Genomic DNA, 226,820 nt, shown 5'->3' on the forward strand with positions numbered 1-226,820 from the left:
ACGCACAGCGCGCACCAGCTCACGGAAGCCGATGTCGCGCTGGCGAACCGGATCACGGGCATCGCCGCCGACCTCGGCCTCGAGCCGGTGTCCGCGCCCGTCACCCAGTTCAACCTCGCCATCGACGCCCTCGACATCCCGGCCATCAGGCCCTTCTGGAAAGCCGTCCTGGGCTACGGCGACGCGGCCGATCGCGAACCTGTCGACCTCGTCGATCCGGCTGGGCGCCTACCCAGCGTTTGGTTCCAGCAGATGGACGAACCTCGTCCCCAGCGGAGCAGGATGCACGTCGACCTGTGGATCCCGACCGACGAACTACACGAGCGGCTGCAGTCGGCCATCACCGCCGGCGGCCAACTCCTCACCGACGAGTACGCCCCGGCCTTCTGGGTCCTCGCCGACGCCGAGGGCAACGAGGTGTGCCTGTGCACCTGGCAGGACCAGAACTACTGATCAATCGGGGTGGTGAGTGACGCCGCCGAACTGCTGAAAACCACCCTCCACAGGCGGACCGACGACAAATTGCCGTCGGCGCCCTCCTGGAGGGTGGTTTTCAGTCGAGATCGAAGCCCTACGGCTAGGAGCAATGCCCCTCGGCGCGGGCGACGTCGGCGACGGCGGCCGCGACCGCCGGGGCGACCCGGTCGTCGAGCGGGCTGGGCACGATGCGGTCGGCGCGCAGGTCGTCGGCGACGACCGAGAAGATGGCTTCGGCCGCAGCGATTTTCATGCCCTCGCTGATGCGTCGTGCACCGGCGTCGAGCGCACCCTTGAAGACGCCGGGGAAGGCGAGCACGTTGTTGATCTGGTTCGGGAAGTCGCTGCGCCCGGTCGCGACGATCGCCGCGTACTTGGCGGCGGCCTCCGGATGGATCTCCGGGTCGGGGTTCGACAGGGCGAAGACGATCGAATCGTCGTTCATCGACGCGATGAGCTCTTCGGGGATCAGACCTGCCGACACACCGATGAAGACGTCGGCGCCGGCGAGCGCCTCGACCGCGCCACCGGTCAGCCCGCGCGGGTTGGTGCGTGACGCCAGTTCGCTCTTCGACTCGTTCAGGCCGTCACGTCCCGCGGACACGATGCCCTTGGAATCCAACACGACGACATCGGAGATGCCCACTGCCAGAAGGATGTTCGCGCACGCGACACCCGCGGCACCGGCGCCGGAGATCACGACCTTCAGGCCGGCGAGATCGCGGCCGAGGTGGGTCGTCGCGCCCTTGAGGGCGGCGAGGACGACGATCGCGGTGCCGTGCTGGTCGTCGTGCATGACCGGGCAGTCGAGCGCCTCGATGACGCGGCGCTCGATCTCGAAGCAGCGCGGCGCGGAGATGTCCTCGAGGTTCACGGCGCCGAAGCTCGGGCGGAGTCGGATCAGGGTCTCGACGATCTCGTCGGGATCCTGGGTGTCGAGAACGATGGGGATCGAGTTGAGTCCGGCGAAGCTGCGGAACAGTGCGGACTTGCCCTCCATGACCGGCAGCGAGGCGCGGGGACCGATGTCGCCGAGTCCGAGGACCGCAGAGCCGTCGCTCACCACGGCGACCAGGCGATCGGTCCAGGTGTACTTGTTCACCAGGGTGGCATCGGTGTCGATCGCACGCGACACCTGGGCCACACCCGGGGTGTAGGCGATCGACAGGTCGCGCTGGGTGTCGATGGGTGCGCGCAGCTCCACCGAGAGCTTGCCGCCGACGTGGGCCAAGAAGATCTCTTCGTCGGTGATGGGGTGGTCGGCGATCGTGGGTTCGGTGTAGGGGGTCTCACCCATACGTGTGTCCTCCGTGCTCGTCACGGGTCCTCCTGAAAAGCCGCGAAATGCGGGTTGCATCGTCTCGCCGGCCACGCTGCCCGCGAGCTAGAAGTGATCCGCATCGACGCGAGCAGGTGGGCTCAGCGGACGCGGGCCGGGCTCGTGCGAGCGGGGTGACGCTCGTTACGGCCGGATTAAGTGTCTCACCGTCTGGGATCGTTCCGGAAGGTGGGTCGGCCCAGGTGAAGTGTCCAATGATCATTGATAAGGTACAACTTGTGTCTATGTTGCATGCGACCTCCGAATCCGCTGCTGAGCGGGTATATGTCGAGGTCAAAGAGCAAATTCTCACAAACGCGATCGCCGGCGGTGAGCTGATCAGCGAGGGTGAGATCGCCGCGAAGTGCTCGGTGAGCCGTACGCCGGTGCGCGAGGCGTTCCTGCGGTTGGAGACGGAAGGCTGGATGCGTCTCTACCCGAAACGGGGAGCCCTCGTGGTCCCCATCGGTGAGCGCGAGATCCGCGACGTCGTGGACGCGCGCCTGCTCCTCGAACGGCACGCGGTGCGTGCGGTCGTGGGCCGGCCGGGCGCGGTGGCCGGACTCGTGCGGAGTCTGCGCGCCAACCTCGACGCCCATCGACGGTCCGACGCCTCGGACATCCGGGAGTTCTCCCGCATCGACGCCGAGTTCCATCAGCTCATCGCCGCCGCCGGCGACAACGCATTGCTGTCCGGCTTCTACACCACGCTCGGGGAGCGGCATCGACGGATGACGACGGCGTCGGTGCACCGGGACGCGAGTGTCGCGGCCCGAATCCTCGACGACCACCGCGCGCTCCTCGACGCGATCGAGTCCGCCGACGCCGAACGTTTCGACACCCTGCTCGCCGGCCACCTCGTCGCGGTTCACGATCTACCCGGGCACGACCTCCCCGGGGCACCGGCATGAGCGCCGACCGCGCGCGCTTCGGATGGCCCGCCGTCGCGCTCGCCGTGTTCGCCACCGCGTGGGGCGGCAACGAATTCACGCCGCTGCTGGTCATGTACCGGCAGATCACCGACATGTCGCCGGTCGTCGTCGACGCGTTGCTCTTCGCCTACGTCCTGGGCATCGTGCCCGCCCTGCTGATCGGCGGCCCGTTGTCGGATCGGCTGGGCCGACGGCCACTCATGCTGCCCGCCCCGCTGTTCGCGGCGGTCGGCTCGGGACTGCTGGCCGCGGGCTCGGAGTCGGTGGCACTGCTGACCGCCGGGCGGGTGTGCAGCGGCATCGCGCTGGGTCTCTCGATGGCCGTGGGGGGGAGTTGGATCAAGGAACTCTCCGACCGCGACGGTGCGCAGACGGGTGCCGGCGCCGGTCGCGCGGCCATGAGTCTCACGGCCGGCTTCGGCGTCGGCGCCGGTGTGGCCGGGGTGCTCGCGCAGTGGGGGCCGTGGCCGCATGTGCTGCCGTACCTGATCAACATCGCCGTCGCGGTCGTCGCGGCGAACCTGATCGTGCTGGTGCCGGAGACGCGTCCCAGACAAGACTCGCCGGGGCGTCTGCGTGACGACCTGCGCATCCCGTCCGCGGGCCATTGTCGTTTCCTGTTCGTCGTGCTGCCACTGGCGCCCTGGGTTTTCGGTGCCGCCGCATCGGGTTACGCGATCGTCCCCGCCCTCATGTCCGCCCGCACCGCGGGAGCGCCGATCGCGTTCGCCGGCCTGTGCTGCGTCCTCGGCCTGTCCGCCGGTTTCGGCATCCAGTCGTTGGGTCGGCGGATCAACCGGCCGGGGAGTCTCCGCGGTGTCGTCGTCGCCTTCGTGGTGCTCGTGGCCGGAATGGTCCTCGCGGCCGTGGCGGCACACGTGCTGACCGTATGGGTCGCGCTCCTGGCGTCGACGCTGCTCGGCTGCGGATACGGCATGGCGATGATCGTCGGCCTGCTGGAGGTGCAGCGCATCGCCGGACCCGACGACCTCGCCGGGCTCACGGCCGTGTTCTACGGCGTGACCTACCTCGGCTTCGGGGTTCCGGCGGTTCTGGCCTGGATCTCGGAGAGCTGGCCGGCGATCACCTACCCGGTCATGTTCGGCTTCGGCGCCGTCGCCGCGATGATGAGCCTGATCGTCGCTCTGCTCGGACATCGTCGCCACGGTGCGCCCGTCGACGAACCCGGTACCGCCGCAATGGCAGGCTCGGCCGCCGGGGCCGCCCGCACACGGTGACGCGTCGTCGATCGACCACCCGGTAACCTGCTGAGAGTTTGATCAGGCACCGCGCAGTGACACCGCGGTGCGACGGGGAGTGCAGCGGGCGAGTGTGGAAAGGCGCAGACGATGATGCTGGGAGCATGGGTCGTCGTCGTGACCGCGCTCGTGCTCATCCTGCCCGGCGCGTTCGTCGGCCGACGGATGAACCTCCCGTGGCCGGTCGCGCTGGCCGCCGGTCCGCCCATCACGTTCGCCCTGGTCTCGATCCTGACGGTGCTGTACTCCGTCGTCGGCTTCGAGTGGAATGCCGTCTCGGCCCTGGTGGGTCTGGTCTTCGCGGTCGGCGGTGCCTGGGTCTACTCGGCACTGCTGCTCACCCGCTGGGGTCAGCGGCTGGCGCCGGTACCCGACGCCGACGGCGAATCCCGCGTGGGACGGACCGCGGTGGTGAGGGTCGCCGCCGGGCTCGGACTCGGTGGACTCGTCATCGCCGTCACCTGTATCCGGCCGATCGCGACGACCGCATTCGCCGGTCTCGGCAACATCTCGCAGGTGTGGGATTCGTTGTGGCACGCCAGTTCGCTGCGCTGGATCCACGAGACGGGCGTCGGCTCGGCCATGCGGATGGGCGAGCTGATGAACTACGACACCCAGGGGTTCAACTACTACCCGAACACCTGGCATGCGCTGGGTGCGTTGCTGTTCCCGCTGACCGGTACCGACCCGGTCGAGCTCTACAACACGTATTCGCCCGCCGTGCTGGCGATCACCGTTCCGCTCGGTGTCGCGTCGCTGGCCTACTGGTTCGCGCGGCACCGCTACGACGTCGACTCGTCGGCTCTCATCGCCGGTACCGCGGGTGCGCTGAGCGCGCTGTTCCCGTCCCTGCCCTACGTCGAGGTCCAGCTGACCTCGGTGCCGAACGCGGTCGGCGTGAGCCTGGCGCCGGTCGCCGCCGTCCTCGTGATGAGCGTGGTGTCGGACAGATCGCGTGTGCTGCCGGCCGCGCTGGCCGTGGCCGGTGTGACCGCCACCCACCCCTCCGGCCTGATCGTCGTCGGCGTGATCGTCGGCCTCTGGTGGCTGTGCGAGGGTCTGTGGCGTCCGGTCGCCGGTCGCCTGCGCGATCTCGCGACGCTGGCCGTCACGGCGGTGGTGACGCTGGTCCTCATCGCACCCGTCATCCTGGGCACCATCCGGGTCGCCGACACCAACGAACTCCCGTTCTTCGACTTCCGTGAGGAGACGATCGGCGTCCTCGACGGGCTCGTCAAGGGCGCGTTCAACGGGACGATCCCGCTTGAGCTCGACCACTTCCCGGTGTGGCCGCTGATCGTCGTCACCCTGCTCGGGCTGATCGCGCTCGTACGGCTGCGATGCTGGGCCGGACTGGTCGCATGGTTCGTGTTCGCCCTGGTGACCGCCAACGCGATGGTGTCCCTAGGGCCGCTGTCGTACCCGCTCGGGGCGATCGGCGGCTACTTCTACAACTCACCCCACCGGCTCACGTTCGTGGTCGCGATCCTCTCGGCCGCGGCGGCCGGCGTCGCGATCGGGGTTCTCGCGCTCGGCGTCGCGGGTCTGGTCCGACGCCGCGTGGCATCGGAACCGGCCGACGGTCAGAAACCGGCCGAGGCGACTTCGGGGAAGGCGCGCTGGGTGGTGGCCGCGACATACGTGGTGTTGCTGGGTCTGATCGCCGGAGCCGCCGTCGTGCGTTATCCGCCGAACGCGCAGATCGCGTCGAAGGAGCGGGGCGGCAAGTATGTCGGGCCCGACGATCTCGCCGCCTACGAGTGGCTCGCCGCGCAGCCCGACGCCCAGGACGTCCTGGTCCTCAACAACCTCGACCAGGGCACCGGCTGGCTGTACCCGGTCACCGGGGTCACCCCGATGTTCCCCTTCTACCGGGCCAACGAGTTCTCCGAGCGGCAGCGCGACCTGTTCTGGGGTGTGTCGGAGATCGGCGCCGACCCGGACATCGACCAGATCGTGCGAGACATGAACGTGCACTACGTGATCGACTCGCCGCCGAGTTACTGGGAGTTCCAGCGCGGCATGCCCGACCCCGCCCGTGGTCACCAGGGCGACCCCTTCCTGGCGTTGCGTCAGAACGGCGCTCCCGGATTGACCGAGGTGTTCCGCCGCGGCGACGCGGTGGTCTACCGCGTCAACGACCTCGTCTACCCGCCGCCGCCCGCGCCCTGAGTGTCTCCGCTCCTTAGTAACTGCGGCCCGGCGGTCGTGGGCCACGAAAGACCAATCCTGGGCGACTGAACTCATGCTCCCTGAGGTGCGAGCGAAGCGAGCCACGAAGGGCTCCGCAACGTGTCTCACCAGGCCCTTCGTGGCTCGTCGCTATCGCTCCTCACACCTCAGGGAGCAATGGGGTCGCTTCTTTCGGATTAGAGGGAGCAGGGGGGCCGCGTCTCGCTCCTCGGAGGAGCAGTGGGGCCGCGTCTCGCTCCTCACGGAGCGGGGGGCGGCCATTCACCCCGTTCGACGCACGAGCACGGGCTAGCGTCGGGACATGCGGCCCTGGATGTGTGTGTTCTGCGCCAACGAGTTCCCGCCGGGCGAGACGCCGCCCGCGATGTGTCCGATCTGCGACGACGACCGGCAGTGGCTTCCGGTCAGCGGGCCCAGCTGGACCCGCCTCGACGAGACCGCTGACAACGCGCTGACCGCCCACGAACTGGAGCCCGGTCTGACCGCGCTGACGGTGCAACCCTCCGTGGGGATCGGGCAGCGTGCCCTGCTCGTCGCGACTCCCGACGGGAACATCCTCTGGGAACCGCCGGGTTTCCTCGGGCCGTCCCTCGTCGACTGGCTAAAGCAGCACGGCGGGGTCGCCGCCATCGCCGCGAGCCATCCGCATCTGGTGGGCGCGAGCGTCTCGCTCAGTCACCGATTCGGTCGAGTTCCGGTGTATTACAACGACTCCGACCGGCGATGGGTCACCCGCCCCGACCCCGTCGTGACCTTCTGGTCGGACACCACCGAGGTCCTCGGCGGGGTGCGACTCGTCCAGTGCGGCGGTCATTTCCCCGGCAGCGCGGTACTACACCTTCCCGACGCCGCCGACGGCCGGGGTGCGGTGCTGACCGGCGACACCATCAAGGGCGTGATGCAGCCCGGCATGGTGACCTTCATGCGCAGCTACCCGAACATGATCCCGCTGTCACCGCGGCTCGTCCGCCACATCGTCGACCGGGTGAACGAACTTCGGTTCGACCGGCTCTACGACGCGTTCGGTGTCGTCGTGGCCGAGAACGCCTGGGACGTGGTGGACAGTTCGGCGCGGCGCTACATCGGCTGGGTCACCGACTCGATCGTCGATCCCGACGATCCGCACGCGCCGGCCCGAGGACCTGCCGGTTCGAGTCAGGCGTCCGGGTAGCCCTTCGGGTTGCCCGACTGCCAGCGCCAGGTGTCGGCGCACATGTCGTCGATTGTCTTGGCGGCGTGCCAGTTCAAGTCGTCGTTCGCCCGGGTCGGATCGGCGTAGGACGCGGCGATGTCGCCGGCCCGCCGCGGGGCGACCTCGTAGGGGATGGGGCGCCCACTGGCCTTCTCGAACGCGTGCACGACCTCCAAGACCGAAACCCCTTGCCCCGTACCGAGATTCCAGGTCGACATGCCGGTCTCGCCGGTGCTGATGCGGTCGAGGGCCGCGACGTGGCCGGCGGCCAGGTCGTCGACGTGGATGTAGTCGCGCACGCCGGTGCCGTCGGGGGTGTCGTAGTCGTCGCCGAAGACCGCCAGCTTCTCGCGCCGGCCGACCGCGACCTGCGCGACGAACGGCATCAGGTTGTTCGGAATGCCCGACGGGTCCTCGCCGATCTGCCCGCTCGGATGCGCGCCGACCGGATTGAAGTACCGCAGTGCCGCGATGCGCCACACGTCCGAACTGGCGGCGACATCGCGTAGGATCTGCTCGATCATCACCTTGGTCCAGCCGTACGGGTTGGTCGCCGACGTCGGCAGATCCTCGGTCATCGGCAACTGTGGCTCGGCGCCGTAGACCGTTGCCGACGACGAGAACACCAGCGTGTGCACGTCGTGGCGCTCCATCGCGCGGAGCAGTGCGAACGTGGTGCCGAGGTTGTTCTGGTAGTAGTCGAGCGGCTTGGCCACCGACTCGCCGACCGCCTTGAACCCCGCGAAGTGGATGACGGCGTCGATGTCCTCGTGGGCGAAGAAGTGTTCGGTCTTGTCGACGTCGGCGAGGTCGAAGGCGTGGACGGGGATGGAACGGTCGGTCAGTGCCTCGAGCCGGCCGACGACGGCCGGCTTGGCGTTGCTGAAGTCGTCGACGATGACGACGTCGTGTCCGGCCGAGACCAATTGGATGACGGTGTGCGAGCCGATGTAGCCCGCTCCTCCGCTCACGAGTACGCGCATGAGGACCACCGTAAGTGGCGACCCTGGGAATGGGCCAAGTGGACCGCATGGAGGTCACCAGGTGGCTTCGACTCGGCGCCTCGCTTCGCTCGGGGCCGGCTCAACCAGCGGAGGGGCCGGCTCAACAAGCGGAGGGGCCGGCCCAACCAGGGGAGTGGCGGGTCGACCAGCGGAGGGGCCGGCTCAATTAGGGGAGTGGCGGGTCGACCAGCGGAGTGGCCGGCTCAATTAGGGGAGTGGCGGGTCGACCAGCGGAGTGGCGGGTCAACCAGCGGAGGTGTCGGCTCAACCGGTGGAGTGGCGGCTCAACGAGCGGAGGGGCCGGCTCGATCAGCGGAGGTGCCGGTCAGCCGGTGACGCGTTCGGTGGTGGCGTACTTCTGTTCGACAGCTTCTTTGGCGGGTTGCCACCAGCCGGGGTGGTCGCGGTACCAGTCGATGGTGGCGGCGAGGCCGGCGCGGAAGTCGAGGTAGGAGGGGGTCCAGCCGAGTTCGGTGCGCAGGCGGGTGGAGTCGATGGCGTAGCGGCGGTCGTGGCCGGGGCGGTCGGTGACGAAGTCGAAGGCGTCGGCGGGCTGGTCGAGGAGTTCGAGGATGGTTTCCACGACGGTGCGGTTGTCGACCTCGCCGTCGGCGCCGATGAGGTAGGTTTCGCCGATCTGGCCGCGGTCGATGATGGTCCACACGGCGTCGTTGTGGTCGTCGACGTGGATCCAGTCCCGGACGTTGCGGCCGTCGCCGTAGAGCTTGGGTCGCACCCCGGAGAGCACGTTGGTGATCTGGCGGGGGATGAACTTCTCGATGTGCTGGTACGGGCCGTAGTTGTTGGAGCAGTTGGAGATGGTGGCGGCCACGCCGAAGGAGCGGACCCAGGCGCGCACGAGCAGGTCGCTGCCGGCTTTGGTCGAGGAGTAGGGGCTCGACGGGTTGTAGGCGGTCTGTTCGGTGAAGCGGGCCGGGTCGTCTAGATCGAGGTCGCCGTAGACCTCGTCGGTGCTGATGTGGTGGTAGCGCACCTGGTGGGCGCGGACGGCTTCGAGCAGGGTGTAGGTGCCCACGAGGTTGGTGGAGACGAACGCCGACGGGTCGGCCAGGGAGTTGTCGTTGTGGGATTCGGCGGCGAAGTGCACGACGAGGTCTGCTTCGGCGACGAGTCGGCCGACCAGGGCGGCGTCGGTGATGTCGCCCTCGATGAGTTCGACGCGGTCGGCGACCGGGGCGAGGGTGTCGGGGTTGGCGGCGTAGGTGAGTTTGTCCAGGACCCGGATCGAGACGTCGGGGCGGGTCGTCAGGGTGCGCAGCACGAAGTTGGCGCCGATGAACCCGGCACCCCCGGTCACGAGAACACGCACGCGCGGCGCCTTTCGTCGAGGTCGATGGTCGCAGTCACTCTACCGAGCAGCTGACCTGCTCGCCTCGGGTGAGCGCAGCGGTGCGACTCGCGTGCCGTCGCGAAAGGCCGCGGGCATTACCCTGATCGCCATGAAAGGGATCATCCTGGCCGGCGGTACGGGCACGCGGCTGCACCCCATCACGCAGGGGGTGAGCAAGCAACTCGTCCCGGTCTACGACAAGCCGATGATCTATTACCCACTGTCGACGCTCATGCTGGCCGGGATCCGCGACATCCTGATCATCACCACCCCGCACGACGCCCCGGCCTTCGAGAACCTGCTCGGCAACGGCGACCAGTTCGGCATCGACCTGACCTACAAGACCCAGCCCTCCCCGGACGGACTCGCACAGGCCTTCGTCCTCGGCGCCGACCACATCGGTACCGACTCGGTTGCTCTCGTCCTCGGCGACAACATCTTCTACGGCCCCGGACTCGGCAGCCGGTTGCAGGGTTTCGAGAACGTCGACGGCGGTGCGGTGTTCGCCTACTGGGTGGCCAACCCGGAGGCCTACGGCGTGGTCGACTTCGACGCCGACGGCACCGCCATCTCACTGGAAGAGAAACCGGCACAACCGAAGTCGAACTTCGCGGTGCCCGGCCTGTACTTCTACGACAACGACGTCGTCGACATCGCCCGCACCCTGCGCCCCAGCTCCCGCGGCGAGTACGAGATCACCGACGTCAACGCCCACTACCTCGACCGCGGCAAACTGTCGGTCACCGTCCTGCCGCGCGGCACGGCGTGGCTCGACACCGGCACCTTCGACAGCCTCCTGGACGCCGGCAACTTCGTCCGCACCGTCGAACAACGCCAGGGACTCAAAATCGCTGTCCCAGAAGAGATCGCGTGGCGGCAAGGCTATCTCTCCGACGAGGAGTTGCGGGCTCGTGCCGACAAACTCCGCAAGTCGGGTTACGGTGACTACCTGCTCGAACTGTTGCAGCGGGGCAAGGGTTTCTGAGCGCCGCCCCCGAGGCGCATGTCCGACGACCGACTCTGGGAAAGGTGTCCGCATGAAGGTCCGCCCGCTCGCCATCGACGGAGCGTGGGAGTTCACCCCGGTCCAACACGGCGATGCCCGTGGGTTGTTCGCCGAGGCGTTCAAGGCCGACGTGATCGGCGAGACCATCGGCCACCGCTTCGACCTCGCGCAGGTGAATCTCTCGGTGTCCGCGGCCGGCGTGCTGCGCGGCGTGCACTTCGCCGACGTCCCGCCCGGACAGGCGAAATACGTCACCTGCCCCACCGGCGCGATTCTCGACGTCATCGTCGACATCCGCGTCGGCTCACCCACTTTCGGTACCTACGACACCGTCCTGCTCGACGACGTGGATCGTCGTGCGGTCTACCTGTCCGAGGGTCTCGGCCACGCATTCTGCGCGCTCGCCGACAACTCGACCGTGACCTACCTCTGCTCCACCGGATACAACCCGACGGGTGAACACGGCATCAACCCGCTCGATCCGGAACTGGGTATCGAATGGCCGACGCACGCCCGGGACGGTTCACCGCTGGAGTTCGAACTCTCGCCGAAGGACACCGCGGCACCGGGGCTCACCGAGGCGCGTGAGTCGGGTCTGCTGCCGAACCACGACGAGGTGGCCGACTTCCTGGGTTCGCTGCGGGATTGAGGCGCGAACGCCGAAACGTGCACGGCGCGAGCCGTACACGTCGCGGGGCGGGAAGCGTCAGCCGGTAGTGGATCGCCGAAACGCGGTGACCGCCCAGAAGTAGCCGACCACCAGGAACACCACGCACCATCCCAGCGCCCACGGCCAGCGATCACTGATGTCGAGACCCATGAGGAGTCCGCGCAGCGTGTCGGCGATGGGACTGAACGGCTGGTACTCGGCGAACTGGCGGACACCGTTGGGCATGCTGTCGGTCGGGACCAGCCCACTGCCCAGATAGGGCAGGAACAGCAGCGGCAGCGGCATGTTGCTCGCACTCTCCGGATTCGGCGCGACGACGCCCATGGCAACCGCGATCCACACGAGGCCGGCCGTCAGTAGCAGGAGCAATCCGCCGGCCGCGAACCAGTCGAGAAGGCTTGCGTCGGCACGGAAGCCCATCGCGAACGCGACCGCGAGCAGAAAGCAGACCGCGACCCCACCTTGGATGAGGGCGCCGACGAAGTGTCCGGCCAGGATCGCTGTCGGCGGAGTGGCCAGTGATCGCAACCGATTGATGATGCCCTCGGTGACGTCCTGATTGACCGAGACCGCAACCGCCACCGTCAGGAACGACGGCACGAAGAGCAGTAGGCCGGGGAGAAGATAGTTGATGTACTTGCCTTCTAGCGGTCCGTCCGCGGCGAGTGCGCTCTCGATGGCACCGCCGAAGAAGTAGGTCATCATCAGCAGGATCACGACCGGCATCGCAATCGTGGAGAACATCATGGTGGGGTATCGCCGTAGCCGGATCAGGTTGCGGCGCACCATCACCGCGGAGTCGGACAGGGTGTGGTCGAGCGTGGTGGTCATGACTTCTCCTAGTTGGCGGTGGTAGCGGCGGTGCGGCCGGTGATGGTGAGGAAGACGTCGTCGAGATCCGGTGTGTGGACCGAGATCCCGGCAGCGTCGATCCGGGCGTCGTCGAGGGTGGCGAGCACGCCGCGGACAGCGCCGATCCCGGCGCCACCGGGGACGGCGAGGGTGTTCTCGCCCGGGGTGTCGACCGCCGAGGGGAACTGCGACCGCGCCCGTTCGAGGTCGTCGGCGTTCGTGAAGTCGATCCGGATGTATCCGCCCGGCACGAGACGCTTCAGTTCGGCCGCCGTCCCCTCGGCCACGATGCGGCCGCGGTCGAGCACAGCGATCCGGTCCGCGAGGTGATCCGCTTCCTCGAGGTACTGCGTGGTGAGGAAGATGGTGGTGCCGCCGGCGACGAGACCGCGGACGGTGTCCCAGACCGCGCGGCGGGACCGTGGATCGAGTCCGGTCGTCGGCTCGTCGAGAAAGATGATCGACGGTTCGCCCACCAAAGTCATGGCCAGGTCGAGGCGCCTGGTCATACCGCCGGAGTATTCGGCGACCCGACGGTCCGCGGCGTCGGTGAGGTCGAAGTCGCGCAGCAACCGGTCGACCCGTTCGCGGGTCGCCGCTTTCGAGAGATGTCGCAGGCGGGCGACCATGGTGAGGTTCTCCCGCCCGGTCAGCAACGTGTCGACGGCGGCGAACTGCCCGGTCAGGCCGATCTGCGCGCAGATCTCGGCGCGGTCGGTCCGCGGATCGAGTCCGGCGACCTCCACCTCACCAGCGTCCTGTTGCGACAACGTGGACAGAATCTTCACGGTGGTCGTCTTCCCGGAGCCGTTGGGTCCGAGCAGGGCGACCACCGTGCCCGCCGGTACGTCGAGATCGATACCGTCGAGGACGGTGTGGTCGCCGAAGGACTTCGTGAGTCCGGAGGCGCGGATGGCGGTTGTTGTCATGATCGTGCTCCCAGTGGTTGATGGATCAATAAATAAACTCATGCGCATATATGCATGTGTGGGTAGACGACCGTCCCTGATGGACGTCGCCGGGAAGTACTCGGTGGTTCTAGCGGTGCGGTCGGGTGGGGTTCACACGTCCAGGTCTTCGACCTCGGGTCGGAGGGCGGCGGCGGTACGTGCGTAGAAGCGTTCGGGGACAAGCGGTTTGAGCTGGTCGGGAGAGTCGACGATGTCGACGCGGTAGTCACCCCAGTCGGGTAGATCGGCGGTGAACAGGCTGCGGACACTGGGAAGGCCGGTCAGGTCTTTCAGCCAGTTACCGGTCTTCTGGCGATGTGTCACCCCGTAGTTCGCCCAGTCGACGTGGTGGACCGCGAGGACGATCTTGCCGGTCCGCCCTTCGTATGCGGTCAATTTGGTTGCATTGCCGGTGGTTTCGTCGTACTCGGTCTCCTCGGCGAGGAGTCTGCCGAAGAACCGTTTACGACGCACTCCGTCGGGACCGTCGCGCAGGACGACCTCGTCGTAGCCGGCGTCGCGGTAGTCGGCCGCCCGCACGTACGCGCGAAGTGCCTCCACGACTGCGCCGGAGAGATTGCCTCCCGACACCTGTTGAGCGCGTTCGAGGACTTTGAGGTCCTCGTCAGAGACGTAGATGGTCTTGTTGGGCATGCGGTAATTATATGTAGATGTATACTTAGACACAAGGGATTGGTGAAACTGCATCCGAGAGGGCAGTCCGGAAGGGTGACGGCTCCGAATCGTTCAGTAAGCTGAGCGATGGGAGGTGGCGAGCAGATGCTCACTGGAGTGATCGGAAATTCGGCGATCATGGCCGCGATAGGGCTGGGGATGATCGCGTTGACCGCGTGTGTGTTCCGCCTGAGGCGGTCGGGTGGGGCCGTCACCTGGTTGGTGGTCCTGCTCGGCGTGGCACTGACATTCGACAACGTGGCGGTTGCCGTAGGCCGGATGGTCGGCTTCGGTGACCTCCTGTACGCGATCAACCTGCCGCGCTTCTGGATTCACGGGCTGTTGACTCCGCTGATCGTGGTCGCCGCGGTCGTGCTCGCCTGGCGTCTGGGGGTGCGGTGGAGTCGCCCGGTGGTCGTGGTCGGGGCCGTTCTCGTCGCCGCATTGGTGGTCGTCGGGATCGTCGAGTGCTTCGTGGCGCTGGAGCTGACGCCGGCGACCGACGGTGATGCGCTGCGGTACGCCAACGCCGCCGCGGCCGGCCCGCCGGTCCCCGCACTGGGCACCGTGCTGATCCTCATCGCGATCGGGATGACCGCGTGGCGTCAGGTGCGGTCGTTCTGGCTGTTGCTCGGCTCGGTGACGATGCTGGTCACCGCGGCCGCAGGCACGTCGGTTCTCTGGCTCGGCAACTTCGGTGAGCTGGTGTTGTACGCCTCCATCGTCGCCACCATGTTCCAGGTGGCCGCGGCCGAAAGCCGTTCCGCCGCCGAAGGTGCGAACGATCGGCTGGAGTCGGGGAGGGCCGCGGCGCAGTCGATGACGGTCCGGAGCTAGTCGCCCGTTCCGGAATGGTTCTCGCGCTCCGCGTCCTGCAGCGCGATCGCGCGGGCCAGCCGCGCGTACTTGACCTCCAGGTCGCGGAACCGCAGATACGTCGACACCGTCGTGAAGGCGAATGCGATGACCAGCAGGAACAGGACCAGGTCGAGGCCGCGTTGGATGCCGATCTTGTTGGCCACCCATGTGACGTCGTCCTGCCGCAGCATCGCGTAGAGGCCGAAGCCGATGAACGCGACGAACAGCAGCTTCACGCCTGCCGACGCGCGGGCCGTGCCCCGGTTCACCACGAAGAACCCGACGAGCGCGACCAGACCGAGGATCGCGAGGATCTGGAACCAGATCATCGTGGCATCACTTCCTCATCCGGGTGTGGAACAGGCCGTCGGCGACGATGTTGACCCCGTTGATCAGCGACTGTCCCTTCGCCCGCGAGTAGTCGGTGTAGAGGATCGTCACCGGTTGTTCGGCCACCCGCCACCGGTGGTGATCGATGAGCGCGATGAACTCCGACGCGTGGCTCATCCCGCTCATGAGCAGGTCGAGCTGATCGGCCACGGTCTTGTTGAACGCCCGAAGTCCGTTGTGCGCGTCTGACAATCCGAGGCGACGAGTGCGCGGGCTCAGGAACACGATGGTGCGCAACGCCATCCGGCGCAGGATCGGAACCGATTCGCTGCGACCGTCGGCGAAGCGGGTCCCGACGATGATGTCGACCGGCTCGCGTCGTAAGCGCTCGATCATGGCCGACACGTCGTCGACCCGGTGCTGTCCGTCGGCGTCGAAGGTCACGAAGAACCGTGCCCCCGGCCGGCGACGCGCGTACTCGACGCCGGTCTGGATCGCGGCGCCCTGACCGAGGTTCACCGGGTGCCGAACCAGATGCACCCCGGCGGCCCGGATCTCCTCGGCCGAGTTGTCCGAGCTGCCGTCGTCGACGCAGACGATGTTGGGAAACGTCTCGCGGGCCTTGGCCGCCACCTCGCGGATCACCTGGCCCTCGTTGAAAACGGGTACCACCAGCCACACGTCGGCGTTGGTACTGGGGTCGGCCATGGTCAACAACCCTAACCCGCTTCCGCGCGGGGTCTGCCGCCCGGCACGCCTCGGGGGCCTCGTGGTGATCGGACCTGGTTAGTCTTGTGCGGTGACGATCGACGTGATGATGCCGTTCTACGGCGACGTCGCCCAGTTCCGGCAAGCCGTCACCAGTGTGCTCGACCAAGACGACCCGGACCTTCGGCTCGTCGTCGTCGACGACTGCTACCCGGATCCGACGCCGCGGCAATGGCTGGAGTCGCTCGGCGACGCCCGGGTCCAGTACCTCCGCAACGAGACCAACCTCGGTGTGAACGGGAACTTCCGGCGCTGCGTCGAGCTGGTCACCGCCGACTGGTTCGTGGTCATGGGGTGCGACGACGTGATGCACCGCGCCTACCTCGCCACCGTCCGTACGATGACCCGCCACCATCCCGACGCCGCGGTCATCGCGCCCGGCGTCGACGTCATCGACGAGAACGGGCAACCGGTCACGCCGCTCGGCGACCGGATCAAGTCGGTTCTCGCGCCGCCGCGGGCGACCGTGCTGTCCGGGGAACGGTTGGCCACCTCGCTGTACCACGGAAACTGGACCTATTTCCCGTCCCTGTTGTGGCGGACCGCCGCCGTCCGTGAGGTCGGGTTCCGGCCCGGACTCGAGATCGTCCTCGATCTCGCACTCCTCGTCGACCTCGCGAGTGCCGGCGGATCGCTGGTCTACGACCCCGAGGTGGTCTTCTCCTACCGCAGGCACCGCGCCTCGGTGAGTTCCGTGCAGGCCGTCGACGGTCGGCGGTTCGCCGAGGAAAACCGATTCTTCGCCGACGAAGCGCAGCGTTGCGAGGCGCACGGCTGGCCGAAGGCGGCACGCGCCGCCAGGTGGCACGCGACGTCGAGGCTGAACCACCTCTCGGCTCGCGTCGGGGCGGGGGTCGGCCGGTTGCGGGGTTCGGCCGGGAGCTAGGAGCGCCCCCGCTCCTCGAGGTGCGTGTGAAGCGAGCCCAACCCCTGCTCCCTGAGGTGCGGGCGAAGCGAGCTTAACCCCTGCTCCCTGAGGTGCGAGCGAAGCGAGCTTAACCCCTGCTCCCTGAGGTGCGAGCGAAGCGAGCCTCGAAGGGCTCGTAGCGCGCCTCACCAGCCCTTCGAGGCTCGTCGCTTGCGCTCCTCGCACCTCAGGGAGCAGGGGTTATGCGGTTCTTTCGGTCAACGACGGCCGCGAGGCCGCAGGTACTGAGGAGCGAGCTTGCGAGCCGACCCCATGCTCCCTGAGGAGCGAGCTTGCGAGCGTCACGAAGGGTCAGGCCCGCAGCACCCCGACGAGATGAACGCCGAGGCCGACCAGGGGTCCGACGACGAGGGCGACGCAGGTCCGGGTCGCGACGTCGAGCGGCAGCAACAACATCGCGATCGCGACCAGGGTCGACACCCACCATCCGGCCGCGTGCCAGCGGTGGGCGCCCGCGGCGATCGCGGCGGCGCCGGTCACCGTCAGCAGTGCCAGGCACGTCGCGCCGAGCGTCAGCAGCGCCACAACCACACCGTCGAGATCGAAGTCGGCGCCGAACACCGATCGCAACAGCCACGGGCCCACCAGCCACGCGGCCAGTACCCCCACGCCACCGACCGCGGCGACGATCCCGAGGGGAGCACCCAGCGCGCCGAGGCGACGGTCCCGGCGGTCGACGAACCTCGAGATCAGCACACCCTGAAAGCTGTTGAGCGGCACCAGTAGCGGCGCGCGGGTCAGGGTGACGGCGAGGATCAGCGCGCCGATTGTCCGGACTTCGTCGGCGTCGGGGCCGCCACGCAGGTCGGTGGTCAGGTTGATGAGAACGGGAAAACCCATGACGAGGACGGCGCTCGCGGCGGCGGCGGCCATCGCGGTCAGGGTGTTGCCCGTCAGACGTCGGGGCGCGACGTCGCCGGCGACGCCGATGGCACGGCGGGCCGAGGCCGACACCACGAGCAGCAGGCACCACGACACCGACCCGACGACGGTGACGACCAGGAACGCGGTGACGCCCCAGCCGGCCGCGACCGCGACACCGGCACCAGCGAGCCGGATCAGCGCGTCGACCGACAGCAGCACCGCGAACGACGACCAGTCCAGCCGCCCCGACAACGCTCCGCACAGGTGCGCGTACACCGCGAAGCTCGCCACGCCGACGGCGAGCAGCAGCACCGACAGGCCGCGATCCGCGGTGAACACCCGTGAGCTCCACAACGGTGACGTCGCGACGACCAGAACGGCCAGGCCGAGCCCGATGCCCGCATTGACCAGCAACGGGCGCGACCGTGCGAGCCCCTCCGATGCGGCGGTCCGGACCGCCCGCGTCGTCTCCTGCAGTTGCCCGTTCTGCGCCCCGGTCACCAGGCCGTAGGCGGCCCAGAACACGGCGAACACGCCGTAACCGACGGCCCCGAGATGCCTGGCCGCCAAGAGCAGGACGACATACCCCGACGCGGCCGCGACGATCGTCGCCATCGTGACCCGGCCCAGTGACCGTGCGTCGGTGTCGCCTGGCGGACTGGCCGAACCGGCGTCCGGACCCGGCGTCGTCGGATCGGTCGTCATCGAACGGTTCAGGAAGGACCCGGGAACGGCGGCAACTCGGGCGTGAACAGCCAGTCGTCCCAGAGATCCTTGAGCGGCTTCGACGAGTGGGTGGCGGCGAGCGCCATGAAGTCCTCGGTGGTCACCGAGCCGTACCGATACTTGTCGGTCCACCGCTGCAGCAGCGCGAAGAAGTCGCCGTCACCGATGGTCAGCCGCAGTGCGTGCAGGGTGAGTGCGCCGCGTTTGTAGATCCAGTCGTCGAACATCTTGCGCGGACCGGGATCGGTGAGTGGCACACGCACCGGCGACGATTCGAGTTTCGCGTAGTAGTGACGCGCCCATTCGTCGGCGCTGCGGCCGCCCGAGTGCTGACTCCACAGCCACTCGGCGTAACAGGCGAAACCCTCGTGGAGCCAGATGTCGCGCCAGCGGGCCGCGGTCACCGAGTTGCCGAACCACTGATGCGCGAGCTCGTGGGCGATCAACCGCTCCGCGTGCCGGCTGCCGTCGCAGTGATTGGCCCCGAAGGTGGAGAAACTCTGTGCCTCGATGGGGATCTCGAGTTCGTCGTCGGTGACCACGACGGTGTACTGGGGGAACGGATACGGCCCGAACATCTCGACGAACGCGGACATCATCTCGGTCTGCTGACCGAAATCGACCCCGAAGTTCTCCTCGAGTCGCGAGGGGACGAGGCCCGAGACCGGAATCGGTTTGGACGCCAACGAGATCTGCTTGTACTGACCGATCTGGATCGACGCCAGGTAGGTGGGCATCGGTTCCACCTGCTCGTAGACCCAGGTGGTCTGCGCGGCGCGGACCCGCTTGGACTCCAGGACGCCGTTGGCGAGCGCGTGATACGGGCTGTCGGTGGTGATCGAGATCCGGTACGGCGCCTTGGCGCTCGGGTGGTCGTCGCAGGGGAACCACGACGCCGCCCCGTTGGGCTGGTTCGCACAGAGCGAGCCGTCGGTCAGTTCCTCCCAACCGACCTCACCCCACGGGCCGCGGATCGGATGCGGACTGCCGTGGTATCGGACGGTGACGGTCATCGCCCCGCCCGGGGGGAGTGGAGTGTCGGGGGTGATGGTCAGCTTGTGCCGACGATGCGAATAGCGGGCGCGCTTGTCGTTGACCGACACCCGTTGCACCGACAGCGAGCTCGCCAGGTCGAGGGTGAAACGCTTGAGCTCGGCATACGACGTCGCGGTCAGGATCGCGGTGCCCTCGAGTCGATTGCTCGACACCTTGTACTCGAGTTCCAGATCGTATCGAGAGATGCGATAGCCCAGATTGCCGTTGTCGGGCAGATATGTATCGAGGACGTCGGCGGGTGCCCCCAGCACGGGTTGCCCGGAGTTGCCACGTGAACCCAGCCCAGACTTTCCCGGCACTCTCGACTCCTACTCCGTTCTGCCCCGGCGGGCTGACGTGCGGCGGCGCGCCTCGACGAGTCGCGTCGGCGACGCGCTGCGACCGGTCACGAAGCGGTTGCGGTTCGGTGGTGACGTCTCGATTCGGCTGTTCACCCGCGACGGGGCGATGCTGTCCCGGACACTGAGAGAGTACCTGGCGGCGGCACAGCCGGCCCGCCCGATCGATTCGAGGAGTGCGGAATGAGCGGATTCGGTAGTGTGGCGCAGTTTCTCGCGCGCCTGATACTCGGCATCATCTTCATCGCCCACGGGTGGCAGAAGCTGGTCACCCAGGGTATGGACGCCACCAAGGCGGCATTCGGCCCGGCCGGCATGGACATCCCCTACCCAGAGCTCGCCGCGTACTACGCGACATGGGTCGAGCTGATCGGCGGCATCCTGCTGATCCTCGGACTGCTGCTGCCCATCGTCGCGACCCTGCTGATCGCCGATATGATCGGCGCGATCGTGTTCGTGCACTGGGACGCCGGGTTCTGGAACATGGACGGCGGTTACGAGTGGCCGCTCGCGCTGATCGCGGGCCTGCTGGCCGTCGGCTACACCTCGGCCGGCCGGATGGGCGCCGACAGCTACATCATGCGACGCCGACGCCGAGACGTCGTCTGACGGCTCACACCAGAGCCAGACCGTCGATGGTGGTCGCGCTCGCCGGGGCGCCGCCACCATCGGCCAACCTATCGACCAGGCGCGTGAGCAGTTCTCGCTCCTCGTCGGCGTGACGGAGTCCGACTCCGTCGATGAGTCCCGGCGAGATCAGCGCGAGGGGATCGGTGTCGTGCCGGTGGACCACCGCCGCGCCGAGCAGACGTTGCGCCTGGGCGGGATCGGACTCCCAGAGCGCGTCGGCGGTCAGCAGGTACAACCGGACGGCCGGCGAATAGTCGTGCAGGTGCACGAGCGCCCAAGCCCAGTGCTTCGCGACGTCGACCGTGTCGGCTTCGGCGCGCCCGTGCGTGCGCACGTACTTGCCGTGCAGTTCACGACACAGGTGGCTGGCGTCGGACCACAGCATGAGATGGGACATGCAGCGGACGCAGTCGTGCAGATTGGACAGATACATCACCGAATACGGTCCCTCGCGGCGCGATCTGATCTCGCGGAGCACGGAGAACTCGGCCAGCGCGTGGTCGTATTCACCGGCCGAGAGCAGCGCCCGGGCCTCGGCCTGCATTTCCTCGATCACCCTCGACATTGTCGCCGATCCGGCACGCCGGCATCGGCGATTCGGCCGAACCGGGTGAGCGCGACCGACAGCGGTCGGCCACGTCGCGCCATCGGGTCGTCCTGGCAGGACTCCCGGCGGGCTGGCATCGTGGCAAGGATGAAGGACGACATCGGTAGCACCCCGGAGGGTTCGGACGGCGAGTACAGCCTGGACGAGGACGACCAACTGCAGCCGGAGGACACTCTGGACGACCGCGGCGTCGACGACGTCCTCGACGAGGGGTACTCACCGCCCGACTATGCGCCCAAGGGCGCCGTCCACGGGCTGACCTCTCGCGAGCAGGCCGAGGGCGAGACGCTCGACGAGCGGCTGGCCGAAGAGGAACCCGACGTCGGAGCGGTCGATCCGCTCGACGAGATCACCGCCGAGGAACGTGCGCGGACCGACTGGCGCGCACACGATTCCGATCGTGACGACGAGTTCGAGGAAGACGACGAGGTCGGGGACCGCCGCGCCGGACGTCTCATCGCCCCGGACGCCGGATCGGGTATCGACACCGAGTCGGACGCCGTCGCCGAGGACGCCGGGATCGACGGCGCCGGAGCCTCCGCGGAAGAGGCTGCGGTGCACTACATCTCCGATTCGGACTAGTCGGTCTGACCCGGCCCGCTCCCTTCGCTCCCGGCGCCGGCTTGATTCGGCCCGCTCGCTTCGCTCCCGGGGCCGGCTTGATTCGGCCCGCTCGCTTCGCTCCCGGCGCCGGGCTGCTCCAATACCTGCGCCAGCATCGCGACGATGGTCGAGCGGACGGCATCGGCCGTGAGACCCAGCCCGCTCATCGCCTCGGCGAGCGTTGCATCGACGAAGAAGCCGAGCAGGAGATGCTCCGTGCCGATGTAGTTGTGCCCGAGATCGAGGGCGGCAGCGACGGTCGACTCCAGGACCGACTTCGACGCGTCGTCGTAGGGCACCACGCTCGTTGCTTCGTCGTCGGCGATGTCCCGCGGTGCCGGGAGCAGTGGCGCGATGGCTGCACGCCAGGCGTCGGCGTCGATACCGGAGTCCCGCAGCACATGGAACACGAGGGACTTCGGTTCGACCGTGAGGGCCTGCGCGATGTGGGCCGGGGTCACGTGCTCGGCACGGCCCGCGGCCGCTGCCGCGTTCGCGGCCATCAGTACGTTCGCGGCCCGGGGCGTGAAACGCGAGAACGGGTTGTCCGCGCCGGGTGCATTGTTCTCGCCTGCGGACGACACGCGGTCGACGAACCGCTTCTGAGCGGCCTGTTTGCTCACGCCCATGCTGGTGCCGATCGCGGTCCACGATGCTCCCGAGCGGCGGGCCTGGTCGACGAAGTGACCGATCAGGCTGTCGGCGATGTCGCCCAGGTGCTGCGCGGCGACCACCGCGTCGGAGAGTTGGTCCAGCGGGTCGTCGTGGACCTTGCGGATGGCATGGATCAGGTCGTCGAGGCGGATGGAGACTGAATTCTGGGGCATGCGTCAACCGTAGGTTGACGAGTCGATCGCGTCAACCCCGAGTTGACGACGACACGTCGAGGCCGATAAGAGCCTGTGCGTTGACAGGAACGGCAAGCGTCATGACGATGGATGCGGAGATCGGCGAAGTCGTCGCCGGCCGCTCCAGGCTTTGCCACGGGAGGTTATCCAGTGAGCATCACCGAACCGTCGGTTCGTCCCCAGTCCACAGACACCCGGTCCGCCGAGAGCCCGCCGGCGAACGGTGTCGTCACCGATGTCGCGCGTCGCTACCTCGACGTCCGCGCCCTGACCGACACGCTGTCCGAACGGCTTTCGCCCGAGGACCAGACACCGCAGTCGATGACCGAGGCGAGCCCGGCGAAATGGCACCGGGCGCACGTCACCTGGTTCTTCGAGGAGTTCATCCTGCGGCGTGACCCCGCGTACAAGGTCTACGACGACACGTTCCGGTACCTGTTCAACAGCTACTACGAGGCTGTGGGAGAACGGCATCCACGACCTGATCGCGGTCTCGTCACGCGGCCGGGTGTCCGCGATGTGACCCGCTACCGCGAGCATGTCGACGCCGCGATGGTGGATCTCCTCGAGCGCGGCGACCTCGACGAGGCCGCACTCGAACTCGTCGAACTCGGCTTCAATCACGAACAGCAGCACCAAGAGCTGCTGCTCATGGACATCAAGCATCTCTTCTCCACCAATACGTTCGGGCCGGTGTACATCGATCGCGAACCCGACGAACCGGGCATCGCGAAAGCGTTGGGCTGGCGGCAGTTCGAGGGCGGCGTCAACGAGATCGGCGCGTTGGGCAGCGGATTCTCCTACGACAACGAGGGCCCCCGGCACCGGGTGTATCTCGAGGACTTCGAGATAGCCGACCGCGCGGTCACCAACGCCGACTGGCTGGAGTTCATGGCCGACGACGGTTACCGGCGCGCCGAATTCTGGTTGTCCGACGGGTGGGCGACCATCCGCCAGACCGGATGGGACGCACCGGGATACTGGCGCGACGAGACCGGTGCGCGCTCCACCGACCCGTCGGACTGGACGACGTACACCCTGTCCGGCCGGCGGCAGATCGTGCCCGACGAGCCCGTCCTGCACGTCTCGTTCTACGAGGCCGACGCCTACGCCCGCTGGGCGGGGGCCCGGTTGCCCACCGAATTCGAGTGGGAGATCGCTGCCGGCTCACTGGGTACCGAGCGCGGGACACTCCTCGATCCGGACCGATGTCATCCCGGCCGCGTCGGTGCGGCGATGATCGGGGATGTGTGGGAGTGGACGGCCAGTGCGTACCTGCCCTATCCCGGCTTCGTGCCCGCCAACGGCGCGGTGGGTGAATACAACGGCAAGTTCATGTCCGACCAGCATGTGCTGCGTGGGGCGAGCGCGGTGACGCCTGTGGGTCACGAACGACTGACGTACCGGAACTTCTTCCCGGCGCCGTCGCGCTGGGTCTTCTCAGGACTCCGGCTGGCCCGATGAGCCTCGACAGCGACGCACCGGTGGCGGCGACCACCGGGGACACGGCCATCGGGGGCCTTGCCGCAGACGCACTCTCGGGATTGTGGCAGCAACCACCGGTCCTCCCGACGAAGTGGTTGTACGACGAGCGCGGCAGCAAGCTCTTCGACGAGATCACCCGTCTGCCCGAGTACTACCCCACCCGCCGCGAGACCGCGATCCTGCGCGCGCGGTCGGCCGAGATCGCCTCGACGACCCGTGCCGACGTCATCGTCGAACTGGGCTCGGGCACATCGACCAAGACGCGTCTGCTGCTCGACGCCTTCGTGGACGCGGCCGCCGACGGTGAGCGGCCGACCTACGTCCCCGTCGACATCAGCACCGAGATGCTCACGACGACAGCCGAAGTGCTCGCCGTCGACTATCCCGGGATCGACGTCGTCCCCGTGGTCGCCGACTTCACCGAGCCCGACCTGGATCTCCCGCCCGCCGACGGCCCGCGCCTCGCGGTGTTCCTCGGTGGCACGATCGGCAACTTCGATCCTGCTGCGCGCGCGGAGTTCTATCGTTCGATGGTCGGCTCGTTGTCCCCGGGTGACTACTTCCTCCTCGGTACCGACCTCGTCAAGGACACCGGACGGCTCGTCGCCGCCTACGACGACAGTGCCGGTGTGACCGCCGATTTCAACCGGAACATGATCGAGGTGCTCCGTGCCGGCCTCGACGCTCGCGGGCTCTACGCCGACGACTTCGAACACATCGCCCGCTGGAATCCGGGCGAGCACCGCGTCGAGATGTGGCTTCGCGCCCGGCGGGACGTCGACGCGTACTTCGGTGTGCTGGGCCGATCGTGGCGGGTGCCCGCGGGAACCGAGATCCACACCGAGATCAGCACCAAGTTCCAGCCCGGGGCGCTCGCGGAAGAACTCGAGTCGGCCGGACTGTCCGTCGTGTCGGCGTGGACGGATCCCGCAGGCGACTTCCAGCTCACCCTGACCCGACGCTGAGCAGTTCGCGCACCCGCGGGATGACCTGCGTTCCATAGAGTTCGACACTGCGCATGAGCTCGGGGTGGCCGAGTGTCCCGTGCGAATACTTCAGGTCGAATCGGCTCAGTCCCAGCGCTTGGACGGTCGACGCGATCTTGCGGGCAACGGTGTCGGGCGACCCGACGTAGAGCGAGCCGCCGGGTCCCGTCGACCGTTCGAACTCGATGCGGGTCGGCGGCGGCCAACCGCGTTCGCGACCGATGCGCCCGACGTACTCGCGGTAGTGCGGCCATAGGGCGTCGCGTGCCTGCGCGTCGGTGTCGGCGACATGTCCCGGTGAGTGCACGCCGACGGGCAATAGCGGCTTGTTCATCTCGCGCAGGGCGCGGTGATAGAGATCGACGTACGGCTTGAAGCGCAGCGGGTCGCCGCCGATGATGGCGAGCATGAGTGGCAGGCCGTACGACGCGGCACGTACCACCGACTCCGGGCTGCCGCCGACCGCGATCCACGTCGGCAGGGGAGGGTTCTCGAGTTCGGGGTAGACCGTCTGGGACTGCAGCGGACTGCGCGTGGAACCCGACCAGGAGACCGGTCGGCCGGTGCGCAGTTCGGCGAACAGGGCCAGCTTGTCGCTGAACAGTTCCTCGTAATCGGAGAGGTCGAAACCGAACAGCGGAAACGACTCGGTGAACGACCCGCGCCCGAGGATCACCTCGGCGCGACCCGACGACAACGCATCGACTGTCGAGAACCGCTGGAACACGCGGATCGGATCATCGGAACTCAGGACGGTGACGGCCGAACCGAGACGCATCCGGGTGGTGCGCGCCGCGATGGCGCCGAGTACGACCTCGGGTGCCGACACCGCGTAGTCGTCCCGGTGATGCTCACCGACACCGAGGAAGTCGACGCCGACCGTGTCGGCGAGGATGGCCTGCTCGAGCAGATCGCGCAGGGTCTGCGACCCCGAGCGCAATGTGCCGTCGGGTTCGGCGGTGATGTCCCCGAACGTGTCGAGACCGAGCTCGACCTTCTCGATACCTACCGGGTGAGATTCCATGTCGCCCTTCGCGAAGTTGTGATCGTGAGGGGCGAAATCGGAGGAATTGCGCCCGCAATGGTCTTTTCACACGATTTCACGAACATCTTTCCAGTTCGTCACGGTGTCGAGGTCGGTGCTGTGTAATGCTTCATAACGGTTCATGTGCTCGGCTCTGAACTCGCCGATTTCTTCTAGACAAGGGAGACACTCCGATGTGGGATTCATTCTGGGACTTCATCTGGTACACGATCGTCATCTTCGCGTTCGTGGCCTACCTGATCGTCCTGTGGCACATCATCAGCGACCTGTTCCGGGACAAGGCCGCGTCGGGCTGGCAGAAGGCGGCCTGGATTGTCTTCTTGATCTTCCTCCCGTACCTCACCGCCATCGTGTACCTGCTCGCCAAGGGCAAGGGGATGGCCGAGCGTCAGCGTGAGGCCTACAGCGAGGCCAAGCAGGCGTCCGACGAGTACATCCGGTCCGTCGCAGGCACCTCGCCGACCCAGCAGATCGCCGACGCGAAGAACCTGCTCGACTCGGGCGCGATCACACCCCAGGAGTTCGAGCACTTGAAGAGCAAGGCCCTCAGCGGAACCGCCTGACGGTCCCTCGACACAGACAACGCTCCCCGATGGCGCCGGTCGCCGTCGGGGAGCGTTGTCTATTCTCCGGTTCGGGACCGGCGTCGCGTCAGTCCGCCGACCCGGCGCCCACACGCCACAGCGGATTGACCGGACCGTGGCCGGCGCCCAGTGGATACGCAGCGGCCAGGCAGCGGGTCACCCAGTCCTTGCCGAAGCCGACCGCCGCGGGAACGTCGTGCCCGTGGGCCAGCGCGCATGCGATCGCGGCGGCGAGGGTGTCGCCGGCGCCGTGGTCATGCGGGGTGTCGATGCGTTCGTGGCTGAGCTCGATGAACTGGTCGCCGTCGTAGAGCAGATCGGGGGAGTGGTCCGAGCTTCGCAGGTGCCCGCCTTTCACCAGCGCCCAGCGCGGCCCGAGATCGAGCAGCGCCCTGGCCGCGTCGCGTTGCGACGCGGTATCGGTGACCTCGATCCCGGTGATCAGGCGAACCTCGTCCAGGTTCGGGGTCACCACCGTCGCGAGGGGAAACAGGCTGTGCCGCAGGGTGTCGAGTGCCGAGTCGGCGAGCAGCTGGTTGCCGTGCATCGACGCGCACACCGGATCGACCACCAGCGGAACGGATGTGTCCCGGCCGATACCGCTCGTGCGGCACTGCTCGACGATGGCCTCGATGATGGGCGCCGACGCGAGCATCCCGGTCTTCGCCGCGGCCACACCGATGTCACCGGACACGGAGTCGATCTGCGCCGCCACGGTCTGCGGTGAGATCTCCTCGAACCCGCTCACGCCCACCGAGTTCTGGACCGTCACCGCGGTCACCGCGACACACCCGTGCACCCCGAGCAGGGCGAAGGTGCGCATGTCTGCCTGTATTCCCGCGCCCCCGCCGGAGTCCGAACCAGCGATGGTCAGGACCCGTACCGGGGCCGTTCCGGGCGGTGACAGCGGGAGTCCCGTGTAGGCCTGTTCGTCGACCGTGCGCTGATTCGCGTCGACTGTGCGTCGTCGCGCGTCGTCTGTGCGCATCAGGCGCCGCCGGTCGTCTGGAGCGGGAGGTACACGCGGTTACCGGCCTCGGCGAACTCGGCCGACTTCGCGGCCATGCCCTCGGCGATAGTCCGGTCGATGTCGTCCGCGGTGACGAGACCGTGCTCCTCGGCGTAGGCGCGGACGTCCGCCGAGATCCGCATCGAGCAGAACTTGGGTCCGCACATCGAGCAGAAGTGGGCGGTCTTCGCGGGCTCGGCGGGTAGCGTCTCGTCGTGGTATGCGCGCGCGGTGTCGGGGTCGAGGGCGAGATTGAACTGGTCGGTCCAGCGGAACTCGAAGCGCGCCTTGCTCAGTGCGTCGTCGCGTTCCTGTGCCCGCGGGTGGCCTTTGGCCAGGTCGGCCGAGTGCGCCGCGATCTTGTACGTGATCACGCCGACCTTGACGTCGTCGCGGTCCGGAAGTCCTAGATGCTCTTTCGGAGTCACGTAGCACAGCATCGCGGTGCCGGCCTGAGCGATCATCGCCGCGCCGATGGCCGAGGTGATGTGGTCGTAGGCCGGCGCGATGTCGGTGGCGAGCGGACCCAGGGTGTAGAAGGGGGCCTCCTCGCACAGCTCCTCCTCCAGGCGCACGTTCTCGGCGATCTTGTGCATCGGGACGTGCCCGGGGCCTTCGATCATGACCTGCACACCATGCGATTTGGCGATCGCGGTCAGCTCGCCGAGAGTGCGGAGTTCGGCGAACTGGGCCTCGTCGTTCGCGTCGGCGATCGATCCGGGGCGCAAGCCGTCGCCGAGGGAGAACGTGATGTCGTAGCGGCGGAAGATCTCGCACAACTCGTCGAAGTGCGTGTACAGGAACGACTCCCGGTGGTGCGCGAGACACCAGGCCGCCATGATCGAACCGCCGCGCGAGACGATGCCCGTCACCCGCTTCGCGGTCAGCGGAACGTAGCGCAGCAGGACACCGGCATGGACGGTCATATAATCGACGCCCTGCTCCGCCTGCTCGATGACTGTGTCGCGATACAGTTCCCAGGTCAGCGAGGCGGGATCGCCGTTGACCTTCTCCAGCGCCTGGTAGATCGGAACCGTCCCCACGGGGACCGGCGAGTTACGCATGATCCACTCGCGGGTGGTGTGGATGTCGGCGCCGGTCGAGAGATCCATGATCGTGTCGGCGCCCCAGCGGGTGGCCCACACCATCTTCTCGACCTCGTCGGAGATCGAGCTGCGCACCGCCGAATTACCGATGTTCGCATTGACTTTCACCGCGAAGTTCTTGCCTATGATCATCGGTTCGGACTCGGGGTGGCGGTGGTTGGCCGGGATGACCGCGCGGCCGATGGCGACCTCCGACCGGACCCGTTCGGCGTCGACGCCCTCCCGGGCGGCGATGAACCGCATCTCGTCGGTGATGATGCCGGCACGCGCCCAGGCCAGCTGGGTGCTCGCGCCGTCGATCGGGTCGGGCCGATGCCAGCTGTCGCGGGTGGGGGTGAGGCCCTTCTCGACGTCGATGTGCGCCGCCGTATCGGTGTAGGGGCCGGAGGTGTCGTAGACGTCGAGGTGTTCGCCGTTGGTGAGCTGGATTCGACGCTGCGGCACACGCAGGTCGTCGACGGCGAGGTAGTGCTTGGCGCTGCCCTCGATCGGGCCGAGGGTCAGGAACCCGGAATCGGCGGGTGCGCTGCTGTTGCGGGTGGTGGATACACGTGTGCCCATGGCTGGTCTCCCTACGCCGGCATTACCCGGACAGGTTCGAGCGGTCGGCGACCGCCCGTCGCCATCTCAGCCCTCGGTCATCGTGAGAGCCCCCGCGGTGTGTAGTTGTCGTGCGTCCGCCACCCTACATCGCATCGTCCGGTCGGGTCGTGCGGGTGGGGAAGACCGTATCGATTTGCGACGATCACACGATCGGGGTCGGCAGTTACGGTTCCGTAAGGTACCGTGTGACCCGGATCACAGGGGTGGCGCTGTCGCGTGTGGCAGGTACGCGCCGGTGATCCGATGTCCGCGATCACGAGGTGAGGAGGGTCGGGTGCTACGCAAGCATCGTCAGCGACCACCACAGTCGGCAAAGTCCATCCTGCAACAGATCTCGCAGGTGGTACACAATCCCGACCGCGACCGATTCGAACTCTGGGTCGCCGGCGACCTGGTCGGCGTGCTCGGTTATTCGACCGAGTCGGCGGACGGTCAGACCACCATCACCGTGCTGCACACCGTGCTCTACGACGAATACAGCGGACACGGACTCGCCACGCGACTCACCCGTAGCGCCGTGCAATACACCCGCGAACAGGGTGCCCGCCTCCGGCCGGTGTGCACGTTCACCAAGCGCTACCTCGACAGCCATCCCGGGATCGTGCCGCTCGCGCCGGTGTGATCCGAAGGTAAGCCTCGGCGGCTCCAGAACATTCCTCGCCGGACCCTTCGAGGCTCGTCGCTATCGCTCCTCGCACCTCAGGGAGCAGGGGTTATGCGCTTCTTTCGGATTAGAGGGAGCGGTGGTCGCGCTCGCGCCGGTGTGAGGAACGGGCTCCGACTCGGCTCAGCCCGCCGACGGCTCCGACAGCAATGTCTCGCGGAGCACCTTTTTGTCGATCTTGCCTACTGCGGTGACCGGCAGTGTCTGCACGACGCGGACCACGTCGGGCAGTTTGAAGGACGCGAGACCGCGTTCGGCGAGGAACGTACGGATCGTCGCCAGCTCGAGCGGTCGGGCCGGGGGGTGTTCGTGCGAGAGCACGACTGCCGCACAGATCTTCTCACCGAGCGCATCGTCGGGCAGCCCGACCACCGCGACCTGCCGGACCGAATCGTGGGCGAGGAGGTTCTCCTCGACGTCGTCGGCGGCGACGTTCTCCCCGGCGCGCACGATGGTGTCCTTGATGCGGCCGGTCACGGCCAGGTGCCCCGACGGCAGCCGGGTGACCTTGTCCCCGGACCGGTAAAACCCGTCCGGTGTGAAGGACTTCTCGTTGTGGGCAGCGGCGCGGTAGTAACCGCGGATCGTGTACGGGCCGCGTACCAGCAATTCACCTTCTGTGCCGTCGGGGACGTCGGCGCCGTCCTCGTCGACCACCCGCACCTCGTCGAGCTCCGACATCGGCGCCCCCTGCACCTGCTGGACCAGGTCGCGTGGGTCGTCGGTCCGGGTGTAGCAGATCAGCCCCTCGGCCATGCCGAAGACCTGCTGGACGACGGGGCCGAGGGCCGCGTCGAGGGCGACGGCGTCGGACTGGGCCAGTTTGGCGCCGCCCACCTGCAGCAGGCGCAGGGAGCTGATGTCCGCCGGCTCCCACTCGGTCGCCGCGCACCAGAGTTGCGCGAGCGCGGGGACGAGCGCGGTCACCGTGACGCGGTGCCGCTCGATGAGGTCGAAAGTGTTGTCCGGGCTGGGGTTGTCGGCGAAGACGACGTGGCCGCCCGCACCGAAGACGCCCAGTATTCCCGGGCAGCACAGCGGAAAGTTGTGCGCGGCCGGCAGGGCGACGAGGTAGGTGTCGTCGGCGGTGAGGCCGGCGACGTCCGCGGACAGCCGGGCGTTGAGGTCGTAGTCGTCGTGCGTGCGCGCGATGAGTTTCGGCAGTCCGGTGGTGCCCCCCGACACGAGGAACAGGGCGGGTAGCCCGGCGTCGGGGGCAGCCGGGAGCTCGACCGAGGCGGGATCGGCGTCGGGGAGCGGTGTGAATCGACCCGGTTCGCCGGAGATGAAGACCTGCGCGACGTCGGGCACCCGTGACTGCAGCTCGGTCGCGAGCTCGCGGTAGTCGAACCCCCGGCGGCCGTCCTCACCGATGTAGGCGACCGCGCCGGCACCGGCTGCGAGATGGGCGATCTCGGTGATCCGGTGCGCGGGCAGCGTCATCACCGGAACGACACCCGCGCGTAGGAGGCCGTACAGGGTGACCGCGAAGTCGAGGGAGTTGTTCAGCTGCAACACGACCCGTTGCGTCGGCCGCAGTCCGGCCGCGACGAAACCGGCGGCACGACGGAGGGTGGCGTCGCGGAACTCGGTATAGGTGAGCGTGCGCGGCCCGTCGGTGGAGGCGTCGGTCAGCGCAGGGGAGTCGGGAGTTCGCTCGGCGGCCAGATCGAGGCCGGCGAACAACGGGCGGTCGAGGAAGACGCCGGCGTCGCGGTACTTCTGTGCCTGTGCGTCGGTGTGGGGAGCGAAACCGTCGAGCAGATCGGTCGCGGCGTCGAGATGCGTCGGCATGAGTTCATTGAAACACAGGCAGGATAGGGTAACCTTACCGGTCGATGCAGGGCGGGAGGCCGGTTGTCGACCCGCGGGGGATTGTTTGATTAGGCTGCCCTAAGATTCCCTATGATCATCGGTGCTCGAGTGCATCACGACCGGAGGAACGAAGGACATGTCGCTGACAACCGAATCGCACGCCGCGCAGTTCGTCGACCTGCTCGCGCCGGCCTCGCCGCTGAGCGAGTTCGATGCCGCGCGGATCACGGCGGCCTGGGCCCGCTCCGGCGAATTCGGCGACCATGTCGTCTACGAGCGTGACCGGCGCTGGACCTTCGCAGCCGGTGTCCGCGCCCGCGTGGTGATCACACGCAGCGAGGTCATCGTCGACGATCAGGGCGACCGCACGACGACGCCCTGGCACGGCGACCCCGCCGACGCGCTCGCCGCCGCGACCGCGTCGCTGTCGATTCCCGACTGGCGCGTCTACGGCTGGGTCGGTTTCGACTTCTGCGCGCCCTATCACGGCATCCTCGAGCGCGTTCCCGAGGACACGGTGCTGGCGCACCTCATCGTTCCCGAGTTCGAGGCGACCGTCGATGCTGACGGGGTCGACACCGCGTCGCTCGACCCCGAGCGTGCCGGTCGTCTCCTCGAGATCGCTTCGCGAGCAACCGTTTCCGTCGAGTCGCGGCCGGTGGATGTGCAGTCCGACCCGGACGACTACCGCGGCCGTGTGGCCACGGCTGTCGCCGAGATCGAAGCCGGCCGGTACCAGAAGGTGATCCTCTCGCGTGCCGTCGACATCCCGTTCGAGGTCGACATCCCCGCCACCTACGCCCGCGGCCGCGCCGACAACAACCCCGCCCGGAGCTACCTGCTCTCGCTCGGTGACCTGCAGGCGGCCGGGTTCAGTCCCGAACTCGTGGTCGCGGTGCACGACGACCGGACCGTGGTCACCGAACCACTGGCCGGCACAAGGGCTTTCGGAATCTCGGAAGAGCAGGACGCGGCGGCCCGCGCCGACCTGCTCTCGGATGCCAAGGAGATCGCCGAGCACGCCATGTCGGTACGTGCGTGCTTCGACGAGATCTCCTCGATCGCCACTGCGGACACCACGGCCGTGAGCGAGTTCATGGAGGTTCGTGAGCGCGGGAGCGTCCAGCATCTGGCCTCGACCGTGCGCGGGACCCTCGCCGATCACGAAACGCCGTGGCGTGCACTCGAGGTGGTGTTCCCGTCGATCACCGCGTCGGGCATCCCCAAGACCCCGGCCGTGGAGGCGATCGACCGTCTCGAGCCCCGACGCCGCGGCCTGTACTCCGGCGCGATCCTCACCGCCTCGTCGACGGGCGAGCTCGAGGCGACCCTTGCCCTGCGCACCATCTTCTCGTCCGGGCAAGGCGCATGGCTGCGTGCCGGTGCCGGGATCGTCGCCCAGTCCACGCCGGAGCGCGAATTCACCGAGACCTGCGAGAAGCTGGCCAGCGTCGCCCCGTACGTGGTCCCGCGCTGACCGACCGATACTTTCGACCAAACATCACCACCCCAGGAGCCACCACATGTCCGACCACATCACCGAAGCCCTGCGCGGCATCCTCGAAGAGGACCTCGACCTCGCGCTCGGCGACATCAGCCGCGACTCGAAGCTGATCGACGACCTCGGGCTGGACTCGGTGGCGTTCGCCATCGGCGTGGTGGCGATCGAAGAGCGTCTCGGCGTGAAGCTGTCGGAACGGGAGCTCTTCGAGTCCAAGACCGTCGGCGACCTCGAGGACCTCATCCGGTCGAAGGCCGGCACCCCGGCCTGAGAGGACCCGGACCCGACATGACTGTGGAGACCCCAGTGCAGACGTACGCCGAACTGCTCGACGCCGCGTTCGACGAGCAGGTGACGGCCTGGACGGCGCAGGCCGAGCGGGATCACCGATTCCCGCGGCCCCTGCTCGAACACCTCGGTGCCGAGGGCGTCTTCGTCCGCAAGTGGGAGGACCGCAAGGTCACCGACCTCCACGACCATTTCGCCCTCGGCGCACATCTCGGCGCGCTGGGTTCCGCGGCCATCGGAGTGGGTGTGAGCCTGCACGATTCGGCCATCGCCATCCTCCGCCGCTTCGGCCGCAACGACTACCTCAGAGACCTGGCCCGGCGGGCCCTGACCGCCGAGACGGTGCTGTGTATCGGGGCCTCCGAGGAGCAGGGCGGGTCGGATCTGCAGAACTCCGAGACCCGGATCCTGCCGGAGAACGGCGGGTTCCGCGTCGTCGGGCACAAGAAGTTCGTGTCTCTCTCGCCGATCGCGGACCACGTGTTCGTGGTCTGCCGGGGCGTCGACGACGGTCCTGACGTGGGCGGCAACGTGGGGTTGGCCGCCGTCCCGATCGAGTCGGTGACGGTGGGGAAGCCGTATGCGAAACTCGGCGCCGGGCCCCTCGACACCGCGCCGGTGACCATCGACGCCTGGATTCCCGACGAGGCGCTGATCGCCCGGCCGGGGACGGGCCTGGCGATCATCAGCTGGGGACTGGCGCACGAGCGGTACTCGGTGGCCGCCCAGATCGCCGCCGCGTGCGACGTGATGATCGGCGTGACACTCGCCCGGATGGTGGAGCGCACCCAATTCGGCAAGAAGCTCTACGACCATCAGGCGCTCCGGCTGCGCGTCGCCGATCTGCAGGCCAGGGTCGACGTCCTGCGCTACTTGCTGGCCGGAGTCGCCGCGGAGGGCAAGATCAACCTGCGCACCGCCGCGGCACTGAAGGCCACCGCCGCCAACCTCGGGGAAGAGGTCGCGTCGGAGTGCCTGCACATCTTCGGCGGGATCGGTTACCTCGAGGCCGGATTCCCGATCGGTCGCTGGTGGCGGGACATGAAACTGGCCCGCGTCGGCGGCGGCACCGACGAGGTGCTGTGGGAACTGGTCGCGGCGGCGATGAAACCCGACACCGAGCGGTACCAGGCCATGTTCGTCGACTCCGAACTCCACGGCACCGGTTCACCGGTGTCCTGAAGCGCTCGAGCCATCGTCCCTCTCACCCAGGCGGTCATCCCATGAACAGCCCAGCCAGCCAGGCGCCGGCCGACGCGCGTGTCACCGAACTCGCGCCGCCCGACCACACCTACCTGCACATGGACAAAAACAGTGCGCCCATGCACTGGTCGATGATCCTGCAGCTCGAGAGCGACGGGGCGTTGCTCGGCCTCGACGAGGTGCGGACGCGTGTCCGGGAGCGGGCCGGGCTGTTCGAGATCTTCCGGCTGGGCATCCGCAACGGCCGCTGGCGCAAGCCCGAGGTGGTGCTCGCCGACGACAGCTGGGATGCCGGCGAACACGTGACCGAGTTCGGGTTCACCGACCGCGCCCATCTTCAGCGCCGGGTGACGAAACTGCTCGAGTCGCCGCTGCCGCGTCCGCGCCCGTTCTGGGACATCACCCTGTTCACGCCGTCGGCGGGTGCCGAAGGCGTCGGACAGTGGGTCCTGCTCCGGGTGCACCACAGCATCTCCGACGGCATCGCGGGGGCGGCCTTCGCCGCTCTCCTCGCCGACGGGGAGCCCGACGATCTCGCGGAGTTCGAGCGATTCGCCACCAGTCCCCGCTTCCGGATCAGCGGCATCGATCCCGAGGAACTCAAAGAGGCGAAGGCCGCCTATGGCGACCAGCACGCGGCGGGCGGTGGCAAGAAACGAGCCTGGCCCGCGCTGACGAAGTCGGGCGAGCGCGAGTACGCCCTGTTCTCCGCGTCGACCCGGACGCTGCGCAAGGCGGCCAAGGGCAATGGCGCGACCGTTCACGAGTTCCTCCTCGCGGCCATCGGCCGGGCGATCAGCCTCAACCCGCCCGCGTCCCCACAGGCCGACGTCGTCCGCGTGACACTGCCGGTGACCCTCGACGACGAGTTCCGGCACACCGGCAACGCGGTGTCCGTGGCGCTCCTCAACCTGCTCGGCAACGAGCCCGATCTGTCACGTCAGATCGGCCGTGCGCAAAGCGAACTCGAGACGATCGCAACGCGCAAGCCGGAGCTGTACCTGGCCGCCGCCGACGATCTGCCGCGCGCCCCGCTGTGGGGTCTGCAGCGCGCGATCGTGAACGCGTCGATGTCCCACATGCACCCCGACATCCACATCGGCATCAACCCCGGCTTCTCGCGGGTCCGGTCGGTGCTGGGGCGTTCGATCGTCACCCTGACACCCTTGTCGCCGCTCGCGGGCTACTCGCTGTCGGTGACGACCCTGATCCTCGGACACACCACCACGTTCGGCGTCGTCACCGACGCGCAGGCGCTACCCGGATACGCCGAACGATTTGTGTCCGCGCTCGACGAAGTACTTCAGGAGGCCCTCCCGTCGACCTGACGGGGGTGCGAGCTTAGGCTTGCCTTGTAATCCGGGGTCCGAGGGCTGCAATATACAGGTGGCCGTCGGATCGGCGGGGGCGAAGACATACACGGAGAAAGAACAACATGAGCAACGACGTCAACTACCAGGACCCGGCCGGGGCCGATTACTACTCGGGGGTCGATCACCGCGAGTCGGACACCGGTTCGTCTCGCCGATCGGGCGGGGTCAGCGTCCCGACCGTCCTGGCGTCGGCAGGCATCGCTGCCATCATCTCCGCGATCGTCGTGACGATCGGCGTGGTGGGCATCGTGGTGAGCGAGCGCAACGACTCCGCCACCGCCGCACAGCCGACCGTCGTCAACCTCGGTGCCGCGCAGACCGCGCTGCCCCAGCAGGGCATTGCCGGCCAGCAGCCCGTCCCGGGTCAGCCCGCATCCGCCGGCGCACCGGCCGGAGCGCCGGCAGCGGCCCCGACGGAAAACGTGCCCGAAGGCGGCGGAGCGATCGGTGGACCGGTCGGTCCTCCCGGTGAAGGAGCCGCGCCGGCTCCGGGTGCGGCCCCCGCACCTGCTCCAGCGCCGGGCACCACGGCCGCCCCGCAGCAGAGCGTTGCCGCCGGCCCGACCGCGCTGACGCCCGGACAGCTCAACACCAAGGTCCGCATCGTCATGAACTCCGATGGCAGCCGCGCCGCACGCGCCGCCGAACTCGAGGGCGGTGAGCGCGCGCTCCGTCAGATCGACCTCGTCGCCCGCGCGATCACGACCTACGGCAACGTCGGGCTCAGCTACCAGATGGTCGGGCCCGTCCAGGTCAGCGGCAACACGCTGACCGCTCCGCTGCAGATCAGCGTGGTCGGCCGCGGTAGCCAGAATCGCTCGATGACGTTCGTGTGGAGCGGCAACAAGTGGAAGCTCTCCAACCGAAGCGTCTGCACCATCGCGGGATTCGTCCTGCTGCCCTGCTCGCTCTGACCGCGCGGGGTGACACGGTCCGGTCCGCCGGACGACACCGACAACCCATTGGGGGATCTTCACGTGATTTCACGACCACGCCTGGGTGCACTCGCCGCGAGTGCACTCCTGTTCGCGGGCCTGCTGGCCGGTTGCTCGAGCTCGGATGACGAATCCGCCGGTGGCACCGTCCAACTCAACCTTCCGGACGGCCGGTCGGTGACGATCCCCGACACCCCGGAGCGGATCGTGACCCTGGGAGACCAATGGACCGACGTCGTTCTGTCCTTCGGTGAGACGCCGGTCGGGTACTACGACTACTCGAAGTCGGCGACCGGCGAGATGCAGCCGTGGTACGGCGAGAAGCTGGCCGACGCGACGTTCGTCGATCCCACCAAGGGCGACGACGCGACGACCATCGCCAAGCTGAACCCGGACCTGATCTTCGCACCCGGCTTCGCCTCGGACAGTCCGGAGTTCCAGCAGATCTCGAAGCTGGCCCCGACGGTCAACGCCATCAGCGACCAGGAGATCGATCCCTGGCAGGACATGGTCACGGTGATGGGCACCGTGCTGCACGACCCGGAGAAGGCGAAGTCGATCATCGACGACACCAACGCGAAGATCGCGGCGGTGGCGCAGGAGTACCCGGATCTGAAGGGTAAGACCTACGCCTTCGCGTTCATGTACGGCAACGACCAGCTGTCGGTGCTCGGTGACGAGAACGACGGCGCCGGAGAGCTGTTCACCTCGCTCGGGATGAAGATGGCTCCCAAGCTGGTCGCCGAGTACCAGCGGACCGGCCAGCCGCGCTTCGGGCTGAGCACCGAGAACATCCCGATGCTCGACGCCGACGTGCTCGTCGTGGCCACGGCCACCCCCGAGCAGGCGGAGACCCTGAAGTCGCTGCCCGGGTACAAGAACCTGAAGGCGGTCAAGGACAACGCCGTCACGTTCATGACCCAGTCGCAGATCACGGGTCTCAACGCGCCGACGCCGAACTCGATCCCGTACGTCCTCGACCTGCTGAAGCCGTCGTTCGCCGCGGCATCCAACTGAGCTCGGTCTGGAACGAACTCGCCCTCCGCGGAATGCGGAGGGCGAGTTGGTTTTCGGGGGCACCGGACCCTAATCCTGGATATTTCACTGATGTTGCTGGTGTTCGGCGTGTGATACGCGAAAGTGCCTGTCTGCCTTGTGATTATTGATTCACCACAAACAAATAGTCACAAGAAGAAAGGCACCTCGCAGGTGAAGAATAACGTGTATCCCGAGTTGATGGTGGACCCTACGCGCACTGAGTCGGTGCTGACGACCTCGGGCGGGGTGTTGCTGACGAAAACCGTGCAGGTCTCGGGCCTGGGAGCCGAGCTGACCGCGGCGATGGCGCCGTGGCGGACCGCGGCGACGGTCCATGATCCGGCCAAGATCGTGCTGGATCTGGCGCTCACCTTGGCGACCGGTGGTGACTGTGTGGCCGATGTGGCCACAGTCCGGGCTCAGCCACAGTTGTACGGGCAGGTGGCCTCTGATCCGACGATTTCGCGGGTGATCAGCAGGCTGGCTACCGATGTCGAGGCGGTCAGTACCGCGATCAGCGCGGCTCGCGCCGCGGCGCGGGAGCGGGTGTGGGGCATTGCCCGCCCGTTGGAGGGCACTGCGGGCAGCATCGATGGCGGGCTGGTGATCGTTGATCTCGATGCCACGACCGTGACCGCCGGCTCGGCCAAAGAACAGGCCCAGAAAACGTATAAGCGGGTGTTCGGGCATTCCCCGATGTGTTCGTTCGTCGACCACGGCGCCTTCGGCACCGGGGAAACACTGAACCTGGACCTGCGGCGTGGAGGTGCCTCACCCAAAGGTGCGGACATGCACATCGCGGCCCTCGAGGCGGCGTTGGCCCAGCTGCCCGCCGCTGAACGCGCCCAGGTGCTCATACGTACCGATTCGGCCGGGTGTGCCAAAAAGTTCCTGGCCCACCTGGCCGAGCAACGCCTGCAGTACTCGGTCGGGTTCACCATCTCCGAACTGGTCAAAGACGCATTGGACGTGCTGCCTGAGGCCGCCTGGGTGACCGCGATCAACACCGACGACGCCGATCCACGAGCTGATGCCCAGGTCGCCGAGATCACCGACCACATGCCGCGCTCGGTCCGTGACACCGAAACCGCCTACGAGCCCTGGCCACCCGGGATGCGGCTGATCGCGCGCCGCGAATATCCCCACAACGGAGCCCAACACCTCATCACCGACATCGAGGGCCGCCGCTACACCGTGTTCGCCACCAACACCCGCGGCCGCGGCTGGACACTGCCGATCCTGGAACTGCGTCACCGTCAACGTGCCCGCGCCGAAGACCGTATCCGCTGCCTCAAAGACACCGGCATGGCCAACCTACCGTTCGACTCATTCGCCAAAAACCAACTGTGGCTCGATATCGTCGCCCTGGCCTCCGACCTCATTGCCTGGACTCAAACCCTCGGCTACCACCGCCACGACCCCATCCGCCGCTGGGAACCCAAACGCTTGCGCCACCGCCTGTTCACCGTCGGCGGCAAGATCATCACCCACGCCCGCACCACCACCCTGCGACTACCCACCGACTGGCCCTACAACCACCACATACGCCACGGCTGGCAACGCCTCACCGCCTAACCAGCCCCTCGGTCACCGCGCCCCGTCACCGCCGCCCACCCCACCTCAGAACCCGAACAACCAGCGAACCCAACGCTGGCGATCCACCCTGCCCACACACCAGCACCAACCATCAAAAGGCGACACCGACAACCGATCGGCGAAACCCTACCCACCCGTGAAAGATTCAGGCTAATGGGGGTGGATCGGCGTCCTGCAGGGGATGCTGGTTTGTGTGAGCCTTCCCGGCCGGTGACCACTCCGAGACCCTGAAACGGTGTCGGATTTCTACACGAAGACCGTGGCCCGGCCGGGTAAGGATCACCCGCTAGAACGCTTCTGGGATGTCGTGCCCCCTGAACCATGTGGGGTGAGCACTGATCCATTAGGCCGCGTCAAGGGTGATCACCCCAAGGTTCACACCGACGATCGATCGAGACGACCGAAGACGAGGTGAACGACCGACATGATCTGTGTGGGCAACGACTGGGCGTCGGATCATCACGACGTGTGCGTGATGGATGAACACGGCACCACCCTGGCCACCCGCCGACTACCCGAGAACGCGGCCGGCGTGACGGCGATGCATGACCTGCTCGCCCGGTTCGCCCACGACCCCTCTGAGGTGGTGGTGGGGATCGAAACCGATCACGGCATGTGGGTCGCCGCCCTGGTCGCCGCGGGCTATCAGGTGTATGCGATCAACCCGTTGTCGGTGTCGCGGTACCGCGACCGCCACCATGTCGGGGGCACCAAATCCGATAAGGCTGACGCGAAAACGCTGGCTGATCTGGTGCGGACCGACCGGCACAATCATCGATTGGTCGCCGCCGACACCGTCGAGGTCAAGGCGATCACGGTGATGGCCCGTACGCATCAGAATCTGGTGTGGGCGCGCTCAGCACAACAGAACGTGTTGCGCGCTCAACTGGGCGCCTACTATCCGGCCGCGGTCGATGCCTTCGGCGGCGACCTCGCCCACAAAGACTGCCTGGCGGTGTTGCGTCGCGCTCCCACCCCACGACAGGGAGCGGCACTGACGGTCGCGGCGATCCGATCAGCTCTGAAAAAGGGTGGCCGCCAACGCAATACCGATACCCGTGCCCGCGAGATCCAGCAGGCCCTGCGTGGGGGCGGTCATCTGAGCGCACCGGAGGCACTTACCGCAGCGTATGCGGCGACCGTGACCGTGACGGTGAACATGCTGACGACGCTCAACACCCAAATTGATCAACTGGAAACCAGTATGGCCCAGTCTTTTAGAGCGCATCCGGACGCCGAGATCTACCTGTCCATGCCCGGAGTCGGTGACATCACCGGCGCCCGGATGCTTGGCGAGTTCGGGGACGACCCCGAACGCTATGCCACCGCCAAGTCTCGCAGAAACTATGCCGGCACCTCACCACGGACCATCGCCTCAGGCAAAGGGCACGTCGTGCTGGCCCGCCATATCCGCAACACCCGCCTCAACGCCGCCGCCATGGCGATGGCGCAAAGCGCGCTGACCGGCAGTCCCGGCGCCCGCGTCTACTACGACAGCCTGCGAGATCAGAAGAAGTCCCACCCCCAAGCCTTGCGTGCGCTCGCCAACCGGCTCATCGGCATCCTCCACGGCTGCCTCAAACACCGCACCCTCTACAACGAACACACCGCCTGGAACCACCGCGCCAACCTCGCCGCTTGACACCTTGCACCCCTGGGATGTCTTCGTGGCTCGTCGCTATCGCTCCTCGCACCTCAGTATCTGCGGCCTCGCGGCCGTCGTGGACTACGAAAGAACACTCTCAGCATCCACATCTCTGCTCCCTGAGGTGCGAGCGAAGCGAGCCACGAAGGGCTTCGCAACGTGTCTCACCAGGCCCTTCGTGGCTCGTCGCTTGCGCTCCTCGCACCTCAGGGAGCAGGGGGTGCCCGTCGCCGTGGGCTCCTCAGGGAGCGGGGGCCCACCGCTGGTTGAGCAGGCGACGAGCGCAGCGAGGAGCCGTGTCGAAGCCACTTGGCAACAACGACAACGGCCCGAGCCGCACGTGGCGAATCGGGCCGTGAGCCGGCTAGCGGGTTACGGCGCGACGATGTCGTCGTCGTCCGACGCGCCGAAGCTGGTGAACGCGGTGTGCTTGGGCAGGCGGTAGGCCTCGCGGCCCAGCACGGTGTTCAGGATGCGTGCGTTGCGGACCGCGCCGATGTCGAGGTTCGGGGCCGAGACGCCGTGCGCGTGCTCCTCGGCATTGGCGACGAAGATCCGGTTGGTCAGGGCGTCGTCGGTCTCGATCTCGTGGTTGGCGCCGATGACCAGGCGCCCGCGCGAATCCCGGTGCAGCGCAGACTCGATCGGGGCCAGGAAGTCCGCCCTGCGGGCCTGGTAGCCGGTACTGGCGATGACCATGTCGGTGGTGTGGGCCAGCTCGGAGCCGGTGTCGAGGTGACGGCCGCGGACCCGGAGCTTGCCGTCGGCGAGGGTGTCGATGCCCTCGACCTCGACCGAGATCCGCAGCTGCACCGGGTTGAGCTTGTCCTGCAACTGGCGCCGGTACAGCAGGTCGTGCAGGCGCTCCAGGGTGTCGGTGGAAATGCCCTTGTGGAACTGCCAGTGCTGCGGGCGAACCCGATCCCGCGCGGCCTCGGGAAGGCTGTGGAAGTAGTCCATGTAGGCCGGCGTGGTCATCTCCAGCGAGAGCTTCGTGAAGTCCAGGGGCGCGAACCACGGTGTGCGCGTCCACCATCGGACCGCGGGGCCGCCGCGTAGGTTCGCCTCCAGCAGATCGATGACGATCTCGGCACCCGACTGGCCGGAGCCGATGACGGTGACGGTTTCGGCGGCGAGCGCCTTCTCCTGTTTGAACAGGTAGTCGGAGCTGTGGACCACCGCGGGCGAATCCGACGAGAGTGCCTGCGGGACGAGCGGTTCGGTGCCGATGCCGACCACCACGTGTCGTGCGATCACCGTCGAGGAGCTCGCGCCGGTGTGCATGGTCACCCGGAACGCGTCGGCCTCGGCGTCCCAGGCCACCTCGTCGACGGTGGTGCCCCACCGGAGCGAGTCGAGCCGGGACACGCACCAAAGCAGGTAGGCCTCGTACTCGATGCGGGTCGGGAAGAAGTCCTCGCGCACCAGGAACCGGTACATGCGATCGATGTCGGCCATGTAGTTCAGGAACGACAGCGGATGGGTCGGGTCGACGAGCGTCACCAGGTCCGACAGGAAGCTCACCTGGAGGGTGGCGTCGTCGAACATCAGGCCCGGATGCCACCGGAACTCGTCTCGCGAGTCGACGACCAGGAGGTTCACGTCGTCGAGCGTCGAGGCGAGCGCGGCGAGGCCCAGATTGAATGGGCCGCAACCGATCGCGAGTACGTCTACGTTCTCGACAGTGGTCTTCTCTTCTGGGGTCATTCGGACACTCTCACCATTTCTTCACTGTGGACTTCCGCGCCGGGTGCGGCGGTGCCTTCCGACTCCACCTCGAGCGCGACGCGCAACAGTTCGTCGAACAGCTCGTCGATGTCGCTCTCCGAGGTCTCCGGGTTGAGGAGGGTCAGCTTCAGGCAGGTCTGGGGCTCTTCCTCACCGGGCACCCGGACCTGGGTGCGGCCGATGAGTGCCTTGCCGTCGGCGATCAACCGACGCCGCAGTTCGCCGTTGACCGCGTCGAGATCGGTGCACCGATACCGGAACACGACGGTGGTCAGCGTGACCGGTGCGATGAGCTCGAGCTGCAGTTCGGTGGCGATTCGCTGTTCGGCGTACACCGCGAGGTCGTTGCACTTGTCGAGCATGTCACCCAGAGTGCGGCGTCCGTAGGCGAGCAGGGTCGCCGCGACCTTGAGGACGTCGGGTCGTCGCGTCGTCTGCAGCGTCTGACCCAGGAGGCCGCTGTACCCGGCCTCCACGTCGTCGTCGGGGTTGAGGTAGGCCACCGAACGGTTCAGGGACACGAAGCGATCGGCGTCGGACAGCAGCATGAGGCTCGCGGCCGCCGGCTGCCAACCGACCTTGTGCAGGTCGAGGGTGACCGAGTCGGCGCGTTCGACGCCGGTGAGCAGACCGGCGAGGCGGTCGGAGAACAGCGAGCCGAATCCGTAGGCGGCGTCGACGTGCATCCAGATCTCGTGCCGCTCGGCGATGTCGGCGATCTCCCCGAGCGGGTCGACGGTACCGAAGTCGGTGGTGCCCGCGGTGGCGACGATCGCCAGCGGGGTCGCCGCGCCGGCCTCGCGGATGGCCGTCTCCAGCGCCTCCGGGATCATCCGGTGATGCGAGTCGACCTCGACCGGGATGACCGCGGTCTCGCCCAGCCCCAGTGCCGCACAGGCGCGGTGAACCGAGAAGTGCGCCACGCGCGAGCAGAAGACGACCGGGCGGTGCAACGCGCCGACGCCGTCGTGCCGCACGTCGATGCCCCGCCGGGCAGCGGTGTGGTCGCGAGCGATCATGAGCGCCAGCAGATTCGAGATCGATCCACCGGGACTGAAGACACCGCCGGCATGTTCGCCGAACCCGGCCATACGAGCCAGCGACTGTACGGTCCAGGTCTCGAGCGCCAGTGTGGCCGGGCCGGAATCGTAGGTGTCGAGTGAGGCATTGGTGGCCGAGGCCAGGGCGTCGGCGGCGACCGCGACCGACAGCGGAGCGGGTTGCAGATGCGCCGCGGCCATCGGATGGGTGAGGTCCAGTCCGAACTCGGCCACCAGGCGGGCGAGTCGGGTCAGCGCCTCGGACTCGCCGATCCCGTTCTCCGGAACTCCGTGCGGGCCGAGTAGTGCCGTCACCCCGCCGAGCACCGCGACGGGGTCACCGCTCGGCAGCGGGGCGCCGTGATGGTCGTCGCCGACCGCGGCCGCGACCTCGGCCAAGCCGCGCCCGACGTCGGCCCAGCCATCGCCGGGACGGGCGAATCGCGAGGCACCCCATACGGACTGGCGGTCTTCGGACACTGAGTTCCCCCCTGTTGACTCTGGTGCGCGGTGGCGCGGTGGCAGGCCGGTCATCCGGCGCTGCCCTTCTGTGGTGCGCTCTCGGCGAGGGTTTCGACGAGTGCGGAGACGTTCTGGTGCAACGACGTCGGAATCAGATCGACGAGTGCGGTGAGTACTGCGGTGGCGCGGTCGGCCACCGTGTCGGGGACGATCCCCGGTTGGTGGTCGACCTCGACGTGGGTGCTCTCGTCGTCGGCCTCGAAGGCGATCGAGAGCGGGTAGTTGGCGATCCCGTTGAACACCGACCGGCAGGTGACCGGGGCGTCGGCGGGTTGCGGGATCCCGCGCAGCGGTGCGGGCCGGACCGACGCCATGATCTCGATGACGGGAAAACGGCCGCCTTGCTGTCGCAACGCGGTGAGGATCGGCCCGAAGTCGGTGCCGGAGTGTTCCATCGATCGGTAGATGACTGCGCCCGCGTCCCGGAGAGCCTGCTCGACGGTGGCGTCGGGGTCGATGCGGAACCGCATCGGGATGATGTTGCCGCAGTATCCGACGTTCTGGGGTGACTGCGTCCGACGACGGTTGTCGGCCGGCACCACCAGGACGTGATCGGCGGCGCCGGTCAGGGCATACGCGGCCAGCGAACACACGCCGATCAGCAACGCGTTCGGGGTGGCCCCGACGGTCTGGGCGACCCGGCCGAAAGCGGCCAGCGAGTCGGCCGCAACCGGGGCGGCGACCTTGATGCCGTCGCGGTCGTCCATCGGCGAGAGCCAACTGTCGGCGGCACTCTCGGTGGGCAACTCGCCGCTGAGCGGATAGCGGACGTCCTCGGCGGCCCAGGTCGTGAGGGCGTGGCGCACCGCGTCGTCGGCGGCCGCCGCGACGGCCGCGGAATCGGGTGTGACCGGGCGGGAGTCGGCGGTGACGTCCCCGGGCCACGAACCCGAGACCAGGGTGCCCAGCAGCAGCGGCCATGAGGTGTCGTCGACGGCGAGATGGTGGACGACGAGGATCATCGTGACGTCGCCGTCCGAACCCGAGACCCGAAGCCGGAGCGGCACATCCGACGTCAGATCGAATGGCGTGCGGGTCAGCGAGGTCGCGATCGCGTCGGCATCGTCGACGGGTCCGGTTGCCTCCGCGTCCGGCAGGCCCCAGGTCCACACCGTGCCCGATGCGTCCCACGATCCCGCGTGCGACACGACGCGGCGACGCGGCGTGCCCGCGTTGTCGACCTCGACCACCGATCTCAGGACCCCGAAGCGCTCGACGAGTAGTTCGGCGGAGTCGACGACCGATCGGAGCGTTCGCGTCCCGCCGAACTGCAGGACGAGTCCGATGTTGTGCGACACCGATTCCGGATCCAGGTCGTAGATCCGCCACATCCGCCGTTCGGCGGTGCCGAACTCGCCGAACGGCACGGAGGTCCTTGGTTCGTCAGCTGCGGCCGTGCGGGCGGGTTCGCCGGTCTGCGCGATTCGACGACGCAAGAGCGTCAGTCGCGCTTCGGTCAACGCGGGCATGGCTCCCTCTCGGTCGATGTGGCGGTGGACGGCGTCGACGCTGCTGCGGTCGTGCCACGCAACACATCCCAATCGCGGACGACCTCGATCAGCTCGCCCGCCGCCCACCGCGGCGCCTGGTCCTGGAAGTGATCGGAACGGGGATCACCGCTCACGCCCAGCGGGACGATCCAGCGGCTCGCCCCGCGGTCGGCGAGGTCCCACACGTAGCGTGCGGCGGCACCCGTGATGCACAGGTGGGTGCCGACCGCCGCGGCGTTGGCGAAGACGCACTCGGCGTCCCCCGCCAGGGGCAGGGGAGTCGGACGAAGGTTGGCGAACAGATCCGGGTGCTGCGGCGACGCGCCGACCAGGTCGAATCCGTGGATCGGTGCCAGGCGATGGACGCTGCCCCACGTGGGCGTCGAACCGAAGGTCCCGATCCGGGCCACCACGGCATCGAGGGCGGCGACCGCCACGGCCTCGATGTCGATGCCGATCCCCGCCGTGTTGGCGGCGACGGAGGTCAGCGCGGTCGCGAGACGGGGCTCGGGCACGAACCACGGCTGGAACACCGCCGGGAACCCGTGCGGCCCGCGCAGCGGCGCGAGCACGTCGGTACTCGCGACCCCGAGGACCAATTGGGTACGGAACTCGGCATAGAGGTAAGCGTCGGTGCTGTCGGCGGTCATCGACCGGTCCCACGCCACCAGGCGCTCCCGGATGCCTTCGGCCTGGGCGTCGGCGCCGCGTACACGTGACAGCAACTCCTGGACGACGGTCGCCTGCTCGAGCCGGACATCGGTGTGGATGTCGGCGCAATCCGCCGGAGTCACCGAACCGAGACCGTCGAGTCGCGCGGTGATCCGGTCGGCGCGGAACGGTTCGACGCACTCACTCGTGAGCGGTTGCAACGCAGGCACATCGGACATCCGCTGGTTGGCGGTGACGGTGATGTTGCTGCGGAGGGTCGCGTCGAAGCCGGGGTCACCGAGCGAACCCGCCTCGTATCCGCGCCACTGGTAGCGCTCGTCCCAGCCCGGGACCGGCAACCAGTAGTTCTCGGGCGCGCGGACCGGCACCCGGCCGGCCACGTGGGTGGCGACGGTGCCGTCGGCGTGGGCGATGACCGCGCGGTTGACCGGCTCGACCCACTTCGTCAGGGCTGCTTCGACATCGGCGACGGTGCGCACGAAGAGCAGGTCGATCGGCGCGTCGAAGGTGACCTCTTCGGTGAGCAGCGGGGACCGGATGCTCATCGCGAACGACTCGTCGGGGCCGCCGAAGACGACGGCACCGTTCGGGGTGGTGACGAGCTGCACGGCAACGGGTTCGGCATCCCGGACGAGGATCGTCTCGGTGCTCACCCCGGCCGGCACCCGCCCGCCGCCCGGTACCTCGACCAGGAGCGTGCCGGCCTCGTCGCGCGTCAATCGCTCGAGGTACAGATCCTGATAGTCACCCATGGCATTCGTGATGCCCCAGGCGATGTCGTCGCCCTGACAGAAGTGCGGGACTCCCGGGACGCCGGCAAAGGCGAACCCGGCCATGTCGAATGCTTCGTGCGGACCTGTCGAGGCGAGGTGGAACTGCTGATAGATGCCCGGCAGTTCGAGGAATCGATGCGGGTCGCCGGCGACGATGGGCGCACCGGTCGAACTCCGCTCGGCGGACACACCCCAGGCGTTGCTGCCCGACATCGGATCGCCGAGGTCCACCGCCGGGGCGGGTTGCTCGGGCGACGCCGGGCGGGTGATTGCGAGGATCTCCCCCAGGAACGCCTCATCGGGCATCGCAGGCACCGTGGGGTCGGTCTCCCGCGTCTCGAAGTCCCAGAACCGCAGCGCATCCTGACCGAGCGTGCGGCAGGCATGCAGGCGGAAGAGTTTCGTGGTGAACCGCCCGAAGAGCACGTGATGCATGATGAACACCGAGATCGGCGTCCACGGCCGCCACGGCAGCGGACGATGCGCCAACGCCTCGAGTTCCGGTGCGGCAGCCGGCGTCTCGAGGTCGCCGAGGGTGCTGTTCACGCCGTCGGCGTAGGCGGTGACCAGTTCCCGGGTGCGGGTGGACGATGCGTCGAAGATGCGTTTTGCCGCCACGTCGAGCTGGGCGCGGCGGGCGAAGGTGTCCCATTCGACGCAGCCGGCCCCGAAGACCTCGGCGGTACGTCCCTCGGCGCGCAGCCGCATGAACTCGATCTGCCAGCGCCGGTCCTCGCCGCATGCCCGGCCCTGTCCGTACAGAGCGCCGCGCGGCGTCGAGGCGAGGACGTGCGGGATGCCGTGGTCATCACGCAGGATCTCCACGTCGTCGGGTGCGTGGGTGCGGGTGGTGGTCATCTCCGTCACCGGTCCCTCGGCGGCGCAATCGGATTGACGAGCCGGTGACCCGCGTCGATCAGCGATGCGTAGGAGTCCTCGATGTCGACCATGCGCTTGTTGTTGCGCAGTTGCAGCCCGTTCATGTGCACCGCCCCGAACTCCGGTGCGAACAGATCCCAGCGAGCGAACCTGTCTTCCAGATCGGGGTGGGCGGCGACGAACTCACGCAGGCTCTCGGCCACCAGTGACCAGAACTCGTCGTCGCCGATGATGCCGTGCGTGTGCAGGATCTCGGCGAGTGGACGTAGGAAGTCGTCGAAGACGTCCGACAGCACACCCAGGTTGCGGATCTCGTCCGGTTCGGTGGTCCGGACGCGGGCGCAACTCTCCGGGAGTCCGTCCGCCTCGCCGAACACCGATACCTCCTCGCCGATGTCCTTGAGGATCGCTCGCACCGGGATGCCCTCGGCGAGAACGAGGATGAGGTTCTCCCCGTGCGGTGAGAACTTCAGCTCGTATCGGTAGAGCAGGTAGGCGATGGGGTGCAGATAGGTGCGCAGGTAGCGACGGATCCACTCGGTCGCGGGAACACCCGAACGGTCGATGAACGCGCCGACCAGTGGCTCCCCCAGGTGGTCGACGTGAAGCAGCGCGGCCATGGTCGACAGTTGCTCGTCGGCGGCTGCCAGCGGCACCGGGCTCTGTCGCCACAGCGCGGACAGGATCTTGCGGTACTCCGACCCCGGCTGCGTGATCGGCGTGAACGTCGGACTGCGGTAACCGATCGCCGCGACCTCGAAGATCATCTCGAAGCCGATCGCGGCGAGGTACTGGTCGTCGGCGACGAGTCCACGGACCCAGTTGTTGATCAGCGGCGTCGTCCGCATGTAGTCGGCCGACATCCCGCGTGTGAAACCCATGTTCACGATCGACAGTGCGACCTTGACGTAGTTGCGGGTCGGGGTGGTCGCGTTGAACACCGTGCGGATCGACTGCTGTGCCTGATAGAGGTCGGGGCTCGTGCCGACCTCGACGATGCGCTGGTCGGCGATGTCGGCGGAGTAGAGCTTGCGTACTTTCTCGACCCACTGCCAGGGATGCACCGGGAGGTACCGGTAATCGGCCGGGTCACAACCGACTTCGCGCAGGGCGTCCCCGAAGTCGGACAGCGTCTCGGGTCCGAGCTCGTCGAGGAGCAGCGCGTCGTAGTCGACGTCGCTGACGGTGGCGACGTCACAGTCCTCGCGACGGACGGCGAGCCAGACGAGTCGGAAGTGGTTGCCCACCTCGGGGGCGTAGCGCTCGATGTCGTCCGCGCTGAAACCAAGACGGCCGGCGTTGGCGACGATGCACGGGTGCCCCTCCGTCATCGTCGCCTCGATGGTCTGGAAGTCGGCGTGAGCGAGATCCGTTGCCGGGATGCGTCGTTCGTCCGGACGGTCGGCGCTGATCGCCAGGGTGTTGATGAACTCCTCGAGGTACTCCGGCAGCGCCTGGGGACCGATCCCCAGGAACGGGGCGAGGTCGACGATCATCGCCACCGCGTCGACGGGGAGTTCGGCGCCGTCGCGCACACGACGCAGCGTCGACTCGTCGATCGCCCAGCTGTCCAGGGCGAGTCGGTCGGCGCGGAAGTGGTAGTCGGTGCGGCCGTCGGCGGAGGAGACGACGTACCCGTCGCCACTCGCCACCGGGGCGAGTGCCCGCTCGTGGGAGAACTCGGCGAGGATCTTCTTCGCGATCCTGGTGTGGTACGTCTGGCGATGGCTTCGCGCACCCGACCCCCCGGCCGTGCGCGTCGCGAATCCCGGAATGGTTCCGATGTCCTGGAGAGTCAACGATCTACGCCCCCAGGTCCGTGACCTCGACGGGTCCGACGGACTTGCCGTTGTCGGTCACCTCGAGAAAGTCGGCTCGGGTGCAGTAGCTCAGGTGCGCGGTCTTGTTCCCGACGGGGTAGTCGCCGTCGACGCGGAAGCCGACACTCGCGTTGAGGCGGTGCACGGCCTTGTTGCGGACGTCGGGCTCGACGACGACGCGCGCGGCGCCGACCTCCAGGATCGCGGTCCGCATGATGTGCAGCATCACCGCGCCGGTGAAGCCCGGCAGGGACTGTTCGGCGTGGGCGACCAGCAGGTGCATGCCGATGTCACCGTCGGCGGGTACGTAACCGCTGGAGGGGGCGGCGAGTTCGCTGGTGGCCGGGTCGTAGAGCTCGAACAGGAACTGCGGGCGCCCGTCGTGGTAACCCAGGCGCATTCCGTGGGGCGTGCCGGCGGTGGCCTCGGCCGACTCGCGAATCATCTTCTCCACGTCGGCAACCGAGCTGTCGAGCATGTCCCAGTACTTGGCCTTGGGATGGGTGAGCCATCCGTGGACCGTCGCGGCGTGCGATACGTCGTCGAGGTCGACCGAGGTCAGGTCGTAGGTCGGGGCGGAGGAAATGGTCATGATGCCTTTGCTCTGGGTGGTGGTCTGTTGGGGTGCCGGAGAAGGCGCCGGATGCTCTCAGCCGCGCGCGATCTCGGCCTCCACCTGTTCGTCGGTGAGTTGCAGGACGTCGAGGAAGGTCTGTGCCACGAACTCGGCGCGTTCCCCGCCGAGTTCGGTGAGTCGTCCGGCGAGCCCCGCGATCGTCCGCCGGGAGAAGATGTCGGCGACCGAGAGGCCGGGTGCGTCGAGCCACTGGCGCGTCAGTGCGACCACCCGGGTGGCCTGGACGGAATCGCCGCCGAGGGAGATGAAGTCCTCGGTGACGTTCACGGGCGGGGTCGGCAGGACCTCGCCGAAGATCAGGGTGAGGGCCTCTTCGACCGGGCCGCGCGGCGCGACCGCCTCGACGGCGTCGTCGTCGGACCGGACGCCGGCGGCGATGGCCTTGCGGTCATGCTTGCCGTTCGGAGTCAGCGGGAACCGGTCCAGGACCGTGATGGACCGCGGGACCATGTGCGGTGGAAGGGCTTCCGACAACCGGGCGCGCAGGTCGGCGTCGTCCTCGGTCGATCCGTCGGTGAGTACCACCGCGGCACGCAGGTCGCGACCGTCGGACCAGGCGACGGCCGAGCCCACCCCGGTCAGACCCAGCAACCCGGCCTCGACCTCACCGAGTTCGACGCGGTACCCGCGGATCTTCACCATGTGGTCTGCGCGGCCCAGGAAGTCGAGGAAGCCACCCGGAAGGTAGCGCGCGAGATCGCCGGTGCGGTACCAACGCTGTCCCTCGTGCTCGACGAAACGATCAGCGGTGCGCTCCGGGTCGCCGCGGTAACCGTCGGCGACGCCGGCTCCGCCGATCCACAGTTCACCCGGCACGAGGTCGGGACGGTCGCGGCCGGCGTCGTCGACGACCCGGCAGCGGACGCCGCGGAGCGGAATCCCGTACGGCACGAACGCCATTCCGGCCGGCACGGCATCCGCTTCGCAGATGGTGGAATGGATTGCCGTCTCGGTGGTCCCGCCGAGGCCGGCCACGCGACAATCGGGCAGCTGTGCGCCGACGCGCTCGAGCAGCGACACGTCGACCTTGTCGCCGCCCATGATGATCATCCGTAGCGACGCGGGCAGGGGGTTGAGATCGAGGAGCATGCCGAGGATCGACGGCACGCAGTTGAGCACGCTCACCGAGTGCTGGGTGAGCAGCCGCGCCCAGTCGTCGACCTTGGTCTGCTCGTCGTCGCCGGGCACGACGACGGCGCCGCCGACGGCGAGGAGGCCGAAGATGTCGAAGACCGAGAGGTCGAACTCCAGCGAGGACACCTGCAGGCTGCGATCGTCGGCTCCGATCGCATACCGGTCGACGAGGTCGGTGATCGTGGCGACCGCGGCCCGGTGCGGAACCTGGACGCCCTTGGGCAATCCGGTGGAGCCCGAGGTGAACAGGACGTAGGCGAGGGCGTCGCCGCTGACGGCGACCGGGTCGACCGGATCGGTGCGTCGGGCGTCGTTCACCTCGAGCACGGTGGCTTCGGCTGAGGTCCAGGCGGCGGGTTCGGAGGTGAGAATCGCGGCCGGGGTGGCGACGTCGACGATGCGCTCGCGGCGCGCCCGGGGCTGGGTGGGGGCGATCGGGACGTAGGCCGCGCCGGCGGCGAGCACTCCGAGCGCGGCGACGACCTGGTCGCCGCCCTTGGGCAGGTGGACGACGACCGTGTCACCCGGTGTGACCCCGGCTGCGACCAGGGCTCCGGCGACTCGGCGGGCCTCGTCGGCCAATTCGGCGTGGGTCCAGATGCGTGCGTCGGACACGACTGCCGGTGTCCCCGCACGCTCGGCGGCGCGGGCGAAGAAGTTTCCGTGCAGGGTGCCGTCGAAGGTGTCGGTGGCCGGTAGTGGACTCTCCGCCGAAAGGCGCTGTGCTCGAACCTCGGCCGTGATCGGGTCCGGCGCGGGCGCATCCCACTCACCGTCGACGAGGAGCCCGAGCAGACGGACATAGTGGTCGAACATCGAACGTGCGGTGGTGAGTTCGAGGTCGGAGGCACGGACGTCCCAGTTGAGGAGCAGTCCGCCGGCAACCTCGGTCACCTGTGCGTCGAGCAGCACCTGCGGGCCCTGCGAGACGATCCACGACGGATCACCCAGCACGTCGGTTGCCTGTTGCGAGAAGAGGTCTCCCAGTCCCAGCGCGCTGGTGAACACGATCGGCGAGACCACCGGTTCGCCGCGGTGGCGACTCAGTTCGCGAAGCACGTCCAGTCCGTTCATCGAACCGTGCGCGGCGGCCTCGTGCATCGATGCCCGCATCGATCGCGCACGTTCGGCGAGCGTCGCCGGCTCGCTCAGGTCGACGCCCACGAGGATCGACGACGTGAAGTCGCCCACCACCCGCTCGACGTCAGGATGGACCTGTGGACGATCGAACAACGGCACGGTGAGCAGGAATCGCGATGTGGCCGAATGTGTTCCGACGGCTTCGGCGAACACTGCGGCCACCGCGGCCGCGGGGGTGACGCCGCGCCGGTGCGCGTGCTCCTCGAGTCGCTTCCAGTCCGACGCGGACACCGAATGGTGGAGGCGGACACTGTGCGGTTCGGCATCGCCGCGCATCGCCCGCTCGTCGAGCGGGAGTTCCGGCGGGCCGGGGAGCGTGGGAATGCGTTCGCGCCACCAGGTCACGTCGTCGTCGCGGATCTCCCGCGACGTGCGATCCGCGGTGATCGTCGCGAAGGTGACGCCGAGTTCCGGCAGGGACTCGCCGCGGTACAGGCGAGCGAAGTCGTCGACGAGGACGCGGTAGCTCATCGCGTCGGCGGCGATCATGTCGACGTCGAGATGGACACGGGTCGAGTTCCCCGGCAGCAGACTCAGTTCGGCGCGGATCACCGCTCCCTCGTCGACCGGCAGTGCGCGGTGGGTGCCGTCCGCGCGACGGGCCGCGAGGACCTGCTCGACCGTCTCCGATGTATGTTCCCGAAGGTCGTGCACCGCAATGGCTTCGGGGTGTGCCGGGCCGATCTCCTGGGTACCGTCGGGAAGCACTCGGACGCGCAGCATCGGGTGGCGTTCCAGCAGCGCGGCCATCGCCGAGGTGAAGCGGTCGGGATCGACGTCGGAACCGTCGAACTCGATGTAGAGGTGAGCGGCGACATTGCCGAACGCGTGGCTGTCCGACCTACCGATCCAGTAGGCGTGCTGCATCGGAGCGAGGGGGAACGGTCCTTCGGTCGGCTCCGATGACGAAGGTGCGATGTCGTCGGTGGTCGGCGCTGGCGTGCCGCCCAGCAACGCCGCCCACGCGGTGATGGTCGGTTGCGCGGCGAGGCGGGCGAAGTCGACGTCGAGGCCGCGTTTGCGCCAGGTGCCGGCCAGTCGCATCATCCGCAGCGAGTCGAGTCCCTGGGCGATGAGGTCCTGCTCCGGGTCGATCGACTCGGGCGTCAGGCCGAGGGCCTCGGACACCTCGGCGACGATGTCGGCCGCGGTGACAAGATCCGTGGTCTGGGAATTCGTGGCCATCAGCCGGCGTGCCTCTCGCAGTTCGGTGACATGTTTACTCAGTCCGGGGAACCTGCATTTAGGGTAGGTTATACTAACTAACCGCTCCGCCCAATCTCTGGGCAATGCCGGCGAGAGCCCCGCGAGCCGACGCGAATTAGGTTAGCCTAAGTTTCGCGAACTCGTCTCATCGGATGACGCGGATCACGTAGTCGCGATGATCGACTCTGGGTCTTGTGTCCGAGAAAGATTAGGCTACCCTACCCAAATGGTGCGAGCAGTTGTGTTCGCGAGACCAGCGGTCGGGGACGACCCGCGGTATGACCACTCGGTCGCTCACACGACCGGAAGACGATCAGACGACCGACGCCAGGTGCTGGCGAGAACGGGAAACGAGAATGTCGCAGAACAGCGTGATCCTGGAGGAAGCGGGCTCGACCAATGCGTTGGCGGCCACCGTTCGTGAGGCGATGCTGGCGGGGGATACGAGTCTGTCCGTCCTGGACTCCGACACCGGCGAGTGGGTGACGGCGCCGTGGCGCGAGGTCCATGCCCGCGCGGAGCAGATCGCGGTCCAGTTGCTGGCCGACAGCGAACTGCACGAGCCGCAGGCGCTCGGCCTCATCGGGGACCCCACGGTCGACCTGATCGCCGCCATCCAGGGCGCGTGGCTCGCCGGTGTTCCGGTCACTATCCTGCCGGGCCCCATCCGGGGGGCCGACGAGGAGCGATGGGCGCAGAACACCTACCACCGGTACGTGTCGATCGGCGTCGGCACCGTCCTCGGCAGCGGAGCCCAGCTCGATCTGCTGTCGAAGGTCGAGGGACGGCTGCACATCGCGCGAGTGGGCGAGTACGGCCTCGGCGCCGACACCACCGACTTCGTCGCCCGCAACGTCAACGGCAACACCATCGCCGTCCTCCAGGGAACCGCCGGATCGACCGGAGACCCCAAGACCGTCGCCCTGACGGCCTCGGCCGTCTACTCGAACGCCATCGAACTGGTCAGCCGGCTCGGCCTCCACCGCACCCGCGACACCGGGTTCAGCTGGCTGCCGCTCTACCACGACATGGGTCTGATGTTCCTGCTCGCCGGGATGACCACCGGCATCCCCGCCTACATCGTGCCGAACACCGCCTTCGCGGCGGCGCCCTTCAAGTGGATGCAGTGGCTCACCGAGACCAAGACGACCGTCACCGCGGCGCCGAACTTCGCCTACGACATCCTCGGCCGCTACGGCAAACTGCTGCGCGACATCGACCTCTCACACCTGCGCGTCGCGATCAGCGGCGGTGAGCCGATCGACGCCGACGCCTTCGACAAGTTCCTCGAGGCGACCGCGCCGTTCGGCTTCGATCGTTCCGCCGCGGCACCCGCCTACGGTATGGCCGAATCCGCCTGCGCGGTGACGATGCCCGCGGTCGGCGAGGGGGTGCACTACGACGAGGTCACCGTGACCCCGCCCGGCGGTGGCGAGCCCATTCGCCGCCGGTACGCGATCCTCGGTAAGCCGCTGGGCGGCATGCAGGTTCGCATCGTCGAGCCGAATGTCGACGTCCCGGTCATCGACGGGCGCAACGTCGGACACGTGGAGATCCGCGGCGCGTCGATGATGCGCGGCTACCTGGGCGACGCCGATCTCGGTGCGGGCGAATGGTTCTCGACCGGCGACCTCGGCTACCTGATCGACGATCGGCTGGTGATCTGCGGCCGGGCCAAGGAGGTCATCATCGTCGCGGGCCGCAACCTGTTCCCGATCGAGATCGAGCGCGCGGCCGCCGAAGTCGCCGGCGTGCGTCGCGGCGGCGTCGTCGCCATGGCCCGGGGGGAGGGTTCGGCCCGGCCGGGCCTGGTGATCCTCGCCGAGTACAAGGGGTCCGATCCCGACCAGGCGCGTGCAGAGGTCAACTCCGAGGTCGCGTCGGCGTGCGGGATCATGCCCGCCGAGGTCATCTTCGTCGCGCCGGACTCGGTGCCGCGCACCACATCCGGCAAGATCCGTCGCCTCGAGACCCGTCAGATGGTCGAGAACGGCACCTTCCAGTAGGTCCGATTTTCCGTGGTGCGTCGTGTCATGCCGACGGTCACGAGAATGACAGTGTCTCCCCGGCCCGGACCCGGGCCGGGGAGACACTGTAGAGAGGTTCAGACATGAGCGAGGTATCCACGAAGGGGCGCGGCTGGCAGGGCGCCGTCATGAAGATCCTTGGCGGTGACGACTTCACCTTCACCCTCACCGGCAAAGAGGCGGTGACGGATCACTATCTGCGACTGCGTTTTCACGGTGGCGGGCTCCTCACCGGTTCCGCGATCCACCCGACCATGTGGGTGCGCCTCTGGTTCGCCGACGGCGGCAAGCTGCATCAGCGCGGTTACACGCTCGTCGATCCCGACCCGTCGACGGACACCTTCGACATCGAGTTCGCGATCCACGACGGCACCGCCGCCCGATGGGCTCAGGGCGCACATGTGGGTGACGCCATCGGCGCGACCCTCATGGGCTCGAAGTTCGCGATCCCCGACCCCGCGCCGGCGGGATGGCTCGTCGCCGGTGACACCGCCTCGCTACCGGCGATCAATTCGCTGCTGGACTCGCTCGGCGACTCCGGGGCGGGCGCGACGATCTGGTTCGAGTATCAGCACGAGAGCGACAGATCGCTGCCGCTGCGCGCCCGCGCGCAGGACACGGTGCACTGGCTTCCGCGTGAGCGCGACGGCGCGGCCCTCGTCGACGCGGTCCGATCCGCCGCCTTCGATGCCGCCGACCACTTCGGTTGGGTTGCACTCGATTCCACGAGCACCCGCACGGTCGCCGGATTGTTCAGGGACGATTACGGGATTCCCAAGAAGTCGGTGAAATCCCAGGCCTACTGGATCGTCGGGAAGTCGTTCGCCTGACGGCGCCCCTGCTCCCTGAGGTGCGAGCGAAGCGAGCCTCGAAGGGCCTCGCGACGCATCTCGCCGCGCCCTTCGTGGCTCGTCGCTATCGCTCCTCGCACCTCAGGGAGCATGGGGAGGTTCGCACCTGAGGGAGTAGTTGTGTTGCGCAGCCGCGGTCAGTCGGCGATGTCGAAGACCACCGGGGCGTGATCGCTGGCGCCCTTCGCTTTTCGCGCGGCACGATCGACGACGGCGCCCATGATGCGGGTGTCGAGAGCGGGCGAGCAGAACGCGTAGTCGATGCGCATGCCCTCGTTCCGGGGGAACCGCAGCTGGGTGTAGTCCCAGAAGGTGTACCCCGGGGCGTACGGAAGGGCCGAGTCGACGAGGCCGGCCTCCAGGAACCCCTGCACTGCGGCGCGTTCGGGTGGGGTCACGTGTGTGCGTCCCTCGAAGTACTCGCGATCCCACACGTCGTCGTCGGTCTGGGCGACGTTCCAGTCGCCGGCGAGCATCATGTCCGCGGCGGGGTCGTGGGCCAGCCGCAGGGTGATGTGATTCCGCAGCGCGTCGAGCCAGGCGAGCTTGTAGGTGTAGTGCGGGTCGTCGGGTGTCCTGCCGTTGGGTACATAGAGACTCCAGACGCGAACACCGTTGCAGCGCGCGGAGATCGACCGCGCCTCCCGGATCGGCTGGCCGTCGACCGGGTGCGTCGGCACGCCGTCGAAGGAGATCTCGACCTCGTCGAGCCCGACCCGTGAGGCGATCGCGACACCGTTGTAGGCGCCTTGCCCGACGTGCGCGACGTCGTAACCGGCGGCGAGGAAACTCATCAGTGGGAACGCGTCGTCGTGACACTTGGTCTCCTGCATCGCGAGAACGTCGATGCCGGCGGTCTCCGCCCAGGCGACGACGGACTCGGACCGGGCGCGGATCGAGTTGACGTTCCAGGTGGCGATCCTCATCGGATGTCCTCCGACGCGGCCGGCATGTGCGGTGTCACATAGCGATAGGTGTGATGCAGCCCGAAACCCAGGCGGCGATACCACGATCCGGCCAACTGGTTGGTGGACTCGACCTGCAGGTAGACCGAGTCGGCGCCCTGCTCGACCCCCCACGCCGTAAGCGCCGCGACCACCGCGGAGGACAGCCCGCCCCCGCGCGAGCCCGGGTCGGTCCACAGGGCGGTCAACCCCAGCCACCGGTGTCCGTCCGGCGACTCGGTCACCGAACCCCGCCCGATCGCTGCTGCGTCGTCGACGGTCGCGAAGGTCATCGGGCCGTCCCCGGCGGTCACGACGCCGGCCACGGTGTCGAGTCCGCGCGACGCGCGCCCACCGGCGTATGCGCTCAACCAGCGGGTGTCCGGTTGCGGATCGAGTTGTACTGTCCGTCCGTGCATCTCGCCGGTGCGCGCGCGGAGCCCCGGCAGGTCGGCGGTCAGCATCTGTACCTCGACCCCGGGGTCTCCGGGAACGGAGCCCGACGGGATGAGGCGATCCGGGGAGGCGAGGAGCGGAGGGAGGCCGCGGTCGGCGTACCACTCACCGATATGTCGCAGGGTAGCGGCGTCGGGACGTGCGTGGCGTGCCAGGGGCACAGCCGAGTTGGCGCGTCTGCTGAATCCGTGACCGGCCCGCAGGAGCCAGCCGTCGACCCACTCCGTCTCGACACCGGGCCAGGCGAGGGCGGCGGCGTGCTCGAGCGCGCGGATCTCGCTGTTGCGCACCGGTTTCGCGGACAACAGACGGACCGAGGTGATCGCCGCGAACGGGATCGACAACTCCTCGTCGTCGCGTCGTATCCGCAGCGGGTCGGAGTCGTCGAGCAGGACGCCCGTCACGTCCGACCGGGCGGCCGCGGGATCTCCCCGCCAATCGGCGGGGGTCGCATCGCCCAGCAGATAGCGAACGACGACGCGGTCGCCCGGGACGGCACCCGACAATGAGACCTCCACGCGGAAGCGAGATCAGTCGTCGTCGTGCCCGAACGGGTCGGCGACCTCGCCGGGCGTCCACGTCAGACCGGGGACCCCCCACTTGTTGCGTTTGATCGCCTTCTTCGCGGCCCGGGCGTTGCGCCCCACGAGCACGTCGACGTAGAGGAAGCCGTCGAGGTGGCCGACCTCGTGCTGGAGCATCCGGGCGAAGAACCCCTCGCCCTCGATGACGACCTCGGCGCCGGTCCGGTCGGTGCCGGTGACGCGGGCCCAGTCGGCACGGCCGGTGGGGAACTGCTCACCCGGCACCGACAGGCATCCCTCGTCGTTGTCGTCGGGATCCGGCATGGTCTCGGGGATCTCGGAGGTCTCGAGGACCGGGTTGATGACCTCGCCGCGGCGGCGGGCCGCCGAGCGGTCGCCGTCGGGGCAGTCGTAGACGAACACCCGGGACCCGACGCCCACCTGATTGGCGGCCAGGCCCACACCGTGGGCGGCGTCCATGGTCTCGTACATGTCGTCGATGAGGCCGACGACCTCATCGGACGGACGGCCGTCCGCGTCGAGGGGGACCGGAGTGGTCGGCTGGTGCAGGACCGGCTCGCCCACGATGCAGATCGGGAGAATCGCCATGGCGATCACCTTAGCGCTGCTCAGGGCGCAGGAACGACGCCGGGTACGGCGTTGCGGATGGCGTCACCGGCAGGGCCGGGAATGCCGGGGAACAGCGTCGACTGCCAGTCGAAGCTGTCGACCGGCTCGGTCACCACCGAGCCCGCGCACGACCCGCGCAGCGACGTCCGCACGTTGGCGATGATCGTCGGGTCGCGCATCTCGATGACGTGGTCGTACCCGGTGTTCGCCAGGGGGACCGGGGAGTATGCGCGGCACTGTGCGGTGCCGTCGAGGCGCCCGTCGGTCCATTCGCCGTCGCTCTGCACCACCGAGTACCGGGTGGGGCCGGGGGCGTCGGGACCACGGTTGAGCTCGGTGACCGCGTCGGCGTACATGCAGGTGTCGTACCCGCCGTCGCGCGGCTGCGCGCAACCGCCGGGCGAGCCGTACTGGGCGGTCCCGATCGCGACGTACTCGTCGACGACGTCGGACCCGCCGAGGAACTTCAGGTAGTGGCGGGCGCCGAGCCCGCCCGCACTGTGGGTGACGAGCCCGATCGACTTCGCGGTGCCGACGAAAGGTGCGATCGTCCGCTGGATCAGCCGGGCATCGGAGGCCACCTCACGTCCCCCGGCGTGTGCGTACACCACGGTGTTCCCGTCGGCGCGGATCGCCTCGGCCAGCGTACGGAACGTCTCCTCGTTCTGCGCGTTGCCGGCGTAGAGCTGCTGGCCGGGCACGATGACCACGACGCGCTCGGCGGGCGCGGCGGCAGCGGGCGCGGCGAGTGCCGCGGTCGCGACGGCGGCCGTGGAGGCCAGCGCCGCGATGGCTCCCATCACTGCTCGCCGGGTCCTCGCCACCCCGGATCCGGTTGTCGTCATCCCGACCGTCGTCATCTCTGTCCCCCCGCCTCGACCCATCCTGGACGGGGATGGGTGAGGGCAGCCTAACAGCGGTCGCCGTCCGACGGAATGGTCGTGATGCGCGCCGTGGCGAGTCACACCGCGATCAGACCGGCCCGCCGTGGTTAGATTGGCTGCGAACCACACCGCTGTCATTCGTCTCCGTGAGGAGACGTCCGTGCCCGCGTCGCGTCGCGAATAGGTGCACGTCAGCGGTGGTGTGAGGTCGTCGACTGGTATCTGAGGGAGTGAGATGGACGGCGCAGCTGCGCGTAGCCAGAAACAGGGCGATCAACCCACCCCCGGCCAGGACGCAGAGGCCGGGGCGGCCGGCCGGCCGGTCGATCCGCACGAGGTCGGTGCGGACGGTCTGACCCGCCGCGAACACGACATCCTCGCGTTCGAGCGGCAGTGGTGGAAGTACGCCGGCGCCAAGGAAGAAGCGATCAAAGAGCTGTTCGGTTTGTCGGCGACCCGCTACTACCAGGTGCTCAACGCGCTGGTCGACCGGCCGGAGGCGCTTGCGGCCGATCCGATGCTCGTCAAGCGACTTCGGCGCCTGCGCGCGACCCGTCAGAAGGCCCGTGCGGCGCGCCGTCTGGGCTTCGAGATCACCTGAGACGCTGAACCCGGTCGCCCTCGCGCGGTGCGTTAAGGTCGTCGGTGATGAATGCAGATCGTGAGCCCAATCGCCTGCCGCTTCGTGCGGGGGCGATGATGCTCTTCGCAGTCGCCGTGGTCTTCATCGGCCTCGGCTGGCATTCCGCGGCGACCGCCGGGAACGACGCCCCGACGACCGAGGCCGCGACGAGCGTGAGTTCGTCGCCCACGTCGACGCCGGCGTCCACGAGTGCGGCGTCGACCGACAAGCGGCTCTGCGTGATCAACGCCGGCCAGGTCGCGGGCCTCGCCTCGGACGTCACCGATCTGCTGGAGGCCAGGGGTTACCAGATGGCGGAGCCCGGCAACTACACCGCGGGCGGGTTCAGCGAGAACACGGTCTTCCACGAGGACGACACGGACAAGGCCCAGGCCGACGAGGTCGCCGAGGCACTCGGCGGCCAGGTCGCGGTCGAGGAGCGGCCGGCCTCGTTCACCCGGTGCCGCGGCGGCATCCCGGTGGTCGTGGTGACCGCGGTCAGCGGCGCATGACCCGGGCCGAGCCGCGAACCTCTGAATCACGAAACAGCTGAACCGAGAAGTACCGAAAACCACTGTCCGCCAACCAAGGAGTGACATGTCCGGACGTTCCACACTCGCCGCGCCCCGCGCTCTCGCCGCGTTGTTCTCCGCAGGACTGATCGGCGTGACACTGGCCGGGTGCAGCCCCGACCAGGAGCCCACGGACGTCCCGGGCACGACGCCGCCCGTCGTCAGCGATGCGCCGCTCCCGCCGGGCGCCGAGGACGACGTCGACGGCGAGCCCAGCGGCCAGATCGCCGTCGCCGAGATCAAGGACACCTCCGGCGACGTCGTCGGCCAAGCAACCTTCACCGCGGCCACCGAAACCGCCGAGCCGGTCACCATCAACGTGCGCGTCACCGCCGGTGACCTGCCGGCCGGGTTCCACGGCATGCACATCCACGAGACCGGCACCTGTGACGCGGGCGCCGGCGGCTCGCAGGCGTTCACCTCGGCGGGCGGACACCTGCAGGTGGACGGCAACACCGACCATCCCTCGAGCGGAGATCTGATCTCGATCAACATCCTCGAGGACCACACCGGCCGGACGGTCACCACGACCGACGCGGTGACCATCCAGCAGCTGATCGGCAAGTCGATCATGATCCATGAGAAGCCCGACAACTTCGGGAACATCCCGGCCGACAAGTACCCGGGCGGACCGAACCCCGACACCCTGCGGACCGGCGACGCCGGCGCACGCATCGCGTGCGGTGTCATCGAAGAGGAGAGCTAGGGCTTCTGGCGCCGTCCGACGCCACCTGAGCACATGACACCGATCGAGTTCGACGGGTCACCGACCCCCACCCTCGGGGTCGAATGGGAGTTCGCCCTGACCGACAAGGGAACCGGCGACCTGTCGAACTCGGCGGCGGCGCTCTTCGCCGCCGTCGGCGAACACCATCCCGACTTCGCGGGCAGAATCCACAAGGAGCTGCTGCGGAACACCGTCGAGTTGGTGACCGGCATCTGCCGGACCGCGGGCGAGGCGATCGCCGACCTCACGGGCACGCTCGGCGTGGTGCGGGGGCTGACCGAGGACCTCGGCGTCGATCTGTACGGCGCCGGTACGCATCCGTTCGCGGAGTACTCGACCCAACTGCTCACCGAGGGGCACCGATACGCGGAGTTGATCGAGCGCACCCAGTGGTGGGGACGGCAGATGCTGATCTGGGGCGTGCACGTCCACGTCGGGATCAGCCACCGCGACAAGGTGTTACCCGTTCTCGACGCGCTCCTGAACTACTATCCGCACCTGCTCGCGCTGTCCTCGTCGTCGCCGATGTGGGCCGGTCAGGACACCGGATACGCGAGCAATCGCGCCATGATGTTCCAGCAACTCCCGACCGCCGGGCTGCCGTTCCAGTTCGAGACCTGGGAGCAGTTCGAGGCTTTCGTCGCAGACCAGAAGACGACCGGGATCATCGACCATCTCAACGAGATCCGCTGGGACATCCGGCCTTCCCCGCATCTGGGGACCATCGAGGTCCGCGTGTGCGACGGCATGACCAATCTCGGCGAGCTGTCGGCGATCGTCGCGCTCATCCACTGCCTGGTCGTCGACCTGGACCGGCGGTTCTCGGCGGGCGAGAAGCTGCCGACGATGGCGCCCTGGCTCGTCCAGGAGAACAAATGGCGGGCAGCCCGCTACGGACTCGACGCCATCGTCATCCTCGATTCCGACTGCACCGAGAAACTCGTGACCGAGGACCTCACCGCTCTGCTCGAACGTCTCGAACCGATTGCGCGCGAGCTCGATTGCGTCGACGAGCTGGCCGGCGTCGAGCGCATCATCGCCCAGGGCGCGAGCTATCAGCGGCAGCGTGACGTGCATCGTCGCACCGGTTCGCTACGCGAGGTGGTCGCGTCGGTGGTCGCCGAGCTGGACGCTACCTGATCTCGGTCGGCGCGAGATCGGGGAGGCAGGGCCCGGGCTCAGAGGGCCAGACCGGCTCAGAGGGCCAGACCGATGGCGAGCACGACGATTCCGAGAGCGGGAACCACACCCTGCTTGAGTGCGGCCGCGATCTTGTCTGGGCTCGACAGCGCCAGCACAAGTGCCGCGGCCGCCATCGAGGCCGTGCCGGTGATGACGAGTGTTGCGCCGATCGCGATGGATCCGCCGATGACAAAGGCGATCCCGACGAACACGGCGATCGCGAGGAACAGGTTGTAGAACCCCTGGTTGAACGCCAGTTCCTTTTGTGCGCTCGCCTGTTCCACCGTTCCGGTGCCGAACGTCGCGCGTGCGCGCGCGCTCGTCCACGCGATGGACTCCAGATAGAAGATGAAGACGTGGACGAGCGCCGCGATCGCGGCGAGCACCAGACCTGCGATGACCATTTCGTACTCCTCGTTGTCGACGGGCCGTCGGAGGATAGCGTTCCGACCTTCGGATCGAAGCGAGGTCTCTTCGACGCGGCCGTACACAGTTATCTCGACGAGGTGGTCCGCCCGCGGCTGCGTCCACTGACCGCCGGCATCGTCGCGGCCGATGCCGCCAGAACTACCTGAACGAGCTGCGATCGGCGCCGACCGATGACACGTCTCCGGCTCGCGAGGGCTGCCTGCTCATCAACACCGCCGGTGCCCCCATCGGGCGCGACGCTGTCGTCGCCCGGCGAGGGGCGTAGGACGATCGGTCCGCAGTCAGTCGCGGTCCGGTGACTCCATGTCCCGCTGATCCATGAGCCCGTCGCGGGCCCGTTGCTCCTGGTAGGCGAGCCGGCCGATCCGATGCGCCACGACAGGCGCGGTGATCAGGGCGAAGAGCCCGGCGAGAATCAGCATCCCGCTGTCGACGCTGTCGCCGAGCCGGAGGACGGCACCCAGCAGGATGAGGAGCAGGCCGAAGGTCTGCGGTTTGGTCGCCGCGTGCATCCGGCTCAGGGTGTCCGGGAAGCGGACCAGGCCAATGGCGGCGGTGACCGCCATCAGGCATCCGAGGAGCAGCAGCGTCGCGCTGATGATGTCGATGATCATGTCTGGTCGTCCCGGACTCGGAACCGCGCGATCGACACCGACCCGACGAAGCTGAGCAGGGCCAGGGCCACGATCGCCGGCACCACCGTCGAATCACGGCTGAACGCCGCCCAGGTCCCCAGGCCGCACATGCACAGCGCGATGAGCACGTCGAGTGCGACGAGTCGGTCGAGCGTGGTCGGGCCGCGCAGGATGCGGATCATCGTCAGCACCGCGGCGACGAGCAGCATGGCGGCGGCGATCGTCCAGACGTAGCTCATGAGTCACCTCGTTCCCGCTCGGGCTCGGCCGGTCGACGTTCCGGTTCGGCGTCGTCGATCGACCGGGCGTTGTCGACCGACCGGTCCACCGTGCGGACGTGGTGGAAGTCCTCGTCGATGCCGTGGAACGGACTCGGATGCCATTCGCTGTCCCGCTCGAACGCCTTGATGAACATCCGCTCGACGTAGGCGACCTGATCGTAGAAGGCCCGCACCTTCTTCTCCGAGCGGACGTCGAAGACGTGCACGTAGAGCATCCGGCGTCGATGGTCGATCTCCAGGACCATGGTGCCCGGCACCAGGTTGAGGTAGTCGACGGCCAGGGTCAGCACCATGTCGGACTTGATCGCGACGCGCACCCGTACCACGGCGCCCAGCGGTGGCCGGCCGGGACGGATGGCCATCCAGCCGATCTGCACACTCGACACGAAGAAGTCGACGATCAGACGGCCGACGAGCTGCAGTACCGACAGGGGATGGATACGGCCCTCGACCGGGACCCGCGGCAACGGCAGCACGGTCAGCACGAGCATCGCCAGCACGATCCCTGCGATCACATTGGCCCAGGACAGCGTGCCCCACAGCAGGACCCAGACGAACGTCAGCCACGCGATGGTCCACAACCGGACCGCGACCTCGCGGCCGTCGCTGCCCAGCCACCTGGGCACACGGGTGTGCGTGCGCAACCACACCAGCGCGCCGACGAAGTGCCAGAAGACGAACAGCAGCGACACGCGCCAGACGTTGATGACCAGGGACATGACCGGTCCCTTGGTCGAGACGACCGGCGGCCGCCGTTTGGGCGCCGCGGATGCTCCGCGGGCGCGGTCGTCGGCTCGATCCTGCGCGCTCATCGGGTACCACCCACTCCCAGCACGGCGTCGACGTAGACGGTGCGGTCGACGACGTCGGTCGCCGCATGGTCGGTGAAGTCGAAGATGGGCCCGGCCCAGAGGGTGAGCACGAGTCCCGCGGCCACCATCGCCATCGTCGGCAGCACCATCATCACGGGCATCCGACCGACGTCCTCACGGTCGGAGAACGCGGCGTCGTCGGCGCTCTCGTCGATCAGCGCGGACGGGCCCTTGTCGGCGAGATCGCCCTCGGGGGCGTCGGCGCGCGGTCGCCAGAATCCCTTGGTCCAGATGCGGGCCATGACATAGAGGGTGAGCAGGCTGGTGACCACCGACCCGGCGACGAGAATCCAGGCCAGCACGGACCCGTCCTGGGTGCCCGCCTCGAGGAGGGCGACCTTGCCGATGAAACCGGAGAACGGTGGGATGCCGCCGAGATTCAGCGCGGGCACCAGGAACAGGACGGCCAGCAGGGGGCTGGCGATGAGCCCGCCCAGGCGGCGGAGCGAGGCCGAACCGGCTTGACGTTCGATCAGGCCGACGACCAGGAACAGCGTCGTCTGCACGAGGATGTGGTGGGCGACGTAGTAGATCGCCGCCGACATCCCGAGGTCCGACGACAGCGCGATGCCGAAGATCATGTAGCCGATGTGGCTGACGAGGGTGAACGAAAGCAGTCGCTTGATGTCGGCCTGGGCGATCGCGCCAAAGATGCCCACGAGCATCGTCAACAGGCCGGCGACCAGCAGCACCGCGTCCATCGTGCCGCCGGGGAACAGCAGCGAGTGGGCGCGCACGATCGCGTACACACCGACCTTGGTGAGCAGGCCGGCGAACACCGCCGTGACGGGTGCCGGCGCGGTGGGGTAGGAGTCGGGTAGCCACGTCGACAGCGGGAACACCGCGGCCTTGATGCCGAACGCCACGAGCAGCACCGCGAACAGCGCGTTGCGGGTTCCGTCGGGGACGTCGTCGAGGCGCACGGCCATCTCGGCGAGGTTGAGGGTGCCGGTTGTCGCGTACGCGAACGCGATGCCCGCGAGGAAGATCAGCGACGACACCATCGACACCATCACGTACGACGCGCCCGCTCGGACACGTTCGGCGCTCGCCCCGAGGGTCAGCAGCACGTAACTCGCGGTCAGCAGGATCTCGAACGAGACGTACAGGTTGAACAGGTCGCCGGCGAGGAACGCGTTGCAGACACCCGCGGTCAGGATGAGGTAGGTCGGCAGGAAGATCGACGTCGGCTGCTGGGCCGTGCCGTCACGGATACCCTGCCCGATCGCGTACACGACGACGCACAGCAGCACGATCGTCGAGACGACGAGCATCAGGGCCGCGAGCTGGTCGACGACCAGCGTGATCCCGAGCGGTCCGTTCGGGTAGCCCTTGTCTCCCCAGCCGCCGATCGCGACCGCGAAGGTCCCGTGGCGGTCGGTCAGGTACAGCATCAGGCACGACGCGACTAACGCGACGGTGATGGCGACGATCGACACCGCCCGCTGGATCTTGGGGCTGCGGCCGAGCAGCAGCGAGACGGCGGCAGCACCGAGCGGCACCAGCGTCGGCAGCGTGATCAGGACGGGGATCCATGACTCCTGCGGGGTCATCGGTCACCCCCGTTCTCGTCGGCGTGCTTCTTCTTGTCCGGCCCGACCACGTTGCGGTCCGGCATCTCGCGCTGGTCGATGACGTCGGGGTCGGCGTCGTCCTCGCCGGACCCGTCGGGGGGTGCGACGGCCGACTTGGGACCCACCTCGTCGGGACCGAGTTCGCCCGGCCCGTACACGTCCGGCCCGTCCTCGCGGGCGGCGGTCTGCGCCGAGGTCTCGGGATCGGGCTCCTCCTCCGCGCCGCCGATCTCGTCGACGACGTCGGAGTCCGTCGGCATGATGTCGGTCTCGTAGAGCGCGGCGTGCCGGGCGGCGGCCTCCTCCGCGGTGAGCGGATTGCCCTTGTCGTCGAAGTGATCGCCGGTCGGGGTGTCGGAGTGGGTCAGTGGATCGTCGCTGCGATCGCGGTCGGGTGCCGTCCCCAGCGATCCGCTCAAGATCTTGACGTCCTCCTCGTCGTCCTCGACGTCGTCGTCGTCCCGATTGATCACGAACAGCCGGTAGACCAGCGCCAGGACGAACGCGGCGACGCCCATCATGATCACGATCGCGGTCAGGACCATGCCCTGCGCGAGGGGATCGGCGTCGGACGCCCGGTTCTCCGACGACCGTCCCATGATCGGCGGGTTCCCCATGCCGCCCGACACGACGATGATCATCAGGTTGAGCGCATTGCCGACGAGCAGGAGCCCGAAGAGCATGCGGACCAGACTGCGTTCCATCAGCAGGTACACGCCGCACGCCGCCATCGCGCCGACGACCAGCATCAGCGAGAGATTCGTGGTCATCGGCTCACCTGCACGCCGGTGGTACTCGCGGCGTCGTCCGCCGCGGTGTCGCCACGCGAGTTCTCGATGCGCGCCGCGGTGCGGGCGATCGTGGTCTCCACATCGAGACGCGCGCCGAGACTTCGCAGCACGTCCAGGACGAGCCCGACAACGATCAGGTAGATGCCGAGGTCGAAGAACAGGGCGGTCACGAACTTGATGTCGCCGAGGACCGGGACGGTGACCTCGAAGACCGCCGACGAGAGTGCGGGGGCGCCGAGGAACATCGAGACGATCGCCGTGGTCGCCGAGACGGCCAGGCCGGCGCCCAGGATGCGGCCGGGCTCGATGGGCAGCGCCTCACCGAGTTCGTAGCGTCCGCCCGCCAGGTAGCGGAGGACGAGCGCGAGACCCATCGTCAGGCCGCCGGCGAAGCCACCGCCCGGCGCATTGTGGCCGGCGTAGAAGAAGTAGATCGACAGCACGACCATCGTCGGGAACAGCAACCGCGTCGTGGCCTCGAGAACCATCGACCGGTGGCGCGGGTCGCGCAGTCCGGAACCGAGGAGCCACGTGGTGCGGTCCGGTGGGACGTGATCGTCGTCGTCCCCGTTGTCGCCGGCCTGCAGCCGGGCGGCGTCGGCCACGCGTGGTGCCGCCCCGAAGCGGCGGTTGCGGAAGACCATCGACGCGACGCCGGTGGCGGCCGCGATGAGCACCGACACCTCGCCGAGGGTGTCCCAGGCGCGGATGTCGACGAGCAGGACGTTGACGGCGTTGGCGCCGTGGCCGTAGTCGTAGGCGGCCTCGGGCAGGTCGACGTGGAGCGGTTCGGTCGAGCGCGCGGACGCCGCGAACAACCCGATCAGGACCAGCATGGCGCCGAAGGCGAGCCCGATGAGGGCGCGCAGCGGCTTGAAGCCGGTTGCGTGCCGCTTCTCCGGTTCGGCGGGCAGCTTGCGCAGCACCAGCACGAAGATGACCAGGGTGAGCGTCTCGACGAGGAACTGGGTGAGCGCGAGGTCGGGGGCGCCGTACAGCGCGAACAGCATCGCGCACCCGTAGCCGGTGATCCCGACGACGAGCGTCGCGGCGAGGCGGTTGCGCAGCAGCACGGCGGCCAACGACGCGGCGACGATGCACCCGCCGATCACCAGCTGGACCGGCTTGGCGTCGTAGTCGATCTCCAGTCGGTCGCGAGCGCCGGCGAACAGCACGATGGTCGGCAGCAGGATCGCGGTGCACAGGATGACGCCCTGCGTCACCGGCAGTGACCCGCGCTGGGTGTTGCGCGTCAACAGCAGCGACAGGGTGTCCGCACCGCGCAGCGTCGCGTCGTAGATGCGGTCGGCGTTCACCAGCGGGCGGAAGCCGAAGACGCGGTCGCGGACCCGGCGGATACCGAGGAACAGCAGGGCGCCGCCGACGATGACGATGATCGAGAACACGACGGGCAGGCCGAACCCGTGCCACAGCGCGAGATGCTCGAGTTCGTGCCCGTACCCGTCGAGGGTCTCGGCGTACGGCTCGAAGAGAGCGCCTAGCTGCGGGCTGAACACGCCGGCCGCCACACCGGCCGCGGCGAGCGCCACGGGCGAGAAGTAGAAGGGCCACTTCGGCGGGTGCATCTTGGAGACCGCCGGACTCGGGGTGCTGCGCACCTTGCGGCCGAACGCGCCCCACAGGAAACGGAGCGTGTAGGCACAGGTGATGATCGAGCCGACCAGCAAGATGATGTCGACGGCGTGGGCCTGCCACGAGACGAACGCCCCGGTCTCCCACACCGAGGCGAAAGCTGTTTCCTTGCCGACGAATCCGAGGGTGACGGGGATGCCGGCCATGCTCGCCCCGGCAACCGCGGCGGTGATCGCCAGCCCCGGGAGACGATGGCCGAGCCGGGCGAGTTTGCGGACATCGCGGGTGCCGGTGGAGTGGTCGATGATGCCGACGACCATGAACAGCGACGCTTTGAACAGTGCGTGCGCGACGAGCATCGCGATGCCCGCCATGGCGACGTTCGCGTCACCGATGCCGACCAGTACGGCCATGAAGCCGAGCTGGGACACCGTGCCGAACGCGAGGATGAGTTTGAGGTCGAGCTCGCGCAGCGAGCGCCATCCGCCGAGCACCATCGTTACCAGGCCGAGCCCCACCACGGCGATCTGCCAACTGATCGTCACCGAGAAAGCAGGGGCGAGACGTGCGATGAGGTAGATGCCGGCCTTGACCATCGCGGCCGCGTGCAGGTACGCGCTGACCGGGGTCGGTGCGGCCATGGCGCCGGGCAGCCAGAAGTGGAACGGGACGATGGCCGATTTGGTGAGCGCGCCGATCAGCAGCAGGACCACCGCGATGTCGACGTACACACCGGTCGGCGGTGCCGAGACGATCTCCGACAGCAGGTAGGTGCCCGACCGCTCGCCCAGCATGATGATGCCGACGAGCATGGCCAGACCGCCGAACGTGGTGACCAGCAGCGCCTGGGTGGCGGACCGTCGAGCCGTCGCGCGCACCCCGTAGAAGCCGACCAGCATGAACGAGAGCACGGTCGTGAGCTCCCAGAACACGTACAGCACCAGCATGTTGTCGGAGACGACGAGGCCGAACATGGCCGCGGCGAACGCGACCATCTCCCCACCGAACACGGCGACGCGGGGACGGGCGTCGTCGAAGTAGTGGGCGCAGTAGCAGAGGACGAGCGCACCGACCCCGAGGATCAGCACCGACATGATGGCGGTCAGGGTGTCGAAGCGGGTGGCGATGTCCATCTGGAGTGATGGGACCCAGCTGACCGTCTCGACGCGGGCGGCAGCCGCATCGACCGGCGGCCAGTTGAGCACGACCCAGATCAGCGCGCCGAGGGGCGCCAGTGCGAGAACGTAGAAACCGCGGGTACCCATCCAATGGATGACTGCGGGCGCGACGAGTGCGCACACTGCCAACGCAGCCAACACAGAGATCAAAAGGGCACTCCGTCTTTCTCCCGGCGGGGTGTCACGGGCGAGCACCCGCGGTAGCTACTTTACCGTTGCCCGTATGTTCCGGTTCGACTGGCTCCGGCGTACCGCCGTCAGCATCGCCGCTGTCCTGCTGGTGTTCGGCCTCGTCGTGGGTTGTGCGGACGAGGAGCAGGCCGGCCCCGACGGCGTCCCGTTGCCGTCGGATTTCCCGGCCGCGCAGGTCCCGCTCATCGACGGTCACGTGCTCTCGGCGAGCGGCAGTCGCTCCGACGGTTGGGAGGTCGCGGTGCAGGGCCCGGCCAACGCAGGCAATCAGCTCGAGGCCGCGACCGAGACGCTCACCGAGGCCGGTTACGTCGAATCGCACCGGTCGACCGAGGGCGGACAATCGGTCGTCGTGCTGTCGGCGACCAAGGAGGGTTCGACCTACTGGGTCCAGATCGGCGCGTCCCCGCAGGCCGCGGGCGGTGGGTCGTCGGTCTTCTATCTGGTCAACGTGGAGTAGGCATCGCACTAGTGGTGTGTCTCGGAAATAAGCGACTGGTCTCCGGCGCTCGATCGGCGCCTGGCTGCGTTGTCGTCGGTCGAGATAGCTCCGCTATCCCTCCCTCCTCCGCCTTGCCAGAACACCGATCGCTCCACCGGATACCGGCCACCTATTTCCGAGACACACCACTAGCTCGTCGACCCGCGGTCGAGGTGACCGGACCGACTGTGATCGACGATCGCGATCGGGCATCGCGTGTGGTGCTGAGCGGCGCGCGCCACCGACCCCGCCCAGGTCGCGAAGGTGCTTCCCGCGCGTGGCCGGGTGACGACGAGCAGCGACGCCTGCGGAACCGCTTCGCCGACGGCCCTCGACGGATTGCCGTTGACCAGTTGCAGCGTCGTGTCGCGGTCGGGGAAGCGTCGGCGCCAGGGGTCGAGCAGCGCGTCGGCTCGCGCGTACACCGCTTCGATCCGAGCGGGCGGGGCGTCGTCGGGGATCGCGCACACGATCGCCACGGGGCTGCCGGTGGCATCGGCGTACTCGAAGGCGGTCGACAGCGCGAGATCGGACGGGGCGTCGGCATCGATGGCCGCGACGACCGGACCGCCCGTCGCGAGGTTGCCGTACGGGACTGTCACGACCGGGCATCGCGACCGGGCCGAGAGCGCGGAGCTGATGCTCCCGGTGGTGAGGCGTTCGATGAGGCCGGGTCGATGATGGCCGAGGACCATCAGATCGACCTGACCCGACAGCCTGGTGAGCAGGGGTATCGCGAAGTCGTGTTCGACGACGGTCTCGATGCGCAGGCCCGGATGCCGGGTGCCGAGACGGCCGGCCACCGCGGTCAGGTGGGCGGCCGCTGCCTGCCGCGTGGCGGTGACGTCGAAGTCGAGTTCGAACTCGCTGAGTGGTTGCAGCGCAACGGCTGCCGCGAATCCGTGAATCAGTAGCAGGCGGTCCCCGTCGCGGGCCGAGGCGGCCGCCCAGTGAGCGGCCGCCTCGGATTCGGGACTCAGATCGACCCCGACGGCGATGGTGTTCATCGGGCGCGGGTGGCGTCGCCCGTCCGCGTCTCGCCGGCGATGGCGTCGTCCGCGACGGGACCGACCGTCGACGGTGCCACAGCTGCGGGCACGGCGACGTCGGCGACCGCCGCCTCCTGCGCGCGGCGCTCCTCGTCGCTGCTCATCGTCTTCAGCGCAACCTCCTTGATGAACGCGATGGCGATGAAGCTCAGCGCCGCCATGACGGCCGCGACGAGGAAGACCCGGGCGGTCCCGTCGCCGTAGGCGCCGCGGACGATGGCCGCGATCGGAGCCGGCAGCTCGTTCAGATTGGCCAGGCCGGCACTGCCGCCACCGGATGCGCCGGCGCCGATGCCGAGTGCGCCGAGCCCCTTCGCGATGAGGTCGGTGACGTGGTTGGACAGAACCGCGCCGAGCACCGAGACACCCGCCGCGCCACCGAGGGAACGGAAGAAGGTGACCGTCGAGGTCGCCGCGCCGAGGTTGTCGGGGCTGACGTTGTTCTGCACCGCGAGGACCAGGTTCTGCATCGTCATACCCATGCCGCAGCCCAGGACGAAGAGGAATACACCGACCACGACCATGTCGGTGTGGGCGTCGATCGTCGCGAGCAGGCCGAAGCCGATCGTCATCATCGCGGCACCGGCCACGAGGAATCGCTTCCACCGCCCGTACCTGGTGATCAGGTTGCCCGACACGGTCGCCGAGAGCATCGAGCCGATGACCATCGGCAGCGTCAGCAGGCCCGCCGCGGTCGGCGAGTAGCCGCGCGCGATCTGGAAGTACTGCCCGAGGAACACAGCGCCGCCGAACAGGGCGACACCGACGCCGACGCTGGCGACAGTCGCCAGGGCCGTGGTGCGGTCGCGGAAGATGTGCAGCGGGATGATCGGGCTGGACACCCTGGACTCGACGAAGACGGCTGCGGCGAGCAGCGCGACTCCGAGTGCCACCAGTCCGTACGAGGTCATCGACGCCCAGTCGAAGTTCTTGCCCGCCAAGGTGACCCAGATGAGCAGGGTGCTGACGCCCGAGGCGATGAGGGCGGCGCCGAGGTAGTCGATGCTGACCTTCTTGCGGACCACCGGGACGTTCAGCGTGCGCTGGATGACGAGTAGGGCGATGACGGCGAGCGGGACGCAGACGTAGAACGTCCAGCGCCAGCCGAGCCAGCTGGTGTCGACGATGACGCCGCCGATGAGCGGACCGGCGACGGTCGCGACGGACATCACCGCGGCCATCGGGCCCTGGTAGCGGCCGCGTTCGCGCGGGCTGAACATCGTCGCGACGACGATCACGACCAGCGCCTGCAGGCCGCCGAGGCCCAGGCCCTGGATGACGCGGAAGCCGATCAGCATGTCGACCGAGGTGGAGAGCCCGGCGAGGACCGAACCCAGGGTGAACAGGAACAGCGCGCCCTGGACCAGCAGCTTCTTGCTGACCAGGTCGGCGAACTTGCCCCAGATGGGCGTGGTCGCGGTGGACGCGAGCAGGGTCGCGGTGATGACCCAGGTGTACTGGTCCTGGGTGCCGTGCAGGTCGGTGATGATCGTCGGCAGGGCGTTGGACACCACGGTCGACGACAGGAACGCGACGAACATGCCGAGCAGGAGGCCGATGAGGGCCTCGATCTTCTGACGATGCGTCATCGGCACGTCTTCGGCCGGCGCCATCGCGGACGCGGGTGCACTCATATGGCAAACCTCCGAGAAAGAGAGCTGCCCGCGACGAGGAGACGGGCGGGCGGCGAATCGGCGCGCGCGGTGGCGCACCCGATTGGTTGATTGATGCAACCATAAGTCGTGATGGTTGCAACCAACAACTATCGGAGGTTATTCCGGGTGTGTTCCGGGACTCACCCGGTGGCCGAGGGAGGCTCGGCGGTGCTCAGTCGAGCCGACGCTCGGCGTAGGCCTTGAGGTCGGCGACCTGCGCGGGATCGAGCGACGGCCGAACCCGCTTGCGGGCCTCCTCGACGTCGGCCACGGTGACCGCGGCGGCGTCGATGTCCCGGCGCATCGCCGACAGGGCGGCCTCGCGCAGCAGGGCCGAACAGTCGGCCGCCGAGTAGCCCTCGAGGTCGCCGGCCAGCTCGTCGAGGTCGACTCCGTCGAGCGGGACGTCGCGCCCGGTGGCGCGCAGGATGTCGCCGCGGGCGTCGGCGTCCGGCGGCGGCACGAAGACGAGCCGTTCCAGTCGCCCGGGCCGCAGAAGCGCCGGGTCGATGAGGTCGGGTCGGTTCGTCGCACCGAGCACCACGACGTCCTGGAGCGGTTCGACTCCGTCGAGTTCGGTGAGCAGCGCGGCGACCACCCGGTCGCCGACACCGGAGTCGGTGGACTGGCCGCGGCGCGGGGCCAGTGCGTCGACCTCGTCGAGGAAGATCAGCGAGGGCGCCGACTCGCGGGCACGGGCGAACAGATCCCGCACCGCCTTCTCCGACGACCCGACCCACTTGTCCATCAGCTCGGCGCCCTTGACCGTGTGCACCGACAGCTGACCCGACGCCGCGAGCGCGCGGACGACGAAGGTCTTGCCGCAGCCCGGCGGGCCGAACAGCAGCACCCCACGCGGCGGGTCGACGCCGAGCCGGGCGAAGGTGTCGGGGTGTTGCAGCGGCCACAGGACCGCTTCGGTCAGAGCCTGTTTCGTCTCGACCATGTCGCCGACGTCGGCGAGGGTGATCGAGCCAAGCGCGACGTCGGGGGAATCCGAGCGGGACACCGGCCGGATGACGTCGAGGGCGCCGACGAGATCCTCGGTGCGCAGCGACGGCGCGGACTTCTCGGCACTCGCGCGCGTCGCGGCGCGCAGCGCGGCCTCGCGGGCCAGCGCGGCGAGATCCCCGGCGACGAAACCGGGGGTGCGCGAGGCGACCGACGTGAGGTCGAGGTCGCCGTCGGTCGGGACGTTCGACAGGATCGCCGAGAGCAACCGCGCCCGGGTCGCGGCGTCGGGGAGGCCGATGACCAGTTCCCGGTCGCAGAGCGACGGGTCGCGCAACCGGGCGTCGAGGCGTACCGGTTCGGCGGTGGTCGCGATGAGTGCGATGCGGCCGTCGGCGATGCCGGAACGCAGTTCGTCGAGGATCAGTGCGGCGACGGGCTCGGGTTCGGCGGGTAACAGCGCGTCGACGTCGGTGATCAGCAGGACCCCGGCGGCCGCCCGGGTGCGGGCCACCGCGTCGGCGACCGTCCGCAGGCGGGTGTTGGCCTCCGTCGCGCCGACCGTCGGGCCGTCGATGGTCACCAGCGTGCGCGACGCGCACACCGAACGCACGAAGGTCGCCTTGCCGCCGCCGGCCGGGCCGGTGACCAGGACGCCGAGACGCGGTGTCGCACCGAGGGTGCGCAGCACCTCCGGCTCGTCGAGGGTGATGGTGAGCCACTCGGTGAGCTTGGTGATCTGGGAGTCCACGCCGACCAGCTCCGACACCGGCCGGACCGGGATCTCGGGCTCACGGGCGGGCGCGCGGACCGGGCTGGGCGCGGCGACCGGCCGCGGGCGGGAGTCGGACTCCGACACCATGCCGAGGGCGCCGGGGATCCGAGGTGACCCCGGACCGGTCCGGTCGACGAGGGGCGGCACCTCGCCCGCGGTCGTCGACCACAGCACAGCGGTGTTGGTCTGCACGCTCACCGGCGTCGACGCCGGACCGCCCGCGGGTGGCCCGGGCTCGGTGGCGGTGACGGTCAGCAGCTCGGTGGTCCAGGTGATCCCGACCGACCGGGCCAGGGCGCGCGTGGCCTCGGTCGCGGCGAGTTCGGGGCCGAGGTCGCGGGGGAGCAGCGAGACGGCGTCACCGACGGACAAGACCTTCCCCAGCAGCGCGCGGCGCAGCGTCGACTCGGTGATCGACTGGGTGGCCAGCGCCGAACCGCTCACCACCACCCGGCTCGCGCCCTGCACCTCAACGGGCGCCAGCACGACCGTCGAGTTCTCGCGGACGCCGGCGTTGGAGAAGGCGATCTCGTCGAGGAGGGCGACGCCGGTCGGCGCGGAGGCCTCGGTCGCGGCCACCACGGCGGCGGTGACCCGTGCGCCGGTGATCGACACCGCGTCCCATTCCCGCAGCGAGAGGGCCGTCAACACCTCGGGATGCACGCGGATGATGCCGCGCCGCGCCTCGGCCGCCGAGGGATTGTGCCGCGCGGTCAGCGTGAGGGAGGCCGGTGTGCTCATTCGGGTTCGCTTTCGGTCGTCTCGCCGGGCGCGCCGACCACGGACCGGCCGGGGCCGGTGGGACGGTTCAGGCCCATGCGGCCGAGGGAGTTGAGGACCGGCCGCCGGCGCCGGCCCCCGGGCGACGCCGTGCGCAGGGCGCGACGCTGGGCACGACGTTCGGCCGGTTTGTCGTCCCAGTGCTCGGGCCGGGAGGCGACCCAGCGACGTGCGCGCCACGCGTACGGGATGTGCAGGACGTATCCGGCGATGGCGATCATCATCAGCACGTACGGGAAAGTCACCAGCAGCGCCGCGGCCGCGGCGACCAGCACCAGTAGGCCGGCCACCGCGCGGGCCGGGATCGACGCGGTCTTTAGCGAGGACGTCGGGACGCGACTGACGGCCAGGAAGGCGACGAAGATCAGCCACCCGCCGACGGCCGGCAGCGACGTCCACCACCCGTCGCCGAACTGTTGCTCCAGCCCGATGGGCAGGAGCGCGCAGATCGCCGCGGCGGGCGCGGGGACACCGACGAAGAAATCCTTGGTGTACGCGGGTGCCTCGTCGTCGTCGAGCAGGGTGTTGAACCTCGCGAGGCGCAGGACGATGGCGCAGCAGTAGATCAGTGCGAGCACCCAGCCGAGGTCATGCCCGTCGATGAAGTAGAAGTAGATGATCATCGCCGGCACCACACCGAAGTTGATCGCGTCGGCCAGCGAGTCGATCTCGGCGCCGATCCGGCTCGTGGCTCCCATCAGGCGTGCGACCCGACCGTCGATGCCGTCAAGGAACGCGGCCGCGACCAGGAGAGCCATCGCGGTGTCGACGTCGCCGTTGATCGCCGACCGCATGGCCGTCAGGCCTGCACAGATCGCGAGGATCGTCAGCGACGACGGGATGACGATGCGGCTGGCCTGTGCCTGGCGCCGCAGACGCCGGCGCTCCGGCTCCCGCGGAACCGGATGTGTCTGTGCGTGCCGGCTGGCCGAGCGCGCGGTCGGGTTGCGCGCAGTGCGCGAGCCGGGGCGTCGCCGGCCGGGGTTCGTGCCGGGTGAGGTCATGTCGGTCGGGTTCACCGGGCCGGAGTTCACTGATCCAGGTACGCGAACGGGGTCTCGCCGCCGACCGCGCGCTGGCCGACCGAGACGCGGGGCCGGGTGCCGGCCGGGAAGTAGACGTCTACGCGCGATCCGAATCGGATAAGCCCGTAGGTCTCGCCGATCGTCAGCAAGTCCCCGACCGACGGCTCGCACACGATCCGACGGGCGACGAGACCGGCGATCTGCACGACGGCCAGCTCGGGCCCGGGCGTGCCGCCTTCGGCGGTGGTGCGGATGGTCATCGTGGTGCGCTCGTTGTCGCGGCTGGCCTCGGGGAGGTCGGCGGAGACGAACGCGCCGGGCGTGTGGGTCACGGTGGTCACCGTGCCCGCGATCGGCACGCGCTGCACGTGGACGTCGAAGATCGACAGGAAGGTCGAGACCCGGGGCAGCGGCTGTGTGCCCAGGCCGGACTCGGCGGGCGGGACGGCCTCGTCGACCAGGGCGATGGTCCCGTCCGCGGGGGCGACGACCACACCGGGCTCGGTGGGGGTGACCCGCTTCGGATGCCGGAAGAAAGCAGCGCACGCGCCGGCGGTCAGCGCGGCCGGTCGGGCGATCCAGCGGTGTCGACGCCCGAGGAGCGCGACGGCGGCGGGCGCGGCGACGAACGGCACACCCGCCGGGTGGATCGGAGGGATGGTCTCTCGGGCCAGATCGAGAAAATGGGCGACACGGCCGGTGTCACCGGAGCCGTCCGGACGCGGACGTCGGGCCACGATCAACCTCCTCTGGCCTGTGTCCAGGCCGGATAAATGGTGCGCACCGCATCGCCGGGTGCATCGGCGTCCACTCTAGAGCGCCGCGCCCGGAGACCTCGTCGTCAGCGCAGGACCAGCACGTCCACCAGGGTGCCCGCCTCGACCGCCTCGACGTCGGCGGGGACGTCGATGAGCGCGTCGGCCTCGGCGAGGTAGCGCAGGTGATGGGACGCCGGCGGGCCGATCGGGTCCACCCCGACCACCCCGTCGCGAGGCCCGGCGTCGAGCACGCCGCGCAGGAACTGTCGTTTGCCGCGGGGTGAGCGGATGTCGGCACCGAGACGGGCTCGGATCCGTTCCCGGTCGGCGGGCAGTGCCATCGCGGCCCGCAGCGCCGGCCGGATGAAGACCTCGAAGGACACGAGTGCACTGACGGGGTTGCCCGGCAGCGTGATGATCGGTACGCGCCGGCCGCGGGAGGAGGGGAAGTGGCCGCAACCCTGGGGCATACCGGGCTGCATCGCCACCTTCACGAACTCGACGGCCCCGGTCGCCGACAGTGCGTCCTTCACCACCTCGAAGGCGCCGGCGCTGACACCGCCCGAGGTGATGATCAGATCGGCGTCGTCGGCGACCTCGTCGAGCCGCGCGGCGAAGTCCGCGGTGTTGTCGGGCACGAAGTGCAGGTGACGACCGGCCGCGCCGGCCTCGATGACCGCGGCGGTCAGCATCGCGCCGTTGGACTCGTAGATCTGTCCGTGGCGCAACGGTTTTCCGGGTTCGACGAGTTCGGAACCGGTGGACAGCACGACGACCCGCAGCCGCCGGGCGACGGTGATCTCGGCGAGGCCCAGTGCGGCGAGCAGACCGATCTGGGGGGCGCCGATCACCGAGCCGGCGGGCAGCGCCCGGGTGCCGGCCTCGATGTCGGAGCCGCCGCGCCGGATGTGCCTGCCGCGCTCGGGTGCGGCGGTGAAGGTGACGGTCGGTGCCGCGGCCACCGGGCCCACCACGGCGTCGGTCAGTTCGACCGGGACCACCGCGTCGGCGCCCGCGGGCATCGGGGCGCCGGTCATGATGCGGTGCGCGGTGCCCGGCTCGAGAGTGAGGTCGTCGGTGCGGCCGGCGGGGATGTCCGCGGCCACCGGCAGGGTGACAGGGGCGTCGGCGCTCGCGTCCGCGAGATCGTCGGCGCGGACCGCGAATCCGTCCATCGCGGAGTTGTCGAAGCCGGGCAGCGACAGCGGGGCGTCGACGTCGGTGAACGTGGCGAGACCCAGCGATTCGGGTACTGCGATCTCCGACGGTTCGGCGGGGCCGAACAACGCCGCGACGATGCGCTGATGTTCTACGACGGTACGCATCCGCTCAGCATGCCAGGTGTCGACGGAGACCATGCCGCCGTCCCGGCAGGTGACCGGGCCGTCCTGCGACGCCGCTGGGCGAGGACTACATTCGTGCGCATGGCGCTGGGTCTGCTGTTCGACATCGACGGGGTGATGGTCACCTCGTGGCAGGCGCTGCCCGGCGCGGTCGAGGCGATCGCCGATCTCGCCGACCAGGGCATCCCGCGGATGTTCTTGACCAACACGACGTCCCGCTCGCGTGGCGAGATCGCCGAGGCGCTCAACGAATGCGGTTTCGAGGTGAAGCCGGACGAGATCCTGTCGGCCGCCAAGCTGACCGCCGAACACGTCGCCGCCACCTATCCGGGCAAGCGCGTGTGGGTGCTCAACCAGGGCCCGATCGCCGAGGACATGACCGGCGTGGAGTTGACCGACGACCCGGCGTCGGCCGAGGTGGTGGTACTCGGCGGTGCCGGTTCGGTCTTCACGCACGCCACGCTGTCCAAGGTCCTGGAGATGATGCTCGACGGGATTCCGGTGATCGCGATGCACCGGTCCATGACCTGGTCGACGGCGGACGGCTTGAGCATCGACACCGGGGTATACCTCGAGGGCCTCGAAAAGGCTTCGGGCGCAAAGATCAAGGCGATCGGCAAGCCCTCGCCGGTCGGTTTCCGGGCGGCCACCGAAGTGCTCGGTCTCGAGCCGACCCAGGTGGTGATGGTCGGCGACGACATGCACAACGACGTTCTCGGTGCCCAGGCCGCGGCGTTGATCGGCGTGCTGGTCCGCACCGGCAAGTTCCGCGAGGAGGCGCTGCATGCGTTGCAGCGTGACGAGTTCGGGCCCTACCCCGACCACATCATCGACTCGGTCGCCGACCTCCCCGAGCTCATCGGCAAGCTCAGCGGAACCTGATCGCCGAGCTCATCGGCAAGCTCAGCGGGACCTGAGCGTCCACAACTCTGCTCCCTGAGGTGCGAGCGAAGCGAGCCACGAACGGGCTCGCAAGCTGCCTCACCAGGCCCTTCGTGGCTCGTCGCTTGCGCTCCTCGCACCTCAGGGAGCAGAGGGGCGAGCGTCTCTCCGCTCCCTGAGGAGCGAGCTTGCGAGCGTCTCCCCGCTCCCTGAGGAGCGAGCTTGCGAGCGTCTCCCCGCTCCCTGAGGAGCGAGCTTGCGAGCGTCTCGAAGGGTCAGTTGGACTCGGCGGCGCGCTTGATCTTGCCCAGCGTCTCGGCCATCCCGAGTTTGAGCTCCTCTTCGAACGAGTCGGCGCCGCCGAAGAGCTTGTCGACGAGCACCGACGACACCTTGGTGGTCGACCCGTTGACCTCGCGCCGCTCGGTGACCGTGACCCCGGCGTCCTTCGGGGTGATGGTGTAGCTCCAGATGGTGTGGTTCTCCGCGACCCGGAAGCCGAGTTCCTGGTTCGGGGTGAACCGGACGACCTTGGAGGTGGTCGGCCACACCAGCGGGCCCCGGCGGTTGATGTTGATGGTCTTGGTCCCCAACCCGACGGTGCCGCCGCGGATGATCATCTTCTTGCACTGGGGGCTCCACTCGCCCATGCGCTTCAGATCGGAGATCACCGACCACACCTGCTCGGGCGTGGCGTCGATGTCGATGGATTCCTCGATGAGTGCTGCGGTCATGGTCGCTCACCCTATGGGCTTGTTGGCCGAGGGTCAATAAGCATGTTCGGGCGCCCGAGTCAACCCCGGAAAACGCCTGGACCAGCGATGTCGCGCCGAACTCAGACCAGCAGGGTGATCCCGATGACGGCACCGATGGCCACGAAGACGGCGGCGGTGATCCAGCCGGCGGGGTGTTCGTCGACGGCCCGGCGGCCGGTCGTCACGGCGTCGTCGGGGGTCTCGTCACTGCGCGGTGCGCCGTCGAAGAGCAGCGTGCCGAGCTTTCCGGGTGTGAGCCAGTCGATCAGCACGAACGACCACATCATCACCGCGATCGCCAAGACCGTGTATGCGACGGTGTAGAGCAGCGCGCGCCACAGCTCGAGGAGTTCGGTGTCGATGACCGAACAGACCAGCACGATCGCGAGGCCGATGACCATCGACGTGGTCAGCAGCACCGCGTTGCGGTTGTGTTCGATCCACACCAGCTGCCGCAGCCGGCCCGGTGTCACCAGGTCGAGGGCGGCGAAGCCGAGGACGAGCACGGCGATCCCGACCAGGCTGAACGATGCCCCCGCGGCCAGGTTGTCCCGCAACAGTTCCATCCGGCTCCCTCTCGCCTCGCATCGGAATCAGCGGGCTGCCGCCCGACAACGACATCAGCGGGCTGCCGCCCGACAACGACGTCAGCGAAGGCCTGCGCGCGAGAACGCGCAGGACCTTCGCTGAAGGACAGTAGCCGGTATCAGCCGACGCTGAGCATGTCGTAGGTGTCGATGTTCTCCGCCAGGCGGGTCACATGGTCCGACGCGTCGCCCAGGGTGTGGCTGATCGCCGTCAGACGGCTCACGTAGTGGGCGATCGGGTACTCGGCGGTCATACCGATACCGCCGTGCATCTGGATCGCTTCCTGACCGATCAGGCGCGCCGACCGGCAGATCTGCAGCTTGGCCCGCGACGCGATGATGGGATCGGCGATCCCGTCCGCCAGCGCCGACGTCGCGTAGAGGCTCAGGCTGCGGGCGAGTTCGAGCTGGACGTACATGTCGGCAGCACGGTGGGTCAGTGCCTGGAAGGCCGACAGCGTGACGCCGAACTGCTTGCGCGACTTGAGGTATTCGACGGTCAGGTCCAGGCTCCGCTCCATCGCGCCGACGGCCTCGGCGCACAGTGCGGTCTGGATGCCGACCTCGACGTCGGCGATGGTCTGCGACGCGTCGCCGGTGCCCAGGCGGGTGGCCTTGACGTCGCGGAACTCGATCTGTGCGCCGCGGCGGCGATCGTGCGTCCGGTATGGGGTCCGGGTGATGCCGTCGGCGTCCGCGTCGACCAGGTAGAGGCCGACGCCGTTGTCGTCGCGCGCCGACACGATCAGCTTCGCAGCGCAATCGCCGTGTCCGACAAGGCTCTTGGTGCCGTTGAGGACGCCGTCGGCCGACGCGGTGGTTTCCACCCGCGCCTCCGGCCAGCGGTCGCCCGGCTCGGTGTGGGCGAAGGCCATCAGCAGTTCGCCCGACGCCAGTGCGGTCCGCAGCTCGGCGCGGGTCGCGTCGTCGGCGAGGCCGAGGAGCGAGCCGGGGACGAGGACCGAGTCGAGGTAGGGCTCAGGTGCCAGTGCGCGGCCGAGTTCGGTCATGACACTGGTGAATTCGACGGGGCCGGCGTCCATGCCGCCCTCGTCCTCCGGGAAGGTGAGGCCGAGGATGCCGATCTCGGCCAGCGACTTCCACACCTTCTCGCTCCAGCCGAGATCGGTGTCGGTGACCTTGCGCAGCGTCTCGACGTCGTAGGTCTTGGTGAGGACCTCGCGAACGGTGTCGCGCAGCATCCCCTGCTCTTCGGAAAGCTCGAAATCCATGGTGTTCCTTAGTGAAAGGTCGAAAGGTGCGGGGTCGGCGCTCAGAGGCCGAGGACAGCCTTGTCGATGATCTGGCGCTGGACCTCCGACGACCCGCCGTAGATCGTGACCTTGCGGTAGTTGAGGTAGGTCGGGGCGGCGAGCTGGGCCCATTCGGGGGCGCTCACCTCGGCGCTGCCGTTCGGAGCCGAGGCGTCGAGCTGGGCGACCGGGAGCGAGTCGGGGCCCGCGATGTCGGCGAGGAGCTCCATGGCGGCCTGCTGCAGCTGGCTGCCGGTCAGCTTGAGCAGCGACGATGCCGGGTTAGGCTTGCCGTCGGCCGACGAGGCGGCGACGCGCAGCTGGGTGAGCTCGAGGGCGAGCAGTTCGTTCTCGACCTCGGCCAGGCGGGCGGCGAACAGCGGATCGTCGAGCAGGGTGCCCTTGGCGGTGCGGGTCTGCTTCGCGAGCTCCTTGGCGCGGGCGAGCTTGGCCTTGGTGTAACCGACACGGGCGATGCCGTTGCGCTCGTTGCCGAGCAGGAACTTCGCCTGGGTCCAGCCGCTGTTCTCCTCGCCGACCATGTTCTCGGCGGGCACGCGGACGTCGTTGAAGAAGACCTCGTTGACCTCGTAGCTGCCGTCGATGAGCTGGATCGGGCGGATCTCGACGCCCGGCGTGTCCATCGGGAACAGGAACATGCTGATGCCGGCCTGCTTCTTGACATCGGGGTTGGTGCGCGCGAGGCAGAAGATCCAGTCCGCGAACTGGCCGAGCGTGGTCCAGGTCTTCTGGCCGTTGATCACGTAGTCGTCGCCGTCGCGGACCGCGCGGGTCTTCAGCGAGGCGAGGTCGGAGCCGGCCTCGGGCTCGGAGAAGCCCTGGCACCACCAGATGTCGAGGTTGGCGGTCTTGGCCAGGAAGCGTTCCTTCATCTCGTCGGAACCGAACTGGGCGATGACCGGGCCGATCATGCCGACGTTGAACGGCAGCATGTCGGGGACGAACGCGAGGCTCATCTCCTCGCGGTAGATGTGATGCTGGATCGGGGTCCAGTCCTTGCCGCCGTGCTCCACCGGCCAGCTGGGGGTGGCCACACCGTGCTCGTTGAGGATGCGCGTCGTGGTGACGAGGTCCTCGGGGTACTGGAGCTTGCCCTCTTCGCACCGCTTGCGGACGTCTTCGGGGACCTTGGCGAAGATGCTGCGCAACTCCTCGCGGAAGGCCTCTTCTTCAGGACTGAATTTCAGCTGCATGGGTTCTTCTCTACTCCTGTCGAGGGTGTCCGTACCCCGGGCGGTGTGGTCGAACTGGGGACCTCTGCCGTGTGCACCCAGGCTGGGGAAACCCAACCGAGCCACGAATGACTAAGCGCTTGCTTAGTGATAGGTTGCACTATGCCGCGCGGGCCGGATGCTGTCAATCACGGGCACGTCGCGATGACCAGTCCGACCGTTCCGAGAAGGTGGCCGTGGGCCCGTCTGCCGATCCGACGCCCGAAGTCCGGCCCGTGGCCGCCCGGGCCCGGCTCCTGCGCGCCGCCGTCGAGGCGTTCGCGGCGAAGGGGTTCAACGGGACGACCACGAGAGACATCGCCAACGGCGCGCAGATGAGTTCGGCGGCGGTCTACGTGCACTTCCGCTCCAAGGAGGAGTTGCTGTTCGAGATCTCCGACGCCGGTCATCGCGCGATTCTCGCGGCGATCGACGACGCCGATGATACGTCGGCGTCCCCCGGCGACCGGCTGCGGGCGATCTTCCACGCCTTCACCGAGCACCACGCGCGCGAGCACGTGGGGGGCCGGGTGGTGAACTACGAACTCAACGCCCTCGCGCCCGACCATCTGGACACGGTGATGGCCATGCGTCGCGAGATCACCAGACGGGTGCGCGAGATCATCGAAGCCGGGATCGCATGCGGGGACTTCGATGTCGCCGACTCGCTCGCCACCACCAACGCGATGCTGTCCATGGGGATCGATGTCGCGCGCTGGTACCGCGACGGGGGGTCACTCTCGCCCGAGGAGATGGGGGGCTTCTACGCGGAGCTGGCCACGCGGATGGTGGGATGGCGACCGCCCGTCGGCGGGTGACTCAGCCCCTGCATGCCGGTTCCGGTTGCGACGGAGAGACTTCGACTGCGTTTCGGGCTGCGGATGCTGCCCGGCGGCGCACTGTCACCGCGAATGCCGCCGCGATCATCACCATCGCGAGAACGTAGCCGACGTAGCCGATGATGGTGTCGCGCAAACCGATGTGCGAGACGACGATCCCGGCGATCACAGCCGGGACGCTGAATGCGAGGTAGCTCGCCACGAACACCGACGAGAAGACCTGACCGCGCTTCGTGGGAGGTGTCGCAGCGGTGATGTTGTCCATCGCGGAGAGGAAGGTGGCGGCCCAGCCCGAGCCGGCCACGATCGAACCGACGATGTAGAAGGGCAGGGATTCGATGAGGACCCCGGCCAGTGAGATCACCACGCCGGCGGCGAGTGCGGGGAATCCGTACGCAGCTTTGATCGTCGACGAGCGATCGGTGATGAACAGGGACGTGACGGCCGCGCAGGCGAAGAAGACGAACAGGATCGCGCCCGCCGCGCCGTGGTTGCCCACACCGAACACACGGGAGACCACCGACGACCCGAGCGAGAGATACAGGCCGCCGAGGGACCAGGTGGCGACGAGCGCGGGAACTGACGCCAGGAACACCGTGCGGACCTCGCGAGGCACGCGCACCTGCGGCGCGAGCGTGCCGGCCAGGTGCCGTCGAGAATCGAAGCCGATTCGCTCGCGGGTCTCCGGGACGACGAGAAGTGCGATCAGCAGTGCGGCGAACAGGCCGAGGATGATCTCGTAGATCAGGACGCGGGGTGCGGGTGCGTACTCGACGAGCACCCCGGCCACGGCGACGCCGCTCGCCAGGCCGATCGCCGGGGCTGCGCCGACGATCGTCGATCCGGCACGGGCCGAGGGCTGCAGATCGACCGTCGTCGCGGTCAAGGTGCCCATCGCTGCGCCGGTGGCCAGGCCTTGCAGGGCGCGCGCGGCGAGCAGGGTGCCGACGTCCTCGGCTACGACGAACAGCACCATGCTCGCGATGAGCAGGACGAGCGCGACGGCGAGGACAGGCCGCCGGCCGACATGATCGGACAGAGACCCGACCGTCAGAAGGCTCACCAGCATGGTCACCACGTACACCGCGAACACGAGCGTCAATGTGAGCGCGGAGAATCCCCACAGTTCCTGATACACGGGGTACAGCGGCGACGGTGCCGCGGACGCGAACAGGACCATCGTGTACGTCGCCGCGATCAGCCAGAACGCGCGATGTGGGTGCAGTGGCGCCACGAGGTCTCCTTAAAGCAAACAGGTTTGCATTCAGAAACTAGCCCGGACTGCGATCCAAAAGCAATCAGCTTTGCAATAATGGCTTGCATGACGACGGCCCGCACCCCCGACAGCCCGATTTCTGGTGCTCCCCCCTCGCCGACCCGTCGTCCAGGTGGTCGTAGCGCGCGCGTGCAATCGGCGGTCTACACGGCAGTCGGTCAACTCGTCGGCGCCGGGCGGCGCGATTCGATGACGATCCCCGAGGTCGCCGAACTCGCCGGGGTGAATCCGACCAGCATCTATCGACGCTGGGGAACGATCGACGCGCTTCTCGGGGAGGTCGCCGTTGCGGCGTTGACGCAGGGCGAACCCCTGCCCGACACCGGCACTCTCGCCGAGGACCTGTCCGAGTGGGCGCAGATCATCGCCGCCGACATCGCACGCCCGAAGCGCCGCGCCTACCTCCGGGCCATGGTCGCCGCGCGCGAGGACATCGTCGAGGTCTGCCCCTGCTGGGAGATCCGGCGGGAGCACGCCGAACAGATGATCGCGCGGGCGCGGGACCGCGGCGAGGCCACACCGTCGGTCCGACAGGTGCTCGACCACGTGATCGCCCCGCTGTATCACCACGCGGTCTTCGGACTCGAGCTCGACGCCGATCACGCCGCCGGCCTGGTCGATGACGTCTTGTCGATGATCGGAGCTGCGCCGAGAAGGTAGGCCGAGACGATAGGGTCCCGGGAATGAAACACGTTCACGCGTTCACCGACGACGCACTCGGCGAGCACGACGCGGTCGGCGTCGCCCAGGCCATCGCATCCGGAGAGATCTCCGCCGCAGAGGCGGTCGAGGCCGCGATCGCGCGGATCGATGCCGTCAACCCGCACCTCAACGCCGTCGCCTTCGACGATCGCGAGCGTGCGCGCAAACGCGCGGTCGAGAACGACTTCCCACTGGGATCGTTCATCGGGGTGCCGTCGATCATCAAGAACAACACCGACTTCGCGGGGCTGCCGACCTGTCACGGTTCGGCTGCGGTGCCCCAGCGACCGGCGAAGGCCAACGAGGCGTTCACCAATCAGTTCCTCGCGAGCGGCGTCAATGTGGTCGGCGCGTCGACGATGCCCGCCTTCGGGTTGACCTCGACGACGGAGTTCGTCGACCGTGAGCCGACCCGCAACCCGTGGGACACCGACTACTCGTCGGGCGGCTCGTCCGGTGGTTCCGCGGCGCTCGTCGCGGCCGGTGCACTGCCGATCGCCCACGCCAACGACGGCGGCGGGTCGATCCGCATCCCCGCCGCCATCTGTGGGTTGGTCGGACTGAAGCCGAGTCGCGGGCGCGTCGAGGCGTCGAAAGAGACCCGGGACGCGCCGATCGACCTCGTGTCGAACGGGATCGTCAGCCGTTCGGTGCGCGACACCGCCCGATTCCTCGCCGACACACAGGGTTTCCGGCCCGCGCCCGGGATGCCGCCGGTCGGGCTGGTCGAGGGGCCGGGGACCAAACGGCTCAAGATCGCGCTGATCACCGAGCCGCTGACCGGCTCGCTGCTCGACCGGGACACGCAACGGTGTGTCACCGAGGCCGCCGAGCTGGTCGAGTCCCTCGGGCATCGCACCGAGATGGTGCCGCTGCCGGTGGACCGGGACTACGTCCGGGACTTCATCGACTACTGGTCGCTGCTCGCACTGGCGCTGGACCGATTCGGAAAACGGGTGGTCGACAAGGGCTTCGACCGTTCCCAGGTGGACTCGTTCACCCGTGGGCTCTCGCGTAGCGCGCTCCGGCACTTCTACCGGCTGCCGGGGGCGGTCCGCGGGCTGCGGAAGTCCACGGCCGCGATCCGCGGACTGCACGACACCTTCGATGTGGTCCTCAACCCGACCGTCGTCCACGCGACCCCGGAGATCGGGTACCTCGATCCCGCACTCGACTTCGACGAGGCGATGGGCCGGCTGACCCGGTTCATCGCCTTCACCCCGGCCAACAACACCGCGGGCACCCCGGCGATCAGTCTGCCGCTGGGACAGACGGAATCGGGCATGCCCGTGGGCATCCACTTCGCTGCCGACCTCGGCCAGGAACGCACCCTCCTCGAGTTGGCCTTCGAACTCGAGGCGGCCCGACCGTTCGCGCGGATTCAGGACGCCTGAGATACGTAATTCGTTCCCGCGGTGCCGTTTCCGTTCCGCTTATTGGATCCGATAAGCACGACGGAAACGGCACCGCGGGAGTGTTGGTCGGCCTGGGGACGCGCGACTGACCGAGATGCCGAACTCCGATAGTCTGCCCGGCAGCACCGAATGAGTTCAGTCGACGGGGGTGGGATGAACGGTCATGGGATGGCGCAAGAGTCCGAGACGATCAGCGCCGGCCATTCCGGCGTCACGGTGGACGGAAGTTATCGAAGGTCGTCCGCCGCATCCCGCTTCGCCGGCTACGTGACTACTGTTTCCGCGGTTGCCGGAATCGTCCTCTCCGGGCTGGCGTTTGTTCAACGGGTTCCGTCGGGTCGGGTGTCTGACGGATTCTGGACCGGACCACAATGGGCCGCAACAACACTCGTGCTCGGAGTATCACTCGGGTTGTCGCTCGTGATTGGTGTCGTACTGCTCAGCTTCGTCGGTCGCGGTCCGGCAATCGGGTCGGCCCTGGTCTCGGGGGTCTGCCTCGCCTATTCGGTCCGATCCGAGGCGGTCGATACCATCGCGGCGCTGACGGGAGGCCCGGGCGGACATGACGTGGTACGAACGGTCCTGGCGGCGTGGGCGTGCCTGCTCGTCGCCGCGGTCGCGGCGACGTTTCGACGAGATCGATTGTCTCTAAGAGAGGTCGGCGCAATCGCCGTTGTCGCTCTCGTCGTGACACTGGCGATCGGTCTCACGCCGTTCGAGCGCAGTGGAGCGACGGGGACCGACGCCATTCGGATTCCCGAAGCGCCGCCTTCGGTCACCGGGGAACCAGCCTACCGAGTGGATGATGTCGATCCCTGGTCGATCACCCCGGCCGGCCCGGGCTTCGCCGCAGTCGTCGATGACATCCTGGTCGCCTACGACGGCACGACGGGCCGACCACGGTGGAGCCTCACTCCCGATGGCGTCGGAGCGGCGAATTGCGCTGAGCGAGGGTTCGATCGCGTCACCAGTACCGGAACGGGAACCGATTCAGTGGTCGTGGTCGGTTGTGACTACGCCCGCGCAGGGCGGGTGGGGTATTTCACGACCGGGATCGATGCGATGACAGGACAGGTCCTCTGGACCAACGATTCGCCGTGGATTCTGATTTCCGACGTGCCACGCGCCGGACGCGTCGATCAGCCAGTGGCTGTGATCCGTGACGGCGAGATGGCAGTTCTCGAACCTCGGAGCGGAGAGGTCAGATGGCAGCGACGTGTGTCGCCGCCGACCGGACGTGATGAACCGAACCCGCATCCGCGCTCGGTCTTCGCTGCCGGTCATCATGTGGTCTATGTGGCTCCTGGCAGGGGTCATGTGAAGGTCGTTGTCTTCGACGCCCTGACCGGAGCGGATCGGACCCATCGCATCGCAATCACGGCGGCAGACGAGCGGTTCGACGTCAGCGTCGGCGAGACAGGCGACTCCGAGTTCGTGGCTCACCTGTGGGACCTCGATGACGTCCCCCGGGCATTGGTGGTCTCCATAGCGAACGGCGGCCACGAGCCGGTGGACAGATGGTGGTGGGGTTCAGATGCTCGAGGGCGCCGGATGACGGGGATCCATGTGAACGCGCAGCCGTCCTGGGGTATGTACTTCGACCAGCCCGGGGCGGTAGTCATCGGACATCTGGATTCTCGCTCGTCGACCCGCGTCACGATCCCGAAAGGTACCGACTGGCCACGCGATCCGATCCCGGAGTCGCAGAGCTGGGTTCTTCTGCACGACTCCGTGGTGACGGCCCAACTGAAGCGACCTCTCGAGAACCAGGGGCGGTACGACCTGACGACGATCCACCCGGACGGTTCGATCGCGTCCGTACCGTCGCCGTGCGGGCAGACGTTGGGTGGCGTCGTACCCGTTCCGGGAGCCGTGCTGGTTACATGCTTCGGCGATCCCGGTGATCTCAGCTCACCGGTGAGTGTGGCGGCACTTCGCCCGGATAGCTGAGCGTGCCCCCAAAAATCCACCCCTGTTCCGCACACCCACCGCCTTGCAAGGCGGTGGGTTCACGGAACAGGGGTGGGTTTGCGAATGACCTAGTGCTGCACGGCCTTCTCGGCCCCGATGCCGGTGAGGGAGCGAACCTCCATCTCGGCGTTGCGTTCCGGGGTGCCGTTGTCCGACGGGCTGGTCAGCGTGCCGACGATGCCGAGGACGAAGGCCAGCGGGATCGAGATGATGCCCGGGTTGGCCAGCGGGAACCAGGCGAAGTCGGCGCCGGAGATCATGGCGGTCGACGACCCGGAGACGGCGGGGGAGAAGACGATCAGGACGATCGTGGAGATCAGGCCGCCGTACATGCTCCACAGGGCGCCGCGGGTGTTGAACCGCTTCCAGTAGAGCGAGTAGACGATCGTCGGCAGGTTCGCGGCCGCGGCGATCGCGAAGGCCAGCGCCACCAGGAAGGCGATGTTCTGGCCGTTGGCGAGGATGCCGAGGACGATGCTGACGATGCCGAGGACCACGACGGTGTATCGCGAGACGCGGACCTGGTCGTCCTCACTTGCCTTGTTGCGCTTGATCACCGAGGCGTAGATGTCGTGGGCGAACGACGCCGACGCGGTGATGGCGAGGCCGGCGACCACGGCGAGGATCGTCGCGAAGGCGACCGCCGAGATGATGCCCAGCAGGACCACGCCACCGAGTTCGAACGCGAGCAACGGTGCGGCCGAGTTCTGTCCGCCGGCGGCGTCGAGGATCTTGTCCGGTCCGACCAGGGCGGCCGCTCCGTAACCGAGAACCAGGGTGAACAGGTAGAAGGCGCCGATGAGGGCGATGGCCCAGACCACCGACTTGCGAGCCTCTTTCGCGGTCGGCACGGTGTAGAACCGCATCAGCACGTGCGGGAGGCCCGCGGTGCCGAGGACGAGCGCGATGGCGAGCGAGATGAAGTTGATCTGGCTCGTCAGGGACCCGCCATACTGGGCACCGGGAGCGAGAACGTCACGCGCGGCGACCTTTTCGCTGGTCGAGTCGGTCACCGCGTCCTGTGCCGCACCGAGGATCGACGACAGGTTCATGCCGAACTTGGCCAGCACGATGACGGTCATGATGCCGGCACCCGCGATGAGCAGGACGGCCTTGATGATCTGCACCCAGGTGGTGCCCTTCATGCCGCCGATGAGCACGTAGACGATCATCAGCGCACCGACGACGGCGATGACGATGGACTGGCCGAGGCGCCCCTCGATGTCGAGGAGCAACGCGACCAGGCCGCCGGCGCCGGCCATCTGGGCGAGCAGGTAGAACAGCGACACCGCGAGGGTGGAGATCGCCGCGGCCAGACGCACCGGGCGTTGCTTGAGGCGGAAGCTGAGGACGTCCGCCATCGTGAACTTGCCGGTGTTGCGCAGCAGTTCCGCCACGAGCAGCAGCGCGACCAGCCACGCGACGAGGAACCCGATGGAGTAGAGGAAGCCGTCGTAGCCGTAGACCGCGATGGCGCCCGCGATGCCGAGGAAGCTGGCCGCCGACAGGTAGTCGCCGGCGATGGCGACGCCGTTCTGCGGTCCGGAGAAGCCGCGACCGCCGGTGAAGAAGTCGGCGGCGGTGTTGTTGTTCTTGCTGGCCTTGATGACCACGAACATCGTGACCGCGACGAACGCGGCGAAGATGGCGATGTTGGCGGCCGGGCTGCCGACGGTCGCCGCGAGGACGGTCACGTCGGTGGTGGGTACGGCAGTGGTGTTCACAGTGCGGGCCCGCCTTCCATCTCATTGCGGATCGCCTCGGCCTTCGGGTCGAGATTGCGATTGGCGAAGCGTACGTACATGCCGGTGATGACGAAGGTGCTGACGAACTGCAACAGACCGAGGATCAGGCCGAGGTTGATGTTGCCCCAGACCTGGGTCGCCATGAAGTCATGGGCGAAGGCGCCGAGCAGCACGTAGAGGGCGTACCAGATCAGGAAGAACGCGGTCAGCGGGAAGACGAACTTCCGCAGCGTCCGCCGCAGCTCCTGGAACTCCGGACTGGCCTGCATCTCGATGAACTCTTCGCCGGTCGGCGCGTGTGGCGCCGGTGGTGGTTGGTCGACGGTCGACACGTTTCCTCCCAGGGTGACGTGGCCACATGTGTGATGGCTCTACGGAAGTCAGCCTGAATGAGGTGCAGATCACAGACAATCGGGTGGCCTGGGTCACACGCCGAAACCCGCGGTCCGTGCGCCGGACGGTCGGTGAGATCCGACGAACGGCGAACGGTCACCTGTCCGAACGGTCAGGTCGTCCGCTCGTCCGGGGCCCGTCCCGGGGTGCGATCGAGCCCCATCCCGACGCGTTCCGGGACGTGCATCCGGGCAAAGGTCCGTGCGAGGTCGACGGGTACCCGTCCCCGGGTTGCCTTGCTGACCAGCACCATCGTGCCGAACGCGAGTGGGACCGTCACGGCGGCCGGGTAGCCGATCACGACCGCAAGCCACCCGCCCAGCACGTCGTCGTCGACGACCCCGGCGATCGCCAGCATCGTCGCCGACCCCGACGACGCGCCGCCGACGACGAGTCCGGCGATCGCGCCGACGGCCGTGAGTCCGCGCCACCAGATCCCGAGGACCAGCAGCGGGCACAGCGTCGACGCGGCGACGGCGAACACCAACCCGACGGTGCGGGACAGTTCCAGGGACGCGGCGGCCAGCGACAAGCCGATCGGGATCAGTCCGCCGATGACCGCGGCCACCCGGAAGTCGCGCACCCGGCCGCGCAGCAGGTCGGTGGCGAGCGCCCCGGCGACCGACACCAGCAGTCCCGACGACGTGGCGAGGAAGGCGGCGATCGCCCCGGCGGCGACGAGCGCGGCCAGGATCTGACCGGCGATCCCGCCGACCGCCGCGCTCGGCAGCAACAGGACCGCGGCGTCGGCGGTGCCGGTGATCAGCAGTTCGGGGACATAGAGCCGTGCGAACACCCCCAGCAGGATGGGGAACAGGTAGAACAACGAGAGCAGTGCGATGACGGCCAGCGCGGTTCGCCGCGCCGATCGCCCGTCGGGGTTGGTGTAGAAGCGCACCAGCACGTGGGGCAGACCCATCACGCCGAGGAACATCGCGATGATGAGCGACAGCACCTGGTACAGCGGGTGACTGCCGCCGAAGCCCCCGCCGGGGGCGATCCAGTCCGCGTTCTGTGCCGGCGCGCCCGCGACGACCGGAGTGGCCGCACCGGCGTCGAGGAAGATCGTCGAGCCCGCGGAGATGACGTGGGGTCCGGTGGTGTCCACCGGCGCGTCGTCGACGACGACCCCGTCGAGCGTCCCGGTGACCCGCACGCCGGTGGTCTCGGCGACGGTGACCGAGACGTCGGTGGTCACGTCGACGGTCGTCGCGGTGGTGATGCGCGGCGGCGCGGGTTCGCCGACGGGAGTGGGGTCCTGGGCGAAGACGCCGATCAGGACGAGCGCGGGGACCGCGATCGCGGTCAGCTTGAGCCAGTACTGGAAGGCCTGCACGAAGGTGATCGATCGCATGCCGCCGCCCACCACGTTCACGATCACGATCAGTCCGACGCCGACCACGCCGGCCCACACCGGTGCGCCGAGAAGGATGTTGAGGGTGAGTCCCGCGCCCTGGAACTGCGGGATGAGGTACAGCACGCAGACGACGACCACGACGAGCATCGCGGTCTTCCGTGCCGCCGGCGAGGCGAGGCGGAACTCGGCGAAGTCGGGCACCGTGTAGGCCCCGGAACGACGCAGGGGCGCGGCGACGAACAGCAACAGGCCCAGGTAGCCGGCGGTGAACCCGACGGGGTACCAGAGTGCGTCCGCACCGTACTTCGCAATGAGGCCCGCTACGCCGAGAAACGATGCTGCCGACAGGTATTCACCGGAGACCGCGGCGGCGTTCCAGCGTGAGCCGACGCTCCGCGACGCCACCAGGAAGTCCGACGTGGTCCGTGAGAAACGCCCGCCCCACGCGCCGACCGCGATCGTGGCGATGGCAGCGGCGAACAGGCCGATCGCGGTGAGGGCGTGGACGTCGGTCGTCACGGCGGGCCCGGTTCGGGTGCGTCGGACAGATCGTCATCCACGAGGCCCATGAAGTCGCGTTCGGCCTGCTCGGCGAGGTGGACGTAGAGCCGTCCGGTCAGATACAGGAGTGGGAAGGCGAGTACTCCCAGCATCAGCCAGATGAGTCGAATCCCGAAGACGCCGGCGTCGGCGATCCCCGGAAACGCCCAGGCGGCAACGGGTATGGCGGCAGCAACGGCGAGCAGGGCGCCCCCGAGCCGCAGGCCGAGACCGAGTTGGGCGCGCATGAGGCCGCGGACGAGCGCGTCGCCGACCTCGGTCTGTTCCTGGACCTCGACGCGGGTGCGGACCATTCGCGCCCCGCGGCGGGAGGCGAGCACCACCCGTTCGCGCTGAGGCGGGTGCTCAGCCATCGTCCCGTGCGGTGGGGGAACGGTACTGGCGCAGCGGGTCCCGGATGAGGCGGTCCTTGAGTTCGCGGACCTGTCGGCGGCTCACGGGCAGCTCGACGGCCTCGGACGCGCCGTTCGCGCGGACGCACACCACCGTGCCGCCGCCGACCGTCCGCAATCCGGTGACCATCGGCAGCGCGACGAGGTAGGACCGGTGTACCCGGGCGAATCCGGTCTCCTGCCAGCGGGATTCGAGCGTCGACAACGGGATGCGGACGAGGTGTGCGCCCGAGTCGGCGTGCAGTCGGGCGTAGTCGCCGACGGCCTCGACCCAGGAGATCGAATCGCGCCGGACGAGCGAGGTCACGCCGCTCATCTCCACCGGGATGACCTCGTCCGGTGCGGCGCGACGCTCCGGGCGAACGGTCGGTTGCGCGGGCTCGGGTGCACGCTCCCGACTGTCGAGGCTCGCGCGGACCCGGTCGACCGCCTGGGTGAGACGTTGTTCGCGTAGGGGTTTGAGCAGGTAGTCGACCGCTCCGACCTCGAAGGCGTCGACGGCCCGGTCGTCGTGGGCCGTGACGAACACGATCGCCGGGGGCGAGGCGTATTTCGCGAGGACGCCGGCGAGTTCGAGTCCCGACAGGCCGGGCATGTTGATGTCGAGGAAGATCGCGTCGATGCGGTGCTCGTTGAGTTCGCGGAGGGCGCCGGTGGCGTCGGACGCGGAGCGGACCTCGGCGACGTCGTCCTGCCGGTTCAACAGGTAGCCGAGCTCGTCGAGAGCTGGTGGTTCGTCGTCGACCGCGAGTACGACCAGTGCGGTCATGGAACACCTCCCGCCTCGACGACAGCCCGCAGTTTACCGCCCTGGAGTTCGGGCACCGTCGGAACTCCGGCGTTGCGTTTCACGCCCGGATGCCCGCGCGGAACTTCGGGACACGCATCCCCACCTTGGTGCCGGCGCCGACCGCCGTCTCGACGACGAGGCCGTAGTCGTTGCCGAACGCGGCGCGGAGCCGGTGGTCGACGTTGGTCAGGCCCACGTGGGCACCCTCGCTGTGGTCGAGGGCGTCGAGAGCGCCGCTGCGCAGGAGCTCCGGTTCCATGCCCACGCCGTCGTCCTCGACCGTGATGACACAGTCGGTGCCCTCGTCGGCCGCGACGATGGTGATCGTGCCGCCGCCCTTCGACGCGAGACCGTGCCGGACGGCGTTCTCGACGAGCGGCTGCAAGGCGAGGAACGGCACGACGACGTTCAGGACCTCCGGTGCGACATGCAGTTTGACGTCCAGGGCATTGCCGAAGCGGGCTCGTTCGAGGGTGAGGTAGCGGTCGATGTTCCGCAGCTCGTCGGCAAGCACGGTGTATTCGCCGGCGGCCCGGAAGGAGTATCGGGTGAAGTCGGCGAAGTCGAGGACGAGATCGCGCGCCCGGTCGGGGTCGGTCCGCACGAACGAGGCGATGGTGTTGAGCGCGTTGTAGATGAAGTGCGGACTGATCTGCGCGCGCAGGGCGAGGACCTCGGCGCGGTTGAGCCGTGCGCGGGATGCGTCGAGGTCGGCGAGTTCGATCTGGCTCGACGCGTACCGCGCGACTTCGGCGATGGCGCCGAGCATCCCGGGTCCGGGGCGTCGCGTGGTGGCGACCACGAGGACCCCGACCCCGACATCGTCGGCGAGGAGCGGCTGGGCCACCAGCGCGCGCACGGGCGACTCGGCGCCGCTGGGGTCGGTGAGCAGCACGCGTCGGAGGTCACCCAGCGCGGACGACGCCGCACGGTCGGCGTGACCGAGCATCTCGTCGTCCCAGATGGCCTCACCGTCCGGCTCGTGGGCGAGGCGGCTCGGTTCGCCGTCGTACAGTGCGACCGCTTCGGCGCCGGTCAGGGTGTGCAGGTGCGGCAGTGCTTCGCGAGCCGACTCCGCCGACAGTCCGGTGCGCAGTGAGCGGGCGGCGAGCGACGCGGTGTGCAGCGCCAGATGAACTGCCCGCTCGGCCGGGGTCCGCACGACGCGCCGGGTGCGGATCAGCGCGACTGCGCCGACGCACGCGAGCACGCCGAGGAGAACGAGAGCGATGGTCACGCCGCTAGACATCGATGCCCCGATCAGCGTCCGTGGTGTGCGGCAACGACGACACGGCGAGGTCGATGAGGGTGTGCCGATCGGCGTGCCACTTGTCGGGCGGCAGATGGCCGTGGGTGTCGAGGTCGGTGAGGCCGTGGGCCGCCGCGAAGAGCAGCGCTGCGTGGTGTCGCGCGGCATCGGCGCCGACGATGCGGCCCACGAGGGACACCAGGCCGTCCTGAGCGCGTGCCGCTGCGGGGATCGACGGCGTGCCGGCCGGGGTCGCGAACATGAGCCGGTACAGGTGCGGCCGGCCCAGTCCGAGGTCTGACAGCGCGTGCAGCGCCGATCGGACCGCATCCTCGGGCGACAGTTCCGGGTCGGCGGCGATGGCGTCGAGACCGTAAGCGACGACCGCCCATGCGTCGGTGGCGAGGGCCGCCAGCAGTTCCTCTTTCCCGATGAAATGGCGGTAGGCGGCCGAGCGGGAAACCCCGGCGCCACTGCCGACTTCGCGTAGGGTCACCGCCTCCGGCCCGCCGCGGTCGAGAAGTGCCGACGCCGCGGCCAGCAGTGCCTGCCTGGTGTGTGCCGCGCTCTCCGCCCTCGTGGTCATCACCCGACCCTACAGTTGACATCGTCAACCGAATGGCGTCTTCTTGTGTTGACAACGTCAACTCAAACGGCGGGAGCCGCTATGACTCGACCACTCACCCCGAATCCGGACTGGACGCTGGTCATGACGGGAGCCACCCGCGGGCTCGGTCTGGTCGCCGCCCGGTCCATCGTGTCGACGGACCGGTCATGTCATCTCGTGGTACTCGCTCGCGGCGGCGGACCCGCGGGATTCGTCGACGGCTTCGGCGAGGGCGCCGGGCGCGTCATCGCCGTCGACACCGATCTCGCCGACACCGCCGGGACGATGAGGGCGGCGGCGGAGATCCGGCGGATGCTCGACGACGCGACGTTGCCGCCGCTGCGCGGGCTGGCGGGCAACGCGGGCATCCAGTACCTCGACGACGAGCACGTCACCGCCGACGGACTGGAGGCGACCTTCGCGGTCAACGTACTCGCGAACCACCTGCTGATCGGTGAGCTCGTCCGACATCTGACCCGTGGCTCCCGGATCACCATCACGGTGAGCGACACGCACTTCGGCGATCTCCGGCACAACCTCGGGATGGTACCCGCGCCGCGGTGGACGAGCCCGGCACGCCTGTCCCGCCCGGGTGCGTTCGGGCGTTCGAGTCCGGCCGCCGGCCGCACCGCGTACTCGACCAGCAAACTGGCGGCCATCCATCTCGTCCACGAGTGGGCGCGCCGGCTCCCCGACGGCGTCGAGATCGTCTCGTACAACCCGGGTTACGTGCCCGGTACGGACCTGGCCCGGGCGGCGAGCGCACCGCAGCGTTTCGCGAACAGATGGGTCCTGCCGGGGCTGACCCTGGTCGGCCCGTTCGATCGGGTGCCGACGGCCGGTCGACGGCTCGCCGAAACGATTCTCGGTGTACCGCAGGCGGTCACCGGTGCCTACATCGATCGCGGACGGGTGTCGGAGTCATCCGCGGACAGTCGTGACCCCGATCGTGAGCGCGACCTGTGGGATCACCTGGAGTATCTGCGCGTGGAGACGTTCCGGCGTCAGTAGGTCGCCCACTCGCCCTGTGCGTACCGGAGAATACGCGGGTCCATGAGGGTCGACGGCGGCAGATCCAGTCGCTGCCGATCCAGTGGGAAAACCGTTGCTGCTGCCAACTGTTCAGGACTGAGGAACCGGAGGGGTCCGGGTGCCGCCACGGTCGGGGTCACCCTGCCCCCGGCGCCGGCCAGGTGGAATCCCCAGTCGCCGAAGGCCGGTACGTCGACGTGGTACGGGGTCGGGTCCAGTCCGGCCGCGCGCATGGTCGAGGCCACGCACCAGAACGACTTCGGCGCGAAGTACGGGGACCCGGCCTGGACCACGGTGCGGCCCGCCTCGGCGAGATGCGCCCGGACCATCGCGTAGAACTCGGTGGAGTACAGCTTCGCGGTGGCCGAGTCGTCGGGGTCGGGCATGTCGACGATGATGACGTCGAACCGGCGGTCGGTGCCGCGCAGCCAGGAGAAGGCGTCGGCGGCGATCACCTCGGCTCGGGGGTCGGTCATCGAACCCCGGTTCAACGTGGTGAGACGCTCGTCGGTCCGGGCGAGTCGGATCATCTCCGGGTCGAGTTCGACGAGCGTGACGTCGCGGGCGTCGGGGTAGGTGAGCACCTCGCGGAGCGCGAGTCCGTCACCGCCGCCGAGGATCAGCACGGAGTCGTGGTTCCCGGACATCGCCGGATGCACCAGCGTCTCGTGGTAGCGATGCTCGTCGACCGAGGAGAACTGCAGGTCGCCGTTCAGGTACAGGCGGGTGTCGGCCGTTGCGCCGAAACGGTTCTCGGTGATGACGATGTCCTGGTACGCACTACGTTCGGCGGCGACGATGGGATCGCGGTACAGCGCTTGGCGCGCGGTGATCTCGAAGCGGCCGGACAGCAGCAGGCCGGCGATCAGGACGGCGACGACGGCGACGGCCGACGCGGAGAGGACACCCATCTGGGTGCGCGACAACGACTTGCGGAAGATGACGAAGACGAGGAAGCAGCCGGCCGCGGCGTTGACCAGCCCGACCACCAGAGCACCCCGCAACTGGCCGAAGAACGGCAGCAACAGGAACGGGAAGCACAGGCCGCCGATGAGGGCGCCGATATAGTCGACCGCGAACATGTCGGCGACCGCCGAACCCGCCTCCTGGCGTCGAATCCGTTGCAGCAGAACCATCAGCAGCGGGATCTCGGCACCGATCAGGATGCCGAGCACGAAGGCCACCAGGACGAGGGCGGGCGTGTACAACTCCAGGTAGGCGAACGCCGCGTAGAGCGCCATCACCGACAATCCGCCGATGAGGGCGAGCAGCAGTTCGATGACCGCGAAGGCCGTGACCGATTGTGGCTGGAGCGGTTTCGCGGCGAGTGACCCGATGCCCATCGCGAAGACCATGACCGCGAGGACGATCGACGCCTGCGTCGCGGTGTTGCCGATCAGGAACGAGCCGAGCGAGACCAGCGCGAGCTCGTACACCAACCCGCAGGCGGCGCAGACGAAGACGACGGCCAGCAGTCCGGCGCGGGCGAATCGCGGTCGCATCGCCAGCACGTCCGGAACGGGTTCGGTCGTCACCGGTTCGGCATCGGCGGCAGCGGAGTCGTGACCGGTCACGGACAAACGGGGGAGTGCGGGAACCCGGTCACAGGATGGAGGCGGCCACGATGATCGACACCCCGATGTGTGCGACGCCCTGCACCCACACCGCCGGGTGGCTCTCCGGGTGGACCAGCAACTCGCCGAGATTGCCGGGGGTCAGCAGGTCGATGACGAGGAAGGTCACCGCCATCACGACCAGGCCGATCGCCGAGTACACCGCGGTGTAGGTGAGCCCCTCGAGCAGTCGTCCCTCGCTCGCGACGATGGCGGCGGTGACGATCACGGCGACGGCGAGCATGTTGGAACCCACCAGGATGCCGGCGTTGCGGTTGCGGTCCGTCCACAGCTGCGAACGGAGCTTCCCGGGCGTGAGCAGGTCGAGGATGCCGAACGAGACGATCATCAGGATCACGCCGACACCGGCGTAAGCGCCTGCAGCGTAGGCGTTCTCAGCGATATCAGCGAGCATGGTCTTCTCCGTTGGTTGGTCGGACGAATTCGATGGCACGTGCCGGACGGACGACGATCATTTACCGCCACCACCGCTCCCGCCGCCGCGGTTTCCGCTGCCGCTACCCGCATAGCGGGGGGTCGGGACCCAGAACGCGCCGACGTAGGGGTGGTAGTGGTGATACCCCGACCGGTAATCCCGGCTGAGCATCACCCGGGTGGCGCCGGCCGCCAGCGGGAACAGGCCGACGAGGTAGTCGGGGTATTGGAGGAACTGCGTGCCGGCGATGTTGCCCGTGCCGGTGGCGCCGCTCCGCTGGTCGCTGGGACGTTCGGCGTCGCGGATCTCGGCCGCCACCTGCTCCGGGGTCCCGTCGGCAACATAGGCGTCGACGTCGCCCTCGTCGAGGGAGGTGTCGCGCTCGTAGTTCTGCGTGATGTAGTCGCGCGCCGACCCCCCGATGCCGCCGCCACGGGCAACTCGCGCGGTGCAAGCACCGATCAGCGCGAAGATGGTGAGCACGACGATCACGCCGATGATGATGTTGCGGGTCTTGTTCAGACGGCGGCGCGGGTCCGGTGGGCCGCCGGGCGGTGGTTGCCCGGTCATGGGCGGGCCACCGGACCGCGGTCGATCCTGCTGGAGGTGATCACGACCTCGGCGGCCTTGGGATAGGTGTGCCAGGTGTGCCAGCTGATGGAGTCATCGGTGGACTCCGACACGATCGCGGTGACGGCGTGCGGCTCCCCCGGGAAGCGACCCATCACGCACGGATGTCCGGTGGCCAGCTGTTCGGTGACGCGAACGCTCAGCTGTTCGACGAGTGCGGCGAGCTGGTCGGGATTGACCTGTTCGACACGGGAACTGAAGTAGTAACCGCTCTCCTGGAAACTCTCCGGCAGTGCCGAGGTCACCTCCGGCAGGCAGGCGACGGTCTCGCAGATCCGCTGCACCCCGTCTTCGACGAGTACCTGATGGCTCGCGCCGAGCAACCGCACCGACACCGTGATGCCGTCGATCTCGCGATCCTCTTGTGCCAGGGGCTCCTGCAAGGGTGCGCTCAGCGAGAAGCCGAGCTGGCTCGCGCTGGTGTCGGCGTAGGCCACCGCGAGTTGCGCGGCGGGGTCGCCGGGATGTTCGGAATTCTCGGTCATGCGGTGTGGGGTCTCCGTGCTCAGGGCGTCGTGTGGATGGGCGGGCGTCGGGGCCCCCGTCAGGGTGTTTCCGGAGCCGGGTTGGTGGGGTAGATGCGGTAGTCCGCGCGGGACAACAGTTCGCCGCGGGCGCATTCCCAGCCGCTGCCGTAGTCCTCGAAGGACAGACGGTCGTCGCCGGCCTGGTAGTCGTGATAGGCCATCCGGCCCGAGGTCGCGACGCCGGTGGTCCCCGCGGAGGTGAAACGCGCCGAGCCCGCCTCCTCCGACTGGTATCGACGCCCCTCGAGCTCCACGGTGTCGGGGCCGGGGGTGACGGCGGCACCGGGTACCTCGTGCCACAGCACGACCTCGAGGTCGGGATCGTCCTCGACCGATATCCAGGCCTTGGACCCGACACCGGTGTCGAGGAAGTTCTCGGTCCAGGTGTAGCCGTCCTGCGTCAGGCGCAGGGTGCCCCGGACCGCGTAGGTCTGACCGCGCAGTTCGACGAGGTCGCCGGGTTTGAGATCGCGGGGGTCGCCGTAGACGGAATCGTCGTCGGCCGACGAGAACGGATCGCCGGGGCGATAGGTCCGCTCACGCAGGGCGTCCTGCTCGGCCTGCCGGGCCCGCCGATTGCCCAGGAAGTTGAAGATGACGACCACCGCGATGATCGCCAGCAGCGCCACGATGATGATCAGCAGGAATTCCACGGTTCAGACCCTAGTCGACCGGCAGCTTGCGGGACGTCGGTCGTCGGGGGTGCGAATGACCGTGACCGCCTCACCGCCCTCCGGCGTCGACGGCGTGCAGCTCCGCGATCACCGGGGCGAACACCTCGAGCGCGGGTTCGAGCACGGTGAGATAGCTGATCCCGGTCCGCTCCCGGAGGTCGACGAGGCGGGCGGCGATGTCGGAGACCGATCCGATGAGCACCGACGGCAGGCCCAGGAACTCCTGAGCGCTCATCGACAGTTCGTGCTTCGCGAGAAGCTCGTCGGCCACCGCCGTCGGATCATCGGTCACGGTGACGATCTGTAGCAGGAGGTTCCACTCCACCTCGACGGCGCGGTCCCCGGCGGCGGCGCGTGCGAAGCCCACCCGTTCGTCGAAATCGCCGGCGGACAGCGGTTCCAGATCGCCGTCGGGTCCCGTTCGGGCCGCGGTGAACCCGACGATGTCGGCGTGTTCGGCGGCCATCGTCAGCACGCGGTCGCCGTTGCCGGCGAGCAGGAGCGGAATCCTCGGCTGCACGGGTCGGGGCTGATGATCCTCGTCGGCGAGCAGCTCTGTCACGCGGGCGGCGGTCGCCGACAGGTGATCGACGCGCCGGCCCGCGGACCGGTATTCGATCCCCGCTGCGTCGAACTCCTCCCGGGCGTAGCCGGTGCCCAGTCCGAGTTCCACGCGGCCGTCGGACAACCGGTCGACGGTGGCGGCGTCCCGGGCGAGCAGCGCGGGGTTGGTGAACGCGGCGTTGAGGACGAACGGGCCGACGCGCAGGCGCTGCGTCGCGGTGGCCGCGACGGCCAGTGCCGGCCACGGGCTCGGGATGCCCAAGTGGTCGGGGACGAGCAGGACGTCGTAGCCGAGTTCCTCGACCGATCGGGCACGCGTCTGCCACGACGACGCGGTGTCGGCCGCGAGCATGTTGACCCCGAACCTGAACTCCCTGAAGGCGAGTGACATGTCCTCAACGTAGTCAGCGTCGCGGCGGCCGACCACGCAGCCGACCGGGACACCTGATCCAGCCTTGCACTCGCACTGGTCGAGTGCTAAAAACGAGGTTGGCACTCGCGAGCTGTGAGTGCCAGGTCGGGACGGTGAGGCCGGTACCGAATGACACACCGGTCGTCCGTCGCGGGCACCGAGTTCCGGCCATACGAACCTAGTGTCACCCCCTTCGGAGGATCACTTACCCATGGCCAAGCAAATTGCGTTCGACGAAGAGGCCCGTCGCGGCCTCGAGCGGGGCCTCAACAGCCTTGCCGACGCCGTCAAGGTGACGTTGGGACCCAAGGGTCGCAACGTCGTCCTGGAGAAGAAGTGGGGCGCCCCCACGATCACCAACGATGGTGTGTCCATCGCCAAGGAGATCGAGCTGGAGGACCCGTACGAGAAGATCGGCGCCGAGCTGGTCAAGGAAGTCGCCAAGAAGACCGACGATGTCGCGGGCGACGGCACCACCACCGCCACCGTTCTCGCCCAGGCTCTCGTCCGTGAGGGTCTGCGCAACGTCGCCGCCGGCGCCAACCCGCTGGGTCTGAAGCGCGGCATCGAGAAGGCCGTCGAGGCCGTCACCGAGTCGCTGCTGAAGAGCGCCAAGGAGGTCGAGACCAAGGAGCAGATCGCTGCCACCGCCGGTATCTCGGCCGGCGACGCCTCGATCGGCGAGCTCATCGCCGAGGCGATGGACAAGGTCGGCAAGGAAGGCGTCATCACGGTCGAGGAGTCCAACACCTTCGGCCTGCAGCTCGAGCTCACCGAGGGCATGCGCTTCGACAAGGGCTACATCTCGGGTTACTTCGTCACCGACGCCGACCGCCAGGAAGCCGTCCTCGACGACCCGTACATCCTGCTGGTCTCGGGCAAGGTCTCGACCATCAAGGACCTGCTGCCGCTGCTGGAGAAGGTCATCCAGGCCGGCAAGCCGCTGCTGATCATCGCCGAGGACGTCGAGGGCGAAGCTCTCTCGACCCTCGTCGTCAACAAGCTCAAGGGCACCTTCAAGTCCGTCGCCGTCAAGGCCCCGGGCTTCGGTGACCGCCGCAAGGCCATGCTGGCCGACATCGCCATCCTCACCGGTGGCGAGGTCATCAGCGAAGAGGTCGGCCTCTCGCTCGAGGGCGCGGGCATCGAGCTGCTCGGTACCGCTCGCAAGGTCGTCGTGACCAAGGACGAGACCACCATCGTCGAGGGCGCGGGCGATCCCGACGCCATCGCCGGTCGTGTCGCCCAGATCCGCGGCGAGATCGAGAACAGCGACTCCGACTACGACCGCGAGAAGCTGCAGGAGCGTCTGGCCAAGCTGGCCGGCGGTGTTGCGGTCATCAAGGCGGGCGCGGCCACCGAGGTCGAGCTCAAGGAGCGCAAGCACCGCATCGAGGACGCCGTCCGCAACGCGAAGGCTGCCGTCGAAGAGGGCATCGTCGCCGGCGGTGGCGTGGCCCTGCTGCAGTCGGAGCCGGCCATCGACGCACTCTCGCTCGATGGTGACGAGGCCACCGGCGCCAACATCGTCAAGGTCGCCCTGTCGGCTCCGGCCAAGCAGATCGCGATCAACGCCGGCCTCGAGCCGGGCGTCGTCGCCGACAAGGTCCTCAACTCGCCCACCGGCACCGGCCTCAACGCCGCCACCGGTGTGTACGAGGACCTGCTCAAGGCCGGCATCAACGACCCGGTGAAGGTCACCCGCTCGGCGCTGCAGAACGCAGCCTCGATCGCGGCTCTGTTCCTCACCACCGAGGCCGTCGTCGCCGACAAGCCCGAGAAGAACGCCGCACCGGCCATGCCGGGTGGCGACGAGATGGGCGGGATGGGCTTCTGATCTCCTGATCAGATCCCTGCGTCCACTCACGCAGCACCAACCGAAGGCCGGTCACCCAAGCGGGTGGCCGGCCTTCGGCGTTCCGAGCACGGCTTCGGCGACTTCCCGCGACCACTGGACATACTCGAGGACCGCACCGTCGGGATGGCGAAGGTAGGCGAATCGTCCAGTCGCGCTCTCGGATCCGGCTCCGCCGCTGACCTGCGAGATCAAGGCGTCGAGATCGTCGACGATGACCGGTCCGACGGTCGACCGGTAGGCCTCGACGTCGTCGTCGGCTCCCGCGATGAGGAGGAAGTCGCCGACGGCGGCGAGTTCGGCCCTCTCGAAAGCGAATCGGAGATCGGCCGATGCACCGACGATCGTCTCGTACAGCGGAAGCGACTCGTCGAGGTCGGCGACGAATATCCTGGCGTAGGTCTTCAGCACTCGCATCGACCCCACGCTAGGAGCGCAGGCGGATGAGCGGCAGTACGCACTTCGATGTGAGCGGGGACGCCGCGCCGTCGTCCGAGGCCGAAGAGCGCGCCCGGCACCTCGCGCGGTCGGTGTTCACCGTCGTGTCGACGAAATGGGGTCTGACCGTCCTCGAGGAGATCCGGCAGCGACCCCGCCGGTTTCGTGAGTTGAAGCGATCGATCGGGACGATCAGCGACAAGGTGCTCACCCAGACGCTGCGCGATCTCGAGGCGCACGGCCTGATCCATCGGCACGACCATCGCAGCGCGAATCCGCGGGTGGACTACACCCTGACGGACGCCGGCCGCGACCTCGTCTCGACGGTCCACGGCCTGTGCGACTGGTCGCGAACGCATCTCGACGACCTGCTCGACGCGCCTGGGGCGGCTGATCGGGTGTGACGCACTCCGGGAACGTTCTCGATCCGCGAGGTGTTGAGAGGGCAATGAGCGCTCCCATCACCGTCGACATCTGGTCCGACATCGCCTGCCCCTGGTGCTACATCGGCAAACGCAAGTTCGAGGCGGGCCTCGCCGAGTTCGACGGACGCGACGACGTCGAAGTGACCTACCACAGCTTCGAGCTCGCACCGGATACGCCGGTCGACTTCGACGGTTCAGAGGTCGACTTCCTCGTCCGGCACAAGGGCATGCCGGCCGATCAGGTCCGGAGGATGCTCGACCAGGTCCGCGGGATCGCCGCCGAGGTCGGTCTCGACTACGACTTCGACCGGCTGCAGCACACCAAGACCCTGAAAGCGCATGAGGCCCTGCACTTCGCGAAAGCGCATGGCCGACAGGCGGATCTGGCCGAGCGTCTGTTCCAGGCGTACTTCGAGCAGGGGCGCCACGTCGGCCGCGCCGACGAACTCGCCGATCTGGCGGCCGATGTCGGTCTCGATCGCGACGCCGTGCTGGCCGCGCTCGAGTCGGGCGAGTACGCCGCGGCCGTCGAAGCCGACATCGACCAAGCCCGTGCATACGGGATCAGCGGGGTTCCCTTCTTCGTGATCAACGGCAAGTACGGCATCTCCGGAGCCCAGGCGCCGGAAACCTTCGCGCAGGCCCTCGACAAGGTCCGCGCCGAGGAGCCCGATCGTGTCTGACCCGGTGGTGCCCTTCGAGATGATCGGCGACGACGACGCGGCGGTCTGCGTCGACGGCGTGTGTGCGGTGCCGGAGGTCGGGACCGACGCGTCGGACTCCGCATCCGACTGAGCCCCGAAGTCCGAGCGTCGATCACCTCCTCGAGGCCATCGCGGGCTTCGGCTGACGCTGCGCGGCAGTAGATCGCACCCACCGCTGGTTTCAGTGTCAGGGTTGTCTAGCCACTTCGGTGGTGGTTGGGTTCTGACCATCAGGCATCTGGCTCTACCGCTGGTTACCGCCCCTGGCTGTATTGGGCTGGTGTTGGCTCATTGTGCCGATGCCTGGTGTGTCAGGACCGGCCGGCGTGACTTGATAGGAGCGTGGCATCGCCCCGACTGAGATGTGTCCGCCGACCGGCCCGACTGTCGCCACTCCACTCTGACAGGAAGGCATCTCCCATGATCGTTATCGGTGCCGATGTGCACAAGCGCACACACACCTTCGTCGCGGTCGACGCCGTCGGTAAACAACTCGGATCCACGGTGGTGCCGGCCACGACGGCCGGTCACCGCACAGCCATGCAGTGGGCTCACGCTCGTTTCGGTACCGAGGTGTTGTGGGCCATCGAGGACTGCCGCAACATGTCGGCCCGGCTCGAACGCGACCTGCTGGGCGCGGATCAGAAGGTGGTGCGGGTAGCGCCGCACTTGATGGCCGAACATCGGCGTACCGGACGTGAACGCGGCAAGTCCGATCCGATCGACGCGTTGGCTGTGGCTCGGGCCGCTGCACGCGAACCCGACCTTCCGGTGGCGTCTCACGATGCCGTGTCCTACGAGATGAAAGCCCTCGTGGACTATCGGGATTGCCTTGTGCGCGAACGAACCTCGAAGATCAACCGGGTGTTGTGGCGGGTGCATCAACTCGATCCCGAGTACCACATCAAAAAGGGTGGGTTGACGGCGAAGAAGCATCAGAAAGCGCTGCAAACCTGGCTGGAGCCTCACAGCAGTGTCGATGCCCGCCTGGCAGGCAAGGAAGTCGCCGCCATCTACGACCTGACCGTGGAGATCAATGAGGTCGAAAAGGAGATCACCAAGAAGGTTTCCGACGCGGTGCCCACCCTGTTGGCGATGCCCGGCTGTGGCGCGCTCAGCGCCGCGAAACTCCTCGGCGAATCCGCCGACATCACCCGCTTCCCCGGGGAGGCCCAGTTCGCCCGCCACGCGGGAATCGCCCCAGTGCCGGTGTGGTCGGCCAACCCCGGACGCCATCGACTCACCCGGTCGGGCAACCGCCAGATCAATGCCGCGATCCACCGCATCGCGCTGACCCAGGCACGCATGCCCGACACCCTCGGCCACGCCTATTACGAGAAGAAGAAGGCCGAAAACAAGACCCCTCGCGAGGCGATGCGCTGCCTCAAACGCCGCCTCACCCGCGTCGTCTACAACCACCTCACCACCGACCACCACGCCCGCACCCGCAAAGCCGACAACCCAACACCCGCCGCCGCTTGACATAGGAGCTATGAGCCGGTGAGGAGCGAAGCGAGGAGCCGAGTCGAAGCCACCGAGGTGACCTCGGTCCACGTTGTGCGGCAGTGGATCGCACCCACCGCTGGTTGAGCCGGTGACGAGCGAAGCGAGGAGCCGAGTCGAAGCCACTGAGGTGACCTGGGTCCACGTTGTGCGGCAGTAGATCGCACCCGCCGCTGGTTGAGCCGGTCCTGGTGTGACGCCGGGGCCGGGATCGCCGATCTTCGGTAGCAGCTGACAACTCTGAGTTCGGCGCCGCGCGGAGCTCCGCCGGGTGTGAGCGCCCGTCCGAAGTGGGTAAGCGGGCGCCATGCAGACGTTCCTGCCGTACCCGGACTTCCGACGCTCCGCCGAGGTCCTGGACCCCGCGCGCCTCGGTAAGCAGCGCGTGGAGACGTTGCAGATCCTGCGGGCGCTCGAACTCTTCGATTACGGCTGGGCCAGCCATCCCGCGGTCACGATGTGGCGCGGGCACACCCCGGCGTTGGTCGCCTACGGGCTCGCTTTCGTCGACGTGTGGACCGGCGGCGGTCGTGCGGACACTACTGCTCCGATGATCGCCGAGTTTGCGCCCGAGGTGGTGGGTGCGTCCCAAGCCGAGCTGACCGCGCAGGGTCTGATGCCCGCGTGGCTCGGCGACGACCGACTCCATCGCAGTCACCGTTCGGCGCTGCTCCGCAAGGCGCCGGACTTCTACGGCTCCGTGTTCGCCGACGTCGACATCGACGACGAGATGCCGTACTTCTGGCCGGAGCCGCCGGCCACCGACGCGCACGATCTGGACGAACCGACCCGCTCCGTGTGGATCATCCGGGCCGGATCCGACGAACAGTTCGCTCAGTTCCGACGGCGGCAGATCGTCGGATTGGGCGTCGAATCCGGCATCGACGCCGACGCGTCGGTGGGCACCGAGACCGGCCTGCGCGTGTTGCTGAAGGAGCGAAGTCCCGGGCGGCGGCCGGGCAAGGACCTCCGCGTGCTCGCGTCGTTCGTCTCCGATCTGCGGGTGGGGGACGAGGTCGCCGTCGTCGACCCCACCGATCCGGACGTGCTGCCCCTGGGGACGTTGATCGGCGAGTACGAGTTCTCCCGCCGCGGCAGGGCGCTCACCCCGCATCGGCGTCGGGTCCGCTGGACTGGCACCCTCGAGCGGTCGGCCGTCGCCCCGCCGGCGCTGCTCCAGAATCCACGCATGATGTTTCCGGTGTCGGTGCGATCAGAGGCGGTCCGGTTGTAGTCCGATCGGCCGAATCTGGCACCGGGTGGTCGGTGAATGCGTTCCCTGCGCCTTTCGAAGTGGCCGGTCGTTTTCGACGGCAGAGACGAGTCCGGCCGGCGCACTCGCACGAGATCAGCTGTTCAGGAGCACGACGTCTCGACCGGCCGGGATTAGTCATCGTGAAATCGCCTCCAATAATGACGATGGTGTGCGCAATCGCGAGGTGAACAGCGATGGCCCCGGCCGTGGTAATCCGGACGGGGCCGTCTCCGGTGCGTATGGTGAAACGTATTCGGATCGATATCTGCGTGTGTGAATTCCGTTGTCGAGACGGCGGCGCGGTAGTGATGTGAGCATGTAGTGATGTGAAGGGACTGTGATGTCCGCAGTGGGTGGTCAGTTCCGCCGACGCCTGGTCGCCACAACGGTCTCGATTGTTGTACTCGTTGTCGCGCTTGCGTTTCCGTCGTTCGCCGGCGCTGACTCGGGAGATTCCTCGTCCCGGGCGAAGGCGCTGGCCCGCGCTGTCGCCGATGGCCGGGTCTTGGACCTGTCGGTGTATTCGCCGTCGATGAAACGTCACGTACCGGTCCGGGTTCTCGTGCCCGCCGACCGCTCGGTGCCCCGACCGACGCTGTATCTGCTGAATGGCGCGGGTGGCGGAGAGGGTACCGGACACTGGTTCGAGCAAACCGACATCGTCGATTTCGTCGCCGACAAGAATGTGAATGTCGTCGTGCCGATGCGCGGCGCGTACAGCTATTACACCGACTGGGTGAAAGTCGACCCGGTGCTGGGGCGAAACAAATGGACAACGTTTCTGACCAGCGAATTACCGCCGCTCATCGATCGGAAGCTGAACACCACCGGCGTGAATGCGATCGCGGGGATCTCCATGGCGGGAACGTCGTCGCTGAGTCTTGCCCAAGCCGCACCTCAGCTCTACCGCGCGGTCGCCTCCTACAGCGGTTGTGCGGAGACGAGTACGAATCTCGGCCGACTCGCCATCCGCGCGGTCGTCGAAGGACGCGGCGGTGGCGACATCGCCAACATCTGGGGCCCGGTCGGCTCCCCGGGGTGGCGGGCGCACGACCCGGTCGTCAACGCCTACAAGCTGCGCGGCAAGGCGATCTACATCAGCACCGGCACGGGGGTCCCCGGACCGCACGACCGGTTGCAGGGCCAGGGAATCGACGGGAAGACCACGATCTACATCGACCAGATCGCGGTCGGCGGCGCCATCGAGGCCGCCACCCACCAGTGCACGCTCAATCTCGCCCGTCGACTCAAGCAACTCGGCATTCCCGCGACCGTCGACTATGCACCGGGGACGCACGCCTGGCCCTACTGGCAGGACCAGCTCGTGAAGTCGTGGCCGATGCTCGAAAGCGCGCTCACCGACTGACCGCCGCACAATCTGTCACGATGTGACCGTGACTGCGACCCCCGGCGCGCCCAGCCCCATCTCCAGCATGCCCAACCTCCGCGATCTCGGCGGCTGGCGGACCGGGGACGGGCAGACGGTTCGATCCGGCGTGCTGTACCGGTCCACGGATTTCTCCGCGCTCGACGCCGCCGACGTCTCCGCGCTCGAGTCGCTCGGCCTGAAGACCGTCTACGACCTGAGATCGGCGCACGAGAGCGAGGCCATCCCCGACCCCGTCCTGCCCGGCGCGTCGAACATCGCACTCGATGTCCTCGCCGATGCGCAGATGTCGATTCCCGCCAACATCGGTGCTGTCCTCGCCGATCCCGCCGTCGTCGCGCAGGCCGACGAGATGCTGTCCGGCGGCAAGGCGCGCGAGATGATCTGCGGGACCTATCGCGAGATGATCACCCTGCCCAGTGCGACGGCGTCGTACACGCAGCTGTTTCGTGGACTGATCGACGGCTCGACGCCGGCCCTCATGCACTGCACCACCGGCAAGGACCGAACAGGTTGGGCCGCAGCGTCTCTGCTGACACTGCTCGGGGTGCCGAAGGACGACGTCTATCGCGACTACCTGCTCACCAATGAACGTCTGATCCCGTCGCTCACACCCATCTTCGACGGGTTCGCCGCCGCCGGGGGCGATCCCGAGCTGCTCGTCGGCGTGCTGGGCGTCGACTCCGGCTATCTCGACGCCGCGTTCGGCGAGGTGGACAAGCGGTACGGCGGAATCGAGGGTTACTTCGGCGAGGCGTTGGGTCTGGGTGCCGCGGACCAGAAGGCGCTCCGGGACCGTTATCTGACGTAGGGGCTGGCCGCCCGAGACGCTGTGGCAGCGAGGTGTCACCCGCACGGGTGTCATCTGGTCGTCGTGCTTTCACCCGATGAGGGGATATCCGCGGATGGCAGGTCGCGTTAGCGTCGGAACCACCCCCGAAACGACTCGACTGCCGGAGAAATCGATGCGCACAACCACTTTCGTTCGAGCTGCCCTCATCCTGGCCGCGACGGCGACCGCTGCGGTCGTCCCGGCCGCGATCGCCGATGCCGCGCCACTCGAGTCCGGGAGCCTCGACGGCGGAAGCGTCGACGGGGGCAGTCTCGAGGAATACGGTCTGGGCGGCCTCGACTATTTCGGGAGTCTCGGGGGCAATCAGGCTCCGCCGTCGACCCAGCGGTGCAACTCCGAGACCAAGTCCGGCGGCTACGGTGTCACCGAGACCCGGCACATCCTCGGCCTGCGAGGCCCGACGAGCTTCACGCTGAACTACGACACCTACGACATCCCGGACGAGATCCGGGTGTTCTACGGTGGCCGGCAGATCTACAACACCGGTTACGTCGGAGACGACATCAACCAGGGAACCGGCAGTGTCCGGATCACGGTTCCACCCGGTGGCGACACCTCGGTCGTGGTTCGAGTGACCGGGCCGGACCGGAACACGGAGTGGGACTACACCGTGAACTGCCCGGGAGCGAGCTGACCGCCCGACGATCGTCGGTAGTGTCTTGGAGTGAGTGAATTCAGCTCGACCGAGAAGGCCGCGTTGGGCAGCGGCGCCGATTTCTGGACCACCAAATCGGTCGGTTCCGTTCCCGCGCTGACACTCACGGACGGTCCGCACGGGGTCCGGAAACAGACCGGCGCCACCGATCACCTCGGCCTCGCCGGCAGCGAACCCGCCACCTGCTTCCCGCCCGCGGTCGGACTCGGCCAGAGTTGGGACACCGAGCTGATCCGTCGTGTCGGCGAAGCGCTCGGCCGCGAGGCACGCGGTCTCGACGTCGACGTGCTGCTCGGCCCGGGCGTGAACATCAAGCGAGATCCCCGGTGCGGCCGCAACTTCGAGTACTTCTCCGAGGATCCGTTCGTCACGGGCCGGCTCGGCGCGGCGTGGGTGAGCGGCGTACAGAGCATCGGGGTCGGCACGTCGCTCAAACACTTCGCGCTGAACAACGCCGAGGACGACCGGATGCGGTCGAGTTCGGACGTCGACCCGCGCCCGATGCGGGAGATCTACCTCCGCGCCTTCGCGCACATCATCCGCACGGCGAACCCGTGGACCGTGATGTGCTCCTACAACCGCATCAACGGCACGTACGCGGCGGAGAACCGGTGGCTCCTCACCGACTTGTTGCGGGGTGAGTGGGGCTACGACGGCGTGGTGGTCTCCGACTGGGGTGCGGTCGCCGACCGCGTTCGGGCGGTCGCCGCCGGCCTGGATCTCGAGATGCCCGGCCCGGGGGACCGCACCGACGCGCAGGTCGTGGACGCGGTCCGGAACGGAACCCTCGACGAGGCGGCGCTGGACCGGTCGGCCCGGGCGGTCCGGGAACTCGCGGAGCGGGCCGCCGCGGGCCGGGCGAACCGGTCCGTCGTCGACTTCGATCTCCACCACCGACTCGCGCGCGAGGCCGCGTCGCGGTCCATCGTCCTGCTCAAGAACGACGGCGATCTGCTCCCGTTGAGCCCCGGACGCTCCGTCGCGGTCGTCGGCTCGTTCGCGCACGACCCCCGTTATCAGGGCGGCGGCAGTTCGCACGTGAACCCGACGCGCCTCGACGTACCGGTGGACGAGATCCGGGCAGCAGGCGGCACGGTGACCTACGCCCCGGGTTTCAGCACCGACGGCTCGCGGGTGGATACGGCGGGCGCGTTCGCCGCGGCGGCGGGCGCCGATGCCGCCGTGCTGTTCCTGGGACTGGCGGCCGCACAGGAGTCGGAGGGCTTCGACCGCGACGACATCGAACTGCCGGCGGACCAGGTCGAGTTGCTGACCGCGATCCTGGCGGTGCAACCGCGAACGGTGGTCGTGCTCGCTCACGGAGGCGTCCTCCGCCTCGGATCGATCGCCGCGGCCCCTGCAATCCTCGACGGCGCGCTCCTCGGCCAGGCCGGGGGCGGGGCCATCGCCGACGTGCTCTTCGGGGTCGTCAACCCGTCGGGTCGGCTCACCGAGACCGTGCCGGTCAGGTTGCAGGACACCCCGGCATACCTGAATTTCCCGAACGAGAACTCGCACATCCGCTACGGCGAGGGCATCTTCGTCGGCTACCGCTGGTACGACGCCCGGGACATCGAGGTCGCCTACCCGTTCGGGCACGGATTGTCCTACACGACCTTCGAGTACTCGGATCTGTCCGTCGCATCCGATGATCCGGGCGTCGACGGAGTGGTCGTCGGGGTGACGGTGACCAACACCGGTTCTCGAGCCGGACGTGACATCGTCCAGGTCTACACGTCGAAGCCGGACTCACGAGTCGGACGACCGCCGCGCGAGCTGACGGGCTTCGCGACCACCCGCGGCCTCGAACCAGGTGAGTCGCAGACCATCTCGATCGCAATCGACCGCAACGACCTGGCCTGCTGGGACACCCGCGTCGACCGCTGGATCGTCGAACCGGGTGAGTACGGCGTCGAGGTCGGCGCGTCGAGCCGGGACATCCGGCTGACCACCACCGTCGAGATCGCGGGCGACGAGGTTCGCCTCGCGATCGACGAGAACTCGACCTTCGGCGAGGTCCTGGCGAATCCTGCTGCGGCGCAAGCGCTCGCGTCCAGATTCGAGGACAACCCGCTGACGAGCTCCGACGACGCCCTGGGCGTCGACATGGCACGGATGATGGCGTCGATACCGCTCGGACGCCTCGCCGGGTTCGGGATGCGCGACGAGGACATCGCCGCGATCATCGCGGCGGCACGCGCGGACTGACCGGCCGGGTACCTCCGACACCACGCCGGCGATTCAAGGTTGCATCTGGAGTCCGCTGAGGAGACCGTGCTGATGCGCCAGCGTTGCCAGTCCGACGCGGTTGGCGACCCCGGTCTTGCCGAGTAGATGCTCTATGTGGCGGCCGACTGTCTTGGCGCTGATTACGAGCGCAACGGCGATCTGCGCCGAGGTCAGACCGTTCGCCACCAGGGTGAGGACCTCCAGCTCCCGTCCGGTGAGGTCGAATGGGAGCGGCTCGGGCGTGGCGAAGGTCAGGGCCACGGGGGTGGCGGCCCGATATCGCGGCGTCGCCGGGAGCAGCCGGACCAGATGCCAGGTTCCCCCGGGGTCGCACCATCGGAACTTGCGCTCGGTACCGGCGAGTCGTGCGACGATCGAGAGCAGTTCGGGGTCGACATCTGGTATGAGCTGATCGTGCAGGGCCCGGCAGTTTCCCGACCTGTCGATGAGCCACGCGGGGCTCCCTGGAGAGAGGAAGTCAGCCACCATCACCGGACGCATCGTCGTGTCGAGAAGCGACGCGACACTGCTGCGGAGCTCGTTGATCTCGGTGACGTCCACGTCGCGGGGGTAGCGGCGGTCGTCGGAATTGACGTGCAAGGTCCCGGCATAAGTGCCCTGTGCGGTGACCAGGCGGGCGGACAGTCCCTCGTCGAATCCGGCCGGGGTGAACACGTTGGTGACCGAGTGGGTCCGTCGGTACCCGGGGAAGTCACGCCAGCGCAACGCGCCGGAGCGGGTTCTCTCCATCTCTTTGAACAGCGGGTCGTTCGAGACGAACCAGCTGTTGAAATGGCTCATGACTGAATCGGGATAGTCGTGATTGGCGAGGGTCAGGTGCCGGCCCGCGACCGGATCCCACAGACTGATCGCGCTTGCCGACGACGACACGCGCTCACCGAGCGCGCACAGCAGTTCGTCGGCACGCGTGTTGAGGTCGGCCGCGCTCCCCAGTGCCTCATGATAGGGCCCGGTGGTCGACGATCTCATGCGCTCTCCGTAACCCCCCGACGATGATCATTCGATGGGTTGCATTGTTCCGCAAGCGCGTTTCGGCGATGTTTCACATCAGGCCGGCGACGCAACACTCGTTGTCGATCTAGAAACCAGCAGTTAACAATCGAAGTGGGAAAGATGGGGAATTCTCCCGATTCGCGCGGCAGGTCTCGGTCCTTAGATTCGAGGCACGGGTCGCACACCGCTGTGCGGCCGGTGACCGATTGATCTCAGACGGCCCGGAGCAGCAACTCCGGCCGACAAGCCAGGAGTTACCGATGACCACGGACTCTTCACGTGAACGTTCCCGATGGCGCATGACGATGTCGATCACCGCTGTGGCGGTGGCCGGTGTCATGCTGTCCGCGTGCGGGAGTGCGGCTTCCGACAGTGACAGCGCCGCAGGCCGCGTCGACTGTCTCGATACGAGCGGAGATTCGGTCGCGGTGGGATCGATCAACTCGCTCAGCGGTGGTACCGCAGTGAGCGAAGTCGTGATCCATGACGCCATCACGCTCGCCGTGGAGCAGATCAACGCGGACGGAGGTGTGCTCGGAAAGCAACTGCGGCAGATCTCCGAGGACGGTGCCTCCGATCCCGCGATCTTCGCCCAGAAGGCCCAGAAGCTCGTAGCGAGCGACTGTGTCGCAGCAGTTTTCGGCGGATACACCTCTGCCAGCCGGAAGGCGATGCTCCCCGTGTTCGAGGACACCGGTGCGCTGCTCTACTACGGCCAGCAGTACGAGGGGCTGGAGAGCTCTCCGAACATCTTCTACACGGGTGCCACGACCAATCAGCAGATCATCCCCTCACTGGACTACCTCCGCGAACAAGGAGTGAAGTCGATCTACCTCGTGGGCAGTGACTACGTCTTCCCCCGCACCTCGAACGCGATTGTGCGTGCTTATGCGGAGGAGAACGGAATGACCATCGCCGGTGAGGATTACGCTCCGCTCGGCTCCACCGACTTCTCCACGATCGTCAACAAGATCCGTCGATCCGACGCCGATGCCGTGTTCAATGTGGTTGTCGGCGACTCGTTGGCCGCATTCTTCCGCGAGTACAACAACGTCGGCCTGAACGCATCGACGATGCCGGTCATGTCGATGTGCGTCGGCGAGGAAGAGGTCAGGAGCATCGGAGCCCAGAATCTCGTCGGTCAGTTGTCGTCGTGGAATTACTACCAGTCACTGGACAATCCGGTGAACGACGAGTTCGTTGTCGCCTTCAAGGAGCGGTTCGGGTCGTCGAGTGTGACCTCGGACCCGATGGAGTCGGCCTACACCGCTGTGCACCTGTGGAAGCAGATGGTCGAGAAGGCGGATACGTTCACACCGGAAGAGGTGTCCGCTGCTGCGGCCGGCGTCAGTTACGAAGCGCCCGAGGGACTGGTCACCGTCGACGGCGAGAACCACCATGTCACCAAGACGGCGCGGATCGGCCGAGTGACCGCCGACGGTCAGTTCGACGTGGTGTGGAGTTCTGACGGACCGATCGAACCCGACCCTTTCCTCGACAGTTATCCGTGGGCTGAGGGCGTCGGGGCCTGACCCGCTGATCCCGGACGTGTCGGCCATCTGAGAGGGAACACCTGTGCATCTCACACCGAAGGACGAGGACCGGCTGCTGCTTTTCCTCGCAGCTGAGCTCTCACGCAGACGCCGGTCTCGCGGACTGCGACTGACGTATCCGGAAGCGCGTGCGCTCATCGCCGACGAGGTGGCGGAAGCCGCTCGTGGGGGAGCCAGCGTCTCGGAGGCGGCGGCACTCGGTGCGTCGCTCCTCACCGATGACGACGTGGCCCCCGGGGTCGCAGCCCTCCTGGGGTCGGTGCAGGTGGAGGGATTCTTCGACGACGGCCAGAAGCTCGTCACCGTTCACGACCCGATCCGGCCGGGAACCGGCCCTGCGCCGACGCGACTGGCCGGTGACGAGCACACGCCCGGGGAGTATCTGCTCGTCGACGAAGACGTCGTGATCAACGACGGGCGGGACACGGCAGCGATCACGGTGGTCAACACCGGTGATCGACCGGTCCAGGTCGGCTCGCACTTCCACTTCTTCGAGGCCAACCGGGCGCTGCTGTTCGATCGACGGGAAGCCTTCGGGATGCGTCTGGACATCCCGTCGGGCACCGCTGTCCGGTTCGAGCCCGGGGCCGAGCACGATGTCGAACTCGTCGCCTTCGGCGGCGAGCGCGTCATCACCGGCCTCAACGACATGACCAACGGCCCAACCGATGTTGCGCTGCCCGCCGCGACGCTACGCGACCTGCGCGCAGCGGGATTCCTGGACACGTCCGCGGGAGACGTAACCGGGAGGACCACTTCAGGAGGGGACTATGGTGCAGAGACTGACGCGTAGGCACTATGCGGAGCTGTTCGGGCCGACGACCGGCGACAGGGTGCGTCTGGCCGACACCGAACTCCTGGCGCGCGTGGAGTCCGACGCCACCGTATACGGCGACGAGTCGGTGTTCGGCGGCGGCAAGACCATGCGTGAGGGCATGGCCGTGCACAATGCGATCACGAATGCCGAAGGCGCACTGGACTTCGTGATCACGAACGTCCTCATCATCGATGCTGTGCTGGGGATTCGTAAGGCCGACATCGGGATCAAGGACGGGCGCATTGCCGGCATCGGCAAGTCCGGCAACCCCGCCACCATGGATGGGGTCGATGCCGAGCTGGTGATCGGAGCCGGCACCGACATCCGTTCGGGTGAAGGCATGATCGCGACCGCGGGAGCCATCGACGTCCACGTGCACTTCGACAGCGCCGGACTGGTCGAGGAAGCCATCTCGAGCGGTATCACCACCATGATCGGTGGGGGCCTGGGTCCGGTCACGGTGGGGATCACCAGCTCGGGGCCACATAATCTGGCAAGGATGCTTCGGGCAGCAGAGGCATTCCCGATGAACTTCGGATTCATCGCGAACGGAAGTGCCGCATCCACAGCACCGTTGATCGAGCAGGGACTCGCCGGTGCGATCGGATACAAGATCCACGAGGACTGGGGTGCGACGCCGGCATCGATCCGCGCCTCGCTCGACGCGGGCGACGAACTCGACCTACAGGTGCAGATCCACAGTGACACCCTGAACGAGTCGGGCTTCTATGAGGACACCATGCGCGCAATCGGTGGCCGCACGATCCACACCTATCACGCCGAAGGTGCGGGCGGTGGACACGCCCCGGACATCATGCGGGTCGTGGGTGAGCCGAATTGCCTTCCGTCGTCCACGAATCCGACCAACCCGTATACGCTCAACACCTTCGACGAACATCTCGACATGGTCATGGTGTGCCATCACCTCAATGCGCGGATACCGGAGGATGTGGCTTTCGCCGAGTCGCGTATCCGGCGAGAGACGATCGCCGCCGAGGACGTCCTGCACGATCTTGGCGCCATCTCCGCGATCGGCTCGGACTCGCAAGGGATGGGCCGCATCGGCGAAACCATCGCCCGTACATGGCAACTCGCCTCGCACATGCGCGCCACGCGTGGGCCGTTGCCGGACGACGCCGGTACCGGCGCGGACAATCAGCGCATCTTGCGTTACATCGCCAAGCTGACGTTGAATCCGGCGAAGATGTTCGGCATCGACCACGAGGTCGGATCGTTGGAGCCCGGCAAGCTCGCCGACGTCGTGCTGTGGGAGCCGAAGTTCTTCGGTATCCGTCCAGAAGTCGTGTTCAAAGGTGGCTTCCCGGCGTGGTCGGTGATGGGCGAATCCAACGCCTCGTTGATGACCTGCGAACCGCTGAAGTATCGCCCGCAATGGGCGGCTTTCGGCAAGTCGCCGGCCGACGTGTCGGTCAACTTCGTCGCACGCGCGGCCCTCGACTCTGGCCTCGGGAACCGACTGGGTCTCGAGACCCCGCTGATCGGCTGCACGGGATCGAGGGCCTTGACCAAGGCGGACTTCGTCCACAACGACCACCTGCCCGAGATCTCCATCGAACCCGATACCTACCGGGTGGTGGTGAACGGGGAGATCTGCACGAGCACACCGATGTCGAGCGTCCCGCTCGGACGCCGGTACACGCTCAAATAGGAGGAGAGCATGAGTTCGGATCCGATCCGTATCGGAATCGGCGGACCGGTCGGCTCTGGCAAGACCAGGCTGGTCGAGTCGTTGGTCCCCGTCCTCACAGAACGCGGGGTCGATCTCGCAGTGATCACCAATGACCTGGTGACCGACGAGGACGCCCAGCGTGTACGACGCAGCGGCATCATCGACCCCGCGCGGGTCCGAGCCGTCGAGACCGGTGCGTGCCCGCACACCGCGATCCGCGAGGACCCATCGGTCAATCTGGCCGCCGTGGATGACCTGGCGGCTGCCTACCCAGGCCTCGACGCGGTGCTGATCGAGTCCGGCGGAGACAATCTCGCTGCCACATTCAGCAGTGATCTCGTCGACTACTGGATCTTCGTCATCGACACCGCCGCCGGCGACGACATCCCGCGGAAGCAGGGTATCGGCCTTCTGCAGGCTGACCTGCTCCTGGTGAACAAGATCGATCTCGCCGAGATGGTCGGAGCCGACCTGGATCGCATGCGACACGACTGTTCGGTTGCCCGGCCGAGTAAACCCACACTGTTCACCGACCTACGGCATCAGGTGGGCGTCGTCGAGGTGGCCGACGAGATAGTCAAGGGAGCAATGCTTCCCACGCCACCGAGGGCATGATCGAGCCGGGGGTTCTCGATGTCGACGTGGTCGCCGATATCTGCGGAAGGACCCGGGTGCGGCATCTGCGGCAGGCCTACCCGCAACGGGTCACCACACCGCTGTATGTCGACGTCGACCCACGGATCGCCTACCTCTGCGTACAGAATCCGTCCGGCGGGATCTTCGCCGACGACTCGTTGCACACGACTGTGGCGGCCGGCCCCGGCAGCCATCTCCTGTTCACGTCCCAGGCGGCAACCCAGGTGTTCGACGGCCACGACGGACCGGGGGCAACCCACCACCAACGGATCCGGGTCACAGATCGATCGGTGGTCGAGTTCGTTCCGCGCGAAATCATTCCGCAGGCCGACTCCCGGTTCGCTCAGTACACCGAGATCGACGTCCGGGGTTCGGGGCTCTTCGTCGGATGGGAGATGCTCGCTTCCGGGCGGATCGGCCGTGGGGAGCGGTTCCGGTACCGGTCTCTCGTCTGCCGGACCACGGTGCGGGTCGACGGTGAGGTCGTTGCGCGGGACGCGCTTCGGTTTCGTCGACCCGAAGGGCGGGTCGACGACGCCGGTTCGCTGCCGGAGCGGCTGATCGGCGCGAACTACTGCGCTACGTTGCTGGTAGTAGCTCCCACGAGAAGTGCCGGTGCATTACAGAATGCACTGCAATCGGCCCTCGACGCGTTGGATGTGGTCGGCGGCGTCAGCGCACTGCCGGGCGAGAGTGGTGCGATCGTGCGCGTGCTCGGCACGAGAGCACCCGCGATGCGTGAGGCGCTCGCCGTGTGTCTGGCGTCAATCCGGTCCGAATTGTTGATGCTGGCACCGCCCCCAAGGCGATTGATCTGAAAGGACACCCCATGACCACCGAATCCACCGAGCAGGCACGGGAAGTGACCCACCTCCTGGGACGTGAGTGTGATGAAGAGTTCCACGGACGTCGAGTCGACCTCGTCGAGATCGGTTGGGGGGACGCGCGTAAGCATCGACAGATGCTCACGACCGCATCGGGATCGACGGTGCGGCTCCGCCTCCCACGAGGTTCCTTTCTCGACGACGGAGCGGTCCTGGCCGACGACGGCGAGACCATCACCGTGGTACGTCGTGCTGCCGAGCCCGCCATCGTCGTCGACTTCGATGCCAACGGCGGACCCGACGGTGCGCGGCGAATGCTGTTGCTGGGTTATCTGCTGGGCAACCAGCATGCCCCGCTGGATGTCTCGGCGGACCAGGTGTCGACGCCGCTGATGACGAGCGCGACGACCGCGAAGGACACCCTCGCCGCACTGCGTCTGCAGGGTGTGGTGGCCGACGTCCCGCTCGCCTCACACGGATGGTCGAACACGTCGGCCGATCATCACCATCAACACCATCATGACTGATCGACCCGTCATCAGTTGCTGCCCGAATGATCGGACCGCGATCGACTCCGCTGTGTCCGATTGCTCTGTGCCCGATTCCTTCGCGGCGGCCGTCGGCTGGCTGAACCTGCACGACAGCGCTTTTCCCGCGGGCCGTCTGGTCCACAGCAACGGCATCGAGAGCTGGCTGCGTGCGTTTCCCGACGCCGGGCCCGATCAGATCGTCGAGCTCGTCGTGGATTACGTGGCGACCTCGGTCGCGACACTCGATGCGGTTGTCGGTGTCCACGCTTGGGCGAGTGACGATCTCGCGATGCTCACGGGCCTCGATCGGGAGTTGCTCAGCTACAAGACTTCGGAGAACGCGCGAGACGCGTCGCTCAAGCCGGGGCGTCAGCTCGCCGACACCGCAGCTCGTGTCGGGATGATCTGCGGAGTGCCGGACTGTGCTCGCGCGGATTACCTTCGCGCGGTGTCGTCGGCGAATGCACCGGGCAATCTGGCCGTCGTCGAAGCCGTAGTCCAGGCGGGACTCGGGATCGACCGGCGCACCGCGGCCCTGGGGACGCTGCGTTCGTCGATGGCATCCGCGTTCAGCGCGTGCGTACGTCTCGGCAGGCTCGGTTCGCTGGGCGCACAGCGTGCACTGGTCGCGGCGACACCCGCTCTCGTCGACCTTGCCGCCGACGTCGAGCGGGCTCCGCTCGACGCCCTGAGCTCCAGCAGCTTCGCGCTCGAGCTGTTCGGCATGCGACATGCACAGATGTCGCCTCGGCTCTTCGCCAGCTGATGCAGCCGGACTTGGATCCGGCTACCGGAACACGATGCAGGTGGTGGTCCCGTGGGCGACGAGCTTGCCCTCGGCGGAGAACACCTTGCCCTCGGCGGTCGCGGTGGTGCGGCCGGCGTGGATGACGGTACCCACGCCGGTCAGCTCCCCGGCGTCCACGGCGACCGAGCGGATGTAGTTCACCTTCAGCTCCAGCGTCGTGTAGCCGACCCCGGCGGGCAGCGTGGTGTGGACGGCGCACCCCATCACCGAGTCCAGCAGCGTGGCGCAGATGCCGCCGTGAACGGTGCCGAGGGGGTTGGCGAAGTCGGGCTGCGGGGTCACGGCGAAGGTGACCGCGCCCTCGTCGATCTGCTTGGGCACCATGCCCAGGAGGCGGCCGATGCTCGGACGGTCGGAGCCCGCGCCGCCCGCCTGCCAGGCTCGCAGCAGCTCGAGTCCGGACATGGTGGTGGGGTCGGTGGGTGCGTCAGTCGTGGTCGTCATGACTATGCATGGTTGCATACTCCGCCGTGGTTATGAAGGTCTGCATATCGGAAAGGCTGCGCCGCATACGGGATGACCTCGGCCGATGCTATGTATGCTGGCCACGACATCGGTTGTATGAGGGTCGGCATAGGAGTTGTTGCTGCATGGCGTCACATCCCGCCGAGTCCGTGATCACCGGCGCGGACGACCGCGGCCCCCGCGAACGCATGGTCGTGCACGCGGCCGATCTGATCGGCCGCGACGGGGTCGCCGCCACCTCCATCGGCGACGTGATCTCGGCGAGTTCCGCACCACGGGGATCGATCTACCACCATTTCCCCGGCGGTAAGACCCAACTGATGACCGAAGCCGTCCGGTACGCCGGTGAGTTCATCGCCGAACGCATCGGGCGTCCGACCACGATGACCCCGGCCGACACGGTGCGCGAGATCGGCGGGGTGTGGCGGCGACTACTGGTCAACACCGACTTCCAGTTCGGCTGCCCCGTGCTGGCCGGCGGACTCGCCCGCCGCAGCGAACCCGCGGTGGCGGACGCATCCGCCGAGATCCTGCAGCGCTGGGCCGACCTGGTCACCGCGCGGCTGGTGGTCGACGGCGTCGACAGCGACCGTGCCGACTCACTGGCCAACCTCATCATCGCGGCGGTCGAGGGAGCGGTCGGACTGTGCCAGACGCGGCGCAGCGTCGAACCCCTCGATCGCGTCATCGCCGAACTGGCGAGCCTCTGCGACGCGGCCGTCGATCGGGTCTGATCCGGGGCGAGACGTTGGACACAGGTGTGCTCCGTTAGTAGGTTCACCATGTCGTCACCGCCGTGGTGGCGTCTGGCCTGCATCCGTTCATCGTCGGGGCGGGCTCGAATCGGTGGGTGAGCTCGGGGAGGTTGCGCCATGACGCCGGTCTTCCGGCATGCGCTGGGTTCGGACTTCGACCGTCTGCATCCCAACGTCGCATGGCGCTACGGCATCGACTCGACTTCCGGTGTCGCGCAAGTCTGTAGCGGTATCTACGAGTCGGTCTACGTGTCGTCGGCGCTGCCGCCGCCCGCCCTGTGGCATTACGCCAAGCGCAATGCGCTGCCCTCGAAGACCAGTCGCATGGTGCCGTTCACCCAGGGTTACTACTGCTACTCCGACGAGCTGGGGCGCGAGTCGCTCGCGGTGCTGCGGAATTTCCAGTACACGACCGGCCCGCGCAAGCTGAACTCCCTGCTGGTGGCCGGGCGCACGGGCCTGGTCGACTACTTCGGCGACGGCCCCGAGTTCCTGTATCCGATCGAACCGTCGGTGACGCGATCCGGCGAACTGTTGCTCGAGAGCGGACCGATGCGCTGGCTCGGACGCGGACCCAAGGTCGGGATGAAGGGGCTGTTCACCGCTCAGATGAAGTACATCGAGGGCTGGGACGAGAAACGGGATCGATTCCGCTGCGACGCGACCGTCCGCAACCCCCTCATCGGCGAGATCATGCACTTCCGCGGCTGGTTCACCGCCGTCGACCAGGCGTGCTCGTTGCGCGACATCCCGGACGAGGCGTGGCCGGTCAACCTGGTCGACCGCGAGAGCTGAACGGTTCGATCCAGGGCGACTCCGTCGCGGCAATCCAGGGCGACTCCGTCGCGGCTCGACACAGCCTCGACAGTTCGTTGCATAGGCGGAACGGGCGCGCGGTAGGTTCAGCGCATGGCTGTCTCAGCGAACATCGAATTCGACGTCGCCGCCCCGGTCTCGGTGGTGATGGAAGTGCTCATGGACATCGAGTCCCTACCGGACTGGTCGGGCCCGCACAAGGAAGCCGAGATCCTGTCCAGCTACGACGACGGCACGCCGCAGAAGGTGCGGATGGTCGTCACCGCCGCGGGTATCTCCGACGAGCAGACCTGCACCTATGACTGGACCGAGAACTCGTGCGAATGGCACCTCATCGAGTCGAATCAGTTGAGCGAGCAGCACGGCAAGTACACCGTCACCGAATCCGACAAGGGTGCCCATGTCCGCTTCGACCTGGCCGTCGAGCTGAAGATCAAGCTGCCCGGACTCATCGTGAAACGCGCCCAGAAGATGGCCGTGGACACCGCGCGCAAGGGACTCACCGCGGAAGTGGAGAAGCGCGCGGCGGCCTGAGGACGATCGTGACCGGGACGTGACGAGTCGATCGTCTCCTCCACGGCGCCGGCCCCTGTACGCTGAGGGCGTTCCTTACCGGGCGCCCGAGCTATGGAGGCCAAAGCAGTTGAGAATCAAGAAGTTTGCCGTTCGCGGCCTGGTCCTGGCGGCGGGGCTCGCCGGATGTGTTGGTTTCGCCGGGTTGTCGGGCGAAGGGGTCGCCGCGGCGGACACGCGTTGCTCGGTGTCGAACGGTCATCAGGTCGAGCGTGTCGAGGGGCGCAGCGGTTGCGGCGCCAAGGCCGGAGTCGGCAGTCGCGCGAGTGCCGATGAATACAGCGGTCGCGGCACCGCGGTCTCGGTCTCGGACAACGGCGGCAACGCCGCGGCCTACAACCTGCAGCCCGGTTCGACGGCGCTCGCCGGCGCCAACAGCCGGGGCAACGCCTACTCGGTCACGACCGGCCCGAGCGCACTGTCCGTCGCCCAGGCGCGTCGCGGTGGTACGACGGTGGCGATCGGCGGCTGGGGCGGCGAGGCCTACGCCGGTCCCGAAGGTGCCCGCTGCAGTGGCGGTTTCGCGACCGCGTTCGACACCAGCACGGGTAAGGCATGTCTGCACGCCGGTTCGATCGACCTGCGGAACTGAGCGGCTCCACCTCACGACACCTGAGAGACAGAACACGCCCGGCGCGACGGTAGTTCACCGGAGCGTCGGGCGTCGTTCGCCGCTTCGACCTATCGTTGTGGAGTGACCGACCTCCACGATCCCGAGACCCAGATCGGCCCCGACTTCAGCGTGCTCAACGGCCGCGAAGCACTTCAGCAACTCGTCGACCTCCACGACACCACGCACTTCACGGTCAACGACGACGATGACGACGACCCGGTCCTGCTGACCCTGCCCGAGCGGAATGTCGTCGACACCTGGCGCGAGGACTACCCGTACGAGGAGCGCATGAGCCGCCGCGAGTACGAGGTCACCAAGCGGCGGCTGCAGATCGAACTGCTGAAGCTGCAGAAGTGGTCCAAGCAGACCGGGCAGCGGCATCTGCTGGTCTTCGAGGGCCGAGACGCGGCGGGCAAGGGCGGCACCATCAAACGATTCAACGAGCACCTCAACCCGCGCGGCGCACGCACGATCGCCCTGGAGAAGCCCAGCGAACGCGAGGCCACCGAGTGGTACTTCCAGCGGTATGTGCAGCACCTGCCCGCCGGCGGGGAGATGGTGTTCTTCGATCGCTCCTGGTACAACCGCGCCGGCGTCGAACGGGTCATGGGGTTCTGCAGTCCGCAGCAGTACACGCAGTTCGTCGCCCAGGTCCCGGCGTTCGAGAAGATGCTCGTCGACGACGGGATCAACCTGGTCAAGTTCTGGTTCTCGGTCACCCCGCTCGAGCAGCGGACCCGGTTCGCGATCCGTCAGATCGACCCGGTGCGCCAGTGGAAGCTGTCGCCCATGGACCTGGCGTCGCTGGACAAGTGGGATGCCTACACCGAGGCGAAAGAGGCGATGTTCGCCACCACCGACACCGACCACGCACCCTGGACGGTGGTGAAGTCCAACGACAAGAAGCGGGCGCGCATCAACGCCATGCGTCACGTGCTGAGTCTCTTCGACTACGACGGCAAGAACGAGTCCTTCGTGGGCACACCCGACCCGCTGATCGTCGGCCGCGCCGCGGATGTGATCGGGGAGTAGTTCCCCGGCTCGGTAGCCTCGTGGCTGTGCGTAGCTTCCTGAGTGCCCTGTTGACACTAGTCGCGATCGCGGCGACCGTTCTCGCCGTACCGTCTTTCTGGCTGGATCAACGCATCGTCGACCAGGCGGGGTTCGTCGCCACGGTCGCGCCGATGGCCGAGAACCAGCAGGTCAAGGACTACCTCGCAGATGAGATCGCCGCGCAGGCGACCGCGCGGACAGACCTGCCGATCGCCGGCGTCCTGGTGCGGCCGCTGGCGGGCCGCTACACCGAGAGTGAACAGTTCCAGCAGGACTTCGCCGATGTCGTCGGCCAGCAGCACGCGTTCCTGTTCGAGGAGCCGGCGCCCGGTTCGGACACCTCGGTGATGCAACTCGACATCACGAACATGATCAACCGCTCCCTGAACCTGACCGGTGGCAACGCGATCCAGGGGCCGGTGGTCGTCGAGTTGACCAACGGCTCCTCGGGCCTCGAGGCGGGCCGGTACGCGGAGGTGGGTAGCCAGATCACGCTGCTCGCCTGGGGCTCGGCGGCGGTGGCCGTGATCGCAGCCGTGCTCGCGCTGCTGATCGCCCGACGACGCGGAACCGTCTTCGCGTGGCTCGGGCTCGGCGTGCTTGCAGCCGGCGTCTCGACCTGGGCCATGGGCCTGTTCTTCGCCGACCGCGCCAAGCAGGAGGTGGCCGGCGCAGAGCGCTCGGGCCGCCAGGTCGCCGAGCTCATCATCGACGGCGCCTACGACGACGTCACCCGGGTCGCACTGATCGTCGGCGGCGTGGGCGTCGCGATGTTCGCCGTCGGGATCCTGGGACGGCTGATCATCGGGCGGCGCTGAGGGAGGGTGCGTCAACCCTGCCCCCTGATCCGAAAGAACGACATGACCATTGGTCCCTGAGGTGCGAGAGCGCAGGCGATGCCTTCCCTCTGCTCCCTGCGGTGCGAGGAGCGCAGGCGATGCCTTCCCTCTGCTCCCTGAGGTGCGAGGAGCGATAGCGACGAGCCTCGAAGGGTTGGCGACGCATCTCGCCAGGACCCTTCGAGACGGCCTCCGCAGGCTCCGGCCTCCTCAGGGAGCAGAGTTCTTTCGTCTCCACGACGGGTCGCCAGGCCTCGGATACTGAGGATTGCCCGGAGTGTGCGTCACGCCCGTTCCCTGAGGAGTGCCCGGAGCTTGCGGAGGGCGTGTCACGCAGGGTCCGCCGAGCACCCCCGACTGATGGACCTCAACTCGACCGATGGACTTCGATCGAAGTGCATCCGTCGAGTTCGAGTTCATCGGTCGGAGCCGGATGCAGTGCGAGGTCGGGCCGGCTCGCTGAAGCAGTTCGTCTGAGCTCTACCACGGTGGTTGTTGGGTCGTAGACGCTGACGCTATGTGACTGGTGGGGTTTTTGTTCACCACAGTTCACCACCGTTCACCGCTGAGGCCTGAGTGACAGAGACTGCGGTGCAACAGGATTCGATGACTATGAGGCCTGTGGAGAAGTCTCGTCGTCGAACGTGATTGCGAGTAGCTTGGTGTCATGCCCTCGATCACCGAGCTCCGCGACACCCTCATCTCACTGCCGTCACCACCCGACGACGGCAGTGGCCGTGCTCTGCACGAGCGGCTCGACGAGCTGCGGATGCTGAGCAACGTGCTCGATCACCAGATCGCCGTACATACAGCACTTTTCGACGCCACGGGTACGGCAGCGCGGGCGGGGTCGACCACACGGAACGCACTGATCGAGATGGGCATGCCACCCGCGGCCGCGCACCGCTATGTGCGGATCGCCGACGGGCTGGAGTCGGTGCCGAAGGTCGCCGACTGTGCTGCCGAGGGCTATCTGTCTGCCGAGTGTGTCGACGCGGTGATCCGCGGGCTAGCGCTCATCGACAAACTTTCTGCCACAACGCTGTCCGACGACGAGCGCAGCGGATATGAGAGCGAGTTGCTCGCGCAGGCATTCTCCGGCGCCACCCCCGCCCAGATCGACGACCACGCCCGCGGGATCGCCCAGCGGGTCGCCGCCACCGACCCCAGCACCGTGCCGGCTGCCGATGACGCATCGCTGAACACCGTGCACACCCACATCACCGAGGAGGGTCGGGTCGCGATCGCCGGAGATGTGACCGCGGTGATCGGAGAGAAGTTCGTGTCCATGATCGACGAACGGTCCTGTCCGCGTCCCGAACCCGACGGCGCTGCCGATCGTCGAGGTGCGGCCGAGCGACGCGCCGATGCGCTGGAGTTGCTGTTGGATCAAGCCGCGATCGGCGCGGCGATGACCACCGCCGGAGCACCACGCACCCAACTGCTGGTGACCATTCCTGCCGATGGGGTTGACCCGGCACGCCTGCCGTGGATGGGTGCGGTGTCAGAATCGACGACACGGCGTTTGTCGTGTGACGGCGGGGTCGCCGAGATCGTCCTCGACGACGAAGGGGTGCCGCTACAAATGGGCACCACGAAACGACTGTTCCCGCACCACCTGCGGCAGGCGATCATCGTGCGCGATCGGTGTTGTGTGAAATGCGGTGCGCCAGCATCGCATACGCAAGTTCACCATCTGGTCCACTGGGCCGATGGCGGCCCCACCGATCTGGACAACGGGTGCCTGCTTTGTCAACGCTGTCATACCCAGGTCCATCACCACGGCTGGCAGGTCGTGATGGGGCCCGACCGGCACCCATGGCTCATCCCACCCGCCGACATCGACCCGCGGCGCCTACCCCGACCCGCCTACAACCGGCGCACCATGCGACTCGACGACGCTCTCGTATAGCTGCCGGCCCCGCGCAGACCAGACCCTCCGGCGTCGACACCCCGACGCCACACGACCTTTGACAACTCCACAGTGTGAGGCGATCCCGGCGGGGTCAGTGCCCGGCAAAGGCCTCCGCGAGCCACCAGGCGCCGCCGTCGTCGGTGATCTTGGCGTCGATGACGAGGGGACCCGACGGTTGGGGTGAAGAGAGCGAGGCGACCCAGTCCCGTACCTCGTCGAGGTCGTCGAGGCCGGTGACCGTCACGCCCGTCGCGCCGTGTCCACGGGCGATCGCGGCGATGTCGACCTCGGGGAACGTCACCGTCGTCATGTCGGCGTCGCCGAAGTGGTGCACTTCGGCCCCGTAGGCGGAGTCGTTGTAGACGATCACGACCAGCGGCAGTGCCAGACGTACGGCGGTCTCCAATTCGGCTATGGCCATGAGGAATCCGCCGTCGCCGGTGCCGAGGACCGGGACCCTGTCCGGTCGCGCGAACGCCGCGCCGATGGCCGTCCCGAGGCCCAGCCCGATCGACTGGAAGGCCTGAGTGAAACAGAAGCCGAACTCGTCTGGCACGGACAGATGCGTCGACGGATAACCCATGAAGTTGCCGGAGTCGATGGAGACGACGCGGTCGGCGGGCAAGATCTCGTCGAGCGCGATCGTCAGTGCCCTCGGATCGACCCGGCCGGCGGTCACCTCGCCGGTGACGGGGACGTCCTGCCACCTCGATGACACCGAGATCCGTTCCCTGACTTCCTCGGTGCGATAACCGGTGGTGCCGCCATCGGCCGCGAGGATCGTGTGCACATCCGTCGCCGTCGCGCCGCAGTCGCCGACGACTCCGAGGTCGATCGGGCGATGCGCGCCGATGGCGTCGATGTCGACGTCGACCTGCACCACGGTCGTGTCCGTGCCGATGAGTCGGCCGTGCCGCATCGTCCACATGTTCAGGGCGCAACCCCATCCGACGATGAGGTCGGCGTCGGCGATCAGCTCGGCGGTGGTGGGGGAGGAGAAGCCGCCGGAGATGCCCAACGAGAACGGGTTTCCCGCGAACAGGCCGTTCGCGACCGCCGACGTCGCCACCAGCGCACCGGCGGCCTCGGCCAGGGCCGCGATTTCGGGACCGGCGGAGCGCGCCCCTCGGCCCGCGACGAACACGGGACGCCGGGCGGCACGGAGCAACTCGGCCAGGCGAGTGGCCGACCGGGCTTCGGGCCGCGGCCGTGGCGGTTCGGCGGAGAGCTCGACAGGTCCTTCGAAATCCGCTGCGGCGGCGGCGATGTCGACGGCGACATGGAGCACGACGGTCCGGCGCTGCGTCACCGCGGTGCGGAAGGCGCGGATCACATCCGCCACCACCGTGGTCGGCCCGTAGACACGGTCGTTCACGGCGCCGACGCTCGCGGCGAGGGCCTCCTGGTCGATCCGGAAGTTCGACCGTAACGCCGACGCGGGTGCATCGGCGGTGAGCACGATCATCGGCGCACGGCTCTTGGCGGACTCGGCGATGCCGGTCATCGCGTTGGTGAGCCCACAGCCCTGATGGACCGACAGCACGCCCACCCGTCCCGACATCCGGGCATAGGCGTCGGCCATGCTGGCCGCGCCGCCCTCATGGCGGGCGGCCGTGAACGGGACACCGCCGGCCCGAAGGGCGTTGGTCAGCACGAAGTTTCCGCTGCCGACCACACCGAAGGCATGGCCGACGCCGAGATCGGCGAGAACGCGGCCCGCCACGTCGGCGACCGTCGGACCGTAGCGGCCGGGTGCCGCCATCAACTCTCGACGATCGCCAGCACGCGCGACGGACTGCCCGTGCCGCCGACGATCGGCAACGGACTCACGACGATCACCGCGCCGGTCGGCGGGAGCGAGCCGAGGTTGCGCAGCGAGGTCAGCCCGTACTTGTCGTTGCCCAGGAAGTGGTAGTGCACCGGGAACGCGGGATCGAAACCGCCCGCGAGACCTGCGTCGACGCCGACGGTCTCGACGCCGAGGCCGGTGATCTCGCGCTCGGTGGCCAGCCACTGCGCGCACTCCACCGACACCCCGGGGGTGTGCGACCCGGTGTCGTCGGCGTTGAGGAACTCGGCTTCGGAGCCGCCCCGCGACTCCCAGCCGGTCCGCAACAGCAACCAGGTGCCGGCGGTGAGGCGACCGTGTTCGGTCTCCCAGGCCTCGACCTCGGCGACGCTCAGGAGATGATCCGGGTCGTCGGCGACCTCATCGGTCAGGTCGAGGACGGCCGCCGGGCCGATCAGCCGTTGCACCGGGATCTGCGAGACGTCGTCCCCGTCGCGTCCGCTGATCCAGTGGATCGGTGCGTCGAGATGGGTGCCGATGTGCTCGCCGGTGTGAATGTTGTTGTGCCGCCAGTACGGTCCCGGCTCGTTGTAGGCGCTCACCTCTTCGAGTCTGAAGTCGATCAGGTTCGCGAACGGGGCGGGCAGTCGCAGCGCGGGCGTCGCCGCACTGAGCGGGGTCGTCAGGTCGATGACTCGCAGGGAGCCATCGGCCAGACCGGCGACAAAGCTGGCCAACCGGTCGGACGTCGTGGAGTCGGCCACTACTTGCGCGCTCCGCGCCAGTTCATGCCCCAGCCGTACGCCTCGTCGACCTTGTCCTGTGCCCCGCGGATGTAGCGCACCTCGCGGTTGAGAACCAGCTCGCCACCACGGTTCTCGAACAAGGCGATCGCGCACGAGAGCGCCGACTGATCCGCTTCGTCGAGCCGGACCTCGATCTCCGGGCCGTTGGCCGGGAACAGGGTGACGACGCCGTTGGCGCCGGCCCAGTTCGGGGTGCCCTCGTAGATGTAGGCGAAGATCAGGATCCGCCGGATCCGGTCGGTCGCGGAGAGGTCGATGTACATGTTCTCGCCGCCGGAGCCCGACCGGTCGTCGCCGTCGAGATAGATGATCGGCTGTCCGTCACGGGGCGCCCGGAACGAGTTGCCCAGGGCCTGCACGATGCCCTTGCTCCCGTCGGTGAACTCCCACAGGCAGGCGAGGTCGAGGTCGATACCCTGCGCCTTACGGAAGAGACCGCCGCCCTTGGAGTTCGACGTCCAGCTCAGATTGACACGCACCTGACCGGAGGTCGCACCCTGCTTGCTCAGCGAGATGCTCGGCGCCGACTTCGTGAGGGTGATCTTCGACAGCGAGACCGGCGGCGCGGGCGGCTGCTGACCGTAGCCCGCGGGGGTGGGCGGTTGCTGGCCGTAACCCGCGGGAGCGGCCGGGGGCTGGGCGGGCGGCTGCGGCGGCTGGGCCTTCGGACGCTTCGTGTAGTCGATCCCCATCTCGGTTCCTCATCTCGTCGTGGTGACATCGTCGTCGGGTGCGGTGATCGGACGGCGAACACACACTCGCCGCAGGTGTTGGCGCCCAGCGTAGTGGACCAACGTCAACGGCCGGTGTCCGTTGCCGGGGCGTGAGCCCGCGCGGACGGACCGAAACTCGATGCGACGTCGAGCCGCCCCTGCGGATTCCGGCGGCAGCTGGCCACGGCGACATGGCAGGGACGTGGGACGTTCGCGGGGATCGGGTAGCCGTCGACGATCTGGTACCGGGTGTTGGTGATCTTCGACGCGACCGCCGCCGGGTCGGCGGGGTGTTCCGGAGCGGCATCCGCCCGAATGACCACCATCGCTTCGGTGACACCGGCCGGCCACTCGAAGCGCACGGTGTCGACGTCGACGCGGACCGCGGTGATCGGCGGCGGCTCGTCGGGATGGGGGGTCGCCGGCGGCTGCGGCGCTGTGGTCGCCGAGGCGGGGGCGGCCGGCGCGGGGGCGGCGTCGGAGCGGGCGGGGGCGGACTGGTTTCCGGCCAGCACGGCGGTGACCTCGTACACCGGCGGCACCGGGTCGGGCCGACTGCCGTCGGAGAGTTCGGTCCCCGCGGTGCGGCCGAGCGTCCGGGTCGACCCGTCGAACCCGATGCGCACGACGCGGTAGGTCACCGACTCCGTCGCGGACGGATCCCAGGAGACGGTGATCGCACCACTCTCGGCGACGAACCGGACGTTGCGCGGCGGCTCCACGGTCAGCACCGTCGCCGCCGAGTTGAGGCCTTCGTGATCGGTGATCCGACGTCGCATCTCGGCAGCGGCGGTGAGGCTTGCCGGGTTGCTCACGGATGCCGACCGCGCGATCTCGCCCGCCTGGGCGACGATGTCCCGCGACGCCTCGAGGCGGGCCTGGAGCGACCCGCCCGAGTCGGGAAGACGGTCGATGTCCCGGGCCCGCCGGAACACGTCCTCCAGCAGTTCGAGCGCCGCGACGTGGCGCATCTCGTCCGCGAGATCCCGGGCCCGGCGGGAGTCCGCCACCGCCTGCGCGATGACCCGTTCGACCTCGTCGGCGACCGCCGCGATCTGCCGGAGCGCCGCGGCATCGTCGCCGGCTCCGGCACGCGCATCGGCGATGGCCGCGCGCGCCCGGACGGGCAGGCCGTCGCGCAAGGCGGCGCGGGCGGCGCGGAGATCGTTCTCCCACAACCGCTTCGGCGGCGTGGGTGGCTCGGCCGACGGCGGGGGGCCGGCCGGTGGGCTCACGGCTGCTCCGAATTCGGCGGCGAGTCCGGCGATCACGGTGCGCGCGTCGCGTGTGCCGAGTCCGCGGGTGCGGGCCTCGTCGAGCAGGAACTCATGGTCCTGCGCACCCAGTTCGTCCTCGACCAGGACCGCGGCTCGGACCCGTGGTCGGAGATGGTCGGTCACGGCGTCGACGACCGATTGCCGATACTCCTGCGCCAGCACGGGATCGGAGAGCAGGACGTCGTGTACGTGGACCAGCAGCTCGTCGAGGACCGCGCGGAAGCGGCCGGCGGCGAGCTCACGGGCTCGTTCGTTGAGCGCGACGGCCCGCGACTCGATGACGCCGCGGTCGGCGGCGGCGTCGGTGTCGAGGTGTAGCAGGGTCAGGAGCGTCGGGGTGGGATCGCCGTCGCGGAGTCGGTCGAACTCGGCGAGCAGGTCGGCGATCTGACCGCGTTGCTGCGCCGACAAGGACACCCGCGGCGGCGCGGGTTCGGCCGACGCGGGCGGGGCGTCGTCGACGATGCGGTGACGCCGCAGTCGGGTGGCGATCTCGGCCGGATCGAGGCCGCCCATGGCGCCGATCTCGTCCAGCCCGGCGCGCTTGGATCTCGGGATTCCGCCGTAGCGCTCGTTGAGCCGCGCGATCGCGTTGTCGAGAAGTTCGAATCGCTGCTGATCGCGCAGTTCGCGTCGGGTGCTCACCGCACGGGCCTCGGCGATCCGACCGGTCTTGTGCCGCAACGGCGCCGACCGCTCGTCGTGTTCGGCAACCAACCGGGCCACCAGGATTCGGTACTTCGGGTGGTCGCGTTGCTTCTGCCAGAAGGCCCACACCTCGTCGAGTCGGGCGGCCACCGCGGCGTCGTCGAGCCGCTCGGCCTCCTCGATCGGGAGGTCATACAGTTCGAACGAATCCGATTCGCTCGGGCCTCCGCGTTTCTCGACCGCAGCGAGCACACGTTTGCGATAGTCGTTGCCGACGAACGGTTCCATCAGGTCTCTCCCCTCCGGCGGACGCCGTCAGTGGTCGCGGCGCCGGGAGCGGTGGACCTGGTCGAGTTCCCGCTCGACCTCCGATTTCGACAGCGAGGCACCGGTTTTGGCCGATAACGTGAGCGGGATCTGCGCATCGACGTGGAACGCGGTGACGTGCAGGACGCCGTCGAAGGCCATCTCGAAGGTCACCGACACCTCGCTGCCCTCGTCGTATCCGGGTGGGATGTCGGTGATCGCACCTTCGATGAGGACCTTGGCGTCCTCCGGTCTCGGGGAAGCCGACTGCCCCTGCTGTTCCAGCACGACCAGCTCGATGCGGGACTGGTCGCGTCGCATGGTCCCGAACGACCGTCGCACCCGGATCGGGAGCGTCGAATTCCGCTGGACCAGCCAGCTGGCCTCGAGTTCGCCGTTGTGGCCGTTGACCGCCAGGACCCCGAAACCGCGGGAGACCACCGTGTCCACGACGACCTCGAGCATGCGGCGGACACTGCTGACGGGCAGCGCGAACGCGTGGGCGACCCGGGTGCAGGACTCGTCGAGGTCGGCCGGTGCGACGCCGTCGAGACCGCGGTCCTCGCGCAGGCGTCCGCGGGTGGTGAGGTCGGCGCGGACGAGTCGTTCGATCTCCAGCTTCTCGCCGTAGATCGCTGCCCCGCGGGCGACGGCGAGGTCGGGGTCGTTCAGTTCCGGTGTCGTGCCCAGTGCGGCGGCGAGTTCCCGCGCGACCATCGGCATCCGCGACGAACCGCCGACCAGCAGGACACGGTCGACGGCTGACACGCCTCGGCGTTCGGCGGCGGCCAGGCATGACCGGGTGAGTTCGACGGTCCGGGCCAGCAGCGGACGGGTGAGTTCCTCGAGTTCGGCCCGGGTGAGCGTGATGACCGACCGGGCGCCGTCGTGGGCGACGATGACCGAGGTCGAATCCGACTCGGTCAGTTCGTGTTTGGCGCGCTCAGCGGCGAGGATGAGCGACTGCGAGCCGGCCGAGTCGTCGAGCGGGTCCTCGGCGTCGGGGTGTTCGGCGCAGAACGTGCGCGAGAGGTGCAGCGCCAACCGCTCATCCCAGTCGGCACCGCCGAGCTGGTGATCGCCGTCGACGGCGAGCACGGTGATCCGGCGGTCGGCGAGTTCGATGACCGTCGCATCGAAGGTCCCGCCGCCGAGGTCGTAGACCAGGACCGTCTCGTCGGGTGTGCCCTTGGCCAGCGGGTCGGTCAGGCGGCTGAAGCCGTAGGACAGAGCGGCGGCGATCGGCTCGGACAGGACCCCCGCGACCTCGAGGCCGGCATAGGTGCCGGCCTGGATCGTCGCGCGCCGCTCCTCGTCGCCGAAGTAGGCGGGCACCGTGATCACGGCCCGCTCGACCTGCTCGCCGGCGAACGCGGCGTCGGAGATCAGCGACTTGAGGATGAGTGCCGAGATCGCCGGCGCCGACCACGTCTGGCCGTGCGCGACGAAACGCCACTGGGCATCGCCCATCCGCCGCTTCACCAGGCTGCAGACGTTCTCCGGGTCGAGCCTGGCCTGCCGGCGGGCCCCTTCGCCGACGACGTGATCCGTCGGCGACGTCAGCAACACCGTCGACGGGGTGGTCGGTGCGCCGGTCAGTCCGACGATCACCTCCGGGCGGCCGTCGGCGTCGATCTTCGCCATCGCCGAGTTGGTGGTTCCGAGGTCGATCCCGATTACGCCCACGATCGGGGATGCTAGCAGCGCAGACGGTCTCGCCGGTCCCGGACGATCGGCCTGTGGAGTTGATTACGCTGGCGGAATGACGTCTCCGGAGGGCTCTGCGCCTGGGCGAACCGACGGGCTCGCGGAGCTGGGCGAGCAGGTGTCCGACCTCGCCCTCATGGTTGCGCGGCAGACCAGGACGATCGAGCGGCTCGTCGACGCCGCCAGATCCCCGGCCGCCGCGGCCGGCGTGGACACCGCCCTGCTGGTCGACCTCTTCGCGCTCCACACCGACGCGGCGACGTGCGCGGTCTCGGCGTCGGAGGCCGACCGGCCGGCGTTCGAGCTGCTGCGCGCCGGACTGGAACGCCTCATCGTCGGCCGCGGGGGAGCGGTCGTCGCACCGCCGGCCGGGACCGACTTCGATGCCCGCACCATGGAGGCGGTCGACGTCCATCCGACCGACGACACCTCCGCGGACCGCACCGTCGCCGAGTTGCTCCGTCCCGGGCTGGTCGTCGGCGAGCGCTCGGTCCGGCCGGCGGCAGTGGTGGTCTTCCGGAGCGGTCAGTCCTCGGGAGACAGTGTCCGCCAGAGGAACTCGTAGGCCAGGGCCGATTTGAACGCGGCCTGCTTGTTGTCCGCCGCGCCGCCGTGGCCGCCCTCGATGTTCTCGTAGTACTGCACGTCGTGACCGGTTTCCTCCAGGCGGGCAACGAGTTTGCGCGCGTGACCGGGGTGGACGCGATCGTCGCGGGTCGACGTCGTGACCAGGATGGGCGGGTAGGTCGCGTCCGCGTCGACGTTCTGATAGGGCGAGAACGGTTTCATGAACTCCCACTGTTCGGGGTCGTCGGGGTCGCCGTACTCGGCCATCCACGACGCCCCGGCCAGCAGGAGGTGGTAGCGCTTCATGTCGATGAGCGGGACCTGGCAGACCAGGGCGCCGAACAGCTCGGGATAGCGCGTCAGCATCACGCCCATGAGCAACCCGCCGTTGGACCCGCCCTGGGCGCCCAGCTGTGACGCAGTGGTGAGTCCGGTGTCGACGAGGGCACGCGCGACGGCGGCGAAATCCTCGTACACCTTGTGCCGCCCCGCTTTCTGCGCCTGGGTGTGCCACGACGGGCCGTATTCGCCGCCGCCCCGGATGTTGGCGATGACGTAGATCCCGCCGCGCTCGATCCAGCTCTGCCCGGCGATCGCGAGATAGCTCGGGGTGAGGGCATTCTCGAATCCGCCGTAGCCGTAGAGCAGCGTCGGTCCCTGGGACACGTCGCGCCGACGCACCACGAAGTACGGCACCTGCGTGCCGTCGTCGGACGTCGCGAAGTGCTGCTCGGCGGTCACGGCGTCGGAGTCGAAGAACGCGGGGCTGTGTTTGATGACCTCCGGAGCCCGGCCGCTCTGGCCGTGAAGCAGACTCGGCGGATCGGTGAACGACGTCGCCGACCAGAACACCTCGTCGCTCTCGTCGGGATCGGTGTCGAGGACCGAGACCGTGGCGAGGTCGGGCAGACCCGGCATGTCCACGGCCTGCCAGGTGCCGAGTTCGAGTACCTCGACCCGCGTGTGCACGTCGTGCAGCTTCACGATGATGAGATGCGAACGCGTGTAGGCGTAGTCGACGAGGCTCGTGTGCGCATCGGGCGCGAAGAGCACGGCCGCGTCGCGGTCGCCCGCCCGGTAGGCCTCGTAGTCGAAGGCCAGCAGTGTGCCCGGTGCGTGCGCGGTGCCGTCGATCTCCCACTCCGATCGCGTGAGCACCAGCAGCCAGTTCATCCGGACCCCGGCGTGCGCGTCGGTGGGCACGTCGAGCAACTCGGGGCGGCCGTCGCGCAGTTCGTAGTCGAGTGAGTTGAAGAAGTCGGTGGCGCGACCGACGAAGTGGCGTTCGAATCCCGGTGTGCTGTCGTAGCTCGCCCGCACTGACACGTCCCCGGTCTCGCCCGCGAAGACCGTCACGGCCTCCGACAGCGGGGTGCCGCGCGTCCAGCGCTTGACGATGCGGGGGTAACCGGAATCGGTCAGCGAGCTCAGCCCGTCCGGTTGCACGCCGAAATCCGTTCCGACATATACGGTGTCACGATCGATCCACCCGACGTCGGATTTGTTCTCCGCCAGCTTGAAGCCGTCGGCGACCCAGGTGCGCGACGGGATGTCGAACTCACGGACCACGGAGGCGTCGGCGCCGCCGCGCGAGAGGGAGATCAGCGCGCGCTCGTACTCGGGGCGCAGTACGGAGGCGCCGGCCCACACCCAGTTCTCGTCCTCGGCGCGTGCGAGTTCGTCGACGTCGATGAGGACATCCCAGTCGGGGGTGTCGGTCACGTAGGAGTCGTACGTCGTGCGACGCCAGAGGCCACGCGGGTTGGTCGCGTCGCGCCAGAAGTTGTACAGGTACTCCCCGCGGCGACGCGCGTAGGGGATGCGGTCGTCGGTGTCCAGGGCGGCAAGCGTTGCGGCCTCCAACTCGCGGAAGCGTTCCGACGACGTCAACGCCGCCACCGTGGGCTCGTTGTGCGCGCGCACCCAGGACAGCGCGTCGTCGCCGGTGACGTCCTCCAGCCACAGGTACGGGTCGGTGTCGGACGTGGGGGCGTCGTAGCCGTGCTCGGTCATGGCGTCCAAACTACGCGGGCGGCCGTCGCGACCGTGCTCCGCGCAGGAGCGCTCACGGTGTCGGCGCCGGCAAAACGCCCACTACAGGTTGTCCGCGCGGGGTATCGTGACGCAGCGACGTCGAGGAGACCCCCATGGCCACTGCCCATTCCGTTCCCGCCCGCTGTCCCGGCCATGAACCCCCGCGGACGTCGAGATGGGCCCGCCTCTCGATGGCCACCTGTTCCGTCGTCGCCGTTGTTGCGCTCGTCGCGGCTTGCGACAGCGGGTCGTCGGGCACCGGGGCGCCGCCGTCTGCATCGGAGTCTCTGGAGAACCCGAATGCCGTCGCCGCCGAACCGCTGCCGGCCGATGCGGTCGACAAGGCGGTCGGGCAACTCGACGACCTGGTCAACTCGATGATGGAGTCGACCAAGATCCCGGGTGTGGCCGTGGCGGTCGTGTCCGGTGGGGAGACCAAGTACGCCAAGGGGTTCGGCGTCAAGGACATCACGACCGGTGAGGCCGTCGACCCGAACACCGTCTTCCAGCTGGCGTCGGTGTCGAAGTCGGTGGGATCGACGGTGGTCGCGGCCGCCGTCACCGACAAGACGGTGACGTGGGAGATGCCGATCGTGGAATCGCTGCCTTGGTTCGCGCTCGCCGAACCGTACGTCACGCGCACCGTGACCGTCGGCGACATGTATTCGCACCGATCCGGTCTGCCGGACCACGCGGGCGACAAACTGGAGGACATGGGGTACTCGCAGCAGGAGATCATGCAGCGCATGCGCTTCATGCCGCTCGACCCGTTCCGGATCAGCTACGCCTACACCAACTTCGGGGTGACGACCGGTGGCGAGGCGGTGGCGGTGAAGGCCGGGACGGACTGGGCGACGCTGTCGCAGGACCTCATCTACGGTCCGCTGGGCATGACCAGCACCAGCTCCCGCTACGTCGACTTCGAGCGCCGGGCCGACCGCGCGGTGGGGCACATCAAGGAAGACGACAAGTGGGTCAAGACCCCGATCCCGCGCGATCCCGATGCGCAGTCACCCGCCGGCGGTGTGAGCTCGAACGTCAACGACATGGCGACGTGGCTGAAGATGGTGCTGGCGCAGGGCAAGCACAACGGCCAGGAGGTCGTGGCCCCCGACGCGCTGCTCCCGGCCCTCTCACCGCAGATCGTGTCGAGCCCGCCCCAGACGCCCGACAACCGCGCCGGATCGTACGGCTACGGCTTCAACGTCGGGGTGACCGAGGACGCGCGGACGCAGTTCAACCATGCCGGCGCGTTCGCGTCGGGCGCCGGCACGGTGTTCTCGATCCTGCCGTCGGCCGACACCGCAATCGTCGTCCTGTCCAACGCCGCGCCCCTCGGTGCGGTGGACTCGATCGCCGCCGAGTTCATGGATCTCGTGCAGTTCGGCGAGATCCGCAACGACTGGCGCGACCTCTACGCCAAGGCGTATGCGCCCCTGAGCGTGCCGAGCGGCGAACTCGTCGGCAAGGAACCGCCGTCGAATCCCGCACCGTCGCAACCACTGCCGTCGTATGTGGGTACCTACGCCAACGCGGTGTACGGACCGGCGGAGATCGTCGAACGCGACGGGAAGCTCGTCCTGGAGATGGGGCCGGGCGGAGTCCGCAAACACGAACTCGCTCACTGGGACGGCAACACGTTCACGTTCGATCTGCTCAACGAGAACGCCGAACCGGGCTCGATCTCGCAGGTCACGTTCGACGGCCCGCGTATGACGATCGAGTACTACGACGACGAGGAGAGCAACGGCGAGTTCATCCGGCGCTGACGGTCAGCGGCCCGTCCGGCCGTCGACGCCCTCGCGGATGATGTCGAGATGGCCGGCGTGACGGGCGGTCTCCTCGATCATGTGGGTCAACGCCCACCGCATCGACGGGGAGGAGCGACGTCCGCTCGCCCTGGGCGCCGCCTCGGCGAGATCGGTGTAGGCGTCGATGACCTCGCCGGCCTCGGACACCGCGCGGCGGTACGCCGCCTGCACCGACGCCACGGTCTCGTCGTCGGGGCAGGTGAACGTCGCCTGCCAGTCGTCCGCGTCCTCGCCCAGGAAGAAGAACCGTTCGACGAACGTCAGGTGGCGGACCACCCCCAACAGGCTGGTGCCCGACGGCACCGCGGCCGCACGCGCGTCGACCTCGGAGACGCCGTCGAGTTTGGCCACCGCGGAGGCGCGCAGATAGTCGAGGAAACCGACCAGCACCTCCTTCTCCGAACCGCCGGTCGCCGGTGGCGGGGTGTCCTTGCGACGGCGGGGAGGCATGGCCCCCACCCTAATGCTGTGCGGCCACCGGGTCGGGGACCTCGCCGGTCCGGACCGGGCATCGGGTGTGGGAGTAGATCGTCGGCATGCAGAGATTGCAGTGGACGCATTTCGACGTCGTCGACGGGTCGGCGGCGAGGCGTAGCGGTAGGTCGGGTTCACGCAGGAGCGCGCGCCCCATCGCCATGAAATCGAAGCCCTCGGCGAGCGCGAGATCCATCGAGGCGCGATCGGTGACGCCGCCCAGGAGGATGAGCGGCAGATCGACGGCCTTACGGAGTTCGCGCGCGAGAGGCAGCAGATAGGCGTCGTGATAGCGGTAGTGCTTCAGGAAGACCGGTGCGAAGGCCTTCAGTCCGTACTTCATGGCACCGGAGAACGCATCGGCGAACTCCTTACGGGGTGCCTCGCCGTGAAAGAGGTACATCGGGTTGAGCAGTGAACTCCCCGCGGTGGGTTCGATGGCGTCGAGGTGGCCGTCGGATTCCAGTAGCTGTGCCACCTCGCATGCCTCGTCGACGTTGAAGCCACTCAGCCTCGCCCGGCCCCGGGCCCGCGCCGCGGGCGAGCGCTCGAGGTCGACCCGGCCGACGCCGTCGAAGAGGTTGAGCTTCACCCAGATCGCAGCCTCGTCCCCGACCTCGTCGCGCACGCTCTCGACCACCTCACGGGCGAGGCGGGCGCGGTTGACGAGGCTCCCGCCGTAGGCGTCACGACGCCGGTTCAGCAGCGGGGACAGGAAGCTGGAGATGAGATAGTTGTGGCCGCAGTGGATCTCGAGTCCGTCGAAGCCGGAGTCCACCGCAAGCCGTGCGGCCCGGCGGAACGTGGTCCGCAGGTCGGCGATGTCGTCGACGCTGATCGCACGGGTCACCGACATTCCCATCGGCGCGGGTATCCGTGACGGTCCCAGGGAGGCGGCCCGGTTCGACGCCGAGTTCGCGACCGCGCCCGCGTGCCCCAGTTGGGCCGCCGCAAGTGCGCCCTCGGCGTGGACTGCGTCGGTGAGTCTGCGCAATCCGGGAACCGCCTCGGGGCGCATCCAGATCTGGTGGCGGTCGGTGCGGCCCTCAGGTGAGATCGCGCAGTAGGCGACCGTGCTCATGGCCACCCCGCCGGCGGCGACCTCGCGATGGAACTCGATGAGTTCGTCGGTCACCAGGGCGTCGGGCGTCATCCCCTCGAAGGTGGCGCATTTGATCAGGCGGTTCCGCAGGTGCAGCGGTCCCAGCCGGGCGGGGCTGAACGGTCCGGTGGTGGGGCTGTCCACAACGGGTCCTCTCACTCGTGTCTCACGTGGCGGGTGCGGTCAGTCCGGCGGTGACGAAGCCGGCCAGGGCCGTCACGGCGGCGGGGCTCGAGGTCTCGGTGCCCCCGAACCGCAGGAGGATCAACTGGAAGGCGAGTGCCCAGCGTCGGCGCGCCTCGCTCGCCGTCAGGCCGGGGACGGCCTCGGCGAGCATGTCGGCGAACGGATCGAGATCGAACCAGCGCGACGTCCAGCTCGCGGTGGGATGGGCGAACACAAACCGTGCGAGCAGCTGTAGGTGCAGATGTCCGGTTGGGTCGGACTGCAGGTCGACGAAGGGGGCCACCACAACGTCGACGACATGCGCGATCGGCGTACCGGCCGGGTCGAGGGAGGCCAGCGGGTCGGCCCACAGCGGACCCAGGCGAGACTCCAGCAGCGCGATGGTGAGGTCGTCCTTGGTGCCGAAGTGATAGTGCACCGCCGCCGGGTTCGCCTCGGCGGCCGCGCAGATCGCCCGGACGGACACCTTGTCGTATCCCTCGGCGAGGAAGAGACGTTCGGCGACGGCCAGCAGGGCGTCGCGGGTGGGCAGCGACGTCGAATCGCGGCGCTCACCGCGTCCGGCGCGCGTGGTCTGAGTCACACGTCGAGGAAAGCACAGTTCAGTCGATGTTTCAATCAATGATTGAATGCGCAGGTTGCTACCGGCGAGTAGTGGGACACTCTGCGGCGACGGTCGGGCGCGACGTAGGCTGGCAGTCGTGGCTGAACACTTTCAAACAGTTGTATTGGGTGCAGGTCCAGGTGGGTACGTAGCCGCGATCCGGTCGGCTCAACTGGGCATGAAAACCGCCGTCATCGAGGAGAAGTACTGGGGCGGTGTGTGTCTGAACGTCGGATGTATCCCGTCCAAGGCCCTGTTGCGCAATGCGGAGCTCGCACACATCTTCAACCATCAGGCCAAGACCTTCGGCATGAGTGGTGAGGTGTCCTTCGACTTCGGCGCGGCATTCGACCGCAGCCGCAAGGTCTCGGACGGCATCGTCAAGGGCGTCCACTACCTGATGAAGAAGAACAAGATCACCGAGATCGACGGTTACGGCGTGTTCACCGACGCCAAGACCATCAAGGTGGGCGACCGGGAGATCACGTTCGACAACGTCATCATCGACACCGGGTCGACCGTCAAGCTGCTCCCCGGCGTCGAACTGTCGGAGAACGTGGTCACCTACGAAGAGCAGATCCTGACCCGTGAGCTGCCCGAGTCCATCGTCATCGTCGGTGCGGGCGCCATCGGCATGGAGTTCGGTTACGTCATGGCCAACTACGGCGTCGACGTCACGATCGTCGAGTTCCTCGATCGCGTGCTCCCCAACGAGGACGCCGACTCCTCGAAGGCCCTCGCCAAGGAGTACAAGAAGCTCGGCATCAAGTTGCTGACCTCCACCCGGGTCCAGAAGGTCACCGACAACGGCGACAGCGTCACCGTCGCCTACACCGACGCCAAGGACAAAGAGGGTGAGCTCACCGTCGACAAGGTTCTCATGTCCGTCGGATTCGCCCCGCGTGTCGAGGGCTTCGGCCTCGACAAGACCGGTGTCGAACTCACCGATCGCGGCGCCATCGCCATCGACGACTACATGCGCACCAACGTCGACGGCATCTACGCCATCGGCGACGTCACCGCCAAACTGCAGCTCGCGCACGTCGCCGAGGCCCAGGGCGTGGTGGCCGCCGAGACCATCGCCGGCGTCGAGACCATGACCCTCGGTGATTACCGGTTCATGCCGCGTGCCACCTTCTGTCAGCCGCAGGTCGCATCGTTCGGCCTCACCGAGGCGCAGGCCAAGGACGAGGGCTACAACGTCAAAGCGACCACGTTCCCGTTCTCGGCCAACGGCAAGGCCCAGGGGCTCGGCGAGACCGCGGGCTTCGCCAAGCTCGTCACCAATGCCGACACCGACGAGCTGCTCGGCGGACACCTGGTGGGCGACAACGTCTCCGAGATGCTCCCGGAGATGACGCTGGCCCACAAGTGGGATCTCACGGCCAAGGAGCTGGCGCGGAACGTGCACACGCACCCGACCATGTCGGAAGCACTGCAGGAGACGTTCCACGGCGCTCTCGGGCACATGATCAACCTGTAGACGTGTGAGTGCAGACGAGCGGGTCCGGGAGTGGACGCTCCCGTGGCCGCTCGACCTGCGGGCAACGGTCGGCCTGCACCGGCGCGGTGCGGGCGACCCGGCGTTCGTCTACGCCAGGGACGGTTCGGTCTGGCGGGCGGTGCACACCCCCGACGGGCCGGGCACCCTGACGATCGCCGTGCGGTCCGGCGTCGTCGTCGGTCGCGCATGGGGTCCCGGCGCGGACTGGTTGCTCGACCAGATGCCGGATTTCCTCGGTGCGCGAGACGATCCCGACGCCCTCGTCCCCCGCGATCCCGTTGTGCGGGAACTGGTGCGCCGCGCCGAGGGTTTGCGGCTCTCACGCACCGACCGGGTCTGGGAGGCGCTCGTCCCCGCGATCCTGGAACAGAAGGTCGTCGGCGCGGAGGCGTTCCGTGCCTGGCGATATCTGGTGCGCCGCTTCGGCTCTCCCGCGCCCGGACCGGTCCCGGAGACCATGCGGGTGCCGCCCGCCCGGCAGGACTGGGTGCGCATCCCGAGCTGGGAGTGGCACCGCAGCGGCATCGAACCGGTCCGCATGCGGACCATTCGCGGCGCCACCACCATCGACGTCGAGCGACATGCGCGGAAGCTCACCGTGCTCCGCGGTGTCGGCCAGTGGACCGAGGCCGAGACGCTGTCGCGGTCACTCGGCGACCCCGACGTGGTCAACGTCGGCGACTACCACATCCCGAAACTGGTGGGACTCACGTTGATCGGCGAGGCCGTCGACGACGCGGGCATGCTCGAACTACTCGAACCCTATGCGGGGCAACGTCAACGAATCATCAGGCTGGTCGCGCGACGGGGCGTCCGGCCCGAACGACGCGGCCCGCGGATGACGGTCCGCGACTACCGGGACTTCTGACGCCTCGGGCCGCCTACGACGCCGTCTTGCGTGCCAGCACGAACTGCCCCTGACCGGTGATCGTCTGCTCGACGTCGTCCAGGCCCGCGCGTCGGAGGCGTTCGACGATCTCGTGGTCGTCGAAGATGCGGTACCCGCTCGCCCCGGCGAGCGGCCGGACGCCGGGGAACGAGGTGAGCGGCGTCGTCACCGAGGTGAAGACCACGATCTCGCCGCCCGGTGCGGTCACCCGCACCAGCTCGTCGACGACCGGAAGCGGGTCGGGGATCAGATAGAGGGCCGCCAGGCAGGTCACCACGTCGAAAGTGTTGTCGGCGAACGGCAATGCGTGGGCATCACCCCGCAGGAACGCGGCCCGCCCCACCGCGTTGGTCTGCGCGGCCCGCGCCAGCATGGGCGCGGAGAAGTCGATCCCGATGCAGCGACCGTCGCCGGTGAGTCCGTCGGCGATCTCGCGTATGTAATTGCCGGGGCCGCAGGCGACATCGAGGACCAACCGGTCACCGGGGCGGGCGAGGTAGGCGCGTAGTGCACGGTCGAAGTCGGCGGTGGAACGGCCGCCGAGGCTGAAGAGCCGGGTGAAGGTCGGCCGCCAGAGATGCTCGTAGATCTCGGCGAAGTACTCGTTGCGCATCAGGCGCTGCGCGATCGACTCCATGTCAGGGCTGTCGCAGTCAGGAGCGGGCGTCGCGCTGGACGCGCAGCGTGTGGATGGTGGTCGCGAGGCTGTCGTATTGACCGACGAGCAGGGTGAACCCGATGAGTTTCCGGTCGTCGAGGTGCCGGGACAACGCCTGCCAGGCGATGTCGGAGACGTCCTTGGTCTCGACGAGTTCGTCGACCGCGCGCAGGATCGCCCGTTCACGATCACCCCACCCGGCGTCGGGACCCTCGAGGATACGGTCGAACTCGTCGGCGGTGATCCCGGCCCGACGGCCGAGGCGTCGGTGATGGTCGAGTTCGTAGTCGCAATGCCGCAGGTGGGCCACCCGGATGATCACCATCTCGGAGTCCTTGCGCGGCAACACACCGAACGGCATCAGCCGGCTGCTGAAGTGGAGCCAACCGCGGAACAACCCCTTCGCGCGACCCAGGGTCGAGAAGATGTGCGCGTCGTCGACACCCATGACGCGTGCGGCCCCCCGCGCGAAGACGAAATTGACCGGCCCGAGCTCCCGGAAACCACCCGGTGCGACGCGAGGTGTGCCCATGGGCCCACGGTAGACTACGCGGACTATGACGCACACCACACGGACGTTCACCAGTGTCGACGAACTGAAGGCCGCGATCGGCGAAGACCTCGGCTCGGGCGAGTGGCTCGAGATCACCCAGGAACGGGTCGACGCCTTCGCCGATGCGACCGGCGATCACCAGTGGATTCACGTCGACCCCGAGCGTGCGAAGTCCGGTCCGTTCGGGACGACCATCGCGCACGGATACCTGACGGTGTCGCTGCTGCCGATGATCGCGGGGAAGATCTTCACCGTCGAGGGCCCCAAGCTGGTCCTGAACTACGGCATGAACAAGCTGCGCTTCCCGAACCCGGTGAAGGTCGGCGCCCGCATCCGCTCGAACGCGGTGATCACCTCGGTCGAGGAGACCCCCAAGGGCGTGAACATGGTCGTCACCAACACCGTCGAGATCGAGGGCGAGGCGAAGCCCGCGTGCGTCGCCGAGAACCTTCGCGTCCTCGTCTTCTGACCGGGGCGGCTCCTCGACGCTCAGGGGCGGCACTCGTCGACGGCCGGTTCGCCGCGTAGCCGGCGGTCGAGCCAGTCGAGGGCGACGGGGAAGCCGAGCAGCGCCGCGCTGACGTGTTCACCGAAGACCTCGCGGTAGGCCATGACCGCACCGAGGGCGCATTGTTCGCGGTAGAGGGCGCGGGCGCCGGCCGCGGGGATCCACCACTCGTGGGTCCCGTGGTAGATCAGCAGCGGGATCACCGAGGCGCGGTCGGCCATCGCGGTCAGCCGATAGATCCGCTCGGCGGTCGGCGACCGGAACGGGTCGGGATCACTCGAGAGCAGCTGCATCGGCAGGAAGGTGCCACCGGCCACCGCCTCGGGGATCACGCACACGTTCTTCAACGGCGACGACGCGAGCCAACGCGCGGGCCGGTTCGTGAGGGCCAGGATCTCTGGACGCTCGCGCGCGATGCCGACGGTGGCCGCGTGGAACAGGCCGGTCGCGAGGTTCGCGTTCATGCTCCCGACCAGCATGCGGAAGTCGGCCGGGACACCGCCGAGACCCGCGCCGACGACACGGTCGGTGAGCTCGCTTGCGTACTCGCCCAGTAGTTTCGCCGCACCGTGGGTGGCGATGGCGCCGCCCGAGTACCCGGTCATGGCGATCCGGCTGCGGCGCAACAATTCCGGGCGCACATGGAGGGCCGCGCGGACGGCGTCGAGGATCACGTGCCCGGCGAGTACCGGCTCCGCGTAGGCCATCCGGGGTCCCTGGTGGTCGGGCACGAGCACCGCATAGCCCTCGTGCAGCGCCAGCTGGGTCGTCGGCGGGATCAGGTCGGTGACGCCCGTCGCGATGGAAAACCCGTGCGCGAGTGTGTATCCGGGTGTGCAGGCGGCACCGAGTGAGTCGATCGGCAGGTTGTTCACGAGCATCGGCGTCGGTGCCCTGGCCGTTCGACGCGGGACCAGCAGGGTCGCGGTGCCGTAGATCGGCGCCCCGACGGCATCGGTGCTGCGGAACTTGATCAGCGTTGCCGATCGGAGCGGTACCGTCACCACCGGCCCGGCGGCGGCGGTGACGTCGCGGGTGGCGATCACGTCTCCCGGCGGGCGTGAATCCAGGCCGGTCGGCCAGCGGTCGAACATCGGGTCACCTGTCGGGGACGGCAGGATAGATTCGCGCAATTCGAGTGCGCGGTGGTCGAATCCGTCGGCCCGCGCACGAGGCGGGATCGTGCGAAGCCGAGGAATGGGCGGCGGTGGCACCGCGCGGTCGATGGCGCCTGCGACGGGCGGCGGCAGCGGCATCATGTTCGGCGGGTCCGCGGCCGATGGCCCGGCGGACAGCGAGCCGACGGCGGCCACCAGCAGCACGGCGACCACCAGCACGGTGGCCGTCCACACCGCCCGGCATCGAAGCGCGTGCCGGGTTCTCGTCATGGCGGTGCCTCCGCGTCGAAGAGCGCTTCGTCGGTGACCTTAGGACAGTAGACCCGGCGCGGACCTCCGTTGCGCATCGATGGTCGCCGCACCGAGACGCAACCGTGATGTGCGGCGCGATAGGCGGTTTCGCGTGTCACCCGACCGGACTACATGGGTGCCGCCATGGATGGTCGCTCCCGCGCAGGCCGTCGTCACCGACTAGCATTGGCGGAGGTCATCGCGGTTCGAGTCGTCAGAGGTGCTGCCGGGGGGCGGGCGACTCGACGATGGCCGAGGTGAGACGGGAGGTTGGCGATGCCGACCAGGGGTGTTCTTCGACGATCGGTCCGACGCGCAGCGGTCGCGGTGACGGCGACGTGTGCCGCCGTGGCGCTCCTCTCGGGCCCGACCGAGACGAGTGGTCCCGCCGACGCCGAGCCGCCCAATCTCACCGCGGTCCCGCCACAGTTGCCGGCGGACGTCGACGGCCTGATCCCGGCGCCGCCGGTCGCGAAGCTGTCGCGCATCCCGGAACGGTCCCGGATTCCCGGCGCCTCCCGTGAACTGCAAGAACTGCGCGAGGCGATCATGCCGTCGCCCAGTGGCGACCGGTTCTTCGACCACTGGCCGGCCGGTCTGGCCGCGCGGACACCCGGTGAGGTCCTGACCACGCGGTCGGTGACCCGGGTGGCGCAGCCCCTGGTCTTCGTCCCGCTGCGATCGGCGCGGCAGGTCAAGTTCCGGACGACCGACGCCAACGGCGCCCCGATGTTCGGCACGGCCACCCTGCTGGTGCCGGCCAAGGCCTGGACCGGGCGGGGAGACCGCCCCGTCCTGGTCAACAACTCGCCGATCGTCGCGCTGGGCACCAAGTGCACGACGGGCTTCACCTACGCGCACGGTTTCACCAACAACACGAACGAGACCGATCTCATCCCGCCGTTCACCCAGCTCGCGTTGGACCGGGGTTATGCGGTGCTCGTGCCCGACCACACCGGGCCCCGGATGGCCTACGCCGAGCCGTATGTCGCGGGCCACGTGATCCTCGACTCGTTGCGCGCGGCCGGCGCTCTCGACCCGGCGAACTTCGCCCGCGGACCGGTCGCCATGGTCGGCTACTCCGGCGGGGCGATCGCCACCCACGGCGCGGCCAAGCTGGCCGCGAAGTATGCGCCCGACATCGCCGGGCGGTTCGTGGGGGCGGCCATCGGCGGGGTGCCCGCCGACTACCGGACACTCGCCGGCGCCATGAACGCGAACCTCGCGTCCGGGGTCTTCCACGCCGCGATGCTCGGCGTCGCCCGCGAACGGCCCGAGGTCCTCCGGATGTCGAACCATCTGGCGAGATGGCTTGCGACGTCGGAGATCCGCAACATCTGCACCGATGACATGGGCAACCTCGGGATCGCTCACCTGCCGACGCAGCTCCTGTCGACCGACCCCGATCCGTTCCACTCCGCGATCGCCGAGGAGCTCTTCGAGGTCACGTCCATGTCGGATCTGAAGGCATCGATGCCGTTGCTGATCTACCACGGGCGCTACGAGTGGTGGGTTCCCGCAACCCAGGCGCGGGCCCTCGCCGCCCAGCAGTGCGATCTCGGTGCGACAGTGACGTATCGGGAGTACGAGGCCGAACACGTGACGGCGGCTGCGGTCGGGTTCCCGGACACCGCGACCTGGCTCGACGAACGTCTGCGCGGAGTGCCCGCTCGGGACGAGTGTCGATGAGTTGTGCTGCGGCCCTTCGTGGCTCGTCGCTATCGCTCCTCGCACCTCAGGGAGCAGAGGGGGGTGGATCAGGGCGCGGCGGGGCGCGTTTCGGTGAGGCTCATGTACGGCGAGACGCTGCTGGTGTGTTCGTCGATGCGAAGTGACGCTCCGACCGCGGGGAACGCGCGCTGGGCGCAGTTGGTCCGCTCGCACACCCGGCAACCGGCGCCGATCGGTGTGACATGCGCCTGCGGTCCGATCTCCAGACCGTCGGAGTAGATCACCCGCGCGGCGTGGCGCAGTTCGCATCCCATGCCGATCGCGAAGGTCTTGCCGGGCTGTCCGTAGCGGGTGGCGCGGCGTTCGACGGTGCGCGCAACCCAGAAGTAGTTCCGGCCGTCGGGCATCTCGGCGATCTGGGTGATGATCTTGCCGGGGTAGGCGAATGTCTCGTAGACGTTCCACAGCGGACAGGTGCCGCCACTGGACGAGAAGTGGAAACCGGTGGCGGACTGACGTTTCGACATGTTCCCGGCTCGGTCCACGCGCACGAACGACCAGGGGATGCCCCGCAGGTTGGGCCGCTGCAGCGTCGAGAGGCGGTGGCAGATCGTCTCGTAGGAGACGGCGTAGAAGGCCGAGAGGCGTTCGATGTCGTACCGGAAATCCTCTGCGGCGCCGTGGAATTGGCTGTAGGGAAGGACGACTGCGGCGGCGAAGTAGTTCGCCAGACCGAGGAGTCCCAGCGCCCGGGCGTCCTCGCCGCTGAAGTTCGCCTCGTCGACCAGTTTGTCCAGGAGGTCCTGGTACTCGAGATAGCAGAGCTCGCTGGCGAGTTTGAACGTCCGCTGACCTGCCGAGAGCGACGCGGAGAACTCCAGACGCCGGGCCTCGCGGTCGAACCGGTGCAGGGTGTAGTCCCCGAGGTCGACGCGGCGCACGATGCTGATGCCGTGGACGCTCTCGATGCGGTTCATGATCTCGCGCCGGATGTCGGCGGAGTGCATCCGCATCCGGGTCGTCATCTCCTCGGCAACGACATCGAGCTCGTGAATGTAGTTGCGGCGCTGGTAGAAATAGTCCCGCACCTCCTCGTGCGGCGCGCTGATGGTGCCGCGCATGCTGCGGTCGCCCCGCTCGTCGGTCGCCGCCGCGAGCTGATCGGTGGCGACCCGGTAGCGGCGGTGCAGGTTCACCATCGCCTGGGCCATCTCGGGATGCGACGCGACCATCGCGCTGAGCCCTTGGGCGTCGAGCGCGCCGGGGGAGGCCTCGAGGTCGTCGTCGAGCAGCGCCTCACGCAGCTCGGCGACCAGCCGGACATCGTCCTGGCTGTCGAAGAACCCGGCGTCGACGCCGAAGGCCTCGGTGATCTTGGACAGCACCGACGCGGTCAGCGGACGGGCATCGTGTTCGATCTGGTTCAGGTACGACGCCGAGATCGACAGGGTCTGCGCGAGGGCAACCTGCGACAGGCCGCGCTCGGAACGCAACTGGCGCAACCGCGAGCCCACGTAGGTCCTGCTCATCGTCCACCTCCCGGACAGGTGCTGCCGCGTCGCGCGTCGTCCCCAGGGTACGGTGACCGCGTGCTACCCCTCCTCGGCCGACGCCGCCCGCCGGCAGCGCTGGCCGCGTCGATCGTGGCAGTGGCGCTCGGCCTCGCGGGGTGCGCGGGCGACCCGGGGGAAACGACGGCTCCCCGCGGTCCCGCCGATCTCGTGCTGTCCGAAGCCCAGCTGCCGCCGGGGTACACATCCGCCCCGCTGTCGGCGGTGGATCTCGTCGCCGGGAACCGGGCCGCCATCGACGCCTCCCGATCGGTGCGCGTCACGCCCGAGTACTGCCGGCCCACCTCCGACGCCGCGCTCAACGACCAGCTGACCGCCGACAACTCGGCGGTGCTGGCCGCCCGTGACGGCGCGACGGGCACCCTCGTCGAACTGGTCACCACCGCATCGCGCGACATCGACGCCGACCGGCTCACCACGACCGGCCGCTGCTCTCGGACCACGACGGAGATCACCACCGGCAACCTGGCGGGCAGTCGGGTGCTCACGGTGTACACCGAACTGCCCCAGCCGGAGATCGACGGCGGGTTGCTGCCAGGGGAGCAGATGCTGCTCACGCGATCCGACGTCACGACGACCCTGCCCGACGGCGGTGTCCGGCGGCAGATCGGGTTCGCCGGGTACGCCGTGCTCGACCGGCCGGCATCAGGGCCGTTGACGATGCAGCTGACGGTGTCGGGTGCGACCACCCGTGCGAGCGATCCGCCGTCCATCCCGGTGGAGCCGATCGAACCGTCGGTGTTCGCGGATCTCTTCGAGACCGCCGTCGAGCGCGTCACCACACCCTGACGGCCGCCGTCCGCTGTCCGCGGACCGTGCCGCACTGGTGTGATGGACATCACTTTCGGGTATCCGGCCGTCGAGGTCGGGGTCCGAGGGCCTCCGGGCTGATGGATCGGCGCGACTACTCGTGAGTAGAAAATCCCAGTACGGACGTACTTTTTGGCGGAAGTAGACCCTGCGTTCACAGAACTATATTCGCAAACTTTGCAAACAGTTGGCGAAAAATAGCCCATATTTACATGCTTCGAGGGTTGGACCTGCGGGTTTGTGTTGTGGCACCCTTGCTGCAGGCACCACCGATACCACGTCGACGGGTTCGCAAACTTCGGCCAGACTGACGCCGATCGCGATCACACACCCCAGACGAGGACATCGGCTGTCTGTCAGCAGAGAGGTTCCGGCGGCGCGCCGGGCCGTCGCCCCGATCCGGTCCCCGGTCGGGACGAGCAGGACAACGAAAGCGAAGCAGCCAATGAGCAACGTCGGAAAGCCCCGTACCGCCGCGGAGATCCAGCAGGACTGGGACACCAACCCGCGCTGGAAGGGCATCAAGCGCGATTACACCGCCGAGCAGGTCGCCGAGCTCCAGGGCTCGGTCGTCGAGGAGCACACCCTCGCCCGCCGCGGCGCCGAGATCCTGTGGGACGGCGTGACCAAGGGTGACGGCAGCTACATCAACGCCCTGGGCGCTCTCACCGGTAACCAGGCCGTGCAGCAGGTCCGCGCCGGCCTGAAGGCCGTGTACCTCTCGGGTTGGCAGGTCGCTGGTGACGCGAACCTGTCCGGCCACACCTACCCCGACCAGTCGCTCTACCCGGCCAACTCGGTCCCGAGCGTCGTGCGTCGCATCAACAACGCGCTGCTGCGTGCCGACGAGATCGCCCGCGTCGAGGGTGACAACTCGGTCGACAACTGGGTCGTGCCGATCGTGGCCGACGGTGAGGCCGGCTTCGGCGGCGCCCTCAACGTCTACGAACTGCAGAAGGCCATGATCGCCGCGGGTGCCGCCGGTACCCACTGGGAGGATCAGCTCGCGTCGGAGAAGAAGTGCGGCCACCTCGGTGGCAAGGTGCTCATCCCGACCCAGCAGCACGTCCGCACCCTGAACTCGGCTCGTCTCGCCGCCGATGTCGCCGGTGTCCCCACCGTCGTGATCGCCCGCACCGATGCCGAGGCCGCGACGCTGATCACCTCCGACGTCGACGACCGCGACAAGCAGTTCGTCACCGGTGAGCGCACCGCCGAGGGCTACTACCACGTGAAGAACGGCATCGAGCCGTGCATCGAGCGTGCGAAGTCCTACGCGCCCTACGCCGACATGATCTGGATGGAGACCGGTACCCCGGATCTCGAGCTGGCCCGCAAGTTCGCCGAGGCCGTCAAGGCCGAGTACCCCGACCAGCTGCTGTCCTACAACTGCAGCCCGTCGTTCAACTGGAGCAAGCACCTCGACGACAGCACCATCGCGAAGTTCCAGAACGAGCTGGGCGCCATGGGCTTCACCTTCCAGTTCATCACGCTGGCCGGCTTCCACTCGCTGAACTACGGCATGTTCGACCTGGCCTACGGCTACGCCCGCGAGCAGATGTCGGCGTTCGTCGACCTGCAGAACCGCGAGTTCAAGGCTGCCGAGGAGCGCGGCTTCACCGCCGTCAAGCACCAGCGTGAGGTCGGCGCCGGCTACTTCGACAACATCGCCACCACCGTCGACCCCAACACCTCGACCGCTGCTCTCAAGGGCTCGACCGAGGAAGGCCAGTTCCACTAGGAACTCGCCACCTTTGTGATCTAGGCGAACCAGGCAGGCGGTCCGCGGCTTTCGCTGCGGGCCGCCTGTTGGCGTATCCCGGGCTCGACGCGTGCCCGGAGGGTCACCCATGTTCTTGCGAAATCGGTTCTTGCCGAGGACGTTTTCACCCGAGGAGCCGACATGACAAACCAGAAGATCTCCCGCGTCGGCGTGGTGGGGGCGGGGCAGATGGGCGCGGGGATCGCCGAGGTGTGCGCGCGGGCCCACGCCGACGTGCTCGTCTACGAGCACAGCCGAGAACTCGTCGTCGCCGGTCGCGCCCGGATTCTCCGATCACTCGATCGCGGTGTGTCGAGCGGCAAACTGACCGAACGCGAACGCGACCAGGCGTCGATGCGACTCCGCTTCACCACTGACCTGGGCGACTTCGCCGATCGCCACCTCGTGTGCGAGGCCGTCGTCGAGGACGAGGTGGTCAAGACCGAGATCTTCGCCCAACTCGACAAGGTCGTGACCGACCCCGGGGCAGTCCTGGCGTCGAACACATCGTCCATCCCGATCATGAAGCTGGGCATGGCAACCCAGAACACCGCCCGCGTCATCGGCATGCACTTCTTCAACCCCGTACCGGTTCTCCCGCTGGTCGAACTCGTCACCACCCTGACGACCGCTCCGGAGATCGTCGAGCGCGCCGAGACCTTCGCCCACGACGTGTTGGGCAAGCAGGTGGTCCGGTCGGCCGATCGATCCGGATTCGTCGTGAACGCTTTGCTGATCCCGTATCTGCTCTCATCCATCCGGATGGTGGAGAGCGGTGTCGCGACCGTCGACGACATCGACAAGGCCATGGTCATCGGGTGTGCGCACCCGATGGGTCCCCTCAAGCTGGCCGATCTAGTCGGACTCGACACGATCAAGGCCATCGCCGACCGGATGTACGAGGAGTTCAAGGAGCCGCTCTACGCACCGCCTCCGCTGCTCTTGCGCATGGTCGAGGCGGGGCGACTGGGCAAGAAGGCCGACGACGGCTTCTACCGGTACGCCTGATCGACGCCGGTCCGGCGGGCCCTCTGGGGTGACGTGTGTCACGAGTGTTAGCAAGATGCTTGCATTTGCTAGCACAGCGTGGATACTGGTTATCGGAAACACCAATACCGATGGCGCCGCGGTTCCCTTATCTCGCGCGGTGTGAGCCGAATCGAATTGGCTTGCAACACCGACCGTTTCGAGGCGGCAGGCGACGGATTGTTCCGACATGCGCCCGGCGAAGTCGCCGAGATCAACGAGACCGCATGTGCTGCAGCGCGATTGGTGACCCGACCGAAGGAGTCCACTGTGACCACCACCGAACGTAACTACGCCCCCCTCTATGCCGCCGTCGGCGCCGGCGACTACGCCTTCGCCCAGGTGACCGAGAAGCTGACCGAACTGCGTGAGCGCACCGAGGCTGCTGCCGAGACCGCCCAGTCGCGTCTCGAGGCCCGCTACGCCGAGACCAAGACCCTGATCACGGATCTGCCCGAGGCCGCCCAGACGCGTTTCGACGAGGCCAAGACCCGCATCGGCTCGCTGTCCGAGGAGGTCCCGAGCGACCTCGACGAACTGCGTGGCAAGCTGACCGCCGAGGAGTTCAAGCGCCTCGCCGACCCCTACGTCGAGAAGGCCTACGGCTTCTACACTTCGCTCGCCGAGCGCGGCGAGGCCACCCTCGAGCGCCTGCGCACCAAGCCGCTCGTCCAGGAGAACCTGTCGCGCGCCGAGAAGGTCTACAACGACGCCGTCGACCTGACCGAGGACGCCCTCGGCGTCGTGTCGACCCAGACCCGCCTCGTCGGTGATCGTGCGGCGAAGCTCGCCGGCCGTGCGAGCGAGCAGGTCGAGGACGTCGCCGTCGCGATCGAAGAGGCCGGCAGCAGCGTCAAGGAGCAGGCCGACGACGCGGCCAAGGAGATCGACGGCGCCGCAGGCACTGTCGAGGCCAAGGGTCGTGCCGCCAAGGCTTCGCCGGCCAAGAAGGTCGCCGAGGCCAAGGACACCCCGGTGCCGGCCGTGAAGAAGACCGCCGCCAAGAAGGCGCCGGCCAAGAAGGCCCCGGTCAAGAAGCCGACCACCGCGAAGTAAGTCGCACACAGTCGCATCCGGCAACGCCCCCGCTTCCGGCGGGGGCGTTGTCGTGTGTGGGGGGCGCCTTTGTCTCGGGACGAGGTCCCTGTCCCGCGGTGGTGTTTCCGTCCCGCTGATGAGATCTGATCAGCGGGAGGGAAGCGGGGCCGCGGGACTCAGCTCATCGACTCGAACTTCTCCAGCCATGGCCGGAGCAGGCCGATGAAGGACCCGTCCTCGAGCATCGACCAGGTCCAGCGCACGACGACGGGGCCCAGCGCGCGGATCTCGTCCTCGCGCAGCTTCTCCTGCAGCACGACATCGGCCACCGTCTTCTCTGATGGCCGAAGGCGGCCGTATTTGACCATGCCGTCGAACTCCCCGACGAGCTTCGCCCCCCAGTCGAAGTCGACACGGTAGACGCCGCTCCGCGCACAGTACTCGCGTTGCAGTCGTGGAGCAGGCAGGCCGGCCTCGATCATCTGCGCCCGACTCCACGATTCGCCGACGCTTTCGGCCGCCCCATCGGCCAGTGCCAGCGCACGCCGAGCCACTCTGCCGCCCTGCCGACGACGAGAGGCGAGCATCCGCCCCATGAGCTCACGATCGGCGCCTGCCCGAAGTGCCTGGTCGAAGGCGGTGAGGGCTTGTGCGAAGTCGCCTCCGGCTGCTACATCGACAGCGGTTCGCTCGATTCTGGTGACGGGTATTCCGTCGACGACGGCGAGCTCGTCTGCCGTCAGGGCGGCGGCGTGAACGTGACGATGCGTCGCGATGAATCCGCCGGCCTTCTTGCCGTTGGTGACGTGAACGCGTTCGGTGGCGGGCTTCAGCAGCGGAATGCCGAGCACCGCGGCGGCCGAGACGTGACTCAGTGGCAACTGTGGTGCGCTCGCCGGCTGTGACGTGGCGATCGCGACAGACTTGAGGCGGTGCAACTCCTGGTCGCCTTCGTGCCCGGCGAAGTCGTCGGATGCCGGCACGTAGACGCCGGGGATGAGCCGGATCAGGTCCCCGGCGGATACCGCTGCAGCAAGCAGGTTGTCGGAGAAGGCCGCATCGAGTGCGGCGCCGCGACGGATCAGACCGTAGCGGTCCAGTGGGTAGCTGGTCATCTCTATTCGACGCAGCGGAGGGCGTCTCGGCTCCATCGGGTTTTCCCCAACCTTCCCGCGGTCCCGCTTCCGTCCCGCTGATGAGATCCGATCAGCGGGACGGAAACAGCACCGCGGGAGCGAGACTCCGCGACGGCGCCGGTCAGGGCGTCCGGATGGTGAGGACCGCGAGCGCGCCGTCGTCGCTGCGGTAGGTGTGCGCAACGTCGGACAGCCAGTGCAGGGATTCGCCCGGTCCCGCCGCGCGTTCCTCGCCGGCACGACCGGCCCGGAGATGGCCGCTGACGACATGTACGTGCTCGACGACGCCGGGCCCGTGCGCGGGCGACTCCCTGGTCCCGCCCGGGCTGACGCGCAACCAGAAGACCTCGGTGACCGAGCCGTCGTCGTGATGCTCGACGTGGAGCACCCGGGCGGCGAGGTGGGGGCCGGCGCCTTCGACTCCGGATTCCTCGCCCAGGAGGGCGGACAGCGGCACGCCGAGCGGACCGGCGATGGCGTACAGCGTGTCGAGGGTCGGGTTTCGTTGTCCAGCTTCGAGTTCGGACAGTGAGCCCTTGCCGATTCGCGCTTCCCGGGCGAGGCCCGACAGGCTCAGGCCCCGCTGCTTTCGGATGGCGGAGATCCGGGCCCCGACCGCGCGTCGTCGATCCTCGCCGGGTGTCATCGTCCTCGTTTCGTTCGCGTCGCTGCCGACAACCACTGTTCTGTTTACGGAACGATACCGCTATGCTCGCGACATGACCAGTCCCGCGCCGCCGGCTCGCGGTGAGCCGATCATCGCCGGAGTCGTCACGTCGCTGGTCGGTTTCACCTCGTCGTTCGTCGTGGTGGTCACCGGCTTGCGGGCCGTGGGTGCCAGTCCGGCACAGGCCGCGTCGGGTCTGCTCGTGCTGACGATCCTGTTCGGACTCGGATCGATTGTGCTGTCGCTGCGCACCCGCCGACCGGTGACACTGGCGTGGTCGACTCCGGGCGCGGCACTCCTCGTGTCGGCGGGTGCGTCCTACGACGCCGGGTGGCCGGCGGCGGTCGGGGCGTTCCTGGTGGTGGGGTTACTGATCCTCGCGACCGGATTGGTCCCCGCACTCGGCGAACTCATCGGCCGGATTCCGACGCCGATCGCCCAGGCCATGCTGGCCGGCGTGCTGCTCACCCTCTGCCTCGCGCCGATGACGTCGCTGGCCGCACAACCGTGGTCGACACTTCCGATCCTCGTCGTGTGGCTCCTCGCGATGCGGTGGCTGCCCCGGTGGGCGCTGCCACTGGCCCTGGTCACCGCGCTGGTCGTGATCGGGGTCAACCTCGCCGTCGACGGATACGACGATTGGGCGGGTGAGTCGTGGTGGCCGCAGTTGGTCTGGACGACACCGGCTTTCGACGCGACGGCGATCGTCGGACTGGCGGTCCCGCTCTACATCGTCACCATGGCCTCGCAGAACGTTCCCGGGGTGGCCGTGCTCAAGTCCTTCGGCTATGAGACGCCCTGGCGTCCGGCGATGTTCGTGACCGGCGCGGGAACCGTACTCGGAGCGCCGTTCGGCGGACACGCCATCAACCTCGCGGCGCTGTCCGCGGCACTGGCCGCGGGTCCGGAGGCGGGCGCCGACCGGTCGCGACGATGGATCGCCGGCGTGGCTACGGGGTCGACGAGTCTCGTGCTCGCCGCGCTGTCGGGTGCGCTGGTCGTCGTCACGGCGATCGCACCGGACGGACTGCTCGAAGCCGTTGCGGGACTTGCGCTCCTGGCCACGTTCGTGGCCGCGATCATGGGGGCGTTCGAGAAGCCGGAGTTCCGCATTCCCGCGGCACTGGCGTTCGTGACCGCGGCCGCGGGCGTCACCTTCGGGGGGATCGGTGGCGCGTTCTGGGCGCTTGTCGTCGGGCTGGCGGCGCACGGGGTGCTCAGTCGGCGCCCGGTTCCTGCTCCCTGAGGTGCGAGCGAAGCGAGCCACGAAGGGCCTGGCGAGGCACGTCACCAAGCCCTTCGTGGCTCGTCGCTTGCGCTCCTCGCACCTCAGGGACCATTTGGTGTGTGGCTCTTTCGGATTGGGGAGCGGAAATTCAGTCCGCGGCGGCGAGTCGTCTCTTCTCGGCCTCGACGTCGAAATCGGCGGCGGGCCAGTCGAGGTCGAGACGAGTGAGCGCGTCGATGAGCAGTTCGCACACCGCGAGGCGCGCGAACCACTTGCGGTTCGACGGGATGACGAACCACGGCGCGGAGTCGCGGTCGGTCAGGTCGAAGATCGCCTGGTATGCCTCGAGATAGGCGTCCCAGTGACCGCGTTCGTCGACATCGCCCGGGTTGTACTTCCAGTACTTGTCGGGCCTTTCGAGGCGCGCGGCGAGGCGGCTCTTCTGCTCGTCCTTCGACACCACGAGGCAACACTTGACGACGGTGGTCCCGCCGGCGACGAGTTCGGACTCGAACTGGTTGATCAGGTCGTAGCGTTTCTCCCACACCGACTGCGGGACGAGGTCGTGCACCCGGACGGGGAGGACGTCCTCGTAGTGCGACCGGTCGAAGATCCCGATCCGGCCCGCGGGCGGCAGGGCGCGGTGGATGCGCCACAGGAAGTCGTGCTGCAACTCCTCTTTCGTGGGTTTGCCGAACCCCTTGATCGACAGGCCCTGCGGGTCCATCATCCCGCCCACGTGGCGCACGATGCCGCCCTTGCCGGCGGTGTCCATGCCCTGCAGCACGAGCAGAACCGAGCGGTGGTCACCGGCCCGGCCGTTGGCGTACAACAACTCCTGGAGATCGGCGAGAACCTCGCCGCGCTGCGCGAGCAACTCCGTGCCGGAGGCCTTGTCGCCTTCGAAGCCCGGCGTCGTCTCCGGGTCGAACGACGCGATCGGCCCGATGGCCCCGGCGCGCAGGGCATCGGCGGCGGGAGTGGTCCAACCAGCGGTCATGGGGTCCTTTCGGGGTCGGATGCGGGCGCCGGCTCGGCCGGGGGTGGGAACAGCGGCCCGCCACCGAACGCCGTGCGATGTGAATCCGGCGGCGTGCCATCGTTGTTCACGATCCCATAGGCGGAACCGAGTTCGGCGGTGACGAGCGTGCGGCCGCTGAGGTCGGACAGCCCGGGATCGGCCGCGAGCCGGGAGATGACCCGGCCGACGAACTCGGGGTCCTCCGCGCGGGCGAGCGAGAAACCGGCGAATTCGTCGACGCCCAGCGACAGCAACAGCTCGGTGCGGATCAGGCCGAGCCACAACGAGATCGAGCTGACACCGGTGCCCCGCAGCTCCACCGCCATGTCCGCGGCCATCTTGTCCAGGGCGGTCTTGCTCATCCCGTACAGGACCGAGTGCAGATGGCCGCGCGAGCCGAACGACGAGATGTTGGCGATGAGTCCGCGGCCGGCGTCGGTCATGAGCCGGGCCGCGTGCACCGAGGCCACGTAATGCGCTCGCAGTCCGACGCCGATCAGGGTGTCCCAGTCGTCGACCGGTCGCTTCCAGAACGGGTCGGAGAACCCGCCGAAACCCTTCGGCGCGGCCCACGCGTTGTTGACGAGAAGATCCAGACCGCCTGCGCCGAAGGTGATCTCGTCGAACACCGCGGCCACCGCGGCGTCGTCGGCGTGATCGCAGGGCAGCGCGCGGGCGCCGTCGGGGCCGGTCCCCTGTCGCGACGTGACATACGTCGTCCACCCGTCGTCGATGAGCGCACGAGCGATGCCGTACCCGACGCCGCGACTGCCGCCGGTGACGAGAGCGACGCGCGTCATCAGGCGCCGGGGGTCCCGGAGGCGGGATCGGCGGGCAGGGGGTCGGCGGGTGGGGGATCGAAGAGCGCAGGCGGCGCCGCCAGGAACTTCTCCCGGGACCCGTTGACCTGCCATACACCCACGACCGCGCTCCAGACCATCATGGTCAGATAATCCACGACTTCGTCGGCGCTGAGGGTGCGTTTGGTCATCCACCAGTCCACGACGTGCTGGATACCGCCCACGAGCGCGTGCGACCAGAGCTCGGCGCCGGTGGTATCTGCGCCGCGTTCGGCCATCCGCAGCTGGATGTTCCCCATCACCAACTGGGTGACCAGACGCACCGAATCGGCGGGCGCCGGTGACGAGGTGGGCGAACTGGCCAGGGCGAACCGGTACAGCTGCGGTTCGTCGTCGACGGCGTGCACGTACACCCCGATGATGGTGTGGGTGAGCGTGTACTCGTCGAGATCGTCGGCGATGGCCTCGGTCAGTCGCGGGTAGATCGTCGTCTCGAAGAACCGCACCGTCGTCGCGACGCCGAGGTCACTCTTGTCGGCGAAGTAGCGGTACAGGACGGTCTTGGAGACGCCGATGTGGGCGGCGATCTCGTCCATTCCGACGTCGGCGCCCAGTTCACGGACCGCGGCGATGACACCGTCGGTGAGTTCGGTGCGTCGGGCGAGCTTGTGCTTCTCCCACCGCTGTTTGCGACCGTCGGGTTTGGCGCCGGTCTCGGCGACCGACTCGGTGACCGTCGTCAGGACCTGTTCCAGCCCGCGCGTCACGTTGGCCGCGGCCGCCACTGCGGCGCGCGCGGCCGCGGCGGGATTCGGGCGGTTGGCCATCACGCAGCCAGCGTAGTCGCTCGATGGGTGACACTGGTTCCATGGCATCGACAGTCATCCCAGGAGTCGCCGGTCAGCACGACGGTCCGCCGGCCACGGCGTCCGCGCCCGGATTCGGCGGGAACAGCGCCGGCGACGAGGGCAGACGCAGGGACCTTCGCAAGATGAAAGCGGTGGCCACCGGCTTCCTGGTCTTCGCCGCGATCGTGTATCTGTTCACCCGCTACCTCGAGCATCGCGACGGCGCCGACGTCGCGGCCTGGGTCGGCTACGTCCGCGCGGCCTCCGAAGCCGGGATGGTCGGCGCGCTGGCCGACTGGTTCGCGGTGACCGCCCTGTTCCGCCACCCGCTGGGCATCCCGATCCCGCACACGGCCCTGATCCGCAAGAAGAAGGACGACATCGGCGAGCAACTCGGCGGCTTCATCGAAGAGAACTTCATGACGCCCGATGTGGTGGTGTACCGAGCCGAGCAGCTGGATCTGCCCCGACGGTTGTCGACGTGGGTGGCCGACCCGCGCAACGCGCCGCGGGTGAGTGGCGAAGCCGCCCGAGCGATCAAGCTCGCCGCGGAGATGCTGCGCGACGAGGACGTCGAACAACTCATCCAGGCCGCGTTGAAGTGGGCGGCCGAACCCCAGTGGGCGCCGCCCACCGGCCGCATCCTCGAACAGCTGATCGCCGAGGATCGTCTGGAGCCGGTGTTCCAGCTGCTGTGTGACCGGGCTCATGAATGGGCGGTCGGCAGCCAGGATCTGATCGATCGGGTCGTCGACCGGGACGGACCCCAGTGGACGCCGAAGTTCGTCAACAGTCTGGTGGGGGACCGGATCTATCGCGAGCTCGTCGACTTCACCTACAAGGTGCGAGTGGATCCCGATCACGAATTACGGCGTGCCATGCACGAATTCGTGGAGAAGTTCGCCGACGATCTGCAACACGACCCCGAGATGATCGCCAAGTTCGAGGCTCTCAAGCTCGAACTGGTCGGGCGCGACGAGGTGACCGGTGCCGCGTCGACGGCGTGGCAGACCGGCAAGGCCGTCATCGAGGAGATGCTGTCGGACCCGAACAGCACGCTGCGGAACACGTTGTCGGACTCCATCATCCAACTCGCGGAACGTGTCCGCGACGACCGGCCGCTGCAGGAGAAGATGAACGGTTGGGTGGCGCGGGTCGCACACCACGTCGCGGCGAACTACTCGCAGGAGATCATCTCGGTCATCACCGAGACCGTGCGTGGTTGGGATGCCGATGACACGAGTCGCAAGATCGAACTACAGGTCGGCCGCGACCTGCAGTTCATCCGGATCAACGGCACCGTCGTCGGCGCACTCGCCGGGCTCGTCATCTACTCCACCTCGGTGCTGATCTTCTCCTGACGCATCGTCGCCGCATCGTTCGCGGCGTCGAACCGGGAGTTTGCTGTGTGCTTGCACGGGCTAGCACTGGTGTTGATACTGGGAGAACGGGCCGAAAGTCGGACACATCGCCGAACGTCGGGCCCCACCATGAGAACGGAGCGTTGATGCAGTCCGAGAAGGATGAAGCGTCCCCCGACGCGGACCACGCCTCGGTCGCCGACTCCGCCGCACCGGGTGAAAGCTCTACTGCTGACCGCGTTTCCGGCGTCGAGGTGGCCGGCGACGACCCTGATTCGACGACCCCCATCGCGGTGGAGGCGGTCGAGGCCGTCGCCAACGCGGCCCAGGACATCGGTGCGTTCATCCGGTCCCAGCGGGTCGCGGGAAAGGTCTCGCTGCGCCAGCTCGCCGAGCGGGCGGGCGTGAGCAACCCCTACCTGAGCCAGATCGAACGCGGCCTGCGGAAACCGTCGGCGGAAGTGCTCGCCCAGATCGCCAAGGGTCTCCGCGTGTCGGCCGAGGTCCTGTACGTGCGGGCGGGGATACTCGAAGAACGGCCCGCGAGCCCGGTCCGTGATGCTCTCATCGCAGATGACTCCATCAACGAACGTCAGAAGCAGATGTTGCTGGAGATCTACGAGTCGTTCCGGAAAGAGAACACGATCGAGTCGACCGGCAAGGAGTAGTTGATGAGCGAGAACCCGTTGACCACAGCCGTGGGGCAGGTGGCTGCCTTGCTCGCAGACGTGCGTGAGCGCGGCGAGGCCGCGAGCGAGCAAGCCCAGACAAAGCTCGTCGAGACCGTCGGGTCGACCCAGGCGAAGGTCGCCGACGCGCAATCCAAGATCGCCGAGACCGTCGAGAACACCCAGTCCAAACTCGCCGAGACGGTCGGTTCGACACAGTCCAAGCTCGAGGCGCGGATCACCGGTTCGCGGGACGACGCCCAGGCCCGGATCGACGAGGCGCTCGCCACGGCACTGGCCATCTTCGAGGAGGCGAGGACCAAACTGTCGGCGCTGCCGGTCGAATTGCCCGCCGAGATCGAGGATCTGAAGGCGCGGTTCTCCCCGGAGGAGCTGCGCAAGGTGGCCGAGGCGTACCTCGCGGTGGCCGCGGGACTGCTGACCGCGCTGGCGGAACGACGCGACGAGGCGGTGGAGAAGCTCAAGTCACAACCGCTCGTCGGCGAGAACCTGCCGAAGCTCGAGAAGGTGTACAACGACGCCGTCGGTCTCACCGAAGACGCGCTGGGGACGATCTCCGAGCAGACGCGGGCGGTCGGCGAACGTGCGCTGAAGCTGGCGAACCGGGCCGACGACGCGCCCCGCGACGAGAAGCCACGCATCGAGCCGCCGGTGAAGTCGGAAGGCGACATCGTTCCGCCGGCGAAGGCCGCGACGAAGGCGGCACCGGCGAAGAAGGCGGCACCCGCCGAGAAAGCCGCGGTCACGACGGCGCCGGCCAAGGAAGCGGCGAAGAAGGCATCGCCGGCGAAAGAAGTGGCGAAGAAGGCCCCGGCGACGAAGACTCCGGCGACCAAGGTCCCGGCCAAGAGTTCGCCGGCCAAGAAAACCCCGGCCAAGAGCGCTCCGGCGAAGAAGGCGGCGGCAAAGGAGGCGGCGACGAAGACGGCGGCGCCGGCCAAGGCGCCCGCCAAGAAGGCCGCCGCCGTCAAGGGTCCGGCCGAGCGGGCTGCCGCGAAGGCCGCCGCCAAGAAGGCCCCGGCGAAGAAGACCCCGGCAAAGAAGACTCCGGCGAAGAAGGCTGCGACCACACAGACCGCGGCCAAGAAGACCCCGGCGAAAAAGGCCGCCGCGAAGCAGACCCCGGCCAAGAAGGCTGCTGCCAAAAAGGCCCCGGCGAAAAAGGCGTCTCCCGGCGCCGAATGATCGTCGACGGGCCGGGTGACCGCACCGCGTCGTAGGGTGTCGCAGCAAACGGCACTCGCGCGACTACAGTGTTCGACGTGGACTTCTTCAGCGTAATGGCCTACGGCCAGAGTCTGATCATGCTGACCCTCACGGTGGTCGCGGGCATCGCCTCGACCGTCGCGCTCATCCACGCCGCCATCCAGCGGCCCGACGCCTTCCCGGCGGTGGATCGGCAGAGCAAGGTCATCTGGGTCTCGATCCTCGCCGCCGCGACCCTGTTCATCTGGTTCTTCGGTGCGGTGAACTTCCTGGGCATCATCGGAGTGGTCGCGATGCTCGTCTACCTCGTCGACGTACGCAAACGGGTCGACGACATCCAGGGCAAGTCCTGGTTCAGCAAAAGGGCCTGACGCATCGTGGCGGAGTATCGGATCAACGACCTGGCGGAGGCGTCCGGGGTCAGCGTTCGCAACATCCGGGTCTATCAGGACCGCGGACTGTTGCCGCCGCCCACCATTCGCGGACGCGCCGGTTGGTATTCCGACCAGCACCTCGTCCGGCTGAACCTGATCTCGCGCATGCTCGAGCGCGGTTACACCTTCGCCACCATCAGTGAGCTGCTGCACGCGGCGCATCACGGCATGCGGGTGGAGCAGATCCTGCGCGGCACACCGAAGGGCGGCCGGTTCCGCAACTTCAAGCGCGCGGCGACGATCACCATCACCGAGTTGCGCAAGACGCTGAACGCCAGCGACCGGTCGATCGCGCTCAGCCAGAAGCTCGGACTGCTGGCGAAGGACGGCGCGCACTACGCGATTCGCAACCCGGAATTGCTCGAGGGGGCCGAAATCCTGGTCAAGAGTGGGGTCGACATCGATGTCCTGCTCGACCGGTGGGTCCGCGTTCAGGAAGACCTCGAAGATGTCGCCACCAGCTTCGTCTCGATCATCACCGACAAGTACTTCGACGAGAACCTCCCCGACCTGGGCGAGGCCGGCGTCAGCGAGATGGCCGACCTCATCCAGACGGTTCGGCCCATCGCCCACGAGATCGTCGAGACGACGTTCCGCAAGGCGCTCGACGAGCAGATCTCCAAGGCGATCGGGGAGGCGGCGACCTACTTCGACGCCGAGGTGCCCCCGCCGGTCCTGCCCGCCGACGAGGAGTCAGAGCCGGCACAGGCGGACTGTGAGACAACGGACGTTGGTACATTGAACCCCAAGACGGGGCGCTGAGCCGGATTCGGTGCCTTGCAGAGGACCAGTGAGGTCCTCGACAGGTGAGGAGTGCCGGATGAACACGAAGTCAGTGGCCAGTGCGGGCAGCGTTGCCACCGCGATCGGGGCGGGCGTGGTCGCGCTGGGGATCGGAACCGTCTTCGCGCGACTCGCGCGCGAGGCACTGCAGGCCGAATTCGCCGTCGACGACGGCCCGGACGATCTCCTCACCCGCCCGGACAACGCCCCGCAACGTCTCGAGGTCCCGACCGCGGACGGGGCCCGTCTCAATGTCGAGGTCTACGGTGACCCCGACGGCCCCGGCGCCGACGACACCGGCGACGTCATCGTGATGGTCCACGGCTGGACCTGCAACACCGCCTACTGGTACCCGCAGATCAACCACCTGGCCGCCTCCGAGGGTGGCTCCCGCCGGGTCGTCACCTACGACCAGCGCGGCCACGGTGGCAGTGAGCGCGGCCACCGCCGACCGACCGTCGCCATGCTCGGTGAGGACCTCGACGCGGTGCTCGAGGCGGCAGTGCCGCCCGGGCGCCGCGCGATCCTGGTGGGACACAGCATGGGTGGCATGACCATCATGTCGTGGGCGGCCCAGTATCCCGAGAAGGTCGGATCGCTGGTGTCGTCGGTGGTGCTGGTCTCGACCGCCGCCAAGGCGGTCATGGACAACCACCTGCTGATCCCGGTCGATCTGCCGGTGTACGCCAAACCGTTCGCGCCGGCCGCCGCGAAGATGATCACCTCGGTCCCGGTTCCGATCCCGAAGACGTCCTACGGCGTCCGCTTCTCGCACTACATCGCGCTGGGGCCGCACGCCCGCCGGGCGCACGTCGAGCTCGTCGACGAGATGATCGGCTCGTGCCCGCCGCGCGCTCGGGCCGGATGGGGTTCGGCAATGGGGAAGCTCGACGTGACCGCCGGACTCGAGGCGTTGACGGTGCCGACCACCGTGGTCGTCGGCACCGAGGACCGGCTCACCCCGCAGGTACACGCCGAGCAGATAGCGGAGGTGTTGCGGCGCAACGGCTCCCTGCGCGACCTGGTGGTCTACGAGGGTGTCGGACACATGTCGAGCATCGAGGCCGCCGAGCGCTTCAACGCCCTGCTCGACGAGGTCGTCGCCGAGAGTTCCCGGGAGACAGCGGATCTGAAGGACACCCAGTCGGTCTGACCGGTCCTTCCCGTCACAGACTGCAGTTGACCAGAACCGGCTCGGGCCGCAATGTCACCCCGAACGCCTCGACGACGCCGTCGCGGACCTCGCGAGCCAGATCGAGGAGCTGGGCGGTGGTCGCGGCGCCCCGATTGGTCAGCGCCAGAGTGTGCTTCGTCGAGAGTCGGACCGCCGCGTCCGGGCCCGGGTGCCCACGGTGGAAGCCTGCCCGTTCGATCAGCCACCCGGCCGACAGTTTGATCGCCGCGTCGGTGTCATCGGTGCCTGCGCGATAGGTGGGGATCGCGACATCGTCGCCGACGCGCGCCGCGATCCGGTCGAGCACCGCCGGGGCGTCATCGCCCGGCACGATCGGGTTGGTGAAGAACGAGCCGGCGCTCCAGGTGTCGAAGTCCGTCGTGTCGAGCACCATGCCCTTGCCCGCGCGCAGGTCGAGCACGGCTGCACGCGCCGTGGCGGCGTCGACCCGATCGTCCGGTTCGACCCCCACGCGGGTCGCGAGTTCGCGGTAGCGGATCGGCTGGCTCACGCGATCGTCGTTGAGCCAGAACGAGACCGCGACGACCACGAAGTCGTGCCGGTGCTTGAGATTGCTGGTCCGGTAGCCGAGACCGAGCTCGGTGGGGGAGACCCACCGCAGGTTGCCGGAGCGTCGATCGAGGACCTGAACCGATCGGAGGATGTCGGCCACCTCGACGCCGTAGGCCCCGACGTTCTGCACCGGGGTCGCCCCGGCCGCGCCGGGGATCCCGGAGAGGCACTCGAGCCCGCCGAAACCGGCGTCGACCGTCGCGGCGACCAGCTCGTCCCAGCCCACGCCGGCGTCGGCGACCACGTGCGGCCGTCCCGACTCACGGCCAGAACCGAACTCGACGCGGCCGCTGGCGAGTACGACCGCCGTCCCGTCGAACCCGGCGTCGCCGATGACGAGGTTGGAACCGCCGCCGACGACGAGGACCGGCTCGGACCGTGCATCGAGGTCGAGGATGGTCTCCACGATGGTGCGGGTGTCTTCGCAGCGGATGATCTCGCGCGCGGGCCCACCCAGGCGAAGGGTGGTCAGCTCGGCGAGGGGCGCGCTCAGCGGCGCCTGCGTGTCGGTCACGTCCTCAACGTTAACCGGCGGGCGGTAGCGTTCTCTCCATGGCGAGCAAGCTGCAGCACACGGTGTCCTATCCCTTCTCCACCGCGCGTCTGTGGGCGATCTACACCACCGAGAAGTACTGGCACGACCTCGTCGAGCGCATGAACTCCGGGCACGGGCATGTCGAGAAGGTGACCATCAGCGAGGACACGGTCACCGTCGAGATCCAGCAGGGCATTCCCGCCGACAAGCTGCCCTCCGCGGTCACCAAGGTCATGCCCGGCGACCTCCGAATCCCGCGCAAGAACACGTACCGCCTGGTCGGCGACCGGATCGAGGGGGAGACACATGCCACGGTCGAGGGGGCGCCGGTGCCGGTCGACGTCACCGGCACCACCGTGACGTCGGGTGACCCGGCGACCACCGACAACCGCGCCGAGGTGTCGGTGAATCTCCCGCTGTTCGGCGGGAAGATCGAGAAGTCGGTGGTCAGCGAGCTGTCGGCGCTGCTCGACGCCGAGCGCGGACACACCGTCGAGTGGGAGACCGAGAATCCGCTGACGTAGCCTGGTCTGCATGGCACGACGGCTCAGCTACTCCGCTCGGTACACGCAGTCCGCGGAGAAGCTCTACCAGGCCCAGAGCATCAAGCAGTACTGGGACGACATGATGGCGGGCTTCCAGATGATCTCCCCGCATTGCGAGGTCGATTCCTTCGTCTCCGACGAGACGGGTATCCGGGTGGTCCTCAAGCAGACGATCGGGCGCGACCAGCTGCCCGCGCTCGCGCAGACGGTGATGAAAAAGGACATGGTCATCACCCGCGAGGAGACCCTGGGCCCGTTCGACCCGGACAACACCAAGGGCACCTACAACGCCTCGATCCCGGCGGGACCGGGCAGCCTCAACGGCTGGCAGGAGCTGTTCCCCACCGAGAACGGTGGCTGCACGATCCGCCGGACCAGTGAGGCGAAGGTCTTCGTCCCGTTCGTCAACGGCAAGCTCGAGCAGATGATCCTGATCAACCTCGTCGACCTGTTCCGCGCCGAGGCCGAGTACGCCAAGGACTGGGTCGACAAGAACTTGTGATCCGAGCCGGCCGCCCGTCCGTCAGGTCCGAGCGCATCGAGCACAGACCGCAGGGCCGGGTCACCCGGGGCACGACGAACATCAACCGGCTCCGGCGGGTGGACCGGTGGATGGTCCACTCCCCGCGGGTGCGTGCCGCCCTGGACGTGCCCCGGCCGCTGGTCGTCGACCTCGGCTACGGTGCGCGTCCGGACACGACCGTCGAGATGGCCGAACGGCTCCGCGCGGTCGCCCCGGATCTGGAGATGGTCGGTCTCGAGATCGACCCCGCCCGCGTGGTCGAGCCCCGCGCCGGCGTGCGGTTCGGGCTCGGCGGCTTCGAGCTGGGCGGCCTGCGGCCGCGCGTGGTGCGTGCGTTCAACGTCCTGCGCCAGTATGACGAGAACGAGGTCGACGACGCATGGGCACGAATGCGCTCCGCGCTTGCGCCGGGCGGGGTCATCGTCGAGGGCACGTGCGATGAGATCGGCCGACGGTGCAGCTGGGTCCTGCTCGACGCCGACGGGCCGGTGAGCTTGACCCTCAGCTGGGCGCCGGAGCATTCGGACCGTCCGTCGGACCTGGCCGAGCGACTGCCCAAGGCGCTGATCCATCGCAACGTGCCGGGCGAGCGGATCCATACGCTGCTGGCCCTGGCCGATCAGTGCTGGGACATCGCCGCGCCGCTGGCGCCGTACGGCCCGCGCGCCCGGTGGGTGCATGCGGTCGGTCTGCTGCGCGACCGTGGGGTCGACTGCGAGGTGCCGCGGCGCCGCCTGTCCGACAACGTGCTCACGGTTCCCTGGGAGACCGTCGCACCGGCTGGATAATGTGGCCGTCATGCGTGTCGCGATGGCCCAGATCAGTTCGACCGACGACCCCACCGCCAACCTCGAGACGGTGCGTGCGGCCACCGCCGACGCGGCGTCACGCGGCGCCGAGCTCGTCGTCTTCCCCGAGGCCACGATGTGCCGGTTCGGGGTGCCGCTGAAGCCGGTCGCCGAGGATCTCGACGGTCCGTGGGCGCGCGGGGTGTCCGAAGTCGCCGCGGCGTCGGACGTCACGGTGGTGGCCGGGATGTTCACACCCGCCGGCGACGGCCGGGTCCGCAACACCGTCGTCGTAGCACACCCGGACGGGACACGCCGCGGGTACCACAAGATCCATCTCTACGACGCCTTCGGATTCACCGAGTCGAAGAATGTGGCCGCCGGAGCGGAGCCGCTGACCTTCGCGGTCGGCGACGTCACCGTCGGCGTGGCCACCTGCTACGACATCCGATTCCCCGCCTTGTTCACCCACCTCGCACGGAGGGGCGCCCAGGTGATCGTGGTACCCACGTCGTGGGGTTCCGGACCGGGCAAACTCCGTCAGTGGGAGGTGCTGGCCTCGGCCCGAGCGCTGGACTCGACGACCTTCGTCGTGGCCGTCGACCAGGCGTTTCCCACCGACGACGCGGCCGCGTCGTCGAGCGCGCCGACCGGAATCGGACACAGCCAAATCACAGACCCATTCGGTACGTTGGTCGCCGCGTATCCGGATAGCATCCGGGTGGACGTGCACGACCTCGACCTAGCACTGGTCGACCAAGCCCGTACGCAACTGGCAGTCCTCGCCAACGAGCGCCCACTGCCGGTCGGCGGCGAGACGGACAACGACGTGACGCCGGCCCACACGCGGCTCCGCGAGTCAGACGACCCAGGACGGAACCCATGAGCGACAGCAACACGCCCCGCCCCGATTCCTCATCCGGGGACCCCGCCGACGCAACCGGCAAGCACGATCCGAACACGAACAACCCCGGCGATCCCGATCCCGCGACCGGTGAGCCGACCTCGACGGGCCAGGGCGGCGAATGGCGTCCGGTGTCCGGCACCGAACAGGGCGAGCCGCCCGCCACTGAGCAGTTCGCGACCGAACCGATCGTCCCGGGAGCGCAGGCCTACTCGGCCATCCCGCCGTCCGATGCCGACACCGGTGCCATCGGCGGTGCCAAGCCCCCCACCTCGCAGTTCGCGCCCGGCGAGGACCCGTACGGGCCTGGGACGACCGCCTCGGGACCGATTCCGCCGGGATCGCCCGACGGCACCGGTAGCGGGCCGGTCCTCACCTCCCCGCGCAAGAAGCGGAGCACCCGCAAGATCGTCGCCTTCAGCGTCGTCGGTGTGCTGCTCCTCGCGGTCATCGCCGCGGTCGGCAGCGAGCTGTACCTGCGCAACAAGGTCACCAACTGTCTCGAGGAATCCTTCAGCGGACTGACCGGCGTGCCGACCGAGGTGTCGCTCAGCCGTAAGCCGATCCTCCTGCAGGGCAGCGGCGACATCCCGTTCGTACAGGTCGACACCGATGACAGCGCCGGGGGCGTCCGTCTGCACATGCGTGCCGACGGCATCTCGGGCACCGAGAACTCCACCGACATCCAGAGTCTCGACGGCACGGGTTTCATCCCCTACGAGCGGATCGTCGAACTCAGCAAGGAGCAGGCCGGGGCATCCGGTCAGAGCACCGGCACCCCGACCGGTGGCGTCGGCGCGGTCGAGCAGATCACCGGCAATGCGGCCGACGGCACCTTCGAGGTGCAGGCCGCCTTCCCGGTCATGGTCTTCCAGGTGCCGGTGTCGGCGACCATCAAACCGGTGCTGAACGACGGCCGGGTCGACTTCGAGGTCGTGAAGGCCAGCGCCCTGGTCTTCGGCATCCCGCCGGACTTCGCGCAGCAGATCGTCGACCAGATCACGACGTCGTCGCTCGGCCCGTTCTTCGACGAGGTGCAGGTCGACTCGCTCGAGGTGACCGACAGCGGACTCGAGTTCGCCATCAGCGGTTCGGACGTGCAGCTGACCAGTGAGATGACCGGCACCTCGTCGCAGAGCCAGTCGGGCGGTTGCTCGGTCTGACCGGGACTCAGACCGCCGGCGGCGGGTCGACGGTCAGGAACCAGACCGTCGGACCGTCGGTCAGCGTGAACTCTCCGTAGACCCGGCCGCCCCACTTCCGTGCGTACACGTCGACCATGTGGGCGTCGGCCGTGCTGGCGGTGACCGGCGACCCCGCGCCGAGGGCCTCTTGCAGGACGGGTTCGAGCATTGCCGCGAGAGTGCCGTTCCTTCGATGGGCCGGGTGGACGAGGGCGAACACGATGCTGTGCGCGGTATCAATCGTGAGCGCGCGCGATTTCTCCTGGAGTTCGCGGAATCGTGGAATCAAACCATCGAGGGCGGTCATGAAATGGCGTGTACGGTTCGCGAGTTCGTCGTCGACCGGTTGGGTCCGATGATCGGGGCCCGCCACCGCGATCAGTCCGGTCAATTCCCCGGTGGTGGCGAACAGACCCCGCAGGCCCGGCAGCAGATCGGTGAAGAGGACGTCGCCGTACCACCGGAACACTTCGGGCGGGGAGTTCTCGCCCAGAAGCCATCGATAGACCGGGACCTCCTGCATTCCCGCCGCGAGAAGGTCGAGTGCGAGCGGGCGGTCGGCGGCCGTCAACGACCGTGATCCGGTCCCGGTCGCGTGAATGCTGACCATTGATCAATGCCACCATGAAATCCCCGCGAATGTTCCCGGTCGGGTGAATTCCGCGCGAGATTCATGTGGTGTTTAGAACGGCATTTGAGAACCCAAACCAAGAATTATTCATATCGCAGGACGATTCCGTGATCGGTCTGTAACGTCGCCCCCGAGTCGTGTGACCAGGTGAGACGCGCGACCGGCACTCAGGCATCTCACCATCATCAGAGGAGGCGGATATGGCAGGCATAGTCGAGGGCGGTCTCGCGGGTGCGATCGGAGGTGCCGTCGAGGCGATCATCGGCGGGCTCGGTGACGCGGGTTCGATCGGCGGCGGTTCGCTCGGTGGCAGCGATTCGGAGACCTGAATCGACCCGACTCACCACCGGTTCAGCAGTTGATGGCCCCGACGGCATCAACTGCTGAACTGTTTCTGGGCCGAGTCAAGATTCGACGCAGGCACCCGCACCTTGCATTTTCGATGCATTTCAAGGGTGTTCACATTCGATTTCCCATGATTTCAATTCGGGCAATGTTGCGCTTTCAGCTGGGATGACGCTGTTTTCGTGGGTCCGATTGTTGCGATATGCGAAGGCGGGTTTCGCTGATAGGGGAGACATTCCCGAAATGAATATGTAACGTCGGCGTCGAGCCGACGCACGGGTGAGAGCGGACGGTGATCGACGAACAATCTCACCGATGACGAAGGGAGCAGATATGTCTGACGCAATCGAGGGTGGCATCTCCGGCGCTATCGAGGAGATCATCGGCAACCTGGTCACCGGTTCGCTCGGTGGCGAGGAAGAGACCCCCGCCGGCTGAGTGCCCAGACTTTGCAACCGCCCCGCGACGGAAGTCGCGGGGCGGTTCGCTGTGTGGGGCCCTCAATTGAAGACGACGGTCTTGCGCCCGTGGACCAGTACCCGGTCCTCGAGATGCCAGCGCAGGCCTCGGCTGAGCACCAGCGTCTCGATGTCGCGACCCTGGCGGACCATGTCGGCGACCGAGTCGCTGTGGTCCACGCGGACCACGTCTTGTTCGATGATGGGTCCGGCGTCCAGGTCGGCGGTGACGTAGTGGCAGGTGGCTCCGATCAGCTTGACCCCGCGCGCGAAGGCCTGGTGGTAGGGCCGCGCACCAACGAAGCTGGGCAGGAAGCTGTGGTGGATGTTGATGGCCCGCCCGGCCCACGCATCGCACAGCTGAGGCGGCAGGATCTGCATGAAGCGCGCGAGCACCACGGCGTCGGGGTCATAACCCTCGACGATCCGCCCCAGCTCGCCGAAGGCCTCGGCCTTGCGCTCGCTCGCGAACGGCACATGGTGGAACGGGATGCCGAACCGAGTGGCCAGGTCTTCCAGTTCGCGGTGGTTGCCGACGACCGCCCGGATGGCCGCCGGCAGTTCTCCACGATGTGCACGTCCGAGCAGGTCGATGAGACAGTGGGTCTCCTTGCTCACCAGGAGGACCACGGACTTCGTCTCCCGCGAATCGGTGAGGCGCCAATCCGTTTCGGGTCCGAGTTCGGCGGCCACCTCCGATGCGAAGCGCACGCGAAGTTCGTCCGCGGTCGACGACACCGAATCCGCGCGGATGGCCTGGCGGGTGAAGAACCACCCGGTCTCCTCGTCGGAGTGATAGGCCGCCTCGGTGATCCAGCCCCCGACATCGGTGAGGAAGGTCGAGATCCGCGCCACGATGCCGGTGCGGTCGGGGCAGCCGAGCGTCAGCACGTAGCGGCGCTCGGTCTGGTCTGTCGGGATCGTCTGTGCGGGGGCCACGACAGTCAGTGTGCCAAGCTCGTCGGTGTGACGAACAAGGACCTGCGACGCCGCGACGTCGCCGCCATCATCGACCACACCTTGCTCAAACCCGAGGCGACCCGGGCCGACGCGGAGGCCACGGTCGCCGAGGCCGCACGACTCGGGGTGCTCGCCGTCTGCCTCTCGCCGTCGATGTTGCCGATCGACACCGGGGAACTGCGGACCTGTGTCGTGGCCGGGTTCCCGTCAGGGAAACATCACTCGCTGGTCAAGGCGGCCGAGGCGCGTCTGGCCGTCGACTCCGGGGCCGACGAGATCGACATGGTGATCGATGTGGGTGCGGCCGTCGACGGCCGGTTCGACGAGGTGTTCGCCGACGTCCTGACCGTCCGGGAGGCCGTCGGCGACGACACCCTCCTGAAGGTGATCATCGAATCGGCCGCGCTGTTGCAGTTCGCCGGGCCTGACACCGTCACCGAGGTGTGCCGCCGCGCCGAGCGGGCCGGTGCGTCGATGGTGAAGACGTCGACCGGGTTCCATCCGGCGGGCGGCGCGAGCGTCGAGGCGGTGCGACTGATGCGCGCCGCGGTGAGCGACCGGGTGGGAGTCAAGGCGAGCGGTGGCATTCGGACCGCCGAGGCGGCCGCTGAGCTCATCGCCGGGGGGGCGACCCGGCTCGGGCTGTCCGCGTCGGCCGCCGTGCTCGACGGATTCCCCGAGTAGGCGGCCGGCCGCGGATCTGCGGACCGGCATCGGTCACGCCAGGGCGGAGACCTTGGCGTCGAGGTCGGCCATGACCAGGCTGGCGTTGACCGCGGCACCGGCGGACACGCCCTCGCCCATGGCGACGGTCACCATCGCATGCACGGTGGTGGTGTTGCCCACTGCCCACACGCCCGGCAACGCGGTCTCGCCCATCGGGCCGGTCCCGACCAACCCGCCCATCGGGCCGTCGTCGAGGGTGCCGCCGAGTCGCTCGTAGAGGTCGCCGCGGACGATGAATCGCGGCGAGACGACCACCGCGTCGGCCTCGACCACGGTGCCGTCGGTCAGGAGCACGCCGTCGAGGTGGGCAGAACCGTTCTCCGCGCGCGTCCGGACGCGCTCGACGCGGGCGTCGACGATGTCGATGCCGACCGCGGCGAAGTGCGACCGGTCGTCGTCCGACAGGGCGTCGGGATCGTGCGCGACCACGGTCACCCGGTCGCTGAGCTGGCGGAACATCAGTGCCTGATGCGCCGACATCGGGCTCGTCGCGATCTGCACGATGCGTGTTCCGCGGACCTCGTAGCCGTGGCAGTACGGGCAGTGCAGCACATCGTGTCCCCACAACTCCGCGACGCCGGGGAGGTCGGGGAGTTCGTCGACCAGGCCGGTCGCCAGGATGAGGCGACGGGCCGCGACGACCTCGCCGGAGGACAGCCGCAGGGTGAAGTCGTCGACGGTGCCGGCCGCGTCGACGACTGTGCCGGAACGGATCTCGGCGCCGTATCCCGTCGCCTCCGCCCGGCCGCGGGCGAGTAGCTCCAGGGGTGCGATCCCGTCCTGCCCCAGCACATTGTGGGCGCCGGCCGCCGGTGCGTTGCGCGGTTGCCCCGCGTCGATGACCACGACCTTGCGCAGTGATCGCGCGAGGACGGTCGCGGCGCTGAGTCCGGCAGCTCCGCCGCCGACGATGGCCACGTCGTATTCGGTTGTGAGGGAGTCTTTCTGGGCGGATGAGGAGTTGGTCATCGTTGCTCGCTCTCGGGGGTGGGAATGGGGGAGGTGCGCGGCCGGGCGATCCAGAGGAGTCGTCCGGCGGCGAGGGTCAGGTCATCGAGACGATTCCGCGCGTCTGCCTCGGTCAAGTCGTCGAGCAGGGCGAGGTCGGCGGGATCGAGGGTGTCGGCCAAGCGATGCCGGAACTGGGCGAACCAGTGCCGGGCGTACCGCGCGACCGACTGGCTCGGGTCGCTGCGCCGGACGTGGACGGTCTCCGCGCGGAGTACCTCGTAGTCGACGTCGTGAAACGCGTCGGTCCAGTCCACGAGCGCCTCCCACCCGGCCCCGGCGGCCGCGGTCTGACAGCGGTCCTGCAGCCCGAGCAGTTCGGCGTCCTCGTGAGCAGGGACGAAACGCGGGACGCCCGCCATCTCGGTGATCACGACGATGCCGTCCGGTCCGAGCGAGGTGGCGGCCTCCCGCAACAGGCGCTGCGGATCGGCGACGTGATGCAGCGACATCGCCGCCCACACGACGTCGGGCGTTCCGAGCGGCGGCAGTCCGTCGTCGAGATCGGCGACGACGGCGGTCACCCGATCGTCGAAACCGCCCTCCCGTGCGCGTCGTTCGACGAGCGCGACCATGTCGGACGACCCGTCGACCGCCAGGATCGAGGCCTGTGGGAAGCGGCGGGCGAGCGCCTCGGTGCCGGTGCCGGTCCCCGCCCCGAGATCGGCGATGCGCGCGGGTACGCGCCCCAGGGTCTCCTCGACGAGACGGGAGGCGTCCTCGAGGTAGTCGGCCATGAGCTCGGCGTCGAGGTCGAGGACCGCGGCGAGCCGGGCGTGGTTGTGGTGGTCGGTGTGGTTCGCGTGCTCGTGATGTCCGCCGGTCGGATGGGGATGGTGCGTGCTGGTCATGACCTCACGGTAGCGCCGCCATGCCTGGATGGCATAGCATCTTGCCAATGACGCAAGAACTCGACGCGGTGGTCCGCCAGCGCATCCGCGGCCTCCGCATCGCCAGGGGCTGGACGCTCGACGCGCTCGCCGCCCGGTGCTATCTGTCGCCGTCCACACTGAGTCGGATCGAGACCGGGCATCGGCGGGTGGCGCTCGACCAGCTCGTGCCGATCGCCCGCGCGCTGGGCACGACCCTGGATCAGCTGGTCGAACCGGCGGACGACACCGATGTCGTGATCCGGCCCCAGCCGCACGAGGTGGAGGGCATGACGATGTGGCTGCTCTCGCGGGAGAATGCCCCACAGGGTGTCACCGTGGCGAAGATGCGGTTCGACCGCGAGCAACCCGTCGGTGACCTGCGCGTCCATCCGGGCTACGAATGGTTCACGGTGCTGTCGGGAACCGTGAGGCTGTGGCTGGGCGACCGCACGATCCTCGTGCCCGAGGGTGACGCCGCGGAATTCTCGACGATGATCCCGCACGCCATCTGCGCGTATCAGGGCCCGGCGGAGGTGCTGTCGATGATGGACCACGCCGGCGAGCGCGCGCACCTGCCGTCCGTGCGAACCGGACCCGCGGCGCGCGACGACGACGCCCCGGACGTCTGACCACCTGCCCCGCGGCCGCACACCACCGATGCGCGGCGGCGCATCGGTACTGTTGTTGCGGTGATGACTCCCCAGACCTCGGTGAACCGACGCTCCGTGCTCGCCGCGGCCGGGGTCGGAGCGCTCGGGGTCGCGGTGGCGGCCTGCTCCGGCTCCGGCCTCGGCCCCGGAGACGACACACCGGCCGACCCGCCGGTCACCCTGACCTTCACCCCGGCCCTCGATGCCGAGCCGGCCACCCCGACCGCCGAGTTCTCGGTCAAGGCGACCGACGGTTCCCTCAACCCCGACGTGAAGCTGACCAACCCGCGCGGCGTCGTGGTGAAGGGTCAGTTGTCAGAGGACCGCACGACCTACACGATCAGCGAGCCCCTCGGTTACGGCACCGAATACACCTGGAGCGGAACGGCGGTGGGTCTCGATCGCAAGGTCGTGCCGGTCGCCGGGACGTTCACCACGCTGCAGCCGTCGAGTCAGGTGAACGTCGTCGTCAACATCGGCGACGGTCAGGAGGTCGGCATAGCGGCGCCGATCATTCTGAAGTTCAACGGGACGGTCGAGGACAAGGAGGCCGTGGAGCGGGCGCTGACCGTCACCACCACACCACCCACCGAGGGGTCGTGGGCGTGGCTCGGCGAGGACAACGGCTCCCGCGTGCACTGGCGCCCCCGCGAGTACTACGCACCCGGCACGAAGGTCAGCATGACAGCCAAGCTGTACGGCCTCGACCACGGCGGCGGCGCGTACGGCGCGGCCGACGTGACCAGCGACTTCGCCATCGGGCGGGCCCAGGTGGTGAAGGCCGAGGAGTCCTCGCACCGGATCGTGGTGCTCCGCGACGGTGTCGAACTCATGGCGCTGCCGTGCAGCTACGGCGGCGGCGACCTCGACCGGAACGTCACGCGCTCGGGCATCCACGTGGTCACCGAGAAGTACGAAGAGTTCTTCATGAGCAACCCGGCCGCGGGTTACTTCAACATCCGGGAACGCTGGGCCGTGCGGATCTCCAACAACGGCGAGTTCATCCACGCGAACCCGGCGACCGTGAACGTGCAGGGATCGGCAAACGTCACCAACGGATGCATCAACCTGTCGGAGGCCGACGCCGAACGCTACTTCCGGGTCGCGGTCTACGGCGACCCGGTGGAGGTGACCGGGACGCGGATCGCGTTGTCGGAGGCCGACGGCGACATCTACGACTGGATCTACGACTGGGAGACCTGGCAGGGCATGTCGGCCATCAAAGGCGAGGTCCGCGAGACCTCGGTCCCGGCCACGCCCAGCGGGGCGCCCACCTCGAACGCCCCGGCCCCGCGCTAGCCGCTAGCCGGTCTTGATGTTCCGCCGGGCCGAGGCCTGATCGCGCGGCTTGAGGATGATCTGGTCCAGGTTCACGTGCGGCGGCCGGGACGCGACGAACCCGATGACCTCGGCCACGTCCTCGGCGACGAGCGGGGTCAGGCCCTCATAGACCTTGTCGGCGCGTTCCTGGTCGCCCTCGAAGCGGACGAGGGAGAAGTCGGTCTCGACCATGCCCGGCGCGATCTCGGTGAGCCGGACCGGCTTCCCGAGGAGTTCATAGCGCAGGGTCCGGTGGGTGACACCCTGCGCGTGCTTCGCCGAGGTGTACCCGGCGCCGTTGTCGTAGGCCTCGAACGCCGCGATCGAGGTGACGGAGACGATCAGGCCGTCACCCGACGCGATGAGCGCGGGAAGCAACGCCTTGGTGACCCGCAGGCTCCCCAGCACGTTGGTCTCCCACATCCAGCGCCAGTCGTCGAGGTCGGCGGTTGACACCGGGTCGAGACCCTTGGCGCCACCGGCGTTGTTCACCAGCACGTGCACCGTGTCGAGGCCGTCGACGAAGGCGGCCACGGACTGCTCGTCGGTGACGTCGAGTTGCCTTCCGGTGCCGCCGATCTCGTCGGCCAGTGCGGTCACCCGATCGATCCGGCGCGCCCCCAGCATCACGTGGAAGCCCTGCGAGGCGAGCTGACGCGCGGTGGCCGCGCCGATCCCCGAACTGGCGCCGGTGACCACGGCGATCGGTCGGTTGTCCGTCGACTGGGAGGCGGTGTCGGTGCTCATGGGCTCAACCTTACGGACCGCGCTGCTACATTCGTCGCATGAGTGGGGGAGTGATCCCGGCGGCGCTGCAACTGACCTCCACCCCGGCGGCGGCGGTACTGCATGCGATCCGGGTCGGCGGACCGGTGACGCGGGATCAGCTCGCCGCGACGACGGGTCTGTCGCCGGCCACCATCAACCGTCAGGTGCACGCGCTGGCCGCTCACGGTCTGGTCGTCGAACGCCCCGATCTCGCCGGGCCGAAAGCGATTGGCCGGCCCAAGAATCCGCTGACCATCGACCGCGACTCGCTGTGCGTCGCGGGTATGCACATCGGCGCCCGCCGGACCGTGCTCGTCATCGCCGACCTCGGCGGCCGCACACTGCACAGTCACGCCGTGCTGACGCCGACCGGCGATCAGGAGGACGCGCTCGCGCACCTCAGCGGACTGCTCGCCGAACTCGCCGCCCGGTTCAGCGGGCGGCGGGTGCTGTGGGGAGGTGTCGCGGTCGGTGGCGCGGTCGATGCCGAGACCGGGGTGGTGAACCACCGGGTCCTGGGCTGGCATCAACTCGCCGTGGGCGCAACACTTGCCGGGAGCCTCGACACGCCGGTGTCGGTCTGTGAGCACGTCGAGGCGATGGCGGCCGCCGAGTTGCTCCTGTCGCATCCGCGCGACGACGGGGGTTCCGGGCTGTTCTTCTACGCCCGCGAAACGGCCGGGATGGCAATGACTCTCGACGGCCGCGTGCACGTACCGGAGCGTGGCGCGGGCACCATCGCGCATCTGCCGGTCACGGCTCCGGTGCTCGCCCCCGGGCTCACCCGGGGCCGGTTGCAGAACGTCATCGGCAACGACGCCGCGGAGGTCGCGGCGCGTCGGCTGAGGATCAGCCCCACGGCCGCTCGGATCGCCGACGAGCGGGCCCGGGTGCTGGGAGAGTCGGTCGCGCTCATCCGGGATGTGATCAACCCCGATGCCATCGTCGTGGCCGGCGACGCGTTCGCCGCACACCCGCACGGGCTCGCGCCGGTGCAGGCGGCCTTCGACGAGGCGACCACGCTGACCTGGCCGCTGGAGATCGCGCCGTCGAGATTCGGTGTGCGCGTGCAGGAGAGCGCGGCGGTCGTGGTGGCGCTCAGCGTCATCTACGCGGATCCGATCGCGGCGATGGCGACGCTGTAGACAGGCCGTCGGCCCGCCTGCCTCTGCCGTCGTCGCACGCATCCCCTACGGTGTGTCCATGACGCTGCCCCGCGATGTATCCGCACGGCTCGAGGTGCGGGTCGACGACCCCACCGAACTGGAGATGCAGATCACCGTAGCCCGACTGCCCGGCCTCCAGTTGGAAGAAGAACTCGAGGTCGAATTCGACGGACAGTCGGTGACGCCCGAGGAGATCATCGGGCCGCACGGTTCCCGGATCCATCGGCTGCAGCTCGAGCGGGGTCTGCTGACCATCGACTACCGGGCGTCGGTCCTCACGCCCGCCGATCCGCTGCCCGTCGACATCACCGACCGCTCGACGTACCTGCGGCCCAGCAGATATGCCGAGTGCGACAAGTTCTTCGGCTTCGCCGCGGGTCAGTTCGACGCATCGCTGCCCGACGGGGAGATCCTGAACCAGGTCGCCGCATACGTCTCGGACCGCCTCAGCTACATCCCCGGGACTTCCGACCCCATCGACGGCGCCGCCGACACCCTGCTCGCCGGTGCCGGGGTCTGCCGCGACTACGCGCATCTCGTCGTCGCGCTGCTGCGGGCCCTGAACATCCCGGCCCGCCTCGTCGCGGTGTACGCCCCAGGGTGTTCGCCGATGGATTTCCACGCCGTCGCCGAGGCGATCGTCGACGGTGAGTGGGTGGTGGTCGACGCGACCGGGCTCGCCCCACGTCAGAGCCTCGTGCGGATCTCGACCGGCCGCGATGCCGCCGACACCGCGTTCCTCGACAACCATCGCGGGTCGATCAACCTCAACTCCTACGAGGTGACGGCGACGGTGCGCGGCGAGCTTCCGATCGACGACGGGAATGCGCGCGTCCGGATAGGGTGAGCGCGTGCATGCGCTCACCTGTCCGGTCTGCAATGCGTTGTCGGGCTTCGATCGTCAGACCTGCCCGAACTGTGCGACGACCATGGGCGTGCACCTGCCGTCGCGGTCGCTGTACGCGGTCGGCGAGGAGGGGGTCGAGATCGGCGGTGCCCTGTGGGTGTGGTGTGCGAATCGGGATCGGACGCAATGCAACTGGCTGACGCTCGCCGAGGTCACCGAGGGCAGCATCGGCCTGCGGGGTCGGTGTTTCCCCGAGTCGCTGATCCGGCGTCAGCCCGACGCCGAGGACACCATCGCGCTCGAGAAGCTCGCGCCGGCCTCGTTCGATCTGCGGCTGCTGGTGTACCAACTCGTCGATCTGGGTCTGCCGGTGGAGCCGTTCTGGCGCACCGAGGGCGGCTTGGCCTTCGACCTGTTGTCGAGTCAGACCCTCGGCCGGCCGGTGATGATCGGGCACGCGGGCGGGGTGGTGACCATCGACCTCGCCGAGACCCAGGACGCCTATCGGGAGCGCCTCCGGGTCGACCTCGGCGAGCAGTACCGCACCATGCTCGGTCACTTCCGCCACGAGACCGGGCACTACTACGAACACGTCCTCGTCGAGACCGGCCCGGGCGCGGAACGCTACCTCGACCGGTGTCGGGACCTGTTCGGCGACGAACGCGCGAGCTACGCCGACGCGATCAACCGCCACTATCGGTTCGGGGCACCGGAGAACTGGCGCGAGTCGTACATCTCCGAGTACGCCACGATGCATCCGTGGGAGGACTTCGCCGAGTGCTTCGCGCACTACCTGCACATCACCGGGACCATCGACACCGCCCGGGAATCCGGGCTGAATCTCGACGCGCAGCAGGTCCGGTTCACCATGGACCGTGACATCGTGCCGCTCCGGTCGTACGCCGACGAGCCGATCGAACGGCTGCTCTACGACTGGAAGTGGTTGTCGCTCATGCTGAACCGGGTGAACGTCGCGATGGGGCGCCGCCCGCTCTATCCGTTCACCATCCCCGAGCCCGTCGTGCGCAAGCTCGGCTTCGTGCACGAGGTGATCCGGGAGAGCGCCCGGCGGGCGGTGACGACGGACCCGCTCGTCGTCGCACCCGCCCAGCCGGCCTAGTGGTGCGTCTCGGAAATAGGCGACTGGTCTCCGGCGCTCGATCGGCGCCTGGCTGCGTTGTCGTCGGTCGAGATAGCTCCGCTATCCCTCCCTCCTCCGCCTTGCCAGACCACCGATCGCTCCACCGGATACCGGCCACCTATTTCCAAGACACACCACTAGCGAGCCGAGGCCGTCCGCGCCCGCTGCTCGGCCACGAACGCGAGAACCGTTGCCACATCGTCGGTGTCGGCGATGCGATAGTCGGCGGCGGTGTCACCCTCGCCGACCTTGATGCCGATGTCACCGGTCTGCGGACGCAGGTGGGCGAAGGCCTTCTCGTCGGTGACGTCGTCGCCGAGGTAGATGACCGCGTCGGCGCCGACGGCCGCGCGCAGGGTGTCGAGGGCGTGGCCCTTGCTGGTCTCGATCACCGCGAGTTCGAGGACGGCCTTGCCCTCGGTGGTGTGCACCCCCGGCCAGGAGGCCGGACCGGTGCGGGCGCGATCGAGCGCGGCGACGGCGTCGGACGCCGACGCGTTGCGCACGTGCAACACCGTGCTCGCCGGTTTGACCTCGACGGTGCTGCCCGGGAATTCCGCGGCGATGGCGCGCAACTCGTCGATCAGGCGGGTCAACAGCGCGCGCGCTTCGTCGGTGACCTCGACCGCGAACCCGGACTCGAACTCACTGCCGTGACTACCTACCAGCACGACTGGGGCGGTGAGGCCGGACAGTTCCGCGAGCACGGCCCGTTCGCGGCCGGACACCACGGCGACGACGGTGTCGGGAAGTGCCGCGGCGGCGACGAGCGCGTCGATCGACGCGGGTTCGGGGACGGCGTCCTCGGGACGCGCGACGATAGGCGAGACACATCCGTCGTAGTCGCTGGCCACGAGCAGCACCCCCACGCCGGCGGCCCGGACCAGCGCGTCGGTGAGTTCGGCGGGAATCCCGGTGTGGTTCACTCGGGCTCGTCCACCAGATGAACACCCCGGTTGGGCGACAGTTCGGTGTCGGAGTCGGCGCCGAGGGTGCCGAGGAAGCTCTCCGCCCACTTCGCGACGTCGTGGGCGAGGACCTGCCTGCGCAGCGCGCGCATGCGCCGCCTGCCCTCGTGTTCGCTCTGTTCGACCGCGGCCTCGATCGCGTCCTTGACGCCGTCGAGGTCGTACGGGTTGGCCTGGTACGCCGAGCGCAGTTCGGCTGCCGCGCCGGTGAACTCGCTGAGGACGAGTGCGCCGCCCAGGTCGCCCCGGCAGGCCACGTACTCCTTGGCGACGAGGTTCATGCCGTCGCGCAGGGGCGTGACCAGCATGACGTCGGCCGCGACGAAGAAGGCGACGAGTTCCTCACGCGGCACCGGTCGGTGCAGGTACTGCACCACCGGCTGGCCCACGGTCGCGTGGGTGCCGTTGATGTTCCCGACGAGTTGCTCGATACCGGCGCGCATCTGCTTGTAGCTCTCGACGCGCTCGCGGCTCGGCGTCGCGAGTTGCAGCATCACCGTGTCGGCGGGATCGAGTCGCTTCTCGGCCAGCAACTCCGAGATGGCCTTGAGCCGGACGTCGATGCCCTTGGTGTAGTCGAGCCGGTCGACGCCGAGCATGATCGTCTTCGGATTGCCCAGCTCGCGGCGGATCTCGGCGGCGCGCTCCCGGATCTTGCGGGTCTTGGACAGTGCGTCGAGCTTCCCGGAGTCGATCGAGATGGGGAACGCGCCGACGCGCACGGTGCGGAATCCGACCTGCACCACGCCGAAGCGCGACCGCACCCCGACGGTGCCCTTGCTGGTGGCCTGCCCGGCTAGGCGTCGGGCGAGGAAGAGGAAGTTCTGTGCCCCACCCGGCAGGTGGAAGCCGATGAGATCGGCGCCGAGCAGGCCTTCGACGATCTCGGTCCGCCACGGCATCTGCATGAACAGCTCGACCGGCGGGAACGGGATGTGCAGGAAGAAGCCGATCTTGACGTCGGGCCGCAGCATGCGCAGCATCTTCGGCACCAGTTGGAGCTGGTAGTCCTGCACCCAGACGACGGCCCCCTCGCCCGCGGCTCGCGAGGCCGCCTCGGCGAAGCGCCGGTTCACCTCGACGTAGGTGTTCCACCATTCGCGGTGGTACTCGGGCTTGACGATGACGTCGTGGTAGAGCGGCCACAGGGTGGCGTTGGAGAAGCCCTCGTAGTATTCGGCGATCTCTTGCGCCGACAGCGGGACCGCGTGGATGTCGATGCCCTCGATGTCGGGGTTGTCATCGGAGTCGGGGATGCCCGACCAGCCGACCCAGGCCCCGGTGTTGGCGCGCAGGATCGGCTCGAGCGCGGTCACGAGTCCGCCGGGGCTCTGCTTCCAGTTGACGGTGCCGTCGGGAAGGACCTCTTTGTCGACGGGCAGGCGGTTCGCGACGACCACGAACTCGGCCCCGTCATGGGTGGACCGGTCGGTGCCGGTCATTCCGCCGGTGTCGGGGTTGGTTTCTCCTGCTCGCGGAGCCACCTGCTCAGGCGTTCTCGCCCGGCGCGATCCCCAGCATGGCGAACAGCATCCGGCACTCGTCGGCGTCGGTGGCGTACGCGGCGACGACTCGGCGCGCCGAGTTGGCGGTCTCGTCGGCCACCGGCTCCAGTTCGTCGTCGGTGATGTCGGTCGCGTCGGTGGTCTTCGCGGGCATGTGAGTCCCCTCGTTGTGCGGCATGGTGTGCGGTTCGGTGCGCGGTGACGAGGCGCAGCCGTGCGGTGTCTCGGTCCGTTGCTGACTGGAGCGGCCGTCCGATGACACGCCCGACTCCGCATTCTACCCGGACATCGGTGGTGCTCACGGCCACCCGTCCGGCGTCAGCGTCGTGGCGGTGGCGGCCGCCACCGGTTCGCCCGGACCCGTCGTGCGGCCGCGTCGGCCTGCCGCGCCTCACGGGCTTCGCGCAGGGCGATCCGGCGGCGGAGACGCCAGTCCGGACGGGGTGGCAGCTGAGGGCGACGCAGCGACCGGGCGACGAACTCGCCCAGCGTGACCCCCGCAGCGAGGGCGCAGCCGATGGCCAGCGCGTTCGCGATCCAGGTGAATCCGTCGAGCGTCTGGTCGCCGAGGATGCCGTAGAGGCCGCGATACACCGCGAGACCGGGCAGCAGCGGGGTGATGCCGGCCACCGCGACGACCAGCGGCGGGGTCAACGCGCGGCGTGCCAGCAGGCCGCCGATCAGTCCGACGAACGCCGCCGCGAGACCGTTGGCGATGACGTCGCCGATGTCGGTGAACGTCGAGGCCGCCGCGACCGCGGTGCCGATGAAACCGCCGAGGAACGCCACGCCGAGGGCGCGCGTCTCGGCGTAGCTGGCCAGCGCGTAGGCGCAGGCGGCGACCGCGCCGGCGATCACCCGGATCGGCAGTTCGACGACCTCGAAGCTGGTGGTCGTGGTGATCGTGGGCAGGAAGATGCCGCCCGCCTCCAGGATTCGGATCGCGACGCCGACACCGGCGATGATGCCGCCGGTCATCAGCAGCAACTCGAAGAACCGGGCGACACCGGTGATCGGTGCGCCGGTGATCGCGTCCTGGACCGAGCCGACGAGGGACAACCCCGAGAGCAACACGACGATGCCGGCCGCGATGACCTGCGACGGCGCGATCTGCACACCGAGTCGTTCGGCCGCGGCGAAGACCAGGGCGGCCGGGACCACCGCGATGAAACCGCCGGTCAGCTGCTGGAAGAAGACCGGTGTCCCAATGCGGTTGAGCCAGCGGTTGACGGTCACCGTCACCACGGTCGTCAGGAAGGCGAGCGCGGCGACGAGGTATTCGCCGCCGAGGAGCACCGCGATGCCCGACGCCATGATCCCCCAGGCGGTCGTGGCCAGCCAGTGCGGATAGGGGTGCGGCGCGGTGATGATCTCGTCGACCATCTGGTGCGCGGTGGACGGGCTGATGAACGAATCGCGGATGCGGCGGACGAGCCGGTCGACCTGCGCGAGCCGGGTGAAGTCCATCGACCGGTAGTAGACCTGCTCCATGGTCGTGATCGGCGGGAGCGTCGCGCCGCGCCGCGCGCTGACGACGATCGTGTTGTAGGTGACATCCACGTCGACGTCCTCGAGGCCGTACACGCCGGCGACGAACTTGATCTGCGTCTGGGTGTCGATGGCCCCGGTGCCCGAGTCGAGCAGCACCGCCCCGATCTTCGTGGCGAGATCGAGGACCTCGGTGATCGCCGCGACGTCGAACGGTTCGATCGGCTTACGTGGCGACACCATGATGCTGCCCGGTTCGATGGTGTCGATCGTCGCCTGCCGGCTGCCGCTGAGCCGACGCAGGACACGGCCGATCTGTTCGCGCACGCAGGCCTCCTCGGGTCGATGGTGGAGTGCTCGCGGGGTAACCGACACCCGGCCGGTTCAACCCTGACAGGAGACTGGATACACCTCGTCCGTCCGGACGACTCCGGCAGGGTCGGCGGAGGAGCCGACGGCGGTGGTGACCGGGGTTGCTCGTCTACGATCGCGGCATGTCCTCGGTGCAGATCAACGGTCCGCGAGACGGCCACACCCGCAGTGCCACGGTGAGTCCCGGAAGTCTCGTCTTCACCGCCGGTGCGGCCCCCATCGACGACGACGGCGCCACCGTCGCACCCGGGAACGTCCGCGAACAGGCCGTGCAGTGCATGAAGAACCTCGAGGCCGCGCTGATCGAGTCCGGCGCGACGCTGCGCGACGTCGCGAAGGTCACCGTCTTCGTCGCCGAACACCTGCAGGCCGATCTGGTGGTCGCGTGGGACGCGGTGACCGAGGCCTTCGGCGACCACAAGCCGGCCGGCAGCCTGCTGGGCGTCTCGGTCCTCGCCTACGACGATCAGCTGGTGGAGATCGAAGCGGTCGCGGCCATTCGGGGCTGATCGGCGGCCGCTGATCCGCCGGGTGCGGATGAAGCGGAAGAGGTCCGGCGGATATACTCGCCCCGCGCGCCTCCTTAGCTCAGTGGTAGAGCACTCGCCTTGTAAGCGAGCGGTCGTCGGTTCAATCCCGACAGGGGGCTCCACGCACGAACGCCGCGCACCTGTTCCGGTGCGCGGCGTCTGTCGTCTCGCGGGTTCGTCTCGCGGTTCGGCTCGCGGGCCCGGGCTACCAGATGACGGCGAGGCCCGCGGCCAGCAGGGACAGGGCGCCGACGGACCAGAACAGGGCGCGCGGTACGGGTTCGCCGGTGCGCTTCTGCCGAGCGCTGCCCATGCCGAGGATTCCGCCGAGGACGAGCAGGATCACCAGCTTGATGCCGATCTTCGGGTAGTTCAGCTCGATACCGGCCGGCCACGGCGCCGCGAGCGCGAGCCCGGTCAGCAGGGACAGCAGCAGTCCGTAGTCCATCACGCGGGTGAACCGGAACTCGCGAGCCACGAGTTGGGTGACCCAGCCGCCGAAGGTCACGGCGAAGCCGATGATGTGCAGGAAGATTACGACGTTGCGTAGTAGCTCCATGCGGTCACCATACCCAGCAGACACGGCCGAGTTCTGGATTACGAGAACGGGTTCACGGTGCACGATGGACGGATGAAGCACGACGAACCGGGCACCTCCGCCAACTCGACGTCCCCGACCGACGGCGTGGCTCCGGACGGGACCCGCCCAACGGCCCAGACCCGGGTCGGCACCTTCCGCGGGGTCGCCGGGGAACGGGCCGACGTGTGGCGGGGCATCCGGTACGCCCGCCCGCCCGTGGGGGAGTTGCGCTGGCGCCGTGCGATTCCCCTCGAGGAGGCCGATGCGCCCGAGGACGTGGTGGATGCCTCGACCTTCGGCGCGGTCTGCCCGCAACAACTCAACCCCGCCGTACGTCTCGGTCCCGATGTGGTCATGGACGAGGACTGCCTGTTCCTCAACGTCTGGACCCCGCCGGGGGCCGCGGAGCACGCCGACGACGCCGTCGGACTCCCGGTCATGGTGTGGCTGCACGGCGGCGCCTACGTCCTGGGGTCGGGGGCCCAGCCGTTCTACGAGGGCTCGAACCTCGCCGCCACCGGCGACGTGGTCGTCGTGACGCTGAACTATCGGCTCGGTGTGCTCGGGTTCGCCGACCTGTCGTCGATCGACCCGCGGTTCGAGTCGAATGCCGGCCTCAGTGATGTGCTCACCGCGTTGGGCTGGGTCCGCGACCACATCGCCGCCTTCGGCGGTGATCCCGACAAGGTGACGGTGTTCGGCGAGTCGGCGGGCGCGGGACTGGTCACCGCGCTGCTCACCATGCCGGCCGCGGCCGGGCTCTTCGGCCGGGCCATCGCGCAGAGTTCGCCCGTGACGTCGATGTACGGCGCCGACCGGGCCGCGCGGGTCGCCGACCAACTGCTCGAGGCCGCCGGCATCGACGCCGGTGGACTCGACACCGGCGAGATCGTCGGGCGTCTCGAACAACTCGACGGCATGACCTGTTCGGCGATCACCACCACCCTGTTCGAGAAGGTCCCCACCGAGGTGCCGGGGACCATCGCGTTCGCACCGGTCATCGACGGCGATCTGCTGCCCGAACATCCCCTCGACGTCTATCGCGCGGGTCGGGCGCATCCGGTGCCGCTGATCATCGGGACCAACCGCGACGAGGCGAATCTCTTCAAGTACATGAAGTCGCCGCTGATGCCGATCACCACCGCCGACATCGAGCGCATGTTCGCCGGGATGGCGAAGGAGTATCCGGACGTCGTCCTGCCCGAACGTGCGCAGGTGCTCTCCGCGTATTCCGGTCTGCGCCCGAAGGTCACCGGACTCGGCGTGGCCCGTGACGTGGCGTTCCGCATGCCCACGCTGTGGCTCGCGGAGGCGCATGCGCGTTCGGCGCCGGTCTACGTGTACCGCTACGACTGGACGACGCGGATGTTCCGGCTGCTCGGTCTGGGGGCCGCCCATGCGACCGAGGTCCCCTACGTGTGGGGGAATCTGGGCAACGGGCCGAAGGACATCACGTTCTTGCTCGGCGGACGTAAGCAGGGAGAAGCGGTGTCGGAGAGGATGATCCGACGGTGGACCGCATTCGCACACGGTCAGGAGCCGGACGCCGGGGCGCTCGGGGATCCCTGGCCGACCTACGACACCGGCCATCGCCCGGTGTTGCGCATCGACGCCGAGGACCGGGTCGTGCAGAACCTCGACGGCGACATCTGGGAGGCGTGGGGCGACGAGGTGCTCGGCTTCCGCTGAGCCGCAGCGGCCTCAGTCCCGACGGCAGTCCGCGCGAGCGTCGATGTGCGGGAGATAGGCGTCGCGCTGGGCGTCGGTGACGGGTGCGGTGCTGGCGCAGATCCAGTCGCGGGCCTCGTCGAGATCGAGCGTGTGCAGGTAGACGTTCCCGGTGGTGTCGCCGCCGGAGATGATGTGCTCGTCGGTGGGGAGTCGGGCGGGTAGTTGCCAGGTGGTGGTCGTGTCGGTGGTCGCGAGCAGTGTCCCGACCGGTTGCGGGTCGGTGAGCCGGCCGTCGTCGTCGAGGGCGAAACTGATCAGCTCGTGCGTCGCGGTACCCACCGTGAGGCGGTTCGGCGCGACGGACACCGTCGAGGCGAACATGTCCTCCTCCCGGTCGATCAGTTCGGGTTCGGCGTCCGTGCCGGCCGGCGGGAGCCGCCACGTGGAGAGGTCGCGGGAGGCGACCACCAGCACATCGCCGTCGAATACGGCCTGGGCGGCCGGCGCCTCGGCGGTGATGACGTCGACCGGGTCCGCGCCCGGCGACGTCAGGTCGTACAGGTAGACGCGTTTGTCGTCGGAGGTGACCGCGAGCCGCGCGCCGTCGGAGCTGAAGGCGACGTTGCGGATGAGGTCGGTGGGTCCGCGCAGTGGTGCGCCCACGCGTCGCGGGGAGCCGGGCACCGAGGTGTCCCACAGGGCCACGGTGGTGTCGGTGTCTCCGGTCGCGAGCAGATGACCCGCCGGCGCGAAGGCGACCGGGAACGAATAGCGGGTGGCGACGTCGAGGGCCGCGGCGCGTCGCGGGGCTGCGGTGTCGGTGATGTCCCACAACTCGACGAGCCCGCCGTTGTTGTTGGCGGTCGCGGCGAGGGTGCCGGGGCCGTTGAGGCTGACCCGCGGATGGTCGTTGACCCGACGCTGGATGGGCGTGCGCGATCGCAGGGTGAGGCCGTCGGACATCGTCCACAGGTTCAGGGTGGTGTCGGCGCCGACCGTCGCCAGGACTCGTTGCGCGTCGTCGGTGTCCACGCCGGTGATGGTCCCGCCCCGGTCGGGTTCGGTTCGGCCGGGCAGGCTCCAGACGTCGATCGTGCCGTCGGAGCGGCCGGAGACGAGTTGGCGGCCGCTGGGGTCGAACCGGGCCGCGAAGGTCCGCACCGAGCCCTGTTCGGAGGTCGTCTGCAGCGCCCACTGCAGGATCGGCGAGGCCGGGTTCGCGGTGTTCCACACGCGGACCAGGCCGTCGGCCCGGGCAGAGGCCAACTGCGCACCCGAACCGTCGAAAGCGATCGACCACGACCCGGCCGTGCTGTTGGGCAGCGACGTGCTCAGCGGGCGGGGTGCGAGCGGGTCGTCCACGTCCCACAGCTGGGTGTTCGGACTGTCGCCGGTGATCGCCAGCGCGCGGCTGTCCGGGCTGAACGCGACGGCATGGGTGATGCTGGGGAAGCCGGTCAGCGGCCCACCCAGCGGCTGCGGCGATTCGCCGGTCGTCCACAGCCGGACGGTCCGGTCGTCGCCGCCGCTGGCCAGGACGCGTCCGTCGGGGCTGAAGGAGAGGGTGCGCGCCGCGGCGGTGTGGCCGCGCAGGACGGCCGTCTCCCGGATCGCTCCGGTCGGTGAGACGGCGTACATCGTGATCGTGCCGTCGTCGGACGATGCGGCCAGGGTCCGGCCGTCGGCGGAGAACCGCACCATGTAGACGGTGCCGTGACCCGGGGACACCGTCGTCGCCAGCCGCGGGTTCGGTGCGTCGGTCAGGTCCCACATCCGGACGGAACCGTCCCCGCTGCTGCTCGCCAGCAGTTGCCGGGTCGGGTGGAAGTCGGTGCTGGTGACGTAGTTGCCGAAGCCGCGCAGGACCGCCACCTCGCGATAGTCCGACGAGCCGGACCGGGCCCAGACGCGCACGGTCCGGTCGCCGCTCGCCGAGGCGAGCTGCGTGCCCGTCCGGTTGAAGGACAGGTCGTAGACCGGGCCGGTGTGGCCGGTCAGCGGGGCCACCAGGGGCGTCGTCGCGGCGCCGCGCAGACGGCTCTGGACGGTTGGGTCGTCGGGATAGACCTCGTGGGCGACGAGCAACAGTCGCGCGGCCAGCGACGGGTTGGAGTACTGCATGCTGTCGATGTGCGACAACAGAGCCGAGCGTTCGGCGGCGTTGCGCTGTTCGCGCAGGTCGTGGGCCTGTCGGAAGCCGATGGCGGCGGTGATGGACGCCGCGATGGCCAGCACGACGATCACCGACACCGCGCCGACGCGCGTGATGCGGCGCCGCTGCTGCATGGCGACCGCCGCGTCGAGGAAGGCGTCGTTCTCGTTGCTCAGCAGATGCAGGTAGTCGCTGCGCAGGGTTCGTCGCCGGCGCTTGGCGTCCTCGAGGCGCGACCCGGTGTAGAGGAACGACCGGCCGCGCCCGTTGGCCAGCCACGCCGCGGTGTCGGCGTCGACCTGCTGGCGCCAGAGGTGGTTGTCGGTGTCGTCGGCGATCCACTCGGCCAGACGTGGCCAGGCGGTGAGCACCACGTCGTGCACGAGCATCACTGAGTCGGTGGACACGGTGAGCAGCCTGGCCTGGGCGAATTCGTCGATGACGGTCGCGACCTCGGGCGGGAACCGGTTCGCGATGGTCGCCGTGGACAGCGGCACGCGCAGCGCGATGCCGGCCGGGCCGACGTGCACCAGGGCGAGGAGGACTGCACGCGCGAGATCCCGATGACGCGGATCGATCGCCGCCCAGGCCGTCTCGGCGGTGTCGGCGACCGCGCGGGCGATACCGCCGGTGGCCCGGTACCCGGACAGCGTCATGCGGTTGCCGGTGCGGCGTGCCCAGGTCGCCTGGAGAACGTGCGCCAGCAGCGGCAGGCGGCCGGCGCGGTCACCGCCGGTCGACGCCTCGTACAGCTCGGTGATCATCACGTCGGCGAGTCCGGTCTCGATGCGGCCGCCGGCGAGTCGGACGGGCGCGGTGATCACCTCGCGCAACTGCGTGCGGGTCATCTCCGAGACGATCACGCAGCGGTGCTGCCACGCATCGGCGAGGAACGGATGCTCGACGCACTGACTGAAGAAGTCGGCTCGCACGCCGACCACGACCACGACGTCGGACGCCAGTTCTTCGACCTCGCGCAGCGTCTCGGTCCGCAGCGGGTCCTCGAGCGAGAAGACGTTCTCGAACTGGTCGATGACGATGACCGCGTCCCCGGTCGTCGAGGCCGGCGCATCGGTGTCGCCCGGCGCGTCCGGGTCGGCGATGACGAGCCCACTCGGGGTGATCTCGCCGAGTCGGGGCGACGACAATCGCGTGTCCCGGGCGAGGCCGGCACGGAGCAGCGACGACTTGCCCGATCCCGAGACCCCGGTGACCACCACCAGTCGCGACGCGGGGGACAGCGGCGGCGGTCCGGAGCGGGCCGACAGGATCGCATCCACAAGGGTGCTGACGACGTCGTCCCGGCCGAAGTACATCTGACTGTCGGCCGCGGTCAGGGTGGCGAGGCCGGGGAACGGCCGGGCATGCTGCGGTGCGGGCGGCTCGGCTGTGGGGGTCTCGTCGGGCGTCCGGCGGTCCCACATCTCCCGCCACTGCGGGATGGTCAGGACGTCGTCGGCCTCGGCGGCGACGGCGCGTGCGGTCAGCCAGACGAGCAGCGGTTCGACGGTCGCGAAGTCGCGGGGGAGATGACGGCCGTTGCGCCAGTCACTGATCCGTTGCGCCGAGACCCGGGCCCGCGTCGCCGCGGCGCGCAGCGTGGGACGTCCCGCTTGCACGAACAGACGCGTGAGTGCCTGACCGAAATCCACTCAGCTGTCCTTGTGCTCGCCCCGACAGATCGACCGCACCATCATGCGATAGCCGAACCCACCGCGCCACCATCGGCGATCCGATGTGGTGACGGCCACACCGCGGACCGCGGATCACCGGACGTGGCAAGCGGATCCGGAACCGGTTCTGTCCGGTCCGGATAGTCCGTTAGCGGCTTGATCTGCGCTTATGTGCCGGTTTCCGGAACGGGGGTGGAGTGGGTCGCGTTCGTGGGGTCTGCTGGTGGGGCGCGACTCGACGGGGGTCGGGAAGCGCACAGGTTGCGTCGGTCGAAGGACACACCGAAAGTGTCGCGAAACACTGCCCGTCGGGGGCTGTGTGTCGTTCGGCCCACACGACCGCGCGGGTGCCGGACACCGGGTCGACGGGGGTCGGCGGTCTCCGGCACCCGCGTCCCCTCCTCGCCTGCCGGGTCACCCGTGCTGTCGGCGTCGATCACTACGATCTGTCCATGCGACCACCCCGGGTGCCCGTGCGATGAGCCGCCTGTTGATCTCCGACTCGCAACGCCGCACTCGCCTCATGCGCCGGCAACACCTCGATGTCTCGTCTCGAGCCGCCGACTCCGTAGAAGCCGCTGCCACGATGGTCGGTCTGCACGCGACCACACCGTCGAGCGTCCACCTCGCCGCATGGGCCCGGGTCGATCCGGAGCTCGCGCTCGAGTCGGTCGACGCCGCCCTCTACGACGACCGGACGCTCGTCAAGCACCTCGCGATGCGTCGCACGTTGTTCGTCTTCCCGCGGGACATCCTGGCCGAGTCCGTCGGAGCCCTCGGGCCGCGGATCTCGGCGTCGGAACGCACCAACATGTTGCGCGACCTCCGGCGCAGTCCCGACTTCGACGACCCGGAGGGCTGGATCGAGACCGCCCGGCAGGCGGTCCTGGCCGAACTCGCCGGTGGTGAGTCGCTGACCTCCACCGAACTCCGCGAGCGTCTGCCCGCACTCGACGGCTACATCAGCCACGGCGTGGGCACCACGTGGGCGGGACGCGCCCCGATGGGGCCGCGCGTGCTCAACATGCTCGACGCCGAGGGGGCGATCGTCCGCGGACCCAACCGGCTGCGCTGGCATCTGTCGCGGCCGGCGTGGACGTCCATGCCACTCTGGCTCGGCGAGGACCTGTCGTCGATGAGCGTCCACGACGGGCACTGCGCGCTGATCGGACGCTGGCTGCGGACCTATGGGCCCGGCACCGAGACGGACCTGGTGTGGTGGCTGGGGTCGACCAAGACCGCGGTCCGCGCGGCGCTGGCCGAACTCGAGACCGTCCAGGTCGACCTGGAGGGTGGCGGAGTCGGCCACGTCCTGCCCGACGATCTACCCGAGGGCACCGGAGCCGACGGCATGAGGGACGAGCCGGTCGAACCGCAGGCCGTGCTCCTGCCGGAACTCGACCCGACCACCATGGGCTACAAGGAGCGCGGCTTCTATCTCGGCGGCCACGCGCCGCAGGTCTTCGACTCCGCGGGCAACGGTGGCCAGACCGCCTGGTGGTATGGTCGCATCGTCGGTGGCTGGTATCGCCGCGCCGACTCGACGATCGACGTCGTCCCGCTCGAACCGTTGTCAAGGGAAGCGCGTCGGGCTCTCGATGCCCGGGCCGAGGAACTCGCGGCATGGCTGGGGGACGAACCGCTGAAGACCGGCTACACCGCGCCGTATGCGAAAGGGTTGTAGGTCGACGCTTTCGCTTGGTTCGACATCTGTCAATATTGATGAATGTCGAACCAGAACCTGCTGGCGACGGTCTCCCGCGGCATGACGACCGACGAGGCGGAGACCGTCGCTCCGGCGTTGAAGGCACTCGCGGACCCGGTCCGGTTGCGGTTGTTGTCCGAGATCGCCGCGCATCCGGGAGGTGAGGCGTGCGTGTGTGACATCTCCGGACCGTTCGACCTCTCGCAGCCGACGATCTCGCACCATCTGAGAGTGCTGCGCGAAGCCGATCTGGTGACGAGCGAGCGACGCGCGACCTGGGTGTACTACCGCGTGAACACTGGTGCGCTACAAGAACTGTCGGGGCTGCTCGGCTGTCTCGCCACGGTTCTGGGGGAAGCACGTTCGTGTGAGGCCGGACGATGAACGTCACGGAAACCGCCGTCGCGGGCAGGCTGTCGATGCTCGACCGGTTCCTGCCGGTGTGGATCGGCGCCGCGATGGTGGTGGGTCTGCTGCTGGGCCGCAGTGTTCCCGGAGTGGGCAACGCGCTGGCGGCCGTCGAGCTCGACGGCATCTCGCTGCCGATCGCACTCGGGTTGCTGATCATGATGTATCCGGTGCTGGCCAAGGTGCGCTATGACCGGCTCGACTCGGTCACCGCCGACCGTCGCCTGCTGCTCGGGTCGCTGGCATTGAACTGGATCATCGGCCCGGCGTTGATGTTCGCGCTGGCCTGGCTCTTGCTGCCGGACCTGCCGGAGTACCGGACCGGACTGATCATCGTCGGGCTGGCGCGGTGCATCGCGATGGTCATCATATGGAACGACCTGGCGTGCGGTGACCGCGAAGCCGCTGCCGTCCTGGTCGCGCTGAACTCGGTATTCCAGGTGATCATGTTCGCCGTGCTGGGCTGGTTCTACCTCTCCGTGTTGCCCGGCTGGCTCGGCCTCGAACAGACGACCATCGACGCCTCGCCGTGGCAGATCGCGAAGTCGGTGCTGATCTTCCTCGGCATCCCGCTGGTGGCCGGATACCTCACCCGTCGTATCGGAGAGCGCGCCAAGGGCCGCGAGTGGTACGAGTCCGCGTTCCTGCCGCGTCTCGGGCCGTGGGCCCTCTACGGTTTGTTGTTCACCATCGTCATCCTGTTCGCATTGCAGGGTGAGCAGATCATGTCGCAGCCCTGGGACGTCGCGCGTATCGCTCTGCCGCTACTGATCTACTTCGCGGTGATGTGGGGCGGTGGGTTCGTGCTCGGCGCCGCGATGGGTCTGGGGTATGCGCGCACCACCACGCTCGCGTTCACCGCCGCCGGCAACAACTTCGAACTCGCCATCGCCGTCGCGATCGCCACCTACGGTGCGACCTCCGGCCAAGCGCTCGCCGGGGTCATCGGACCGCTCATCGAAGTGCCGGTCCTCGTTGCCCTCGTGTACGTGTCCCTGGCACTGCGGAAGCGGTTCTCTGCAACACCCGACTCGACTGGGGAGCCCGCGCGCCATGTCTGACCCCCTCAATGTGCTGTTCGTGTGCGTCAGCAACCGTGGCAAATCCGTGATGGCCGAACGTCTCTCGGTGACGGTCACCGACCGGATCGCGGCGTCGTCCGCCGGAACCAACGCGAAGATCGGCGGGCAGGTCAATGACTTGTCCGCGCAGGTGCTCGCCGAGGTCGGCGCCGACGCCGTCGGACATCAGCCGCGGCAGCTGACGGATGACCTGATGCGAGCCGCGGATCTGGTCGTGGTGGTCGGCACCGCCGAGGTCACCCCGCCCGACGGGGTGAGTGTCGAGGTGTGGAACACCGACGAACCCTCCGATCGAGGCATCGACGGCCTCGAACGGATGCGGTTGATCCGCGACGACATCACCACCCGCATCCGCGACCTCGCCGACCGCTTGGAGCAGTGAGCGTCTCAGAACGGTGGTGGGTCGGTGGCGTTCCACCCACCGACAAGAACGACGACGCTCGGTCAGCAGCAGGCTGTGCGAGCGTCGGCGGGGTCGGTGGCGCTACCGCCGCAGCACACCGAACCCTCGGCGGATTCGTCGACACCGCTCTCGGCCAACAGCTTCGGGCTGGTTCCGAAGGTGTCGGAATCCGCGAGCACGGTATAGATCTCCCACTTTTCGTCGCTCGGACCGGTGACCCACACCTTGTCTTGCGTTGCGAAACAACAGGTGGAGTTGATCTCCTGCTGTGTGAACATGCCTTCGCCGGACAGTCGGGCGATCTCGGCATGCACCGTCTCGCTCGATTCGACCTCCACTCCGAGATGGTTGATCGTGCCGCCCCGGCCCGGGTTCTCCAGGAGCACCAGTTTCAGCGGCGGTTCGACGATCGCGAAGTTCGCGTATCCGGGCTTTCGCTTGGCCGGCGGGGTGTCGAACAGCTTGGAGTAGAACTCGATCGCGGTATCGAGGTCATCGACATTGAGTGCGAGTTGCATGCGGGACATGAGGGGAACCACCTTCACCTGTGAGACATATGTCGAAAACATTGGTTCTTGCAGGATGTCACCTTTTCGACATATGTCAATGACGAAGGTATGGTCGGCTCATGCCCAAGACCTTGCCGGTGGTCGACATCAGCGCTCCCATCTGCTGTCCGCCGGTGTCGTCGGCGCCGCTGGACGACGAGGCCGCTCTCGAGATCGCGTTGCGACTCAAGGCACTTGCCGACCCGGTGCGCATCAAGCTCGTGTCGATCCTCCTCGCCGACAAGGAGGACGGGATCTGCACGTGCGATCTGGCGACGGCCGTCGGACTCGCCGAGGCCACGACGAGCCATCACCTGGGGCAGCTGCGAAAGGCCGGCATGGTGGCGCCCGAGCGTCGCGGCATGAACGTCTACTACCGTGCCCGGCCAGAATCGCTGGAGGCCGTGCGCAACGTTCTCAGCGCGACCGCCGGCTGCTGCTGAACGCGGGGGCCCTACGACTGGTCAGGGGTCACTCACCGACATGCGGCGGGACGGCGGCGGGGTCGGCCATCACGTCGGTGCCGCCGAGTGCCTTGTTCGCGCGGCGTTCCACCAGGAGAGGTACGAAGTCGCGGACCTCGGTCCCGTCGAAGTGCTTGTACGCCTTTTCCACAGCCGCGGCGACGTCGTCCGGTGACCGGTGCGAGTAGAGGCCGATCAGCCGGTGCTGCACTTCGCTGATCTGACGAAGTTCGTCATTCGCATCCATGGACACAATTTAGTTCGAACACGACGAAGCGGTCTCTCCTGACGAATGGGTTCACGCACCGTTCATCTCGCCGCTATCGGCGCTCCACCTCGATCGGGGAGTGAGTCGACTGCCGGCAGGGCGAGACGGGGAGGGTCGGCGGTGAACGATCCGAGAACCTACGATGTCAGCCATGGTTCGTTCCGGCCGTCCCGTCGATCCCGTCGCACAGGCGCAGGCACGCGTGCTGATGGAGGAGCTCGAACGTGTCGCGGATTCCCTCGTGGACAGGCTGCAGAACGGAATCGGGGGCGAGAAGGCCCTCCGCACGGCGCGTCGGGAACTCTACGAAGTCCGCGAGCACGTACGACGCCTCCAGGACAGATACGAACTCTCCGCCTGACCGCGCGCCCCGCGTTTCGATGAATTCGAGGGTCGGACCGGGTCTGACCCGGTGGACTGTACTTACCACCGACATTCACCGAGCGAAAGGCACCGTCATGCGAGAGAGATCGTCATGAGCGCGGCATTCCCACCCGTCGCCGACCGCGACACCTGGGCGGCGGCGCTGGCCGACCTACGTCGCCGCGAGAAGGCGGCCACCCGCGAACTCGACGCGGTGGCGGCACAGCGTCGTCGACTCCCGATGGTCGAGATGGACGATTACGTCCTCAACGGGCCCGACGGGCCGATTCGACTCGTCGACGTCTTCGACGGACGGTCACAGCTGATCGTCTACAACCACATGTGGACCGACGGCGCCCGGTTCCAGTGCCCGGGTTGTACCGGGTTCACCACCCAGTTCTCTCGGCTCGACTACCTCGCCGACTACGACGCGCGGTTCGTCATCATCACGCACGGGCCGATGGACGAGATCCTGGCCTACAAGCAGCGCGTCGGTAACCGCATGGACTGGTACTCGTCGGCGGGTACGACCTTCTCCGCTGACGTCGACGCCGCCCCGGGCGAAGGCTTCGCCCTCAACGTCTTCCTCCGCGACGGTGACACCGTGTATCGCACCTGGCACTCGACCGGTCGTGGTACGGAACAACTCGGATTCACCTTCGGACTCCTCGACGTCCTGCCCTACGGACGGCAGGAGGAGTGGCAGGATTCGCCCGACGGCTGGCCGCAGAGCCCGACCTACTCGCGCTGGCGCGGCTCGGAGGAGATGGCCGCCGCGTACGGTGACCCCGACGCGTGACCCCCGGCCACGCCAGAACCCGCTGGTCAGCGTTCACAGGAATCTCCCAGCGTGCCTACAGTGAGGTTCCAGGGCCGCCTGGGACTCTGGTCGTGTGAGTGAAGCGGCGAAACAGAACAACACGCGCGGCGCGAAGGTCCTCGTGGTCGACGACGAGGAGAACATCCGTCAATTGCTGTCGGTGTCGCTGAAGTTCCAGGGCTACGAGGTCGAGACCGCCGCCGACGGTCCGGCGGCCCTCGACCGATGCCGCATCGCCAAACCCGACGTCCTCGTCCTCGACGTAATGATGCCGGGAATGGACGGGTTCGGGCTGCTGCGCCGGCTGCGTGCCGACGGGGTCGAGGCGCCGGCCCTGTTCCTGTCGGCGCGCGACACGGTGGAGGACAAGATCAACGGCCTCACCATCGGCGGGGACGACTACGTCACCAAACCCTTCAGTCTCGAAGAGGTCGTCGCCCGGTTACAGGTGTTGCTGCGCCGCAGCGGTTTCGACGACCAGAAGCGCGCGTCGTCGAAGATCACCTTCGCCGACATCGAACTCGACGACGAGACCCACGAGGTGTTCAAGGCGGGCGAACTGGTCGCCCTCTCGCCGACGGAGTTCACGCTGTTGCGCTACTTCATGGTCAACGCGGGCACCGTGTTGTCGAAGCCGCGCATCCTCGACCACGTCTGGAACTACGACTTCGGCGGCGAGGTGAACGTCGTCGAATCCTATGTGTCGTACCTGCGGCGCAAGCTCGACACCGGGGACAAGCGACTCATCCACACCCTCCGCGGCGTCGGCTACGTGATGCGTGAGCCCCGTGACTGATGCGACGGTGACGAGTGCCGGCCGCGGCACGCGGAAGCGCGGTGTCCCACTGCGGATCTCGATGGTGGCGCTGACGGTGTTGCTCGTCGCCGTCGGACTCCTCGCCTCCGGTGTCGCGGTGACCTCGTCGATGCGGCAGGACCTCATCTCCCGCGCCGACGAGGGGCTGGAGAACGCGGTACGCACGTGGGCCGAACCCCGTGGTCTCCTCGGCGACGGCCCCGGCCCACCCGGGCCGCGTCGGCCGCCGTCGCCCTACTACGTCGAGTCCGTCGTCTACGGGCCCGGCGGGATGTCGGCCGACAACGTCTACAACCAGTTCGACGACGCACCCGACCTCAGTGGACTGACCGGTGACAACGCCGGACCCGTCACCGTCCCGTCGGTCGACGGGGACGGGCCGCAGTGGCGGGTCATCAAGCACAGCAACAGCTTCGGCAGATCCATCGTGGCCACCCCGATGTCCGACATCGACGACACGGTCAGCAGGCTGATCTGGCTGCAGCTCGCGATCGGCGCGCTGGTCGTCCTGCTCATCGGGGTGCTGAGCTACGTCCTGGTGCGCACGAGCCTGCGCCCGCTCCGCCGGGTCGAGGAGACCGCGCACGAGATCGCGGAGGGCAATCTGACGCGGCGGGTGCCGCCGGCGCCGCCGAACACCGAGGTCGGCAGTCTGTCGGACTCGCTGAACCGGATGCTCGGCCAGATCCAGCATGCGTTCGCCTCGACGGCCGCGTCCGAACAGCAGGCCCGCGCCTCCGAGGAGCGGATGCGCCGTTTCGTCGCCGACGCCAGCCACGAACTACGGACCCCGCTCACGTCCATCAAGGGATTCGCCGAACTCTATTCACAGGGCGGCGTCCCCGACGTGACCGACGCGATGCGGCGCATCGACGACGAGGCCGGCCGGATGAACCTGCTGGTGGAGGATCTGCTGATGCTCGCGCGACTCGACGCGCAGCGGCCGCTGGACTCGGCACCCGTCGACCTCCTCGGCCTGGCCGCCGATGCCGTGCAGAGCGCCCGTGTCGCCGCCCCCGAGCGCGAGATCCGGCTCGACGTCGTCCCGGGCGATCGGCCGCCGGTCGTGCTCGGCGACGGGCCCCGCCTGGTCCAGGTGCTGCGCAACCTCATCGGCAACGCCGTGAACCACACCCCGGCGGACGCCTCGATCACGGTCGGGGTGAGCGTCGACGACGCCGCGAGCCCCGGGGAGGCGGTGCTGACCGTCGCCGACACCGGGCCGGGGCTCTCGCCGGAGGACGCCGAGCGCGTCTTCGAGCGCTTCTACCGCGGGGACTCGTCCCGACATCGCGGCTCCGGCGGCGGTAGCGGCCTCGGCCTCTCGATCGTCGCGGCACTGGTCGCCGCGCACGGCGGCCGCGTCGGCGTGGACACGAGCCCCGGTGTGGGAGCCACGTTCTGGGTGCGCCTACCGCTCGCGGAGGCCGATTAGATCAACCGGCGCAACTTCGCGAACTCGGTGACGTCGTCCCGGAACCGATCGAGTCCGACGAGGGTGTACATGCCGTCGATCTGCCGGTTGGCCCACAGCTGATGGATGCGGCGCAGGTCGGATTGCCGTGATTTCCAGCCGATCCCGTCGATCACCGCGAGTACCAGCTGGGTGGGCAACCGCACCTCGGCCATCTCCTCGATCTCGCGGACCGCGTCGGTGAGTTTGGAACCGGTCGAGTCGAACCCCTTGGCCGCCACCACGATGTCGGCCGACGCCGGATCGCCGACGATGAGGTCGGCGGGCGCGGTCCGGCCGTTGCGCCCCGCGAACCGCGAGCGGGTGACGTAGTCGAGCCCGATGTCGCGGGCGATGTCCTCGATCTCGTCCTCGATGCGCCGGCCCGACGCGCCCGCGCGGGTGGCGGTGGCGCGGGTGCCGGCGCGGGCCACGAGAATGTCGGCGAAGGTGAACGTGCGGGACAGCTGGGTGCGCAGCATGCGGACCAGGTCGAACTCGGTGTCGAGCCAGGTCACCAGCTCGACCGGTTGTGCGCGCGCCAATGCATGCCAGCCGCTGGTGTCGAACCGGTCGCGCAGGGCGTTCTTCAGCTTCTCCTGGGACAGCCCGACGGCGAGCCCCAGTACGGGGACATCGGTGGGGTTGTCGCGCACCCACGCCGCCAGTCCCGCGATGTCGGTGTCGAGCAGTTCACCGAGACGCGCCGTGGCCTGGGTGATCCGCTCGGCCTCCGGCGTCGACGCGGTCGGGTCGACGTGAGACGTCAACCGTCCCAACGATTGCAGGTAGTCGTCGAAGTCGCCCGCGGTGCTCATCGTGGAGAGTCGTCCACTCAGTCCCGGCCGATGAACAGGTACTCGCTCACGTCGCGGCGGGTCGCCGCCGCGTGGGTGCCGAAGCTGTACTTGTGGTCGATCGCGATGACCTCCACCGACGGCTTGACCTTCCCGAGCAGGTCGACGATGCGGTCCTTGCCCGGCAACGCATTCGACGAGTACGACAGCACGATGGCGCCGGCGTCCTCGAAATGCTCGAAGGTACGCAGCAGCGCGTCCTCGATCGTCCGCTTGTAGGCAAACGGGGTGAAACGCTTCGGCAACTTCTTGGTCTTGGTGTTCTCCATGATGCTCATCCCGCGCCAGTAGGCCGACAGGCCTTCGAGGAAGTGGTAGCGCTTGATGTAGTCGTTGTCGTCGGTCGGCGGGGCGTACGGAGGATCGAGGTACACGAGGTCCGGTGCTGCCCAGGGTAATTCGAGGTCGAAGATGTCGCCCTGCACGCTCCGGCTGTTGCGTCCGTTGCTGAACACGGTGGCGTTGTAGTCCGCGGCCGCCCGCAGACGGAAGTGGTCGCGCAGCGGCATCGTCAGGTCGCGACGACCGTCGGCGTAACGCGTCGAGTCGGTGAAGGTGAACACGCCACGGGGCTGTTTGCGGGCGGCCGACAGAACGAGGGCGGCGATCGCGAGATCGCGTCGGTATCCGCGCAGTGCGTCGATGTGCGACCACGCGGAGTCCAGGAACGCACGGTCCTCGGAGGTGAAGTACAACCCGTCGAACGTCCGCGAGATGTAGTCGCGGTCGTCGGCGGGCGGACCGCAGATCGCCTCGATCAGTTCGGGTTCGAGCCGGACACTCGAATTGGCCATCGACGCGCGGGTGATGATGTGCGGGAAGTTGAGGAAATCGTTGCTGACGACCTCGAAGCCCTGCGCCTTCATCAGGTAGGACACCACTCCGGAACCGGAGAAGGCGTCGACCGCGGTCGACCCGCCGATCTCCGCGAAGGTGCGTTCGAGGTGGGGGAGCAGGCGGTACTTCGACCCCATGTACCGAAGACGCGGAAATCGTTGGGCGCGGGCCAGGACGTCGCTGGATCCGACGACGGGTCGGGAGGTGCGTCCCCGGGATGATTCTGGCCCACTCACATCGAAGAGGATGTCATGGACCCCTGACATCCCGGGACAACACTCGCCGTTGCCCGCGGTGTCACCGCGTCGACGCCACTCGGACCACTCAGCGGGACACCACCAACGCGCGACGTATCGAGGCCTGTTCGAAGTGTCGTCCATTCGTTGTACGGCTTCTCGATAGAAACAGACGTACGGCGAGGCCCCTGGCCCCAGCGCTAGGACTGAGTGAACCAAGAAACGCCACGAGTCACTAGAGTGACTAGGTGCCAGCAGTCAGCCGGACACCGGGCCACGTCTTCGTCCTTCACGGACTGATCGAGAACTTCAGCTACGACGCTGTGGTCGTGCCAACCGATGATGATTTCGTTGTCGAGAACGTGTGGAAACGGTCGGTGACCGGTGATCTGTCGACGGCCAAGCCCGGCGACTGGCCCCGGCGACATTTCGCACGCAGCCGCAACGGTGATGCCGTGTGGTTCGTCAGTGTTTCAGGCGTTCGGCGGATAGGGCCGTCGGCGTTGGTCGGGCGGGTTCGTGAAGTCCTGCGGGAGATAGCAGGCGCAACTGCGAGGCACCGCGGGGAACCTCTGCCTCGTATTGCGATTCCGGTGATCGGGATCGGTCGCGGCGGGTTGGGTAGTCAACGAGGAGCCCTCCTCGGCGAGTTGCTCCGGACGCTCCACGAGTTCGCCTCGGAGGGGCACGCCGATATCTTGCTCGTCACTCCGGATGCGGCGGTCTTTGCCGCCGCGCAGCACGTCCGACGCGCGGGCCTCGGTGGTAACTCTCTGCCCTGGCGTTTGAGTCCCGGCGAGATGGAGAAGGCTCGACGACTCGGGAAGATGGCCGCCGACGGTCACTTGGCTTTGTTCCTCGGTGCCGGAGTCAGCATTGCCGCCGGTCTGCCGAGTTGGAACGGTCTGTTGGAGCGGTTGGGCGCCGAGGCGGGCGAGCGACCCGAAGACTTCGGCCGACTCGGCAGTCTCGATCAGGCCCAGTATCTGGCCGCGAAGTTGGGTGTCGATGAACTCAACGAGCGGGTGAAAGCAGTGATCGGCACTCCGAAGAAGGTCGCCCTCGCACATTCACTGATGGCAGGGCTGAAACTGCGGGAAGCGGTGACGACCAACTACGACGATCTGTTCGAGCGTGCGATCGAGGCCGCTGGAAGCCGCCGCCCGTCGATCCTGCCCTGGGACTCGGTGTCAGAAGAGCGCGGGTGGCTCCTGAAACTCCACGGAGACGCGGCTCGGCCGGGAAGCATCGTGCTGACGCGGCGCGATTTCGTCCTGTTCGACGCCAAGTCGCGGCCGGCGGGATCGCTGCTGCAGGCTCTCCTCCTGACGAAGCACGTCCTCATCGTCGGGACGTCGCTCGCCGATGACAACGTGATCAGGCTTGCCATGGAGGTCGACGAGTATCTCCGCAAAAGTGGCGACCACCCAGTTCGCGGGACCTTCCTCGACGTCTCAGGAGTGGCCGCACGGAAGGAGCTCTGGACTAACCAGTTCGACTGGCTGCTCTGCGAGGGATCCACGACCGCCGCCCGAATCCGCCAGATGGAGATACTCCTCGACGCGGTGGCAGCCTTCGCTGCAGATGACGCCTCATGGCTACTCGACGAACGATTCGCCGGACTGCTGTCGGTCGACGACCAAGCCATCGCCGATCAGGCCGGCAGGCTTCTCGAACTAGCGCGAAACCAAGGGTCGCCGCTGGTCGAGCCGCTTGTCGCGGCGCTATCGTCTCTCGGCAGACCGGTAGAAAGAAACCGCTAGAACCGACGTCGCGAAGCAGGCTGTACGCGAAATCGTCCCCTCGCCGTGAGATTGGAGCGCGCGGCACGCCACTAGGCGGTCACAGTCCTGCCCGGAGATCCAACCTGGGTTTTATCTTGTTCCGCCCCTGTCTCCCATTTCGAGACAGGATGCCGGACCTTCGGCGGCCGACTGAGTCAGTCTTGTTTGACCGAACAGCGCGAGTGTCTCGCGCCTTGGCGCCGTCCGTCGATCGAGCGGTGTACCCGAGCGAGGCTTTCTCGATGGGTTCCTGAGGAACTCAGTGAGGCGCGGCTATAGGTCCCACACCTGGTCGGGATCGTCGAGCGCGGCTCGAATCTGGCTCAAGTCGCCGAGGTCGGCGAGGGGAGAGGTCTTCGCGATGTCAACCACGCCACGGACGACGTCAGTGATGGTCTGTGAGTCGCCCTTCTCCAATGCCGCGTCGAGGCGCTCGAAAAGTGCCTCGAAGTTCGCGCGACGCTCGTCGAAGGTCGCTTCGAAGTACTGCCGCAGAACCCCCTCCGCAGCTTTGATGCGCGCAATCTCCGTCGTCTCATAGGCGGCAATTTTCGCTTGCTTCGTGTTTTCGGTCGCGAAGACGGTGATGCACTCTTGGGCGGCGTCGACTAACTGGTTCAGGGCGGCGAAACCGTCTATGCCGGCAACGATACTTCGCCTTCCCGAACCAAGGACTTCACCGGTCAGAGGAGTACTCTTGTCGCTCATTGATTCGATCCTTTCGCAACGAGGCCCTCGGAAGTCTCGGCCGCCGCTGGTTCGACTTCCTCACCGCCAGCGGTGTCCTCGTTGTTGACCCGGCCCGTTGCACCGGCTGTAGTCATGTTTCGGTACTTCAGAGCGAGAGCATGCCCCGCCTGCGTGGGGTCGCCATTCTCGTCAATCACCGGAGTGGTTGCGATATCGAGAACGCCCTTGACCAGCACCATCGCGCGCTGGAATTGGGGTGTGTGGCGTGCTGGATCGAAGGGTTCTGCTTCGAGGACGTCGAGCGCAGCGGTGGCTCGCGCCGACATCGTGAACAGAGCACGATCCAGTTCGTCGGTGCGTGTACTGACTAAGCGTGTCTGGGCGTCGGCCGTGTCCAGTTCGGCGATCTCGATCTCGATCTTCGCCTTGAACTCCATCGCCTGCGTCGCGGCCTTCTTGCCTTGACCCTTGACGACGAACCCAGCTACCAACAGCCCGGGGCCGATGGTGACGAAGTTCAGCGCAAGTGCGCCCATGGCCATCCCGCCACCACCCGCAGCGACAGCTCCGCCTCCCAGCCAGGCCAAAGTGGCGCTTTCCGCGGCGGCGCCCGAGAGCCCGGAGATCGCGGCGCCGGTGCTCGCCGCACCGAAGGTGGATACCGCACTCGTGGTCGCGGCGCTGGCCCCCGCGCCGGCACCGATCGAACCCACAATCCCGGAAACCCACTGCGCCGCCGAGAGGTCGACTGATCCCGATGCGGTGAGCAGATTCACGGTGGCGTCGATGCCGTCGACCAGCAGCTTCTCGCTGTCGCGCACCTTCTGCTCATTGCGCACGAGGAAGTCGTGCATCCGAAGAACGACGGTTTGCATCGCCGCCTCTTGCTGCCGTCCGTAGCGAACGATTCGGTCATTGATCTTTTCGACGAGGGCCTCGCTCTCCGCACGACGTGCTTCGTATTTCTCGCGCGCCGCAGAGAGCTCAGAGCTTGCCTTCTTGATGTCGTACGCACCTTTGCCGCCAAGCGCGAGACCGCCGCCGCCGGCGGCAGCGCCGATTGCGATTGCGACAACCGGAATGAGGGGGAGAACCATGGGCGCCCTTTCTGAGTAGGCAAGAGTCTGACATGGCTCTCCGACACTTCACTAGGGCAAGCGAGTTGAGCCGACGCCGCTGGGTGAAACCGCAGGCGTGTCACGGGGGACTGACATCCACCCGACCACGTATCGAGCGGACGTTGCTGCGTGTTACCAGGTTGACAAAGTCGGGACCAAAGTCCCGCCTGGCTGATCGTCGGCTGTGCTTCGGACCGTCCTCAGTCCCACATGATGATCGGTCCGTCCAACGCTTCGTGCATCGTGGGTTGCCGGCACCAGGGACAAGTTGTTCGGTCCCACTGGCCGCAGAGCTCTTTACACTCGGCGCACGGGTACGTGACGTCGGACGATCTCGGAGTCTGGCCTGGCTTCAGGCCCGTCTCCGCGCTGACAACGCCGTGTTCGTTGCAGATGACGGGTGTGACGACAACCCCGAGGAAGCCGAAGTCAAAGTCTCCGGTCACGAAGTCGGCGCGGTATTCGCACAGGTCGCAAACGTATGTAGATGCGGCGCCCATGTCGTCAACGTACCGATCTCAAAGCCGAGTGAGGCACGAAATAGCGAATAGCTAGCTCCATCGTAAAACTACTTCGATGGGCTGATCCGAATCTCTTACGTACCGTGGGATTGGCCGATAGCGTGACCAACGCCCGACCTGCGACTTGTACGCCTGTGCCGCTCGCGGACCTGGGCACCATGCCGATCGTCGACGGGAGATGTTCTGTGTCGAGTCTCGCCTGGTTAGACACCTCGCAAGAGGACGAGCGTCGCATGCGCGAGCTCGTGAAGATGTTCAGCGACACCAGCACGCTGGATGACCTGGGCATCGGACAGGTGCGCGACGGACTCGCCGACCTCATGTTCCCCGGCACCTCGACAATCCACGCACGACCCCGCTACTTCCTGATCATCCCGTGGATCTTTCAGCGCGCAGCCGCTAAACACAGCGGCACATTGGTCACCTCGAAGGCAAACGACGAGGAACGCCGCCTGATCGAGGTCTTGCGATCACCAACTCCGGTGCGCGGAATGATCGGCGCGCGAGCCGGCAAGGCCGTGCGGAACCTGCCATCGAGCATCTACTGGTCCGCGCTCCATCGCTACCGGATTCTGGTCGATCCGAAGGCTCTCACCTGGAACGTCGGAGTGCCGCCGCCTGACAGTTTCCCGGCAGAACTCGACGACGGCCTCGACCTCAAATACGACGAAGCCGAATGGCTGCGCGAGCGAATCATTGTCGCCGCGCCCGGGACCTACCTCGCACACCTTCTCTCCGACGGGCTCGACACAGATCCGGCAGATGCACAGATCCCGTGGGCCCATCCGGCGCTCGCTACCGCCTCCACTGATCTCAGGGCAGTCGTCGAACATGCACGGTTGTTCTCGCTAGCGATCAACGGCGCCGCTCTCACCTACAACCTGCTGCTCGCGGAAAAACACGACACGCTCAGTAGCGCCGACGACGGTCTCGCCGACCATTATGAGGAGCTTCTCTCGGAATGGGCCGACGACATCGTCGGTAACCGAACTGAAGTGGCCAACTGGGACACAGACGCGTTCTGGTCCACGGTCGGGCGAGGCCGAACCGGTCCTGTCGCGCCAGCGACCCGCATCTTCGTCGACGACTGGATTGCGCGGGTACGTAACGCAGATCCGCACACAATGTCGAACGATCCAGGTGTTCGACGGATGATCAGTGAGCGTGAACGCAAGAACAAGGGCGAGAACTCGCGGCTCGGCAGCGACCGCCAGATCAAGAACTGGGGTGGATCGTCGGGCTCGGCGCGCCTGAACTTCCGGTGGCCGGTGGTGCAGACGCTGCTCGACGACGTTCGGGAGGGGCTTGCCAGTGCTCCCTCCTGACAGTCGCACCACACTCCTCGCTCAGCTCGTGCCGCCGCCGGGCAGCACGCTGGAACACCTCGTAGCCACAACGTTCACCCTCGACCTGGAGAGCGCACTGCTGCCGAGTCTCGCGCTCGCCGGCAGCGCGAACGTCGAAGCAGCGGATCGTGTCGAGACGGTCGCGGCGATCCGGGCGAGTGCCAATCGAATCGACATCTTCCACCAGGCCGGACAAGTCGCGGTACCGCGGGACCGCTCACCACTCTTCTCGCTGCTGGAGAAGTCGGTTCACGGCATCGCGCATCCGCGCGGTCTGTTTCATCCGAAACTGTGGCTTGGACTCTACAACACGGAGTCCGGCGAACAGTTCGTTCGGCTGATCGTGATGAGTCGCAACCTGACGAAAGATCGATCGTGGGATGTCGCGCTGACGCTGGACGGGTGGATCACGACGGCCCTCAGCGCATCGAACCGTCCACTCGTCGATCTTCTTCGTTACCTGCCAGCGGCGGCGGTGAGCAGTCCCGACCAACCCCGGGTAGAGCGGATCAATACCCTCACCGAGGCCATCCGTTATGCCGAATGGGAGCTTCCACCAGGGGTGAGCGATCTCAACTTCCATATCTACGGGCTTGTCGGGAAACCTCAGCCCAAACCTGACTTCTCGGGTTACCGTCATCTGCTCGTCTCGCCGTTTCTGCAAGACGAAGGGCTCGAACACCTTTCCAGCGAAGCGCGCGGCCCGCTGACCGTGGTGTCGCGTCAAGAGTCGCTGAACTCCCTTACCGAGGAGTGGGCCGAGTGGGTGTCGGACGCCTACGTTCTTAGCCCCACAGCCGGCATACCCGCTGACACGGAGGAGAATCCGGCCAGCTCCACACTGTTCACCGGCCTGCACGCAAAGCTGTATGTGATCGAGCGAGCTCGTATGGCTCATCTCTTCATCGGTTCGGCGAATGCAACGAGCGCAGCCTTCAACGTAAATGTGGAGATACTTGTCGAACTCACCGGACAGGTAAAGACGTACGGCGCAGGAGCATTGCTCGACAGCAACGGCGGATTCGGATCAATTCTCGAGGCAGCTGAGATCGTGCCGGACACGAGCACCGAGGACGATCCGCGGTTGGCTCTCGACTCGGTTGTGCGGAGTCTGGCGGCGGTGCCGCTCACCGCTCAGATGACGCTCACCGACGAAGACACGGCGTCGCTTTGTGTGACCAGCAATGATGCTCTGAGCTACCCGGGTTCTGAAGTGGTGGTGAGAGTTTCACTCCTGACCGACCCGTCAACCGCGAGCGAGCTCGCAATGGGGTCGAAGGTCGACGTCGAGTTTGTCGATCTGTGTCTGAACGACGTCACCGCCTTCATGGTGCTCAGCGCCGAAGATTCCTCGGGCAGGATCAGTGCGACCGTGGTCAAAGCGGATCTACTGGGAGACGTACCGCGTCGGCTCAACGAGATCGTCACCAACGAGATCACGAATCCCGATCAGTTCCGTCGACTCCTAGCGCTGCTGCTGGCGTTCGGAACTCCCTTTGACGAGAAGCCCAGCCCCAAGAACGGCTCTGGTTCGGCAGGCGGGTGGAATCACGTCGACCAGGGAATGTTCGAGCAGATGCTCAAGGCATCGGTCGCCGAGCCAGAAGTCCTCGGGCATCTGTCCGGCGTCGTTGCGTCGATCATCGACAGAGGCGACCCACATCAAGTTCTTCCAGAAGGATTCGAGCATTTGTGGAAAGCCATAGTCGAAGCTACTGAGCTCGAGGGTGTGGTTTCCGGTGAGTGAGGGCAGATTCAGCGCTGAGCCGTACCTCGCGGAACTACGCGATTTTCAACGGTTCACGGTCGATCAAGTTGTCGATGTGCTGTATCGCAAGAAGACTGGCACCCGCTACCTCGTCGCTGATGAAACAGGACTCGGCAAGAGCATCGTGGCTCGAGGCGTCATTGCGGCCGCCATCGAAGACCTTCAAGACGATCCGACAGTCGATCGGATCGATATCGTCTACATATGCTCCAACGCCGACGTCGCCCGTCAGAACGTGAAGCGACTCGACATCCTGGGCACCAAGATCGACTTGTCCAACCGGCTAACCCTGTTGGCCGCTGCTACGCAGCAGCTCAAGACCCCCGTCTCGCCGGTCGGGAAGCCGGTGAATCTGGTGTCGCTCACCCCGCAGAAGGCCTTCCCGGCCAAGGGGTGGCGCACCGGGACCGCCGATGAACGCGCACTCCTCTACCTGATCCTGCGTGACCACCTGCAGCTGGAACGATCCAGAGCTACCGCAGGATTTAGGATTCTGCGTGGTTCGATGAATTGGCGACGCTTCGCCGAGCACGTGGCGTGGTACGAGCGGAAGCTTCCGCTGAATGTCGATGGAAATCCCGAACTCGACGCCGACGTCGTGGCTCAGTTTTTGTTGCTCATCGAGCAACCTTCCGAGAACAGCGAGTCACTACTCGACGCGTTCACAGATCTTATTGACCGGACGGTGGGGCGTGACGACCCTCCGGGCGGATATGCGGAGGCCGCGGATGTGGTCATGGCGCTGCGACGCACACTTGCACGTGCGGGCGTCGACGCACTGGAGCCCGATCTGGTGATCCTTGACGAGTTTCAGCGGTTCACAGACCTTCTGGCCGACGACCTCCCAGTCAGCGAGCTTGCGCAGGAGATGTTCAATTATCCGGCTGCTCGGGTGCTGCTCCTTTCGGCGACGCCGTACAAGCCGTTCGACATCGAGGACACAGCCGATCCGGAGTCTACGACGACCAGTGCATCGGGGTCGCACCGCGACCAATTCATGGGGACGCTGGACTTCCTGACGAAGGGCCGTACAGAGCCCGGTGAAGGCACGCGCGGTATCGCCAAGCTCCTTAGCGAGTTTCGCGAGACGATCACCCGCGGCCACGATCCCACCGAACTTCGCGATCGACTACGTTCCGAGCTTCTGACGGTGATGTGCCGAACAGAACGCCCATCCGCCGTGAAGACGAACATGGTGAAAGAGCGGCGGATGCACGCCTCGGCTGTGACTGGTGACGACGTTAAGCAGTTCATAGGACTGAGCGAACTCGCCCATCTTGTCGGCACTCATCTGCCGATGGATGTGTGGAAGTCCGTACCCGCGCTCGTGCATTTTATGGATGCCTATCAACTCGGCCGGTTCGTTCACCGCGATTCCGAAGACGCCGACGTCCGAAGTCTGCTTTCCGAGCTGCAGCGCCTCGATCCGCGAGCTGTGGATCGATACGACGAATTGCCACAGCAGAACTCACGACTGCAGACACTGATTGAACAGACCACGGGAGTGAACTGGCAGCAGATGCTGTGGATGCCGCCGTCGCAGCCCTACATCACCCCGCAAGGCCCCTACGCGAGCTTTCAGGCTCAAACGATGACGAAGAAGTTGGTGTTCTCGCAGTGGTCGGCAACACCGACCTCCGTTGCGTCTTTGCTGAGCCACGATGCGAGCCGCCGGATAGCGACAACAGACACTGCTGCGCCACGCAAAGTTCGGGCCAGTAAAGAGAATGTGTCGCAGCGTTTGCAGTTTCGACGTCGCGGAGGCGACCTCTCTGCGATGACGTCCTTCCTGATCTTCTTCCCGCTCCCTGCTTTAGCCGACGATGCCGATCCGCTGGCATACGCTGCTGCTGCTGGTGGTTCGGTGGGGCGTGAGCAGTCGGAGTCACAACTGGCTGCGAGGCTGCGTGAGCGACTCCCTCTGCGCGCGCAAGTGTCAGGCAATGCCGAAGCTGCTGCCGCACTATGGAGGTGGCCGCTGGCGATGGCGGACGAGATCCTCGACGACGTTCTCTCCGCGGATACAGAACTGACGCCGGCTGCAGCTATGGCCGGCCAGGTACGCGACCTCGATGACCCGGACGCCCCCGACCACGCCGAGCAGACGACGGCGCTGACCGAGTACGTCGTCGAAGCCGCAGCAGTGCATCGCGGCGGCGGAGACGTTGCGTTCTCGGTGATGCCGGAGAATCTGCTGGAACGGACAGCCCAACTCGCGCTGCACTCGCCGGCCAATTGTGCGTGGCGAGCACTGGGACGACTCTCAGGCGACACCTCGCAGGTGACGCTCGCCGGTCGCTGGCGTGCCGCCGCCGTCCTCGCGTCGGGGCTGCGGACGCTGTTCAACCGCTGGGAGTCGTCGCTGATCCTCGACGAGCTGTATCAGGATGAGTCGCCGTACTGGCAGAAGGTGTTGCGCTACTGCGCCGACGGCAACTTGCAAGCCGTGCTCGACGAGTACCTGTTTCACCTTGCCGCAGTAGAGGGGGAGGGTGGAATGACCAACGAGTCGTTGGTGACCTTCGCCCTGCACGCGACCCAGCCGTTGAAACTCAGCACCGCGATCTACAAGGGGCGAGACCCGCTCGGTGGCGAAGACATCGACTTCCGTTGCCGATTCGCCATGCGCTTCGGTGACAGCAAGCAGGATGACCAATCCGTTCGTTCGACGGACATCCGAGAAGCTTTCAATTCACCGTTCTGGCCGTTCGTGCTCGTGTCGACGAGCGTCGGCCAAGAAGGTATCGACTTTCACCCGTGGTGCCACAACCTTGTGCACTGGAATGTTCCGAGTAGTCCGGTCGACTTCGAGCAACGCGACGGACGCGTCAATCGCTTTCGCGGACATGCAGTTCGACGGAACATCGCCCACAAGCACGGTGCGGAGATGCTCCGATCACCAAACCCGTGGCGCGAGGCCTACCGCTTGGCCGGCGCCGACACGCCGCATCCGGACGTCCCCGGACTTGCCCCAGACTGGGTCTACCCCGGACCGCACAAGGTATACCGCGACGTCCTTCCGTACCAGCTGAGTACCGACGAGGCACGGATCGAGCGTGTCAAGAAACGCGTCGCCTACTACCGGTTGGCGTTCGGACAAGCACGGCAGGAAGACCTGATCTCGGTCGTCGCGGGGGCTGGGGTTTCGCCGGATGACGCAGCAGGCTGGCGGATCGATTTGCGGCCTGGCAGATCAAATGGGAGCGGATAGAAGTGGACATGCAGGCTGAAGAGTTGCACCCGATGCCGGCTTTACGAGTCCGAGGGATGAACTCGCCGAGTTCATCGCGACGCAAGAGGGCAGAATCGGGGACGTCTACAACCTCACGCGGGAAGGGCTGGACGCTAGGGGAATAGCGGATCGGCTAAATGTCGACAGTCAGGCTTCGTTTACCACTACCAGGCTCATATTGAGGCGGCTCTGGATGAGGAAGGTTCCCAGCGCACCGGCAACTCTGAGAGCATCCGCCTCGGCGTTGAATGGACTGCTCAAGCGGAGTAGGGGCGATCTTTCTCCTTCTGCCCTCCAACTCTTGAACACGAATCGCGCGAGGTTCTGCATGCGCGTGATCGACTTGATCCAGGGCTCGAGGCCCAGGCCGACGCTGAGGTCGTAGTCGAAGTGCAGACGGCGCCTGGCCTTGCGCGGAGTTACGGGTATCTATGCCTTCTCCTATGGATGGTATTTGGAGAGTCCGGTCGACCCCGAGGGTGAGAACACATTAATCAAAGTCGGGCGAGCTCAAGACGTGGTCGGACGAATCGAGCAGCGCCGCAGCGGAGCGCGTGCACATATCCCAGAGCCACTGATCACAATTCGCGTCTATGCAACGGACGGCCGCGACGCTACTGCCGTGGAACACACGTTGCAGGGCTTGCTACAAACCGCCGTCACTCGAATCCTCGACGCGAGCCTGGCAGGTCCCCGATAGCCGGTCCAGGCAGTTCTAGAGCCAGTTTCTTCTAGCTGTCGGTCAGTCGATCTCGCAGCCCACAGGGTGGTGCTGGTGGGTGCATCGGGCAGCGTACTCGGCCGGGGTCTGGTAGCCCAGCGCCGAGTGGCGGTGCCGGTGGTTGTGGTCGTCTTTGAAATCGTCGATCACCACGCGAGCTTCGAGCAGGGTGGGCCAGCAGTTGCGGTTCAGGCACTCGTCGCGAAGCCGGTTGTTGAACGATTCGATGAACCCGTTGTTCCACGGCGTGCCGGGCGGAATATAGGAGATGCCTACCGACCCTGCACAGAACGCCTGGAGCGCCTCTGAGATGAACTCAGGGCCGTTGTCCATGCGTAGCACCATGGGTGGGCCACCCCAGATCGCGAAGGTCTTCTCCAATTCCTCGACCAACCGGTCGGCGGTGATCGAGCGATCCACGATGTTGAGCAACGACATCCGGGTGTGTTCATCGACCATTGATGCGATCTTGACCTTCTTGCCATCCACGGTCGAGTCAAACTGAAAGTCCAATGCCCACACCACCTTCGGCGCATCCGCCGCCACGATCGGCACTGACGATTGCCCGGCTCGTTTGCGCCGCGGCGCCCGGCGCACCTGCAGGCCCTCCTCCGTCCACAGCCGATGCACCTTCTTCTTGTTCACCTCGATACCGTCGTCGAACCGCAGGTGCGCCCACGCCCGCCGGAACCCGTGTCGCGGGTGCTTGCGGGCGTAGGTGCGTAGCTGTGCACGCATACCAGCGTCCGGGTCGGCCGGTGTCTGAGCCAACGGCAGACGCCGGTAGGTAGACCGTGAAAGCCCAACAACCCTGCACACCATACGTTCTGACATGTTCTTCACGTCTTTGAGCATGTCGATCGCGGCGCGTTTGGCGGTCGGGCTCAGAATTTTCCCTTGGCGATCTCCCGCAGCGCGTCTTTCTCCAACTCGGCGTCGGCGAGCAGCCGCTTGAGCCGGCCGTTCTGCTCGCGTAGCTCCTTGAGTTCCTTGGCGGCATCAGCGTCCATACCGCCGTACTGGCGGCGCCAGTTGTACAAGGTGGCCGCCGACACCTCGAGGTCGGCGGCGATCTCCTCGCCGTTCTTGCCCTCGGCCGCCAGTTCATCGGCTCGGCGCAACTTGCGCACGATGTCCTCAGCCGAGTGGCGCTTCCGTCCCGCCATGATCCCTATCGTCCCTTCTCCGCCCTCAACAGGGCAATCAGGACTCTAGAACCACCCGGACCGGTTCACGGGGGACACGCCATCTCGGCCCGTTCCCACCATGCTCGCCCACTCCGATCTGTTCGAGGTGCTGCCCGCGTCGTATTACGACGCCGCCTACCTCGACCGGCTGCACTGCTATCTCCCCGGCTGGGAAGTCGAGATCATCCGGCGTGAACTGTTCACCGACGGCTACGGATTCGTCGTCGACTACCTCGCCGAGGCGCTGCGCCACCTGCGCACCCAGGACTTCTCCGATGCCTACGCTCCCGACTTCGTGCTGTCCGAGGAGATCTCGACCCGCGACCGTGACGGCGTGCGAAAGACGTTCTCCGGCCTCATGAAACTGATCCACCCGCACCGCGGCGCTACCGGGGACGAAGTCGAGGAACTGCTGCGGTTCGCGATGGAAGGCCGTAAGCGCGTCAAGGACCAGATCCTGCGTATCGACCGAACCATGGACCCAGTCCGCTTCGGGTACAAGGACTCCTCCGGGAGCTGGCACTCGGTGACCACCCAGGAGGAACTGGACTTCCCGCACCTGTACCACCGCACCACCGAGGAAAGCGGCGAAGCGGAGAGTGACGGGGCACCTACGCCCAGCACGACGACGTTCTCTCCTGCGCCGCCGGGCCCGGTTGCGCCGCTCCGGACCGGCGCACTCGACATCCCCGAGAATGCAATGGGGTACTCCTTCGAAGGACTGCTGATTCCGCACCTACGGGGTGCGAAGAAGATCGAAATCGTCGACCCGTACATTCGTGCGCCACATCAGCTCCGAAACCTCTACGAGCTCCTCGTCGAGATCATCGCGGCCAAGCCGGCAGAAGAGACCGTCGCGGTGCACGTCCGTACTGCTCAGGAGACCGAACGGGACGACTGGAAGAAGGCGCAGCTCATCGGCCTGTCCGACATCATGGACGCCGTCGAGGAAGGCGGAATCGAGTTCACCTGCGATTTCGAGAACGGACTGCACGATCGGCAGATAACGACAGATAACGGATGGCGCATTCAACTTGGCCGTGGGCTCGATATATTCCAGCCATTTGTAAAAAGAAACAACTTCGATTTGCGGATGAAGCGTCAGGATCAGCGACGTACGCGTTCGTTCACAGTTACCTACCTAAAGACTTAGCGGGCCGCCGCACGTAGCCGTAGGCCATATCCAGCAGGGTTGCCACTAGCAGGTGAGTCAAGCCAGTCGCTCGCACGCATTTGGTCCATCACCGAGCCTCCTACTTGAAGTCCTCTCCGGGGTCAGTCGCGGCTCTATGCGAAGACTGCTCAACTTCCATGGCTGCCGCGGCAAGGTCGCGCGGGCTGAGCTCGTTGGCGAGCATGAAGCCCATGAGCTTCTCGATTATCGCCAGCGATGCCTCTAGTCGCTGGACGGAAGCGGACTTGAAGTCACTGAACGCCGTGAGCCGGTTGAGCTCAGCGCCGATCTCAGCCTCTGCGGCGGTGAGTCGGTACCAAAGAGTCTCGTCGAACGGCTCCCCGATCGAGTTGAGCGCGTGAGCTACTGCCACGTGAATGGCGACACTCGTCGGGTCGGTCATCAGTGGTTGAGCTCCACCGCGCGCGGTGGCCGCCAGAGTTGTTACCATCGCCCCGGTCGATGCAAGACCCCCCAGCATGGCCAGACCACCGACCATTCCGCCCGGTCCGAACGCAGCTAGTCCACCGACAATCGCCGCCGCACCTGCCGCCCCGGCCGCACCCGCCATGGCGACACCGATGGGGCCCGCCGCCAAGAGCGCGATGCCCGCCGCTGCTGCGAACACGCGGGTCTTTGTTCCGAAGACACTCCGTTTGCCTGCGACGACGTCAGTGACGTCACGAACAGCGCTGGCCACTTTCTTGCCTGTCTTGCTTGGATATCCAAGATCCATGAGAAGACGGGTCAATGCGTCGATTCGTGCATCCCCTGCGTCGATCTCATAAGGGTCGAGCACATTGGTGAACGAGACGACCACTGCCTGGCTCACTGCATCCGGAAGGTCCCAGCGCCTCGGTAGCGTGGGGAGACGGCCTTGAACTAGTTCAGCCAATTCGGTAGGGAGAGGGCTGCCTTCAGCCTTGGCCTCTATCGTGTCTGCGAAGTTGTCCTGGAGCACAGCCAGCGCGTCCTCGTAGCGGTCGCGGGTCTTTTCATCCTCGAGGAGTCCAGCGACGATATGGGCGTACTTGAGCGCGAGTAGTGACGATGCGTCGGCGTCGTCAAGTCTGAGGGCTATGCCACCTCCGCTTGGAACAATCCTCGCGGAGGGGTACTTGATGTCCGCTATCACGCTCGCGACGGCAGGATGCTTGAGGTATAGGTGCGCGGAATGCTCCCTCGCACCATTGATTCCGAAGTCTTGAGCGCCATTGAAGATGCCGGTGAGTCCGCGACCGGCGGTCACCGGGTCGTAACAGTCGAGAAAGTTGGACCAGTCGTCAACCCGAGCGTACGGAAAGCGCTGCAGAATGCGATCACTGCCGGCGTGCAAAGACGGTGAGCCGGCCGGGCTACCGATCGTGATGAAACGTCGCACCTGAAGTTTGGGATGGAGATGATCGAGAAGGTCGATCGCGATCACGCTACCCAGGCTGTGGCCGATGAGGATTACCTCGCCGGTGGCAGGAATGTCGTCCAAGATGTTGGACAGCACCGCGGCGCGGACGTCCTCGTCGGTCATGTAGCCCTTGACCTGTTTGAGCACATCAACCATTGCCGATGAGATGCCGATCTGCTGGAGTCGGTTGATCACCGGTCCCGGGAAGCGGCCAAAACCGAAGGTCTGGACAGCGCCGGTCTTACCGAGCATTCGCTGGACCTTGGCCTGCCGCCGTTCGAATGCGCGCCGTTCGTCGTGATCGTCTTTGACCTTGTATGTCTTACCCGGATGCTTGCACTTGACTCCACGTGCATTCAGGATGCCCGAGTATCGAGGCGCGATCACATCGGAGTCTTCGATCGGAGCCGCTCCAATGCCGGCAAGCCCCCTGTTGAGCCCAGCCAGCCATGAGCGCTCGGGATCTCCGTTGCCAACCCCGTGGAGATAGACGATCTTCACTGTGTATCCCTCCCTGACATGCCTCGCTGTAATCTAGTGCGCGCCGGGTAGTCCCGAATACCCCGAAGGACTTGTGGTCTCAAGAGGTGGGACGGTCATGCGTGATCGGCGGCGCACCGAGGCAGCCGGACTGATAGTCGAAGTTCTGGATTGTTGCGCTGTTGTAGCCCTGATCTGAGAGCGCGCGGCCGATGAGTCGCGAGGCGGCGCAGTACCGGCCGAGGTGAGCGTTGAGCGCTCTGGTCACCTGCACCGCGGTCCGGTAACCGGCGGCGTACTCGATTGCGCGGTCATGCGACATCCGGTTCATCGTCAGATCGCGATAGGCGTACTCCGCGACCTCGACATCGCTACTCGCGTCGGTCACCGATCCGTTCAGCTCGCGAGGCGGCACCGCGCCCGCAGTGCCGGCTCCGACAGACAGCACAGCCGCTACCGCCAGTCCTGCGATCCATCGTCGTTTGATCATCATGTGCCGGCTCCTGAAAGGTGGACCTGTACGAACCGGATGATCTTTACATGCCGCTGTGACACTCTTCGGCGTCATCGTGTCCTCTGATCAGACGAAAGTATGCATCCGACGACGAGCGGGTCTTCCATGTGCATTCGGGATATCTGCGGGTTTGGCAGTGCGCTACCACCGGAGGCGGAAAGTCGCCGAAGCGGATCAACTCGGTCGGGCACGCTCGTGCGTCTGTTGCGCGTTCGTAGAGTTCGTCGAGCGTGACCCATGATGGACGCGGGCGGGTGCGATGGTCACAAAGGTGGTGCTGCCGAACTTGGAGGTCGCAGACCATTCGTAGGCCGGACTGCCCGCGCTGGGAGGAGTGCCCACACTGGGTCCACGCCACAGACACTGGTAGCGGAATCTGCCCAATTCACTACACCATTCACCATTCACGACATGAGATGGGCGTTGAAGCGCCAGGCTAGACTCGGCCCATGGCATCGGTCTTCAGCATGATCATCAATGGCGATCTCCCGGGTCGATTCGTCTGGAAGGACGGCGAGGCGGTCGCGTTCCTCACGATCGAACCGGTCACGCCCGGTCACGTCCTGGTGGTTCCCCGCGCCGAGGTCGACCACTGGGAGCAGATGGACACCGCCGCGTTCGCGCACCTGAGCGCCGTCGCGCAGAACGTGGGTCGCGCGGTGAAGGACGCCTTCGACGCGCCGCGGATGGGCCTGCTCATCGCCGGCCTCGAAGTCCCGCACGTGCACGTCCACGTGTTCCCGGCGCTCTCGATGCAGACCTTCGACCTCGCGAACGCGAACAAGAACGCCCGCCCCGAGGACCTCGACGCCGCGGCCGAGAAGATCCGCGCCAGCCTCCGGTCGCTCGGGTACGGCGAGTACGTCGCCGATTGACCCGACCGTCCGGCAAACCCACCACTTTTCGGCGAACCCACCCCTCGTCAGGGTGCTGGGTATGCCGAAAAGGGGTGGGTTTGCGGAGGGCTCACACCGTCCGGTGGATCAGCAGCGGTAGCACCGCGGTGGCGCCGGCCTCGCGGAGGGCGGCGGCGGCCAGGGTGATCGGCCAGCCCGAGCCGTTGGCGTCGACCACGAGCAGCACGGCGCGGCCCGCGACGTCGGGCGGGTCGCCGAGGTGGTCGCGCCAGTACGCGGCCTCGACCGCGCCGGTCGCGTCGGTGGGCGGATCGCCCATGCGCACGGGAAAACTGCCGCCCTCGCGTTTCCCGACCTTCCGCAGGTGGTCGGCCAGGGTCTCGGCCAGGACGGTGCCGGTCAGACGGAGCGACACGATGACGTCAGCCCGGATACCGGTGTCGCGCACCCACGCGGCCAGCGTCGCAACCGCGGCGTCGCCCAACTCGGCGAGCGCGCGCTCGTCGCCGTTGCGGGCCGCGGCCAGCACCTCGACCCACTCCGGGGCGTCGGCATGGGCCAGGACACGACCCGGCTCGGCCAGGAGATCGGCGGAAATTCTTCCGCGACGCCCGAATTCGCCGCCCGGCCACATCTTGCGGGGGTCCAGGGTCTGGGCCTTGCGACGCAGCGTCGAGGTCACGGTGCGGACGATCTCGGCGTCGACCGAATCGGGGAGTCCTTCGCTGAGGGCGCCCCGGCAGACCGAGCAGCGTCCGCAGTCCGCGGCCTGCGGGTCGTCGAGGGATTCGGTCAGCAACCGCATGAGGCACGTGCGGCCCGCGATGTAGGCGCGCATGATGTCGGCCTCCCGACGGCGCACGGCGAGGATGCCGTCGTAGTGCTCGGCGTCGTAGGTCCAGGGCTTGCCGGTGACGACCCACCCGTCGGCGGTCCGGTCGGTGACGCCGTCGACCGCCAGTTGCTTCAGCATCAACTCGATACGCGTGCGCCGGAAGCGGGTGGCGGCCTCGAGCTGCACCACCGACTGCGGCTCCGCCGCGGATTCCAGGGCGGCGAGCAGGTCACGCATCTTGTCGGGATCGGGGATGGTCGCGGTCGCGAAATGGTCCCAGATCCGGTCGTCGGTCTGCGACGCCAGCAGCATCACGACGGCGTCGTCGAGGGCGCGTCCGGCACGGCCGACCTGCTGATAGTAGGAGACCGGCGACGGCGGTGACCCGACATGCACCACGAAGCCGAGATCTGGCTTGTCGTAACCCATTCCGAGCGCCGACGTCGCGACCAGCGCCTTGACCTCGTTGCGCAGCAACGCGTCCTCGAGTTCATGGCGGCGGTCGGCGTCGAGCTGGCCGGTGTAGGCCGCCACCGCGACGGCGTCGCCATGGACGGCCCGGATCGCCTCGACCAGGCGGTCGGCGTCGGCGACGGTCAGCACGTAGACGATGCCTGACCCCGGCAGCGAAGGCAGCGACTGCGCGACCCACCCGTACCGCTGGACTGGGGAGAGGCCGTCGAGGACATTGAGATGCAGGGACTTCCGCGCCAGCGGTCCGCGGAGGACGAGTGTCGGCTCACCACCGGAGCCGGCATCGAGCTGAGCGGCGACGTCGTCGGTGACGCGGGCATTGGCGGTGGCGGTGGTGGCCAGGACCGGCGTCGTCGGGTTGACGGTACGCAGCACGTCGGCGACGCGGCGGTAGTCCGGGCGGAAGTCGTGACCCCAGTCGGACACCGCATGTGCTTCGTCGATGACGAGCAGGCCGAGGTTGCCGGCCAAGGCGTCGAGAACCCGGCGACCGAAGCCCGGATTGGCGAGCCGTTCCGGTGACACGAGCAGCACGTCGAGGTCGCCGGCGCGCAGCTGTGCCTCGATCATCGACCACTCGTCGACATTGGACGAGTTGAGCGTCGCCGCCGACAACCCACCGCGAGCGGCGGCGGCGACCTGGTCGCGCATGAGCGACAGCAGCGGTGACACGATGAGCGTCGGCCCCCCGCCACCCGCCCGGATGATCGCGGTCGCCGACCAGTAGACCGCCGACTTGCCCCACCCGGTCGCCTGGACGACCAGCACGCGGGCGCCGCGCTCGGTGGGATCGGCGGGCCGGCCGGCCAGTGCGGTCACGGCCCGGAGCTGGTCGTCGCGCAGCGCGGCGCCCTCACCGGCCAGGCTGGTGATGACACGGTTGGCGGCGGTCAGCTGGTCCGGGGCGAGGGTTGCGGCCATGCGCCCCAATGTAGTGGCGCCCTCGGACACGCCGACGCGGTCCGTCCACACCGCGGCGTGTACCCGGCGAAGCGTTCACAGGAACCTGGCAGTTCACATGCAGGGTGACGCGAGGCTGGGAATCGAGAGTTGTCCGCATGATCCCAGAAGCACCGCCGGGCGCCCCGGCGCAGATGTACACCGTCGCCGACACCTCTACGCCGAATCCAGTACTCGACATCGTGGTCCCCGTCTACAACGAACAGGACGACATCGCCTCGTCGGTGCGACGCCTGGCCGACCACCTGCGCGCGCATGTGCCGTACGCGTCGCGGATCACCGTCGCCGACAATGCCAGCACCGACGAGACCCTCGAGATCGCCGTCGCACTGGCCGGTGAACTCGAGGGCGTTCGGGTCGTCCATCTCGAGCAGAAGGGCCGCGGACGCGCGCTGAGCGCGGTGTGGCAGCACAGTGACGCCGAGATCGTCGCGTACTGCGACGTCGACCTCTCGACCGACCTCAACGCCCTGATGCCGCTCATCGCCCCGCTGGTGTCGCGGCACTCCGACATCGCGATCGGGACGCGCCTCAACCGCTCCGCACGCGTGGTCCGAGGACCCAAGCGCGAGTTCATCTCCCGCTCGTACAACCTGATGCTGCGTACTGCGATGGGCGCCCGGTTCTCCGATGCGCAGTGCGGATTCAAGGCCATGCGCACCGACATCGCCCGCGAACTGCTGCCGTTCGTCGCCGACACCGGCTGGTTCTTCGACACCGAGCTCCTGGTCCTCGCCGAACAGATCGGTCTGCGCATCGCCGAGGTGCCGGTGGACTGGGTCGACGACCCCGACAGCACCGTCGACATCGTGCCGACCGCGATCGCGGATCTGAAAGGCTGTGCGCGCGTGGGCCTCGCACTCGCCATGGGCCGGTTGCCGATCGCCCAGCTGCGCGCCTCCATCGGCCGCGACCGGGCCGCGGGACCACAGCTCGACGGGGTGCCGACGGGCATGGTCGGGCAGCTCGCCCGCTTCTGCGTGGTGGGCGTGGCCTCGACGCTGGCCTACGCGGTCCTGTTCCTGGCGCTGCACTCGTTCTTGGGCGCCCAGGTCTCCAACGTGGTCGCGCTCGCGATCACCGCGGTCCTCAACACCGCCGCCAACCGGCGCTTCAGCTTCGGCATCCGCGGACGCGACAACGCCCTGCGTCACCAGCTCTTCGGCCTCGGCGTCTTCCTCTTCGGCTGGGTCGTCACCTCGGGTGCGCTGTTCGTTCTCCACACCGTCGCCCCCGACGCGACGAAACACATCGAACTGATGATCCTGGTGATCGCGAACCTGGTGGCGACGCTCACCCGGTTCGTCGGTCTCCGCTGGGTGTTCCGCAAGGCGCCCGCTCACCACACGGAGGTTGCCGCATGAGTACCACCCTCGTCTCCCCGTCGGGCTCGGTGGCGCCCGCGGACTCCTCAGAAGCAACGCGTTCACCGGCGAAAAGTGCCATCTGGGAACGTCTCTCGCTGGCGGTGCTGCTGATCGGCACCACGGTGGCCTACCTGTGGAATCTGTCGATCAACGGGTGGGCCAACTCCTTCTACTCGGCTGCGATCCAGGCCGGTTCCCAGTCGTGGAAGGCGTGGTTCTTCGGGTCGTCGGACATGGCGAACTC

The 226,820-nt window shown here is 67.8% G+C and carries 207 protein-coding genes, 1 tRNA gene, 3 pseudogenes and 1 riboswitch (2 of these 212 running past the window's edge); of the genes and pseudogenes, 109 read left to right on the forward strand and 102 right to left on the reverse strand.

What is annotated here, in order from left to right; translation table 11 throughout:
• Positions 1-453 carry the 3' portion of a VOC family protein gene (locus tag GR168_RS02850; RefSeq protein ID WP_058251398.1) on the forward strand. It extends 219 nt beyond the left edge of the window, so only the last 453 of its 672 coding nucleotides appear in the window; the start codon falls outside the window, past its left edge; it ends in the stop codon at positions 451-453.
• A 124-nt stretch (positions 454-577) separates the two neighbouring features.
• On the opposite strand, the gene GR168_RS02855 is transcribed toward GR168_RS02850, so the two are convergent.
• Positions 578-1,774: an NADP-dependent malic enzyme gene (locus GR168_RS02855; RefSeq protein WP_058251397.1), complete on the reverse strand. Its 1,197-nt coding sequence runs from the start codon at positions 1,772-1,774 to the stop codon at positions 578-580.
• A gap of 266 nt (positions 1,775-2,040) precedes the next feature.
• Between GR168_RS02855 and GR168_RS02860 the strand changes: the two genes are divergently transcribed.
• The 4 genes from GR168_RS02860 (at position 2,041) to GR168_RS02875 (ending at position 7,350) form a co-directional block, all read left to right on the forward strand.
• Positions 2,041-2,706, forward strand: coding sequence for a GntR family transcriptional regulator (locus GR168_RS02860; protein WP_065630510.1), 666 nt, complete (start codon positions 2,041-2,043; stop codon positions 2,704-2,706).
• Positions 2,703-3,965, forward strand: a complete 1,263-nt coding sequence (locus GR168_RS02865) for an MFS transporter (RefSeq protein WP_159369958.1) — start codon at positions 2,703-2,705, stop codon at positions 3,963-3,965. The genes GR168_RS02860 and GR168_RS02865 overlap by 4 nt, the downstream gene beginning before the upstream one ends.
• Positions 3,966-4,076: 111 nt before the next feature.
• A complete protein-coding gene (locus GR168_RS02870; protein ID WP_159369959.1) occupies positions 4,077-6,158 on the forward strand; it encodes a DUF6541 family protein in 2,082 nt (693 codons plus the stop codon).
• A 322-nt stretch (positions 6,159-6,480) separates the two neighbouring features.
• Entirely contained in the window at positions 6,481-7,350 is an 870-nt protein-coding gene (locus tag GR168_RS02875) for a hydrolase (protein ID WP_159369960.1), read from the forward strand.
• Here GR168_RS02875 and galE read toward each other — a convergent pair.
• Together galE and rfbB are read right to left on the reverse strand one after the other, a co-directional pair.
• Entirely contained in the window at positions 7,335-8,354 is a 1,020-nt protein-coding gene (gene galE / locus GR168_RS02880) for a UDP-glucose 4-epimerase GalE (RefSeq protein ID WP_159369961.1), read from the reverse strand. The genes GR168_RS02875 and galE overlap by 16 nt on opposite strands.
• Before the next feature lie 346 nt (positions 8,355-8,700).
• Positions 8,701-9,705, reverse strand: coding sequence for a dTDP-glucose 4,6-dehydratase (gene rfbB, locus GR168_RS02885; protein WP_159369962.1), 1,005 nt, complete (start codon positions 9,703-9,705; stop codon positions 8,701-8,703).
• Between the two features lie 130 nt (positions 9,706-9,835).
• Between rfbB and rfbA the strand changes: the two genes are divergently transcribed.
• Both rfbA and rfbC read left to right on the forward strand, forming a co-directional pair.
• Positions 9,836-10,711, forward strand: a complete 876-nt coding sequence (gene rfbA, locus GR168_RS02890) for a glucose-1-phosphate thymidylyltransferase RfbA (protein WP_159369963.1) — start codon at positions 9,836-9,838, stop codon at positions 10,709-10,711.
• Positions 10,712-10,763: 52 nt separating this feature from the next.
• On the forward strand, positions 10,764-11,381 hold the full coding sequence (gene rfbC / locus GR168_RS02895; protein WP_137808614.1) for a dTDP-4-dehydrorhamnose 3,5-epimerase: 618 nt from the start codon (positions 10,764-10,766) through the stop codon (positions 11,379-11,381).
• Between the two features lie 57 nt (positions 11,382-11,438).
• On the opposite strand, the gene GR168_RS02900 is transcribed toward rfbC, so the two are convergent.
• From GR168_RS02900 to GR168_RS02910, 3 genes are all read right to left on the reverse strand, one after another.
• On the reverse strand, positions 11,439-12,233 hold the full coding sequence (locus GR168_RS02900) for an ABC transporter permease (RefSeq protein ID WP_137808613.1): 795 nt from the start codon (positions 12,231-12,233) through the stop codon (positions 11,439-11,441).
• Positions 12,234-12,241: 8 nt separating this feature from the next.
• Complete coding sequence (locus GR168_RS02905) at positions 12,242-13,183, reverse strand: ATP-binding cassette domain-containing protein (RefSeq protein ID WP_159369964.1); 942 nt, start codon at positions 13,181-13,183, stop codon at positions 12,242-12,244.
• Positions 13,184-13,315: 132 nt separating this feature from the next.
• A complete protein-coding gene (locus GR168_RS02910) occupies positions 13,316-13,858 on the reverse strand; it encodes an EXLDI protein (protein WP_068970632.1) in 543 nt (180 codons plus the stop codon).
• Positions 13,859-13,984: 126 nt separating this feature from the next.
• Between GR168_RS02910 and GR168_RS02915 the strand changes: the two genes are divergently transcribed.
• A complete protein-coding gene (locus GR168_RS02915) occupies positions 13,985-14,716 on the forward strand; it encodes a hypothetical protein (protein WP_238995006.1) in 732 nt (243 codons plus the stop codon).
• Here the strand turns inward: GR168_RS02915 and GR168_RS02920 are convergent.
• Positions 14,713-15,066 carry a DUF2304 domain-containing protein gene (locus GR168_RS02920; RefSeq protein WP_058251385.1) on the reverse strand — a complete coding sequence of 118 codons (354 nt, stop codon included), beginning with the start codon at positions 15,064-15,066 and terminating at the stop codon, positions 14,713-14,715. The genes GR168_RS02915 and GR168_RS02920 overlap by 4 nt on opposite strands.
• A gap of 7 nt (positions 15,067-15,073) precedes the next feature.
• The gene (locus GR168_RS02925) at positions 15,074-15,775 is read right to left on the reverse strand and encodes a glycosyltransferase family 2 protein (RefSeq protein ID WP_065630497.1); all 702 of its coding nucleotides are present in this window, start codon (positions 15,773-15,775) and stop codon (positions 15,074-15,076) included.
• Between the two features lie 91 nt (positions 15,776-15,866).
• Between GR168_RS02925 and GR168_RS02930 the strand changes: the two genes are divergently transcribed.
• Positions 15,867-16,721 (forward strand): glycosyltransferase family 2 protein, encoded by an 855-nt coding sequence (locus tag GR168_RS02930; protein WP_159369966.1) that lies wholly within the window; start codon positions 15,867-15,869, stop codon positions 16,719-16,721.
• Positions 16,722-17,054: 333 nt separating this feature from the next.
• Here the strand turns inward: GR168_RS02930 and GR168_RS02935 are convergent, their stop codons facing one another.
• Together GR168_RS02935 and GR168_RS02940 are read right to left on the reverse strand one after the other, a co-directional pair.
• Positions 17,055-18,332, reverse strand: a complete 1,278-nt coding sequence (locus tag GR168_RS02935) for a polysaccharide biosynthesis protein (protein ID WP_137808609.1) — start codon at positions 18,330-18,332, stop codon at positions 17,055-17,057.
• Between the two features lie 8 nt (positions 18,333-18,340).
• Complete coding sequence (locus tag GR168_RS02940) at positions 18,341-19,708, reverse strand: M1 family metallopeptidase (protein ID WP_137808608.1); 1,368 nt, start codon at positions 19,706-19,708, stop codon at positions 18,341-18,343.
• A 222-nt stretch (positions 19,709-19,930) separates the two neighbouring features.
• Here GR168_RS02940 and GR168_RS02945 point away from each other — a divergent pair, with 222 nt between their 5' ends.
• Positions 19,931-20,356 carry a DoxX family protein gene (locus GR168_RS02945; RefSeq protein ID WP_058251379.1) on the forward strand — a complete coding sequence of 142 codons (426 nt, stop codon included), beginning with the start codon at positions 19,931-19,933 and terminating at the stop codon, positions 20,354-20,356.
• A 4-nt stretch (positions 20,357-20,360) separates the two neighbouring features.
• Here the strand turns inward: GR168_RS02945 and GR168_RS02950 are convergent, their stop codons facing one another.
• Positions 20,361-20,942, reverse strand: a complete 582-nt coding sequence (locus GR168_RS02950) for a hypothetical protein (RefSeq protein ID WP_171011523.1) — start codon at positions 20,940-20,942, stop codon at positions 20,361-20,363.
• A gap of 129 nt (positions 20,943-21,071) precedes the next feature.
• On the opposite strand from GR168_RS02950, the gene GR168_RS02955 reads away from it, so the two are divergent.
• Positions 21,072-21,566: a DUF5709 domain-containing protein gene (locus GR168_RS02955; protein WP_058251378.1), complete on the forward strand. Its 495-nt coding sequence runs from the start codon at positions 21,072-21,074 to the stop codon at positions 21,564-21,566.
• On the opposite strand, the gene GR168_RS02960 is transcribed toward GR168_RS02955, so the two are convergent.
• Positions 21,563-22,414 (reverse strand): Clp protease N-terminal domain-containing protein, encoded by an 852-nt coding sequence (locus tag GR168_RS02960; protein WP_159369967.1) that lies wholly within the window; start codon positions 22,412-22,414, stop codon positions 21,563-21,565. The two genes, GR168_RS02955 and GR168_RS02960, sit on opposite strands and share 4 nt — an antisense overlap.
• A gap of 171 nt (positions 22,415-22,585) precedes the next feature.
• Between GR168_RS02960 and egtB the strand changes: the two genes are divergently transcribed.
• Positions 22,586-23,899, forward strand: a complete 1,314-nt coding sequence (egtB, locus tag GR168_RS02965) for an ergothioneine biosynthesis protein EgtB (RefSeq protein ID WP_159369968.1) — start codon at positions 22,586-22,588, stop codon at positions 23,897-23,899.
• Positions 23,896-24,885: an L-histidine N(alpha)-methyltransferase gene (egtD, locus tag GR168_RS02970; protein WP_159369969.1), complete on the forward strand. Its 990-nt coding sequence runs from the start codon at positions 23,896-23,898 to the stop codon at positions 24,883-24,885. The genes egtB and egtD overlap by 4 nt, the downstream gene beginning before the upstream one ends.
• Here egtD and GR168_RS02975 read toward each other — a convergent pair.
• Positions 24,866-25,930, reverse strand: coding sequence for an LLM class flavin-dependent oxidoreductase (locus tag GR168_RS02975; protein ID WP_159369970.1), 1,065 nt, complete (start codon positions 25,928-25,930; stop codon positions 24,866-24,868). The genes egtD and GR168_RS02975 overlap by 20 nt on opposite strands.
• Before the next feature lie 194 nt (positions 25,931-26,124).
• Between GR168_RS02975 and GR168_RS02980 the strand changes: the two genes are divergently transcribed.
• Positions 26,125-26,514 (forward strand): SHOCT domain-containing protein, encoded by a 390-nt coding sequence (locus GR168_RS02980; protein ID WP_065630488.1) that lies wholly within the window; start codon positions 26,125-26,127, stop codon positions 26,512-26,514.
• A gap of 88 nt (positions 26,515-26,602) precedes the next feature.
• Here GR168_RS02980 and thiD read toward each other — a convergent pair whose 3' ends face one another.
• A complete protein-coding gene (gene thiD / locus GR168_RS02985; RefSeq protein ID WP_159369971.1) occupies positions 26,603-27,523 on the reverse strand; it encodes a bifunctional hydroxymethylpyrimidine kinase/phosphomethylpyrimidine kinase in 921 nt (306 codons plus the stop codon).
• Positions 27,523-29,211 carry a phosphomethylpyrimidine synthase ThiC gene (gene thiC / locus GR168_RS02990; protein ID WP_238995007.1) on the reverse strand — a complete coding sequence of 563 codons (1,689 nt, stop codon included), beginning with the start codon at positions 29,209-29,211 and terminating at the stop codon, positions 27,523-27,525. Before thiC ends, thiD begins: the two co-directional genes overlap by 1 nt.
• 7 nt (positions 29,212-29,218) lie before the next feature.
• Positions 29,219-29,308: riboswitch (TPP riboswitch) on the reverse strand.
• A 219-nt stretch (positions 29,309-29,527) separates the two neighbouring features.
• Here thiC and GR168_RS02995 point away from each other — a divergent pair.
• Positions 29,528-29,875: a GNAT family N-acetyltransferase gene (locus tag GR168_RS02995; RefSeq protein ID WP_159369972.1), complete on the forward strand. Its 348-nt coding sequence runs from the start codon at positions 29,528-29,530 to the stop codon at positions 29,873-29,875.
• A 165-nt stretch (positions 29,876-30,040) separates the two neighbouring features.
• On the opposite strand, the gene GR168_RS03000 is transcribed toward GR168_RS02995, so the two are convergent.
• The gene (locus GR168_RS03000; RefSeq protein ID WP_159369973.1) at positions 30,041-31,711 is read right to left on the reverse strand and encodes an AMP-binding protein; all 1,671 of its coding nucleotides are present in this window, start codon (positions 31,709-31,711) and stop codon (positions 30,041-30,043) included.
• Between the two features lie 157 nt (positions 31,712-31,868).
• Here GR168_RS03000 and GR168_RS03005 point away from each other — a divergent pair, with 157 nt between their 5' ends.
• The 8 genes from GR168_RS03005 to GR168_RS03040 all read left to right on the forward strand — a co-directional run bounded on the left by GR168_RS03005 (position 31,869) and on the right by GR168_RS03040 (position 41,308).
• Entirely contained in the window at positions 31,869-33,209 is a 1,341-nt protein-coding gene (locus GR168_RS03005; RefSeq protein ID WP_159369974.1) for a salicylate synthase, read from the forward strand.
• Positions 33,210-33,255: 46 nt separating this feature from the next.
• The gene (locus GR168_RS03010; RefSeq protein WP_058251371.1) at positions 33,256-33,504 is read left to right on the forward strand and encodes an acyl carrier protein; all 249 of its coding nucleotides are present in this window, start codon (positions 33,256-33,258) and stop codon (positions 33,502-33,504) included.
• 17 nt (positions 33,505-33,521) lie between these two features.
• Positions 33,522-34,703: an acyl-CoA dehydrogenase family protein gene (locus GR168_RS03015; RefSeq protein ID WP_159369975.1), complete on the forward strand. Its 1,182-nt coding sequence runs from the start codon at positions 33,522-33,524 to the stop codon at positions 34,701-34,703.
• Positions 34,704-34,744: 41 nt separating this feature from the next.
• A complete protein-coding gene (locus tag GR168_RS03020; protein WP_159369976.1) occupies positions 34,745-36,052 on the forward strand; it encodes a wax ester/triacylglycerol synthase domain-containing protein in 1,308 nt (435 codons plus the stop codon).
• Positions 36,053-36,159: 107 nt separating this feature from the next.
• A complete protein-coding gene (locus GR168_RS03025) occupies positions 36,160-37,011 on the forward strand; it encodes a hypothetical protein (RefSeq protein WP_159369977.1) in 852 nt (283 codons plus the stop codon).
• 63 nt (positions 37,012-37,074) lie between these two features.
• The gene (locus tag GR168_RS03030) at positions 37,075-38,049 is read left to right on the forward strand and encodes an ABC transporter substrate-binding protein (protein WP_159369978.1); all 975 of its coding nucleotides are present in this window, start codon (positions 37,075-37,077) and stop codon (positions 38,047-38,049) included.
• Positions 38,050-38,268: 219 nt separating this feature from the next.
• A complete protein-coding gene (locus GR168_RS03035) occupies positions 38,269-39,645 on the forward strand; it encodes an IS1380 family transposase (RefSeq protein ID WP_275892326.1) in 1,377 nt (458 codons plus the stop codon).
• Positions 39,646-40,090: 445 nt separating this feature from the next.
• Positions 40,091-41,308, forward strand: coding sequence for an IS110 family transposase (locus tag GR168_RS03040; RefSeq protein WP_159369979.1), 1,218 nt, complete (start codon positions 40,091-40,093; stop codon positions 41,306-41,308).
• A 375-nt stretch (positions 41,309-41,683) separates the two neighbouring features.
• Here GR168_RS03040 and GR168_RS03045 read toward each other — a convergent pair whose 3' ends face one another.
• The 7 genes from GR168_RS03045 to GR168_RS03075 are packed head-to-tail and all read right to left on the reverse strand — an operon-like array spanning position 41,684 to position 54,331.
• On the reverse strand, positions 41,684-43,018 hold the full coding sequence (locus GR168_RS03045; RefSeq protein WP_159369980.1) for a SidA/IucD/PvdA family monooxygenase: 1,335 nt from the start codon (positions 43,016-43,018) through the stop codon (positions 41,684-41,686).
• Entirely contained in the window at positions 43,015-44,559 is a 1,545-nt protein-coding gene (locus GR168_RS03050) for a pyridoxal-dependent decarboxylase (protein WP_159369981.1), read from the reverse strand. Before GR168_RS03050 ends, GR168_RS03045 begins: the two co-directional genes overlap by 4 nt.
• A gap of 50 nt (positions 44,560-44,609) precedes the next feature.
• Positions 44,610-46,070, reverse strand: a complete 1,461-nt coding sequence (locus GR168_RS03055) for a condensation domain-containing protein (protein ID WP_159369982.1) — start codon at positions 46,068-46,070, stop codon at positions 44,610-44,612.
• Positions 46,058-48,394, reverse strand: coding sequence for a penicillin acylase family protein (locus GR168_RS03060; RefSeq protein WP_159369983.1), 2,337 nt, complete (start codon positions 48,392-48,394; stop codon positions 46,058-46,060). Before GR168_RS03060 ends, GR168_RS03055 begins: the two co-directional genes overlap by 13 nt.
• 5 nt (positions 48,395-48,399) lie before the next feature.
• Positions 48,400-50,214 carry an IucA/IucC family protein gene (locus tag GR168_RS03065; RefSeq protein ID WP_159369984.1) on the reverse strand — a complete coding sequence of 605 codons (1,815 nt, stop codon included), beginning with the start codon at positions 50,212-50,214 and terminating at the stop codon, positions 48,400-48,402.
• Positions 50,215-50,218: 4 nt separating this feature from the next.
• Positions 50,219-50,827: a GNAT family N-acetyltransferase gene (locus tag GR168_RS03070; protein ID WP_159369985.1), complete on the reverse strand. Its 609-nt coding sequence runs from the start codon at positions 50,825-50,827 to the stop codon at positions 50,219-50,221.
• Between the two features lie 57 nt (positions 50,828-50,884).
• A complete protein-coding gene (locus GR168_RS03075) occupies positions 50,885-54,331 on the reverse strand; it encodes a non-ribosomal peptide synthetase (RefSeq protein WP_159369986.1) in 3,447 nt (1,148 codons plus the stop codon).
• A 377-nt stretch (positions 54,332-54,708) separates the two neighbouring features.
• On the opposite strand from GR168_RS03075, the gene mbtM reads away from it, so the two are divergent.
• Both mbtM and GR168_RS03085 read left to right on the forward strand, forming a co-directional pair.
• On the forward strand, positions 54,709-56,358 hold the full coding sequence (gene mbtM / locus GR168_RS03080) for a long-chain-fatty acid--ACP ligase MbtM (protein ID WP_058251360.1): 1,650 nt from the start codon (positions 54,709-54,711) through the stop codon (positions 56,356-56,358).
• Positions 56,359-56,462: 104 nt separating this feature from the next.
• Positions 56,463-57,209: a siderophore-interacting protein gene (locus GR168_RS03085; protein WP_159369987.1), complete on the forward strand. Its 747-nt coding sequence runs from the start codon at positions 56,463-56,465 to the stop codon at positions 57,207-57,209.
• 158 nt (positions 57,210-57,367) lie between these two features.
• Here the strand turns inward: GR168_RS03085 and GR168_RS03090 are convergent, their stop codons facing one another.
• The 4 genes from GR168_RS03090 to GR168_RS03105 are packed head-to-tail and all read right to left on the reverse strand — an operon-like array spanning position 57,368 to position 60,629.
• Positions 57,368-58,156 (reverse strand): exodeoxyribonuclease III, encoded by a 789-nt coding sequence (locus tag GR168_RS03090; protein WP_159369988.1) that lies wholly within the window; start codon positions 58,154-58,156, stop codon positions 57,368-57,370.
• On the reverse strand, positions 58,153-59,148 hold the full coding sequence (locus tag GR168_RS03095; protein ID WP_159369989.1) for a GNAT family N-acetyltransferase: 996 nt from the start codon (positions 59,146-59,148) through the stop codon (positions 58,153-58,155). The genes GR168_RS03090 and GR168_RS03095 overlap by 4 nt, the downstream gene beginning before the upstream one ends.
• A 12-nt stretch (positions 59,149-59,160) precedes the next feature.
• Positions 59,161-59,763 carry a peptide deformylase gene (locus tag GR168_RS03100; protein WP_159369990.1) on the reverse strand — a complete coding sequence of 201 codons (603 nt, stop codon included), beginning with the start codon at positions 59,761-59,763 and terminating at the stop codon, positions 59,161-59,163.
• A gap of 20 nt (positions 59,764-59,783) precedes the next feature.
• A complete protein-coding gene (locus GR168_RS03105; RefSeq protein ID WP_159369991.1) occupies positions 59,784-60,629 on the reverse strand; it encodes a lipase in 846 nt (281 codons plus the stop codon).
• Positions 60,630-60,903: 274 nt separating this feature from the next.
• On the opposite strand from GR168_RS03105, the gene GR168_RS03110 reads away from it, so the two are divergent.
• The 4 genes from GR168_RS03110 to GR168_RS03125 all read left to right on the forward strand — a co-directional run bounded on the left by GR168_RS03110 (position 60,904) and on the right by GR168_RS03125 (position 63,729).
• Complete coding sequence (locus GR168_RS03110) at positions 60,904-61,269, forward strand: DUF3263 domain-containing protein (protein ID WP_137808592.1); 366 nt, start codon at positions 60,904-60,906, stop codon at positions 61,267-61,269.
• A gap of 47 nt (positions 61,270-61,316) precedes the next feature.
• Complete coding sequence (locus GR168_RS03115) at positions 61,317-61,802, forward strand: LytR C-terminal domain-containing protein (RefSeq protein ID WP_159369992.1); 486 nt, start codon at positions 61,317-61,319, stop codon at positions 61,800-61,802.
• A gap of 85 nt (positions 61,803-61,887) precedes the next feature.
• The gene (locus tag GR168_RS03120; RefSeq protein WP_159369993.1) at positions 61,888-62,568 is read left to right on the forward strand and encodes a superoxide dismutase family protein; all 681 of its coding nucleotides are present in this window, start codon (positions 61,888-61,890) and stop codon (positions 62,566-62,568) included.
• A gap of 33 nt (positions 62,569-62,601) precedes the next feature.
• The gene (locus tag GR168_RS03125; protein ID WP_159369994.1) at positions 62,602-63,729 is read left to right on the forward strand and encodes a glutamate--cysteine ligase; all 1,128 of its coding nucleotides are present in this window, start codon (positions 62,602-62,604) and stop codon (positions 63,727-63,729) included.
• A 56-nt stretch (positions 63,730-63,785) separates the two neighbouring features.
• Here the strand turns inward: GR168_RS03125 and GR168_RS03130 are convergent, their stop codons facing one another.
• Positions 63,786-64,175 (reverse strand): DUF1304 domain-containing protein, encoded by a 390-nt coding sequence (locus GR168_RS03130; protein WP_058251352.1) that lies wholly within the window; start codon positions 64,173-64,175, stop codon positions 63,786-63,788.
• 48 nt (positions 64,176-64,223) lie between these two features.
• On the opposite strand from GR168_RS03130, the pseudogene GR168_RS23845 reads away from it, so the two are divergent.
• A pseudogene (locus GR168_RS23845) lies at positions 64,224-64,307 on the forward strand (TetR/AcrR family transcriptional regulator); the annotation flags it as partial.
• Positions 64,308-64,481: 174 nt separating this feature from the next.
• On the opposite strand, the gene mnhG reads toward GR168_RS23845, so the two are convergent.
• From mnhG to GR168_RS03160, 6 genes are read right to left on the reverse strand one after another with little or no spacing between them, the layout of a single operon-like run.
• Entirely contained in the window at positions 64,482-64,814 is a 333-nt protein-coding gene (mnhG, locus tag GR168_RS03135; protein ID WP_159369995.1) for a monovalent cation/H(+) antiporter subunit G, read from the reverse strand.
• Positions 64,811-65,074 carry a monovalent cation/H+ antiporter complex subunit F gene (locus GR168_RS03140; protein ID WP_058251350.1) on the reverse strand — a complete coding sequence of 88 codons (264 nt, stop codon included), beginning with the start codon at positions 65,072-65,074 and terminating at the stop codon, positions 64,811-64,813. Before GR168_RS03140 ends, mnhG begins: the two co-directional genes overlap by 4 nt.
• On the reverse strand, positions 65,071-65,928 hold the full coding sequence (locus tag GR168_RS03145) for a Na+/H+ antiporter subunit E (RefSeq protein WP_159369996.1): 858 nt from the start codon (positions 65,926-65,928) through the stop codon (positions 65,071-65,073). Before GR168_RS03145 ends, GR168_RS03140 begins: the two co-directional genes overlap by 4 nt.
• Positions 65,925-67,541 (reverse strand): Na+/H+ antiporter subunit D, encoded by a 1,617-nt coding sequence (locus tag GR168_RS03150; protein WP_159369997.1) that lies wholly within the window; start codon positions 67,539-67,541, stop codon positions 65,925-65,927. The genes GR168_RS03145 and GR168_RS03150 overlap by 4 nt, the downstream gene beginning before the upstream one ends.
• Complete coding sequence (locus GR168_RS03155) at positions 67,538-68,332, reverse strand: Na(+)/H(+) antiporter subunit C (RefSeq protein WP_159369998.1); 795 nt, start codon at positions 68,330-68,332, stop codon at positions 67,538-67,540. The genes GR168_RS03150 and GR168_RS03155 overlap by 4 nt, the downstream gene beginning before the upstream one ends.
• The gene (locus tag GR168_RS03160; RefSeq protein ID WP_159369999.1) at positions 68,329-71,274 is read right to left on the reverse strand and encodes a Na+/H+ antiporter subunit A; all 2,946 of its coding nucleotides are present in this window, start codon (positions 71,272-71,274) and stop codon (positions 68,329-68,331) included. The genes GR168_RS03155 and GR168_RS03160 overlap by 4 nt, the downstream gene beginning before the upstream one ends.
• A gap of 73 nt (positions 71,275-71,347) precedes the next feature.
• On the opposite strand from GR168_RS03160, the gene GR168_RS03165 reads away from it, so the two are divergent.
• Positions 71,348-71,776: a hypothetical protein gene (locus GR168_RS03165; protein ID WP_058251345.1), complete on the forward strand. Its 429-nt coding sequence runs from the start codon at positions 71,348-71,350 to the stop codon at positions 71,774-71,776.
• Positions 71,777-71,946: 170 nt separating this feature from the next.
• Here the strand turns inward: GR168_RS03165 and GR168_RS03170 are convergent, their stop codons facing one another.
• The 6 genes from GR168_RS03170 to glp form a co-directional block, all read right to left on the reverse strand.
• A complete protein-coding gene (locus GR168_RS03170) occupies positions 71,947-72,804 on the reverse strand; it encodes a universal stress protein (RefSeq protein WP_159370000.1) in 858 nt (285 codons plus the stop codon).
• Positions 72,801-74,480, reverse strand: coding sequence for an MDR family MFS transporter (locus GR168_RS03175; RefSeq protein ID WP_159370001.1), 1,680 nt, complete (start codon positions 74,478-74,480; stop codon positions 72,801-72,803). Before GR168_RS03175 ends, GR168_RS03170 begins: the two co-directional genes overlap by 4 nt.
• A gap of 193 nt (positions 74,481-74,673) precedes the next feature.
• The gene (locus GR168_RS03180) at positions 74,674-76,968 is read right to left on the reverse strand and encodes an AAA family ATPase (protein ID WP_159370002.1); all 2,295 of its coding nucleotides are present in this window, start codon (positions 76,966-76,968) and stop codon (positions 74,674-74,676) included.
• Positions 76,965-78,011, reverse strand: coding sequence for a phosphatidylcholine/phosphatidylserine synthase (locus GR168_RS03185; RefSeq protein ID WP_238995008.1), 1,047 nt, complete (start codon positions 78,009-78,011; stop codon positions 76,965-76,967). Before GR168_RS03185 ends, GR168_RS03180 begins: the two co-directional genes overlap by 4 nt.
• 26 nt (positions 78,012-78,037) lie before the next feature.
• Positions 78,038-78,769, reverse strand: coding sequence for a phosphatidylserine decarboxylase (locus tag GR168_RS03190; protein WP_159370003.1), 732 nt, complete (start codon positions 78,767-78,769; stop codon positions 78,038-78,040).
• A gap of 104 nt (positions 78,770-78,873) precedes the next feature.
• A complete protein-coding gene (glp, locus tag GR168_RS03195; RefSeq protein ID WP_159370004.1) occupies positions 78,874-80,115 on the reverse strand; it encodes a gephyrin-like molybdotransferase Glp in 1,242 nt (413 codons plus the stop codon).
• A 99-nt stretch (positions 80,116-80,214) separates the two neighbouring features.
• Here glp and GR168_RS03200 point away from each other — a divergent pair, with 99 nt between their 5' ends.
• Positions 80,215-81,015 carry an HAD-IIA family hydrolase gene (locus tag GR168_RS03200; RefSeq protein WP_159371807.1) on the forward strand — a complete coding sequence of 267 codons (801 nt, stop codon included), beginning with the start codon at positions 80,215-80,217 and terminating at the stop codon, positions 81,013-81,015.
• Positions 81,016-81,290: 275 nt separating this feature from the next.
• Here GR168_RS03200 and GR168_RS03205 read toward each other — a convergent pair whose 3' ends face one another.
• From GR168_RS03205 to GR168_RS03220, 4 genes are all read right to left on the reverse strand, one after another.
• A complete protein-coding gene (locus GR168_RS03205) occupies positions 81,291-81,749 on the reverse strand; it encodes an SRPBCC family protein (protein WP_004022833.1) in 459 nt (152 codons plus the stop codon).
• A 101-nt stretch (positions 81,750-81,850) separates the two neighbouring features.
• Positions 81,851-82,336: a DUF350 domain-containing protein gene (locus tag GR168_RS03210; protein ID WP_159370005.1), complete on the reverse strand. Its 486-nt coding sequence runs from the start codon at positions 82,334-82,336 to the stop codon at positions 81,851-81,853.
• Between the two features lie 140 nt (positions 82,337-82,476).
• Positions 82,477-83,589, reverse strand: a complete 1,113-nt coding sequence (locus tag GR168_RS03215) for an acyl-CoA dehydrogenase family protein (protein ID WP_159370006.1) — start codon at positions 83,587-83,589, stop codon at positions 82,477-82,479.
• Between the two features lie 41 nt (positions 83,590-83,630).
• Positions 83,631-84,824: an acyl-CoA dehydrogenase family protein gene (locus tag GR168_RS03220; protein ID WP_058251335.1), complete on the reverse strand. Its 1,194-nt coding sequence runs from the start codon at positions 84,822-84,824 to the stop codon at positions 83,631-83,633.
• A 209-nt stretch (positions 84,825-85,033) separates the two neighbouring features.
• Between GR168_RS03220 and GR168_RS03225 the strand changes: the two genes are divergently transcribed.
• On the forward strand, positions 85,034-85,660 hold the full coding sequence (locus tag GR168_RS03225; protein ID WP_159370007.1) for a TetR/AcrR family transcriptional regulator: 627 nt from the start codon (positions 85,034-85,036) through the stop codon (positions 85,658-85,660).
• 1 nt (position 85,661) lies between these two features.
• Here the strand turns inward: GR168_RS03225 and GR168_RS03230 are convergent, their stop codons facing one another.
• Positions 85,662-86,915, reverse strand: a complete 1,254-nt coding sequence (locus GR168_RS03230) for an MFS transporter (protein WP_159370008.1) — start codon at positions 86,913-86,915, stop codon at positions 85,662-85,664.
• Positions 86,916-87,002: 87 nt separating this feature from the next.
• Here GR168_RS03230 and GR168_RS03235 point away from each other — a divergent pair, with 87 nt between their 5' ends.
• From GR168_RS03235 to GR168_RS03245, 3 genes are all read left to right on the forward strand, one after another.
• Positions 87,003-87,617: a TetR/AcrR family transcriptional regulator gene (locus GR168_RS03235; protein WP_159370009.1), complete on the forward strand. Its 615-nt coding sequence runs from the start codon at positions 87,003-87,005 to the stop codon at positions 87,615-87,617.
• A gap of 23 nt (positions 87,618-87,640) precedes the next feature.
• Positions 87,641-89,053: an amidase gene (locus tag GR168_RS03240; protein ID WP_159370010.1), complete on the forward strand. Its 1,413-nt coding sequence runs from the start codon at positions 87,641-87,643 to the stop codon at positions 89,051-89,053.
• Positions 89,054-89,641: 588 nt separating this feature from the next.
• Entirely contained in the window at positions 89,642-91,024 is a 1,383-nt protein-coding gene (locus GR168_RS03245) for a PQQ-binding-like beta-propeller repeat protein (protein WP_159370011.1), read from the forward strand.
• Between the two features lie 89 nt (positions 91,025-91,113).
• Here GR168_RS03245 and GR168_RS03250 read toward each other — a convergent pair whose 3' ends face one another.
• The 7 genes from GR168_RS03250 to GR168_RS03280 form a co-directional block, all read right to left on the reverse strand.
• On the reverse strand, positions 91,114-92,739 hold the full coding sequence (locus tag GR168_RS03250) for a sodium/solute symporter (protein ID WP_065630162.1): 1,626 nt from the start codon (positions 92,737-92,739) through the stop codon (positions 91,114-91,116).
• 26 nt (positions 92,740-92,765) lie between these two features.
• On the reverse strand, positions 92,766-93,122 hold the full coding sequence (locus tag GR168_RS03255) for a DUF485 domain-containing protein (protein WP_058251329.1): 357 nt from the start codon (positions 93,120-93,122) through the stop codon (positions 92,766-92,768).
• A gap of 173 nt (positions 93,123-93,295) precedes the next feature.
• Positions 93,296-95,059: a cation acetate symporter gene (locus tag GR168_RS03260; RefSeq protein WP_068970520.1), complete on the reverse strand. Its 1,764-nt coding sequence runs from the start codon at positions 95,057-95,059 to the stop codon at positions 93,296-93,298.
• On the reverse strand, positions 95,056-95,454 hold the full coding sequence (locus tag GR168_RS03265; RefSeq protein WP_065630123.1) for a hypothetical protein: 399 nt from the start codon (positions 95,452-95,454) through the stop codon (positions 95,056-95,058). Before GR168_RS03265 ends, GR168_RS03260 begins: the two co-directional genes overlap by 4 nt.
• Positions 95,447-96,262 (reverse strand): LytTR family DNA-binding domain-containing protein, encoded by an 816-nt coding sequence (locus GR168_RS03270; RefSeq protein WP_159370012.1) that lies wholly within the window; start codon positions 96,260-96,262, stop codon positions 95,447-95,449. Before GR168_RS03270 ends, GR168_RS03265 begins: the two co-directional genes overlap by 8 nt.
• A 79-nt stretch (positions 96,263-96,341) precedes the next feature.
• Entirely contained in the window at positions 96,342-97,532 is a 1,191-nt protein-coding gene (locus GR168_RS03275) for a histidine kinase (protein WP_137808569.1), read from the reverse strand.
• The gene (locus tag GR168_RS03280; RefSeq protein ID WP_159370013.1) at positions 97,525-98,118 is read right to left on the reverse strand and encodes a TetR/AcrR family transcriptional regulator; all 594 of its coding nucleotides are present in this window, start codon (positions 98,116-98,118) and stop codon (positions 97,525-97,527) included. The genes GR168_RS03275 and GR168_RS03280 overlap by 8 nt, the downstream gene beginning before the upstream one ends.
• 81 nt (positions 98,119-98,199) lie before the next feature.
• Between GR168_RS03280 and GR168_RS03285 the strand changes: the two genes are divergently transcribed.
• Positions 98,200-99,150, forward strand: a complete 951-nt coding sequence (locus tag GR168_RS03285; RefSeq protein ID WP_159370014.1) for an SDR family NAD(P)-dependent oxidoreductase — start codon at positions 98,200-98,202, stop codon at positions 99,148-99,150.
• On the opposite strand, the gene GR168_RS03290 is transcribed toward GR168_RS03285, so the two are convergent.
• The 6 genes from GR168_RS03290 to GR168_RS03315 all read right to left on the reverse strand — a co-directional run bounded on the left by GR168_RS03290 (position 99,144) and on the right by GR168_RS03315 (position 104,006).
• Positions 99,144-100,673 (reverse strand): polyamine aminopropyltransferase, encoded by a 1,530-nt coding sequence (locus GR168_RS03290; protein WP_159371808.1) that lies wholly within the window; start codon positions 100,671-100,673, stop codon positions 99,144-99,146. The genes GR168_RS03285 and GR168_RS03290 overlap by 7 nt on opposite strands.
• A gap of 100 nt (positions 100,674-100,773) precedes the next feature.
• Positions 100,774-101,199 carry a DUF350 domain-containing protein gene (locus tag GR168_RS03295; RefSeq protein WP_068970523.1) on the reverse strand — a complete coding sequence of 142 codons (426 nt, stop codon included), beginning with the start codon at positions 101,197-101,199 and terminating at the stop codon, positions 100,774-100,776.
• Between the two features lie 57 nt (positions 101,200-101,256).
• Positions 101,257-101,790: a DUF4247 domain-containing protein gene (locus GR168_RS03300; RefSeq protein WP_065630125.1), complete on the reverse strand. Its 534-nt coding sequence runs from the start codon at positions 101,788-101,790 to the stop codon at positions 101,257-101,259.
• On the reverse strand, positions 101,787-102,335 hold the full coding sequence (locus tag GR168_RS03305; RefSeq protein ID WP_159370015.1) for a DUF2617 family protein: 549 nt from the start codon (positions 102,333-102,335) through the stop codon (positions 101,787-101,789). Before GR168_RS03305 ends, GR168_RS03300 begins: the two co-directional genes overlap by 4 nt.
• Positions 102,336-102,394: 59 nt before the next feature.
• On the reverse strand, positions 102,395-103,030 hold the full coding sequence (locus tag GR168_RS03310) for a DUF4178 domain-containing protein (RefSeq protein WP_068970516.1): 636 nt from the start codon (positions 103,028-103,030) through the stop codon (positions 102,395-102,397).
• Between the two features lie 70 nt (positions 103,031-103,100).
• Positions 103,101-104,006 (reverse strand): TIGR03621 family F420-dependent LLM class oxidoreductase, encoded by a 906-nt coding sequence (locus GR168_RS03315; protein ID WP_159370016.1) that lies wholly within the window; start codon positions 104,004-104,006, stop codon positions 103,101-103,103.
• A 232-nt stretch (positions 104,007-104,238) separates the two neighbouring features.
• On the opposite strand from GR168_RS03315, the gene groL reads away from it, so the two are divergent.
• Positions 104,239-105,864, forward strand: a complete 1,626-nt coding sequence (gene groL, locus GR168_RS03320; RefSeq protein WP_159370017.1) for a chaperonin GroEL — start codon at positions 104,239-104,241, stop codon at positions 105,862-105,864.
• Between the two features lie 51 nt (positions 105,865-105,915).
• Here groL and GR168_RS03325 read toward each other — a convergent pair whose 3' ends face one another.
• Entirely contained in the window at positions 105,916-106,299 is a 384-nt protein-coding gene (locus GR168_RS03325) for a VOC family protein (protein WP_159370018.1), read from the reverse strand.
• Positions 106,300-106,325: 26 nt separating this feature from the next.
• Here GR168_RS03325 and GR168_RS03330 point away from each other — a divergent pair, with 26 nt between their 5' ends.
• The 8 genes from GR168_RS03330 (at position 106,326) to GR168_RS03365 (ending at position 115,310) form a co-directional block, all read left to right on the forward strand.
• The gene (locus GR168_RS03330; protein ID WP_159370019.1) at positions 106,326-106,724 is read left to right on the forward strand and encodes a helix-turn-helix domain-containing protein; all 399 of its coding nucleotides are present in this window, start codon (positions 106,326-106,328) and stop codon (positions 106,722-106,724) included.
• A 44-nt stretch (positions 106,725-106,768) separates the two neighbouring features.
• Positions 106,769-107,428, forward strand: coding sequence for a DsbA family oxidoreductase (locus tag GR168_RS03335; RefSeq protein WP_159370020.1), 660 nt, complete (start codon positions 106,769-106,771; stop codon positions 107,426-107,428).
• Between the two features lie 441 nt (positions 107,429-107,869).
• Positions 107,870-108,931 (forward strand): IS110 family transposase, encoded by a 1,062-nt coding sequence (locus GR168_RS03340; protein ID WP_159370021.1) that lies wholly within the window; start codon positions 107,870-107,872, stop codon positions 108,929-108,931.
• Between the two features lie 328 nt (positions 108,932-109,259).
• Positions 109,260-110,186 (forward strand): MSMEG_6728 family protein, encoded by a 927-nt coding sequence (locus GR168_RS03345; RefSeq protein WP_159370022.1) that lies wholly within the window; start codon positions 109,260-109,262, stop codon positions 110,184-110,186.
• A gap of 361 nt (positions 110,187-110,547) precedes the next feature.
• Complete coding sequence (locus GR168_RS03350; protein ID WP_159370023.1) at positions 110,548-111,573, forward strand: alpha/beta hydrolase family protein; 1,026 nt, start codon at positions 110,548-110,550, stop codon at positions 111,571-111,573.
• Between the two features lie 28 nt (positions 111,574-111,601).
• Complete coding sequence (locus GR168_RS03355; protein WP_203235890.1) at positions 111,602-112,405, forward strand: tyrosine-protein phosphatase; 804 nt, start codon at positions 111,602-111,604, stop codon at positions 112,403-112,405.
• Positions 112,406-112,559: 154 nt separating this feature from the next.
• Positions 112,560-113,081, forward strand: coding sequence for a hypothetical protein (locus tag GR168_RS03360; RefSeq protein ID WP_171011521.1), 522 nt, complete (start codon positions 112,560-112,562; stop codon positions 113,079-113,081).
• 30 nt (positions 113,082-113,111) lie between these two features.
• Positions 113,112-115,310: a glycoside hydrolase family 3 C-terminal domain-containing protein gene (locus GR168_RS03365; protein ID WP_159370025.1), complete on the forward strand. Its 2,199-nt coding sequence runs from the start codon at positions 113,112-113,114 to the stop codon at positions 115,308-115,310.
• Between the two features lie 33 nt (positions 115,311-115,343).
• On the opposite strand, the gene GR168_RS03370 is transcribed toward GR168_RS03365, so the two are convergent.
• The gene (locus GR168_RS03370; protein ID WP_058251311.1) at positions 115,344-116,321 is read right to left on the reverse strand and encodes a LuxR C-terminal-related transcriptional regulator; all 978 of its coding nucleotides are present in this window, start codon (positions 116,319-116,321) and stop codon (positions 115,344-115,346) included.
• Positions 116,322-116,644: 323 nt separating this feature from the next.
• Between GR168_RS03370 and urtA the strand changes: the two genes are divergently transcribed.
• From urtA to GR168_RS03405, 7 genes are all read left to right on the forward strand, one after another.
• Entirely contained in the window at positions 116,645-117,877 is a 1,233-nt protein-coding gene (urtA, locus tag GR168_RS03375; RefSeq protein WP_343213058.1) for an urea ABC transporter substrate-binding protein, read from the forward strand.
• 43 nt (positions 117,878-117,920) lie between these two features.
• On the forward strand, positions 117,921-118,691 hold the full coding sequence (gene ureB / locus GR168_RS03380; protein WP_137808558.1) for an urease subunit beta: 771 nt from the start codon (positions 117,921-117,923) through the stop codon (positions 118,689-118,691).
• The gene (gene ureC, locus GR168_RS03385) at positions 118,669-120,384 is read left to right on the forward strand and encodes an urease subunit alpha (RefSeq protein WP_159370026.1); all 1,716 of its coding nucleotides are present in this window, start codon (positions 118,669-118,671) and stop codon (positions 120,382-120,384) included. Before ureB ends, ureC begins: the two co-directional genes overlap by 23 nt.
• Before the next feature lie 9 nt (positions 120,385-120,393).
• Entirely contained in the window at positions 120,394-121,020 is a 627-nt protein-coding gene (gene ureG, locus GR168_RS03390; protein WP_159370027.1) for an urease accessory protein UreG, read from the forward strand.
• Positions 121,017-121,859: an urease accessory protein UreD gene (locus GR168_RS03395; RefSeq protein WP_159370028.1), complete on the forward strand. Its 843-nt coding sequence runs from the start codon at positions 121,017-121,019 to the stop codon at positions 121,857-121,859. Before ureG ends, GR168_RS03395 begins: the two co-directional genes overlap by 4 nt.
• An 11-nt stretch (positions 121,860-121,870) precedes the next feature.
• A complete protein-coding gene (locus tag GR168_RS03400; protein ID WP_159370029.1) occupies positions 121,871-122,392 on the forward strand; it encodes an urease accessory protein UreE in 522 nt (173 codons plus the stop codon).
• A 67-nt stretch (positions 122,393-122,459) separates the two neighbouring features.
• On the forward strand, positions 122,460-123,161 hold the full coding sequence (locus tag GR168_RS03405; protein ID WP_238995009.1) for an urease accessory UreF family protein: 702 nt from the start codon (positions 122,460-122,462) through the stop codon (positions 123,159-123,161).
• A 21-nt stretch (positions 123,162-123,182) separates the two neighbouring features.
• Here the strand turns inward: GR168_RS03405 and GR168_RS03410 are convergent, their stop codons facing one another.
• Positions 123,183-123,665, reverse strand: a complete 483-nt coding sequence (locus tag GR168_RS03410; protein WP_068971300.1) for a PaaI family thioesterase — start codon at positions 123,663-123,665, stop codon at positions 123,183-123,185.
• 128 nt (positions 123,666-123,793) lie between these two features.
• On the opposite strand from GR168_RS03410, the gene GR168_RS03415 reads away from it, so the two are divergent.
• The 7 genes from GR168_RS03415 (at position 123,794) to GR168_RS03445 (ending at position 130,229) form a co-directional block, all read left to right on the forward strand.
• The gene (locus tag GR168_RS03415; RefSeq protein ID WP_058251303.1) at positions 123,794-124,402 is read left to right on the forward strand and encodes a TetR/AcrR family transcriptional regulator; all 609 of its coding nucleotides are present in this window, start codon (positions 123,794-123,796) and stop codon (positions 124,400-124,402) included.
• 138 nt (positions 124,403-124,540) lie between these two features.
• Entirely contained in the window at positions 124,541-125,218 is a 678-nt protein-coding gene (locus GR168_RS03420) for a DUF4166 domain-containing protein (protein ID WP_065630135.1), read from the forward strand.
• A gap of 114 nt (positions 125,219-125,332) precedes the next feature.
• Positions 125,333-125,773 carry an SRPBCC family protein gene (locus GR168_RS03425; RefSeq protein WP_058251301.1) on the forward strand — a complete coding sequence of 147 codons (441 nt, stop codon included), beginning with the start codon at positions 125,333-125,335 and terminating at the stop codon, positions 125,771-125,773.
• Positions 125,774-125,882: 109 nt separating this feature from the next.
• Entirely contained in the window at positions 125,883-126,404 is a 522-nt protein-coding gene (locus GR168_RS03430) for a DUF6764 family protein (protein WP_058251300.1), read from the forward strand.
• Between the two features lie 102 nt (positions 126,405-126,506).
• Entirely contained in the window at positions 126,507-127,457 is a 951-nt protein-coding gene (ppk2, locus tag GR168_RS03435) for a polyphosphate kinase 2 (protein ID WP_058251299.1), read from the forward strand.
• Between the two features lie 26 nt (positions 127,458-127,483).
• Positions 127,484-128,296 carry a hypothetical protein gene (locus tag GR168_RS03440; protein ID WP_058251298.1) on the forward strand — a complete coding sequence of 271 codons (813 nt, stop codon included), beginning with the start codon at positions 127,484-127,486 and terminating at the stop codon, positions 128,294-128,296.
• A 688-nt stretch (positions 128,297-128,984) separates the two neighbouring features.
• Positions 128,985-130,229, forward strand: coding sequence for an HNH endonuclease signature motif containing protein (locus GR168_RS03445; RefSeq protein WP_159370031.1), 1,245 nt, complete (start codon positions 128,985-128,987; stop codon positions 130,227-130,229).
• 94 nt (positions 130,230-130,323) lie between these two features.
• Here GR168_RS03445 and GR168_RS03450 read toward each other — a convergent pair whose 3' ends face one another.
• The 5 genes from GR168_RS03450 to GR168_RS03470 all read right to left on the reverse strand — a co-directional run bounded on the left by GR168_RS03450 (position 130,324) and on the right by GR168_RS03470 (position 137,457).
• Positions 130,324-131,994 (reverse strand): thiamine pyrophosphate-binding protein, encoded by a 1,671-nt coding sequence (locus GR168_RS03450; RefSeq protein ID WP_137811070.1) that lies wholly within the window; start codon positions 131,992-131,994, stop codon positions 130,324-130,326.
• Complete coding sequence (locus GR168_RS03455; protein ID WP_238995010.1) at positions 131,994-132,785, reverse strand: cyclase family protein; 792 nt, start codon at positions 132,783-132,785, stop codon at positions 131,994-131,996. Before GR168_RS03455 ends, GR168_RS03450 begins: the two co-directional genes overlap by 1 nt.
• Positions 132,785-133,519, reverse strand: coding sequence for a tellurium resistance protein (locus GR168_RS03460; RefSeq protein ID WP_078111705.1), 735 nt, complete (start codon positions 133,517-133,519; stop codon positions 132,785-132,787). The genes GR168_RS03455 and GR168_RS03460 overlap by 1 nt, the downstream gene beginning before the upstream one ends.
• Before the next feature lie 104 nt (positions 133,520-133,623).
• Positions 133,624-135,753, reverse strand: coding sequence for an Ig-like domain repeat protein (locus tag GR168_RS03465; protein WP_159370032.1), 2,130 nt, complete (start codon positions 135,751-135,753; stop codon positions 133,624-133,626).
• Positions 135,754-135,780: 27 nt separating this feature from the next.
• Positions 135,781-137,457, reverse strand: coding sequence for an Hsp70 family protein (locus tag GR168_RS03470; protein WP_159370033.1), 1,677 nt, complete (start codon positions 137,455-137,457; stop codon positions 135,781-135,783).
• 76 nt (positions 137,458-137,533) lie between these two features.
• Here GR168_RS03470 and grpE point away from each other — a divergent pair, with 76 nt between their 5' ends.
• A complete protein-coding gene (gene grpE, locus GR168_RS03475) occupies positions 137,534-138,043 on the forward strand; it encodes a nucleotide exchange factor GrpE (protein WP_065630140.1) in 510 nt (169 codons plus the stop codon).
• Here the strand turns inward: grpE and GR168_RS03480 are convergent.
• A complete protein-coding gene (locus GR168_RS03480) occupies positions 138,004-140,058 on the reverse strand; it encodes a prolyl oligopeptidase family serine peptidase (protein ID WP_159370034.1) in 2,055 nt (684 codons plus the stop codon). The two genes, grpE and GR168_RS03480, sit on opposite strands and share 40 nt — an antisense overlap.
• Before the next feature lie 212 nt (positions 140,059-140,270).
• Here GR168_RS03480 and GR168_RS03485 point away from each other — a divergent pair, with 212 nt between their 5' ends.
• Entirely contained in the window at positions 140,271-141,848 is a 1,578-nt protein-coding gene (locus GR168_RS03485) for a serine hydrolase (protein ID WP_065630142.1), read from the forward strand.
• Positions 141,849-141,851: 3 nt separating this feature from the next.
• Here the strand turns inward: GR168_RS03485 and GR168_RS03490 are convergent, their stop codons facing one another.
• The 3 genes from GR168_RS03490 to GR168_RS03500 are packed head-to-tail and all read right to left on the reverse strand — an operon-like array spanning position 141,852 to position 144,235.
• Positions 141,852-142,340: a DinB family protein gene (locus GR168_RS03490; protein ID WP_058251289.1), complete on the reverse strand. Its 489-nt coding sequence runs from the start codon at positions 142,338-142,340 to the stop codon at positions 141,852-141,854.
• A gap of 10 nt (positions 142,341-142,350) precedes the next feature.
• Positions 142,351-143,610: an NADH:flavin oxidoreductase gene (locus tag GR168_RS03495; RefSeq protein WP_159370035.1), complete on the reverse strand. Its 1,260-nt coding sequence runs from the start codon at positions 143,608-143,610 to the stop codon at positions 142,351-142,353.
• A gap of 22 nt (positions 143,611-143,632) precedes the next feature.
• Positions 143,633-144,235 (reverse strand): TetR/AcrR family transcriptional regulator, encoded by a 603-nt coding sequence (locus tag GR168_RS03500; RefSeq protein WP_058251287.1) that lies wholly within the window; start codon positions 144,233-144,235, stop codon positions 143,633-143,635.
• Positions 144,236-144,353: 118 nt separating this feature from the next.
• Between GR168_RS03500 and lpdA the strand changes: the two genes are divergently transcribed.
• Both lpdA and GR168_RS03510 read left to right on the forward strand, forming a co-directional pair.
• On the forward strand, positions 144,354-145,739 hold the full coding sequence (lpdA, locus tag GR168_RS03505) for a dihydrolipoyl dehydrogenase (protein ID WP_159370036.1): 1,386 nt from the start codon (positions 144,354-144,356) through the stop codon (positions 145,737-145,739).
• Between the two features lie 4 nt (positions 145,740-145,743).
• A complete protein-coding gene (locus GR168_RS03510) occupies positions 145,744-146,628 on the forward strand; it encodes a 3-methyladenine DNA glycosylase (RefSeq protein ID WP_159370037.1) in 885 nt (294 codons plus the stop codon).
• Positions 146,629-146,641: 13 nt separating this feature from the next.
• Here GR168_RS03510 and GR168_RS03515 read toward each other — a convergent pair whose 3' ends face one another.
• A complete protein-coding gene (locus tag GR168_RS03515; protein WP_159370038.1) occupies positions 146,642-147,286 on the reverse strand; it encodes a methyltransferase domain-containing protein in 645 nt (214 codons plus the stop codon).
• Between the two features lie 16 nt (positions 147,287-147,302).
• Complete coding sequence (locus GR168_RS03520) at positions 147,303-147,839, reverse strand: carboxymuconolactone decarboxylase family protein (protein WP_159370039.1); 537 nt, start codon at positions 147,837-147,839, stop codon at positions 147,303-147,305.
• Between the two features lie 25 nt (positions 147,840-147,864).
• On the opposite strand from GR168_RS03520, the gene GR168_RS03525 reads away from it, so the two are divergent.
• Positions 147,865-148,329 carry a MaoC family dehydratase gene (locus GR168_RS03525; RefSeq protein WP_065630148.1) on the forward strand — a complete coding sequence of 155 codons (465 nt, stop codon included), beginning with the start codon at positions 147,865-147,867 and terminating at the stop codon, positions 148,327-148,329.
• A 20-nt stretch (positions 148,330-148,349) separates the two neighbouring features.
• On the opposite strand, the gene GR168_RS03530 is transcribed toward GR168_RS03525, so the two are convergent.
• Entirely contained in the window at positions 148,350-149,756 is a 1,407-nt protein-coding gene (locus tag GR168_RS03530; protein ID WP_159370040.1) for a lipase family protein, read from the reverse strand.
• A 297-nt stretch (positions 149,757-150,053) separates the two neighbouring features.
• On the opposite strand from GR168_RS03530, the gene GR168_RS03535 reads away from it, so the two are divergent.
• The gene (locus GR168_RS03535) at positions 150,054-151,466 is read left to right on the forward strand and encodes a lipase family protein (protein ID WP_159370041.1); all 1,413 of its coding nucleotides are present in this window, start codon (positions 150,054-150,056) and stop codon (positions 151,464-151,466) included.
• Between the two features lie 68 nt (positions 151,467-151,534).
• On the opposite strand, the gene ramB is transcribed toward GR168_RS03535, so the two are convergent.
• Entirely contained in the window at positions 151,535-152,977 is a 1,443-nt protein-coding gene (gene ramB, locus GR168_RS03540; protein WP_058251281.1) for an acetate metabolism transcriptional regulator RamB, read from the reverse strand.
• A 60-nt stretch (positions 152,978-153,037) separates the two neighbouring features.
• On the opposite strand from ramB, the gene GR168_RS03545 reads away from it, so the two are divergent.
• From GR168_RS03545 to GR168_RS03560, 4 genes are all read left to right on the forward strand, one after another.
• Positions 153,038-153,808, forward strand: coding sequence for a hypothetical protein (locus tag GR168_RS03545; RefSeq protein ID WP_159370042.1), 771 nt, complete (start codon positions 153,038-153,040; stop codon positions 153,806-153,808).
• A 466-nt stretch (positions 153,809-154,274) separates the two neighbouring features.
• Positions 154,275-155,570: an isocitrate lyase gene (gene aceA, locus GR168_RS03550; protein WP_058251280.1), complete on the forward strand. Its 1,296-nt coding sequence runs from the start codon at positions 154,275-154,277 to the stop codon at positions 155,568-155,570.
• Positions 155,571-155,732: 162 nt separating this feature from the next.
• Complete coding sequence (locus GR168_RS03555) at positions 155,733-156,599, forward strand: 3-hydroxybutyryl-CoA dehydrogenase (protein ID WP_159370043.1); 867 nt, start codon at positions 155,733-155,735, stop codon at positions 156,597-156,599.
• Between the two features lie 288 nt (positions 156,600-156,887).
• Positions 156,888-157,673: a heparin-binding hemagglutinin gene (locus GR168_RS03560; RefSeq protein ID WP_159370044.1), complete on the forward strand. Its 786-nt coding sequence runs from the start codon at positions 156,888-156,890 to the stop codon at positions 157,671-157,673.
• A gap of 158 nt (positions 157,674-157,831) precedes the next feature.
• Here GR168_RS03560 and GR168_RS03565 read toward each other — a convergent pair whose 3' ends face one another.
• Together GR168_RS03565 and GR168_RS03570 are read right to left on the reverse strand one after the other, a co-directional pair.
• On the reverse strand, positions 157,832-158,770 hold the full coding sequence (locus GR168_RS03565; protein ID WP_159370045.1) for a hypothetical protein: 939 nt from the start codon (positions 158,768-158,770) through the stop codon (positions 157,832-157,834).
• A gap of 142 nt (positions 158,771-158,912) precedes the next feature.
• Positions 158,913-159,437 (reverse strand): XRE family transcriptional regulator, encoded by a 525-nt coding sequence (locus tag GR168_RS03570; RefSeq protein WP_137810858.1) that lies wholly within the window; start codon positions 159,435-159,437, stop codon positions 158,913-158,915.
• Positions 159,438-159,510: 73 nt separating this feature from the next.
• Here GR168_RS03570 and GR168_RS03575 point away from each other — a divergent pair, with 73 nt between their 5' ends.
• Positions 159,511-160,704, forward strand: coding sequence for a benzoate/H(+) symporter BenE family transporter (locus GR168_RS03575; protein WP_159370046.1), 1,194 nt, complete (start codon positions 159,511-159,513; stop codon positions 160,702-160,704).
• Between the two features lie 130 nt (positions 160,705-160,834).
• Here the strand turns inward: GR168_RS03575 and GR168_RS03580 are convergent, their stop codons facing one another.
• The 3 genes from GR168_RS03580 to GR168_RS03590 are packed head-to-tail and all read right to left on the reverse strand — an operon-like array spanning position 160,835 to position 163,334.
• Positions 160,835-161,686, reverse strand: a complete 852-nt coding sequence (locus GR168_RS03580) for a PPK2 family polyphosphate kinase (RefSeq protein WP_159370047.1) — start codon at positions 161,684-161,686, stop codon at positions 160,835-160,837.
• A complete protein-coding gene (locus GR168_RS03585) occupies positions 161,683-162,507 on the reverse strand; it encodes an SDR family NAD(P)-dependent oxidoreductase (RefSeq protein WP_137810855.1) in 825 nt (274 codons plus the stop codon). Before GR168_RS03585 ends, GR168_RS03580 begins: the two co-directional genes overlap by 4 nt.
• A complete protein-coding gene (locus GR168_RS03590; protein ID WP_175401099.1) occupies positions 162,507-163,334 on the reverse strand; it encodes a TetR/AcrR family transcriptional regulator in 828 nt (275 codons plus the stop codon). The genes GR168_RS03585 and GR168_RS03590 overlap by 1 nt, the downstream gene beginning before the upstream one ends.
• A 41-nt stretch (positions 163,335-163,375) precedes the next feature.
• Here GR168_RS03590 and GR168_RS03595 point away from each other — a divergent pair, with 41 nt between their 5' ends.
• The 6 genes from GR168_RS03595 to GR168_RS03620 all read left to right on the forward strand — a co-directional run bounded on the left by GR168_RS03595 (position 163,376) and on the right by GR168_RS03620 (position 168,981).
• A complete protein-coding gene (locus tag GR168_RS03595; RefSeq protein WP_058251273.1) occupies positions 163,376-164,716 on the forward strand; it encodes a DUF445 family protein in 1,341 nt (446 codons plus the stop codon).
• A gap of 146 nt (positions 164,717-164,862) precedes the next feature.
• Positions 164,863-165,384 carry a helix-turn-helix transcriptional regulator gene (locus GR168_RS03600; RefSeq protein ID WP_068970380.1) on the forward strand — a complete coding sequence of 174 codons (522 nt, stop codon included), beginning with the start codon at positions 164,863-164,865 and terminating at the stop codon, positions 165,382-165,384.
• Positions 165,385-165,387: 3 nt separating this feature from the next.
• Entirely contained in the window at positions 165,388-166,590 is a 1,203-nt protein-coding gene (locus GR168_RS03605; protein WP_159370048.1) for a heparin-binding hemagglutinin, read from the forward strand.
• A gap of 68 nt (positions 166,591-166,658) precedes the next feature.
• Positions 166,659-166,982, forward strand: coding sequence for a DUF2516 family protein (locus GR168_RS03610; RefSeq protein ID WP_058251270.1), 324 nt, complete (start codon positions 166,659-166,661; stop codon positions 166,980-166,982).
• A 6-nt stretch (positions 166,983-166,988) separates the two neighbouring features.
• Positions 166,989-167,807: a MerR family transcriptional regulator gene (locus tag GR168_RS03615; protein ID WP_159370049.1), complete on the forward strand. Its 819-nt coding sequence runs from the start codon at positions 166,989-166,991 to the stop codon at positions 167,805-167,807.
• A gap of 58 nt (positions 167,808-167,865) precedes the next feature.
• Positions 167,866-168,981, forward strand: a complete 1,116-nt coding sequence (locus tag GR168_RS03620) for an alpha/beta hydrolase (RefSeq protein ID WP_137810496.1) — start codon at positions 167,866-167,868, stop codon at positions 168,979-168,981.
• A gap of 13 nt (positions 168,982-168,994) precedes the next feature.
• On the opposite strand, the gene GR168_RS03625 is transcribed toward GR168_RS03620, so the two are convergent.
• Entirely contained in the window at positions 168,995-170,089 is a 1,095-nt protein-coding gene (locus tag GR168_RS03625) for a UDP-N-acetylmuramate dehydrogenase (RefSeq protein WP_137810495.1), read from the reverse strand.
• A gap of 38 nt (positions 170,090-170,127) precedes the next feature.
• Between GR168_RS03625 and GR168_RS03630 the strand changes: the two genes are divergently transcribed.
• The 5 genes from GR168_RS03630 (at position 170,128) to GR168_RS03650 (ending at position 174,033) form a co-directional block, all read left to right on the forward strand.
• A complete protein-coding gene (locus tag GR168_RS03630; protein WP_137810494.1) occupies positions 170,128-170,634 on the forward strand; it encodes a DUF2505 domain-containing protein in 507 nt (168 codons plus the stop codon).
• 10 nt (positions 170,635-170,644) lie between these two features.
• A complete protein-coding gene (locus GR168_RS03635) occupies positions 170,645-171,157 on the forward strand; it encodes a DUF2505 domain-containing protein (protein ID WP_058251265.1) in 513 nt (170 codons plus the stop codon).
• Between the two features lie 110 nt (positions 171,158-171,267).
• Complete coding sequence (locus tag GR168_RS03640) at positions 171,268-171,966, forward strand: class I SAM-dependent methyltransferase (RefSeq protein ID WP_226512403.1); 699 nt, start codon at positions 171,268-171,270, stop codon at positions 171,964-171,966.
• Between the two features lie 10 nt (positions 171,967-171,976).
• Positions 171,977-172,852, forward strand: a complete 876-nt coding sequence (locus GR168_RS03645) for a carbon-nitrogen hydrolase family protein (protein WP_159370050.1) — start codon at positions 171,977-171,979, stop codon at positions 172,850-172,852.
• Complete coding sequence (locus GR168_RS03650; protein WP_058251264.1) at positions 172,849-174,033, forward strand: DUF2993 domain-containing protein; 1,185 nt, start codon at positions 172,849-172,851, stop codon at positions 174,031-174,033. Before GR168_RS03645 ends, GR168_RS03650 begins: the two co-directional genes overlap by 4 nt.
• A gap of 7 nt (positions 174,034-174,040) precedes the next feature.
• Here the strand turns inward: GR168_RS03650 and GR168_RS03655 are convergent, their stop codons facing one another.
• Positions 174,041-174,664, reverse strand: a complete 624-nt coding sequence (locus GR168_RS03655; RefSeq protein WP_159370051.1) for a hypothetical protein — start codon at positions 174,662-174,664, stop codon at positions 174,041-174,043.
• Positions 174,665-174,885: 221 nt separating this feature from the next.
• Between GR168_RS03655 and GR168_RS24140 the strand changes: the two genes are divergently transcribed.
• Positions 174,886-175,014, forward strand: coding sequence for a hypothetical protein (locus GR168_RS24140; RefSeq protein ID WP_264186680.1), 129 nt, complete (start codon positions 174,886-174,888; stop codon positions 175,012-175,014).
• Positions 175,015-175,530: 516 nt separating this feature from the next.
• On the opposite strand, the gene purU is transcribed toward GR168_RS24140, so the two are convergent.
• The gene (gene purU / locus GR168_RS03660; RefSeq protein ID WP_159370052.1) at positions 175,531-176,427 is read right to left on the reverse strand and encodes a formyltetrahydrofolate deformylase; all 897 of its coding nucleotides are present in this window, start codon (positions 176,425-176,427) and stop codon (positions 175,531-175,533) included.
• 27 nt (positions 176,428-176,454) lie between these two features.
• Between purU and deoC the strand changes: the two genes are divergently transcribed.
• Complete coding sequence (gene deoC, locus GR168_RS03665) at positions 176,455-177,132, forward strand: deoxyribose-phosphate aldolase (RefSeq protein WP_175401153.1); 678 nt, start codon at positions 176,455-176,457, stop codon at positions 177,130-177,132.
• A gap of 33 nt (positions 177,133-177,165) precedes the next feature.
• On the opposite strand, the gene GR168_RS03670 is transcribed toward deoC, so the two are convergent.
• Together GR168_RS03670 and GR168_RS03675 are read right to left on the reverse strand one after the other, a co-directional pair.
• Entirely contained in the window at positions 177,166-178,143 is a 978-nt protein-coding gene (locus GR168_RS03670; RefSeq protein WP_065631523.1) for an NAD(P)/FAD-dependent oxidoreductase, read from the reverse strand.
• Positions 178,140-179,033: a class I SAM-dependent methyltransferase gene (locus GR168_RS03675; protein ID WP_065631522.1), complete on the reverse strand. Its 894-nt coding sequence runs from the start codon at positions 179,031-179,033 to the stop codon at positions 178,140-178,142. Before GR168_RS03675 ends, GR168_RS03670 begins: the two co-directional genes overlap by 4 nt.
• Positions 179,034-179,080: 47 nt before the next feature.
• On the opposite strand from GR168_RS03675, the gene GR168_RS03680 reads away from it, so the two are divergent.
• Together GR168_RS03680 and GR168_RS03685 are read left to right on the forward strand one after the other, a co-directional pair.
• Complete coding sequence (locus tag GR168_RS03680) at positions 179,081-179,683, forward strand: XRE family transcriptional regulator (protein WP_065631521.1); 603 nt, start codon at positions 179,081-179,083, stop codon at positions 179,681-179,683.
• 63 nt (positions 179,684-179,746) lie between these two features.
• Positions 179,747-181,003 (forward strand): Ig-like domain-containing protein, encoded by a 1,257-nt coding sequence (locus GR168_RS03685; RefSeq protein ID WP_065631520.1) that lies wholly within the window; start codon positions 179,747-179,749, stop codon positions 181,001-181,003.
• Between the two features lie 3 nt (positions 181,004-181,006).
• Here the strand turns inward: GR168_RS03685 and GR168_RS03690 are convergent, their stop codons facing one another.
• Positions 181,007-181,771 (reverse strand): SDR family NAD(P)-dependent oxidoreductase, encoded by a 765-nt coding sequence (locus GR168_RS03690; protein ID WP_159370053.1) that lies wholly within the window; start codon positions 181,769-181,771, stop codon positions 181,007-181,009.
• Between the two features lie 38 nt (positions 181,772-181,809).
• On the opposite strand from GR168_RS03690, the gene GR168_RS03695 reads away from it, so the two are divergent.
• The 3 genes from GR168_RS03695 to GR168_RS03705 are packed head-to-tail and all read left to right on the forward strand — an operon-like array spanning position 181,810 to position 184,925.
• A complete protein-coding gene (locus GR168_RS03695; protein WP_159370054.1) occupies positions 181,810-182,937 on the forward strand; it encodes an ROK family transcriptional regulator in 1,128 nt (375 codons plus the stop codon).
• 58 nt (positions 182,938-182,995) lie between these two features.
• Positions 182,996-183,805 (forward strand): transglutaminase-like domain-containing protein, encoded by an 810-nt coding sequence (locus GR168_RS03700; protein WP_065631517.1) that lies wholly within the window; start codon positions 182,996-182,998, stop codon positions 183,803-183,805.
• Between the two features lie 4 nt (positions 183,806-183,809).
• Positions 183,810-184,925, forward strand: a complete 1,116-nt coding sequence (locus GR168_RS03705) for a putative zinc-binding metallopeptidase (RefSeq protein WP_159370055.1) — start codon at positions 183,810-183,812, stop codon at positions 184,923-184,925.
• Between the two features lie 158 nt (positions 184,926-185,083).
• On the opposite strand, the gene otsB is transcribed toward GR168_RS03705, so the two are convergent.
• The 4 genes from otsB to GR168_RS03720 form a co-directional block, all read right to left on the reverse strand.
• Positions 185,084-185,872, reverse strand: a complete 789-nt coding sequence (gene otsB / locus GR168_RS03710) for a trehalose-phosphatase (protein ID WP_159370056.1) — start codon at positions 185,870-185,872, stop codon at positions 185,084-185,086.
• Complete coding sequence (locus tag GR168_RS03715) at positions 185,869-187,356, reverse strand: trehalose-6-phosphate synthase (protein WP_068972256.1); 1,488 nt, start codon at positions 187,354-187,356, stop codon at positions 185,869-185,871. Before GR168_RS03715 ends, otsB begins: the two co-directional genes overlap by 4 nt.
• Before the next feature lie 46 nt (positions 187,357-187,402).
• Positions 187,403-187,573: a hypothetical protein gene (locus tag GR168_RS23735; protein ID WP_165630609.1), complete on the reverse strand. Its 171-nt coding sequence runs from the start codon at positions 187,571-187,573 to the stop codon at positions 187,403-187,405.
• A 164-nt stretch (positions 187,574-187,737) separates the two neighbouring features.
• Positions 187,738-189,234, reverse strand: coding sequence for a threonine/serine exporter family protein (locus GR168_RS03720; protein ID WP_159370057.1), 1,497 nt, complete (start codon positions 189,232-189,234; stop codon positions 187,738-187,740).
• A 167-nt stretch (positions 189,235-189,401) separates the two neighbouring features.
• Between GR168_RS03720 and GR168_RS03725 the strand changes: the two genes are divergently transcribed.
• Both GR168_RS03725 and GR168_RS03730 read left to right on the forward strand, forming a co-directional pair.
• Positions 189,402-189,788, forward strand: a complete 387-nt coding sequence (locus GR168_RS03725) for a Rid family hydrolase (protein WP_159370058.1) — start codon at positions 189,402-189,404, stop codon at positions 189,786-189,788.
• 68 nt (positions 189,789-189,856) lie between these two features.
• A tRNA-Thr gene (locus GR168_RS03730) sits at positions 189,857-189,931 on the forward strand.
• Positions 189,932-190,014: 83 nt separating this feature from the next.
• Here GR168_RS03730 and GR168_RS03735 read toward each other — a convergent pair.
• On the reverse strand, positions 190,015-190,368 hold the full coding sequence (locus tag GR168_RS03735; protein ID WP_065631513.1) for a Fe-S protein: 354 nt from the start codon (positions 190,366-190,368) through the stop codon (positions 190,015-190,017).
• A gap of 72 nt (positions 190,369-190,440) precedes the next feature.
• Here GR168_RS03735 and GR168_RS03740 point away from each other — a divergent pair, with 72 nt between their 5' ends.
• On the forward strand, positions 190,441-192,078 hold the full coding sequence (locus tag GR168_RS03740) for a carboxylesterase/lipase family protein (RefSeq protein ID WP_175401152.1): 1,638 nt from the start codon (positions 190,441-190,443) through the stop codon (positions 192,076-192,078).
• Positions 192,079-192,658: 580 nt separating this feature from the next.
• Here GR168_RS03740 and GR168_RS24210 read toward each other — a convergent pair.
• Both GR168_RS24210 and GR168_RS03745 read right to left on the reverse strand, forming a co-directional pair.
• Positions 192,659-193,291: pseudogene (locus GR168_RS24210) on the reverse strand (hypothetical protein); the annotation flags it as partial.
• Positions 193,177-195,636: pseudogene (locus GR168_RS03745) on the reverse strand (WD40 repeat domain-containing protein); the annotation flags it as partial. The pseudogenes GR168_RS24210 and GR168_RS03745, both read right to left, overlap by 115 nt.
• 727 nt (positions 195,637-196,363) lie before the next feature.
• Between GR168_RS03745 and GR168_RS03750 the strand changes: the two are divergent.
• The 4 genes from GR168_RS03750 to GR168_RS03765 are packed head-to-tail and all read left to right on the forward strand — an operon-like array spanning position 196,364 to position 199,462.
• Positions 196,364-197,569, forward strand: coding sequence for a winged helix DNA-binding domain-containing protein (locus tag GR168_RS03750; protein ID WP_159370060.1), 1,206 nt, complete (start codon positions 196,364-196,366; stop codon positions 197,567-197,569).
• Between the two features lie 42 nt (positions 197,570-197,611).
• Positions 197,612-197,974, forward strand: a complete 363-nt coding sequence (locus GR168_RS03755) for a metalloregulator ArsR/SmtB family transcription factor (RefSeq protein WP_065631509.1) — start codon at positions 197,612-197,614, stop codon at positions 197,972-197,974.
• On the forward strand, positions 197,971-199,059 hold the full coding sequence (arsB, locus tag GR168_RS03760) for an ACR3 family arsenite efflux transporter (RefSeq protein ID WP_065631508.1): 1,089 nt from the start codon (positions 197,971-197,973) through the stop codon (positions 199,057-199,059). Before GR168_RS03755 ends, arsB begins: the two co-directional genes overlap by 4 nt.
• Positions 199,052-199,462 carry a low molecular weight phosphatase family protein gene (locus tag GR168_RS03765; protein WP_159370061.1) on the forward strand — a complete coding sequence of 137 codons (411 nt, stop codon included), beginning with the start codon at positions 199,052-199,054 and terminating at the stop codon, positions 199,460-199,462. The genes arsB and GR168_RS03765 overlap by 8 nt, the downstream gene beginning before the upstream one ends.
• A gap of 62 nt (positions 199,463-199,524) precedes the next feature.
• Here GR168_RS03765 and GR168_RS03770 read toward each other — a convergent pair whose 3' ends face one another.
• Positions 199,525-200,010 carry an ArsI/CadI family heavy metal resistance metalloenzyme gene (locus tag GR168_RS03770; RefSeq protein ID WP_159370062.1) on the reverse strand — a complete coding sequence of 162 codons (486 nt, stop codon included), beginning with the start codon at positions 200,008-200,010 and terminating at the stop codon, positions 199,525-199,527.
• A 101-nt stretch (positions 200,011-200,111) separates the two neighbouring features.
• On the opposite strand from GR168_RS03770, the gene GR168_RS03775 reads away from it, so the two are divergent.
• Positions 200,112-200,474 carry an Rv2640c family ArsR-like transcriptional regulator gene (locus GR168_RS03775; protein WP_058251241.1) on the forward strand — a complete coding sequence of 121 codons (363 nt, stop codon included), beginning with the start codon at positions 200,112-200,114 and terminating at the stop codon, positions 200,472-200,474.
• Between the two features lie 28 nt (positions 200,475-200,502).
• Here the strand turns inward: GR168_RS03775 and GR168_RS03780 are convergent, their stop codons facing one another.
• A complete protein-coding gene (locus GR168_RS03780) occupies positions 200,503-200,742 on the reverse strand; it encodes a hypothetical protein (protein WP_058251240.1) in 240 nt (79 codons plus the stop codon).
• A gap of 172 nt (positions 200,743-200,914) precedes the next feature.
• On the opposite strand from GR168_RS03780, the gene GR168_RS03785 reads away from it, so the two are divergent.
• From GR168_RS03785 to GR168_RS03800, 4 genes are all read left to right on the forward strand, one after another.
• A complete protein-coding gene (locus tag GR168_RS03785; protein WP_159370063.1) occupies positions 200,915-201,124 on the forward strand; it encodes a hypothetical protein in 210 nt (69 codons plus the stop codon).
• A gap of 114 nt (positions 201,125-201,238) precedes the next feature.
• A complete protein-coding gene (locus GR168_RS03790; protein WP_159370064.1) occupies positions 201,239-201,925 on the forward strand; it encodes a DUF899 family protein in 687 nt (228 codons plus the stop codon).
• Between the two features lie 94 nt (positions 201,926-202,019).
• Positions 202,020-202,742, forward strand: a complete 723-nt coding sequence (locus GR168_RS03795; RefSeq protein WP_058251237.1) for a response regulator transcription factor — start codon at positions 202,020-202,022, stop codon at positions 202,740-202,742.
• Between the two features lie 61 nt (positions 202,743-202,803).
• Positions 202,804-204,198 carry a HAMP domain-containing sensor histidine kinase gene (locus GR168_RS03800; protein ID WP_203235923.1) on the forward strand — a complete coding sequence of 465 codons (1,395 nt, stop codon included), beginning with the start codon at positions 202,804-202,806 and terminating at the stop codon, positions 204,196-204,198.
• Here the strand turns inward: GR168_RS03800 and GR168_RS03805 are convergent.
• Positions 204,195-205,034 carry a hypothetical protein gene (locus GR168_RS03805; RefSeq protein WP_159370065.1) on the reverse strand — a complete coding sequence of 280 codons (840 nt, stop codon included), beginning with the start codon at positions 205,032-205,034 and terminating at the stop codon, positions 204,195-204,197. The genes GR168_RS03800 and GR168_RS03805 overlap by 4 nt on opposite strands.
• Before the next feature lie 17 nt (positions 205,035-205,051).
• Positions 205,052-206,176: a DNA adenine methylase gene (locus tag GR168_RS03810; protein WP_238995011.1), complete on the reverse strand. Its 1,125-nt coding sequence runs from the start codon at positions 206,174-206,176 to the stop codon at positions 205,052-205,054.
• Positions 206,177-206,973: 797 nt separating this feature from the next.
• Here GR168_RS03810 and GR168_RS23850 point away from each other — a divergent pair.
• Positions 206,974-207,909, forward strand: coding sequence for an SIR2 family protein (locus GR168_RS23850; protein ID WP_238995012.1), 936 nt, complete (start codon positions 206,974-206,976; stop codon positions 207,907-207,909).
• A gap of 294 nt (positions 207,910-208,203) precedes the next feature.
• Here GR168_RS23850 and GR168_RS03820 read toward each other — a convergent pair whose 3' ends face one another.
• Together GR168_RS03820 and GR168_RS03825 are read right to left on the reverse strand one after the other, a co-directional pair.
• Positions 208,204-208,638 carry a hypothetical protein gene (locus GR168_RS03820; RefSeq protein WP_159370067.1) on the reverse strand — a complete coding sequence of 145 codons (435 nt, stop codon included), beginning with the start codon at positions 208,636-208,638 and terminating at the stop codon, positions 208,204-208,206.
• The gene (locus tag GR168_RS03825; RefSeq protein WP_238995013.1) at positions 208,635-209,717 is read right to left on the reverse strand and encodes a hypothetical protein; all 1,083 of its coding nucleotides are present in this window, start codon (positions 209,715-209,717) and stop codon (positions 208,635-208,637) included. The genes GR168_RS03820 and GR168_RS03825 overlap by 4 nt, the downstream gene beginning before the upstream one ends.
• 700 nt (positions 209,718-210,417) lie before the next feature.
• On the opposite strand from GR168_RS03825, the gene GR168_RS03830 reads away from it, so the two are divergent.
• The 3 genes from GR168_RS03830 to GR168_RS03840 are packed head-to-tail and all read left to right on the forward strand — an operon-like array spanning position 210,418 to position 216,584.
• Complete coding sequence (locus tag GR168_RS03830; RefSeq protein ID WP_159370068.1) at positions 210,418-211,584, forward strand: DUF6361 family protein; 1,167 nt, start codon at positions 210,418-210,420, stop codon at positions 211,582-211,584.
• A gap of 28 nt (positions 211,585-211,612) precedes the next feature.
• Positions 211,613-213,352, forward strand: a complete 1,740-nt coding sequence (locus tag GR168_RS03835; protein ID WP_238995015.1) for a phospholipase D family protein — start codon at positions 211,613-211,615, stop codon at positions 213,350-213,352.
• The gene (locus GR168_RS03840) at positions 213,345-216,584 is read left to right on the forward strand and encodes a helicase C-terminal domain-containing protein (RefSeq protein ID WP_159370070.1); all 3,240 of its coding nucleotides are present in this window, start codon (positions 213,345-213,347) and stop codon (positions 216,582-216,584) included. The genes GR168_RS03835 and GR168_RS03840 overlap by 8 nt, the downstream gene beginning before the upstream one ends.
• A 763-nt stretch (positions 216,585-217,347) precedes the next feature.
• Here the strand turns inward: GR168_RS03840 and GR168_RS03845 are convergent.
• Positions 217,348-218,492 (reverse strand): IS3 family transposase gene (locus tag GR168_RS03845; protein ID WP_159370071.1). Its coding sequence is split into 2 segments (ribosomal slippage): positions 217,348-218,225 and positions 218,225-218,492, totalling 1,146 coding nucleotides; the frame shifts between segments, so codons are not numbered across the junction.
• Positions 218,493-218,592: 100 nt separating this feature from the next.
• Here GR168_RS03845 and GR168_RS03850 point away from each other — a divergent pair.
• Positions 218,593-219,666 carry a BREX system Lon protease-like protein BrxL gene (locus tag GR168_RS03850; protein WP_159370072.1) on the forward strand — a complete coding sequence of 358 codons (1,074 nt, stop codon included), beginning with the start codon at positions 218,593-218,595 and terminating at the stop codon, positions 219,664-219,666.
• Positions 219,667-219,766: 100 nt separating this feature from the next.
• Here GR168_RS03850 and GR168_RS03855 read toward each other — a convergent pair whose 3' ends face one another.
• Positions 219,767-221,590: a hypothetical protein gene (locus GR168_RS03855; protein ID WP_203235891.1), complete on the reverse strand. Its 1,824-nt coding sequence runs from the start codon at positions 221,588-221,590 to the stop codon at positions 219,767-219,769.
• A 79-nt stretch (positions 221,591-221,669) separates the two neighbouring features.
• Positions 221,670-222,062, reverse strand: coding sequence for a hypothetical protein (locus GR168_RS03860; protein ID WP_238995016.1), 393 nt, complete (start codon positions 222,060-222,062; stop codon positions 221,670-221,672).
• Positions 222,063-222,532: 470 nt separating this feature from the next.
• On the opposite strand from GR168_RS03860, the gene GR168_RS03865 reads away from it, so the two are divergent.
• Positions 222,533-222,958: an HIT family protein gene (locus GR168_RS03865; RefSeq protein ID WP_004020640.1), complete on the forward strand. Its 426-nt coding sequence runs from the start codon at positions 222,533-222,535 to the stop codon at positions 222,956-222,958.
• A 91-nt stretch (positions 222,959-223,049) separates the two neighbouring features.
• On the opposite strand, the gene GR168_RS03870 is transcribed toward GR168_RS03865, so the two are convergent.
• A complete protein-coding gene (locus tag GR168_RS03870; protein WP_159370073.1) occupies positions 223,050-225,170 on the reverse strand; it encodes a DEAD/DEAH box helicase in 2,121 nt (706 codons plus the stop codon).
• A 137-nt stretch (positions 225,171-225,307) separates the two neighbouring features.
• On the opposite strand from GR168_RS03870, the gene GR168_RS03875 reads away from it, so the two are divergent.
• On the forward strand, positions 225,308-226,573 hold the full coding sequence (locus GR168_RS03875; protein ID WP_159370074.1) for a bifunctional glycosyltransferase family 2/GtrA family protein: 1,266 nt from the start codon (positions 225,308-225,310) through the stop codon (positions 226,571-226,573).
• Positions 226,570-226,820: the 5' end (the start) of a glycosyltransferase family 39 protein gene (locus GR168_RS03880; RefSeq protein ID WP_159370075.1), read on the forward strand. It continues 1,825 nt past the right edge of the window; only the first 251 of its 2,076 coding nucleotides appear in the window; its start codon is at positions 226,570-226,572; its stop codon lies beyond the right edge, outside the window. The genes GR168_RS03875 and GR168_RS03880 overlap by 4 nt, the downstream gene beginning before the upstream one ends.

The sequence above is a fragment of the Gordonia sp. JH63 genome (assembly GCF_009856645.1).
In the GTDB taxonomy this organism is placed as follows: Bacteria; Actinomycetota; Actinomycetes; order Mycobacteriales; family Mycobacteriaceae; genus Gordonia; species Gordonia hongkongensis.

What these genes read in the sequence shown, in the direction of transcription:
- GR168_RS02855 (WP_058251397.1), bottom strand. Translation starts at nt 1,774, where the DNA reads ATGGGTGAGACCCCCTACACCGAACCCACGATCGCCGACCACCCCATC.
- GR168_RS02860 (WP_065630510.1), top strand. Translation starts at nt 2,041, where the DNA reads ATGTTGCATGCGACCTCCGAATCCGCTGCTGAGCGGGTATATGTCGAG.
- GR168_RS02865 (WP_159369958.1), top strand. Translation starts at nt 2,703, where the DNA reads ATGAGCGCCGACCGCGCGCGCTTCGGATGGCCCGCCGTCGCGCTCGCC.
- GR168_RS02870 (WP_159369959.1), top strand. Translation starts at nt 4,077, where the DNA reads ATGATGCTGGGAGCATGGGTCGTCGTCGTGACCGCGCTCGTGCTCATC.
- GR168_RS02875 (WP_159369960.1), top strand. Translation starts at nt 6,481, where the DNA reads ATGCGGCCCTGGATGTGTGTGTTCTGCGCCAACGAGTTCCCGCCGGGC.
- galE (WP_159369961.1), bottom strand. Translation starts at nt 8,354, where the DNA reads ATGCGCGTACTCGTGAGCGGAGGAGCGGGCTACATCGGCTCGCACACC.
- rfbA (WP_159369963.1), top strand. Translation starts at nt 9,836, where the DNA reads ATGAAAGGGATCATCCTGGCCGGCGGTACGGGCACGCGGCTGCACCCC.
- rfbC (WP_137808614.1), top strand. Translation starts at nt 10,764, where the DNA reads ATGAAGGTCCGCCCGCTCGCCATCGACGGAGCGTGGGAGTTCACCCCG.
- GR168_RS02900 (WP_137808613.1), bottom strand. Translation starts at nt 12,233, where the DNA reads ATGACCACCACGCTCGACCACACCCTGTCCGACTCCGCGGTGATGGTG.
- GR168_RS02905 (WP_159369964.1), bottom strand. Translation starts at nt 13,183, where the DNA reads ATGACAACAACCGCCATCCGCGCCTCCGGACTCACGAAGTCCTTCGGC.
- GR168_RS02910 (WP_068970632.1), bottom strand. Translation starts at nt 13,858, where the DNA reads ATGCCCAACAAGACCATCTACGTCTCTGACGAGGACCTCAAAGTCCTC.
- GR168_RS02915 (WP_238995006.1), top strand. Translation starts at nt 13,985, where the DNA reads ATGCTCACTGGAGTGATCGGAAATTCGGCGATCATGGCCGCGATAGGG.
- GR168_RS02920 (WP_058251385.1), bottom strand. Translation starts at nt 15,066, where the DNA reads ATGATCTGGTTCCAGATCCTCGCGATCCTCGGTCTGGTCGCGCTCGTC.
- GR168_RS02925 (WP_065630497.1), bottom strand. Translation starts at nt 15,775, where the DNA reads ATGGCCGACCCCAGTACCAACGCCGACGTGTGGCTGGTGGTACCCGTT.
- GR168_RS02935 (WP_137808609.1), bottom strand. Translation starts at nt 18,332, where the DNA reads ATGACGACCGATCCGACGACGCCGGGTCCGGACGCCGGTTCGGCCAGT.
- GR168_RS02945 (WP_058251379.1), top strand. Translation starts at nt 19,931, where the DNA reads ATGAGCGGATTCGGTAGTGTGGCGCAGTTTCTCGCGCGCCTGATACTC.
- GR168_RS02950 (WP_171011523.1), bottom strand. Translation starts at nt 20,942, where the DNA reads ATGTCGAGGGTGATCGAGGAAATGCAGGCCGAGGCCCGGGCGCTGCTC.
- GR168_RS02955 (WP_058251378.1), top strand. Translation starts at nt 21,072, where the DNA reads ATGAAGGACGACATCGGTAGCACCCCGGAGGGTTCGGACGGCGAGTAC.
- GR168_RS02960 (WP_159369967.1), bottom strand. Translation starts at nt 22,414, where the DNA reads ATGCCCCAGAATTCAGTCTCCATCCGCCTCGACGACCTGATCCATGCC.
- egtD (WP_159369969.1), top strand. Translation starts at nt 23,896, where the DNA reads ATGAGCCTCGACAGCGACGCACCGGTGGCGGCGACCACCGGGGACACG.
- GR168_RS02975 (WP_159369970.1), bottom strand. Translation starts at nt 25,930, where the DNA reads ATGGAATCTCACCCGGTAGGTATCGAGAAGGTCGAGCTCGGTCTCGAC.
- GR168_RS02980 (WP_065630488.1), top strand. Translation starts at nt 26,125, where the DNA reads ATGTGGGATTCATTCTGGGACTTCATCTGGTACACGATCGTCATCTTC.
- thiD (WP_159369971.1), bottom strand. Translation starts at nt 27,523, where the DNA reads ATGCGCACAGACGACGCGCGACGACGCACAGTCGACGCGAATCAGCGC.
- thiC (WP_238995007.1), bottom strand. Translation starts at nt 29,211, where the DNA reads ATGGGCACACGTGTATCCACCACCCGCAACAGCAGCGCACCCGCCGAT.
- GR168_RS03000 (WP_159369973.1), bottom strand. Translation starts at nt 31,711, where the DNA reads ATGCCGACGCATCTCGACGCCGCGACCGATCTGCTCGACGGTTTCGCT.
- GR168_RS03005 (WP_159369974.1), top strand. Translation starts at nt 31,869, where the DNA reads ATGTCGCTGACAACCGAATCGCACGCCGCGCAGTTCGTCGACCTGCTC.
- GR168_RS03010 (WP_058251371.1), top strand. Translation starts at nt 33,256, where the DNA reads ATGTCCGACCACATCACCGAAGCCCTGCGCGGCATCCTCGAAGAGGAC.
- GR168_RS03015 (WP_159369975.1), top strand. Translation starts at nt 33,522, where the DNA reads ATGACTGTGGAGACCCCAGTGCAGACGTACGCCGAACTGCTCGACGCC.
- GR168_RS03020 (WP_159369976.1), top strand. Translation starts at nt 34,745, where the DNA reads ATGAACAGCCCAGCCAGCCAGGCGCCGGCCGACGCGCGTGTCACCGAA.
- GR168_RS03025 (WP_159369977.1), top strand. Translation starts at nt 36,160, where the DNA reads ATGAGCAACGACGTCAACTACCAGGACCCGGCCGGGGCCGATTACTAC.
- GR168_RS03035 (WP_275892326.1), top strand. Translation starts at nt 38,269, where the DNA reads ATGGTGGACCCTACGCGCACTGAGTCGGTGCTGACGACCTCGGGCGGG.
- GR168_RS03040 (WP_159369979.1), top strand. Translation starts at nt 40,091, where the DNA reads ATGATCTGTGTGGGCAACGACTGGGCGTCGGATCATCACGACGTGTGC.
- GR168_RS03045 (WP_159369980.1), bottom strand. Translation starts at nt 43,018, where the DNA reads ATGACCCCAGAAGAGAAGACCACTGTCGAGAACGTAGACGTACTCGCG.
- GR168_RS03055 (WP_159369982.1), bottom strand. Translation starts at nt 46,070, where the DNA reads ATGCCCGCGTTGACCGAAGCGCGACTGACGCTCTTGCGTCGTCGAATC.
- GR168_RS03060 (WP_159369983.1), bottom strand. Translation starts at nt 48,394, where the DNA reads ATGACCACCACCCGCACCCACGCACCCGACGACGTGGAGATCCTGCGT.
- GR168_RS03070 (WP_159369985.1), bottom strand. Translation starts at nt 50,827, where the DNA reads ATGACCATTTCCTCCGCCCCGACCTACGACCTGACCTCGGTCGACCTC.
- GR168_RS03075 (WP_159369986.1), bottom strand. Translation starts at nt 54,331, where the DNA reads ATGGCCACGAATTCCCAGACCACGGATCTTGTCACCGCGGCCGACATC.
- mbtM (WP_058251360.1), top strand. Translation starts at nt 54,709, where the DNA reads ATGTCGCAGAACAGCGTGATCCTGGAGGAAGCGGGCTCGACCAATGCG.
- GR168_RS03085 (WP_159369987.1), top strand. Translation starts at nt 56,463, where the DNA reads ATGAGCGAGGTATCCACGAAGGGGCGCGGCTGGCAGGGCGCCGTCATG.
- GR168_RS03090 (WP_159369988.1), bottom strand. Translation starts at nt 58,156, where the DNA reads ATGAGGATCGCCACCTGGAACGTCAACTCGATCCGCGCCCGGTCCGAG.
- GR168_RS03100 (WP_159369990.1), bottom strand. Translation starts at nt 59,763, where the DNA reads ATGGCGATTCTCCCGATCTGCATCGTGGGCGAGCCGGTCCTGCACCAG.
- GR168_RS03105 (WP_159369991.1), bottom strand. Translation starts at nt 60,629, where the DNA reads ATGACGACAACCGGATCCGGGGTGGCGAGGACCCGGCGAGCAGTGATG.
- GR168_RS03110 (WP_137808592.1), top strand. Translation starts at nt 60,904, where the DNA reads ATGGACGGCGCAGCTGCGCGTAGCCAGAAACAGGGCGATCAACCCACC.
- GR168_RS03115 (WP_159369992.1), top strand. Translation starts at nt 61,317, where the DNA reads ATGAATGCAGATCGTGAGCCCAATCGCCTGCCGCTTCGTGCGGGGGCG.
- GR168_RS03120 (WP_159369993.1), top strand. Translation starts at nt 61,888, where the DNA reads ATGTCCGGACGTTCCACACTCGCCGCGCCCCGCGCTCTCGCCGCGTTG.
- GR168_RS03125 (WP_159369994.1), top strand. Translation starts at nt 62,602, where the DNA reads ATGACACCGATCGAGTTCGACGGGTCACCGACCCCCACCCTCGGGGTC.
- GR168_RS03130 (WP_058251352.1), bottom strand. Translation starts at nt 64,175, where the DNA reads ATGGTCATCGCAGGTCTGGTGCTCGCCGCGATCGCGGCGCTCGTCCAC.
- mnhG (WP_159369995.1), bottom strand. Translation starts at nt 64,814, where the DNA reads ATGATCATCGACATCATCAGCGCGACGCTGCTGCTCCTCGGATGCCTG.
- GR168_RS03140 (WP_058251350.1), bottom strand. Translation starts at nt 65,074, where the DNA reads ATGAGCTACGTCTGGACGATCGCCGCCGCCATGCTGCTCGTCGCCGCG.
- GR168_RS03145 (WP_159369996.1), bottom strand. Translation starts at nt 65,928, where the DNA reads ATGAGCGCGCAGGATCGAGCCGACGACCGCGCCCGCGGAGCATCCGCG.
- GR168_RS03150 (WP_159369997.1), bottom strand. Translation starts at nt 67,541, where the DNA reads ATGACCCCGCAGGAGTCATGGATCCCCGTCCTGATCACGCTGCCGACG.
- GR168_RS03155 (WP_159369998.1), bottom strand. Translation starts at nt 68,332, where the DNA reads ATGACCACGAATCTCTCGCTGATGCTGGTCGTCGGCGCGATGGCGGCG.
- GR168_RS03165 (WP_058251345.1), top strand. Translation starts at nt 71,348, where the DNA reads ATGTTCCGGTTCGACTGGCTCCGGCGTACCGCCGTCAGCATCGCCGCT.
- GR168_RS03170 (WP_159370000.1), bottom strand. Translation starts at nt 72,804, where the DNA reads ATGAACACCATCGCCGTCGGGGTCGATCTGAGTCCCGAATCCGAGGCG.
- GR168_RS03175 (WP_159370001.1), bottom strand. Translation starts at nt 74,480, where the DNA reads ATGAGTGCACCCGCGTCCGCGATGGCGCCGGCCGAAGACGTGCCGATG.
- GR168_RS03180 (WP_159370002.1), bottom strand. Translation starts at nt 76,968, where the DNA reads ATGAGCACACCGGCCTCCCTCACGCTGACCGCGCGGCACAATCCCTCG.
- GR168_RS03185 (WP_238995008.1), bottom strand. Translation starts at nt 78,011, where the DNA reads ATGACCTCACCCGGCACGAACCCCGGCCGGCGACGCCCCGGCTCGCGC.
- glp (WP_159370004.1), bottom strand. Translation starts at nt 80,115, where the DNA reads ATGCGTACCGTCGTAGAACATCAGCGCATCGTCGCGGCGTTGTTCGGC.
- GR168_RS03200 (WP_159371807.1), top strand. Translation starts at nt 80,215, where the DNA reads ATGGCGCTGGGTCTGCTGTTCGACATCGACGGGGTGATGGTCACCTCG.
- GR168_RS03205 (WP_004022833.1), bottom strand. Translation starts at nt 81,749, where the DNA reads ATGACCGCAGCACTCATCGAGGAATCCATCGACATCGACGCCACGCCC.
- GR168_RS03210 (WP_159370005.1), bottom strand. Translation starts at nt 82,336, where the DNA reads ATGGAACTGTTGCGGGACAACCTGGCCGCGGGGGCATCGTTCAGCCTG.
- GR168_RS03215 (WP_159370006.1), bottom strand. Translation starts at nt 83,589, where the DNA reads ATGGATTTCGAGCTTTCCGAAGAGCAGGGGATGCTGCGCGACACCGTT.
- GR168_RS03220 (WP_058251335.1), bottom strand. Translation starts at nt 84,824, where the DNA reads ATGCAGCTGAAATTCAGTCCTGAAGAAGAGGCCTTCCGCGAGGAGTTG.
- GR168_RS03235 (WP_159370009.1), top strand. Translation starts at nt 87,003, where the DNA reads ATGACGACGGCCCGCACCCCCGACAGCCCGATTTCTGGTGCTCCCCCC.
- GR168_RS03240 (WP_159370010.1), top strand. Translation starts at nt 87,641, where the DNA reads ATGAAACACGTTCACGCGTTCACCGACGACGCACTCGGCGAGCACGAC.
- GR168_RS03265 (WP_065630123.1), bottom strand. Translation starts at nt 95,454, where the DNA reads ATGGCTGAGCACCCGCCTCAGCGCGAACGGGTGGTGCTCGCCTCCCGC.
- GR168_RS03270 (WP_159370012.1), bottom strand. Translation starts at nt 96,262, where the DNA reads ATGACCGCACTGGTCGTACTCGCGGTCGACGACGAACCACCAGCTCTC.
- GR168_RS03275 (WP_137808569.1), bottom strand. Translation starts at nt 97,532, where the DNA reads ATGTCTAGCGGCGTGACCATCGCTCTCGTTCTCCTCGGCGTGCTCGCG.
- GR168_RS03280 (WP_159370013.1), bottom strand. Translation starts at nt 98,118, where the DNA reads ATGACCACGAGGGCGGAGAGCGCGGCACACACCAGGCAGGCACTGCTG.
- GR168_RS03285 (WP_159370014.1), top strand. Translation starts at nt 98,200, where the DNA reads ATGACTCGACCACTCACCCCGAATCCGGACTGGACGCTGGTCATGACG.
- GR168_RS03290 (WP_159371808.1), bottom strand. Translation starts at nt 100,673, where the DNA reads ATGCGACCGCGATTCGCCCGCGCCGGACTGCTGGCCGTCGTCTTCGTC.
- GR168_RS03295 (WP_068970523.1), bottom strand. Translation starts at nt 101,199, where the DNA reads ATGCTCGCTGATATCGCTGAGAACGCCTACGCTGCAGGCGCTTACGCC.
- GR168_RS03300 (WP_065630125.1), bottom strand. Translation starts at nt 101,790, where the DNA reads ATGACCGGGCAACCACCGCCCGGCGGCCCACCGGACCCGCGCCGCCGT.
- GR168_RS03305 (WP_159370015.1), bottom strand. Translation starts at nt 102,335, where the DNA reads ATGACCGAGAATTCCGAACATCCCGGCGACCCCGCCGCGCAACTCGCG.
- GR168_RS03315 (WP_159370016.1), bottom strand. Translation starts at nt 104,006, where the DNA reads ATGTCACTCGCCTTCAGGGAGTTCAGGTTCGGGGTCAACATGCTCGCG.
- groL (WP_159370017.1), top strand. Translation starts at nt 104,239, where the DNA reads ATGGCCAAGCAAATTGCGTTCGACGAAGAGGCCCGTCGCGGCCTCGAG.
- GR168_RS03325 (WP_159370018.1), bottom strand. Translation starts at nt 106,299, where the DNA reads ATGCGAGTGCTGAAGACCTACGCCAGGATATTCGTCGCCGACCTCGAC.
- GR168_RS03330 (WP_159370019.1), top strand. Translation starts at nt 106,326, where the DNA reads ATGAGCGGCAGTACGCACTTCGATGTGAGCGGGGACGCCGCGCCGTCG.
- GR168_RS03335 (WP_159370020.1), top strand. Translation starts at nt 106,769, where the DNA reads ATGAGCGCTCCCATCACCGTCGACATCTGGTCCGACATCGCCTGCCCC.
- GR168_RS03340 (WP_159370021.1), top strand. Translation starts at nt 107,870, where the DNA reads ATGATCGTTATCGGTGCCGATGTGCACAAGCGCACACACACCTTCGTC.
- GR168_RS03345 (WP_159370022.1), top strand. Translation starts at nt 109,260, where the DNA reads ATGCAGACGTTCCTGCCGTACCCGGACTTCCGACGCTCCGCCGAGGTC.
- GR168_RS03350 (WP_159370023.1), top strand. Translation starts at nt 110,548, where the DNA reads ATGTCCGCAGTGGGTGGTCAGTTCCGCCGACGCCTGGTCGCCACAACG.
- GR168_RS03360 (WP_171011521.1), top strand. Translation starts at nt 112,560, where the DNA reads ATGCGCACAACCACTTTCGTTCGAGCTGCCCTCATCCTGGCCGCGACG.
- GR168_RS03370 (WP_058251311.1), bottom strand. Translation starts at nt 116,321, where the DNA reads ATGAGATCGTCGACCACCGGGCCCTATCATGAGGCACTGGGGAGCGCG.
- urtA (WP_343213058.1), top strand. Translation starts at nt 116,645, where the DNA reads ATGACGATGTCGATCACCGCTGTGGCGGTGGCCGGTGTCATGCTGTCC.
- ureC (WP_159370026.1), top strand. Translation starts at nt 118,669, where the DNA reads ATGGTGCAGAGACTGACGCGTAGGCACTATGCGGAGCTGTTCGGGCCG.
- ureG (WP_159370027.1), top strand. Translation starts at nt 120,394, where the DNA reads ATGAGTTCGGATCCGATCCGTATCGGAATCGGCGGACCGGTCGGCTCT.
- GR168_RS03395 (WP_159370028.1), top strand. Translation starts at nt 121,017, where the DNA reads ATGATCGAGCCGGGGGTTCTCGATGTCGACGTGGTCGCCGATATCTGC.
- GR168_RS03400 (WP_159370029.1), top strand. Translation starts at nt 121,871, where the DNA reads ATGACCACCGAATCCACCGAGCAGGCACGGGAAGTGACCCACCTCCTG.
- GR168_RS03410 (WP_068971300.1), bottom strand. Translation starts at nt 123,665, where the DNA reads ATGCAACCATGCATAGTCATGACGACCACGACTGACGCACCCACCGAC.
- GR168_RS03415 (WP_058251303.1), top strand. Translation starts at nt 123,794, where the DNA reads ATGGCGTCACATCCCGCCGAGTCCGTGATCACCGGCGCGGACGACCGC.
- GR168_RS03420 (WP_065630135.1), top strand. Translation starts at nt 124,541, where the DNA reads ATGACGCCGGTCTTCCGGCATGCGCTGGGTTCGGACTTCGACCGTCTG.
- GR168_RS03425 (WP_058251301.1), top strand. Translation starts at nt 125,333, where the DNA reads ATGGCTGTCTCAGCGAACATCGAATTCGACGTCGCCGCCCCGGTCTCG.
- GR168_RS03445 (WP_159370031.1), top strand. Translation starts at nt 128,985, where the DNA reads ATGCCCTCGATCACCGAGCTCCGCGACACCCTCATCTCACTGCCGTCA.
- GR168_RS03450 (WP_137811070.1), bottom strand. Translation starts at nt 131,994, where the DNA reads ATGGCGGCACCCGGCCGCTACGGTCCGACGGTCGCCGACGTGGCGGGC.
- GR168_RS03460 (WP_078111705.1), bottom strand. Translation starts at nt 133,519, where the DNA reads ATGGGGATCGACTACACGAAGCGTCCGAAGGCCCAGCCGCCGCAGCCG.
- GR168_RS03465 (WP_159370032.1), bottom strand. Translation starts at nt 135,753, where the DNA reads ATGGAACCGTTCGTCGGCAACGACTATCGCAAACGTGTGCTCGCTGCG.
- grpE (WP_065630140.1), top strand. Translation starts at nt 137,534, where the DNA reads ATGACGTCTCCGGAGGGCTCTGCGCCTGGGCGAACCGACGGGCTCGCG.
- GR168_RS03480 (WP_159370034.1), bottom strand. Translation starts at nt 140,058, where the DNA reads ATGACCGAGCACGGCTACGACGCCCCCACGTCCGACACCGACCCGTAC.
- GR168_RS03485 (WP_065630142.1), top strand. Translation starts at nt 140,271, where the DNA reads ATGGCCACCTGTTCCGTCGTCGCCGTTGTTGCGCTCGTCGCGGCTTGC.
- GR168_RS03490 (WP_058251289.1), bottom strand. Translation starts at nt 142,340, where the DNA reads ATGCCTCCCCGCCGTCGCAAGGACACCCCGCCACCGGCGACCGGCGGT.
- GR168_RS03515 (WP_159370038.1), bottom strand. Translation starts at nt 147,286, where the DNA reads ATGGAGTCGATCGCGCAGCGCCTGATGCGCAACGAGTACTTCGCCGAG.
- GR168_RS03520 (WP_159370039.1), bottom strand. Translation starts at nt 147,839, where the DNA reads ATGGGCACACCTCGCGTCGCACCGGGTGGTTTCCGGGAGCTCGGGCCG.
- GR168_RS03525 (WP_065630148.1), top strand. Translation starts at nt 147,865, where the DNA reads ATGACGCACACCACACGGACGTTCACCAGTGTCGACGAACTGAAGGCC.
- GR168_RS03530 (WP_159370040.1), bottom strand. Translation starts at nt 149,756, where the DNA reads ATGACGAGAACCCGGCACGCGCTTCGATGCCGGGCGGTGTGGACGGCC.
- GR168_RS03535 (WP_159370041.1), top strand. Translation starts at nt 150,054, where the DNA reads ATGCCGACCAGGGGTGTTCTTCGACGATCGGTCCGACGCGCAGCGGTC.
- ramB (WP_058251281.1), bottom strand. Translation starts at nt 152,977, where the DNA reads ATGAGCAGGACCTACGTGGGCTCGCGGTTGCGCCAGTTGCGTTCCGAG.
- aceA (WP_058251280.1), top strand. Translation starts at nt 154,275, where the DNA reads ATGAGCAACGTCGGAAAGCCCCGTACCGCCGCGGAGATCCAGCAGGAC.
- GR168_RS03555 (WP_159370043.1), top strand. Translation starts at nt 155,733, where the DNA reads ATGACAAACCAGAAGATCTCCCGCGTCGGCGTGGTGGGGGCGGGGCAG.
- GR168_RS03565 (WP_159370045.1), bottom strand. Translation starts at nt 158,770, where the DNA reads ATGACCAGCTACCCACTGGACCGCTACGGTCTGATCCGTCGCGGCGCC.
- GR168_RS03570 (WP_137810858.1), bottom strand. Translation starts at nt 159,437, where the DNA reads ATGACACCCGGCGAGGATCGACGACGCGCGGTCGGGGCCCGGATCTCC.
- GR168_RS03575 (WP_159370046.1), top strand. Translation starts at nt 159,511, where the DNA reads ATGACCAGTCCCGCGCCGCCGGCTCGCGGTGAGCCGATCATCGCCGGA.
- GR168_RS03580 (WP_159370047.1), bottom strand. Translation starts at nt 161,686, where the DNA reads ATGACCGCTGGTTGGACCACTCCCGCCGCCGATGCCCTGCGCGCCGGG.
- GR168_RS03585 (WP_137810855.1), bottom strand. Translation starts at nt 162,507, where the DNA reads ATGACGCGCGTCGCTCTCGTCACCGGCGGCAGTCGCGGCGTCGGGTAC.
- GR168_RS03590 (WP_175401099.1), bottom strand. Translation starts at nt 163,334, where the DNA reads ATGGCCAACCGCCCGAATCCCGCCGCGGCCGCGCGCGCCGCAGTGGCG.
- GR168_RS03595 (WP_058251273.1), top strand. Translation starts at nt 163,376, where the DNA reads ATGGCATCGACAGTCATCCCAGGAGTCGCCGGTCAGCACGACGGTCCG.
- GR168_RS03600 (WP_068970380.1), top strand. Translation starts at nt 164,863, where the DNA reads ATGCAGTCCGAGAAGGATGAAGCGTCCCCCGACGCGGACCACGCCTCG.
- GR168_RS03605 (WP_159370048.1), top strand. Translation starts at nt 165,388, where the DNA reads ATGAGCGAGAACCCGTTGACCACAGCCGTGGGGCAGGTGGCTGCCTTG.
- GR168_RS03620 (WP_137810496.1), top strand. Translation starts at nt 167,866, where the DNA reads ATGAACACGAAGTCAGTGGCCAGTGCGGGCAGCGTTGCCACCGCGATC.
- GR168_RS03630 (WP_137810494.1), top strand. Translation starts at nt 170,128, where the DNA reads ATGGCGAGCAAGCTGCAGCACACGGTGTCCTATCCCTTCTCCACCGCG.
- GR168_RS03635 (WP_058251265.1), top strand. Translation starts at nt 170,645, where the DNA reads ATGGCACGACGGCTCAGCTACTCCGCTCGGTACACGCAGTCCGCGGAG.
- GR168_RS03640 (WP_226512403.1), top strand. Translation starts at nt 171,268, where the DNA reads ATGGTCCACTCCCCGCGGGTGCGTGCCGCCCTGGACGTGCCCCGGCCG.
- GR168_RS03645 (WP_159370050.1), top strand. Translation starts at nt 171,977, where the DNA reads ATGCGTGTCGCGATGGCCCAGATCAGTTCGACCGACGACCCCACCGCC.
- GR168_RS03650 (WP_058251264.1), top strand. Translation starts at nt 172,849, where the DNA reads ATGAGCGACAGCAACACGCCCCGCCCCGATTCCTCATCCGGGGACCCC.
- GR168_RS03655 (WP_159370051.1), bottom strand. Translation starts at nt 174,664, where the DNA reads ATGGTCAGCATTCACGCGACCGGGACCGGATCACGGTCGTTGACGGCC.
- GR168_RS24140 (WP_264186680.1), top strand. Translation starts at nt 174,886, where the DNA reads ATGGCAGGCATAGTCGAGGGCGGTCTCGCGGGTGCGATCGGAGGTGCC.
- GR168_RS03670 (WP_065631523.1), bottom strand. Translation starts at nt 178,143, where the DNA reads ATGACCAACTCCTCATCCGCCCAGAAAGACTCCCTCACAACCGAATAC.
- GR168_RS03675 (WP_065631522.1), bottom strand. Translation starts at nt 179,033, where the DNA reads ATGACCAGCACGCACCATCCCCATCCGACCGGCGGACATCACGAGCAC.
- GR168_RS03680 (WP_065631521.1), top strand. Translation starts at nt 179,081, where the DNA reads ATGACGCAAGAACTCGACGCGGTGGTCCGCCAGCGCATCCGCGGCCTC.
- GR168_RS03685 (WP_065631520.1), top strand. Translation starts at nt 179,747, where the DNA reads ATGACTCCCCAGACCTCGGTGAACCGACGCTCCGTGCTCGCCGCGGCC.
- GR168_RS03690 (WP_159370053.1), bottom strand. Translation starts at nt 181,771, where the DNA reads ATGAGCACCGACACCGCCTCCCAGTCGACGGACAACCGACCGATCGCC.
- GR168_RS03695 (WP_159370054.1), top strand. Translation starts at nt 181,810, where the DNA reads ATGAGTGGGGGAGTGATCCCGGCGGCGCTGCAACTGACCTCCACCCCG.
- GR168_RS03700 (WP_065631517.1), top strand. Translation starts at nt 182,996, where the DNA reads ATGACGCTGCCCCGCGATGTATCCGCACGGCTCGAGGTGCGGGTCGAC.
- GR168_RS03715 (WP_068972256.1), bottom strand. Translation starts at nt 187,356, where the DNA reads ATGACCGGCACCGACCGGTCCACCCATGACGGGGCCGAGTTCGTGGTC.
- GR168_RS23735 (WP_165630609.1), bottom strand. Translation starts at nt 187,573, where the DNA reads ATGCCCGCGAAGACCACCGACGCGACCGACATCACCGACGACGAACTG.
- GR168_RS03725 (WP_159370058.1), top strand. Translation starts at nt 189,402, where the DNA reads ATGTCCTCGGTGCAGATCAACGGTCCGCGAGACGGCCACACCCGCAGT.
- GR168_RS03735 (WP_065631513.1), bottom strand. Translation starts at nt 190,368, where the DNA reads ATGGAGCTACTACGCAACGTCGTAATCTTCCTGCACATCATCGGCTTC.
- GR168_RS03740 (WP_175401152.1), top strand. Translation starts at nt 190,441, where the DNA reads ATGAAGCACGACGAACCGGGCACCTCCGCCAACTCGACGTCCCCGACC.
- GR168_RS03750 (WP_159370060.1), top strand. Translation starts at nt 196,364, where the DNA reads ATGAGCCGCCTGTTGATCTCCGACTCGCAACGCCGCACTCGCCTCATG.
- GR168_RS03755 (WP_065631509.1), top strand. Translation starts at nt 197,612, where the DNA reads ATGTCGAACCAGAACCTGCTGGCGACGGTCTCCCGCGGCATGACGACC.
- arsB (WP_065631508.1), top strand. Translation starts at nt 197,971, where the DNA reads ATGAACGTCACGGAAACCGCCGTCGCGGGCAGGCTGTCGATGCTCGAC.
- GR168_RS03765 (WP_159370061.1), top strand. Translation starts at nt 199,052, where the DNA reads ATGTCTGACCCCCTCAATGTGCTGTTCGTGTGCGTCAGCAACCGTGGC.
- GR168_RS03770 (WP_159370062.1), bottom strand. Translation starts at nt 200,010, where the DNA reads ATGTCCCGCATGCAACTCGCACTCAATGTCGATGACCTCGATACCGCG.
- GR168_RS03775 (WP_058251241.1), top strand. Translation starts at nt 200,112, where the DNA reads ATGCCCAAGACCTTGCCGGTGGTCGACATCAGCGCTCCCATCTGCTGT.
- GR168_RS03780 (WP_058251240.1), bottom strand. Translation starts at nt 200,742, where the DNA reads ATGGATGCGAATGACGAACTTCGTCAGATCAGCGAAGTGCAGCACCGG.
- GR168_RS03785 (WP_159370063.1), top strand. Translation starts at nt 200,915, where the DNA reads ATGGTTCGTTCCGGCCGTCCCGTCGATCCCGTCGCACAGGCGCAGGCA.
- GR168_RS03790 (WP_159370064.1), top strand. Translation starts at nt 201,239, where the DNA reads ATGAGCGCGGCATTCCCACCCGTCGCCGACCGCGACACCTGGGCGGCG.
- GR168_RS03800 (WP_203235923.1), top strand. Translation starts at nt 202,804, where the DNA reads ATGGTGGCGCTGACGGTGTTGCTCGTCGCCGTCGGACTCCTCGCCTCC.
- GR168_RS03805 (WP_159370065.1), bottom strand. Translation starts at nt 205,034, where the DNA reads ATGAGCACCGCGGGCGACTTCGACGACTACCTGCAATCGTTGGGACGG.
- GR168_RS03810 (WP_238995011.1), bottom strand. Translation starts at nt 206,176, where the DNA reads ATGTCAGGGGTCCATGACATCCTCTTCGATGTGAGTGGGCCAGAATCA.
- GR168_RS23850 (WP_238995012.1), top strand. Translation starts at nt 206,974, where the DNA reads ATGGCCGCCGACGGTCACTTGGCTTTGTTCCTCGGTGCCGGAGTCAGC.
- GR168_RS03820 (WP_159370067.1), bottom strand. Translation starts at nt 208,638, where the DNA reads ATGAGCGACAAGAGTACTCCTCTGACCGGTGAAGTCCTTGGTTCGGGA.
- GR168_RS03825 (WP_238995013.1), bottom strand. Translation starts at nt 209,717, where the DNA reads ATGGTTCTCCCCCTCATTCCGGTTGTCGCAATCGCAATCGGCGCTGCC.
- GR168_RS03830 (WP_159370068.1), top strand. Translation starts at nt 210,418, where the DNA reads ATGCCGATCGTCGACGGGAGATGTTCTGTGTCGAGTCTCGCCTGGTTA.
- GR168_RS03850 (WP_159370072.1), top strand. Translation starts at nt 218,593, where the DNA reads ATGCTCGCCCACTCCGATCTGTTCGAGGTGCTGCCCGCGTCGTATTAC.
- GR168_RS03860 (WP_238995016.1), bottom strand. Translation starts at nt 222,062, where the DNA reads ATGATGATCAAACGACGATGGATCGCAGGACTGGCGGTAGCGGCTGTG.
- GR168_RS03865 (WP_004020640.1), top strand. Translation starts at nt 222,533, where the DNA reads ATGGCATCGGTCTTCAGCATGATCATCAATGGCGATCTCCCGGGTCGA.
- GR168_RS03870 (WP_159370073.1), bottom strand. Translation starts at nt 225,170, where the DNA reads ATGGCCGCAACCCTCGCCCCGGACCAGCTGACCGCCGCCAACCGTGTC.
- GR168_RS03875 (WP_159370074.1), top strand. Translation starts at nt 225,308, where the DNA reads ATGATCCCAGAAGCACCGCCGGGCGCCCCGGCGCAGATGTACACCGTC.